This window comes from Yersinia alsatica (assembly GCF_025133195.1).
In the GTDB taxonomy this organism is placed as follows: domain Bacteria; phylum Pseudomonadota; class Gammaproteobacteria; order Enterobacterales; family Enterobacteriaceae; genus Yersinia; species Yersinia alsatica.
This window is the reverse complement of the sequence record NZ_CP104006.1, coordinates 3,170,950-3,401,635: the sequence shown is the minus strand read 5'-3', so window position 1 is coordinate 3,401,635 and position 230,686 is coordinate 3,170,950. Positions and strand designations below refer to the sequence as shown.

Genomic DNA, 230,686 nt, shown 5'->3' with positions numbered 1-230,686 from the left:
ATCTTCACCGGTACGAGGGAAAGAAACTGCCAGGAAATCGACACCAATTTTAGCGGCGGTAATAATGTCGGCTTTGTCTTTTTCCGTTAATGCTTCGGCTGACAGGCCACCGCCCAACTTATTAATGCCTTTATTATTGGAAAGAGGGCCACCTACAGTCACTTCGGTGAATACTTTCATACCCTGAACTTCAATAACCTTCAGTTGTACTCGACCATCATCCAGTAACAGGATATCACCGGGAACCACATCAGCAGGCAGGCCTTTATAATCGATACCAACTTTGTCTTTATCGCCTTCGCCTTTTGCCATATTGGCATCCAGCAAGAATTTATCGTGTACGTTAAGGAAAACTTTGCCTTCCTTAAAAGTAGATACCCGGATCTTCGGACCTTGCAAATCGCCAAGAATCGCAACATGGCGCCCCAATCTGGCGGCAATTTCACGGACTTTATTGGCCCGCAATTCATGATCTTCGGCGCTACCATGGGAAAAATTCAGGCGGACTACGTTAGCGCCCGCAGCAATAATCTTTTCCAGATTATTGTCGCGGTCAGTAGCCGGCCCCAGTGTAGTAACAATCTTGGTCCTTCTGAGCCGTCTGGACATCTCTTACTCCGTTGACTGATGAAGCATGGTGTTGTTAAAACAGCGGATAATGAATCCGATAGTAAAATGTAACTAAGCTACAAATTTTACAGCGACATGCTGATGAAAAAAACGTTTATCAAAGATGACATAATCAAAAGCACGGCATTATCAAATACATAGTGTCCTACATGTTATCCGCTTGCGGATGTAAAACGACTGATGCATGAATGCCTCCTCCCGGAGGACATCGGCACATCAATGACAACATTACAAAAGCGAGCTATTTACCACTTATTGGCTCAATAAATATTTGAGTCATCAAGAGCATTATTTTTCAATAATACGTCAATTTTTCGTCTCAGAAGATGCGCTAACACAAAACAAAGCGACTTCGGTCACTGATGTCATTTACTTTTTGATACAATTCATTCTCTCACATTATTCGCCACTATTAACCGGAGGTGAACCTTTATCAAAGCGAGATTCTTTCAAGGCGTCTTTGACTCGCTTCAGATTATCTCTAAATTTTGCCCCTCGGCGTAACGTAAAGCCGGTGGCTAACACATCAATTAATGTCAATTGGGCAATGCGCGACACCATGGGCATATAGACATCGGTATCTTCCGGCACATCCAACAGCAGCGGCAATGTTGCTTCGCTGGCCAGAGGAGTATCGCGTGAGGTAATCGCAATCACTGTGGCATCGTTTTCACGGGCTAAATGAGCCAGTTCTACCAGGCTTTTTGTTCGCCCCGTGTGAGATATCAATACCACGACATCGCCTTCACTGGAATTCATACAACTCATACGTTGCATAACGATGTCATCGAAATAAATAACTGGGATATTGAAGCGGAAGAATTTATTCATCGCGTCATGGGCTACGGCGGCAGACGCACCAAGGCCGAAGAACGAAATCTTCTTCGCTTGGGTCAATAAATCAACTGCTCGATTTATCGCGGCAATATCTAAATTATTCTTCACCATATCCAGACTAGCCATGGTCGATTCGAAAATTTTTCCAGTGTAAGCGGATACACTATCATCCTCTTCGACATTTCGATTCACATAAGGTGTGCCATTAGCCAGACTTTGTGCCAAATGAAGTTTAAAATCAGGAAAACCTTTGGTGTCTAATCGACGGCAAAAACGGTTTACCGTGGGCTCGCTGACGTTCGCCATTTTGGCGAGGGTGGCGATACTTGAGTGAATGGCAGTTTGTGGGGAGGCCAGGATCACCTCGGCGACTTTCCTTTCCGATTTGCTCAGGAGGTCCAGATTATTTTGGATATTTTCCAGCGTATTCATATAACGAGAGTCACCCATGGGTTTTACCGATTTCATTTAAAGGAGAAATCTATGCCGGTTTAATGAAAATATACTACGTGCTGGGACCCGTTGGCAGTGGCATCTGGTTGGAAGTCACACTTTTTCACCAGAATATGACCTGTGTCTAATTTTCATAATGGTAAATAGTTGTCAAAAACGTCATAAAATTACATTTTAAAGTTACGCGGCCTGATTTGACGCGGCCTGCGGTTCTATAGAGTGTTATTTAACCTTTTTTGGACCACTTTTATCTGGGTTTACTGGCTATAGTCAAAGAGAGTACATTAGTAATGTAAGAAAATTACAAATATCCTGCAACGAGGAGAATAACATGGCGGTAACTAATACAGCCCAGGCAGCCCAGGCGTGTGATCTGGTGATTTTCGGCGCTAAGGGAGACTTGGCTCGCCGTAAACTGTTGCCTTCCCTTTACCAATTAGAGAAAGCGGGTCACATCCACCCTGAAACTCGGATTATCGGCGTAGGCCGTGCCGACTGGGATAAAGACGCGTACACAGCCGTGGTAAAGGAAGCCCTCGATACCTTTATGAAAGAGAAGCTGGATGATGAATTGTGGCAAAAGCTCAGTTCTCGTCTCGACTTCTGTAATCTGGACGTAAACGACAGCAAACATTTTGCCAAGTTGGGCAAAATGCTGGATCAAAAAAATCGCACCACCATCAACTACTTCGCCATGCCACCTAATACCTTTGGTGCTATTTGCAAAGGATTGGGCGAAGCAGGGCTGAATAAAGAGCCTAGCCGGGTGGTGATGGAGAAACCGCTGGGGAAAGATTTGGCCTCTTCGCGGGTCATCAACGATCAAGTCGCGGAATATTTCAATGAGTGTCAGGTTTACCGTATCGACCACTACTTAGGTAAAGAGACGGTACTGAACCTGTTGGCATTACGTTTTGCTAACTCTCTGTTTGCCTCCAACTGGGATAATCGCACCATTGACCACGTGCAAATTACCGTGGCGGAAGAAGTGGGTATTGAAGGGCGTTGGGGCTATTTTGATCAGGCCGGCCAAATGCGCGACATGATCCAAAACCACTTGCTGCAAATCCTGACCATGATTGCGATGTCGCCACCAGCAGACTTGAGCACCGACCGTATCCGTGATGAGAAAGTGAAAGTGCTGCGCTCGCTGCGCCGTATCGATCACACCAATGTGCGTGAAACCACTGTGCGTGGTCAGTACACGGCTGGATTTGTTCAGGGCAATAAAGTCCCGGGCTATCTGGAAGAGGAAGGGGCGAATAAGAGCAGCAATACCGAAACCTTCGTTTCTATCCGGGTGGATATTGATGACTGGCGTTGGGCTGGGGTGCCGTTCTATTTAAGAACCGGTAAACGCCTGCCAAGCAAATGCTCTGAAGTGGTGGTGTACTTTAAAAATCCGGCGCTGAACCTGTTCCGTGAATCCTACCAGCAATTGCCACAAAACAAGCTGACCATTCGTCTGCAACCAGATGAAGGTATTGAAATTGAAGTGTTGAATAAAGTCCCAGGTCTGGAGCACAAGCACCGCCTACAAACGACCAAGCTTGACCTCAGTTTCTCTAAAACCTTTAACGAGCAGCATATTGCTGATGCCTACGAACGTCTGTTACTGGAGACCATGCGGGGTATTCAGGCACTGTTTGTGCGCCGTGATGAGGTTGAAGAAGCCTGGAAGTGGGTTGATTCCATTATGGAAGCATGGGCTGCTGATAATGAGGCACCAAAACCTTATCAATCAGGTACATGGGGGCCGGTAGCTTCTGTTGCCATGATCACCCGTGATGGCCGCTCATGGAATGAGTTCGAGTAACTTGTTCATCTGCGAAGATTAATTGTTGCACGCGCTGCCAGAGCAGGTTTTGGCGGCGCATCTCCGCCAAGGAGATCGGCGGGCAGCTAGAGGCAGGAAGCCGGTAAATAATAAAGAGCTGTTAGCAGGCTCGCATCATGATTCTTTATGGTTGGCGAAAAGCTGAGTATTCTGCCAGCCATATTTCAACTGACACCTTCGGGTGAGTACATGCCAATCGGCATAAGTGGAGATAACAACTGATGAAAAGCTGGAAAACGAGCGCAGAACAGGTTTTGACTGCAGGCCCAGTTGTCCCGGTGATTGTGATTAATAAGCTCGAGCAAGCGGTACCGCTGGCAAAAGCCTTAGTGGCTGGTGGTGTTCGGGTGCTGGAAGTGACGTTGCGCACCCCTTGTGCTGTTGAGGCTATCCGTGCCATTGCCAAAGAAGTCCCTGAAGCCATTATTGGCGCGGGTACCGTGCTTAATCCACAGCAGTTGGCTGAAGTTGTTGAGGCTGGCGCGCAATTCGCTATTAGCCCTGGGCTGACTGATGAACTGCTTAAAGCTGCGACAGCAGGCTCTATTCCATTGATCCCAGGGATCAGCACAGTTTCAGAACTGATGCTCGGCATGAGCTATGGCCTGCGTGAGTTTAAATTCTTCCCGGCGGAAGCTAACGGCGGCGTTAAAGCATTACAAGCGATTGGCGGCCCATTCTCACAAGTGCGCTTCTGCCCAACCGGGGGGATTACACCAAACAACTACCGCGATTATCTGGCGCTGAAGAGCGTATTGTGCATCGGCGGCTCATGGTTGGTTCCTGCTGACGCGCTGGAAAAAGGTGATTACGCTCGTATTACTGAATTAGCGAAACAAGCTGTGGCGGGCGCTACAGCATAAGCTACTCTAACTCCCTGAACTGATGGGAGAAGCGCGGATTATCGCCCAATATAAAACCTCTGCAATGCAGGGGTTTTGTTTTTTTGGATTTACTAACTTATTATTTTTTAATCTCTTTTTTTAAACAATTTATCAAATGGATGGTTTGATTTATAAAATTGACTGTGGTAAAAATACAGCAGTTAATTATTCCAATTTGATGAGGGTTTTAGGCGAATCACACTAGGTTTAGCAAACAAGTATGTGGCTAAAGCAGGTGTGGCTAAAAAAAAGAGATATATTATGATCAAAATTAATGGAATTACTTTCAAACACTCTACATGCCAACTCTTCCTGTCAGCCATTCTGGCCAGTGAGCATCACTGGTGCAGCGAGCTATAGCGTCTTTCTTCTTCCGCTTTAAACATACCGGTCATATTTCAAGCTGCATATGCGTTGGCTGCGTTCAATAATCCGAGTCACTTACTTATGTAAGTTCATCGGGATTATCTTCCCTGCCGCCTTGCTGCAACTCGAATTATTTAAGGTATAAAAGTTTATACGCCAAGTGAGTTTCTATTTCTTACGGTCTGCGCATGCCCTTCGTCTTTGACGTCACAGGGATGTTAGCTACGTTCACTCACCCGAATCACTTACCAGAGTAAGCTCATCGGGATAAGTTCGCTTGCTGCCGACCCGCACCGCCAAAGCCTGTGGGGATATATCAAGTGAATTGGAAACCGTAACAAATAGACCTTAGCGTGCGTTTATGGATGTTAGGAGAAGAATCATGATTTATTGGATATTTTTAGGTTTAGCGATTGTTGCTGAAATTATCGGCACTTTATCAATGAAATACGCGAGTGTCAGTGGTGAGATGACCGGGCACATTGTGATGTATTTTATGATTACCGGTTCTTACATTCTGCTGGCGCTGGCTGTTAAAAAAGTGGCTTTAGGTGTCGCGTATGCATTGTGGGAAGGGATCGGCATCCTGATTATTACGGTCTTCAGTGTGCTGTGGTTTGATGAAAGTTTATCTCCACTGAAAATCGCCGGTTTAGTTACCTTAGTCGGCGGCATTATGTTAGTGAAATCGGGGACCCGTAAGCCGAAGAAACCAGGCAGTGGCAAGATAAGTACCCAGTCAGGTGAGCATCATGCAACAGCTTGAGTTTTATCATATTGCTTTTCTGATATTGGCCGTCATTCTAGAAATTATTGCCAATATCTTGCTGAAGATGTCAGACGGTTTTCGCCGTGTATGGTTGGGTATCCTGTCGTTACTGTCAGTATTAGGAGCATTCAGCGCTTTGGCTCAGGCAGTTAAAGGCATCGAATTATCAGTGGCTTATGCGCTGTGGGGCGGGTTTGGTATCGCCGCGACTGTGGCCGCCGGTTGGATTTTATTCAACCAACGCCTGAATTACAAAGGCTGGATTGGCCTGATTTTACTACTGGCGGGGATGGTGATGATCAAACTGTCCTGATCCCCTGTAGCCCTTGGTGGCAACACCAGTGGCTGCGGATATAAACAGTATTCAGCACAGCAAACTAGGGTAGCCATTTGGCTACCCTTATCATTTTTGGGCCATAAATAACGTTCTTATAACTACAGCGCCGCAATGATTTTGATTTCAACTTTATAGTTTGGATTCATCAACTTGGCCTCGACAGTGCAGCGCACCGGGGCATTGCCATCGACAACCCAGGCATCCCAGGCGGCATTCATTGCAGCGAAATCTGCTTTATCGGCCAGAAATATGGTGGCATCCAAAATCCGGCTTTTATCAGAACCGAGCTGATGCAGCATGATATCAATTGCTGCCAGTGTATTCGCGGTCTGGGCCGTGGCGTCTGCATCCAGATTTTCCGGTACGCTGGTATAATAAATTGTGTTGTTGAATACCACTGCGTCGGACCAACGCTTCTCTGGATTAATTCGCTCAATACTCATTTTCACTCCCTTGTGTGAATGTCAATGTCAGTTTCGCCGCTAGAGTAACATAGCTTACGGCGAGAATGTGTGGTCGCGGGACGTGAGGCTTGGCATAATCAGCGCTGATTTCACTCGGAAGAGAAAGCGTGACAGACGATTTTGCAACAGACGGCGCATTAGCGCAGGCCATTACAGGTTTTAATCCCCGCGAATCCCAGCGCCAGATGGCTGCGGCAATCAGTGAGTCTATTGCTGCCAAACAGCAATTGGTGGTAGAGGCTGGCACCGGGACCGGTAAAACATTTGCTTATTTGGCACCCGCTTTACGGGCTGACTGCAAAGTAATTATCTCGACCGGCTCCAAGGCATTACAGGACCAGCTCTATTCCCGTGACCTGCCCACTGTTGCAACAGCCTTAAAATACAAAGGGAAGCTGGCCTTACTCAAGGGGCGCTCCAATTACCTTTGTCTGGAGCGGCTTGAACAGCAATCACTGGCGGGGGGCGAGTTGGCGAGTGAGACTCTGGTCGACTTGGTTCGCTTGCGCGGTTGGTCAGCTGAAACCGTTGATGGTGATATCAGCACCTGCGGTCAGGTGGCAGAGGATAGTTTTGTCTGGCCGTTGGTGACCAGCACCAATGATAACTGTCTGGGCAGTGATTGCCCGCTGTATAAAGATTGTTTTGTCGTAAAGGCGCGCCGCAAGGCAATGGATGCTGATGTGGTGGTGGTTAACCATCATCTGTTTTTGGCCGATATGGTGGTGAAAGAGAGCGGATTTGCTGAATTAATCCCCACTGCCGATGTGATGATTTTCGATGAAGCCCATCAGATCCCCGATATTGCCAGCCAATATTTTGGCCAGCAACTGACCAGCCGACAGCTGATGGATCTGGCGAAAGACATCATTATTGCTTATCGCACCGAAGTTCGTGATGCCGCACAGTTGCAAAAAAGTGCCGATCGGTTGACACAAAGTACCCAAGATTTTCGTTTAGTGCTTGGCGATCCTGGCTATCGCGGCAACTTACGCGATGTTATGGAGCAACCTGCCATCCAGCGGGCGCTGTTATTGCTCGATGATGCTCTGGAGCTTTGCTACGACGTGATGAAGCTGTCACTGGGGCGCTCGGCGATGCTTGATGCGGCTTTTGAGCGGGCGACGGTGTATCGTAACCGCCTCAAACGCTTAAAGGATGTCAACACCCCGGGTTACAGCTATTGGTATGAGTGTAATTCACGCCATTTTGTATTGGCACTCACGCCACTTTCGGTTTCTGACCGTTTTCGTGAATTAATTGAAGAAAAGCCGGGAACCTGGATCTTTACCTCCGCCACCTTATCAGTTAATGACCAACTGTCACATTTTACCTCGCGACTGGGGCTGACTCACGCCAAAACACTGCTGCTGCACAGCCCGTTTGACTACGCTAATCAGGCATTGTTGTGTGTGCCACGTAATCTACCCTCGGCAAATGAACCCGGCGCGGCGCGCAAATTAGCCGTGATGTTAAAACCACTGATTGATGCGAACCAAGGGCGCTGTTTTTTCCTCTGTACCTCGCACCAGATGATGCGCGGCTTGGCAGAAGAGTTTCGCGCCAGCATGACTTTGCCGGTCTTGGTTCAAGGGGAAACCAGCAAGGGGCAGTTGCTGTCACAGTTTGTGGCGGCGGGCAATGCGCTACTCGTGGCTACCAGCAGTTTCTGGGAAGGTGTCGATGTGCGCGGTGATGCACTCTCTTGCGTTATTATCGATAAACTGCCGTTCACCTCTCCAGACGATCCGTTACTGAAAGCGCGCATTGAAGATTGCCGTCTGCGCGGTGGTGATCCCTTTAACGATGTGCAATTACCTGATGCCGTCATTACCCTAAAACAAGGGGTGGGGCGTCTGATTCGTGATATTGACGATCGCGGGGTGCTGGTCATCTGCGATAACCGGCTAGTGATGCGCCCGTATGGCGCGATGTTCCTTAATAGCCTGCCGCCCGCACCACGTACCCGCGATCTGGCGAAAGCCATCGCTTTTCTCAAACAGCGCGATTGAGGGAAAAGCGAGGAGGGGTGTGCTATCATGCGCGCCCTGTGTTGAATTCATACTCTTTTCCTGCCGAGGTTGGCATGTCCACGCGAATTTTAGCGATCGATACCGCAACAGAAGCTTGTTCTGTCGCACTCTGGAATAACGGCGAAGTTCAGGCTTTATTTGAACTGTGCCCACGGGAACACACCCAACGAATCTTACCGATGGTGCAGCAAGTTTTGGCTGAGTCGGGCCTGACACTGCAACAACTCGATGCCCTGGCTTTTGGCCGCGGCCCGGGGAGCTTTACCGGTGTGCGCATTGGTATTGGTATTGGTCAGGGGCTGGCATTAGGCGCTGATTTGCCGATGATCGGTGTTTCTACCTTGCAAACCATGGCTCAGGGCGCATTTCGTCTGACCGGGGCATCTCGAGTATTGGCGGCAATTGATGCGCGGATGGGGGAGGTCTATTGGGGCGAGTTTGAGCGCGATGCGCAAGGGCAGTGGCTTGGCGAGGGCAGCGAGGCGGTAATGACTCCGGCGCAAGCATTGTTACAGGCCCAGTCACTGAGTGGCCATTGGGCTACAGTGGGTACTGGCTGGCAGACTTATCCCGATATGATTAACGGCAGCAATGTGGTGCTGGTTGACGGGCAAATTATCTTGCCGCACGCCGAAGATATGTTGCCATTGGCTTTATCGTCATGGGCTAGCGGGCAGATTGTCAGTGTTGAACATGCTGAGCCAGTCTATCTGCGTAATGAAGTGACGTGGAAAAAACTACCGGGCCGCTAGAACTTAGCAACTTGCTATCGTGATTAGAGTCTAAAATGTCAGGATAGCAAAGAAATAATAAGGAGTAGCAAACGATGACAATAACTCAATCTAGACAGAATAGAAGCCGTAAATGGATGTGTGGTTGGCTGGGGTTGGGCGCGCTACTGCTTTCCGGTTGTGTCACGGTGCCACCAGCGATTCAGGGGACTACAGCGACACCGCAGCAAAATCTTAATTTGGTCAGAACATCACCGCAGGTATTTGTCGGTCAGGAAGCGCGTTTTGGCGGCACAGTTATTAGTGTGACCAACGAACCGAGCCGCACTCGGCTAGAAATTGCCAGCGTGCCGTTGGATTCTGGTGCCAGACCTATTTTGGGTGAACCTTCGCAGGGGCGAGTGATTGCTTATGTGAATGGTTTCCTTGAGCCTGTCGATTTTCGTGGGCATCTTGTAACCGTCGTCGGCCCGATTACCGGTGTCGAGGCGGGTAAAATTGGCATGACACCGTACGATTTTGTGGTGGTTGATGCTACGGGTTACAAGCGTTGGCATCTGGCACAACAAGTGATGATGCCGCCAGCCATGGGGCCTTGGGGCTATCGCAACCCCGGAATGTGGGGGCCATGGGGCTGGTACGATACCGGACCGGCGCAAATTCAGACTATTGTGACTGAATAGCGCGACGAGTAACGGCTAGCAAGTTGTTGATTTATCTTGGCTAAGAACATAATAGAGCAGGGTGTCGAGTAATCGGCACCCTTTTTTATTGGTTTAAACCTTTCGCTGAAAAAGTCGTGATTTTTTTATCCTTTGTGGCATCAATCCCACCCACTACCAGCCCCCCAAAGACGTGAGAATTGGCTCTATCGGCAGTCAGTGCTTGGAGAAAAGTCCGGCGGCCTGTTACTCAATGCTTGCCAGAAAAGGTAAATCTTGTTTTTGGCCAAACTCAATACGATATAGGGTCATGGTATCTACTTGTTAACATTACGGTGACAGCTTAATCGCAATGAAGCCCTGTATAAGGCTCATTAGCTAAAGGGCAAAAGCTGCTGGTGCTATTCAACCAATTTATATCAATGATCACCAGATAATCATTCTCACCCAAGCTTTAGATTAAGAATGAGTCAAAACGATGTATAATCAATAGGTTATGGTTGCCATAAATATGAATTTATGTAACATATTGATTTTAATTGTATTAATGAGAGGGTGCTGGCTGCCTGGTTTTTTTGCTGGGATGCATGAAAAGAATTAGTGATGTACTTCTCAACTTCAAAATTGTTTAAAAGCAAACTGGTAAGCTGAGTTAAAATATTGTTAAAGTTCTGGTGTGAGTTTGAGTCTTACCCTGGCGATCAATAATAATTTCAGGAGTGCTACCTTGGAAAAAGTATGGCTAAAGCGTTATCCGGCAGATGTCCCCGCAGAGATTGACCCGGACCGCTATTCTTCTTTGGTGGAAATGTTTGAGAACGCGGCATTGCGTTATGCGGACCAACCTGCGTTCATCAATATGGGGGAGGTGATGACCTTCCGTAAGCTGGAAGAGCGTAGCCGTGCTTTTGCCGCCTATTTGCAACAAGGTCTAGGGCTACAAAAAGGCGACCGCGTTGCCTTGATGATGCCTAATCTGCTGCAATATCCTATCGCCTTGTTTGGTATTTTGCGCGCCGGTATGGTGGTGGTGAATGTTAACCCACTGTATACCCCGCGCGAGCTGGAGCATCAGTTGAATGATAGCGGCGCTGCCGCCATTGTTATTGTCTCCAACTTTGCTCACACACTGGAAAAAATCGTTTTCAAAACCCAGGTCAAGCACGTCATTTTGACGCGCATGGGGGATCAACTGTCGACGGCCAAAGGAACGCTGGTGAATTTTGTCGTGAAATACATCAAGCGACTGGTGCCGAAGTACTATTTGCCGGATGCCATTTCATTCCGCACCGCTCTGCAGAAAGGCCGTCGCATGCAATATGTGAAGCCGGATGTCATCAATACGGATATGGCATTCTTGCAGTATACCGGCGGAACGACCGGCGTGGCGAAAGGCGCGATGCTGACTCACCGCAATATGCAGTCGAATCTGGAGCAGGCGAAGGCGGCCTACGCGCCATTACTGCAACCGGGCCATGAATTGGTGGTAACGGCACTGCCGCTCTACCATATCTTTGCTTTGACCATGAACTGCTTACTGTTTATCGAGTTAGGCGGGCGCAGTTTATTAATCACCAACCCGCGTGATATTCCGGGTATGGTGAAAGAGCTTAGCCGCTATCCATTCACCGCCATGACCGGCGTGAATACATTATTTAATGCGCTGTTAAATAATGAAGAGTTTACCAAATTAGACTTTTCGACATTACGGCTTTCAGTGGGTGGCGGCATGCCAGTACAGAAGGCGGTGGCTGAAAAGTGGGAAAAACTGACCGGTAAACACTTATTAGAAGGCTACGGTTTAACGGAATGTTCGCCGCTGGTCACAGGTAACCCTTACGACTTGAAGCATTACAGTGGCAGCATTGGTTTGCCCGTCCCCTCTACGGATGTGCGGCTGGTTGATGATGAAGGTAACGATGTCACCGTGTTCGGTGAACCGGGCGAACTATGGGTGCGTGGCCCACAAGTTATGTTAGGCTATTGGCAGCGGCCCGATGCGACCGATGAAGTGTTAAAAGATGGGTGGCTGGCAACCGGCGATGTTGCGACCCTCGATGAACAAGGTTTCTTGCGAATTGTGGACCGTAAGAAAGATATGATTCTAGTTTCTGGTTTTAACGTCTACCCCAATGAGATTGAAGATGTGGTCGCGTTACACCCAAAAGTGCTGGAGTCGGCCGCTGTTGGGGTGCCTAATGAGGTCTCCGGCGAGACGGTAAAATTGTTTGTAGTGAAAAAAGATGCTTCATTGACGCCTGAAGAGCTGTTAACCCATTGCCGCCGCTACCTTACAGGGTATAAAGTACCGAAAATAGTAGAGTTTCGTGATGAATTGCCGAAATCTAATGTCGGTAAAATCTTACGAAGGGAACTGCGTGACGAACAGGTTAAGGCTAACGCTAGCGAGCAAAACGCAGCTTAGCGTAACGGAGTCACCCAATCATCATCAACAACGCCGGTCATCACCGGCGTTGTTGTGTTTGCCATAGACTATATCCAGTTGCACGATAACGGGTATAACGACCAAGAGAATGACGTTTTGAATTATCAGTTGATCACGACCGACAGTGCGTTGCAGCAGGTCTGCGAGCTCGCCCGAAAACATGCCCATGTCGCGCTGGATACAGAGTTTGTCAGAACGCGCACTTACTATCCGCAGTTGGGCCTGATTCAACTGTATGACGGTGAACAACTTTCACTGATCGACCCTTTACCTATTACTGAATGGCAACCTTTCCGCGAACTGCTGCAAGATTTGGATGTGGTGAAGTATCTGCATGCCGGTAGTGAAGATCTTGAAGTATTCCTCAATGCTTTTGGTCTGATGCCGACGCCGATGATTGATACTCAGGTATTGGCTGCATTCTCCGGGCGCTCGCTCTCTTGTGGCTTTGCCATGTTGGTGAATGAGTTCGAAGGTATTGAGTTAGATAAAAGCGAATCTCGCACGGATTGGATTGCCCGCCCACTGAGTGAAAAACAGTGTGATTATGCGGCTGCGGATGTGTTTTATCTGCTGCCTTTGGCCACCAAGCTGGTTGAAGCGACCGAGGCTGCCGGGCGTATGGATGCGGCTATTGATGAATGTCAGCTGCTGTGTCGACGCCGCAGTGAAACATTGGAACCGGAACTAGCATACCGCGAAATCACCAACGCCTGGCAGTTACGTGGTCACCAGTTGGCCTGTTTGCAAAAGCTGGCTGCATGGCGTTTGCGTCAAGCGCGTGAGCGTGACCTGGCGGTGAACTTCGTGGTGCGAGAAGAAAATCTGTGGCAAGTTGCCCGCTATCAGCCAACCTCACTGGGAGAGCTGGATTCTCTGGGGTTGAGTGGTCAGGAGATCCGTTATCATGGGCGCACGTTGCTGGCGCTGGTGGTCGAGGGCAATGCCGTCCCTGAAGACCAACTGCCACCACCGGTGATTAATTTGATTGATCAGCCCGGTTACAAGAAAGTCTTTAAAGATATTAAAGCGCTTATTCTCGCAGTCAGTGAACGTAGTGGACTCAGCAGTGAGCTATTGGCATCACGTCGTCAAATAAACCAATTACTCAGTTGGCACTGGAAACTGAAATCAACGGACACTCAACCAGAATTATTAAGTGGCTGGCGTGGGGATTTATTGTCTGTGGAATTAACCGAGATTTTACAACAGTATTAATCGATATTCAGAGGGGAGGAGACTTCGCTCTGAATGTTTCAGTTTAAATTTATAGCCCGTTGATGGACAATTGAAATAGGGGTTAAGAATTTTCTTGTTTTGCTGGCGATATATTTATAGAGAAGTTTGAGCTGGATATATATACAGTAAATAACAGAGAAATACCCCCTGTAAATAAATACAGGGGATAGTTATTGCGAAGAAATCATTTAGGCGTTTCTTCCGTTTCCGGTAATGTCACGTTAAGTTCAAGCACCGAAATATCATCCCCTTTCTGCTCAAATTGCACATGTAGCATTTCAGGGTCGATCTGAATATATTTACAAATAACCGCCAAAATATCGCGTTTCAAGTCAGGCAAATAATGGGGCTCACTGTCCCCACGACGACGCTCAGCGACGATAATTTGCAGCCGTTCCTTGGCTATATTGGCTGTCGGTTTTTTGCGGGACAGAAAAAAGTCTAACAAAGCCATGGTTTATCCCCCAAAAAGGCGTTTCAGGAAGCCCTTCTTCTCTTCTTCGATGAAGCGGAAGGGACGTTCTTCTCCTAGCAAACGGTCAACGGTATCGTCATAAGCTTTACCGGCATCTGACTCTTTGTCCAGAATCACAGGCTCGCCTTGGTTCGAGGCACGTAATACAGACTGATCTTCTGGAATAACGCCAACCAGTGGGATCCTCAGGATATCGAGGACATCTTCCATGCTAAGCATATCGCCGCGATTCACACGCCCTGGATTGTAGCGAGTCAACAGCAGATGTTCTTTAATTGGCTCCTGGCCATTTTCTGCACGACGTGATTTCGATGACAGAATCCCAAGGATACGGTCTGAGTCACGCACAGAAGAAACTTCAGGGTTGGTGGTGATGACCGCTTCGTCAGCAAAATACAGAGCCATCAAGGCGCCGCTTTCGATACCCGCTGGTGAGTCACACACAACAAACTCAAAATTCATGTCGCCAAGATCGTTTAAAATCTTTTCAACACCTTCTTTGGTCAGAGCATCTTTATCACGGGTTTGCGAAGCGGGCAGAATATATAGATTATCTGTGCGCTTATCTTTTATTAATGCCTGATTCAACGTGGCGTCACCTTGAATAACATTAACAAAATCGTAAACGACCCGGCGCTCACATCCCATAATCAAGTCTAGGTTCCGTAGCCCGATATCGAAATCGATAACGACGGTTTTTTTACCTTTTTGGGCCAAGCCGGTTGCGATAGCCGCGCTTGATGTGGTCTTGCCAACGCCCCCTTTACCCGATGTAACAACAATAATGCGTGCCATGAAATGGATTCCTTGTCAAAAGGGCTTAATTTAAAGGTTGTATAGTTAATGCGTTATCCAGCAGATGCAAACGCGCGGCTTGACCAAAATAGTCGCGCGGGATCTGATCACTCAACCAGTACTGCCCTGCGATAGAGACTAGTTCAGCACCCAGATGCGTGCAAAAAATCTGGCATTGAGCATCACCCGATGCACCTGCTAGCGCACGGCCTCGCATCATTCCATAGATATGAATATTGCCGTCGGCAATTAATTCAGCACCGGCACTGACACTGCTGATAACAATCAAATCGCAATTACGAGCATAAATCTGTTGGCCGGAACGGACAGGCGTGTTGATAATTCGTGTCTTGGTAGGAACGTTTTCTGGCGGGCTGACAACCGGCTCGGGTGCCATTTTCTGGCCTTTACCTTCGCTCAGTAACGGCAAGCCTGCACGCGCTATTGCACGTTTTTGACGTTCATCCTGACAACCACTGATGCCAACAATACGCAGACCTGCTGAAGTGACAGCCTGTTGGAGATCTTTCCAGTTAGCACCGTTAGGTAACGTTGCAACGTTAATCACAACAGGGGCGTTTTTCAGGAAAGCAGGTGCTTGATCTACCTTTTCCTGTAAAGCCTGACGAATTACCTCCGGTCGAGAATCATGTAAGTGAACGACCGATAGGGTAAAACTACTGCCTTTTAACTCAATTGGCGATTGTGACATCTATCCTGACTCAGTTTCAGCTGCGTTTAATCCCCGCAATATCATTCGGGGTACAATATTCTGATCTTACCAAACATGTTATAGGTAATATAAAAATAAATCTATCCGTATCAATATATTGAAATCTTAAGGCCACAATGACTCCAATCTGACAAGAAATTACAGCATAACTTCTGCTTATTCGCTAGCCCTGACCTGCCTATATTTGGCTATTATCACGACCATGATTAAGTTGAGTATTTTTTCAGCAGTTGGGTTGGTTTTATCTGGGGTTAGCACCGCCCATAAAAGTCGCTATTTTCTAACAAATGTGGTCATTTTTTTATCAGCTGAAGTTGTTTTTTATAAAATACAGTAAGCGCTGACCATTATTATCACTTTTAAGATGATGAAATAGGGCGGTTGAATGTCGTTATTATCGGCTTAGTGAAATACCTCACCATATTATTTCAGAAAAATCTCACGCAGTACTTTGTCAATTGGTGAAACAGACCGGCAAATGATAATTAATGATACGGCCCAGCCTCTCTTTTTGTGCTCGATATAAACTGCGCCAATGAGTACTATTTTTAGTTATTTAACATTGAGAATGATAATCATTTTGTGATAATTTGCGTTTTCTATCCCCTCTAATCGAAAGGAAATCAATGATGAAAAGGAATTTCATCCCACTATCATTTATCTGCATTACAGCTCTGTCTGCCCCGGTAACTGCATGGGCTGACTATAGTTATCATGCTGAAATTCCAAAAGATAGTAAGGTTTCGCCCGATTATCTGGAGAAACGTAAGGCTCTGGGTTCTGTCGCCCCGGATGCTAATTCATGGCAACGGCAACTTGATGAGGAAAAAGCGCGGATAGATGCTGAGTCTGCAAGGCGTGAAGCTGAAAAGCAGACTAAATGCCAGCAGCAGGAATATCTACAACGTCGACGTGCTGACAATGGTAAGTATCAATACTATAAGCCAGACCCCTGTGCTGGCAGTATAGGCATAGAAATTCCCGTCTATTGACAACTCGGGCCTGCAAGATGGCCTGACGTGTTATAATCTTAAGCTAACTATGCAGTTTTATTATTGAATTTATCAACCAGAGTCCAGAACATGCTTTGTGCTATCTATAGAAGTCCGAAACGGGATCAAACCTACCTATATATTGAAACGAAAGATGATTTTTCGAGAGTTCCCGCTGAGTTACTGGCCAGTTTTGGCAAACCGCAATTCGCGATGCTGCTTTCATTAAACGAGCGCAAAAGTCTGGCAACAGCTGATATCGAGAAAGTGAAAAGTGCACTTATCGAGCAGGGCTTTTATTTGCAAGTCCCGCCGCCACCGGAAAGTCTGTTGAAAATGCACTTGGGTGAAACCCACTGATTTTAAACGCCCGGCTTCCTCACTGGCTATTGCTTTACCAAGGAATGCGTCGATGAAATTATCCATGATTGCCGTCGCACTGGCGACGGTCATCTCGATGGGGTGTGCCAATAAGAATTCGGCGGCCCCCATGCAAACCCAGGCGGTTGCCCCCCAAGCTAAGGCAAAATCAGCTTCGACAAACAGCGCTAATACTGCAACGATGCTATCTCAGCAAGGGCGTGATCCGGCAGGATTTCCTGCTTATGTTGAGCAATTGAAAGCACAAGCCCGAGCCAATGGGATCAGTGAGGCGACGTTGAATGTCGCTTTCGCCAATATTCATTTTGTTGACCGAGTGATCCAAGCTGATCGTAATCAATTAGAGAAGAAAGTCACACTGGATGATTATCTGGCCAAGGTCTTGACGGCGAACAGAATCAAGCAGGGCAAGGAAAACTATCAGCGCTATAAGCCTAAGCTATCTCAAGTGACGGCCCGCTACGGTGTACCTGAACGCTACATTGTTGCGTTGTGGGGCATGGAGAGTAGTTTTGGCAAGATTCAGGGTAAGGAAGATGTGATTTCGGCTTTGTCGACATTAGCATTTGAAGGGCGGAGAGAAGCTTTCTTTACTCAAGAACTGATGGCAGCACTCCAGATTATCCAACAAGGCAAGGTTGAGGATCCGCAGTTAAAAGGGTCTTGGGCCGGAGCGATGGGGCAAAGCCAGTTTATGCCCAGTTCCTTCCTGACTTATGGTGCCGATGGTGATGGCGATGGAAAAATCGATATTTGGAATAATATTGATGATGTATTTGCTTCTACTGCTAACTATCTGTCTACTGAAGGTTGGAAACCCGGCATTGGTTGGGGACAGGAAGCGCAACTACCGGAAGGATTCAATGTCGCCTTGGCTGGTCTGAAAGATAATCAAGCTAAAACAGTGGCCCAATGGCAGCAGCTTGGTGTGACGCTGATCCCCGGAGGGAAGGTCGTTAACTCAGACTTACGGGCTTGGGTGATCATTCCCGATGATGTTCAAGGGCGAGCATTTCTGGTTTATGATAATTTTCGTACCCTTATGCACTGGAACCGCTCTTACTATTTCGCCATCAGCATTGGTATGATGGCTGAGAGCATTAGTCAATAATGTTTGTGGCTAATAATGTCTATGATTAATAATATCTATGGTTAAATAGTTGTTGTATACCACGGTCAAATCGCCGCGGTGTAGTGTCTATCAGGATGTGAATTCAGGAGAGGCAGTATGTACCAACATAGAGACTGGCAAGGGGCTTTGCTGGATTTTCCAGTAAGCAAAGTGGTTTGCGTCGGCAGCAACTATGCCGAGCATATTAAAGAAATGGGGAGTACAGCCTCAGCTGAACCGGTGCTGTTTATCAAACCTGAAACAGCATTATGCGATATTCGCCAGCCGGTCTCTATTCCGAAAGATTTCGGTGCTGTCCATCATGAAGTGGAATTGGCGGTATTGATTGGTACGCCATTGAAACAAGCCAGTGAAGATAGGGTGGCGCGTGCTATTGCCGGTTATGGTGTGGCATTGGATTTAACGCTACGGGAATTGCAGTCAGGATTGAAAAAAGCCGGGCAGCCGTGGGAAAAATCCAAGGCATTTGATGGTTCGTGCCCGATTTCCGGTTTTATCCCGGTGGCTGAGTTTGGCGATGCGCAAAATGTCGATTTATCCCTGACCATTAATGATGAAATCCGTCAGCAGGGTAATACTCGCGACATGATCACCCCGATAATCCCATTGATAAGTTACATCAGTCGCTTCTTTACCTTGCGCGCAGGCGATGTGGTACTGACAGGAACGCCGCAGGGTGTCGGGCCAATGAAGTCGGGCGATATGCTTAAAATTATGCTAAATGGTAAAACGTTGAACACCCGCATAATCTAAGAAAACTATGCCGCTTGCCCATTTTTGCGGGCGGCAAAACTTGCATCTGGTAGCCAAAACGTCTATAACGACCCGCTTATTTAGCTATATGCTTATTACTGCATGCTCATCAACCACCGCGGATACAAATATGTCACAACCTCCTTTTTGGCAACAAAAAACACTCGCTGAGATGTCAGATAGTGAATGGGAATCGCTGTGTGACGGATGCGGCCAATGCTGTTTGAATAAATTGATTGATGAGGACACTGATGAAATTTATTTCACCAATGTGGCCTGTGATCAGCTCAATATTAAAACCTGTCAGTGCCGTAACTATGAGCGTCGCTTTGAATTAGAAGAAGATTGCATAAAGTTAACGCGCGAAAATCTGGTCACTTTTGATTGGCTACCACCCACATGTGCTTATCGTTTAATTGGTGAAGGCCATGATTTACCAAGCTGGCATCCGCTATTAACTGGGTCAAAATCAGCTATGCATGGTGAGCGAATCTCAGTGCGCCATATTGCTGTTCGCGAGAGCGAAGTCATTGACTGGCAAGATCACATCCTGAATAAACCGCAGTGGGCTAGATAACTCTACCTATTAATAAGCCAGATTTGGCTGACATACGCCGTATCTAACAAAGAAACCTAAAATATGAAATATTCAACATTAGCCGCTATCATCATCGGCATCTCCACTACTTTAGGTAGTGTTTCACACCAGGTTCAGGCCGCTGGGGCTTCATTAATTAATCTTGATTGCGAATTGAAAGATGGCGCCAGCCTTACTGCGGTATTGGATGGCCCGAATCAACAATTGACCATAGATAACGCGGTGTTTCATTTTGTAAAAGTGAATCCAGAGGGGCAGGGAGAGTCGTTAATCTTCCAGAAGGCGAGTAGCCAAGAGCAAGTGATTGCCTCTCTTAATATCTCGGCATTGCCAATTCGTTTGGCGGTTGTCGATGGTGAACAAGCTAATCAATATATTTGCACCCATACCAAAGCTTAGCCTTTGATGATGGATTGAACTCAGGCTGCCTAATGGCGGCCTTTTTTGTGTGACTCGCAGCTATAATTAGCTCTACACGTAAGTGATGAGAAATAAAAAATCCAAAGAAGGTTTCAATGGAAGAAAATTTTCAATTTACCTTGATGAAATATTATAACACTGTATGATTATTGCTCTGGTGAAGTAAATGCATAGCAACATTTCGGCAATCACGCTCTTAGAGGGTGTAGAAAGATGCGTAACAGAGAAGCTTATTGGGTAGTTTTCCAGTGTGTTTCTCTGTTGTGCAATAGTCGTGCTTAGGCTGTGTAACGTCGGAGTGTACGATGAACGCTTACGCCATAACATGACGGCCGGGAAAGTACCGGCTCCCTTTTAAAAACCCTGGTTATTGCCAGGGTTTTTGCATATGGGCCTACCTAATCTGAGCGACAACCACTTTTATGTTAGTAAATCCGATTAAACCAATGGATGGATTAGTCCTGAGTCGACGCTGAAGTTACCCACGAAGTCGTAAAGTGAGTCCTCCACATGGAGAGTTAAATAGCTTGATTGATAACACCGCGATAATTTCTACTTCTGCAATCATTGAGAAGGGGGCGGTAATTGGGGCGAATGTACAGATTGGTCACTTTTGCTACATTGGTTCTCAAGTCACTATTGGTTCAGGCACCGTGCTTAAATCACACATTGTGATTAATGGTATTACTGAGATTGGATGTGACAATAATATTGGACAGTTTTCCTCTATTGGCGAGATTAATCAGGATCTTAAATATAATGGTGAGGCCACTCGGGTGGTCATCGGTAACCGCAATTTGATTCAACAAAATGTCACTATCCATCGCGGTACTTTGCAAGGTGGCAGCGTCACCTCGATTGGTGATGATAATAATCTGATGAGCCACGTTCACGTTGGTCATGACTGTATTGTCGGTAACCACTGTTTATTGGCGTCGAATGTGGGATTAGCCGGGCATGTTGAAGTGGGTGATTGCGCCACTATCGGTGCGGCAAGCGCAGTGCATCAATTTTGTGTGATTGGTACTTGTGCATTGGTTAATACTGGCTCCTGTGTGGTGCAGGATATTCCTCCGTATGTGATTGCTGAAGGTAACCGTGCAGTCCCTATTGGCGTGAAAGCCGATGGGTTAAATTGGGGGGATGGGCAAGCGGTTCAGAATGCTTATCAGCTTATTTATCATGCGGGTAAGTTGGTAGCAGATGTTAATGAAGAAATTGAGCTTCTGGCGAAAGAGTGGCAAATATTAATCCCCTATAAGCCTTTTTTCTCCCGCTCGGCACGCGGAATTATTCGTTAAATTAATCAGGCCAGCAGATTACCATTGTGATTTGATAATCTGATGTACCTATGCGGAATGTAGGTCACTACAGCGAGCAGAAAGGGTATATAAAAAAGGCGCCACACAAATGGGCGCCTTAAATAGATAAAGATATGTATGAAAACTATCGACCAAACAGATCGCGTCTTTTCGGCTTAACAAACTGACTCATCAGCACTAACAGCGATACCAACAGGTAAGCTGCAAAAATACCCACTAACCACTGTGGCATTTCCAGGCTTAAAAATTCCCATTGTTTTACCGCGCAATCACCACTGGCAACAAAAATAGCCGGGAACCACTTGTCCAATGGCAGCCAAGAAGGGAAGCTCACAAAGAAATCACAGGTGGTGAAAGGCGATGGATGCAGTTGCAGCATGGTGTGGGTCCACGCCAGCTGAATCCCTTTCCAGGCGCTATAAATCCAGATAAAAATAGCCAGATAGCGCAAGGGTGATTTAGGGGCAATAGCACCTAGCAATGCGGCACCAAGAATACCGAATAATGCGGCGCGTTCGTAAATACACATCACGCAAGGCTGCAGTAGCATCACGTGTTGAAAATAGAGCGCAACTAATTCTAATGCAAGTGCAGTCAGGGCCAGTAATAGCCAAGCACCGCGCCCTTTAGAGCAGCGGTTAAGGAATTGCAACATATCTTTATTTTCCATGCAGTAAGCAATTGTACCGGCAGTGTAAACCAATTCATCTTTGCTGCCAGCTACCCAAAGGTAAAATTAGGCAAAAATCAGTTATTTCTCGCGAATGACCGACTACCACGAGCATAAATTTTACTTTGGATAAGATATTGGTTTGTTTTGCCAGCCCATAATCCTTCTAAGTCTACCCCATAGTATTTGAAACTTATGTCTGTGGGTATAGCACCGTCCCTCGTGGCGAGGGAAAGTGTAGGGCTGGCAGAGACGATAATGCAAGCAATCAGTGTGTGATGCTAACCTCTGCGGCTATATGAGGCAAACTTATCCAGCCACTTTGCATCATCCATTCTGTCACCGGAACTAAGAGATATTCAACGCCCAGCAGACCCACAAGGGTCATCACAATGGTATAAGGCAGAGCCATATACACCATGCGACCATATGAGAGGCGAATCAATGGCGCGAGTGCCGAGGTCAGCAGGAATAAGAATGCCGCTTGACCATTCGGCGTGGCGACTGACGGCAGGTTAGTCCCGGTATTAATGGCAACTGCCAATAATTCAAATTGTTGCAGTGAAATGATGCCATGCTCAAATGCAGTGCGCGCTTCATTGATATACACCGTGCCAACAAAGACATTATCTGATACCGATGACAGCAAACCGTTAAACAGATAAAACAGTGATAGTTGGGCTGATGGCGAAGATTGCAGCACGAATTGAATAATAGGCGTGAATAAACTTTGCTCAATAATTACCGCGACCACAGCGAAAAATACCGTGAGCAGGGCAGTAAACGGTAATGCTTCCTGAAAAGCTTTACCCAGCGCATGTTCATTGGTGATGCCACATAGGGAGGTCGCGAGAATAATGACCGATAGCCCCACTAAGCCGACTTCAGCGAGATGTAAGGCTAGCGCCAACACCAACCACACACCAATCAGCGCCTGAACCAGAAGTTTCATTTTCTCCTGCTGGGTCCGCTTGGCGCTGGCTTGTTTGTCGTAATCAGTTAAAACCTGACGCACACGTTCAGGCAACTCCGCACCATATCCAAACAGTTTGAAGCGCTCAACCAACAGGCAAACCAATAACCCACAGCACAGCACTGGTAGCGTGACCGGCAACATGCGGATAAAGAAATCGCCAAAATGCCAGCCGGCACTTTTGGCAATAATCAGATTCTGCGGCTCTCCGACCATCGTCATCACGCCGCCCAATGCCGTACCCACACCGGCATGCATCATTAAGCTGCGCAGAAATGCCCGGAATTGCTCCAGTGTTTTGCGGTTATCTTGACTGTCTATCCAACTGTCATCATTAATGTCTTTATCCGAATGATTGGAGGCAACATGATGATAAATAGTATAAAAACCGACAGACACACTAATGACTACCGCAATAACGGTTAGGGCATCGAGAAAGGCGGAAAGAAAAGCAGAAGCCACACAGAAGGCTAATGAAAGAATGATTTTTGAGCGGATAGTGAGTAGCAGTTTGGTAAATACAAACAGTAACAACTGCTTCATAAAGTAGATGCCCGCCACCATGAAAACCAGTAGCAACAGGACTTCCAGATTATTAGCAATCTCTTCTGCAACCTGATGCGGGCTGGTCATACCGATAGCCACGGCTTGAATAGCGAGCAAACCACCGGGTTGCAATGGGTAGCATTTCAGTGCCATCGCCAGCGTAAAGATGAATTCTATCACCAGCATCCAACCCGCGAGGAATGGGTTGACGAAGAAGAACACCAACGGGTTAATGATGAGGAACCCTATGATTGCCAGTTTGTACCAATCTGGCGAGTTGCCAAGAAAATTCCTAAGTACCGCTTGTCTAATGGTCATATCCATTGTGGCTTATGGTCTCCTTAATAAATTTTTTATGATGCTATTGCTGCTCAAAGTTACATTTTACTTTAGGTTATTGCTCTAAAAGCAATATGTATAATCTGCTCATCATTCTATCTGCGCAATTTTTGCAACTTTATGACTGCTTTCACCATTTGTTCGGTTCCGATGCTATGTCAGAATAGAGTCGTCTGGTATGATGAGCGCACTAAATTGCTGATATATATCGCTACGGAACGTCAAAAAATATGGTTATAAAGGCGCAAAGTCCTGCCGGTTTCGCGGAAGAGTATATTATTGAAAGTATTTGGAATAATCGCTTCCCTCCAGGCACCATTTTGCCCGCGGAGCGTGAACTTTCAGAGCTTATTGGAGTTACCCGCACAACATTGCGCGAAGTGCTGCAACGGTTAGCCCGCGATGGCTGGCTCACTATTCAGCATGGTAAACCGACGAAAGTAAACAACTTTTGGGAGACGTCCGGTCTTAATATCTTGGAAACGCTGGCGCGGCTTGACCACGACAGTGTGCCACAATTGATAGACAACTTACTGGCTGTTCGAACCAATATCGCTACCATCTTTGTCCGAACGGCTATTCGCAACCATCCGGAAAAAGCTCAGGAAATTCTGGCACAAGCCCAGACGGTTGATGATAATTCAGAGGCCTTTACCGCACTGGATTACGGTATTTTCCGTGGTTTGGCGTTTGCTTCCGGTAATCCGATTTATGGCTTGATCCTCAATGGCTTGAAAGGGCTTTATACCCGGGTTGGGCGCTACTATTTCTCTAATCCTGAAGCACGTAAGCTGGCACTGGCGTTTTATAGCAAGCTGTCGACACTGTGTGATGAGAAAGGGCACGAGCAGGTAGTAGATTGCTTGCGGACCTACGGTAAAGAGAGCGGCGCTATCTGGCACAGTATGCAGGGCACCATGCCAAGTGATTTGGCTGAAGCTCGTCGCTAGGTAAAGGCGATAAAATAGCAAAGTAAAAGGGGCATTTGATGCCCCTTTTTGATGGATATTAGCGGCGACCTATCGTCCTAGAGTTTGCTCGCTCGGGGCGGGACACTGTCGAGCAATTCAATGCTGCCATCAGCATTCAACTGTTCCATATGAATATCAAACCCCCATAACCGATGAATATGTTTCATCACTTGCTGGCGGCTTTTATCCAGTGGTGCTCGGTCATGAGGGATATAGCGTAGCGTCAGAGAGCGGTCACCGCGCAAATCGACATTCCAGACCTGAATATTGGGCTCATGGTTGCTCAAATTATATTGAGCAGACAATTCATTACGGATGGCACGATAGCCTTCTTCATTATGAATAGCCGAAATTTCCAGATAGTTATTCTTATCATCATCCAGCACAGTAAAGAGGCGGAAATCACGCATCACTTTCGGTGATAAGAATTGGCTGATGAAGCTTTCATCCTTAAAGTCGCGCATGGCAAAATGCAGCGTATCCAGCCAATCTTTACCGGCAATATCAGGGAACCAGTAATAGTCCTCTTCAGTCGGGGACTGGCAGATGCGCTTGATATCCTGGAACATGGCAAACCCCAGAGCATAGGGGTTAATACCATTGTAATAAGGGCTGTTATAGGGCGGCTGATAGACAACATTGGTATGGCTGTGTAAGAACTCCATCATAAACCGGTCGGTGACTTGGCCTTCGTCATACAGATGATTCAAAATGGTGTAATGCCAGAAGGTGGCCCAGCCCTCATTCATCACTTGAGTCTGTTTCTGTGGATAAAAATACTGGCTGACTTTGCGCACGATACGCAGCACTTCCCGCTGCCATGACTCCAGCAGTGGGGCATTTTTCTCCATGAAATACAGCAGATTCTCTTGTGGCTCACTGGGATAGCGATGAGCTTGAGCTTGCACTTCTCCCCGATCTTTACGCGGTAAGGTTTTCCATAAAGAGTTGACCTGACTTTGCAGATACTCCTCACGGCTTTTCTGGCGGGCAGTTTCCTCAATCAAGGATATTTTTTGTGGGCGTTTATAGCGATCGACGCCATAGTTCATCAGCGCATGGCAAGAGTCGAGCAGCCGCTCAACTTCTTCCACTCCATAGCGCTCTTCACATTCACTAATATAATGGCGAGCAAACAGCAGATAATCCACGATGGAACTGGCATCCGTCCATGCTCGGAATAAATAGTTATTCTTAAAGAAGGAATTATGGCCATAGCAGGCGTGCGCCATGACTAAGGCTTGCATAGTGATGGTGTTTTCTTCCATTAAATAAGCAATACAAGGATTGGAGTTAATAACAATCTCGTAGGCCAGTCCTTGTTGACCGTGCTTATATTTCTGCTCGGTTTCGATAAATTTCTTACCGAAAGACCAATGGGTATAGTTGATTGGCATGCCAATACTTGAATAGGCATCCATCATTTGCTCTGAGGTGATCACCTCTATCTGATGGGGATAGGTATCAAGCCGGTAATGTTTTGCCACCCGGTCGATTTGATCCAGATAGACCTGCAGCAATTCAAATGTCCAGTCCGGGCCGTCAGTCAGGCGCTTATCTTGCGCGGTGTGTTTTGGTGTTGAAGTTGTCATTAGCGCATCCTCACGGTTTTATAACCCTGCAAAATACCGGTCACTTCAATAATCCTAGCTCAATATGAACAAACTGAGGCATGGCAAGACCTTATGTCAATATAGATTATTTTTTATCGCCCTAACGGATAATCTTAAATAGGTTTTTATTGGATTATTATTCTGTTTATTTAGTGGTTATGCAGAATATAAAACCAATAAAATCAACTTATGCAACATGCTAATTATTCATGCTGTTAATAGGGATAATCAGTTTAATTTTCAGTCTTTCTTTCGTTTAATTGGGCAAAAATAGCATCTTATCGCTATTTCTCTGGCGCTATTGAATTAAAAAGTCATTGCAGCGTAAATTAATTGTGAATGAAGTCACAGTCTATAATTAATATGTTGGATAGTTTTTTCTGCTGGGTTAATTTTCTGTCAACAGAATATTATGCTTTTGTGGTGATTTTGGAGTGAGGATGATATGCGCGTTGTCATTTTAGGAAGTGGTGTAGTGGGTGTCGCCAGTGCCTGGTACTTAGCCAAAGACGGCCATGATGTCACCGTAATTGACCGCCAGGAGGGGCCAGCGCAAGAGACCAGTGCCGCCAATGCGGGGCAGATCTCCCCGGGATATGCAGCCCCTTGGGCAGCCCCTGGTGTTCCCTTAAAAGCCATTAAATGGATGTTTCAACGCCATGCCCCGCTTGCGATTCACCTAGATGGCAGTGCATTTCAGTTGCGTTGGATGTGGCAGATGCTGAGAAACTGCGACACTTCCCACTATATGACCAACAAAAGCCGCATGGTACGGCTGGCAGAATACAGTCGCGATTGCTTAAAAGATCTGCGGGAAGATACCGGTATTCAATATGAGGGCCGTCAGGGGGGGACACTGCAACTGTTCCGCACTGAACAGCAATTTGATAATGCGGCCAAAGATATCGCCGTATTGGATGATGCGGGCGTGCCATATTCACTGCTCACTGCCGACCAACTGGCTACTGTCGAACCGGCATTAGCCAAAGTGGCACACAAACTCACCGGTGGTTTACGTCTCCCCAATGATGAAACCGGGGACTGTAAATTATTTACCGAGCGGCTGGCAAAAATGGCCGAACAGGCCGGGGTGAAATTCATCTTTAACCGCTCGGTGGATAAATTGCTGGTGGAGGGTGACCAAATCGCGGGTGTATTGTGCGGTGATGACATTATAAAAGCGGATGCTTATGTTGTTGCCTTTGGCGCATACTCAACCGCGCTGTTAGCTGGGTTAGTGTCGATTCCGGTTTATCCACTCAAAGGCTACTCGCTGACCATCCCTATCACCGACCCAGCATCAGCCCCATTTTCTACTGTGTTAGATGAAACCTACAAGATTGCTATTACACGCTTTGACGACCGGATTCGTGTGGGTGGCATGGCTGAAATCGTCGGCTTCAATACCCAATTGGCACAAGCACGACGTGAAACCTTGGAAATGGTGGTTACTGACTTGTACCCCCATGGGGGCAATATCGGCCAGGCCACATTCTGGACCGGCTTACGGCCAATGACGCCAGATGGCACGCCAATTGTCGGGCGAACCTCGCTTAAGAACCTCTATCTGAATACCGGGCACGGCACTTTGGGCTGGACGATGGCTTGTGGTTCGGGCCAGTTATTGGCTGATATTATATATGGCCGTCGACCCGCTATTTTAGCTGATGACCTTGCGGTATCACGTTATAGCGCGGGCTTTCGGCCACTGAATACTGCGCCATTACACGACATTCATCCTGTTCGCTAAAACGCTGATTATTCAGGCACAACACTATGGGCAAGCGGCAATAGGTTGTGCATGACTGACTACTGCTTTGGAAGGAATAAGCATGCCTCGCCCGATATCTGCCACGATTAATTTATCTGCACTGCGCCATAATTTGAGTATTGTTCGCCATCATGCCGGAGCGGCAAAAATATGGTCAGTGGTGAAAGCCAATGCCTATGGGCACGGTCTGGCACGTATTTGGCAAGGGTTGGCGGCAACGGATGGCTTTGCACTGCTGGATTTAAATGAAGCAATAATGTTACGTGAACAGGGCTGGCAGGGGCCGATTTTGCTGCTTGAGGGCTTCTTTCAACCGCAGGATTTAGTGCTACTGGACTATTACCGCCTCACGACAACAGTGCACAGTGACTGGCAGCTTGAGGCGATCAAAGCCGCGCGTTTGTCAGCTCCACTGAATATTTATTTAAAGCTGAATAGCGGGATGAATCGCTTAGGTTTTCCTGTTGGGCAGGCGGAGACTATTTGGCAATGGGCGAAAAGCCTGAGTAACGTGGGTGAGGTGACGCTAATGAGCCACTTTGCCAATGCGGATAATCACATCGGCGCGCAGACACAATTTTCGCTGATTCAGCAGGCTAGTGAACATATTCCGGCAGCGCGTTGCTTTGCCAATTCCGCGGCAATATTGCGTAATCCAGAGACGCACTATGACTGGGTCCGCCCCGGTATTATCCTCTACGGCGCGTCACCCAGTGGGGAGGTTGCCGATATCGCAGGGATTGGCCTGCAACCGGTGATGAGCCTGAACAGTGAAATTATTGCGGTTCAGTCATTATCAGCCGGCCACTCGGTGGGTTATGGCAGCCGCTACACCGCCAGTGCCGCGCAACGTATCGGCGTGGTGGCTTGTGGTTATGCCGATGGGTATCCGCGACTGGCACCCAGCGGAACGCCCATAAGGGTAGACGGCATCTTGACACAGACGGTCGGCTCAATTTCGATGGATATGCTGACGGTGGATTTAACCCCGTGCCCGCAAGCGCAAATAGGTAGTAAAGTTGAAGTCTGGGGTGAAAATCAGCCTATTGATGATGTGGCTAAAGCCGCCGGTACCGTAGGTTATGAGTTGATGTGTGCGCTGGCAAATCGAGTGCCTGTCACCTTACGTCCTTGACGTTGTCGCGCGGTCAGCGGTTTTTATTCACCCGAATCACTGAACTTCATAAGTGCATCGAGATGAGTTCGCTTGCTGTCCGGCGACAACGCCAAAGGTTGTAGCTAGCGTTAGTTTATTTTCTGCAATGTTCCACGCACATGTTTACTGGCGCGGCGCGCTAGCCCTGCCAGTATGCAACCGACCAGCATCACGATAGCCAGTGAGAGTTTTGGCTCAATGGGTAATGCCATGGCCAGTAAACCTAATCCGGCGCCCCCCGCCATTTGCACAAAACCCACTAAGGCTGAGGCAACGCCAGCTTCATTGGCGTAAGGCTCCAGTGCATAACTGGTTGCTGGCCCCATCATAAAGGCTAAACCGGCACAGGCGCTGGCGACCGGTAACATATACACCAGCCAGTGGTTCTGTGTGGCCGCCGAGAGTTGGGTCAGACCGAAGAGTAACCCCAGGCAACCTAGCGCCATCAATAAACTGCCGGTCATCAGACACGTCGGACGGCCCACTTTCTGGATAACCCGGCTGGCAAAAAAGCTGACGGCCATAATCCAAAAACCATTGGCACCAAATACCAGCGAGAATTGCAGTGGGCTGAGCCCTGCGCCAACCATCAACACGTTGGGAGCCAGAGAGACATAGGTCAATGCCATGCCCATTGCACCGGCGTTAACCAGTGAGAAAATCAGGAAGCGATCATCACGTAAAATGCGCAGATAGTTCTTTATCGGCAAACTTTTTACTGGTTGAGTATCCGCCGGACGAGTTTCGGGCAGGAAAACAATGATCAGAATTAATACTAACAAGCCGTAAAGCGCCAGGAACCAGAAGGGCGCGCGCCAGCCAAAGGCTTCGGCCAACAGGCCGCCTAACAGCGGGGCTAAGGCCGGAACAATATTTAATGTCCCATTGAGGAATCCAAAGGCGCGCGCGGCTTCATTGCCATTAAGACGATCACGCACACCACTGAAGGCCACCACCGCCGTGCAGCAAACCGCCACACCTTGTAGCAGGCGCGAGCCGACAAACATCATCGGGCTAACCGCCAGCGCGGCCATAGCGGCACCCAGCATATAAAGAATAATACCGATGATAGCGATGGGCTTGCGACCATATTTATCAACCAAGGGACCGGCAATGAGTTGACCCAGCCCCAGCACCAGAATAAACAGGGCAATGGTGGACTGGATCAGTGATTCACTACTGTTCAACCCTTTGGCGATGGCCGGAATCGTGGGTAGATAGAGGTCGATGCCCAATGGGCCGAGTAGAATTAGGCTTAATAATAGAAACAGAAATTTTTGCATGGCAACAAGACGACATCCAGATTACACAGGTGGCAAGGATAAATAATCTGCCGACTAATGAGAAGGTTGAGCACAGCCAAAACCAATGATAGTGACGGTGTCACTTATTAGTGTTTGGAATCGGCTAGTAGGGTACTACAACTCATCAGATATCTCTTGTTATTCACTTACTATTTCTTATTATTTATTAACAATCACTTATCATTCATTAACGGAGTGGTTTCTAATTAAGTGGTAAGGCGATGTTCTAGCCATTTCTCCAGTTTGATGGCCGGCAGGGCCTCAGAGAACAGGAACCCTTGACCAATCTGATAGCCTTGGCGGCTCAATAAAGTGCGCTGAGCTTCATTTTCTACCCCCTCAACAATGACTGAAAGTTGTAAGCTTTCGCCAATGCGTATCACCGCTTCGCTCAGAGTACGGCTAGTTTCATCATGCTCGAGGTCGTGGACAAAACTCTTATCCAGCTTGATCTCATCGAGATCCAGACGACGGAGATAGCTCAGGCTAGAGTAACCGGTGCCAAAATCATCCATTGATAATCTGACGCCCAGACGATGAATTTTTTCGATAGTGCTGAAAATCGCCTGGTTATTTTCAATCAGTATATCTTCAGTAATTTCTAACGTCAGATCCTGTGGCGGTAAATGATAATGCTGCAAAATATGCAAAATCATGTCTGGCAAACCGGGGTTGTGGAAGTTGGTCGGGGACAGATTCACCGATACTGAGGGGACATCAATCCCGCGTAAACGCCAGTCGGCCAACTGCTCGCAGGCGGTTTCAATAGCCCAAAGAGCCAGTTCGTTAATCAGGCCGCTCTCTTCGGCAATAGGAATAAAACGCTGTGGCGGGATATTTCCCAGTATGGGATGAACCCAGCGGCTCAGGGCTTCGACCCCATACAGATGCCCATCTTTCAGCATCACTTGCGGCTGATAAAATAACTCAAGAGAACCGATATGGAAGGCATGACGCAGGGCATCTTCCATATCCTGGCGTTGTTGATTGAGATTATTCATTTCCACACTGAAGAAATTGAAATGTCCGCGTCCCATGTTTTTGGCTTTATGCATCGCAATATCAGCATGGTTCATCAGCGTATCCATTTCCTCACCATTTTCTGGATATAAACTGATGCCAATACTGGCGGAAGGAATAATATTGACGTTGGCTATCATGCAGGGCTGAGATAGCAAACTGAGCATCTTCTCAACCTTCACGGTGGCTTGCTGCATGGTGCAGGGGGATAAAATAATAATAAATTCGTCGCCAGACAGGCGGCCAATAATGTCACTTTTGGGCAGCTCGTTGCGCAGCCGTTGGGCGATAGAAGCCAGAAGTTCATCGCCAGCCGCATGGCCAAGGGAGTCATTAACTTGCTTGAAGCGATCTAAGTTAATGACTAACACGGCCAGTGAGTGGCCAACTTCAGCGGCTAACGCAATGGTTTGTTTCGCGTAAATCAAAAACTGGCTGCGATTAGGTAAACCGGTCAGAGAATCATAAAACGCCAAATGTTGAATTTGTTTGCGTGATACTTCCCGCTCCATCGCTAGAGAACACAAGTTGGCAATTAACTTGACTAACTGGCGATGAAATTCGCTTGGGCCGCGCGCCTGCTTGTAATAGAAAGCAAAAGTCCCGAGGATTTCCCCTTGGCTGGACAGAATTGGCGTCGACCAGCATGCCAGTAAGCCATGAGGCAGAATTAAGTGGCGATAGTCCGCCCACAGTGGGTCAGTAGCAATATCTTGCACTTCGACAGATTCTTTACGAAAAGCGGCGGTGCCACAGGAGCCAGCGTATGGCCCGATGGGCACATTGGTGAGTGCGGCGGTATAACTCAGTGGCAAACTCGGCGCGGCGAGATGGCTCAGGTGCTCAGGCCCATTAGCCAGTAATATACTGGCAGTGACCTCTGGAGCAATGCGCTCGACTTCATGGCACAGCAAAGACATCACTTCTTCAAGCGGGTGTTCCTTAACCAGCGCCTCTAGCACCTTATATTGCAACACTTCATACATTTTGGTCAGCGTAATATCGGTTAATACCCCGATGCTATAACTCTGTTCACCCAGTTGATTAACTAGCGAGTTAATGACTGCGGAACACCAATGGGGTTGCCTATCTTTGCTGTAGAAAAGTTCTTTAGGCAGCAGTTGCTGACGTGCATCAGTGGATGAAGAATCTATCAATGCCAATTGTTCAGGATGGGCGCTTTGGAGCAAATCCACCATATTTTGCCCTAAGGCCTGCTCAGGGGTATAGCCAAATAACTTTGTGAACCCCTGATTGATATAAACGGCTTGTTGCCCATGCTCACTATTGGCCGCAATAAACATCGCACTGTCGCTGCGGTCGGTTAATTGAGTCAGCAGTTGTACCCACTCTTGGGTGGCTTTTTGCTGCTCAATTAAAAAAGTAATGTCTTTAGCAATTTTCACCATGCGGGTCAGTGAGCCATCGGGGGCGGGGACCGGTTGATAAATTGCGGCCAACCATACTGTAGAGCCATCTTTATGTAACCGCTCAAAAGTCCCTTCCAGCGATTCCCCGGCGTGCAAACGCCTTTTAAGTGTTTGATACTCTTCACTAGTGTTATAGCCTGGAGGGCAAAACATCAGGTGATGTTGACCAATGACTTCATCACGCTGATAACCAAAATAATCAAGATAGTTTTGGTTAACCGCGATAATACGGCTAGAGAGATCAAACTCAATAATGGCTAATGAGCGATCCAAGGCGCTTAATAACGCACTATTTTCGTCGTATTCAGACTGCGTGACATCTTGCGATGTGGCTGTGTTTTTGGGCTTCATGGTGAATTCCTATGCGAAAGAAGCGCTGGAAGTCATATTAGCTAAATCAAATTATGGTTATCTCCACTGAAATATCACTATTTATGAATAAATAAAATAGGATAAATGACAAATATTCAGGCGCGAATTAATAATAAGAATGTTAAATAAACACTGCCGTCTTATTTATCTCAGCATTATTTTTATATATCTCGTATATCAGTAAGTTTAGTTGATAACCGGAGAGGAAAAAGAGGAATTTATGGCGTGCATTACATAGCGAGTGGTCTGTTGCTAGCGGCGTGTTTTCTGAGAGCAAGACAAATGCCATTACCTGACAACATTGTTATCAGGTAATGGCGGGTAGATCAGTTGTTAGGGTTGGGCATCCATCGAACCAAAACGACCACTGTTAAAATCAGCAATAGCTTCAGCAATTTGCTCCTGCGTGTTCATCACAAATGGCCCATAACCAATAATAGGCTCATCAATAGGTTCGCCGCTAAGTAATAACAGCACGGCGTCATTATTGGCCTCGATAGTCACATGGCTGCCTGCAGAATCCAGCAAGACCATTTCTGCATCGCGGGCAATGGCATCGCCATTAACCTGCACCGTGCCCCGCAATACAATCAGTGCGGTGTTCCAACCGTCCGGCAGTAGGAACTCGGTGCTTTTACCCTGATTCAGCCGGATATCCCACACATTCAATGGTGAGAATGTATGGGCTGGGCCATTTTCCCCCGCATAGTCACCGGCGATCACCCGCAGGCTGCCGGCGTCTTCTGGCAATGCAACCTGAGGAATCATTTCACTGCGAATCGCTTGATAACCGGGCGCTGCCATTTTGTCTTTTGCGGGCAGATTGACCCACAATTGCACCATTTCAAAGGCCCCACCACGCTGTGCGAACGCATCTGAATGAAACTCTTCATGCAGTATACCGCCGCCTGCCGTCATCCATTGCACATCACCGGGGCCAATAACGCCACCTTTGCCGGTAGAGTCACGATGTTCAACTTCACCGTGGTAAACAATCGTGACGGTTTCAAAGCCACGATGTGGATGCTGCCCGACGCCACGGCGATGCTGGGTTGCGGTAAAATCCATCGGCCCGGCATAGTCCAGCAGCAAGAAAGGACTCAGTTGCTTGCCATGGCTCTGATATGAAAACAGTGAACGCACCGGGAAGCCATCACCCACCCAATGTTGGCGTGGGGCGCGATAAATACCCTGAACTTTTTTCATCACTTTCTCCTTACAACATCATTAATAAGGTATAGCAGCCCTGTTGCTTTATGCCTCTGGCCACACGTTGGAGAAAGTATATATTCGGGATAATCTAAGCAGTAGATAGCAAAACTGAGTATCAGTGTTCTATTATTAGAACAATAATCAGATTAGCGGCCAATAGTCGAGAGGCGGTTTATGCAGGATCTTAATGATCTCTATTATTATGCAGAGGTGGTGGAGCATGGCGGATTTAGTGCAGCAGCCAGAGTATTGGGCCTGCCAAAATCAAAGCTGAGCCGGCGGTTGGCCTTGCTAGAGGAGCGGTTGGGTGTCCGATTAATTCAGCGCTCAACTCGGCGCTTCGCCGTGACCGATGTTGGCCGCACCTATTACGAACACTGCAAAGCGATGTTGGAAGAGGCCAGAGCCGCGCAAGAATCCATTGATTTAACCCGGGCAGAACCCCGTGGTGTGGTGCGTATGACTTGCCCAGTGGCATTGTTACAGGCGACGGTGAGTACCATGCTGGCAGATTTTATGGCCACTTGCCCTTTGGTGACTCTTCATCTCGAATCAACTAACCGACAAGTGGACCCAGTAGCGGAAGCGATTGATATTGCTATTCGTGTTCGGCCACCACCATTGCAAGACAGTGATTTGGTCTTGAAGGTATTGGGTAATCGCTGTCAGTGTCTGGTTGCCAGCCCTGAATTACTCGTGCGTCAAGGGGAGGTCAGGGTACCGGCTGACTTGACGGGGTGGCCAAGCCTTGGGCTAGGGCAGCCGCAGCAAGATTTTATCTGGCACTTAGATGGGCCGCAGGGGGCACATGCTGCAATTTATCATCAGCCGCGATTGGTGACGGCAGACATGACGACATTGCGAAGTGCAGCACTCAGTGGTGTCGGAGCGGTACAACTCCCGGTGATGATGGTGACCGAACAATTGACGACAGGTGCGCTTATTCGCCTGCTACCTGATTGGTCCCTGCGCCATGAAATCATCCATGCGGTGTTCCCATCACGGCGAGGGTTACTCCCCTCAGTGCGCAGTGTGCTTGATTATCTGGAATTGCGTTTTAGCCAACTGGATGATCGATAAGACGGTATCAGCAGGTGCCCACTATTGTTGAGATGGCGAAGTTGTTGGGCGAACTAAGGTTGGATGCTCAAATGTTAGAATGTGTTCATCCAGCGTGACAGTAAAACCTGATTTTAGTTGGTCGTAGAGTAAATTGACCTTAGCGGCGTCACGTAGAGTGTAGCTGATCACCGTATGCTCGGTCATTTTTAGGCAGTCGTATTCTACCGTATAGATATCGCTATTGAAGGAAAACTCTGTTGTAGTTTTCTGGAGATTACAGGATTCATGACCTAATAATGAAATTACCATATTTGCCCAATTTGTCGTGGGGCCAGCAATGCTGATATGTACCGGTTCTTTATCCGCTGTTTGGGTCGTTCCATATAAAATTCCCCCCTGAGTATGCCAAACATTATATTCATAGGGGCTATACGCCGCCGGAGAGACAGGAATGAATGACAGAAATAGCGTCAGTAAAAGTAAGAGGCGCACAGTTTTCTCGGCAATTCATAAGAAATAAGAATGTTCTTATACTAGATGATTTACTGACTGGGATAAACCAATGATTTTAGGCGATCTTTTTAAATTGTTAAGTTGATGTGAACGTCACAAAGTATAAAAATAATTATATATATTAATAGTTTCCCTTCAGATAATTATTGATTTTTGCATTTATTCCGATACAGATGATATGTATTCTGATTTTAATTGGTTAATTATGCTGGCGGCAGTATACAAACTGATATTTACGCTATTAAATACCCAGCAACGTGGTGATTTATAAATACTGCTTATCATTTATGTTAATACTCATTCTCATTAATGCTGACTTTCATTAATGCTTGTGGCGATGGTGTGAATCCGGAAAATGCGGATGAGAGTGCTCTAGCGGCTGGTGTTGATGGCGGTGTTTGTGTGGCACACCCGCACTAATAGGGAAGTCATGTGAATGCTGGTGATGTTCATCATGCAGATGTTCGTGCTCATGTACCACATCATCATGGTGATGTGGGTGCTCATGTTGCTCAGTCAGATGCAACCAAATCCCTATTGCCATCAGCAGGCCAGCGACGATTAATGGCATTGTGACCGCATCACCCATTGCTACCGCCAATATCGCCCCTAAAAATGGCGCAATAGAGAAATAAGCGCCGGTACGCGCGGTGCCAAGATGACGTAAACCAATGACAAACAGCGCCAGACTGACGCCATAAGCAAAAAATCCGACCAGTAAAGCGCCGGCCAAATTTGTGAGTGGCGGTAAGGTGGCACCGAGAGCAAAAGCCAGACTGAGGTTGACGATACCGGCCACCAGGCCTTTAACTGATGCAATCCAGGTAGCGTCAGTCAGAGAGACTTTGCGGGTCAGATTGTTATCAATCCCCCAGGCGAAGCAGGCCCCGAGAATGGCTAACGTTGGCCATAAACCGGCAAAGCGTGCTTCTCCCGGCCAACTTAAAATCGCGGCACCGGCAACAATAACTATCATGCCCAAGGCAATGCGGCGGTCAAAGTTCTCTTTGAAAGCAAACCAGGCGAGCAGGGCAGTAAATACCCCCTCAGCATTGAGTAGCAGTGAAGCCCCTGAGGCGGGCATTCCGGTCAGACCGACCATTAATAATACCGGGGCAATAATCCCACCCGAGGTAATCGCGCCAATAAACCACAGGAGTTCATTGCGGGGCAGGCGGACAGCCGCTGGGCGAGTGATTAACCGATAGAGCGCCAGACCTGCGCCAGAACCTAGATAAAGCAAGCCCGCCAGTAGCCACGGGCTGACAGTATTGAGCAATTGTTTCGCCAACGGAGTACCGGCGCCAAACAGTATTGCGGCAGCTAATGCAGCTAACACGCCGGGTTGGCGTAATCCATCATGCCATTTCATTGCGTCACTCTGAGAATAACCAGGGAGTGGTCATTCTAACCCATGAACATGAAAAAGCCGGAAAGCTATTTCTGTAACAGAAAGAGTTAACCGGCTGGGTATTTATCGCCGAATTTAATTATCCACGGTTTGCCGATGGAACAGCTCACGGAATACCGGGTAAATATCTTCGGGTTCACGAATATGCTGCATGGCAAAGTTTTCATATTTTGCCTGCAAGTCTTCATATTCCCGCCATAACGTTTGATGAGCACGGCGCGTTATTTCGATATAGCTGTAGTAGCGCACTACGGGCAGAATCTTTTTCGCCAGTAATTCATGACACAGTGGCGAGTCGTCGGCCCAGTTATCACCATCAGAGGCTTGGGCAGCGTAGATATTCCACTGTGCCGGGTCATAGCGCTCCTGTACTACTTCATCCATCAATTTTAGGGCGCTTGAGACAATGGTACCGCCGGTTTCTTGCGAATAGAAAAACTCCTGTTCATCCACTTCTTTCGCTTGGGTATGGTGGCGGATATACACCACATCGACGTTTTTATAAGTGCGACTCAGGAAGAGATACAGCAGGATATAAAACCGTTTCGCCATATCTTTGGTCGCCTGATCCATTGAGCCGGACACATCCATCAGGCAGAACATTACCGCCTGACTGGACGGCTCAGGACGACGTTCATAATTTTTATAACGTAAATCGAAGGTATCAATAAAAGGTACCCGGGCGATTTTCTGTTTTAACTCGGCAATCGCTTTGCGGACACGCTCTTCTTCCAGCAATTGTGCGGGCTCCGAGTTTTCCAATACAGTGAGAGTCTCTTCCAACTCACGCAATTCGCGACGTTTACTGGCCGTCATCGCGGTGCGACGCGCCAGTGAGTTTTGCAGTGAACGCACCACGCTGATATTGGCTGGCACGCCATTGGAGGTATAACCCGCGCGATGAGTTTTAAACTCAGTCAGTTGTTTATATTGATTTTTTTTCAGATTCGGCAGCGCAAGATCTTCAAACAGTAAATCGAGATATTCGTCTTTGGAAATCTGAAAGACAAATTCATCCTCGCCTTCACCATCCTGACCGGCATTACCCTGACCACTACCACTACCACTACCGCTTCCGCCACCGCCCCCTTGAGGGCGCTCCACCCGGTCATTGGTCACAAAGTGATCATTACCGGGGTGTACACGATGACGTAATCCACCGCGCCCTTGATGGAACATCGGCTCATTTATATCGTCGATAGGTATAGAGACTGATTCGCCACTTTCAATATCAGTTACCGACCGTTTATTGATGGCATCGGAAATAGATTGTTTAATTTGCGACTTATAGCGGCGCAAAAAGCGCTGGCGATTGACCATGCTTTTATTTTTGCCGTTGAGTCGTCGGTCAATAAAGTAGCCCATAGCTCCCCCAGCCCCTGCATCTTTCACGTCGTTGCTGTGTTGGCCGCCTTCACTTACCCTAGTCACTTAGCGGACTAAGCTCCCAGGGCTTCGCTCAGTTGCCGCCTTGCTACAACGCGAAAGTTATTGGGGCGAGCCCCTGCATCTCTCACGTTGTTGCTGTGTTGGCCGCCTTTACTCACCCTCGTTACTTAGCGGACTACGCTCCCAGGGCTTCGCTCAGTTGTTGCCTTGCTACAACGCGAAAGTTATTGAGGTGAACCCCTGCATCTCTCACGTTGTTGCTGTGTTGGCTGCCTTATTCGCCCCGGGAACCTAGCGGACTACGCTCCCGGGGCTCATCAGGTTATGATGATTTTCTTACCCGCAGATACCATTCACACAGCAAACGAACTTGCTTGCGGGTATAACCTTTCTCCATCATTCGGTCGACAAAGTCATCATGTTTTTTCTGCTCATCCGTTGAGGTCTTGGCGTTAAAGGAGATTACCGGCAATAACTCTTCAGTGTTGGAGAACATTTTCTTCTCGATAACCGTGCGCAGCTTCTCATAACTGGTCCAGTTTGGATTACGGCCACTGTTATTCGCTCTGGCGCGCAACACAAAATTGACGATTTCATTACGGAAGTCTTTCGGGTTGCTGATACCCGCTGGTTTTTCAATTTTCTCCAGTTCAGCATTCAGTGATTCGCGGTCAAACAGTTGCCCGGTATCTGGGTCACGGTACTCTTGATCCTGAATCCAGAAATCGGCGTAGATAACATAGCGGTCGAAAATATTCTGACCATACTCAGAGTAAGACTCCAGATAGGCCGTCTGGATCTCTTTGCCGATAAACTCAGCATATTTCGGGATCAGATAGCCTTTAAGATGTTCGAGGTATTTTTCCGCAACATCTTGCTGGAATTGCTCACGTTCAATCTGCTGCTCCAATACATAGAACAGATGCACTGGGTTAGCGGCGACCTCAGCGTGGTCAAAGTTAAACACCCGCGACAGGATTTTAAAGGCAAAACGGGTAGAAAGGCCGTTCATCCCTTCATCAACCCCGGCATAGTCCCGATATTCCTGATAAGACTTGGCTTTCGGGTCAGTATCTTTCAGGCTTTCACCGTCATATACCCGCATTTTGGAGTAAATACTGGAGTTTTCCGGTTCTTTCATGCGCGAAAGAATCGAGAAGCGAGCCAGTGTTTCCAAGGTGCCCGGGGCGCAAGGTGCATGAGTCAACTCACTGTGATTCAACAACTTGTCGTAGATTTTTATCTCTTCCGATACCCGCAGGCAATAAGGCACTTTGACGATATACACACGGTCAAGGAATGCCTCATTATTCTTGTTATTGCGGAATGTGACCCATTCAGATTCGTTAGAGTGCGCGAGGATAATGCCGCTAAATGGCAGGGCAGATATCCCCTCAGTACCGTTATAGTTCCCTTCCTGTGTTGCCGTCAGCAGAGGGTGCAGCACCTTAATTGGCGCTTTGAACATCTCGACGAATTCCATTATCCCTTGGTTTGCCCGGCACAATGCCCCGGAATAACCATAGGCATCGGGATCGTTCTGGGCGTGATTCTCCAGTTTACGGATATCAACTTTACCGACCAGTGCTGAGATATCCTGGTTGTTTTCATCGCCTGGTTCAGTCTTCGCTATCGCTACTTGCTCAAGGATAGACGGCCAGACTTTAATGACCTTGAATTTGGTAATATCACCGCCAAATTCATGCAGGCGTTTAGCCGCCCACGGCGACATGATAGTGCCAAGATAACGGCTAGGAATATTGTATTCTTTGGCCAAAATCGCCGCATCTTCCTGCGGGTTGAATAAGCACAAAGGATGGTCATTGACTGGGCTGCGCTCGCCATTGGCACTGAGAATATAGATTGGCACGCGCTGCATCAGGGCTTTCAAACGTTCGGCCAGAGATGATTTACCCCCACCGACTGGACCCAATAAATACAGAATCTGTTTCTTCTCTTCCAGTCCTTGTGCCGCATGTTTGAGATAGGAAACGATCTGCTCTATGGCTTCTTCCATACCATAGAATTCTTCAAACGCAGGGTAACGGGCGATAACTCGGTTCGAGAACAGCCGAGACATGCGGGACTCAAGCGCGGTATCGACCATGACTGGTTCACCAATAGCCATCAGCAGACGCTCAGCCGCATTGGCATACGCACTGCGATCTTGCTGGCAGATAGTGAGGAACTCCTGCAGTGTGAACTCTTCGTCCTTGGCAGCTTCATAGCGCTGGCGATAGTGATCAAATATGTTCATAGCGATGCCCGTCCTGTTTGAATGGTTGGGAACATAAAATAATAGTAGCGCTTTATTGGGTTAAAATTTTGAAACTACTACCTTATTGTTATGGTCGCGTCTCCTCTAAAGGTCAAGTTCACCTTAATCACAGACTTGCCACTGCTAGTACAATAAATAACCACCATTTGGTAATTAAATCTATTTTTTATTTCATTCTCAGTGTTTTATATATGATCAATCAGGATTATCCATTTGAATATATTGTTATTTTATTGTAATCAAATCTACGTAAATTTTTAGGTTGTCAGTTTGTGGTTTATCGGCGATAAGTTGTACAGAAACTATTGATATCAGACTGGCATGTGTAAAGATTTCGCCACGGACAAGCAATTGATTTACACTACGTTAACTCATGATTTTGTTACCAATGGGATTTAATCCGTGAAAAAACATTACATAAAAACGAAGCAAGTAAAAACGCTGGCAGCATTGGCTGTTGCTACCGCTGTTTGTATGCCAACAGCGATGGCAGGAACTTGGTCTCTGGGGGCCTCCGCTTTAGTCAGTCCAGACCCTTACCGCGGTAAGAATGACCGTGTCTATCCTGTGCCTATCGTTTCTTATGAAAGTGATAATTTCTACTTCCGAACTTTGGCGGCCGGTTATTACCTGTGGAAAGATGATACTAATCGCTTGTCTATTGATGCTTACTATTTGCCGCTGCACTTTACGCCGGGCGACAGTGATGACCAGCAGATGAAGCAGTTGGATAAACGCCGCAGTACCATGATGGCAGGAATGTCATATTCTCATATTGAGGATTGGGGGACGTTGCGTGCCATGTTCTCTGGCGATGTGCTGGATAACAGCGGCGGCTTTATCGGCGATCTGGCCTATCTCTATCGCTTTAGTGTAGATAGCTGGACACTGACACCGGGTGTGGGTGTCAGCTGGAATAGTGATGATCAGAATGATTACTACTATGGTGTCAGCCGCAGTGAATCGGCGCGTAGTGGTTTAGCAGAATACAGCCCAAATGACAGTTGGGCACCGTATCTGGAGCTGTCGGTTAACTACAACATTAATCCAAACTGGAATGCTTTCTTTACCGGCCGTTATATTCGTTTGGCGAATGAAGTAAAAAACAGCCCAATGGTAGATGCATCTTACAGCGGCTTATTGTGGACCGGTGTGACTTATACTTTCCGCTAATTTAGCGCAGAGAAAATAGATACCATAAAAAATGGGGCATAAAGCCCCATTGTTGTATCTGACGCTTTATATCCCTATCAGGAATTTTTACGGCTACGGATGGTCATGGCCAGACGCGCAGGAGAGTCTGGTGTTGCGACCAACGGCTTATTCACGCGAGCAGTTTCCACGCAAACCATAGTTTTGTAGCCATCATTTGGCATATCAACCATGCTGCTTGATAGCTCAGCCCCTGGGTTCCAGGCAACAACATCACTTTGATGATGGTGATGTACTTCAATGGTGCGCTTCAGCGCGGCATCTTTGATCAGGCTATAAGCTTCTGGCTGTGTATAGATTCGGTCAGTTTGACCATTAAACACTAAGTCACCTTGTTGGGTGGCATCAGTAATTTTCAGCACTTTATCCAGGTATTTTTCACCCAGTCCACTGATTTTAATTTGGTTTATATCGCCAATCTGGAAGTAGGTATGTAAAGCTGCAACCGCTTCGTAATCACCGTGTGATTCTAATTCCATTTCACATTCATCACCCAGCTTGAAGCGGGCAATCAAAGTGAAGGCATGTGGCCAGAATTTACGTGATGCATCGCTGTCTTCCAGAGTGAAGGTCAGGATAACCCCATTTTCATTCTCATCGTGTGCGCTGAGAGTCCATGGCAGCAAACGAGCAAAGCCATGGGAAGGTTGTGCGGATGGACCAAACCAAGGCCAGCAGATAGGCACACCACCACGAATAGCGACGCCATCTTTAAAGGGAGTGTTATTGCTCAACCAGATGATCGGTTGTTCACCACTTGGCTGGAATGCCAGTAAATGGGCACCTTGCAGGCTCACTGCGGCGCGAACTTTCGGATGGGAAACAACCACGACTGGCAGTTCATCTAACTGGCGTTGGCTGATGTAAGGCGAAATTTGTTCAACAACAGGTAGGGTGAATACTTTCTCGTTCATTCGTTTGGCCTTATGAGAATAGGAGCTTGAGATCCATTGAACTTCAGATTTTCGATAATATCACAGCCGTCAGATCTTGCAGCAAACCTAGGGTAGAGTAGTAGTGAATCATTGATATTGCGCAACTTATTGTCGAAGCTTAATAAGCTGGCGCATTCATATCGCTGTTTTTAGACAATAAAAAAGCCACCCGAGGGTGGCTTTTGGCAGAAATCTACATCAATCCATTATTTGGAGATGTGAGAGATCAGATCCAGAACTTTGTTTGAGTAGCCAGTTTCGTTATCGTACCAAGAAACCAGTTTCACAAAGTTGTCATTCAGCGCGATACCTGCTTTAGCATCGAATACTGAAGTCAGTTTTTCGCCGTTGAAGTCGGTAGAAACAACGTCGTCTTCGGTGTAGCCCAGAACGCCTTTCAGCTCGCCTTCTGAAGCTGCTTTGATGGCAGCACAGATTTCTTTGTAAGAAGCAGGTTTTTCCAGACGTGCAGTCAGGTCAACAACAGAAACGTTAGGGGTAGGAACGCGGAACGCCATACCAGTCAGTTTGCCGTTCAGTTCTGGGATAACTTTACCAACTGCTTTAGCAGCACCGGTAGAAGAAGGGATGATGTTCTGGGATGCACCGCGGCCGCCGCGCCAGTCTTTGTGAGACGGGCCATCAACAGTTTTCTGAGTTGCGGTAGTTGCATGCACAGTGGTCATCAGCGCTTCAACGATACCGAACTTGTCGTTGATAACTTTAGCCAGTGGAGCCAAGCAGTTAGTGGTGCAAGAAGCGTTAGAAACGATTTCTTGGCCCGCATAAGACTTGTGGTTAACGCCCATAACGAACATAGGGGTGTCGTCTTTAGAAGGACCAGTCAGAACCACTTTCTTCGCGCCAGCAGCGATGTGCTTACGTGCAGTTTCGTCGGTCAGGAACAGGCCAGTTGCTTCAGCAACAACGTCAACGTTAACTTCGTTCCACTTCAGGTTAGCCGGATCTCTCTCTGCGGTAACACGGATGGTTTTACCGTTAACAACCAGATGGCCGTCTTTTACTTCTACTGTACCGTCGAAACGACCATGGGTAGAGTCGTATTTCAGCATGTACGCCATGTAGTCAGCGTCCAACAGGTCGTTGATTGCAACGATTTCGATGTCAGAACGTTCCTGAGCAGCACGGAAAACAATGCGACCGATACGGCCAAAACCGTTGATACCTACTTTGATAGTCATATATTCCACCAGCTATTTGTTAGTGAATAAAAGGTTGGTTGTAAAATTACAAAAACCTTACCGAGCGTCAAGCGGAATCGTGTCAATTATTGCTACAAATCAAACCAGGGGAGGTAGATCGAACATTAATCGCGCGTTTCCTGATACGATTAGCCTCATTTTTATATTGGGGCGAATTATTCAGTTTAAAGTGAGAATCAGTAATATTTGCGATTTTTATCACATTTATACTGTTGCCGCTTCGATGGCATACAGTTTAGGACAATTTTAACTGCTTTGTTGTTAATTTTTTGTTATTATTAGACGTTGTTTTCGTTGACTTTATTCCCTGCCAGAGAACCGCACAAATGGCTAAAGAACTGAACCCTACAGAAAATATTGAGAAACTGTCCGATATTCAGCGTCATGTCACCCAACAGCGGGGGACGGAAGCGCCGTTTAGCGGCAAATTACTGCATAACAAACGCGACGGTGTGTACCAATGCCTGTGCTGCCATCAGCCGCTTTTCGTCTCAGAATCCAAGTTTGATTCGGGCTGTGGTTGGCCGAGTTTCTATCAACCTCTTGATGCTAACTCAATTCGCTATATTGATGATTATTCTCATAATATGCATCGTGTCGAGATTCGCTGTGGCAATTGTGATGCCCATTTGGGACATGTATTTCCTGATGGCCCACAGCCAACCGGAGAGCGCTACTGCGTGAATTCGGCATCACTGAATTTTGTTGATGACCAAAATGGCGAACAGACCGCCGGGTAGTGCGGTCTGAGATCATTAGTTGACACAAGAAAAATCGATTCAGCTTGTTATTCATTTACCTGAGGATGCTCTGATGGAGCTTGAAGACCTGATTTCAGTGATGACGCCGGAAATCTATCAACGTTTGGTTCAAGCCGTTGAGTTAGGCAAATGGCCAGACGGCGTGGCACTCACGCCAGAGCAGAAAGAAAATAGCCTGCAAATGGTTATGCTATGGCAAGCACGCCATAACACTGATGCCCAACATATGAGCATTGGTACTGATGGCCAGATAGTGATGAAATCCAAGCAAGAGCTGAAGCAGCAATTCAGCCAACCGACCTTGGTGAAGCTGAAGCCGGAGTGAAAGACTCAACGGTGCTAATAATGGCTCCGTTGAGTATTAATCTCAATGAGCTGTTGTTCGCTTCAGTCAGCAAGAAAGTGCGCCAAGGTCTGTATGCTGGCCCCCGCATCGCGCATAGCATCAAAAGCCTGTTGGCTATCTTGTGGTTGCAGGTTTACCCCACGACAACCGTCACTGATGACGGTAGTTTGATAGCCCAGGGCTAATGCATCCAAAACGGTGTATTTCACGCAGTAATCAGTTGCCAGCCCCATAATAAACAAACTTTTGATTCCGTGCTGCTGCAACCAATCATCCAGTGGCGTTTTTGCCCGCCGGCCATTGTCGAAGAATGCACTGTAACTGTCGATATCCGGATCTTGGCCTTTACGGAAAATCGCGGTAATAGCCGTTTGGTTCAACAGGGGATGCAGCGCCGCGCCGGGTTTATCTTGCACACAATGTACTGGCCACCAGACTTGTGTTAATCCCTCTAACTCACCGACCGTCCCTGGCTCCGCATTGGAGTTAATAGCAAAACTCCGATGTTCGGCAGGGTGCCAATCCTGGCTAGCAATGACCGGTATATTTTGTGCCAGACAGGCATTCATAGCCTCATTCGCCACCGCAATCACCCGGTCACCTTCACCAACCGCCAAAGCACCACCCGGACAAAAGTCATTTTGCAAATCAATTAAAAGCAGTGCCGCGTTCATGAAAACTCCGCCAGATCAGTTAGTGTCAGTTAATTCACCGCGCAGGTTCTGTTGCATTAACCGGCGGATATCTTCAGGGGATAGAGATTGACTCAACAGATAATGCAGTTTTGTCAGGGCGGCTTCAACGGTCATATCAAAACCACTGATAACCCCCGCATGCGCCAGTGCATTACCGGTCGCATATCCTTCCATGTTCACTCTGCCAGAAATACATTGCGTCAGATTCACCACCACAATACCGCGCTCGCTGGCATTTTTTAACTCGTCTAATAACTCGGCTTTCTGTGGCGCATTCCCCACGCCATAAGATCGCAGAATAAGAGCTTTTACTGGCTGTAGGAGGAAATTACGCACTACCGCACCGGATATACCAGGATAAATAGTCACCACGCCAATGGGCTGCGGTGTGATGCTATGGACAATCAATGGGCCATTATTGATAGGTGACTCCACTGAGGCCATACGACGAATATGGATACCCGCTTCAAGCAACACCGAGAGATTGGGCGAAGCAAAAGCATCAAAACCATCGGCATGAGCTTTGGTGGTGCGATTGCCGCGGAACAGTTTGTTATTAAAGAACAAACTGACTTCATTGACGGGATGATTAGCCGCCAGATACAGGGCATTCAGCAAGTTGGTTTGCCCGTCAGATCGCAGCTCGGCCAGAGGGATTTGGGAACCCGTGACAATCACCGGTTTAGCTAAGTTTTCCAGCATGAAGGAGAGGGCCGACGCGGTAAATGCCATGGTGTCGGTGCCGTGCAAAATAACAAAACCGTCGTATAAATCGTAATTCTGCTGAATATCATTGGCGATATGCTGCCAATCCTCAGGTGTCATATCTGAGGAGTCAATTAATGGAGCATATTCATGGATAGTAAAATCAGGCATTTCGGGGCGATGAAACTCAGGCATCAGCGCCAGTTGGCGTTGCAGGTGGCCAGAAACCGGGATGTATCCGTGATCCGAGCGCTGCATACCAATAGTCCCGCCAGTATAGGCGACATAAATAGATTTCTTCTGCATGAGCAATATGCCTGAAAAGTCGAACTGAATAAGATGGGTGAATTATAGGGTGACTGGCGAGGAAAAAAAGCCCGGCAGGTGCCGGGCGGAGTATTTATCTACAATTTAATGCATTAACTAGCGCACATCACCACAAGTAAGACATAACGCATAGCGATTCTGCGGGTCATTGAGGGTATTGAGCAAACTAGGTTGATCTTTGACGGCCTGTGCCATGGCAGAGATTGGCGCAGGTAACCAGGCCTGAATTGCGGCAGGTAAAATCGCCTGTACTGACGCGCTCATTTGGCCAAAAATCAAATCGCTGAGGCTTGGTTCATCAACAAACCAATTCAGCTGCCAGGTTTTCAGTTTTGCCAGTTCAGCCACTTTCTTAACGGCATCATCGAAGTCACCGAGCTGGTCTACCAAACCATTATTTTTGGCATCCATACCAATCCACACGTGGCCTTGCGCAATTTGATCGACTTGCTCCGGTGTTTTGTGCCGTGAGGTGGCCACCAGATCGATAAAGGTCTTATAGCCGTTTTCGATATTGATTTGCATCATCTGGGAGAATTCAGGCGGCAAATCTTTGGTCATCGACACATTCGCCAGTGGCGAGGTAGCAACACCATCGGTATGAACCCCAATACTCTCCAGTGAGTTTTGGAATGTATTAATCACACCGAAGATACCAATTGAGCCGGTCAAGGTACTTGGGTTGGCGATAATATAGTTGGCTGGAGTCGAGATCCAGTAGCCACCCGAGGCCGCCATGCCACCCATTGACACTACCAATGGCTTATTGGCTGCGCGCAATGCCGCTAACTCAGAACGAATTAACTCAGAGGCACTGACACTGCCCCCTGGGCTGTTTACCCGCAGGATAACCGCTTTAATTTTCGGGTCTAACCGCGCTTGGCGAATTTGCGCCGCCAGTGCATCACCGCCGACATTTCCAGGCGTTTGTGGGCCATCCATGATCGCGCCGTTAGCAAAGAGCACCGCTATCTGTTCGCCCTGCTGCGGGGCTGGAGTTGGCTGGTAGTCATAAATACTGACGTAGTTGAAATCATTATTCTTTTTGTCCCAGCCAAAGGTTTTAACCAGCTCGGTTTCTACCTCTGGACGAGAAGCCAATTGATCGACCAGTTTGCTATTAAGAGCATATTGCGCAGGGGAGCCGTCAGCCGCTTGTAATCCACTGATAACTCCTGCCGCACCTGGGAACAATTGTTCTGGCGTTAACTGCCGATTAGCGGAAACCGCGGTCAAATAGTTTTGCCACAGTCCACCAATCCAACGGCTGTCAGCCTCACGCGCGGCGGGGGACATATCATCACGAATCATCGGCTCAACCGCAGACTTATAAGTGCCTACGCGGAAGATATTGGTGGTAACTTTGAGTTTTTCCAACAACGATTTGTAATACAGATTATTGCTGGCAAAACCATGCAGATCGACTGCACCTTGCGGTGACAGATAGATTTTGTTGGCAAAACTGGCTAGATAATATTGCGTTTGGTTATAACTGTCGCCAATAGCATAAATCGGCTTGCCGGTATCACGGAATTCCCGCAGGGCTTTACCGATATATTGTAGCGACGGCTGGTCAGTACCGGTAAAATCACTCAGTGATAATACCAAACCGGTAATATTATTATCGGTTTTCGCCAAACGAATAGTTTCTACAATATCAAACAGGGAGTTTTCCTGTAGGCGATTGCTGGATGCCCCTAATAACTCGCGCCCCAATTGGCGCAGCTTATTATTGACTGCGGGCTGGTCAACTACTACGCCACTTAAATTAACTAACAGTGCGCCCTTAACCGGTTCTGCCGGTTTACTTTGGAACTGAAGGTAAATACCAACGCCGACTAAAATCAGCAATATTAGAAAAAGATTAAGAATAAACTCTCTGGCAAAATTCAGCAGACGCCAGGTCCACTTGAAAAAGCCAGCAATAATTCGCCACAAGGTGCGCATGTTATCTCCAACAAAACCGGGCAAGTATCGTTATCCTAATGACCTGACGAACAAAAGTCAGCTTTAAATCACCGAAAAACCTAGCTAATAGGTCAACACTGGTAACAAAACGACAACTTATGCTACCGTGCTGAAAATGAAAATCGTTATCAGGAGAAAATGATGGATGCATTGGAATTATTACTCAATCGTCGTTCGGCGTCTCGCTTAACTACACCAGCCCCTGCGGGCGAGGCATTGGACAATATTATCCATGCGGGTATGCGTGCACCTGATCATGGCACATTACAGCCGTGGCGCTTTGTTTTAATTCAAAATGAGGGTTTGGAGCGCTTTAGCCAATTGCTACAAGATGCCGTTAAACACGATGGTTCGGATGCCGCAGTGTTGGAGAAAGCGACCAAAGCACCGTTCCGCGCCCCTCTGATTATTACCGTGATTGCTCATGTGACAGAAAATCCTAAAGTGCCGAATTGGGAACAGCTTGTCTCTGCCGGTTGTGCAGTACAAGCCATGCAAATGGCGGCCTTGGCACAAGGTTTTAATGGTATCTGGCGCACCGGTTCCTGGACTCAGCACCCGGTTGTACGCAAAGGTTTTGCTTGCCGCGAGCAAGATGAAATTGTCGGTTTCCTCTACCTTGGAACACCACAACTGAAATCAGCGACCAAAGTGACGCCACCGGATTACTCGACTTTTGTGCGTCATTTCTAAGGTTAATAAATTATTCTAGTACGCTATATCCCATAGATTTCAAGTTGCAGGACGATGGCAAGTTATTCGAGTGATTGAGTGCAGCCAACAAACCTGCAACTTGAAACCGGGTGGATATCAGCAATACGCTGCGTTTTAGCCCGCTTTGTGACCAACCTATCTGCCTGATAACTGCTATCTACTTACCAAGCCAAGCTATAGGCGCTACCATAGGCAACCTTGGATTCTTGCCTTATATGCATCATTCCTGACTAAATAGCTTACGTATTGATTGAATTGCTTATTATTGAACCTTCAGACGGGAGAGTGTTATGACATCGCCAGCGATACGTCTTACTCAATACAGCCACGGAGCGGGCTGCGGTTGCAAAATTTCGCCCAAAGTGTTGGATAAAATTTTGCATTCTGAGCAACAAAAATTCTTAGATCCCCGTCTGCTGGTGGGTAACGAAACCCGTGATGACGCCGCTGTTTATGATATTGGCAGCGGTGTCGGCATTATCAGTACTACCGACTTCTTCATGCCCATTGTTGATGATCCCTTTGATTTTGGCCGCATTGCTGCCACAAATGCGATTAGTGATATTTATGCCATGGGCGGTAAACCTATTATGGCGATTGCTATTCTGGGGTGGCCAATTGATAAGTTGGCGCCAGAAGTCGCTCAGCAAGTTATTGAAGGCGGGCGCTATGTGTGTCAGCAAGCCGGTATTTCGCTGGCCGGCGGGCACTCTATCGATGCGCCGGAACCGATTTTTGGTTTGGCGGTTACCGGCATCGTCAGCACTGAACAGGTGAAAAAGAACAGCGCGGCACAAGCCGGTTGCAAGTTGTTCCTGACCAAACCGCTGGGGATTGGTATTCTGACCACGGCAGAGAAGAAAAGTAAATTACGCCGGGAACATCAGGGTGTTGCTACCGAAACCATGTGCCAGTTGAATAAATCAGGGGCTGATTTTGCACATATTCCGGGTGTTACCGCCATGACAGATGTGACCGGGTTCGGCCTGTTGGGGCATTTAAGTGAAATTTGTCAGGGTTCAGGGGTGCAGGCGACACTGCATTTTTCGGCTATTCCACGTTTACCGGCTGTTGAAGAGTATATTGCAGCTGGCTGTGTACCGGGCGGCACCGGACGAAACTTTGATAGCTATGGTCATCTGATTGGCAAGATGTCTGAGCTACAGAAAAACCTACTCTGTGATCCGCAGACCTCTGGCGGTTTGCTGCTGGCGGTACTGCCAGAGGCTGAAGCGCAAGTCCAAGAAGTTGCTGCTCAACATGGGATGACGCTCAGTGCCATTGGCGAGCTAACTGCGCTAGATAATCGCCGGGCATTGATTGAGATAACCGAATGACCTTTTCTTTGATGCATTTATGCGGTGAATGATGCGACTTTTTATTGCCGAAAAACCCAGTTTGGCGCGGGCTATTGCCGATATTTTGCCGAAGCCGCATCGTCGGGGTGATGGATTCATTGCCTGTGGTAGTGATCAAATGGTGACCTGGTGTGTGGGCCACTTGCTGGAACAGGCTCAGCCCGATGCTTACGACAGCCGTTATGCGCGCTGGTCATTAGCGGATTTGCCGATTATTCCTGAAAAGTGGCGATTGCAGCCTCGGCCTTCTGTTAGTAAACAACTGAATGTTATCAAACAGTTGTTACAGCAAGCTGATGAAGTGGTGCATGCGGGTGACCCTGACCGTGAAGGGCAACTTCTGGTTGACGAGGTGCTGGACTACCTCGATTTAGCCGCAGAGAAACGGCAGAATGTACGTCGTTGTTTGATTAATGACTTAAACCCACAGGCGGTAGAGCGCGCAGTCGAGCGTTTGCGCTATAACCGTGAGTTTATCCCGCTTTGTGTTTCCGCCTTGGCAAGGGCCAGAGCGGATTGGCTCTATGGCATCAATATGACTCGGGCTTATACCATTCTTGGCCGCAATGCGGGCTATGACGGTGTTTTGTCTGTTGGGCGAGTGCAGACACCCGTTTTGGGGCTGGTGGTTCGTCGCGATGAAGAGATTGAAGATTTCGTCTCCAAAGATTTTTTTGAAGTTAAAGCCCATATTGTCACTCCGGCGGAAGAGCGTTTTATAGCACTCTGGCAGCCCAGTGATTCATGTGAGTCTTATCAGGATGAAGAAGGGCGCTTGTTGCATCGCCCGCTGGCCGAGCATGTGGTTAACCGTATCACCGGTCAGCCCGCCATTGTCACGTCCTATAATGATAAACGGGAATCAGAAATCGCCCCCTTGCCATTTTCTCTGTCGACATTGCAGATTGAAGCGGCAAAGCGATTTGGCTTAAGTGCCCAGCAAGTATTGGATATTTGCCAGCGTTTATATGAAACGCACAAATTGATTACGTATCCGCGTTCAGATTGCCGATATCTACCAGAGGAGCATTTTGCCGGGCGTCATTCCGTGCTCAATGCTATTAGTATCCACCAAGCCGACCTGTTGCCGCTTGAGGTGATGGACAGCGACCGGCGTAACCGTTGTTGGGATGACAAAAAAGTGGATGCGCACCATGCCATCATCCCTACCGCACGAGCCAGTAAGGTGAATCTAACCACGGATGAGGGCAAGGTTTATCGATTAGTGGCGCAACAATATCTGATGCAGTTCTGCCCTGATGCCCAGTTTCGTAAATGTGTCATTGAATTGGATATCGCCGGCGGAAAGTTTATTGCTAAAGCCCGTTTTCTGGCCGAAGCCGGTTGGCGGACTTTGCTGGGCAGTAAAGAGCGTGATGAAGAAAACGAAGGCGCGCCGTTGCCGGTGGTGGAAAAAGGGGCCGAATTATTGTGTGAACGGGGTGAAGTCGTTGAGCGCCAAACTCAACCACCACGGCCATTCACGGATGCCAGTTTATTATCTGCCATGACGGGGATCGCGCGCTTTGTGCAAGATAAAGAGCTGAAGAAAGTTTTACGCGCCACTGATGGGCTGGGTACCGAGGCAACGCGCGCAGGTATTATTGAGTTGCTGTTTAAAAGGACTTTTTTGTTTAAAAAAGGTCGTTATATTCATGCCAGCCCAGCGGGAAGAGCACTGATTCATGCATTACCTGATATCGCGGCGCGACCCGATATGACGGCGCACTGGGAATCGACACTGACCCAAATTAGCGAAAAAAATTGTCGCTATCAGGATTTTATGCAGCCGCTGGTGGCGACTTTGCAGGATCTTATTAGTCAGGCAAAACAGAATCGTTCACCTCAGGTTTTCCGCGGGTTGCCAGCAGCCCCCTCTGGTGCGACAAAGAAGCGCAAGAAAACACCGTCTAAAGCCAAGGAGAATAAGTCATGAGAACACGGGTACTGTTGGGAGTGATTGGTTTTGCCACGCTAATTTCCGGTGCGGCTATGGCGAACCGAAATAATGTCGATGTTGTCGTCCCTTTGCCACCAGAGGTATGGAATAATGCGGCAAACCGCAATTCTAACAATAATCCGTGCACACGTTGTTGTGTTTATCAAAATCAGAACTACTCGGAAGGGGCTGTACTGCGGGTCGAGGGGGAAGTTCTGCAATGTGTGCGTGATTCCAGTGTCATAGGGACTAATCCACTGATCTGGAAAAGATTAACCAAATAGTGATTTAGCGCTTTTGGGCAATAAAAGCATCGAGCAGTGGAATATCGGCGGGTGCCAGAGGGTAGTTGTAAGCATCCTCTGGTGCTAACCAAATCAGTGCTGAGTGGCAATGCAGAACCGGCTCACCACTAAAACTTTCTATATGCCAGGCATGTAGCCGGATAGTATGTTTTGGTGAATCCCATTGATTGGTCGCAATATATTCTGCAATTGTTGCCTTAATATTCAACTCTTCGGCTAGTTCACGTATCAAAGCCTGTGGTTGAGTTTCACCGGTTTCAACTTTCCCGCCCGGGAACTCCCATAATCCAGCCTGATCGCGGTGTGAGTCTCGCTGCGCCAATAAAATTTTGCCATTTTGTTCAATAATTGCCGCGACGACATCAATCATTTCTATTTACCCAATAACAGTGGTTACTATATTCCATTGAAAAATCGCCCTATATTTAAATAGAGCCAATATATCCAGAATTATGGGAACTGCGCCGCTCAAAATAAGTGGTTTGGCTGTTCCCATAATGATTAGAGTGAGAGCATAAAAATCAGAGCGCGAACTCAGACCATACCGGCGCGTGATCTGACGGTTTTTCCATCCCACGGATTTCATAGTCGATGCCAGTGGCAATACAACGCGCAGCCAATGGCTGACTTGCCAGCAATAAATCTATGCGCAGGCCTCTATTTTCATCAAAACCGCGTGAGCGGTAATCAAACCACGAAAACTGATCGTTACAATCAGGATTGGCTGCACGGAAAGTGTCAACCAGACCCCAACTTTGCAAACGATCCAGCCACGCACGTTCTTCCGGCAGGAATGAACACTTGCCAGTACGCAACCAACGCTTGCGGCTATCTTCACCTATCCCAATATCCAGATCCGTTGGGCTGATATTTAAATCCCCCATAATCAGAACCTGAGAATCAGCAGAAAGTTGTTGTTCCAGATACTGCTGTAAGTCAGCATAAAAACGCTCTTTAGCCGGGAATTTTGTTGGGTGGTCGCGACTCTCTCCTTGTGGGAAATAGCCATTAATAACAGTTAAAGTCCCTTGTGGCGTTGCGATATCAGCCATGATAATACGGCGCTGGGCATCTTCTTCATCAGTTGGAAAACCGCGACGAACAGCTAACGGCTCTTGCTTGGTTAGCAGTGCTACACCGTAATGACCTTTTTGCCCATGATAAAAGACGTGATAACCATGCTGACTGACCTCCTCAAGCGGGAACATATCATCATGCACTTTCGTTTCCTGAAGTCCGATAACATCAGGCTGATGTTGTTCAATGATGGCCGCCAGTTGATGAGGTCGAGCACGTAGGCCATTGATATTAAAAGAGACAAACTTCATGGTCAGCACCGTTTTATTCGCTAGAAATGAATTGGAATATTAGCAGATGCACAATAAAAATGTAATGCACCAGAAGAGAATAAATAATAAGAAATTATAAAAAATAGACAACAAAAAATAATTTACGAGCAAGATGGGAAAGTTATTCAAAATAACCATATTAATACTCTTGTGGAAAATATGAAATTTAATTCATATCATTCATGATTAATTAAATCAATGTTATATATTCCTTTGTTATTATGACGAGGGTTTGGTTGTCTATTTTTGCACCTGTAATTTTCATGATTTCCACAGTCATAATTAAGTTGTTTTTTATCGTAAGTCAGAGTGCCATAACAAATATCTATTAATCTATTTTTATTCTCTTGCCACAAGTTGCCTCAGTCGATGTTTTATATGTTGAAGTGGGGTATTTATTTCCCCTCATAAATACAAGTTATATTTTCTGACTTAATTCTTGATTGAGTTAATTGATTTTGTAACAGGGTAAATAAAAAATAGTCATTTAAAATCATGGATCTACATAGTAATTTCTGTTAGAAATATTTGTAGTGATAAGGCGGTAATACACAAGGTCTCCAAAACTTTGATTGCACAAAATGCAACTTCACGTCGCTAGTTTCTACGCGATAATAATTTTTTATAATTTATCTCTCAATTATTCCAAATCCAACCGGTGTGTTTTACATTATATATAAATAATATCTAAAGTTAGAATTATATATGTGGGCATGCTTGTCGTTTTTTCTGATCAATTTCACGCAAAGCAAAGGATTGGTGAATTATGTTTCTATCTCGTAAGTTGGAAGCCTTTATGGCTGTAGTTGAAAATGGCTCGCTAAGTAAAGCTGCAAGAGTGATGAACAGGACTACGCCCCCAGTGGCCAAGTCTATAAAGGACTTTGAGAGCATAATAGGGAAAAAGTTATTTAAACGAGAGAAGTTTGGTATGAGTTTAACACGAGATGGTGAGGTGCTTTATAATGATCTAAAAGATTTATATCAGCAGGAAAAAGAAATAACTAAAAAACATCTGACAGGGCATGTTTCCAATGTCATCAATATTTATTACGACTGGGGGAAAAGTGAAAAGCTAACGAAGCTATATAAAGTCGCTGAAAAGAATAACATCCAGGCTAATATAATAAAGTTTTATTATGAAAACATTGATGAGATTGGAGACTATGATGGTAATTCACTTGTTTTATCATCTGAAAAAATAACCAGTGAGAGATTTTCACTGTTGAATGAAATCCCAGATAGTGGTTTTGGTATTTATGGAAGAAAGGATATTATTAATGAAAGCCAAGATGTTATCAATATTCTTCATAACAATATCTGGTTATGTAATCCAACATTATATAGAAGCAAATTTGTTAAATACTTAGAAGAATTCGTTAAAAAACAACACAGTAAAGTGAGTATTAGACAAGTGGATAACTTGGCGTGCTGCTTGGATTTCATCTACTCTGGGCGCTATATTTGCATCACAGATTCTATTATGGATAATTTCAATGGTGACTCCCAATTGGATTTTATTAATCTAGCGAATTTTCAAGATGAGAATAAATTGTATTTTTATAAATCAAGATCACACTCGAGTGTCTTAAATGGACTTATTGACTACGTTTGTACCTTGACATAAGAACTGTAGATTTATTAATTGACTGTTAGCCTATATTAGTCACTATTATTTCCTTCCCTGAACTAATTTATTATTTTGCCACAATTTATTGTGGGAATGGGTGCATCATAATGTAATAGTGATGGGGAAGGATTATTCGTCACTTTGTTCCTCACTCTGCGGGCCGCCGCTTTGCGTCGTTGTCTCGCTTCGCTCGGCGCGAACCTTGTCGAAGATTCTTACCTTCCCCAGATAGATGTTATTTTTTGATTGAATTATTTTTGGGAAATTCGAGGGTATGTCTAGAGATGGTGGTGGGGGAAGGATTATTCGTCACTTTGTTCCTCACCCTGCGGGCCGCCGCTTTGCGTCGTTGTCTCGCTTCGCTCGGCGCGAACCTTGTCGAAGGTTCTTACCTTCCCCTGATAGATGTTATTTTTTGATTGAATTATTTTTTGGGAAATTCGAGGGTATGTCTAGAGATGGTGGTGGGGGAAGGATTATTCGTCACTTTGTTCCTCACCCTGCGGGCCGCCGCTTTGCGTCGTTGTCTCGCTTCGCTCGGCGCGAATCTTGTCGAAGATTCTTACCTTCCCCAGATAGGTGCTATTTTTTGATTGAATTATTTTTTGGGAAGTTCGAGGGTATGACTAGAGATGGTGGTGGGGGAAGGATTCGAACCTTCGAAGTCGATGACGGCAGATTTACAGTCTGCTCCCTTTGGCCGCTCGGGAACCCCACCACTGAATTCGTGGTTTTTAATACTAAAATACTTGGCCGTACATACTCAATGCAGAGGCTTTACTTTCTTCCCTTGATTCCTACCTAGATTCTTTATTTCGAATCACTGATAGCGCAAGATTAGAAATGGTGGTGGGGGAAGGATTCGAACCTTCGAAGTCGATGACGGCAGATTTACAGTCTGCTCCCTTTGGCCGCTCGGGAACCCCACCACTGGCCTAACTGCTTAACAACACTGTCTTGGTAAGCGGGGCGCATCATATCAAATGAAGCGCCGCTGTAAAGACTTGAAATGAAAAAAATAATTCGTTCGATGCTTTTTTGTCCGCGAAGATGCTTATATGGGCAAAAAATATCGATTTATTGTGCGGTTACAGAATGACGGTACGATTACCGTAAACAAAAACACGCTGCGCTAAAACACGATATAGAGCACGGCTCAGAACATTTTTCTCTACATCACGACCTGCTCGCATCATATCTTCTGCGGTATAAGAGTGATCTACATGAATCACATCCTGCATAATGATTGGCCCTTCATCCAGGCTATCATTGACATAATGAGCTGTGGCCCCAATGATTTTCACACCACGTTCATAAGCCTGATGATAAGGGCGCGCCCCAATAAATGCTGGCAAGAATGAGTGATGAATATTAATAATCTGATATGGGAAACGCTGAACAAAGGCGGGTGTTAGGACCCGCATATATTTTGCCAACACCACATAGTCTGGTTGGTATTGCTCAATTTGTTCAATCAACAGTTGATCATGTTGGTCGCGAGTCAGACCTTCATGACTAATTAGATGGAAGGGGATATCAAAGCGCTCAACCAAATTCTGTAGTGCATCGTGATTACCAATGACGGCGGCAATTTCAACATCCAAGCCACCGTAAACACTTTTCATTAATAAGTCGCCGAGACAATGCGCTTCTTTGGTCACCATAATAACAATGCGACGACGCCCTGCGGTATGCAATTCTCGGTTGGTCCCTTCTGGTAATGCATCATCCAGATCTGCCAATAAGGTCGTATCGTTAAAAATACCTTCAAGTTCTGTGCGCATGAAAAAGCGACCGGTCAGATGGTCTACAAATTCATTATTTTGCACAATATTCAGTTGGTGCTTGTAACAGATATTAGTGATTTTTGCGATTAGGCCTTTGGCATCAGGGCAAATAGTGCGTAACACTTTCTTTTGTACATTCTGGTGTGGCATAAGGTGGTAAATCCTGTCTTAACATGACTTGATGTTATGTAAATGTCTGATGTTGCAGTCAGTAATAGAACGATTTTACTGTTAATGCCCGCAGCATTTCTTATATTTTTTCCCCGAACCACAAGGACATGTATCATTTCTACCCACGGATGGCCGGATTCCGTCAATATAGTACCAGTGTTCATTTATGCGAAGGAAGCGCGAACGTTCATGCATTGTGCTCATCTGCTGACTATTTTCATCAGTAAAACGAGCAATGAACTCAACAAAGGCTTCATTATCGTGAGTACCTGCATTTTCAGCAATGACGGTTAACCCGTGCCAAGCTGTATTGGAAAAACTTTGAATTATTCCATCACGCCATTCTTGGGCATTACACTCGGGGTGCCAGGTTTTAATCAGATAATCCGCATTCTTTTTTACATAGGCGCTATAGCGTGAGCGCATCAAAATTGCCGGTTTAGCCGCAATTTTCGCCCCCAGAATATAGGGTTCACAGCACTTCTGATATTCAAGTGGGCTGCCGCATGGACATTGTTCTGGCAAAATCTCTCCGAAATAATCAATTTGCCCTGATATCTGGCGTGAAGGTTAGCAACAGACCAAGGCAGGAAAATAGCGTCTTGGTAAATACAGACGCCATCTTACCTAATCACGCCTTGAGGTTCAAAGTTGATAATCTCGCAAGAAAGGTAAGTTGGTAGAAAGATTTGTGATGTACCTCACAAAAAAACTTGACCGGCGTTTCATTCCGGCGTAACTTAGCAACTGTGATGTGTGTCACATAAAAATAAAGATATTTACAGGAGCAACCCATGAAACTGATCAATAAAGTTATCGCAATGTTCGAAAAAATGAGTGTCTCATTCGGCACCATCAACGGCTAATTATTTCATTATTAGCCAGAAAATTTTCATAATATTCTGATCTAAATTAGTTTACAGGTAATGGCGCTGCATCCATAGCAAGCAGGCCAAAAAGCGAAAGCAGAATATGCAATGACCTGTTTACCCGATTTGTTATTATTAAAAGATATTTAATCTTTTGATTTTACTTAATCCAGAATGTTTGCTCTAAATAGCCGCCAATAGGGTGGCTATTTTGCATTTAATCTGTTGCTGAAAAATAAAACTCAAATGATAGATGTTTGTAAATTAAGTAATTTGACAATTTAGCTGCTTATCTATTATGTCTCTCTTCATTAGCTCATCGACAGCTAGCTAATGACTTCATCATATATATACTCAATGGATCATATTGATAATGTCCAAATTGAGATATCAATTCAAAACCTAATCGCTGATAGAGCTTTACTGCTTCAGGTTGGTAAATGCCTGTTTCAAGATAAATATTACTTAATTTCAATGAAATAGCTTTCTCTAGTATGGCAGTCATCAGTAATGATGCGATCCCATGCCCACGGTAATCTGGATTGACAAAGACCCGTTTAATTTCAGGGTAGGGTGTTTCGGGCAACGTAAGGATTGCACACCCGACAATAGTGTCCTCTAGTTTTGCGATATAAGCGAAGGTCGTTACCAGAGCCAGACTTTCAATAGATTCGGCATGATTGCTTTCAACCGGGTAGAGTGCCTCTTGGTACGCATCTAATTGAGTAATCAATGCAATAAGTTCAGGAATAAACAGATCGGTTTGGCATATTTCAATGTTCATAGTATATCCTTCGCGCTCCAAGCTATATCTTAGTCAATAAATGTAAAATATTTGTATCAAATTACCAGAAAGATAAATATTCACTATAGTCATATAAGTGTTCTAGTTAAGTAAATTGGGAAATATACATTTTTCTCCGGAGTATCAGGTTGTTGGCTTCCGCTAATTGGCGTACCGACCAGTTAGGTGGGCTATGCGATTTTTATTTGATTTATTCTGGTTATAAGAAAGTGCCAAACCAGTTGAAAATGGATGAAATACAATGAGACAGATCAAGGTTGGATTGGCACTGGGAGCAGGGGCTGCTAAAGGATGGGCCCATATTGGCGTCATTAATGCTCTGAATGAAATGGGTGTAAAAATTGATGTGGTAGCGGGTTGTTCAGTTGGTTCTCTGGTCGGTGCAGCTTATGCCAGTGATCATTTGGATGTAATGGAGCACTGGGTTCGTTCATTTAAGTACTGGGATGTTATTCGGATGATGGACTTTTCCTGGCGTCGCGGCGGATTACTGCGTGGGGAACGGGTCTTCAATGCGGTCAACAGAATAATAGAAGTGCAGGATATTGCGGAATGTAGACTGCCTTTCGGATCCGTGGTGACCAATTTAACCACGGGTCGTGAGTTATGGCTAACGGAAGGGGATATTAAGCAGGCGATTAGAGCTTCGTGCAGCATGCCAGGGTTACTTTCGCCTGTTTGGTTTGGTGGGTATTGGCTTGTTGATGGCGCAGTTGTTAATCCGGTTCCGGTCTCTTTGGCCAGAGCCATGGGGGCAGATATCGTCATTGCCGTTGATTTGCAACATGATGCCCATTTGATCCAGCAAGATATGTTTTCCTCACAAACGCCAACTGAAGGCAAACCCGTGAATATATCGGACAGTTGGCATAAGCGTTTGACGGCGCGGATAACGAATATGTCAGCTAGCCCGGCTAAGAGTATTCCCAGTGCGATGGAGATAATGTCTACCTCTATACAAGTGCTGGAGAACCGTTTGAAACGTAACCGGATGGCTGGTGATCCTCCTGATGTGCTGATTCAACCTTATTGCCCACAGATATCCACACTGGATTTTCACCGTGCGGATGAAGCCATTGCTGCGGGGCAATTAGCCACGGAGAAGAATGCTGAGAAATTGTGCCACCTGGTAAGGCAAAAATAGGCCTCGGTATGTATTTGAAAACAGAGCATGACAATTTCTGACAAGCACAATCTATCATTTTGAGCCACTATTACCATTAAGGTTAGTAAGAGAAGCAGGGCATGGAAAAACCACTAGCAGGTAAACATATTTTAGTCATCGAGGATGAAACGGTTTTTCGCTCAGTAATTGCGGGATTCTTAGGGTCACTTGGTGCGACGGTCCACCAGGCTGGAAATGGGCTGGAAGCATTAGAGCAGCTAAAAATCCAGACTCCCGAGCTTATCTTGTGCGATCTGGCTATGCCGAAGATGGGCGGGATCGAATTCGTTGAGCGCTTACTCATTCAAGGTGTGAAAATCCCTGTTTTGGTTATTTCGGCGACAGATAAAATGACGGATATCGCTAAAGTCTTGCGTCTGGGGGTTAAGGACGTGCTGCTGAAGCCGATTGTTGATTTAAACCGTTTGCGTGAGGCCGTGTTGGCTTGCCTGTATCCAGCCCTGTTCACCTCTCATGCCATCGAAGAAACCGAGTTAATACAGGATTGGGATGCACTGCGTAAGAATCCTTATGATGCCGCCCAGTTACTTAAACAACTGCAACCTCCGGCTCAACAAATTATTGCTCGCTGTCGCATCAATTACCGACAATTAACCATGGTTGAGAAACCAGGATTGGTCCTTGATATTGCCGCATTGTCAGATAAGGATTTGGCTTTTTACTGTCTGGACGTAACACGGGCTGGGGATAATGGCGTGTTAGCTGCTTTGCTACTGCGCGTATTATTTAACGGGATTTTACAAGAGCATCTGTCACAGCAGCAACATCGTTTGCCGCAGATGTCATCCCTGCTCGAACAACTCAATCAGCTATTAAGACGTACTCATCTTGATGGGCAATTTCCTTTGTTGGTAGGTTATTATCATGTGGAGTATCAGAATTTAATCTTGGTCTCTGCGGGCTTACATGCAAACGTCAACGCAGGCAAAAATCAAATTCAACTCAGTAATGGTGTGCCCTTGGGGACACTAAAAACAACCCACTTAAATCAAATTAGTCAGCGCTGTGAGGCATGGCAGTGTCAAGTATGGGGCGGTGGGAGCCGCTTACGTTTGATGCTTTCCGCTGATGAGTCGCTCTGATCACTAATATGTCCCTCCTTTTATTTGCCTTACACCCACCTCAACATAAATATTTCTATAACGAATCTGTGAAATAACGCTAATTTGTTTCAATCAGTGTGTATCACCAAGATGTGAAAAATATCGATTGATATACTTTCCGCCTTACTTATCTCTGCAAAATTTATGCTAGCTTTATTATTCGCTAGCAATAAGGTGGTGTCGCTTCAGGCTAAATTAAGGTTAGTTCCTGATAATGGCTAACAGTACACCCCTTATCGGATTTCTACTCGAGGATTGATTGGATGAAAGTTACGGTTTTTGGTATTGGTTATGTAGGATTGGTTCAGGCAGCGGTACTGGCCGAGGTTGGCCATGATGTACTTTGCATTGATGTTGATGCAAATAAAGTTGCTGACCTACAAAAAGGCCGTATCGCTATTTTTGAGCCCGGACTAGCACCACTGGTAAAAGAAAACTATGAAGAGGGCCGGCTGCGGTTTTCTACGGATGCAGAAGCAGGTGTGGCACACGCGACCATTCAGTTTATTGCTGTTGGTACGCCGCCTGATGAAGATGGTGCCGCTGATTTGAAATATGTCCTTGAGGTTGCCAGTACTATTGCAAAATATATGGATGCACCTAAAGTCATTATTGATAAATCTACTGTGCCAGTAGGGACTGCGGATAAAGTGCAACAAAGGATAAAAACTATCCTGCAGCAACGTGGGCAGGAAATAGCATTCAACGTAGTTTCAAACCCAGAATTTCTAAAAGAAGGGGCGGCCGTAGCGGATTGCAAGCGCCCTGAGCGAATCGTCATCGGTATTGATACTAATGATAATGGCGTTATTGATTTAATTAGCGAGCTATATGAGCCCTTTAATCGAAATCATGACCGCATGTTAATTATGGATATTCGCAGTGCCGAACTGACGAAATATGCAGCAAATGGCATGCTTGCCACCAAAATCAGCTTTATGAATGAGATCGCTAATATAGCGGAACGGCTTGGTGCAGATATCGAGAAAGTACGGCAGGGCATTGGTTCTGATTCCCGTATCGGCTACCACTTTATTTATTCTGGTTGCGGCTATGGCGGTTCCTGTTTCCCTAAAGATATTCAGGCGCTAATTCGTACAGCGGAAAGTTGTGGCTATCAACCTCAATTGTTACAGGCAGTCGAGCAAATCAATAACGAGCAAAAGTATAAATTGTTCGAATTTATTCAACATCACTTTTCTTCACAACTTGCAGGGAAAACATTGGCTCTTTGGGGATTAGCATTTAAACCCAATACAGATGATATGCGAGAAGCGCCAAGCCGAGTTTTAATGGAGGCGTTGTGGAAAGCAGGGGTTACTATTCAAGCTTATGACCCAGAGGCAATGGATGAAGCTCAGCGAATTTATGGTGCCAGGGATGACTTAAGATTAATGGGCACCAAAGAGTCTGCATTACAAGGCGCTGACGCATTGGTTATTTGTACAGAATGGCAGAATTTCAGAGCACCTGATTTTGATATGATCAAAGCTCGGCTAACGCAACCGGTTATTTTCGATGGACGTAATCTGTACGATCCGGAGCGCCTAAATAGCAGAGGATTCACTTATTACGGGATTGGCCGTGGTTCTTCGATTAATCGTGCGTAATAAGTGATAAAGATGAATTTATGTGTTGGGTACAAAAATAAAATTAGTGTTGTTTTGTATCCAACACCATCACAGTAGGATTCTGTAACTGAAGTTTATTGCAAAATTTCACTTATATCACAAAACGATGGTGTCGCTCGGGCACCACAGTTATATCGATTATTATGTTGTTATAAATTAGCAGAGTATTCTTATCGATTTACAAGCACAGTGGTTGCAGAAGGTTATTTATTGAAAGTGATATGTTTAGGTTGACTGTTGCTTACCGATTGTCTGTTAGTGATTGAGCGGAGTTATTCATCAAGTGGTGGCACAAATACTAACTATGAAAGGTTACCAAGAGATAAACAAAAAAATACCCCCCATATAATAGGAGGGTATTTTCATCATAATAGTCAATTATCTATTACGATTACAGTAGGAAATCATCCAGTGATTTACCTTGTTCTTCAATGGCTTTCTTAATCACAGCTGGAGTACGGCCTTGGCCTGTCCAGGTTTTCACATCGCCATTTTCGTCTGTGTACTGATATTTAGCAGGGCGCGCAGCACGTTTTGATTTACCAGTAGCAGCTTTAGCAGCAGCCATAGTATTCAACAGTTCATTTGGATCAATACCGTCTGCAATAAGCATTTCGCGGTACTGTTGTAATTTACGTGTGCGTTCTTCAATTTCTGCTTGTGCTTGGGAGTCTTCTTCGCGGCGTTCGTTAACGACCACTTCGAGTTTCTCAAGCATTTCTTCTAATGTCTCAAGAGTGCATTCACGAGCTTGTGCACGCAGAGTACGGATGTTGTTAAGAATCTTTAACGCTTCGCTCATTGTCCTGGTCTCAAATTATAATTGGTGGGGGGGCGTCTGGATAATAATAGAGTGCTATTTTAATTTCTGCAATAGCCAATTTGATTGGTATACTCGAATTTACGTATTTTATTAGCGAAAACTTGCTGCTTGCTACTAATAAACGATGGGCACTTGTTATTATCTGAGCTCTTTTTAACACGAAAGTTCATTTTGCTCCCTAATGATCCTACTCGCGAACATGATTTTCCCACTAAGTTATAAGTTTGCTTTATATCAATAAAGCAAAAATAGGTTACTTGTCAGGTTGGGATGCGCAATAACTGATCACATGAGCGTGACGTGATATTGATATAGTGGCAACGAAATATTGAGTAAGAAAAAAGCATGCGACATAGGATTTGTCAGATTATGACAATATTTGTTATCACTATTTTACGAATTAATCATGTGAACACATTACTCGTATGATTAATGAACCAATCGTGCGGCGTTCATATCGAACACAATTGCTTTCTGCTCTCTCGGGTCTGGTTAATGTTCAAGCAGAATACTTATCCTGCATCAATATTGTGAAATAGGTCATGTAATGTACCTAATAATAGCGAGGTACTTGACATAAAAAAACGAACAATTTCATTAGCTATATCATTACTTAATATAGAAAACAGTAATATAGAGAAAATTGCCTGCTGCCCGTAAAGCCTGAGTTTATGATAAACTGTGGACACGTTGTCACTATGACCATCTATTATATCATTGGAGTCACGGGCCCATGGCTCAACTTTATTTTTATTACTCAGCTATGAATGCAGGAAAGTCTACCGCGCTGTTGCAGTCGTCTTATAACTACCAAGAGCGTGGCATGCGTACTTTGGTATTTACTGCCGAGATTGATAATCGCTTTGGGGTGGGGACCGTCAGCTCGCGTATTGGGCTATCTTCGCAGGCTCTGTTGTACAATAGTGAAACAGAATTATTATCTATTATCAGTGCTGAGCATCAGGATAAACCGGTACATTGTATTCTGCTCGATGAATGCCAATTCTTGACCAAAGAACAAGTTCAGGAATTGTGCCAGGTGGTCGATGAATTGCATATTCCTGTTCTGTGCTACGGCTTGCGTACAGATTTCCTCGGTGAGTTATTCCCTGGCAGTAAATATCTGTTGTCGTGGGCTGATAAGTTGGTAGAGCTAAAAACGATTTGTCATTGTGGGCGTAAGGCGAATATGGTACTGCGGTTGGATGAGCAGGGCCGAGCGATGCACGATGGCGAACAAGTGGTGATCGGGGGGAATGAAAGTTACGTCTCCGTTTGTCGCCGCCATTACAAAGAAGCCATTAAAGCGGCCAGCCTTCAATAGCATTCTTAAGCCCAATGTCTCAACCTGCATACCTCACGAGCTTTATCATTGCAGCCGTGGGGTAGTTAGCCTCTTGTTGTATTAACGCCATATAGCTTTATTCATCGCGCCTGAGTGCCATGTAAGCCTCTCTTTGCCTACTTTTCTTTTTCAGTATTAACACACATAGACTGTCGAGCATTTTTATCCATCATCCCAAAGCCGATTATTTTGAGATTAGCTTATTTTGTAAGCGAGTCACTTGCGGTTTTGTAACATGCGGCGCTATTGGCGGCGCGTGGTGAGCTTATTTAATATAAAGAGTACAACGGCAAGGGGCGACTAGATAGCTGTTCTGGAGGCGTTTCAGGCGGGAATTGCCGTGATGTGTGATTTCTGACGGTTAGATAAAAAGAAACCCCCGAATAGCAGTTGCTGCTCGGGGGTTATATCTTCTATTGCTTGCCTCAATTAAACATGAGGTTTACACATTAAGATTGATATTACTTCTTGGCTTTCTTTTCAGCTTTCGGTGCTGGAGTTGCTACTGCGGCAACTTCTTCACGGTCAAGCTCTTCGCTGAATTCACGGCCGTAGTAAGTATCCATCAGAATCTGTTTCAGCTCAGAGATCAGTGGGTAACGTGGGTTAGCACCGGTACACTGGTCATCAAATGCATCTTCAGACAGTTTGTCTACTTTAGCCAAGAAATCAGCTTCCTGAACGCCAGCTTCACGGATTGAAGCAGGAATACCCAGTTCCGCTTTGATTTCATCTAACCAAGCCAGCAGTTTCTGGATTTTCTGTGCTGTACGGTCGCCCGGTGCACTCAGACCCAGATGGTCTGCAATTTCAGCATAACGACGACGCGCTTGTGGGCGGTCATACTGGCTGAAAGCAGTCTGCTTAGTTGGGTTGTCATTCGCGTTATAGCGGATAACGTTAGAAATCAACATGGCGTTTGCCAAGCCGTGTGGAATGTGGAACTCAGAACCCAGTTTATGGGCCATTGAGTGACAGACACCCAAGAAGGCGTTAGCAAAAGCAATACCAGCGATGGTCGCGGCGTTGTGAACACGTTCACGTGCAACCGGGTTCTTAGCACCTTCGTGGTAGCTTGCTGGTAAGAATTCTTTCAGCAATTTCAGTGCTTGCAGCGCCTGGCCATCAGAATATTCATTTGCCAATACAGAAACGTAAGCTTCCATAGCATGGGTTACTGCGTCCAAACCACCGAAGGCACACAGAGACTTAGGCATATTCATAACCAGGTTGGCATCAACGATTGCCATATCTGGAGTCAATGCATAGTCAGCCAATGGATATTTTTGGCCTGTTGCATCGTCAGTAACTACCGCGAATGGTGTGACTTCTGAACCGGTACCTGATGTGGTTGTTACGGCGATCATTTTCGCTTTCACGCCCATTTTCGGGAACTTGTAAATACGTTTACGGATATCCATAAAGCGCAATGCCAGTTCTTCGAAGTGAGTTTCAGGATGTTCGTACATTACCCACATGATTTTTGCAGCATCCATCGGTGAACCACCACCCAGCGCGATAATCACGTCTGGTTTGAAGGAGTTCATCTGCTCTGCACCTTTACGCACGATGCTCAGGGTAGGATCAGCTTCTACTTCGAAGAAGACTTCAGTTTCGATACCGTGAGATTTCAGTACGCTAGTGATTTGATCTGCATAGCCGTTGTTGAACAGGTAGCGGTCAGTCACGATGAAGGCACGTTTTGCACCGTCAGTTGCCACTTCTTCCAATGCGATAGGCAGAGAGCCGCGGCGGAAGTAAATAGATTTCGGGAGTTTATGCCACAACATGTTTTCTGCTCGCTTAGCCACAGTTTTCTTGTTGATCAAGTGTTTCGGACCGACGTTTTCAGAGATGGAGTTACCACCCCAAGAACCGCAACCCAGCGTCAGTGAAGGCGCTACTTTGAAGTTATACAGGTCACCGATACCACCATGAGAGGCAGGAGTGTTGATCAGAATTCGGGCGGTTTTCATTTTATCGCCGAAATACTTAACGCGTGCAGGCTGGTTATCTTGGTCTGTATACAGGCAAGATGTATGGCCGATACCGCCCATTTCCACCAGTTTTTCTGCTTTTGCAACAGCGTCTTCGAAGTTCTTCGCACGATACATTGCCAAAGTAGGTGACAGTTTTTCGTGAGCGAATGGCTCAGATTCATCAACAACTTTAACTTCACCGATAAGAATTTTGGTATTAGATGGAACTTTGATGCCGGCCATTTCAGCAATTTTAGTTGCTGGCTGACCAACGATAGCGGCGTTCAGACCACCATTTTTCAGGATAATGTCTTGAACAGCTTTCAGTTCTTTACCTTGTAACAGGTAGCCACCATGGGAAGAGAAACGCTCGCGAACTGCATCGTACACAGAGTCCACAACAATGATGGACTGCTCTGACGCACAAATCACACCGTTATCAAAGGTTTTAGACATCAAGATAGAAGCTACAACACGTTTGATATCAGCAGTATCGTCAACAACAACAGGAGTGTTACCAGCACCAACACCGATAGCAGGTTTACCAGAGCTGTAAGCCGCTTTAACCATGCCTGGGCCACCGGTTGCCAGGATCAGGTTAATGTCTGGGTGGTGCATCAGTTGATTAGATAACTCAACTGTTGGCGCATCAATCCAACCGATAATATCTGCTGGCGCACCTGCTGCAATCGCGGCTTGAAGCACGATATCTGCGGCTTTATTGGTTGCGTCTTTAGCACGTGGGTGTGGAGAGAATACGATACCGTTACGGGTTTTCAGGCTAATTAACGCCTTGAAGATAGCGGTAGAGGTTGGGTTAGTTGTTGGTACAATACCGCAGATTAAACCGATAGGTTCAGCGATAGTGATGGTACCAAAGGTTTTGTCTTCTTCCAGAATGCCACAAGTCTTTTCATCTTTGTATGCATTGTAGATGTATTCAGAAGCAAAGTGGTTCTTGATCACTTTGTCTTCCACAATACCCATACCTGATTCTTCTACCGCCAATTTGGCTAGAGGAATACGGGCATCTGCTGCAGCCAGAGCTGCGGCACGGAAGATTTTATCAACCTGCTCTTGAGTGAAGTTGGCATACTCGCGCTGGGCTTTCTTGACGCGTGCTACTAGCTCGTTAAGTTCAGCGACATTCGTTACAGCCATAATGCTCTCCTGATAATGTTAAACTCTTTTAGTAAATGAGCTGTTGAAGCAACTAGTATAGACAGGCTCTAGCATGCTGTACTGTCAATTAGAGATAGTTTTTGTATCTTACTTTCTCATTTTCACCGCTGATTTACTGAAAGAGCTTTTTGGTGCACTAGGAATAAAGTGGGGCAAAAAAGACTATTTTCAACCTTTATACTCTATTTCTTTACTACGTGTTCTTCACCAGTGCTCAGAGCTTAACTATTCCTAGGTATGTTTTTCGTGATTTAAATCACAAAATCGTCAAGCTGACACCATTCAGCAATTATTTGTTGAGAGTAATTATCACTAACATAAATAAAGTGATAGTTCATGACGTTAAACTACCACTAACACTACAGAATATTAACAATAATCATCATTTTAAGTGGAGAGAATAAACACAGCATAAATGCTGGTTTATTCCGTGGATTCCTGTAACTAATTCCATTACATTAGCGCGCACATCAATAGGGTGATGCCCTAAGGGTGATTTTTGGTGAAAAGCACTGTGGTGGAATATTTGAATAATGCGGAATAGTTTCTGCGTGCTGGCAACATGGTTGGTGCCGCAAATTTTCCGGATTCTGGCCATAAAGTGTGTTGTCTGGGGCATTAGTTATAATGACCTGTTATCTGTGATGTATTTATTGGCAATTTCGCGGAGTGATGTGTGAGTCAATCACTGTTGGACCTTTCAGGTTACATCAAGTTTTTTGTTGGCTTATTTGCGCTGGTAAACCCGGTCGGCATATTGCCGGTCTTTATCAGTATGACCAGCTATCAGGCGGCGGCAGGGCGGGATAAAACCAATCTGACAGCCAACCTGTCGGTGGCAATTATTTTGTGGATCTCTCTGTTCCTCGGAGATGCCATCCTAAAAATATTCGGTATTTCTATTGATTCATTCCGTATTGCGGGTGGGATCCTGGTGGTCAGCATCGCGATGTCGATGATCAGTGGCAAACTCGGTGAAGACAAACAGAACAAACAAGAAAAAACAGAAACGGCGGTACGAGAAAGTATCGGGGTGGTGCCTCTGGCATTGCCATTAATGGCCGGGCCGGGTGCAATCAGTTCAACCATTGTTTGGAGCTCTCGCTACCACAGTTGGCAGAATCTGTTGGGATTAACTGTCGCTATTGCCCTGTTTGCGTTCTGTTGTTGGCTATTATTCCGTGCTGCGCCGCTATTAGTTCGATTGTTAGGGCAGACCGGTATTAACGTCATAACGCGTATTATGGGGTTACTGCTGATGGCATTGGGTATCGAATTTATTGTGACAGGCATCAAGGCTATTTTCCCCGGTTTACTCTAATCCGCTGTAATGTCATTCACTATTCATCGCCATAGAAGGGCCACCCGCTTATTATCGGTGGCCTTTTTTGTGTGATGAAGATGAAATTCAAATCTTTCAGCCTTAATTTGGTGCAAATAATGCATGAATTTTAATCTGTTGCACTTAAATGTTGCAATAATAGTTCTTCTGCACAAAAAATTTAGCTTAAGGCTTATTTTTTCATCTTTAATAAATGGCTTACCTACCATCTGTTTAAATTAAATACACCCTTTGTTGTTAAAATGCTCACATCATTCTGTGGGGCTTGTGCTGAATTTATCTAGATGTTATTAGTGATTACACCCCAATGAATAGGGGTTTATTCTGGTAACGATAGCAATGTTAACTTAATGTTTCTTTTGGCTGTTTTGCAACATAATTATTGCTGTGAAATTAAATTTAGTAACTATTTTACTGTTTTTAATCAGTAGGTTACTTGGGTTGCTGCTGGCTAATACAGATAGTCACTATCGTTAGTGACTCATTGAAAAAGAGAATTGCTTAACATTTCTGTAAAAATTATTGGCGTCAGATTTCGGGTTCTGTTAGTTTCCGAACAACTCTCCGTTGGGAGATTTCTTGTTTTTTTTAGAAAATATCACGGGCAATTTTTATTTTGGAATAGTTATTGCTAGTCGTTGTGGGCAGCAGATTGACGCAAACCTAGAGAAAAACATCATAAATCTCGTAAATGGGCGGTTAGAAATGCAAATAAAGTTTAAGCAGCGACCACTGGCAATAATTAGCACTATTCTGGGTTTATCATTTTCCTCTGTAGCAATGGCAGCAACTGTTCCTAATGGTGTGGTATTAGCGATAGATCAGAGTATTACCATCAATAATGGTTCCGAGGTCGCCTCTTTGGACCCGCATAAGGTCGAAGGAAATCCCGAAACTAATATAATTCTAAATCTATTAGAAGGATTGGTGAGTAATGATGCCAATGGGCATGTTATTCCAGCGGTGGCAACTCACTGGGATAATGACGGCTATAAAATCTGGACTTTCCATCTGCGGGATGATGCCGTTTGGAGTGATGGTACGCCAGTCACTGCGCAGGATTTTGTTTATAGTTGGCAACGTTTGGCTAATCCTAAAATAGGTTCACCCTACGCCAGCTATTTGCAGTATGCCCAAATTGAAAATGTTGATGAAGTCTTGAAAGGGACTAAAACGCCGGATGAATTAGGTGTAAAAGCGCTCGATAATAAAACCTTGCAAGTCACGTTGACTGAACCCGTCCCTTATTTTATCAGTATGCTGTCACACACCTCGATGAAACCAGTTAGGCGCGATATTGTTGAGAAATATGGTGATAAATGGACTCTTCCACAGAATTTTGTGGGGAATGGTGCTTACCGGCTGAAAGATTGGGTAGTCAACGAGCGCATTGTGCTTGAACGTAACCCGACTTATTGGAATAACAAAGAAACGGTTATTAATAAGGCTACTTTCTTACCGATAACCTCGGAAGTCAGTGACATTAACCGTTATCGCAGTGGTGAAATTGATATTACCAATAGCGCAATCCCGCCCAATTTATTTGCCAAGATGAAAAAAGACCTGCCATCGCAGGTTCACGTCAGCCCATACCTTTGCACCTTCTATTACGAAATTAATAATAAGAAAGCGCCATTTACTGATGTAAGGGTAAGAACAGCAATCAAATTAACCTTGGACCGCGACATCATCGCGACCAAAATTATGGGGCAAGGGCAGATCCCCGCTTATGGTTTTACCCCAACATTTACTGACGGCGGTAATTTTGCGCGACCAGAGTGGGCCAGTTGGTCTCAGGAACAACGCAATGCTGAGGCGAAGAAACTGCTTGCTGAAGCGGGCTATAATGCCGAAAACCCATTGAAGTTTAATTTGCTCTACAACACCTCAGATCAAAATAAACAACAGGCAATTGCCGCCGCATCTATGTGGCAAAAAAATCTGGGTGCAACGGTAACGTTGCAAAACCAAGAGTGGAAAACATCATTAGAAAGCCGCCATCAGGGCCAATTTGATGTCGCCAGAGCAACCTGGTGCGGTGATTATAATGAGCCGACCGCCTTCCTTAATATGTTGTTGTCAGATAGCAGCAATAATACATTCTTCTACAAGAACCCTGAGTTTGATGCGCTGTTAGCCAAAACGTTGGCGGCTCCCGATGCTAAAGCACGCACTGCTTTGTATCAGCAAGCGGAAAATTTATTGGATAAAGACTCGGCTATGGTGCCGGTCTATTATCGCGTCAGTGTCCGGCTTATTCGACCGACAGTCGGTGGGTTTACCGGTAAAGACCCACAAGATTTGGTGGATTTGAAAAATCTGTATATTCGTAAGTTGTAGTTATTAGCCATGTAGTTATTAACCATGTAGTTATTAGTCATATTGGCTGTAGCAAGAAACCGTGCCACAAAGTGTTTAGAAAAGACAGAGTAATAGGGATGTATAACACAGTACGAATTTTCGTCTGGTGCTAATACATAGGGTGTTTATATCGTCGGATTCGTTCCCCGAGCGATGTAATTTAAAAATACCTTTTAAAGGTGAAGCTTGCCCAGTCACTGGGTGATGCAATAATAAAAACTGGAGTGGATATAAGCATGACCAACATCACAAAGAAAAGTCTCCTGGCTGCGGGTATTGTGGCTGCCTTGGGTATGATGGCTGTGGGAAATACGTTTGCGGCTAATGTGCCGGCAGGCGTGCAACTGGCAGAGAAACAAGTGTTAGTCCGCAATAATGGTTCCGAGCCTCAGTCGCTGGACCCACATAAAATTGAAGGTGTGCCAGAATCAAATATCTCGCGTGACCTGTTAGAAGGATTAGTTATTAACGATCCTAACGGCAAAATCCTGCCGGGTGTTGCAGAAAGCTGGGATAATAAGGACTTTAAAGTTTGGACTTTCCATCTTCGTAAAGATGCTAAATGGTCAAATGGTGACCCTGTAACGGCACAGGATTTTGTTTATAGTTGGCAGCGTTTGGCCGATCCTAAAACAGTCTCTCCTTATGCCAGCTATGTGCAATATGCGCATATTGCCAATATCGACGATATTATCACCGGCAAAAAAGCACCTGACACTTTGGGTGTGAAGGCGTTGGATGACCATACTCTGGAAGTTACGCTGACTGAACCTGTACCTTATTTGGATAAGCTGTTAGCTCACCCATCTATGTCTCCGGTTAATAAAACTGTGATTGAGAAGTTTGGTGAGAAGTGGACTCAGCCACAAAACTTTGTCGGTAATGGTGCCTATAAGTTGAAAGACTGGACCGTTAACGAACGTATTGTATTAGAGCGTAGCCCGACTTATTGGGATAACGCCAAAACTGTGATTAATCAGGTAACTTACCTGCCAATCTCTTCTGAAGTGACTGACGTTAACCGCTATCGCAGCGGCGAAATCGACATGACGTATAACAACATGCCGATTGAATTGTTCCAGAAGCTGAAAAAAGAGATCCCACAAGAAGTTCATGTTGACCCGTATCTGTGTACTTACTACTACGAAATCAACAACCAGAAAGCACCATTCACCGATGCTCGAGTGCGTGAAGCGCTGAAGCTGGGTATGGATCGCGACATCATTGTGAACAAAGTGAAAAACCAAGGTGATTTACCGGCCTATGGTTTCACCCCGCCGTACACCAGTGGTGCTGAGTTGACGCCACCAGAATGGTTTAGCTGGACACAAGAAAAACGTAATGAAGTGGCTAAGAAACTGCTGGCAGAAGCGGGCTATACCCAAGATAAGCCTCTGACATTCAACCTGTTATACAACACATCCGATTTGCATAAGAAACTGGCTATTGCTGCCGCATCTATCTGGAAGAAAAACCTGGGTGTTGACGTTAAGCTGGAAAACCAAGAGTGGAAAACCTTCTTGGATACCCGCCATCAAGGGACTTTCGATGTAGCGCGCGCTGGCTGGTGTGCTGACTATAACGAACCATCCTCATTCTTGAACATGATGCTATCTGACAGTAGTAATAATACCGTGCATTATAAGAGCCCGGCGTTTGATAAGCTGATGTCCGATACCCTAAAAGTGAAATCAGAGAAAGAGCGCGCTGGTTTATACCAACAAGCTGAAGTGTTGCTGGATAAAGATTCTGCGATTGTACCGTTGTTCTATTACGTGAATGCCCGTTTAGTGAAACCTTATGTCGGTGGTTACACCGGTAAAGATCCACTGGATAATATGCACGTTAAAGATCTTTATATTATCAAGCACTAGTTTAGTAAGGGCAGCCACTCAATCTGTGTGCTGCCCTTATTGCTTTGAAATATAAAGTCGCAGTAAGAGGCTAAAGGTACAGGCAATGTTAAAATTTATTCTACGCCGCTGTCTGGAAGCAATTCCGACACTTTTTATTTTGATAACCATTTCATTCTTTATGATGCGTCTCGCCCCGGGCAGCCCATTTACCGGCGAACGTAATCTTCCCCCTGAAGTTATGGCGAATATTGAGGCGAAATATCACCTCAATGACCCCGTTTATAAACAGTATTTCAATTACTTGGGGCAATTGGCCCAAGGTGATCTTGGGCCTTCGTTTAAATATAAAGATTACACCGTAAATGAGCTGGTTTCGGCATCGTTTCCGGTTTCAGCCAAACTCGGATTCGCTGCATTTTTACTGGCTGTGGTTCTAGGGGTTAGTGCCGGTGTTATTGCCGCACTTAACCAAAATACCAAATGGGATTACACGGTAATGGGGTTTGCCATGACCGGGGTGGTTATTCCCAGTTTCGTGGTCGCACCTTTATTGGTGCTGGTGTTCGCCATTATATTAAAGTGGCTGCCCGGTGGGGGTTGGAATGGCGGGGCACCGAAGTTTATTATTTTGCCGATGGTGGCGCTGTCACTGGCTTATATTGCCAGTATCGCGCGTATTACTCGCGGTTCAATGATTGAAGTTCTCCACTCCAATTTCATCCGCACTGCGCGGGCCAAAGGCTTGCCATTGCGAACGATTGTTTTACGTCATGCTTTGAAACCTGCATTACTCCCGGTGCTGTCCTATATGGGACCGGCATTTGTCGGGATTATCACCGGTTCAATGGTTATTGAGACTATCTTTGGTCTACCGGGTATTGGTCAGTTGTTCGTCAACGGAGCGTTAAACCGCGATTACTCTTTGGTCTTGAGTTTGACCATTCTAGTGGGCGCGTTAACCATTTTATTCAATGCGATTGTTGACGTGCTCTATGCTGTCATTGATCCAAAAATCCGTTACTAGCACTGGAGCACGCCAATTATGTTGAGCAAGAAAAATAGCGAAGCTCTGGAAGTTTTCAGTGAAAAACTGGAAGTTGAAGGGCGCAGCCTCTGGCAGGATGCCCGCCGCCGTTTTATTCATAACCGTGCGGCGATCACCAGTTTGGTGATCCTGATGTTAATTACCTTATTTGTTATTCTGGCCCCAATGTTAGCGCAGTTTTCTTATGCGGATACTGATTGGGGCATGATGTCAGCCGCACCTGATATGGAGTCTGGCCACTATTTTGGTACTGATTCATCGGGCCGTGACCTGTTGGTTCGTGTCGCCATTGGTGGGCGGATATCATTAATGGTGGGTGTTGCTGCCGCGCTGGTTGCTGTGGTTGTCGGCACACTGTATGGATCTTTATCGGGCTATCTTGGTGGGAAAGTCGACTCACTGATGATGCGCCTGCTGGAAATTCTTAACTCATTTCCTTTCATGTTCTTCGTTATCCTGTTGGTGACCTTCTTTGGTCAGAATATCCTGTTGATATTTGTCGCCATTGGCATGGTTTCCTGGCTGGATATGGCGCGTATTGTGCGCGGGCAAACGTTAAGTCTGAAGCGCAAAGAATTCATTGAGGCTGCAGTGGTGGGCGGTGTTTCCACGCGCAACATTGTTTTGCGCCATATCGTCCCGAACGTATTAGGTGTGGTTGTGGTATACGCTTCTTTGCTGGTTCCGAGCATGATTCTGTTTGAATCCTTCCTGAGCTTTCTGGGTTTAGGGACCCAAGAGCCGCTGAGCAGTTGGGGCGCATTACTGAGTGATGGTGCCAACTCAATGGAGGTTTCTCCGTGGCTATTGATGTTCCCTGCCGGTTTCCTGGTCGTGACTTTGTTCTGTTTTAACTTTATCGGCGATGGCTTGCGTGATGCCCTCGACCCGAAAGATCGCTGAGGAGTAGCACCATGACGACGATAGATAATCAGTCTACTGTTCAGCAATCTAATTTGTTTGAGCACAATGTACTGTTGGATGTAAAGGATTTGACCGTCACCTTCGGTACGCCGGATGGTGATGTTACCGCAGTTAACGCGCTTAATTTTGATCTGCGCGCCGGTGAAACTTTGGGTATTGTGGGTGAGTCAGGCTCCGGTAAATCGCAAACGGCGTTTGCTTTAATGGGGTTGCTGGCCAGTAATGGTCGGATCGGCGGCTCGGCGAAGTTTAATGGCCGTGAAATTCTGAATCTGCCAGAAAAGCAACTGAACCGTTTACGGGCCGAAGAGATCTCGATGATTTTCCAAGACCCAATGACCTCTTTGAATCCTTATATGCGCGTGGGCGAGCAGCTCATGGAAGTGCTGCAACTGCATAAAAAGATGAGTAAGAGTGAAGCCTTTGAAGAGTCAATCCGCATGCTTGATGCGGTGAAAATGCCGGAAGCTCGTAAACGCATGCGCATGTATCCCCATGAATTTTCAGGTGGTATGCGCCAGCGCGTGATGATTGCCATGGCATTGCTGTGCCGGCCTAAGCTCTTAATTGCTGATGAGCCGACAACAGCACTGGATGTAACCGTTCAAGCTCAAATCATGACTCTGCTGAATGAACTGAAAAATGAGTTTAATACCGCCATTATCATGATCACCCATGACTTGGGGGTGGTTGCCGGTATTTGTAATAAAGTTCTGGTGATGTATGCAGGCCGAACAATGGAGTATGGTCAGGCGCGTGATGTTTTTTATCACCCAAGTCATCCTTATTCTATTGGTCTACTGAATGCAGTTCCCCGTCTTGATGCTGAAGGCGACTCTCTCATGACTATTCCGGGTAATCCGCCCAATTTACTGCGCTTGCCGAAAGGCTGTCCGTTCCAGCCTCGTTGCCAATATGCAATGGACCGCTGTTCAACGGCTCCGGCATTAGAGCACTTTGGTGATGGCCGTTTACGTGCCTGCTATAAGCCAGTAGGGGAATTGGTATGAATGCCATGACAGAAAAAAAAGTGTTGTTGGAAGTGGCTGATCTGAAAGTCCATTTTGATATTCAAGACGGTAAACAGTGGTTTTGGCAGCCGAGTAAAACACTCAAAGCCGTCGATGGTGTCACTCTGCGTCTGTATGAGGGCGAGACTTTAGGGGTGGTGGGTGAATCTGGTTGTGGCAAATCAACTTTTGCCCGCGCCATTATTGGCTTAGTGAAAGCGACCGGCGGCACGGTGGCGTGGTTAGGTAAAGATCTACTGAATATGAGTGATGCCGAATGGCGTGAGACTCGCAGTGATATTCAGATGATATTCCAAGACCCCTTGGCGTCATTAAATCCGCGAATGACTATTGGTGAAATCATTGCCGAGCCACTGCGGACGTATCATCCCAAAATGCCGCGCCAGGAAATCAAAGACAAAGTTAAAGCCATGATGCTGAAAGTGGGCTTGCTGCCGAACTTAATCAACCGCTATCCCCATGAATTTTCAGGAGGGCAGTGCCAGCGAATTGGTATTGCACGCGCGTTGATTCTGGAACCGAAACTGGTGATTTGTGATGAACCGGTGTCGGCGCTGGATGTGTCAATTCAAGCTCAAGTTGTGAACTTATTACAGCAACTACAGCGTGAGATGGGGTTGTCTCTGATCTTTATTGCGCACGATTTGGCGGTGGTAAAGCATATTTCTGACCGGGTGTTGGTGATGTATTTGGGCCATGCAGTGGAATTGGGTACCTATGATGAGGTTTATCATAATCCGCAGCACCCTTATACCAAGGCACTGATGTCGGCAGTACCTATCCCCGATCCTGACAAAGAAAGGGCGAAAGTTATTCAACTGTTGGAGGGGGAGTTACCGTCGCCGATAAACCCACCTTCTGGCTGTGTGTTTCGTACTCGCTGCCCGATAGCGGGGCCAGAGTGCGCCAAGACACGGCCATTATTAGAAGGAAGTTTCCGCCACGCGGTCTCTTGCCTGAAAGTTGACCCTTTGTGATGACTGCAATCAGACATTGATCGGCCCATAAAAAAATCCCCGCCAAATAAATAAGCGGGGATTTTTCTATCAGTATTTATGGACCTATCAGTATTTATGGACCTATCAGTATTTATGGTTCTATCAGTATTTATGGATAAGTGTTTACGGATAACTACAGCCCAGAAACACTGATGGTCAGGGTTACAAGGCAGTTACCTATTACTCTTTCCACAGAATGTGGCAAAGTTTATGGTCTTTTTCACGGCACAGAAGAACACGGGCAAATACATCGTTTATCTCTTCACCGTCATTGTCAGCAAGGCCAATAACCACCTCGGCGAAAAAGTCCGGATTTAAATCAAAATCGACATGGTCTTGCCAGTCTTCAGCGGGATCAAACAACTCAGCACCGCCACGCTCTTCAAACTGAAGGTTAAACAATAAAATATCTGCTGGATCGAGGTTATCACCCGCCAGTTCCAGAAAAATATCGTAAGCCTGTTCCAGTGTTTCATCTTCAGTCAGGCGATTATTAAGGTCCATAGTGCTTGGCTCTGGTGCATTCTGATCCATTTGCAGATTCCCATTTATCATTTGCAGATTGCGCTCATTAAAACATTCTCTATGTCACTTTTACAATTATTATGCTGCTGAAAGCTAATAACTCGGAGAATCTACAATTGGATGACAGTTAGCTTTCCATTTATTACAAGAATGGGCTGAAAAAGTAGAATAGTCTTTCAGTGACCCGGTGCCAGAGAGGGCGCTTATTCCAAAGTTCGACATCTAATAACACCGAACGCGCAATATAGTCATCTTGCACCTGCGCCAAATCTGCACCAAAACCATCATCATCAATCACCAGCGTGATTTCAAAATTCAGCCATAAGCTGCGCATATCCAGATTGACGGTGCCCACCAGACTTAGCTGCCCATCAACCAGCACACTCTTGCTGTGCAACAGACCCCCTTCAAACTGGTAAATCTTAACGCCAGCGTCAAGCAATTCGGAGAAGAAGCCACGGCTAGCCCAGCGGACCATCATCGAGTCATTATCTTTCGGTACAATGATGCTGACATCAACACCGCGCTGCGCTGCGGTACAAATGGCATGCAGCAAATCGTCGCTCGGGACTAAATAGGGGGTGGTCATGACCAACTGTTTACGGGCGGCATACACGGCGGTTAATAATGCCTGATGAATCATTTCCTCAGGGAAACCCGGGCCGGAAGCAATAACCTGAATGGTATGGCCGCTCTCTTCTTCGAACGGCATGATATGAGTATCTGGCGGCGGTGGCAGAATGCGTTTGCCGGTTTCAATCTCCCAGTCACAGGCATATACGATACCTAAAGTGGTCGCCACCGGGCCTTCCATACGCGCCATCATATCAATCCATTGACCCACACCCGCATCTTGTTTGAAGAAGCGTGGATCTACCATATTCATACTGCCGGTGTAGGCCACATAGTTATCAATCAAGATCACTTTGCGGTGCTGGCGCAAATCCATGCGGCGAAAGAATACCCGGAAGACATTGACTTTAAGCGCCTCGACCACTTCGATACCGGCATTGCGCATCATGGAAGGGTATGGGGTTCGGAAGAATTGCTGACTCCCGGCGGAATCGAGCATCAACCGGCAATGAACACCGCGTCGTGCTGCGGCCATCAGTGATTCAGCCACTTGATCAACCAGGCCGCCTGGTTGCCAGATATAAAACACCATTTCTATATTATGGCGCGCCAGTTCGATATCACGCACTAGCGCTTTAAGTGTGTCATCGGTAGTGGTTAATAATTGTAATTGATTACCTTTAACGCCACTGATGCCTTGGCGGCGTTCGCATAATTGAAACAGCGGGGTCGCCACCTCACTATTTGAGCTGGCAAATATGTGCTGGCAGTCTTTCAGTTCACTCAGCCAGCGCGCAGTGGAAGGCCACATGGCTTTTGCCCGCTCAGCGCGCCGCTTACCTAGATGAAGCTCACCAAATGAGAGGTAAGCAATAATCCCCACCAAAGGCAGAATATAAATAACAAGCAGCCATGCCATGGCCGAAGGAACGGCTCTGCGTTTCATTAGAATACGCAATGTTACCCCGGCAATAAGCAACCAATAGCCAAAAACTGAGAGCCAACTGATTACGGTATAAAATGTTGTCATAAGGGCAGAAATCCTGTTCACAAACGGTCACTAAAGAGTGTACGCACAGTATGGTAAAGGCGAAACCTTTAATCGGATATATTACTGGATAAAATCTTTTAGGCTAAAGGACTTGCAAGACTAAATATAGCAGACGTTTGCTAATATTCCGGTTCGAACGTGGCGAGTTTTAGGACCAAACATGCGTTTTTGCCATGCTGTGACTTGGATCAAGAGATGAAAGGTCTATAATGAGCCGGTTCTCAGCTTTGGAAGAATGGTTTCATGAGACGGAGTAAGAATGAGGTCGGCCGTTGGCGTATGCTGCGGCAAAATCAGCGCCGTAAAAATCGCTGGCTTGAAGGTCAATCGCGGCGTTATCGCCATATCTATTGTGTGCGGCAGCTTCATGAACATCAGCATCGTAGGTCGCTATTGTTCACCGTGGCTTATGAATGGTGATTCACTGTAGTCGATAATAAAAACAGCCTCTTTATGAGGTTGTTTTTGTTTTTGCCATACTGAGTTGCTGCGGGTTATTAAATTTCCGCTCTACAAACCCTCGAGCTATACAGCGGCTAGTGGTGATGTTGCTGGTGACGATTTTAACATTTCGTGGTTAATCTGAAATTGCCTAATGATATTTTCCTCTTTAAATTACGCTTTTTTTCGCATAAAAATCAGCCCTATCCTAAATTAACAAAATGCGACAATTCTGATGTTATTATTAATAATAAACAGTGCAAAATAGTGGTTTATCAGTTTATTTCACATCAGAATGACATCGCGCTACCCTATATATTCGGCCGCTTCGTTCTAATCGTTCAGTTTCAGGGGTGTTACTGTTGGGTTGTTCGAGGCGGCCAATCTCCTGTTAAATAAATGAATATGAAATAGTAAACTTGATAATCATCGTGATTAACTAATACTTTCTTATCTATCAATGAGTTGTTATCTGGCGTATTCTCTTTGGTCAATTCTTGTTATCGTTTTTAGTGATCAATAATAAAAAATTGATCAATTTTACCAATTGATCAATACTGCTGTTCTCATCAAATAAAAGGATTTTTACCGTGGATAGCAGGCTAAACATTGCAGTCGATTGCACTTTTATCTGTGAGCCGGTTTACAAACGTAATGGTAAATTATTTGCAGTAGAGTTATTGAGTCGGTTCACGACGAGCTCTTTTAAATCGCCTATTTATACCGAACGTTTCTTGCATCAACTTAATGCGCAGATGAAAGCAACCTTGTTGTATGACCAATTATCTGCAGTAAAAAAACAGCAAAAATGGTTTATTGAACATCAAATAATACTCTCAATAAATATAGATTTTGATATGACGCAAGCGGTGCTTTGTGACGAGAGTGTCATCGCATTATTGAGCTCAATGCCCTTTATCCGGCTGGAGATAATGGAGAGCTTTCCCAATCTCAGTGAAGGGGCGAGGAATACACCATTAAGTAAGCTGGCTAAACGATATTGCTTGTGGTTGGATGACTTTGGCAGTGGCAATGCTCACATCGCGGCAGCGGCGAGTGACTTCTTCGAATGTGTAAAAATTGACAAGCATTTTTACTGGCAATGGGCTGGGAGTGTCACCTTTGACAATCTGGTGATACGTCTACGTGACCATTGTCAGAATGTTGTTGTTGAAGGGGTCGAAACTCATCAGCAGTTTAATCAGCTTGCCAATATGGGCGTTGATGCCATGCAAGGTTACTTATTTAGCTCGGTGGTATTGGATGAACTCAATCATCTTCCATTGCGCTATGAGTATGCCAATATCAGATAGATTTACTGCGATATTAGCCCAGCATTAATCACCGTCAAATGACGGTCCTCTGCGAGAGAAAAGCCAAATTATATCGACAGGACATCAACTTAGCAGGCTTTTGCTGTGAGTATCACAGTTATATGTTGCCGTTCAGTGGATGATATAATCCCTATTACAGCAAAGGCTATCGTTCATGTCTCAATATAAACTGGCTAAAACAGTATTCTTCGAGGATTTAAAAACCAGTACCGCACTGTATAAATATGAGATTTATTGTGAAGAGTCTGAGCTGATATACCACGCTGCTATTTATTCTGAACAAGTGATTGCTGCCGGGAAACATACTTATCCTGTATGGGTAAGAAAAGACCATATGATATTAAAATCACCTGCACACATGCTGGATAAAGCGGTGGAAGCTTGCGAAGATCATTGGTTGAAACACTACAAAGTGTAGTGGGGCGCAGAGAAGTCAATCAAATACGCCTGAGGCCAGGCGTATTGTGTGGATTAATGGTATTTATCAATTCAATTAATCAAATAATTCTGATAGAAAACTTTTCTTCTTGTAATGCTTAGGTTTTGCGTATCCGTGGTTATCACGGTCATGATGACGTTCACGGTCTCTAGGTTCAGAATAAGAGGCAGTTGCAGGCTCACTTTCTACTGATTTTTCAATGATTTTATCAAGCTCTCCGCGATCCAGCCAGACCCCACGGCAATTTGGGCAGTAATCAATCTCAATACTTTTACGTTCAGACATTACCAATTGGGTATCTTTGCATACTGGACACTGCATAGTTTTCATCTCCGCGTTTAACAAAATAGCTCAATATCTCAAGAGAGAAATCGATAACCCATTAGACAATGATTCACGGTAATTATAAGTAAAGATACTTAAATAGATGTAATTGCGCGGAGCGAGGGGGGGGGAGATTGAAAGACGATAAGCAGTTTTCCTGTAGGGCTGCCACGATGCTAGCGCGGCGGCCCGCTAAGCATGCTGTCAGAATACCCGCTTATAAGGTTTGACGATAACCGACTGGTACACGCCAGCGGCCACATAAGGGTCTTGTTCGGCCCAAGCTTCAGCCTCTTGTTGTGAGGCGAATTCAGCAATCACCGTTGAACCGCTGAACCCGGCAGTACCCGGGTCGGCACTGTCAATGGCGGGGTTTGGGCCCGCGGTCAGTAAGCGCCCTTGGTCCTGCAATGCTTGTAAGCGAGCCAGATGCGCAGGGCGCACGGATAGACGCTTTTCAAGTGAGTCAGGGATATCGGTAGCAAAGATTACATAAAGCATGTTTCACCTTTAAAATCATTATCATGATATTGGCTCGGTATTCCATAACAGCACGTTCCATTGCTAAATTCAATCATGGGTGTAAAGGGGAAAATCGCGGAATACACTGGTAATTGATAATGAAATAAAATGATAACTAACCGTAAATAGAAAGTGTCATTCCGTTGATATTGCCGCTTAAAACATCATTTAAGGCCTATTGATGAGATAGTTTGCAGATGCTTATTGAATATGATTGCTATTTGCATTTAAACTTAGCTGCATCAGAGGACAGTGAATTATTATGCAGCTAAATAAATTTTTTCTGGGTCGACGCCTTACATGGCCAATCGCACTTTCAGTAGGGCTACATGGCAGCGTAGTTGCGGCATTGCTATACGTTTCAGTAGAGCAAATGCGAGAACAGCCGGAAATCGAGGACGCGCCGCTTGCTGTCACTATGGTCAATATTGCCACCTTTGCCGCCCCACAACCTGCGGCGGCGGAACCACAGGCAGAGCCCGAGCCTGAACCAGTTGAAGAGGCACCACCAGAGCCTGAGGTGTTGCCAGAGCCGGTGCCCGTTGCAATACCTGAACCGGTGAAACCTAAGCCAAAACCTAAACCGGTGAAAAAAGAAGTGAAAAAGCCGGAAGTGAAGAAGCCCGATGTTAAGAAAACAGTGGCGCCACCGGATGATAAACCCTTTAAATCTGATGAGCCTGCGCTGGTTGCTAACAATGCGCCGGTAAAATCGGCACCTAAGGCATCAGTGCCGGGGGCATCAACATCAGCAGGGCCAAAAGCACTGAGTAAGGCGAAACCGACTTATCCCGCCCGAGCCTTGGCCTTGGGGGTTGAAGGGCAGGTTAAAGTGCAATACGACATCGATGAAAATGGCCGTGTGACAAATGTACGTATCTTGGAAGCGACTCCGCGCAATACCTTTGAACGTGAGGTGAAGCAGGTTATGCGTAAGTGGCGGTTTGAAGCAGTTGCCGCTAAAGATTATGTTACGACCATCGTGTTCAAGATTGGTGGCAACATGGAGATGAACTAAAGCATTAAGGCTCTGGTTCAAAACATGATTTAATCAGCACAATAGAAAAGGGTCGCTTTAATGCGACCCTTTTTGCATCGGTAGAACCCGGTTAGCGACTATTGCGTCGCACCGACCTCAAAATTACCGCGGCCATCTGGTAAGGCACGGGCTTTACCGGCATCATCCACAGCGACATAGGTGAAGACCGCTTCAGTCGCGCGATAGCGCTGACCGATAGGCTCGGAAGAGACTTTTTTCACCCAGACTTCGATATTGATAGTAATAGAGCTGCGGCCAGTCTTGATACAGCGGGCATAGCAGCATACGACATCACCCACCGCTACGGGCTTGAGGAATGTCATCCCGTCAACACGTACCGTGACAACACGCCCCTGCGCTATCTCTTTTGCTTGAATAGCACCGCCGATATCCATTTGCGACATCAACCAGCCGCCAAATATATCCCCATTGGCATTAGTGTCAGCGGGCATTGCAAGGGTACGGAGTACCAATTCACCGTTAGGTAATGATTGCTCACCGCGAGGTGATAATTGTTCCTGAGTCATCTCTGCCTACTAAAAATCTGCTCACCTGGAATAGCCCACTGGAAGGTCAGTGGGCAGCAAATACTTCATTTATTAGCGGGGTAATCGTTAAAGTTACGACTTTTTCTGTTCTTCTGGCATGTGTCGGTAAATATAAACCCCACTGATTAGGGTGAATACCAACGTTAGTGCGGTTAAGCCAAAGACTTTAAAATTCACCCAGATATCTTGCGGTAACCAGAATGCGACATAGATGTTCAGCAGGCCGCAGGCCAGGAAGAAGATGGCCCAAGACATATTCAGCGTTGACCACACTGCATCAGGTAATGTCAGTTCTTTGCCCAGCATTCGCTGAATCAATGGTTTTTTCATAAACCACTGGCTGATTAACAGCGCAGCAGCGAACAGCACATACAGCACCGTTACTTTCCACTTAATGAATAAGTCACTGTGGAATGCCAGTGTTAGGGTACCGAATACCAGCACCATAATGGCGGTAACCAATGTCATTTTTTCTACTTTGCGATATTTGACCCAAGTAAAGGCCAATGCCAGCAATGTCGCGACAATCAACGCCCCTGAGGCGACAAAAATGTCATACATCTTGTAGAAAACGAAAAATACGACCAATGGGAGAAAATCTAAAAGTTGCTTCATGAATCAATCCATCATTTGTACACCGCCCGACTATACCGGATTCAGTGCGGTGAGGGTACCAGCGGTAAAACACTATTATCCTTAATTATCTGCCGGAATGCGCGCTCTGCCAGTGGAATTTGCAGAAACTTACGATAAACAAGTAACAGATTTTGTCTGTATATTGCCAGTCATGCGTTAACCCAGCATGATACGTAGTGAATATTGGGTTAAAGCTTGTGGAGTAACTATGCAGAGAAAATCACTCCGGTATTGGATGCCGGGTTTGACCCAATTAATGGCTTATGAACGCGACTGGTTCAAGCCAGATGTCAGAGCGGGCTTATCCGTCGCCGCTGTGGCATTACCCATTGCCATCGCTTATGCCGAATTGACCGGTGTCAGTGCCGCAGTGGGGTTGTATTCGTGTATTTTGCCGATGATTGCATATGCATTTTTTGGCTCATCGCGACAATTGATTGTTGGGCCTGATGCCGCCACTTGTGCGGTGATCGCCGCGGTAGTAGCACCGCTGGCTGCCGGTAATAGTGAAGTGCACTGGCAACTCACGATCATGATGACATTGATGATGGGGACATGGTGCTTGGTGGCCAGCCGTTTCAAACTGGGCGCATTGGCGGATTTATTATCGCGGCCAATACTGACCGGGTTGCTTAATGGGGTTGCCATTACCATCATCGTTGACCAACTCGGTAAGGTTTTTGGCTTTATGACCCGCCCACCGCAGCTGATTGAGCGGGTGTTGGCGCTGCCACATAATTTGATGAATACCCATTTGCCAACCGTGGCCATCTCGCTACTGACGCTGGTGGTACTGTATGGCGTTAAGTGGTTAAGGCCCAACTGGCCTGCGCCGCTGTTGGCGATTGTCATTGCTACCTTTGTTTCGTGGGCCGCCAATATGCAGCAATTTGGTGTCTCTATCGTCGGCGGATTTGAAGGTGGTCTGCCTATGGTGCATTGGCCTGATTTCCAACCGGGCCTGCTGCGTGACATGGTTATCCCCGCGCTCAACTTGGCTGTAGTGAGTTTTGTTAGCATGATGCTGACGGCGCGTAGTTTTGCCGCCAAGAATGGTTATGAGGTTGATGCCGATGTCGAACTGCGCGCATTGGGTATCACCAATATCGTCTCGGCCTTGTCTCAAGGGTTTGCTATCAGCGGGGCCAGTACTCGCACCGCAGTGAATGATGCCAATAATGGTAAGAGCCAGTTGGTTTCTATTATTGCAGCATTGGTTATTGCGATGGTGCTGCTGTTTCTAACGCGTCCACTGCAATTTATTCCTATCGCGGCATTGGGCGTGGTGCTGATTTATGCCGCTTGGTCATTGCTGGGGTTCAGGAGCCTATGGCAGTTACGTAAACGCAACACTCAAGCTTTCTATCTGGCGCTTTTTACCTTTATCAGCGTGGTGTTAGTCGGGGTGATTAGCGGCATTGGCTTAGCCGTGTTACTCGGGTTATTACAATTCCTGCGTACCGTATTCCGCCCGACTGAGCAGTTATTGGGGGTTAACGCGGACGGCATGATCCATTCAATGCGTAGCGGTAATGGTATTAAGCCGGTATCCGGTGTCATGATGTATCGCTTTAATTCGCCATTGACCTATTTCAATGTGGCCTATTTCAAGCGGCGAATTTTGAATCTGGTTGATAGCACGCCGCATCCGGCGAATTGGGTCGTTATCGATGCTGTTGCCAGCTTTACCTATGCTGATATCAGTGTGCTGGCCGCCATTGACGAACTTAAACGTGATTTGAAACAGCGCAATATTAAGCTGATATTAGCCGGACGACGGACTGAGTTGACGCGCTGGTTCCGAATTAATCGGCTAAAAAGCCATGATGAAGATTTGATTTTAGTTCCCGATCTGTATCTGGCCCTTAAGCTGATTCAAAGTAAACAGCGAGTGGCCGAAAAGCAAGAACCAGAGAAACAAGAGTCAGTAGAGGGTGGCGAGCCTGAAGTTAACTGATGGGCATTCGTTATCATCGAACGTCAATAGAAAAGGTTTAAAACTAGAAAAGGGCCGTAATGGCCCTTTTTATGGTTCTATCTGAGCCGATATTTAGGCGCTAGCATCGGTTGGACGCAGCAACATATATAAGCGGAACAGGTAAACCAGCAATAATGCAGAAACCAGATTACTCAGCGCACTTAAAATGACACTGGCAATAGGTGCTGGTAATACGGTCAAGTGATTGACCAGATACAGCAACACTAATTTAGCCGCTATCCACAACATCATGGCAGGGATAATTAACCGCACATTGGCAAAGGCCAGTTTAGAACTCGCCTTTATGGCGGCAAAAACGCCTATTTTTTCAGTGGTCACAATAACTGGCGACAATGACAGCGCCACTGCAATGGCGATACCGGGCACGATGAAGAGCATTAATCCTAACTGGATTAGCAACGTGCCAATAAACATCAGTAACAGCAAGCGAGGCAAAATAGGCACAGAAATACCAATGGCCTGCAATGCGCTAACACGACGCCCCATTGATACCATCGACATCAGCGTTAGCATCCCACCGACTAATAGCACATTGCCCACTAATGCGGAAAAGGTTGCTGCGGCAGAGACTTTGAGCAGCACTATTTGTTGCTCAGGCGTCAGTTGCGCCACCATATCCCGAATGCTGATATTCCCTGATGACGCAAAATCACTTTCTGAGGCACTCAAAATACTCAGTTGTTCTGTACCAGGGATAAATGCCTGATTCAGCATGACGGTAATGAACGCAGTCAGCAAAGCCAGTAACAGGATGGCCGGCAACTGATTACGTAAAAAGTTAAAACTGTCACGGTATAAAGTGTTAGCCGTGATAGGCATGAAAGCTCCTTGGGATCGAAAAAATAGCGCTTAGCCAATGATTATACCTTGTTATGGGGCGCTATGGGATCCCGTGATAGGCCAATGACCGATTTCTTCTAATCTAATTATCTGGATGTTATCAATAGGTAACGGTGGCAAACCATAGTGGGCGCGGGCGCGATCACAATGTGGATTGCGCACGCCTGTTTCACCTGAACGTTCAAATTCATGGCAAGGAGGCGGTCGATCACCATAGATTGAGCAGGAAACAGACTGACCGACCTCTCCTTGCAGGGCGGCACAGCGGGGGGATTTGCTGTTGGTGCCAGACATGCAACTGATAAAGGGAGTGACTTGCTCAGTCATGGCATTAGGAACGGTGCCGCCACCTTCTTGGGCCTCAGCCCAATAGAATGACACCCGAAAATAGGCACAGCAGGCACCACAGTTCACACAGGGATTAATTTCAGCGCTCATCTTTAATCTACTGCTCCTTACAAAGTAAACAGCCAACCGATCACGATTTCACACATACGACATCCAAGCATAGCAGCATGACCACTGTTCTCTTTTTCATCAATGCGTATTAATACGATTTAATGTGAAGTGCCCATTTATGATCCAGATCAATTTCAATGTTATTAAGGAATTAAATAACCTTACTTAATTTAGGATTTATTCAATTTGTTACGAAAGGTGTGATCTCTATTGGATCATGAATACTCATTTGTAGGTATATTCTGTTCGCGAATATACCTACAAATGGAATGGATAATGAAAAAAGTCACTTTGGCATTGTTAGCCGTAGCAACTCTGGCATCGACTGCGGTAAGCGCACATCAAGCAGGCGATTATATTTTCCGGGCAGGGACGGCGACTGTCAGACCAAATGCCGGGTCTGATGATGTTCTAGGTTATGGTTCCTTCAAGGCAGATAACAATACTCAGTTGGGCCTGACCTTCAGCTATCTCATTACTGATAATATCGGGGTAGAATTGCTGGCGGCTACGCCGTTCCGCCACAAAATTGGCCTTGGGCCGACCGGGGATATTGCCGAAGTTAAGCAATTGCCACCGACCCTAATGGCGCAATATTATTTCCGTGATAAACAAGACAAACTGCGTCCGTATCTGGGGATCGGTCTGAACTACACCACGTTCTTTGATGAGAAGTTCAATAACACCGGCAGTTCCGCCGGTTTGACGGACTTAAATGTTAAAGATTCATGGGGTGTAGCAGGGCAAGCCGGCCTGGATTATATGGTCAGCGAGAACTGGATGCTGAATATGTCTGTCTGGTGGATGAACATCGAAACTGACGTCAAATTCAAAGCGGGTGGTGAAGAGCAGAGTATTCATACTCGTCTTGATCCGTGGGTGTTTATGTTTGGCGCGGGTTATCGTTTCTAACTTGCCCGTCGTTCTTACCGCTACAGGGGTGTTAGCTGCGTTCACTTACCCGAATCACTTACTTGAGTAAGCTCATCGGGATGCGCTCACTGGCTGCCTACCTGTAACGGCAATAACTTAGGGCAAGCCCGTCGTGCTTGATATTACAGGGGGATTAGCTGCGCTCACTGGCTGCCTACCTGTAACAGTAATAACTTTGGGTAAGCCTGTCGTGCTGGGTATGGCAGGATGGGGTCACAAAGGAGGCGCAGCAATGCGCCTCCGACCGTTAAATTATCTGATAAGCATTTGATCACTAACAGACTTCACCCCTGGTACTGTGCGGGTGATCTGCACTGCGCGGTTGGCATCCTGACGTGAGCTAACAAAACCACTCAACTGAACCCGCCCTTTGAAAGTCTCAACACTGATTTCAGTCGATTTTAGATTCTTCTCACCCAGCAGCGCTGACTTCACTTTAGTGGTGACGACGGTGTCATCCAGATAACCCCCCGTTCCTTCCGACTTTGCGGTGGGTGCACAGGCTGAAACAGCCATCGCCATGATTACTGCAATGCATAAAGCTGAAAAGGTCTTGAAAATCTTCATAAATGACTCTCCATGTTTATTGATGACATAGGGCATGTATTACGCAGTAATTAGTATTGGTTATGAATGAATTTTATTCAAATAAACGGCAGATAAGTGGCGTGGAACAGCTTGAAAAGAAGAGAATATAGCGCCCGAAAGGGTAAACCCTCAGGCGCTGGGTAACACTAGAGACGAGTGGCGGCTTTCATTTCCGTCACGAAACGGGATAACTGAGCCAACATCTCGGCCGGTTGCGAGAGATTATGTTCAATGATTTTTACAATCGCGGAGCCAGAAATTGCTCCGGCGGCACCCGCCGCTAAACTGGCTTTTACCTGCTCAGGTTCGGAAATACCGAAACCTTGCAGTGCCGGAGCTGCATGGTACTCACGCAGTTTATCAATCAAGTGGTTTAACGGCAGATGACCATGATTTTCTGCACCGGTTACACCCGCGCGCGAAAGCAAGTAAGTATAGCCACGGCCATGAGAAGCGATCTCGCGTAATAAATCATCATCCGCATTGGGTGGACAAATGAAGATTGGCGCAATGCCATAACGGGATGCCGCCGCACGGAAAGGGGCTGATTCTTCAAATGGCACGTCAGCAATAAGAACCGAGTCAACACCCACCTCGGCACAGCGCTGATAGAAAGTATCAATGCCGTTGTGGAATACCAAATTTGCATACATCAGCAGCCCAATAGGGATGGTTGGGTGCTTTTTGCGGATCTCGGCCAGCATCTCAAAGCAGATACCCGGCGTCACGCCTGCAGCAAAAGCCCGCAATGCCGCGTTTTGAATGGTTGGGCCATCCGCCAGTGGATCAGAGAAGGGAATACCCAACTCCAAAGCATCTGCACCTGCGGCAATTAAGGTATCAATAATATCTAATGATATTGCCGGTGATGGGTCGCCTAATTGCACGAAAGGAACAAAAGCACCTTCATTTTTGGCGGCCAACTGTTTGAAAAGCTGCTGATAACGCTCCATTAAATTTCTCCCCGTGCTTTCAGGATATCGTGGACGGTGAAAATATCTTTATCACCACGCCCGGACAGATTAACCACCAGAAGCTGTTCTTTTTCTGGCGATGCTTTAATCATTTTCAGGGCATGTGCCAAGGCATGGGAAGACTCCAATGCCGGGATAATCCCTTCTTTACATGACAATGCTTTAAATGCTTCTAAAGCTTCATCATCAGTGACCGAAACATAATCGGCGCGGCCAATGCTGTTCAAGTAAGCATGCTGTGGCCCAACAGACGGGAAGTCTAGCCCAGCAGAAATTGAGTAAGACTCTTCAATCTGGCCATCACTGGTTTGCATCATCGGTGATTTCATACCGAAGTAGATACCCACTTTACCGTGTTTAAGTGGAGCACCATGCTGGCCGGTTTCGATACCCAGCCCGGCGGGTTCTACCCCAATTAAGCCAACACCTTCTTCATCGATAAAATCAGCAAACATACCAATTGCGTTTGAGCCACCGCCGACACATGCCAATACCGCATCCGGTAAACGGCCTTCTCTGGCTAATATTTGCGCTTTGGTCTCTTCACCGATCATCCGCTGGAATTCGCGCACAATGGTTGGATAAGGATGCGGGCCAGCGGCGGTTCCCAGCATATAGTGTGCGGTTTCGTAGCTGCCAGACCAGTCACGCAGCGCCTCATTACAAGCATCTTTTAAGGTTGATGAGCCACTGTGTACCGGGATAACCTCTGCGCCCATCAGCCGCATACGGAACACGTTCGGTGATTGACGTTCAATATCTTTCGCGCCCATATAAATGCGGCATTTCAAACCCAGTAGGGCGCAAGCTAATGCTGATGCCACGCCATGCTGGCCGGCACCGGTTTCTGCAATGATTTCAGTCTTACCCATGCGTTTGGCTAATAAAGCCTGGCCCAACACTTGGTTGGTCTTATGCGCGCCGCCGTGCAGCAGATCTTCGCGCTTGAGATATAACTTGGTTTTGGTCCCGGCGGTCAGATTCTGACACAGAGTTAGGGCTGTCGGACGCCCGGCATAGTTCTTGAGCAAATCCTGAAATGCCGCCTGAAACTCAGGGTCCAGTTGCGCACTGACGAAAGCCTCTTCCAGTTGCTTCAATGCTGGCATCAGAATCTGGGGCACATACATGCCGCCGAACTCGCCAAAATAAGGATTCAATGTGGTCATTTTTCTGTCCTTTATATGCCCGTCATCTTTCAAACTGCAGGTGCGTTGGCGGCATTCACTAACCCGAATCACTGACTTTTGTAAGCTCATCGGGATTATCTTGCTTGCCGCCTTCCTGCATCTTGAAATCTATTGGGTAGAGGGTTAACTCAAATGTGTTTAGAAATCAGTAAGCGCGCAATGTCTGGAATACGGCGGCGATCAATTGTGGGTCTTTGATGCCGGGGGCGCTTTCTACTGCGGAATTGATATCCAGACTGGCAGCACCCAGTTGAGCCGCTGCGTCACAATTCTCAGCCCCCAATCCGCCTGCCAATAGGACGTTATCCAACGAGTGACCGGCTAATAGTGCCCAGTTAAAGTGCTGGCCGGTACCGCCGTTGCCATTATCCAATACATAACGTTCGACATGCTGTAAATTGCGCGCGGGTAAGGTGTCACCGACACTCAATGCCTTCCAAATTTGGCAGTTGGTGGGCAAAACGTCACGCAACTGATTGATATAATTCTGGTCTTCATGCCCGTGTAATTGCACGGCAGCCAGAGATAAGCGCTCGGCAGTTTGTTGGACGGTATTGATTTCAGCATCACGGAACACGCCGACGTATTTCAGCGGCGCACCACTGATCACCGTGCGAGCTTGTGCAATGTCCACATGACGTGGTGAGCTACTGACAAAAATTAACCCGCCATATACTGCACCGGCATGATAGGCAGCAACGGCATCTTGGGCGCGGGTCAGTCCGCAGACTTTATTCTCACCCAGCAAGACCCGGCGCACGGCAGCATTAAGGTCTGTCTCAGACATTAGCGCACTGCCAATCAGGAAACCGTTGGCAACATGGCTCAGTTCGCGCACCTGGCGGTAATAATTAATCCCCGACTCGCTGATAACAGTGACGCCGGCAGGCAGACGAGGTGCCAGCTCACGGGTACGATTAAGGTCGATCGACAAGTCGCGTAAATCACGGTTATTAATGCCCACGGCTTTAGCGCCCAGTGTAATGGCACGATCCAATTCTTCGGCATTGCTGGCTTCGGTCAATACTCCCATATTCAGGCTATGCGCGACAGCAGCCAGCTGGCGGTAGGTATCATCGTCCAGCACTGACAACATCAGCAAAATAGCATCAGCCTGGTAAAAACGAGCCAGCTGAATCTGGTAAGCATCGATAATAAAGTCTTTGCACAATACCGGTTGAGTCACCACCGCGCTGACTTGCGGTAAGAAATCAAAGCTGCCTTGGAAGTATTTTTCGTCAGTTAATACCGAGATAGCGGAGGCGTAGTTTTTATATACAGCGGCAATTTCTGCCGGATTAAAATTGTCACGAATGACCCCCTTGGATGGGGACGCCTTTTTGCATTCCAGAATAAAAACGGTTTTATCGCCTTGCAGCGCTTGATAAAAGTTGCGCTGGCTGTGAGTGATATCGTGTTGAAAGCTGGCCAGAGGCTGTTGCAATTTCCGCGCGGCAACCCAGATTTCCTTATCGCGCACTATTTTGTGAAGTACGGTTTCCTGCATGATTTATCCTCTTGCTGCCAGAGCGGTCACTCGTGAGAAAGCTTGACCGCTGTGAATCATTTCCAATGCTTGTTGTGCGTTATGACGCAGGTTTTCTTGACCGTGCAACTTCAGTAATAACGCGACGTTAGCCGCGACGGCTGCGGCATGCGCTGCTTCACCCTTACCTTGTAACAACCTTGCTAAAATGTCACGGTTTTCTTCAGGTGCGCCACCTTGCAACGAACCCAGTGGATAGTGGTTTAAACCAAAATCTTCTGGCGATAATTCATAGCTTTCGATGCTGCCGTTATTCAGTTCTGCAACCTGCGTTGGTGCATGAATAGCCACTTCATCCATTCCGCCGCCATGCACGACGGCTGCGCGCTGATAACCCAGCACTTTCAGTGTTTGTGCAATGGGCAACACCAATTCTGGGCTGTAAACACCGATTAATGCCAGTGGTGGGCGGGCAGGGTTAATCAGTGGCCCCAGTACATTAAACAAGGTACGGGTTTTCAACTGTTGGCGCACTGGCATGGCATGGCGAAAACCTGTGTGATACTGCGGCGCAAACAGGAAGCAAACACCTAACTCATCTAATGCCAGCCGTGATTGCTCAGCCGGCATATCCAGACGAATACCAAAGGCGGCCAGCAGGTCTGATGAACCAGAGCGGCTGGAGACACTGCGGTTACCGTGTTTGGCGACTTTCACGCCACAACTGGCAGCAACAAAGGCGCTGGCAGTGGAAATATTAATGCTGTTTGTGCCGTCACCACCGGTACCGACGATATCCGCGAACAAGTAGTCAGGGCGCGGGAAGTGTTGTGCATCGGCCAACAAAGCCTGAGCAGCACCGGCAATCTCGGCCGGGGTTTCACCACGCACTTTCATGCTGATTAATGCTGCGGCCAGTTGGCTGGCTTCCAGTTCGCCACGCACGATAGCCGCAAACAGCATCTGGCTTTCCTGCTGGGTCATAACCTCGGCCTGAAACAGTTTTTCTAATAACTGCTCTTTGGTTAATGACAGGTCTTTGGCCAGCAGCATGTCTTTAGAGGGTAAATTTTGCATTTTATGTTCCTTATTTACGCTAACGCCCAGGCCAATGTCTGCTCAAGCAAACGGGCACCTTGGGTGGTTAAAATCGATTCCGGGTGGAATTGGTAGCCACAAACCCGATGCGCATCATGACGAACCGCCATGACCATCTCGCCAAAACGGGCGTTAACGGTTAATTCTGTTGGGATATTGCTGCCGACTAATGAGTGGTAGCGGGCAACCGGCAATGGATTTGGCATACCGGCAAACATCCCTTGTCCATCATGTTCAATGGCTGAAGCCTTGCCATGCAATATTTCACCTGCTTGACCTACGTGGCCGCCATAAGCTTCAACAATGGCCTGATGACCCAGGCAAATACCAATAATCGGTAGTTGGCCGCGTAAGCGTTGCAGTAATTCAGGCATACAGCCTGCTTGTGCCGGAGTGCCGGGGCCAGGGGACAACATCAACACCGGTTGTTCGAGTTGTTGCAGGCACTCAATAATGGTCTCGGCAGCAATGTGGTTACGATAAATCACCACGCGATGGCCACTGGAACGCAGTTGATCCACCAGGTTATAAGTAAAGGAATCGATATTATCGAGTAGCAAGATATCAGCCATTAGAACAGCTCCCTGGCATGGTGTGCGGTGGCAATCGCCCGTAGAACAGCACGTGCTTTATTGCGGGTTTCATCAGCTTCCGCTTGTGGAATGGAGTCGAGTACAACACCGGCACCGGCTTGTACGGTAGCGATACCGTCTTCGACATAAGCCGAGCGGATAACAATGCAGGTATCCAGGTCACCATGGGCAGTAAAATAGCCGACGGCACCACCGTAACTGCCACGTCGCGCACCTTCGCTGCCAGCAATCAATTGCATGGCCCGAACTTTTGGCGCGCCGCTCAATGTCCCCATATTCATGCAGGCTTGGTAAGCATGTAGCACGTCCAAGTCTTGGCGCAGCGTTCCCACTACGCGAGAAACCAGATGCATAACAAAAGAGTAGCGATCAACTTTAGTGAGGTCGGCGACATAACGGCTACCGGGCTCACAAATGCGCGCCAGATCGTTACGGGCTAAATCCACCAGCATCAAGTGCTCAGCAAGCTCTTTATGGTCAGTACGCATTTCCAGCTCAATACGACTGTCTAAATCGCGGTCCAACTCGCCATTGGCACGGCGGCCACGTGGGCGAGTACCGGCAATGGGGTAAATCTCAATTTGGCGGTTAGTGGCATCGTATTTCAGTGCGCTTTCAGGTGATGCACCAAACAGCGCGAATTCGTTATCCTGCATAAAGAACATATAAGGGCTGGGATTATGGTCTTTCAGGGTTTGGTAAGCCGCTAGTGGGGATGGGCAAGCTAGAGAGAAGCGGCGTGACGGTACCACCTGGAAAATTTCACCCTCACGAATGGCGTGTTGCAACTGACTGACTACCGCGCCATACTCTGCATCTGATTGGTTACACTGTAACGTCATCTCGGGTACTGCTTTGGCAGGAATCGGCTGTGGTGCTTGCTGTAACTGATGACTAATTTGCTCTAAACGGTTACTCAGACGCAGATGCTCGGCGAGATCTGGGGTGAACAGACTGGCTTGTAATCGAGTGGTGCGATTTTGATGATCCAACACTAACAAGGTTTCGGCTAGATAGAAGCAGAAATCCGGGCAACGGTTTTCATGGCGCAGTGGCGGTAAGTTTTCAAAACCGGCGACTAAATCGTAGGCAAACAGGCCGCCCAGGAACATGGCTTCGCGCTCGGCGACTGGGGAATCAACCAGTTTTAATAGCAGGCGCAGAGCATCAAAAACCGACAACGCCTGTAGGCGAGAGTCTTCATCTTGTACCGCAGTAATGACCGGGAAAGTGAGTTCACGACCATTAGGGCGCACTTGAATATCAACTTCAGCCGGTAACGCACTGTCTAACAAGGCTAATAAAGACGCGCCATTGCGAGTGAGCGCTTCAATGGTTACTTTCTGTCCCAATGCGGTGATCCGCAGTGCGCTATCGATAATGAGCAGACTTTTCAGGTTCTGTTTGCTGGTCACCTCTGCTGATTCCAGCAGTAAAGTGGCAGGGCGCGCGCCGCAAAGTTGATGAAACAGTGCAGTTGGGTCATCGCGGTAACACGCCGTGGCGGTGAGTAGCTGTAAAGTGGGGCGCGAAGTTTGCATCATTATTTGTTGATCCTGAAAAAGTAATTACGCCGAAATCTGTCCATAAAAAAGCCCGCTATTAGCGGGCTGAAGCAATCTGCACTGTCTGATGACTGATATGCGTGATTACATCGCCCGAGTGAGGGAGATGTGCCACCAACGCAGTAAGGAGATCAGGGTAGTTTTCATTTCAGTCATTGCTCTCTAGGATTGCTTTCATTTTATCCCCTTGGCTCTTGAAGCCGCTGGGGCGTTAGCTGCGTTCACTCATTACTGATGTAAGCTCATCGGGATGATGCCTACCTGCAACTCCAATATCTTTGGGGAACACAGTTATGCGACTCACTGTTCCGATCACCATTTTGGTACCTCGTGAACTTGTGTACTAGTTAACTGGTTCGCGAGATGAATGTCAAGCTCTTGAATGATTGTTTTTTTAATGAACTTGGTGTGGCTGGCGAGTACGGACCTCAATTAAGGTGCGTAAAAAGCTTATTAACGAGTATCATACTCAACCACGTTTTTTCTGGATTTTTGTTTTGGTTAATAAGACCGTTTTGATAAATAAACCCGTTTTGTCTGATAACGCCATCTTGCCTGGCTCGGCTGATTTACCTGATACAGCAGCCGGCTCAACGGCATTTACACTCTATGATTTGCATAGCCATACCACGGCATCGGACGGCTGCTTGACACCTGCGGCGCTAGTGATAAGGGCGGCGCAAATGCGGGTGGGCGTTTTGGCCATTACCGATCACGATACGACGGCGGGATTAGCAGAAGCGGCAGCCACTATTGCACAACAGCAACTGGCATTACGGCTTATCCCCGGCGTTGAAATTTCTACTTTATGGGAAAATCATGAAATCCATATCGTGGGACTCGGTATTGATATCCACCATGACAGTATTTGTACACTGCTGAGTGAACAATCCAACCATCGCTATGTGCGTGCGCAAGAGATCAGCGCTCGTCTGGCAAAAGCACGTATTCCTAATGCCTGGGAAGGGGCTAATCGGTTGGCGAGTGGCGGACAGGTGACCCGTGGGCATTTTGCCCGCTATTTGGTGGAGCTTGGGCTAGCCAGTAATGTCGGGCAGGTTTTTAAAAAATATTTAGCCAAAGGCAAGACCGGTTATGTTCCCGCGCAATGGTGTACAATAGAACAAGCTATTGATGCAATTAAGCAATCTGGTGGGCAAGCGGTGCTGGCGCATCCCGGCCGCTATGATTTAACCGCCAAATGGCTGAAACGGTTATTGGCACATTTTGCCGAGTTTGGCGGAGATGCCATGGAAGTCGCTCAATGCCAGCAAGCTCCGCATGAGCGAGCACAACTTGCCCAATATGCACGCGACTATAATTTACTTGCATCCCAGGGGTCTGATTTCCATCAACCTTGTTCCTGGATTGAGCTAGGCCGCAAATTGTGGCTACCTGCTGGGGTGGAGCCGGTATGGCGTGATTGGCCTATAGAGCCAGCCAACTCGAATGTTGAATGATGAGGTAGAGTCATGAGTCAATTTTTTTATATTCACCCGGAAAATCCGCAACCAAGATTAATCAACCAGAGTGTTGATTTTTTGCGCAAAGGTGGGGTGATTGTTTATCCGACAGATTCCGGTTATGCCCTTGGCTGCCGCTTAGAAGACAAATCGGCAATGGAGCGTATCTGTCGTATTCGCCAGTTGGATGGTAATCATAATTTCACGTTGATGTGCCGTGATTTGTCAGAGTTATCTACCTATGCCTATGTGGATAACACGGCCTTTCGCTTGATCAAAAATAATACCCCCGGCAATTACACCTTTATCTTAAAAGCGACCAAAGAAGTACCTCGGCGTTTGATGAATGACAAACGTAAGACTATTGGTTTGCGTGTGCCGTCTAATCCTATCGCGCTGGCGCTGCTGGATGTATTGGGTGAGCCATTAATGTCGACCACGTTGATGCTACCGGGTAATGATTTTGCAGAATCTGATCCTGAAGAGATCAAAGAACACTTGGGCAAACAAGTGGATTTAATCATCCACGGCGGCTCATTGGGCCAACAGCCGACTACTGTTATTGATTTGACGGATTCTTCACCTGAAGTTATCCGTGAAGGAGCGGGGGACGTCACGCCATTCCGCTAGGTTTGTTTTAGATATTCGCCGTTATTGGATACAGCCTATGTTGGATACGGTATCAATTCCTTTGTGAAATGCCCGTATCCAACCCGTTCACCAACCTCCCTCCCAGACCCAATCAAATTGCCGCTATCATGGCGCTATTCTCGCAGAGCATAGGGTTAATATAGCCAATTCCACCGCCAATTAATGACGCGCTATTACAGTAAGTTATTCTGCATAAATATATCATTCATCTGCTTATCTATTTTTCAGTATTCTTGGTATCATTCCTAGAGTAATCACTCGTTATTTCTGATGTTTAAGTGTATTTTTGTGGGCGCTAAACTAAATTCTCAACAATAATTAACTTGTTATTTATTTACCTATTTAATACTTTTTATGCACCAATATTTTTAAGACACATCCAATGAGAATTTAATTGTAAATATACCTTATTTGATATCATTTTAATTTGACGATCTTTTATTCTAGAGTTTAAACCCTAAAATAGAATAATGTTCTATAGGTGGTTGTTTTATGCTTGCTTTTAGTGTTATATGTCGCATTTATAAGAATTGCGATCATAAAATACAATAAATCCTTTTTTTGTGTATAATCGTGTGGTTTTAATTAAGGATTATCACAGAGTTCAAATCTGTGATGTTAAATAAAATATTCTTCATCAATAAATACTTACTGATTTTTTATTGGGTATGTTTTTGATTTTTGATAAATACCTATAACTAGTTAGTAAAACAGATGGCTTATTGGAAGTGTCTTATATATGAATGATATATTCATTCAAGATAATTCTTATGTTTTTTTGTTTTTAACTTATTGATATATATGAGCAATAAATTGTATCTGTATGATTTGTGGGATTATTCCTACGTATGTAGTCCTTGGCTCCTATATATCTATGTGATCTTGTGCGTTTATAATTTTCATTAATGATGCAATATCAGAGTTAAGCTATTCACCAGTGGACGCTTGTCAGGTTAATTACTTTCTATTCAAGTAAGGATATTGCTCGTTAATTATAATCCATATATAGAGATAACGTTGAGAGTCTTATGAATCGAGTATTTAAAGTCATTTGGAATAGTGCATTAGGTCGCTACGATGTTGCATCAGAGTTTTCTAAATCAAGCAAAAAAGCCAAATCATGTTGTTCAGGAACTGTCGCAACCACACTAAGTTTAACGGCACCTTCTTGTTTAAATCAGATGGCTATAACCTTAATGTTGGCCTTCGGAGCTAGCTCTGCTTTTGCCGCCGATATTACTGTTCCGGTATTTACCCCTGAAGTTGATTTTGAACAATCATTCACTGGCACAGGTAATACTTTATCGGGGAGCTTTAGTAACATTGCCCGAGGCGATGCCGGTTTTAAAAACAGTAAGCTAGGGGATATTCCCCCGGGGAATTTCCTGTATGGTGCTGAGAATCTGATCAGTAAAAATATTTTCAATTTAGGCGATATGGTGACTGAAACTTTCCTTGATCCGAAAGGAACCGGCGCATTAATTACTATTAATGTGTATAGCAGCACGGCGATGTCAATTAAACCATTGGCCGATTTTTCGGTGCCGGTTTCTTATGCGGTGGGTGAGAATGGTCAGTATGTGAACCGTAACTTATTTCATGTACAAGATAGCAGTGACCTGACAGTGAATGTGGGTAGCACCGCGGCGGGCTGGGTTAATGAGAGTACTAACTACTTTAGCGCTATTCTTAAAGGCGGTTTGAAAAGTCAACCGGAGGCAACAACCTCTTCAGGATTCTATGTTGACTCGACGACATCTGCTCAGAATACAGTTTTAAATTATGACGCTAAAACAGTCGTCAATCTGGGAAATAACAGTAATAACATTCGTGATAGCAGCACTTCAGTGGCCAATGCGGTCCTTGATGACTTTACCGGCACTTTCACCAGCCCTTATTTAGGTGCGCAGAATGTTCAAAATTTTGCTGATTTCCAAAATTACAATAATGCTTTGATTGCAGGTATTAAGAGTGGCGCGATTGTCTTAGACAGCAAAGGCTATCAGGCCGAACTGGCGCGTGCCTATTTTACCGGTACCGGCACTTCACCGAAAGTCACCCCTATTTATCTTGATATGGGTATTGATGCTAACGACGCCGTCAATCACATCGTTGATTCTAGTCGTGTTGCCTTTATTCATGGTGATGGTCAGCATGCCGTTGTGAATATTGGTACTGATGCCAATATTCAGGCTTTTAACACTGATATTTCAGTAGTGCGGCTCAATGATGGCGCGACTTTGAATAACGCGGGGACATTAGGTTCAGCCGCAGGCACTGTTCGTGGCACCAATATTATTTTCGCCACTGACAGTACAGTTATTAATGAAGCTACTGGGGTTCTGGATGCAGGGACTAACCCTGAGATGCTGGATTTCAAACCCGTACCGAGTGCCACATTGCCACTGGATGTCGCCAGTGGCAGTCATACTGCAATTTTGGCGAATGGGGCCTCTTCAGTCACTAACAATGGCGTCATAAACACGGCTTCTCGTGGCACCAGTGTTTATACCCGCGCAGCTATCATTGACGGTACCTCAACCTTCGTCAATAACGGCGCAATTAACATTGCTTCAACGGTCGATAAAGCACCTCCAGCAGGGTATCTGAACGAAGGGGTGAGTGTTCAGAAAGGCTCTACTTTCGAAAACAATGGCACCGTCTATGTGGGCCGCGAAGCTCAACGCTCGTTAGCGGACGTGGTTACCGACTTAGCAATAAAAACAGAGTCTTATGCGGTTAAATTAGTTCAAGATACCGTTAATCTGAGCAATATCGCCACTTTCATCAATAATGTGGGCGGTAAAATTGTCATTGGTAGCAAAACTGAAAACTCCACTGCAATTATTGCGCAAGGTGCCCGGACCGCTGTTAGTCAAAATGGCACTATTGAGCTCAATGGTGCAGGTGCAACGCCTGGGCAAAACGCGGCACAGAATATCGGTATTTCTTCGAGCTTGAACGCCACTAATGTTGTCAATAATGGCGATATTATTATCAATGGTATCAATACCGTTGGCATGAAAGTGCTGACAAACAGCGCCGCGACGAATGCGGGTAACATTTATGTCAATAAAGGACTTGATGCTGCCACCAATCTGGCCAACTACGGTATCCAGGCTGTTGGTGCGGGTGCTGTCGCTAATCTTTCCGGTCAGGTGAACCTTACGGGCGACGGCGCTATTGGCGTGGTGGCTGAAGATCAAGGCACTATCAATGTGACCGGCAATGGTCAGGTTGAGTTTGTTTCAGGTAAGAACCAAGTGGGGTACCTGATTTATGGTGCGGGGGCGAGTGTTAATAACACGGCAGTTGGTGCTGAAACAGTGTCAACCGAAGGCTCCACATTGTATCGCGTCGATAAAGGTGCCAGCTTTGTGGGAACGACTGCCTCGACTATGAATGCAATCGGCCAGAATTCATCATTGATTCAGGTCACCGGGGTGGGGAGTAACTTTAGTTCTGGTGCGCTAGATATGGTGCTCTCGGGTGAAGGTGCCACCGGGGTGAAAGTTGAAGGTGGGGCGAGTGGTACGATTACCGCCGATGCCAGCCTCACTCTCAGTGGCGATGGTGCTACCGCCGGTATCGTTGATGGCAATTATTACGGCTTGGATGGGATAGCGACCGGCGCTACCGGCAAGTCTGTTTTAACCAGCTCTGCAGTATTAACCACTGGCAACACCGCCTCCGGCGCCTATGGCTATATCGCTCGTAATGGTGGTGAGTTAATCCACAAAGGTACCATTGACTTTACTCAGCCTGACAGCACAGGTGTGCTGGTGGATGGCGGGATCCTGACAAACCAAAATTTGATCTCAGTGAATGGCACCGCGGTGAATATTCAGGGTGCTAATTCGACAGTCAATAACTCGGGTACCGTCAATGCGACTGATGGCACCGCCGCTTTCTTATTGGGGGCGGGCGCTAGCTTGACCTTGTCGGGTAATGGTGAAACCAAAGCCGGTGGCACGGCCCATGGTGTGCTGTTGGATACCGGTGCCACAGCACTGACTGTCGATGGTGCCACCATCACCATGACGGCCGGTGGTTCCGGTAATGCTATTGAGAACAAAGCCGAAATTTCAGGTATTCAGTTAAAAGACACCACGTTGACCGTGGGCAATGGCGCGGGTATTCGTACCGGTGCTTCAATGGCGGCCACTAACTCGGGCACCATCAATGTGAACGGCAGTGGTACCGGTATTTTGTTTGCCAATACCGGCGATACCATTACCGACAACACATTGGATATGTCCGACTCGGCTGACTTGGTGATTAACGTCAATTCCGCTGCGGGCAAAGGGATCGTCACTAACTCCAGTCAGAATCTGAAAACCGGTGCCAGTGTTAATGTCAATGATGCCGCAGGCGGTGCCGCTCTGATTGTGCAAGGCACCACCAGTGAGGTCGAGCAGTCCGGTAACTTGATATCACAGTCACTAACTAACCCAGTGGTGGATATCAACAACGGTTATGTCACCAGTTTCGTTAACAGTGGCGCGATCCATGCCAACAGTGCGGCACAGCAGGCAGTGGTGACCAATACCGGGAACGGTGTGGCCTTCACTAACCAGGCGGGCGGCAGCATTATTGGCCAGGTCAATTTATTGACTGGAAACAACACTGTCACCTTGATGCAAGGCAGTAAAGGGACTGATTTCACCACCGGCAGCGGTGATGACGAATTTATTCTGAAAGATCTGACACTGACTGATACTGGCGTGTTCAGTTCGCTGAATGGTGGCACAGGTAGCGACACCCTGACCTTTGACAACTCGGTGTATGCCCTGAGTGATGCCGATGCTATCCAGAATATGGATTACATCGACCTGATTAATAACTCCACACTAACACTGGATAATGTGCTGTTGGCGCTGGGCAATGCGCAGGATGACAATGCGAATACCGGTTTTAATCTGGGCGACGGCAGCCTGTTGCAGGTTAATAATCTGAATTCAGTGGACTTTAATAGCAAGTTGAATGGCCTAGGTACGGTCAGTGTTGATACCGCCGGTAATGCATTTAACTTTACCGCCAATGCAGCACAGAATGCCTTTAACGGCGTGTTGGCGCTGGGCAATGCTACTTTTGATCTGGCGGCGCAGAATACCACGGCGCTGGTCAATGCCACCTTGAAACTGGGTGCTGATAGCATCGCCACGGTCGCTGATGGGGTCCAGACGATTGGTGGGCTAATCTTTGACGGCGGTACCGCGAAATTTAACACCGGCACACCGGGTGAAACGGTAGCGAAAAGCACCATTCATACCACCAACGAGATGAACCTGCTGGGTAACGGTACGGTCGAGGTGAATATTGAGAGTGTCGATAACAGCCCGACGCCGGTCAATCCTGTCCTGCCTATTATGGAGCAGGATGATGCCAACACCCTGTTGCAACTGGCCGTCAGTGATGTGACGGTACAGGGCAATGGCGGTAATCTGGTGCTGCAAGACCAGTATGGCAATGTCATTACTGACGCCACCACGGCAGATATTGCCCAAAATGGCACCACGGTCGCCAAAGGAACTTACGATTATCGCCTGACCAGCGGTGTGAGTAACGATGGTTTGTATGTCGGTTACGGCCTGACGCAAGTTGAGTTGCTGGGTAGCGGTGCTGATGCATTGTCACTGTATGCCACCAATAAAACCGGCTCGGCGGCAGACTTGAGTGCCAAAATCACCGGCATCGGTGATCTGGCCATTGATACTGGCGCTGGCAATACCGTGACACTGTCTAATCTGGACAACGACTACACCGGCGCTACTGAGGTTCGCAGTGGAACCTTGCAGATGCTGAATGACAATGTGCTGGGGAATACGTCTCTGTTATCTCTGGCAGCCGATACTGTTTTTGATATGAACGGTCATAGCCAGACGGTGGGTGAATTGAACGGTACTGCCGGCTCATCATTGAACGTCAATGGTGGCAGTCTGACGCTGAGTCAGGGCGGTATTTCTGACGGTGAACTCACCGGTAACGGCGCGTTGACGATTACCGCCGATGTGCTGACGGTGAATGGTGCTAACACTGGCCTGAGCGCGGTGACCACTATTGCCAATGGCGCACAAGCGTTATTGAACAATGCCGCTGGTCTGGGGAATGGCGACATTATCAATGCCGGTCTATTAACATTGACCGGTGCGGCAGGTCAGTTGGTTAATGCGATTAGCGATACCGGAAGTGTGGTATTGCAAGATAGCAGCGATATTACTGCCAGTGGTGATAACAGCCGGTTCAGCGGCCTGTTTGATATCAATAATGCCAGCCAGTTAACCGTATCTCAGGCCGAGAATCTGGGCACGGCGTCCGTGACCAATAATGGTTCGCTGGTATTGAACTCAGATGCTAATTGGACATTGGCAAATAGCGTTACTGGCAGCGGCAGTCTGACTAAGAATGGTACTGGCACGGTATCGTTAACACCGTCTGCGGCCTATACCGGTCAAACTGACATTAACGCGGGCGGCCTGATCTTGGGCAGCAGTGTAGATCCAATGACACTGGCTAGCCAGCAAGTGAATATTGCCAACGGTGCCTTTATGGGCGGTTTTGGTGGTGTGGCGGGGGCGATTGATAACCAGGGCGTATTGTTTGTCGGCAACCCAACAGCGCCGGTGACGTCAATATTGAGCCGTCTGGCACCTGCCAGCAACGTATTTACGGTGGGGACGGATTTAACCAACAGCGGTACGGTGTTTATCGGTAACAAAACCAGTGACGGCACGGGTACCACCGGCAATCAATTAGTAGTGAATGGCAACTATATTGGTAACAACGGGTTACTGCATTTCAACACTGCACTGGGTGATGACAACTCTGCCACGGACAGCATGATAGTCAACGGCAACACCAGCGGAACCACCAATGTAAGTGTGGACAACGCCGGTGGTCTGGGGGCTAAAACGCTGAATGGTATTGAACTGATTCAGGTCAACGGCCAGTCAGACGGTGATTTCAAAAGTGGCCGTATTGTGGCGGGTGCGTATGACTATTCTCTGGTACGTGGTGTAGGGCAGAATGCGACTAACTGGTACCTGACCAGCTTGAGTAATTTGCCGGTTGACCCAGAAAAACCGGTAGATCCAGAGAGCCCGGTTAACCCAGGTGAAGAAACCAAACGTCCTGAAGCTGGCAGTTATACTGCTAACCTGGCTGCAGCGAACAATATGTTTGTGACTCGTTTGCACGATCGCTTAGGGGAAACTCAATATATCGACGCCCTGACTGGCGAGCAGAAAGTGACCAGTATGTGGCTGAGAAATGAAGGCGGCCATAACCGTTCACGGGATAGCAGCGGCCAGCTGAAAACCCAAAGCAACCGATATGTGATGCAGCTGGGTGGCGATATCGCACAGTGGAGTAACAATGATCTCGACCGGTTACATTTAGGTGTCATGGCGGGTTACGGTAACAGCAAAAGCAACACTCGCTCGAAATCCGGTTACCAGTCTGATGGCTCCGTTGATGGTTACACTGCCGGTGTGTATAGCACCTGGTACGCCAACAACGAAGATAAGTCCGGCTTATATGTGGACGGTTGGGCACAATACAGCTGGTTTAACAATACCGTGCAGGGCGAAGGTTTAACCTCTGAAGAGTACAAGTCAAAAGGGATCACCGCCTCGGTTGAAAGCGGCTACACCTTTAAGATTGGTGAAAACAAATCTAAGAATGAAACCTACTTTATCCAGCCGAAAGCGCAAATAACCTGGATGGGAGTGAAGGCTGACGAGCACCGTGAGGCCAATGGTACTCAGGTGAGTGGTCAGGGCGACGGCAATATCCAGACGCGTCTGGGGGTTCGTTCTTATATGAAAGGCCACCACGAAAGTGATAATGGTAAGGATCGCGAGTTCCAGCCGTTTGTGGAAGCCAATTGGATCCACAATACCAAAGACTTCGGTACCAATATGAACTCGGTTGATGTGAAGCAGGCCGGTGCGAAGAATATTGGTGAGTTGAAACTGGGTGTTGAAGGGCAATTGAACAAGCAACTCAATGTCTGGGGCAATGTCGGCCAGCAATTGGGTGATAAAGGCTATAGCGATACCGCGGTCATGTTAGGGGTTAAATACAACTTCTAATCGTCATCAGGCTTCATAAATAACGGTGCTTCGGCACCGTTATTTATGTGCCGCCAATGTAATGAAATTCCATTCTGAATAAACCAATATTGGAAATAAGGAATAACACAACGTCATGAGAGTCATTGTGATGAGTCATTGTGGCTTAACAAGGCTGTCCTTAGAAATAATAACTAAGGGAATACGCGATATTCTGGATAAACAGCAGGATATTCATGTTGAGCTACATTCCACCATTGACAGTAATTATATATATAACCCATCAAATTCACGAGATGTTGTTATTCTTGATAATACATCTTCAATCCAGTTATTAAATGCGATTGAACAGATCAGAACACTTAACCCGTTGGCTTTTATTATGGCTATTTGTAGTAAACCAGAGAGTTCCGGGGACTTTATTTGCTTGTCAGGGGCATGTGATGGGGTGGTATGTAAAACAGCCTCCATAGATAAGATAGAAACCATGATAATTAGGTTATTATCTTCACGAATCCTCCCTAAGAAATTTGACAGAATAACATTTTCAATAAAAATAAAGTCACAATTAACTCAAAGAGAGAATGAAATTCTTGAATATATATTATTAGATTTAAGTAATAGTTATATAGCAAGTGAGCTTGATATGAAAAATAAGACAGTGAGTGCACATAGACGTAATGTATATAATAAGCTAGGCGTCAAAGAAATTAACGGGATACTTAAGGTATTACTGATGCCCCAATGATTGGTAAGCTTTTTTTATGAAAAATGGATATTTCTATTCTCAATTTTGCTTTTGAATAACCAAGATAATTCTTAATCTTTTAAATCCACAAGATATATTAAACAATCCCCTCCTGGATATATATTGTTATTAATTTGCTGACGGAATGTTTTATTTCTTACAGCGAGTAATAATTGACATTTCATTTTTATGCACTGTGTCAACAATTTTGATTAATTTTATGTTTTTTTTGCCTTAAATTTAATTGGGTTGATCAACTGTTTTGTATAAATAATTTGAAATATAAAACTATCAATCATATAAAATACGATCTTTACATCCATTTCAAGATTATCAATCAGAATATTAAACTGGACTAATGAGATAAGATAGCGTTTAGATCTAACTTAAGGTCATTTGACAGCACAAAAGATCGCGATGTAGAGTGTCCCTGCTACATCTGTTGGATTGCATTCTATTGAACAAATGCGACTGATATCACTACACAGATATTTGGTGGAAATGATATTGGTACCAGGGTCGGCATATCCAATGGAAGGTTGAGTACTTATAAAGGATTAATGAGGGTATTTTATGAAAGCAGTGGCGATAGTGATTTTGATGGCAAGTGCAGTATTGGGAGGGTGCAGCACGCAAGCAAAGGTTGACTCCGAGAAGCAGACCGCAGCCATTATTAAGAAGAGTACCAACGATCAGTGCGTCAATAATTTCTCCATGGTCAAAAAACTGAATACCAATGAGTTTGGGGTATTTAGAGGGCAGTTTGACCAAATCAATGATATGTACGCATTCTTGGAACAGAATAGAAATATCTTGGATAATGATCCTAAGCAGCTCATTTCTCTGGAACTGGATTCAAAACTTAAAATGGTGTGTGCCAGAGTTAGAAATACTGCGTTCAACGAAGTACAAAACAAAGTGAATTATCTTTCACGGATCTAGCCTTTTATTCAATAAGACACAGTGACATTTGCTATATGCAGTAATTATAACAATCCGTGTGTTTATGTTTTGCATTTTATATGATTATCATTCTCATCTTCTGGTTGGGATAGATATTGTATTTTATGACAATGAAATATTTCTAATATAGCCATTAGGATTAGAGCAGTTTAGTTCGCTAAATTGCTCATTTCTTTTCGTAATCCACATTATTGCAAAATCAATAAAATTGAGTTTATTGGGTGAGACACAGAATAACATCATTAATATTAATCAATGATGATTATATCTATGTCTGTCAATAATAAAACGGCTTGTATCTATGCGGTAACGGATATCGCCATTCAAAATCGGAACTTTGAATTCACTATGAACGGTTTCCATTCAAATAAATCACTTATGCGAGTAGTTGCAATTAATACCTTATTAATGCAACTACTGCTGCCCATAACTATAGCTTTCACACCGCTAATATCGCTATCTGCACGTGCAGATGAATTAGACGAGATAATGGCGAAGATGCGGTCCTCCGAAATACTGGTTGAGCCCATGGCGGTGGCACCTAACACTTATTCTGAACAGCCCAATAATCATCTTGAAAAACCCGCTGTTCCTTACCAATATCAACCAGCGAATCCTTTCATAGGGAATGAAGCTCCATCTAATGTGCCGCAGGGCAGTACGTTACCTAATTTAGGCTCCGAAGATTTATCGCAAGCCGAGAGCACGAGCGCGAATAAATTTAATCTTACCGAAGATAACGTTGCCAGCACCGCCACCCAATTCTGGGGCGTGATGGGCAGCGAGAATTCAGGGCGAGCGGCAGAAAGTGCGGTGAGAGGCGTATCCTCTGGCTTGGCGGCGCAAGCGGCCTCTGATTGGCTCAGTCAATTTGGTCATGCCAGAGTGCAACTTAATTCCTCCGGCACTGGCAATGCAGATATTTTACTGCCGCTGGTTGAATCACAAGACAACCTGTTATTTGGTCAATTAGGTGTGCGTTACGATGGCTACCGGACGACAAATAATGCTGGCATCGGGGTTCGTCAATTTACCGAAAACTGGATGTTGGGCGTCAACAGCTTTTATGACTATGACCTGACGGGCAAAAATAGCCGGGTAGGGGTCGGAGCTGAAGCCTGGACTGATAATCTTAAGTTCTCCGCCAATGGCTATTTTCGTTTAACTGACTGGCACCAATCGGTGCTGTCTAATATGGAAGATTATAACGAGCGCCCGGCAAATGGCTTTGATGTCAGGGCTGCGGCCTATCTGCCTGCTTATCCCCAACTGGGCGGCTCATTAATGTATGAGAAATACTTCGGCAAAGGTGTCGCGCTCAATAGCGGCAGCACTAGCCCGGATGATTTAGGCGACTCACCATCAGCCGTGACCTTGGGTGTAAATTACACGCCAATCCCGCTAGTTACCGTCGATGTTGCTCATAAGAAAGGCCAAAACACCTCAAATGAACTGCAGGTTGGTTTGAACTTTAATTACCGCTTCGGTGTGCCTTGGATTGATCAAATCAATAAAGACACAGTTGCTTTGATGCGTAGCCTTGCGGGCAGCCGTTATGATTTGGTTGATCGTAATTACAACATCGTCATGCAGTATGAAAAGCAGAACCTGATCAATTTAACGCTGCCGGAAACGATTTCAGCCCATGCGCTGGAAAATGTCACCTTAACCGGGAGCGTGGCCTCTAAATATGGTGCCGCTCGGGTTGAATGGAGTGCTCCGATATTGATTACTACCGGTGGCGCCTTGACGCCACTGGCGATGGAATCCGCTTCAATCACACTCCCAGCCTACCAACACCTGCAAAATATCAATAGTTATCAAGTCAGTGCTGTTGCCTACGACATTCGTGGCAATAAATCTAACACGGCAACCACTCAAATTATTGTGCAGGAATCACCACATCAGATTGCACTTAATGTCGTGGGTTCAAGCACCTCCGCCACGGCGGATGGCAGCGCATTAGTCACTTATCGGGCCTCTGTGGTTGATACTGCTAATGGGGCAAATACGCCAATGGCTGGGATGAATATTGCCTTTAATGCCACCATTGGTGACGTTGTCACGCCATCAGCTGTAACAGATAACATGGGGCGGGCAACTGTTTCGGTTAAAAGTACCCTGGCAGGCGCTGGGCAGGTCCATGCCGTATTAGATAATGGCAACAGAGCGCAAGCCGCAGTGATGTTTATGGCGGATGAAAGCACGGCAACTATTCTTGGCGAAAATCTCACGGTGCTAAGCAACAATGCGCTGGCAAATGGTCTTGCCACTGACAGTGTTCAGGCCAGAGTAACCGATGCTAATGGTAACCCTGTTCCTAACCAACTGGTCAGTTTCGTTGCGGATAACGGCGCCACACTCTCATTATCCAGCGGCATTACCGACACCAACGGGGCGATCATTGTCACGGCGGTTAACACCGTGACGGGCGTAACCAACATCACGGCTACGTTAAATAGTTCGAGCCAAAGTGTTGCGGTTAACTTTATCCCAGACAGTGGTACGGCGACCATTGTTGACGGAGCACTTAGCGTGCTTACCGATAACGCACTCGCGAATGGCAGTGTCAGTAATCGAGTGAAAGTGGTGGTGACCGATGCCAGTGGCAACCCGATTCCTAATCTTGCCGTTAGCTTTGTGGCGAGCAATGGGGCCCATATTGCCGCTAATGGGACGACCGGGGCTGATGGTTCTATCACGCAATCGCTGACCAATACGACCGCAGGTGTGACGCGAGTCACTGCTTCGGTTAATGGCGTTAGCCGGGCGGTAGATGTCACCTTTATCCCCGATAGCGGGACAGCCACCATCGTCAACGGCGCACTGACCATCACCATAGATAATGCGCTGGCAAATGGTATCGCCAGCAACGAAGTGAAGGCGATAGTCACCGATGCCACCGGCAACCTCATACCTAATCAGGTTGTGACATTCCTGGCAGATAACGGTGCGGCGATGGCTGGCAGTGGTACCACAGGGCCGGATGGCTCAGTGACTCTGCCGCTAACAAACACCACAGCAGGTGTGGTGCATGTCACCGCCACGGTGAATGGTCACAGCCAAAGTGTGAACGTGAATTTTGTTCCAGATAGCGGCACGGCAACCATTGTGAGTGGTGCATTCACTATTGTAACTGATGGTGCGCTGGCTAATGGTGTGGCGACCAACTCGGTAAAAGCGGTGGTGACCGATGCCAGTGGCAACCCGATCCCTAATCTTGCCGTCAGTTTTGTGGCGAGCAATGGGGCTAATATTGCCACCAGTGGCACGACGGGAACTGATGGTTCAGTGACTCTGCCACTGACCAGCACCACTGCCGGGGTCAGCCACGTTACTGCCACCGTCAATGGCAATAGCCAAAGTGTGGATGTGAACTTTATTCCTAATAGCGGCACGGCAACGATTGTCAGTGGGGCATTGAGTATTGAAGTTGATGGCGCACTGGCAAATGGTATCGCCACTAATCGCGTGAAAGCGATCGTGACCGATGCCGAAGGGAACTTGGTGCCGAATCTGCTAGTGAATTTCAGTGCAGATAACAGTGGGGTGATCGCGGCTAGTGGCACTACCGGTGCCGATGGCTCGGTTACCTTAACTTTAACCAACATCAAATCCGGTGTAACTAAGGTGACCGCCAGCGTCAATGGCAATAGCCAAAGTGTCGATGTGAACTTTATTCCTAACAGTGGTACAGCGACCATTGTCAGTGGTGCATTGAGTATCGAAACCAATGGCGCATTGGCTAACGGTGTGGCGACCAACTCGGTGAAAGCAATAGTGACCGATGCCGAAGGCAACTTGATACCCAATCTGTTAGTGAATTTTGTCGCTGATAATAGTGGCGTGATCGCAGCCAGCGGCACTACCGGTACCGATGGCTCGGTTACCTTAACCTTAACCAACATCAAATCCGGTGTGACTAAGGTGACCGCCAGCGTCAGTGGCAATAGTCAAAGTGTGGATGTGACCTTTATTCCTAACAGCGGCACGGCGACCATTGTCAGTGGGGCACTGAGTATCGAGACCGATGGCGCACTGGCTAACGGTGTGGCGACCAACTCGGTGAAAGCGATCGTGACCGATGCTGAAGGGAACCGGATACCGAATCTGTTAGTGAATTTCAGTGCAGATAATAGTGGCGTGATCGCCGCCAGCGGCACTACCGGTGCCGATGGTTCGGTTACCTTAACCTTAACCAACATCAAATCGGGTGTAACTAAGGTGACCGCCAGCATCAATGGCAATAGCCAAAGTGTCGATGTGAACTTTATTCCTAATAGCGGCACGGCAACGATTGTCAGTGGGGCACTGAGTATCGAGACCGATGGCGCATTGGCGAACGGTGTGGCGACTAACTCGGTGAAAGCAATAGTGACCGATGCTGAAGGGAACCTAATACCCAATCTGCTGGTGAATTTCAGTGCTGATAACAGTGGAGTGATCTCGGCCAGTGGCACCACCGGCGCAGATGGTTCGGTTACCTTAACCTTAACCAACACCAAATCCGGTGTGACTAAGGTGACCGCCAGCGTCAATGGCAATAGCCAAAGTGTCGATGTGAACTTTATTCCTAACAGCGGCACGGCGACCATTGTCAGTGGGGCACTGAGTATCGAGACCAATGGCGCATTAGCTAACGGTGTGGCGACCAACTCGGTGAAAGCAATAGTGACCGATGCCGAAGGCAACCTGATACTCAATCAGCTAGTGAATTTTGTCGCTGATAATAGTGGCGTGATCGCGGCCAGCGGCACTACCGGTGCCGATGGCTCGGTTACCTTAACTTTAACCAACACCAAATCCGGTGTAACTAAGGTGACGGCCAGCGTCAATGGCAATAGCCAAAGTGTGGATGTGAGCTTTATTCCTAACAGCGGCACGGCGACCATTGTCAGTGGCGCACTGAGTATCGAGACCGATGGCGCGCTAGCAAATGGTATCGCCACTAATCGCGTGAAAGCGATCGTGACCGATGCCGAAGGGAACCGAATATCGAATATGTTAGTGAATTTCAGTGCCGATAACAGTGGCGTGATCGCCGCCAGCGGCACCACCGGCGCAGATGGCTCGGTTACCTTAACCTTGACCAACACTAAGTCGGGTGTGACTAAGGTGACCGCCAGCGTCAATGGTAGCAGTCAAAGTGTGGATGTGAACTTTATTCCTAACAGCGGCACGGCGACCATTGTCAGTGGGGCACTGAGTATTGAAGTGGATGGTGCACTGGCTAACGGTGTGGCGACCAACTCAGTGAAAGCGATAGTGACCGATGCTGAAGGGAACTTGATACCGAATCTGCTGGTGAATTTCAGTGCAGATAACAGTGGCGTGATCGCGGCCAGCGGCACTACCGGTGCCGATGGTTCGGTTACCTTAACCTTGACCAACACTAAGTCGGGTGTGACTAAGGTGACGGCCAGCGTCAATGGCAATAGCCAAAGTGTCGATGTGAACTTTATTCCTAACAGCGGCACGGCGACTATTGTCAGTGGGGCACTGAGTATTGAAGTGGATGGTGCACTGGCTAACGGTGTGGCGACCAACTCAGTGAAAGCGATAGTGACCGATGCTGAAGGGAACTTGATACCGAATCTGCTGGTGAATTTCAGTGCAGATAACAGTGGCGTGATCGCCGCCAGCGGCACTACCGGTGCCGATGGTTCGGTTACCTTAACCTTGACCAACACTAAGTCGGGTGTGACTAAGGTGACCGCCAGCGTCAATGGCAATAGCCAGACGGTAGATACCACCTTTATTCCTGATGCCAGCACCGCCAGTGTCAGTCTGGCAGCGGTAATCGGTAATATGCCAGCAGATGGTACTGCACTGAATAGTGTCAAAGCCAAAGTTATCGATGCATTTGGTAATGCAGTGGCGAATCAATTGGTTAGCTTCAATGCGACTAACAGCGCAACGATGGCTGCCAATGGAACAACAGATAGTAATGGTGAAGTTATTATGACGGTCGTTAGTGCCAACCCAGGGGACAGCACCGTGACGGCAACCATCAATGGCACCACTGATACAGATATTCTGACGTTTATTCCGGTGCCATTCAGTGTGAAATTCGTTTTAACAATGTAAGGCGATAGTGAAATAAATGGCCGTATAGAGGGTATATCAATAGCGTTAATATCCTCTATACGCCGCTTAATAGTTAAAAAGACGGCGATATTCTTTGCCAGAACTTATGCCGACTTTGTCATTACCTTATTTTGGATATTTACTATGAAATTATTTAATCTATTAGCATTCACATTAGCCTTTTCTGTATTACCCAATGTGGCACTAGGTCATTATCAAGTTGAAAATCCGCGCACCAGCTTAAGTGAGCTCACTTTTGACTTAAAGCATTATTATTTATCTGGTCACGAAACTCATCCTAATACTTGCAAAATGAAAGCAGGGACAGGAACTCAATCGTTACAATCTTGCAAATTGGTCTATGTATTTAATTTAGTCACAGGAAGTACCCTAATACAACGAGGTGAGGTTGACCTTCGGGGCGATGGTAGTTATGACCTTGAATTGTCGAATGCAGCTACTCACTATGATTCACTTAGAGTTGCGGAGGCCCATGGTGTTGTTCTCAATCAACATGTATCAATCCCATATGCCGAAATTTCCAAGTTAGTTGGCAGTAATGGGCAGTTTATTGTTATAACCTCTTCAGAGGGGTATTCATGTATTAATGGTGCCAATTGTACATTGGCTAGCGGGGGGACCGGTTATACAACCAATACCATTAACTTGAGTCAACAAAATCTTGATGTTGCTTGTGAGGCCAGTGCATCCGGGCCTCTTAGTCTTGAGAATACTTTGAGTGGCGATCATCTCTATTTATATAACAGCAGCGCATCACGATTGTCGCAAAATATTGGTGCGATAAGCTTATCGGTTAATTGTGTTAACTGGTTATCAACGGCAAAAACTAAAACGCTGAACTTTTCTATTACGCCTAATACAACAATAGCAAGCGGCGGCAATACTCAAGTGACTTGCGGTGCCTACCGTGATGCAAATGCGGGGACTGCCGCTGGATATTCATTCTCGCGCCCAATCAGTGTCGCAGGATTTGACGGTATTTCCGAACAGTATGATACCGACAATATTTATTATGGGCTTTATGTCACATCACCATCGACATCAGCCGAAACATCTCTTGACTTAAACTGCGCACTTTCGGGGCAATATACCCTTAATTAAGCCAATATATTATCTGGCGATTTTATTATTAATGATAATTTCGCCTAAATATTCATAACTTCACGAGGAAGTTACTATGAATAAATCCATTTCAGCTCTAATTATTGATCAGCATCCTTTAATAAGACATGTGGTGAGGGGGCTTATAGAATGCAAAGGAGGGAGAGTTTATGAGACAGGCGAAGAGTTAGAATCGCTTAAGATGGCCAGCATTTATAAACCGAGCATCATTGTTATAGATTTTGTCGGATATAAAAATATTCAACTTAATCTGATTCAAAAGTTGATGCTGATGTCACCTGAGTCAAGGGTGCTTATTTACACCTCTTTAACCTCAATGTATTACCTAAAAAAGTGTCTTGGGATCGGGGTTAGTGGATACGTATATAAAAAGGATGATGTTATTAATCTTGATGGTGCAATTGATGCCGTTATATCGGGATATTGCTGCTTCCCGCAGCTAGATATGTCAGTAACCGCATGACCGTCCTAAAGGTTTTCCTACAAGATTAATGGCGATATGGTTATAACCCTATGAATAAATTGACATCATATTCACTTTATCTCTTCTGGTTTATCTGGCTGTTCTGTCTTTTCAGTCTGGTTATTGTTGAAACATTTCCAGACTTTATGAACTACATACACTCAATTTATCTCGGTGCCATTGTCTCTGAAGAGACGTATGACTCGTTAATTTCGCTCTCATTATGGTTATCACTTATCTCCGCGATGGTTGCCATGTTTTTTATAAATGTATTTTTAAAAAAATTAAGAAGATTTAGATAAATAAAATTTAACCTAAGTGTCTAAAAGGAAATAAGCGCTATGGAAGAGAAGCTTGCAATCATTCAACACCCTTGTTTTTATACTCGTTTCACTCTGGAACGTATTTTAAAAAAACTATTAATGAGTGAATCAGTCAAGATAGCCGCCAGTATCAGCTCCCTGACTGATTGTTATGATAATTTGGTCAAGTTTCCGGCAGTACATTTGGCTATTCTAAATCTACGCGGTGAGGATTATACCTCTGGCGATAGTCTTAGTCTGGTGGTTGATTGGTTGCGTATACATCGCCCAAACTGTCGCGTCATTGTCATTGCCGATGAATTTTGTGTCTATCTGCTAAAACAATATTTCTATGGGGTGGAGCAGGTCTACGCCGTCATTGCCCAAAATGCGCCTCTGAGCCAATTTGTTGCTCAATTAAACCGGGTATTTTCAAACCCGCCAGCACTCAGTAAAAAACGCCCCTGTATATTATCGAAGCGAGAAAGAACCGTTTTGGCCCTGTTACTGCAAGGCAAATCGAACAATGATATTGCCAGTCACTTGGCGCTAAGCAACAAAACCGTTAGCTATCACAAACGCAGTGCGTTGGGGAAATTAGGCATCAACACATTACAACCGATGCTGATGAATGCAGGGATTGTTTCACAACTATTGAATGACATTAGCCCGGAGCCACAATATGCGACGGCCTAAACGGTGGTTGCCTATACCGTAATAGATTGATTACCCAAAGTTCTTTCCTCTAATCAAGACTGTGTTGAATATATCAGATTTATACATGATTAACTGAAGATACATTTCACAGCAACTGGAAGTTGAAATTAATTCGATATGTCAGCAACCCGCAATTACCAGAGATATTTCACCAAAAAAATCGCCGAATTTCTCCACGAAACAACTCCGCTGATGCGAAGTAGTCGTTATTTCTTACCGCCTCGTTCATCACCTTCCAGAATCGCTATACCGGGAATTGCTTGAGCTAACGCATGTGCAGCGATGTGAGAGGATGGCGGGAATAATCCCGCCACCTACTTGATACGCCTTAACAGGCCACTGCGTTAATTACCACTCAACGCGAAAACCTGCGTTGACTTGCCAGTTGGTATCAAAATTTCCGCCTGCTGATTTTTCCAGATCAACATACAGTCGCGAATTGTTGTTCTGCGTCAGCTGGATATTAGCACCGATACCGTAGTTGACCCAAGTATCGTCACCACCTTCGCTGACTGTCAGCGTTGCATCTTTACCACGCACTGAAATATCGCGATCGCCGGCAAATTCATGGAGCAAATCCACTTTCAGATAAATATCGCTATTGGGCTGTTCATCAAAACGATGCCCCATTCTGAACCCTGCGCGGCCAATGACGCTGTCGATATTTTTCTGGTCAACCTTTAAACCACTACTGGTCGTATATTTTGCATCATCAAGATAGGTGTAAATAAGCTGAGCTTGAGGCTCAATAAACGACGTTTTTGCAATGGTAAACTCGCGGCCATATTCGACGCTGGCACTGATAGACCAGGTGCTGGAATCACCTGTTCCGCCATAGCCATAGACATTACGATAATCAAAGTCACTGTCGTGATGGCTATATTTTAAAACCAGATCAACATAGTCTTGTTTCTCTGGTCGGCTCCATGCAGTATACAGTGAACCACCGAAGCTTTTATTATCACCTGAGCCGTAGTCAAAATCGGCTTTACCTTTCATATAATGTGCAGCAATACCGCGGGTGAAGATGGAGTTTTCATCCTCCTCTTTATTATCGTAACCAAGCTGCCAGAAGTTATATTGATTTTTAAAGTAACTTCCATTTCGGCTTTCTATTTCACCGCCTTTATAGCGGAGCCACAGCCCATTCTCCTGTTGGTTATTGCGTAGTTCACCCAGGCGTTTATTCAAATTATCAATTTCAAGACGCGCGGTAGCGGCAGTATAGTTTATGCTGGCGTTCGCAATTGCGGTATTACTTCCCGCACTGGCTTTCGTGGAAATGCCTGTAATATACCAGTTCGTGCCGTATTGACTATCCGGGTCGCCTTCCCGGATATCTGAACGAAGCAGCGGTTTATAGTCGTAAACGTACTCATTGGTGATATCGATTTTATCGTAAGCAACGAAGTTAACATTGTTTGCCGCATCAGCGACCCAAATATCTTCTTTAAGATCTGCCAGCTTATCAACATTTAATGCTTCAATGGCGTGAGTTCCCCCCGTACTGCTATTAACAACTGCGATAAAATCGCTGCCATTACGGCGCTGTCCGTCAGTTTTGCTGGTATTGACATCCATCAGGAAAATACCATCATTGCCACGCAAATCATGGATCTTGACGGTTTCGTTAATACTTTGATTGGTATGCAAATTATAGCCATGCAGGTTCACAGTACCGCCATTTTTTAGCGTAATAGCACTGATCTCGGCGTCTTTTCCATCCGGGATCCAGTGTGCACCATTCATGAATACAGCATTTAGATCTCCGGTCCATTTCCCAGAAGTAGGGTCACGATAATTGACTTCATGACCATGCCAGTAGGAGTTAGTACCATTGAGGACAACGTTAATTTGGCTGGTGTTGTCGTACAATTTGTCACCAAAATCGATATTCCCCAGAATATTTACTTGGTGATTACCTGTCTGGTTAATATTAACACTACCGCCTCGTTTCGCACTGATTGCATCGCTTTTTGAAGAGCCTTCAGGATAGCCGCTATTGTTATCCATACGTTCCTGAAAATTACTGGCATAAGTATTAATATAAACTTTTCCGCCGTTTACCGTTATAGAAGTATCCTTTCCATTTGCATAAATACCATTATTGGCTAATGTTGCCTTTTCCCCGCTTTCTGTATGATCAACACTGGAACGAATATAAAGATCGCCGTTTATAGCTATATTAGCCCCGAGATCAGCAAAGAGTGCTGTATTGTTATGATTGTACTTAGATTTAACCGTAAACTCGTTCTCAAGTTTGAAATTATCAACGGTGACCTTCGTGTCTGCACCAGTTGCGGCTAAACCAAAAAAAGCCAAACCACTCTGGTGATTTTGTTCTGTCTCTCCTTTAATCGAGACGGCATAATCACCAATATTATAATTCCCGCCGATTTCTCTATCCCTAAGGTCACCAATATACACTTCAAGGCCATTATTTTCGCCAGTAGCGGGGTTATTAACAGTAACGTTAATATTATAATCTTTACTGTCCTGAATAGTATCTTTGATAACTATACCATGCTGATTTTCTACCTTATTTTTAAAGGAAAGGTCGTAGTCTTTCGCTACAGCCTGACCAGCGAGCAAAAGTTGGCCTACCGTGCAAGATAATGCTAACGGCACTATATAGTTAATATTTATCTTACGTTGACTCACGTTTACAACTCCTCGAGACATTATAAAATTGACAAAACGTCAGAAAAATAAAAGCAGAATGGAATCATCATAAATTAATGACCATCATCCTTAATGGCGATTAATTATTTTATAATAATTGCAGAGTCGTCAATCTTTTTAATTCTTACATACAAAACTTTACATAATTTGTTTTTTCTTTAAATAAAGACTTTATTCATTAAGCTCATCCGAAAGTAAAATACTCAATGATAAATAGTAAAGGAGGTGATTATTCTGGAATGTCTTATTATCAACTAAAAATAAACCATTTTTTTAAAGATAAACTATTATGTTTATAATTAATTTACATTAATTACCTAAAGGCAGCTAAAATATAAAAGTAGCCAAACTAATCTTGCGTTTTTGATATAGACGGTGTTCGTAAAGTTATTGGAGTAGCTGTTCATCATGTAGGTTTTGATGCAAAAGGTAGCTTTCAATTTTCCATATTCAAACCGTTATAATAATGTCACCGGAACCTGAATGTTCTGGTCAATCAAATCACACCTTCCCTGGTATTACCTTTAATGCTCAAATTTCCCCAGAAGCCCATAAAAAATGAGAGGATGACAAAAATTATTCCTCCCACGAAGTACCCGTTGTGGCGGTAAAAATTCAAAACTCGTCTTTTCATACAGGGAGAACTCTAAGTGTTGGGCCATCGATGATTAAGTACTAAGCTTCATTGCCGCTTCTGCCATGACTTCCCGTAGGGGAAGTCATTACGCCACCTCAGGTCTATCGCTGTTTCAGCGAGCAGGTTGTACCTACCCGCAATGGAACAGCCATCAATATGGAACCCCATTGTTGTGAACGAAAATCCATTTACCATCTGCAACAATGGCTTTCAAATCATCGTCTGGATAGTTGACTTCGGTTTCTGAAGTCCTGTCGCCAACCTCAAGGTAAACAACATCTTCTGCTGACTCATTTATCAGGCAGTGACCATTGCCGTTGCCAGCCTTGAAACCTGCGCACATTCCTGGAGCGAGTTTTGTAAAACCTTCATCAGTATGCAAAGTAGGATTTCCATGCAGGATATATATGAACTCATCTTGTTTTGTGTGGGCGTGCCGCAGTGCTGATGTTGCACCTGGGCTTAGACGGGTGTAGTTGACGCCAAAATTTGTGAGGCCAAATAAATCACTAAGGGGATGCTTCTCTTTGCCGGACACTCTGGACGCAAAGGGTTCTGGATAGCTCGAAGGTTTGGAGCTAATAGGTGTTGTTGATGCAACCAGGGCAACGGGATTAATAGTTTCAGGCATGGACGCGTTCCTTAACGTATGAAATTAAAGGTAATTAAATTGGCATTGATTACACTCATATTTCCTGTTATTTGCCAGTAACTTCAACATAAAAGCTCAGTATCAATTTGATTGTAGACCAGTAAAAATAGTAACGAGTCACCAATAATCGACTGGCTGAAAATATCCGAGGACAATAAAACATATTGCTTTACGTCACGCTGAAACGGGCTAGAAGAAGCACAAAGAATTCACAGCGATCTTCCGTTCTCAAATGCGCCTTGGTTACTAATGCTGAGTAATTCATTGCTATTGGGTTATCTAACATTGGAAAGCCTGAAATTAATATAAAAAAATCCATTGCGCTCTGTGGTAAACTTAGGCCTGTTGTTCACCAATTTGGTGTCCATATTGTGTGCCTTAATGTTGTAACTCATTGAGATCTAATGAAACATTAAGCTAACGTATTGATTCTATAGTTAAAACTGACGCCTGTGAAGGCGACATTAGAGGTTGCTCAATGAGCGAGAAGTCAGAAGACCAAAAATTACCAAACTCAAAGCCACAAAGCCCTAAACCACAGGGCGATAAAGTTGTGGGTGAAAAATTACAGAAAATCTTGGCACGAGCCGGTCATGGTTCTCGTCGAGAAATCGAAACAATCATTCAGCAGGGCCGCGTCAGCGTTGATGGTAAAATATCAAAGTTGGGTGATCGTGTTGAAGTCACTCAGGCCACTAAAATTCGCCTGGATGGCCATCTTCTTTCTATTAAAGAGTCTGAAGAAGCCGTCTGCCGAGTTCTGGCGTATTACAAGCCAGAAGGTGAACTTTGTACTCGCAATGATCCTGAAGGCCGCCCAACGGTGTTTGATCGTCTGCCAAAGCTGCGTGGTTCGCGCTGGGTAGCGGTAGGCCGTTTGGATGTGAATACCTCCGGCTTATTGCTGTTCACCACTGACGGTGAGCTGGCCAACCGCCTGATGCATCCAAGTCGTGAAGTTGAGCGCGAATATGCGGTGCGGGTATTTGGTCAAATTGATGATGAAAAAATCAAGCAACTGAGCCGTGGTGTACAATTGGAAGATGGTCCTGCGGCATTCCGCACCATTAAATTCCAAGGTGGCGAAGGGATTAACCAGTGGTATAACGTCACTCTGACCGAAGGGCGCAATCGTGAAGTTCGCCGCTTATGGGAAGCTGTCGGCGTGCAGGTTAGCCGCCTGATTCGTGTTCGTTATGGTGATATCAATCTGCCAAAAGGTCTACCACGTGGTGGCTGGACTGAATTAGATCTGAGCGCGACTAACTATCTGCGCGAACTGGTTGAACTGGATTCTGAAACTGTCAGCAAGCTGCCGGTAGAAAAAGACAGACGCCGGGTGAAAGCGAATCAGATCCGTCGTGCAGTTAAACGCCATACTGAAGTCGCTGGCCGTCAGGTTGCTGGCCGTCAAGGTTCAGCACGCAAAGGCTCCACTCGTCAAAATGCGGGTAATGCAGCTCCAGCAGCAACGGCTGGGCGTCGCGGGTCGAACAAGCGCGGGTAATCGCCAAAATGGGAAGAAATAACTTTCTTCCCATTCGTTATTTCTAATATCACTCAATTTCCTGCCTTTCCTCTATTTCACTTTTCTCCCTAAAGTATAAAAAACTGACACTGATTGTTTCGAATATATAAACTACCTATCAGGAAAGGTTTGACAGCATAAACATTAGGTCAACCATCACCGGATAGCTCTGGTCTTATGCTATTTCAAATGGCTACAGTGCTCTTGGGGAATATATAAATACCCCATCAGATTTAAACTCTAAGGAGCATTACCATGAAAAAATCTCTGTTAATGACCAGCACAGCAATCTTATTTGTTGTCGGTACCGGATTTTCCTCAATGACTTATGCTTGCAGTGGCCCGCACTCCCACTACGGTGATATTTGTGAAAAAACTTGTAGCCCTCTTTCACAGCCTTGGAAAACACTTTGCTATTTTGGTAGCACCCAGCAAAAGACACCACCGACAGGCCAGGCTACCTCCGCGATGGGAACTTTAACGCCAGCTATGGGAATATTAACACCCGCAAATATGCCGGTACTTTTCTCAGGAGAGGAACAGTAGGGAATATCGGTTAGCGATATTAGGATGTTCTTTAAAGATAAATGCCGCAGGCTTTTCCCCGCGGCATCTTTTTGTTATTGAAGCGGGGCGGTAATCACCAATCAATACCTTGCTGAGCTTTAATTCCAGCATCAAAGGCATGTTTGACCGGACGCAATTCACTGACTGTATCTGCCATTTCCAACAAGTCTCGATGGCAACCACGACCGGTAATGATGACAGTTTGATGGGCAGGGCGCTGTTTTAGTGCATTCACAACTTCATCCAGTGGTAGATAGTCATAAGCCACCATATAAGTCAGCTCATCCAGTACCACTAAGTCCAGCGATGGGTCAGCTAACATACGCAGCGCGTGTTGCCAAACCCCCTGACAGGCGGCGGTATCCGTTTCTCTATTCTGTGTATTCCAGGTAAACCCGGTTGCCATCACCTGAAACTCAACCCCATGTTGTTGCAGTAGATTTTTCTCACCGTTTGGCCACTCGCCTTTTATAAACTGTATGACTCCAGCTTTTAAACCATGACCAACCGCCCGCGTTACCGTACCAAATGCGGCAGTTGTTTTGCCTTTACCATTGCCGGTAAAAACAATCAAAATACCGCGAATTTCCTGCGCGGCGGCAACCCGAGATTCAACTTTTTCTTTTATTTTCTGTTGGCGCTGTTGGTGACGTTCTTCAGACATAAAACCTTCCTTTATTCTGCGGGGCCGGCTTTACGGCCTGGTTGTGCGTCGAAGCTAATGCCGGTCTTTCTGCGGCTATCGTCGCCCATTAAGTAGAGATACAGCGGCATAATATCTGCGGGTGTTTTTAACTTGTCAGCGTTCTCGTCAGGGAAAGCGCTTGCACGCATCTGAGTACGGGTTCCACCGGGATTAATGCAATTAACGCGCAGATTACTGTGTTTATATTCCTCCGCTAGCACTTGCATCATGCCTTCAGTGGCGAATTTTGATACGGCGTAAGCTCCCCATTCAGCGCGCCCTTGGCGGCCGACACTGGAACTGGTAAACACCAGAGAGGCGCTGGGAGATTTAAGCAGTAAGGGTAATAGTGCTTGAGTGAGCATAAAAGTTGCATTGACATTCACTTGCATGACGTCTTGCCAGACCGCAATATTTTGATCGATCATTGGGGCAACGTCACCTAATAAGCCGGCATTGTGCAGAACGCCGTCTAAATGCGATATTTGACTGCCGAGAGTCTGAGCCAATTGCTGGCAATCTTGCTGTGTTGCGTGCAAGAGATCTAATACCAAAACCAAGGCTGGATGGCCTCCTGCTGCGGCAATCTGCTGTTGCACGGCAACTAATTTGCTTTCTGTTCTGCCCACCAGAATCAAATGGGCGCCAAAGCGTGCGTAAGTCAGCGCCGCTTCGCGACCAATGCCGTCGCCTGCTCCCGTGATGAGAATAGTACGATTATCGAGCAGATCATCTTTAGGTTGGTAATGCATAATTATTCCTCTTCCTGGCGGCGGGTCTTTGACTTTCGTGTGCCGCGATATCTCTTACATTCTTATATTTAAGCGAAACCAATGCAATTTTTCATTTGCGCAAGACGGCGGCCGATGGGTTCGCTAGAATGCAGGTATCTCTTTAATAGCAGATGAATAAAGGCGGTATTTGTGGAGTTATTTTCGCTGTACGGACTGTTTCTCGCTAAGGTGGTGACCATTGTGGTCGCGATTGGTGCGGTAGTATTACTGATTGTCAGCCAGGGAATGAGAAAACAAGGGCAACGGGGAGAGCTTAATCTGGTTGACCTGGGTGAGCAATATAAGGAAATGCAGCGTGAAATGCGGCTGGCGCGCATGAGTCATGCTGAACAAAAAGCCTGGAGCAAAGAATTTAAAAAGCAGCAAAAATCCGATCAAAAACTGAAGAAACAGCGTGCTAAAGCAGGCGCGGTGGCGACAGGAAAGCCCTGCTTATATGTCATTGATTTCAAAGGCAGCATTGATGCACATGAAGTGACATCATTGCGCGAAGAAATTTCGGCGGTACTCGCGGTTGCCACAGCACAAGATGAAGTGTTACTTCGGCTCGAAAGCCCGGGGGGCGTGGTTCATGGCTATGGTCTGGCCGCTTCCCAGTTAGAGCGTTTGCGCCACAAAGGCATCCGTCTGACGGTGGCGGTAGATAAAGTGGCTGCCAGCGGGGGTTATATGATGGCCTGCGTAGCTGACCGCATTATTAGCGCGCCTTTTGCTATTATCGGCTCTATCGGTGTGGTTGCACAGATACCTAACTTCCATCGTTTGCTGAAAAAGAATGATATTGATGTAGAGCTGCATACCGCAGGAGAGTTTAAGCGAACTCTCACGTTGTTTGGTGAAAATACTGAACAAGGTCGTGAGAAATTCCGCGAAGATCTGAATGAAACACATCTGTTATTCAAGCAGTTCGTTCAGCAGCAGCGCCCCTCTTTAGACATTGATGCTGTGGCGACCGGTGAACATTGGTTTGGGACACAAGCCAAAGAGAAAGGCTTGGTTGATGCCATTGGTACCAGTGATGATTTACTGATTGCTGAAATGGATAACCACGAAGTCATTGGTGTTCGTTATTCTCGTCGTAAACGTCTAATGGATCGTTTTACCGGTAGCGCCGCAGAAAGTGTGGATCGCTTATTATTACGCTGGTGGCAGCGTGGTGAAAAACCACTGCTATAACCTGATGTGATATGAATGTTGTAGGATAAAAGCAGGGGGCTTAGCCCCCTGTTATTTTTTGCTCAATAGCTAAAACAAGAAGCAATAAATAGAAGAGTAATCTGCCATTAATCGATTAAATGATATTTAGCAGACAAAACGTGCGCCAGATGTTTGAACATATTAAATACCGCGGTGGTTTTTGGCGTTGGTAAACCATCTGGGTCGAGGAAGTATTCGCCGCGAAATACTAATACTGAGCCTTTTTGCTCAACGTCAGTGGCCTGCATACCCTGCAGATAATCTTCATGCTGGCGAATAATCTCATTAGCCTCTGCCAACAATTTATTACGCTCAATAGGTGCGGTGTTTACAAACATTATATTTCCTCACAACAATTATATTTCCTCAGAACAAGGTAATTTCTTTCACTATTCTACTGCGGGTTAGCATTTGTTCGCAAACCGACTAAGGTTTATTCGAGTCATTGATGGTTTTGTCAGCACAATTGGATAAATTCAGATTCCGAGCTAATTAGGTTGCGTGGCGCTTTTTATCAGGTACAGTGTGGGATTTTATACTATTAGGTGGAAGGTTTTGTTGACGCCATAGGGCAAAATTTACGACTGTTGCTCTGGGCACAGGCAAAGATTTTGCGGGATAGCCTGGTCTGTTTCGGATGACTCTTTTATGGCTCCGATCAAAAAAACAGGTTGATCTCCTGAAAAAGTACCGCAATATAAAAAAGAGATTCAGAATGCCGCGGTACGGCAAGATAAAAACCTTCTTTTAGAAGAAATAATTTAGGTAAAGGTAATTATGGGTAAAGCTCTCGTAATAGTTGAGTCCCCGGCAAAAGCCAAAACTATTAATAAATATTTAGGGAATGACTACGTGGTTAAGTCCAGTGTCGGTCACATTCGTGATTTGCCGACCAGTGGCTCAGCCAGTAAGAAGAGCGCTAACTCAACTGAAGATAAAGCCAAGAAAGCTGACAAGCCCAAAACTAAAGTAAAGAAAGACGAAAAGGTTGCCTTAGTTAACCGTATGGGCGTCGATCCTTATCATGGCTGGAAAGCGCAGTATGAAATTTTGCCCGGCAAAGAGAAAGTGGTTGCCGAGCTGAAAGCATTAGCTGAAAACGCTGACCACATCTATCTCGCAACCGACCTTGACCGCGAAGGAGAGGCTATTGCCTGGCATTTGCGGGAAGTGATTGGTGGTGACGATAAGCGTTTCAGCCGTGTGGTATTTAACGAAATCACTAAGAACGCCATCCAACAGGCGTTTAATCAACCTGGTGAATTAAATATCAACCGGGTTAATGCCCAACAAGCCCGTCGCTTTATGGACCGGGTAGTGGGTTATATGGTTTCGCCACTGCTGTGGAAAAAGATTGCCCGTGGCCTGTCAGCAGGGCGCGTACAGTCGGTTGCGGTGCGTCTGGTGGTGGAACGCGAACGTGACATCAAAGCATTCGTTCCTGAAGAGTATTGGGAACTGCATGCCGACTTGCTGGCAAAAGGTGAAGTTCCGATTCAAATGGAAGTCACTCATGCGCATGACAAGCCATTTAAACCGGTAAATCGCGAGCAAACTCACGCCGCGCTTAAACTGCTGGAAAATGCCCGCTATAAAGTGCTGGATCGCGAAGATAAACCGACCAGTAGCAAGCCGGGTGCACCATTTATTACTTCCACCTTGCAACAGGCTGCCAGTACCCGCCTGAGTTTTGGTGTGAAGAAAACTATGATGATGGCGCAGCGCTTGTATGAAGCGGGTCATATCACCTATATGCGTACTGACTCCACCAATTTAAGTCAAGATGCACTGACTATGGTGCGCGGTTATATTGGCGATAATTTTGGTGATAAATATCTGCCATCGGCGCCAAATCAGTACAGCAGCAAAGAAAACTCACAAGAAGCGCATGAAGCTATTCGTCCTTCTGATGTGAATGTGCTGGCTGAACAGTTAAAAGATATGGAAGCCGACGCTCAGAAGCTGTATCAGCTGATTTGGCGTCAGTTTGTAGCCTGCCAGATGACACCGGCCAAGTATGATTCTACGACACTGACTGTGCAGGCGGGCGATTTCCAACTGCGTGCTAAAGGCCGTACCTTACGGTTTGATGGTTGGACCAAGGTGATGCCGGCACTGCGTAAAGGTGATGAAGACCGCACCTTGCCAGTGATTGAAGTGGGTAGTGAGTTGGATTTACAAAAACTGATTCCAAGCCAGCACTTCACCAAGCCACCGGCACGATACAGTGAAGCATCACTGGTAAAAGAGCTGGAAAAACGCGGTATTGGCCGCCCATCCACTTATGCGTCGATTATTTCGACCATTCAGGATCGTGGCTATGTGCGGGTAGAAAACCGCCGTTTCTATGCAGAGAAAATGGGTGAAATCGTCACTGACCGTCTGGAAGAAAACTTCCGCGAGTTGATGAATTACGACTTCACCGCGCGCATGGAAAGTGGTTTGGACCAAGTCGCCAATGATCAGGCTGAGTGGAAAGCGGTGCTGGATGGTTTCTTCGCCGAATTCAGTGAGCAGCTTGAAAAAGCCGAAAAAGATCCTGAAGAGGGCGGTATGCGCCCAAATCAGATGGTGATGACCAGCATTGACTGCCCAACCTGTGGCCGTCCTATGGGGATTCGTACCGCTAGCACGGGCGTGTTCTTAGGATGCTCGGGTTATGCATTGCCGCCTAAAGAACGTTGCAAGACCACCATTAATCTGGTGCCAGAAGCTGAAATTCTGAATATCCTGGAAGGTGATGATGCGGAAACTAACGCATTACGCGCCCGCCGCCGCTGCCAGAAATGTGGCACAGCCATGGATAGTTATCTAATCGATAACCAACGTAAATTACATGTTTGCGGTAATAACCCGGCATGTGATGGTTATGAGATAGAAGAAGGCGAGTTCCGTATCAAAGGGTATGAAGGCCCAATTGTTGAGTGCGAGAAATGTGGTTCTGAAATGCACCTGAAAATGGGGCGTTTTGGTAAGTACATGGGCTGTACCAATGATGAGTGCAAAAACACCCGTAAAATCTTGCGCAGTGGTGAAGTTGCGCCACCGAAAGAAGATCCGGTCCCGTTACCAGAATTGCCATGTGAAAAGTCTGATGCCTATTTTGTATTGCGAGATGGTGCAGCAGGCGTATTCCTGGCGGCCAATACCTTCCCTAAATCGCGCGAAACCCGTGCGCCATTGGTAGAAGAGTTGGTGCGTTTCAAGGACCGTTTACCTGAAAAATTACGTTACCTGGCTGATGCGCCAGTGACGGATAAAGAGGGTAATAAAACCATGGTGCGCTTTAGCCGTAAAACCAAACAACAGTATGTTTCGTCAGAGAAAGATGGCAAAGCTACCGGTTGGTCTGCTTTCTACATCGACGGCAAATGGGTTGAAGCTAAAAAATAAGTGCTTTACTGAGCATGTGGCAGCATCTAACTTGATTGGCTGCCACTAAGCGGCAAAGTGCAGCACCGAGTTGCGCAACTGAAACCAGCCTTAATGGCTGGTTTTTTTATTGGGCTAATCTATCCAAGTGCTTTATAGTCTTGGTTAATCCGTTGATGCTATCAATCTTTAGCGGCTGTCTGCATTTATCAAAAACACAATTATTTTTAGGCTAATACTCGAAAGCTAAGGTGGTTAATAGCCCAAGTATACATAGGGACGCGAGTCAGTGATTTAGGCGAAAAAAGCCGCTAATATCGCTGAAATGTAACCTGAGAGGGTGTATACAGTTTCTGATGAAATGATATAGTGGTTATATAAAATATTTTTTTATCACCGAATGTTATTATAAGGTCAATACTGACCACTTTGGCATCATGCAGTTATGGGTTTCAGTTAATAACTTCTCGGCATACCGGGTGATACCGATATACCAAACTGTGGGTTTCCCCGCAGTGTTTAACCTAGGATGGTATAGATATGAAATTGCAGCAGCTCCGCTATATTGTTGAGGTGGTTAACCATAACCTTAACGTATCATCTACCGCTGAAGGCCTCTACACCTCGCAACCCGGGATCAGTAAACAGGTGCGAATGCTGGAAGATGAGCTGGGTATCCAGATTTTTGCCCGTAGTGGTAAACATCTTACACAGGTAACCCCCGCAGGGCTGGAAATCATCCGTATCGCCCGTGAAGTTTTATCCAAAGTTGATGCCATCAAAGCGGTCGCCGGTGAGCACACTTATCCTGATAAAGGCTCTTTGTATGTGGCGACAACCCACACTCAAGCACGTTACGCGCTGCCTAATGTGATTAAAGGCTTTATTGAACGCTACCCGCGTGTTTCCTTGCATATGCATCAAGGGTCACCAACACAAATTGCTGAAGCAGTTTCCAAGGGGAGTGCTGATTTCGCCATTGCGACAGAAGCGCTTCATCTGTACGACGACCTGATTATGCTGCCGTGCTATCACTGGAATCGTGCGGTGGTTGTGAAACCCGATCATCCTTTAGCGGGCAAAGCGCATGTCAGTATTGAAGAGCTGGCCGCCTATCCTATTGTGACCTATACCTTTGGTTTTACCGGGCGCTCTGAGCTGGATATGGCGTTTAATCGCGCCGGTCTGACACCGCGAATTGTTTTTACCGCCACTGACGCCGATGTGATTAAAACCTACGTGAGATTAGGGTTGGGGGTGGGGGTTATCGCCAGCATGGCGGTTGACCCGATTCAAGATCCTGATTTAGTGACCGTTGACGCACGAGATATCTTTACTTATAGCACCACCAAAATTGGTTTCCGTCGCAGTACCTTCCTGCGCAGTTATATGTATGATTTTATTCTGCGCTTTGCACCGCATTTAACGCGTGATGTAGTGGATAAAGCAGTGGCTCTGCGTTCGAATGATGATATTGAGGCAATGTTCAAAGACATAAAATTGCCTACGAAGTGACATAACTAATTAATGTTTTCATTCATGCTTAAACCACCTTAATTTGGGTGGTTTTCTGTTTTAATTGGTGAAAACTGAAAGATAAACCCTATTAATTTATCTATGATTTAACACGTTCTCATATAGGGAGAATTAAGTTAGACCGGTAGAAATTACGACAACAACCAATAGGGAATAGCCATAAAAATGATAATAACAGGAATTTCACCTACATATATTCAATATCCTTGTAACCAACCAAACGAATTAGATCGAGGGGAGAAAAAAGATTCATTAATTCAGTTCGATAAAGAAGATGTAAAGAATGTATCAACTGTAATCGATAAGTTCACATCAGAAAATCGTGAGCATATACAAGAAAAGTATAATTCAAGATTTCATTGGATAAATGATGGTATTGTTTTTCAGAAGCCTATAAGTAATAATTTCGGCGGAGCAGAGTATGATACGTTAGGTAAGATAATTACTCAATGTAGCGAAAACCCCGTAGTTGATAGGGTTGTTAACCAAAAAATAAAAGAGTTAAACAAACTTAATAAGTTACAATTTTACCCGCTGAATCCAAGTGCGAGTGCAATAAATTTTGCTATTGATTCTAAAAACAATTTAGTTATGCATCATACTGTTGATTATAATAGATATAATGAATGCCATCCGGATGGAACTATAAAAAATGAGTATATAGCTCATGAAGATGACAAGCCTTTTGTCAGAGTGGACTTCATTATCAAATTCACTCCGGATGGTGCAGTATTAACAAAAAATCATGATAACATTTTGCGAGTGACATTTAATGATTGTGGCCATGATTTGAATCAAATTTTTGATATGCGAAGTTTGTGGGATAAAATTTGTGAGTATCTTACAAAGTTATTTCCCTCATTCTCTCATGATCATGATATAGACAGTACAGCCCCTGAGCTAAAAAAAGACGCTGCAGCCACTGCAGAGTTATCGAGAACAAATGTAAATAAACTCGCTCACCTAACCGATAATACTCGATATCAAACATTACTCAAGGATATACATACGCGTAACAGGGATGCTATTAAAGAAGATGTGAGTTGTTTGGACAAATATCCTAAGCATATAACTGAGCCTCAGGAGCAAAAAAGTGTAGTGCAAAAAACTCTTTATTGGTTGCAATGCCTCTTCTTGGGTAAGGTTGCAGATGGCATCCCTATCTCTGGTGAAAATAAATAGGTTATTTTAGCGGGCAATAATGATTTTTATATTATTTTTTAAGCCTGGTAGAAAAATACATCGACTCTGTCTTTTAGCGGCTTTAATGATTGGAGTGAGAATAACCTCGGTAATTAAATAAGTAATGAATAGAAATATTATTAAGCATGAAATAGCTTAAATGGAGATAAGAGAAAATATGCTAGAGGCCTGCTCGTGGCTATGAGTATTAGCAAACCCAAATTGGATTAGCACCATTGTTGCCAAAATGTTAATGTTTCTTTGTGTTATATTTAATCTAGACCTCATAATTTCAAGGGAATAGCCTTGTTGAGATGAATGTTGTTTAGAGCACTTATAAGAAACAATGGAGGCGCTATGTCGTTGGATCTGCGAAAAACGAGTATGGCTAAGTTGGTCGCCCTTAACCATGAATATCACTACTACAGCTTGCCGCAATTGGCGGCAGTGCTGGGGGATATCGACCGACTACCGAAATCACTGAAAGTGTTGTTGGAAAACTTACTGCGCCATCTGGATGGTGAGCAAGTTCAGGAAGAAGACCTTAAAGCCATCGTCGACTGGCAACAAACCGGTCATGCCGATAAAGAGATTGCCTACCGTCCCGCTCGGGTATTAATGCAGGATTTTACCGGAGTACCGGCAGTCGTGGATTTGGCGGCAATGCGCGAGGCGGTTAAACGCCTGGGGGGCGACGTTGCACAGGTTAACCCATTGTCCCCAGTAGATTTGGTTATCGACCACTCCGTAACAGTTGACGAGTTTGGCGATAAAGCGGCATTTGGTGAAAACGTCCGCTTAGAAATGGAGCGCAACCACGAGCGCTATATTTTCCTGCGCTGGGGGCAAAAAGCCTTTAGCCGTTTTCGCGTCGTCCCACCGGGTACCGGGATTTGCCATCAGGTTAACCTGGAGTATCTGGGGCAAACCGTGTGGCATGAGCAGCAGGGCGGCAAGCAGGTCGCTTATCCGGATACCTTAGTGGGTACCGATTCCCACACCACTATGATTAATGGCTTGGGGATTCTGGGCTGGGGTGTCGGTGGGATTGAAGCTGAGGCGGCGATGTTGGGCCAGCCGGTCTCCATGCTTATCCCTGATGTGGTCGGTTTCAAAATGACGGGCAAAATGCGCGAAGGGATCACCGCCACTGATTTGGTGTTGACGGTCACGCAGATGCTGAGAAAGCACGGCGTAGTCGGTAAATTTGTTGAGTTTTATGGTGATGGATTGGCGGATTTGCCGCTGGCGGATCGTGCCACTATCGCCAATATGTCACCGGAGTACGGCGCAACGTGCGGCTTCTTCCCGGTGGATGATGTCACTCTGGGCTATATGCGCTTAAGTGGCCGCAGTGATGAGCAAATAGCCTTGGTTGAGGCCTACAGTAAAGCGCAAGGACTATGGCGTCATGCGGGGGATGAGCCGGTGTTTACCAGCCAGCTATCGCTGGACTTGAGCACGGTAGAGGCCAGTCTGGCTGGGCCGAAACGCCCACAAGACCGGGTCGCATTAGCTAAAGTTCCCCTCGCATTTAATGCTTTTGAACAGTTGGAAGTTAACAGTAAAAAAGACAAAGTCAGCCACGTCGCCTTCACTCTTGACGGCGAAACCCACGAGCTACAGCATGGTGCGGTCGTCATCGCCGCCATTACCTCATGTACCAATACATCGAACCCTAGCGTGTTGATGGCTGCGGGGCTGTTAGCGAAAAAAGCCTCAGAAAAAGGCCTGAAAACCAAACCTTGGGTGAAAACTTCGCTGGCTCCCGGCTCTAAAGTGGTCACTGAATATCTCAATTCGGCGGGCTTAACCCCCTATCTTGACCGTTTAGGCTTCAATCTGGTGGGGTACGGCTGTACGACCTGTATAGGTAACTCTGGCCCATTACCGGACTCAATAGAAAAAGCCATCAAAGAAGGGGACTTAACGGTGGGAGCGGTGCTCTCCGGTAACCGCAACTTTGAAGGGCGCATCCATCCATTAGTCAAAACTAACTGGTTGGCATCACCGCCGCTGGTGGTGGCTTATGCCCTGGCTGGGAATATGAATGTCAATCTGGCCCAAGACCCGCTGGGTAATGACCCTGATGGCCATCCTGTTTATCTAAAAGATATCTGGCCAACCGGGCTCGAGATTGCCAAAGCGGTTGAAGAAGTTAAAACCGATATGTTCCGCAAGGAATATGCCGCAGTGTTTGATGGTGATGAAGATTGGCAAGCCATTCAGGTGGAGAGCACACCGACCTATGACTGGCAGAGCGATTCTACTTATATCCGTTTGCCACCTTTCTTTAGTGATATGAAAGCCTTACCTGAGCCAGTTCAGGATATTCACCATGCCCGTATTCTGGCAATTTTGGCCGACTCAGTGACCACCGACCATATTTCACCCGCCGGTAATATCAAACTGGACAGCCCGGCTGGCCGCTATTTGCGCGATCGCGGGGTAGAAATTAAGGAGTTCAACTCTTACGGTTCCCGCCGTGGTAACCATGAAGTTATGATGCGCGGCACTTTTGCTAATATTCGCATTCGTAACGAAATGGTGCCCGGAGTTGAAGGGGGCATCACTCGACATATTCCATCGCAAAATGAAATGCCTATTTATGATGCGGCGATGCGTTATCAGCAGGAAAATGTGCCATTGGCGGTGATTGCCGGTAAAGAGTATGGTTCCGGTTCCAGCCGCGACTGGGCCGCAAAAGGGCCACGATTATTAGGGGTAAGAGTGGTGATTGCTGAATCATTCGAACGTATTCATCGCTCAAATTTAATCGGCATGGGGATTCTGCCTCTGGAGTTTCCAGCGGGCGTAGACCGCAAAACGTTAGGTTTGACCGGCGATGAAGCGATAAGCGTCAGTGGCTTACAGCGTTTGGCCCCGGGGCAGACTGTGGCAGTGATAATAACCTATGCTGACGGACGCCAACAAACGGTCAATACTCGCTGCCGTATAGATACAGGTAATGAATTGGTTTACTTCGAAAACGGCGGCATTTTGCATTATGTGATCCGCAAAATGTTGTAATAGCCACAGTGATGAGTGACAGTGTCACTTTTTAACGAATAGATATGTAGTAAATAAAAAGGGTGGCGATAAAGCCACCCTAATACTGTCTGGAAATTGTCTTTCCTAAACCCCGAGAGTAGTGGGCTACTTAGTCAATAAATGACCCATTTTAGCGGCTTTGGTCGCCATATAATGCTCATTCTTCGGGTTCTGGCCAACAATCAGCGGAACACGTTCGACGATGTTGATCCCGGCCTGTGACAGGATCTCAACCTTTTTCGGGTTGTTGGTCAGCAAGCGCACGGCTTTGACACCGAGTAATTTGTACATATCAGAACACAGGGTAAAATCGCGCTCATCAGCAGCAAAACCGAGTTGGTGATTGGCTTCAACGGTATCGGCCCCAAGATCCTGCAAAGCATAGGCTCGAATCTTATTCAGCAAACCAATATTACGGCCTTCCTGACGATGGTATATCAGCACACCACGGCCTTCTTCAGCAATGTGTGCCAGCGCGGCTTCTAACTGAAAACCGCAATCACAACGCAGACTAAATAAAGCGTCACCCGTCAGGCACTCGGAATGAACGCGGGATAGCACTGGCTCTTCTCCGCTGATATCACCAAATATTAAGGCCAGATGGTCATGACCTGTGGCCAGTTCTTCAAAACCGACCATCAGAAAATCACCCCAAGGAGTAGGTAATTTGGCTTCTGCTACACGTTTTAGCTGCATCTTGCTGTTCATATTATAACTTCAGACCCTTAGGAAGGTTGTTGCACATCCTACCGTGAATGCCCGTTATACCCTCTATATTGGGGTATAAGGTTAAATAAAAAGTTTCTCTGCGATCATTATTAGCTATATTGCCATAACTTTTGACTCACTGCTGTTCAACAAAGCAGCAAGAAGGTAAGAGTGAATGTCTGGCTGGGATTTATTTCGGCAATGACAAAAATTTATTTATGTTATCAATGGATAGCGTAATTGATGTGTAATGGCTATAACTGCAATTAGTGTAATCACCATGGATAATCTGTTGTGGATATCGCCAGAAAGAAAGGACCTCAGATGTGGAATATAGCAAAACGAATCACTGTGGGAGCACTTATTTTGCTGCTGCCAACCTTTGCTATCTGGCTTTCCGGCTGGCAGTGGCAACCCGGTAACAATGTTGGCTGGCTAAAAGGCCTTTTTTGGCTGACCGAAACAGTCACCGCCCCTTGGGGGATCATTACCAGCGTATTGCTAAGCGGCTGGTTCTTATGGTGTCTGCGCTTTCGAATCAAACCTGCGGTGGGGTTGTTGGTGATTCTGAGTATGGCGATTGTGCTGGGGCAAGGCCTCAAATCGTTGATCAAAGAACATGTGCAGGAGCCACGGCCATTCGTGGTGTGGCTTGAAGCTGAGCATCATATTGATAATCGGTTTTTCTATTCGTTACCGCGCGCTGAGCGTAGCGAGTTAGTGAAGCAGCAACTACAAAACCAATCTATTATTCCGCCGTGGTTGAGTAACCATTGGCAATTTGAAACCGGTTTTGCCTTTCCGTCCGGACACACGGTTTTTGCTGCCAGCTGGGCATTATTGGCGGTGGGATTATTATGGCCACGGCGGCACTATAAAACGGTAATTTTGCTGATGTTATGGGCGCAAGGTGTCATGATGAGCCGCCTGGTGTTAGGAATGCATTGGCCGCGGGATCTGATGGCAGCAACCCTTATTAGTGCTTTATTAGTCGCGATTGTATGCAGTTTGGTACAGCGTTGGTTTGGCCCATTAACCATTGTGCCGCAAGAACAGCAGGAAATCGAAAACCGTGAGCATGGGGAAAATTAAGCGATTAGTTATTATTCTCAGTTAAGTTGCTTAAAATAATGCCTATTGAGCACCGCTTCGGCGCTTTATCTTGGTGCAGGGTTTCTTTGCTGGGTGAGGAAGTGCTAATTTAATAAGTAAGGACGCCACATTTTTGGCATAATTCATCAGGTTGATTCGGCCTTTAGGAAAAAACGTGAAATATTTGCTGATTTTTTTGTTAGTGCTGGTGATTTTCGTGATTTCAGTCACGCTAGGGGCAAATAACGATCAGGTCGTTACCTTTAATTATCTATTGGCTCAGGGCGAATATCGGGTATCGACGTTATTGGCAACGCTTTTTGCGGCAGGCTTGGTGCTGGGATGGGTTATTTGCGGGCTTTTTTATCTGCGGGTTCGAATTTTATTGGGTCGCGCAGAGCGGAAAATTAAACGTCTTGAAGCACAGCTTGCACCGTCAACTGAACCCAGTGTTACTGCATCCGCACCTGCTGTCAGCAAGGAATAATTTTCTATGTTAGAAATGCTGTTTCTGCTGTTACCGGTCGCTGCCGCCTATGGTTGGTATATGGGGCGTAGAAGTGCTCAGCAGGATAAGCAGCAGGATGCTAACCGCCTGTCTCGTGAATATGTGGCCGGGGTTAACTTCCTTCTCTCCAATCAGCAGGACAAAGCGGTTGATCTGTTTCTTGAAATGCTAAAAGAAGACAGTTCAGCCGTTGAAGCACATCTGACGTTAGGCAATTTGTTCCGCTCCCGTGGTGAAGTTGACCGCGCTATCCGCATCCATCAGGCCTTGATGGAAAGCGCTTCATTGACATTTGAACAGCGGTTACTGGCGATTCAGCAACTGGGCCGTGATTATATGGCGGCGGGTTTATATGATCGTGCAGAAGATATGTTCAACCAATTGGTTGAGGAACAAGATTTCCGACTGGGTGCATTGCAGCAATTATTAATCATTTATCAGGCCACCAGTGACTGGAACAATGCCATCGAAGTGGCTGAAAAACTGGTCAAAATGGGTAAAGATAACCAGCGATTGGAAATTGCCCATTTTTATTGCGAACTCGCGCTGCAAGCTATGGGGAGTGATGATCTGGATAAGGCCATGGGGTTGCTGAAAAAAGCCGCCTCTGCTGATAAACAGTGCGCCAGAGTTTCTATCATGCAAGGCCGGTTATATCTCGCCAAAGGTGAATATGCTAAGGGCGTTGAAGCTCTGGAGCGGGTGCTGGAGCAAGATAAAGAAATTGTAAGTGAAGCATTACCCATGCTGAGTGAGTGTTATCAGCATCTACAACAACCCGAGGCTTGGGCTAATTTCCTGAAGCGCTGTGTTGAAGATAATACCGGTGCTACGGCCGAGTTGATGCTGGCGGAAATTCTTGAGCAGCATGAAGGCCGTGATGTGGCGCAAACCTATATTAACCGCCAGTTGCAACGTCATCCAACTATGCGTGTTTTCTATCGTTTGATGGATTATCACTTGGCTGATGCAGAGGAAGGGCGCGCGAAAGAGAGCTTGCTGTTGCTACGTGACATGGTTGGGGAGCAAATCCGCACCAAACCGCGTTACCGCTGCCACAAGTGTGGTTTTACCGCACATTCCCTCTACTGGCATTGCCCATCTTGCCGGGCCTGGGCGTCGGTTAAACCGATCAGAGGATTGGATGGGCAGTAATGGCTGCTGGGAGCAAAGCGTCATCGGGTGAAGTGAATCACCCGATTGGAGTAGATAAGGAAATTAGGCGCTATTTTTTCTTCTGCGGCGCTTTCAATAATTGCCGCAGTTTCTTCAATTCTTTCTGGCTTAACGGCTGTTCTGAAATCTCTTCGACACCTTGGTTATCAATCTCACTGTGATGTAATTTGGCATCTTTACGGCCGCCCTTACTATTTTTAACATCAACTTCAAAGCTTTTTTCTAATCTTTCGCAGACTTCGGTACTGAGAGAAAACTGTTTTTCTAAGGCGGCTGCTTTGATTTTCTCTTTTAATTCCAGAGGGATTTTAATGGTTAAGGTAGATATTTCGCTCATCATATAACCTTCAACTTAGGGGAAAATACCAAGCTAAGCGAGGGAAGGTGAACTGTCTAGGGGATAACACAACTGTCACAAAAAATTCACATTAGAATGTGCAAAAAGAGCGCCAAAGCGCTCTTTTATGCTGCGACACAGACTTAACCTGAGGGGAAACCGACTTAGCGATAAATAACCGCGGTGCCGTGTAGCTTGTTATTCCCCCCAGCAGAAGTAATAAGGAAAGATTTAGCCCCCGCCGCTGCAGCTTTCTCTGCCAGTATATTTTCCAAATCAGTCAGAGTGCTGGCATTACTGGCAGTAATAACGCCAATTTCATTCAGTCCAGTTGATGGAGTATGCTGGATTTGTGTTGCAGCAACACTGGCAAATGAGGCTAAAGAGAGCACTAATGCCGGGGCGATGTATTTGATGCTTTTCATGTGAAACTCCAATTTTTTGTTTATTATTTGATTAAATAAAGTTTATTTAAATCATTAGTAGACAGTCAATGTCTTGCGATGGAGTGAATGATATAGCATTGCTGTTGAATGAAAATCACAAACAGTTGACTGTTTTAATCAAATATTTTGATTGATAATTTACGCTTCTTGAAACTATTTTACTTAATGGTGGGTATGGAGGCGGCGTATTATTGACGCAAACTGACTCTCACCATCAATTCATGTTGAACAAAGGGTAAACACCGCGCGGGCTGATAGCTGTAATTTCAGTGAGGTACCCTGTAGAATGTCAGCGTTATCATGACTAACTGACTGAAAAAGGCTTAAAAATGACGTCTGCAACTAACACTAATAACAGTGGCTCAATATCTTCTCCGATCGTTGTTGCTCTGGATTATGCCAATAAAGACGCGGCGTTAGCCTTTGCGGATCGTGTTAATCCGCAAGATTGCCGGTTAAAAGTGGGCAAAGAGATGTTTACCTTATATGGCCCACAGTTTGTCCGTGACTTGCAACAGCGCGGCTTTGAAATCTTCCTCGACCTGAAATTTCACGATATTCCTAATACCACGGCCCATGCTGTTGCCGCCGCCGCCGATCTCGGCGTATGGATGGTGAATGTTCATGCCAGTGGCGGTGCCCGGATGATGACCGCGGCAAAAGAGGCTTTATTGCCTTTTGGACCACAAGCACCATTACTGATTGCTGTGACGGTATTAACCAGTATGGACAGTGAAGATTTACGTGATATCGGCATTACTATCAGCCCTGCGGAACATGCGGAGCGGCTGGCGAAATTGACCTGGGATTGCGGCTTGGATGGTGTGGTGTGTTCTGCCCATGAAGCGGTGCGTTTGAAACAAGTCTGTGGTACCGATTTTAAATTGGTGACGCCGGGTATTCGCCCACAGGGCAGTGATGCCGGTGATCAGCGCCGGATTATGACGCCAGAGCAGGCCGTCGCGGTTGGTGTCGATTATATGGTAATAGGGCGTCCGATCACCTTATCACCAGATCCGGAGAAAACACTGAGTGAAATTCTGGCATCACTGAGTAAGGTCGCATAATGAGCAATGATAATAGCCGCCTGGTTTATTCAACAGACACTGGTCGTATCAATGAACCAGAGGTAAAACCTGAACGTCCTAAAGGTGATGGAATTGTTCGCATCCAGCGCCAAACCAGTGGCCGTAAAGGAAAGGGCGTGAGTCTGATTACCGGTATTGATGGCAGTGATGAAATGCTGGAGAAGCTCGGTGCAGAGCTGAAGAAGAAATGCGGTTGCGGCGGATCAGTAAAAGACGGCGTTATCGAAATTCAGGGCGATAAACGCGATCTGTTGAAGCAACTTTTGGAAGCCAAAGGGATGAAAGTTAAATTAGCGGGGGGTTGATATAACACGCTAATTTGTTGCTCAGAAGCGGGTGGGGTTAGGGTACCGATGGTCGTTGGCACATTTCCCACCCTTGAGCTTTGCTAGCATATTATCCACAGTCATCAGCGCCATGCATAGACCGAGTAAATGAGTGCGGCCAACAAAACACAGCGTCAAGAACGAAATATATTAGCCAAAGTTATTGGTGTTGTAGCAAGGCGGCAAACGAATGACAAATGGGTTGTAAACCGATTTGAACAACGCTTGCGTTGGCCCGAAGGGTGAGCCTTATTAGGGGCTCATAATCCGATGAGCTGACTTGTGTCAGTGATTCGGGTAAATGAGTGCGGCCAACAAAGCACAGCGTCAAGAACGAAATATATTATCCAAAGTTATTGGTGCTGTAGCAAGGCGGCAAACGAATGAATCCCGATGAGCTGACTTGTGTCAGTGATTCGGGTAAATGAGTGCGGCCAACAAAGCTACAGCGTCAAGTACGAAAGATACTATCCAAAGTTATTGGTGCTGTAGCAAGGCGGCAAACGAATGACAAATGGGTTGTAAACCGATTTGAACAACGCTTGCGTTGGCCCGAAGGGTGAGCCTTATTAAGGGCTCATAATCCGATGAGCTGACTTGTGTCAGTGATTCGGGTAAATAAGTGCGGCCAACAAAGCTACAGCGCCAAGAACGAAGGATAAACGTTATTTGCCGACCTGATGACCAATAACCCCACCAATCGCCGCCCCACCTAATGTCCCCAGCGTACTCCCTGTCAGCACGGCACCACCTACGGCACCGGCACCGGCACCAATGGCAGTATTACGGTCGCGTTTGGACATGTTAGAACATGCGGATAACGATAAGGCCAGGGTGAGGGCCAATGCAGCAGTGGCAAATCGTTTAGTGATCATCATAATAATTCTCCTGACGTTGGCTTAATACGGATAGAGCAGGAAACATTCATTCAGTCTATATATCCTAATCCATACGTATCACATTGAACTTACCTTACTAAGTATAGGCATTGAATCAATTTTAGCCGAGGTCTTCTTGTGTTAGTGTTTGGAATAAAAAACGTCTTTTTGATTTAAATTCGGGATTAATGCTAAAAACTCGTTTTGTCGCCGATATAAACCAGTATAAATGCCCGTGAATCATTTAATAGGTAAATAGTCTTAATTTGGCTGAGCCAGGGCGAAATTAAGGATTATCTGACCCTTTAACCTGTTGTCCGCACTAAACAAAGTTCCTCAGCTTGATCTGTCTATCTCTCAGACTGCATTTTCCAGCCGATCTACACGCAGTTTATAGCTATTTCCCCCATACCGGTTCTGACCCGTGGCGCTGAAAATGAGACAAATTCCGTTATTCAGGATACGACGATGCTCAACGAACTGAAGCAGCAGGTGCTAGCCGCTAATCTGGCGCTGCCGCGCCATAATCTGGTCACCTTCACTTGGGGGAATGTCAGTGCCGTCGACCGGCAAACAGGTCTGTTGGTGATTAAACCGTCGGGTGTGGAATATGACGTGATGACGATCGATGACATGGTGGTGGTCGAGTTGGAGAGCGGCAAAGTGGTGGAGGGCAGCAAGAAGCCTTCGTCTGATACTGATACCCATCGGGTGCTTTACCTTAATTTCCCTCAGATTGGCGGCATTGTGCATACCCATTCGCGCCATGCCACCATCTGGGCACAAGCTGGTTTGGATTTGCCCGCTTGGGGAACCACTCATGCGGATTATTTCTACGGCACCATTCCCTGTACCCGCCTGATGTCCGCAGAAGAGATTGCTGGCCGTTATGAATGGGAAACGGGCAATGTGATTGTCGAAACCTTCCAAGAGCGCGGGATTAAGCCGGAAGATGTGCCCGCGGTGTTAGTCAACTCACACGGGCCATTTGCTTGGGGAAGCAGTGCTGATAATGCGGTACATAACGCCGTGGTATTAGAGGAACTGGCCTATATGGGGATTTTCTCACGCCAGTTGAACCCACAATTAGCGGATATGCAGCCGCAGCTATTGGATAAGCACTATCTGCGTAAACACGGGAAAAATGCCTATTACGGGCAATAGTCTGGCTATTCTGGCGAACCCGGGCTTAGTCTTGCACGGGTTTTTCCAGCCATAGTATCGAGTCCGTGATATCCAGCATTTTGGCCTCAACCTGTGCAATCGCATCATTGACGCCTTGATTGTAATAATGAGCACCTAACTCACGGCTGATAAATTGCAATAAAAACTCCGCATCAAAATCTTCCAATTCAAAGTTATGTTCTTGTTCCATATAGCGTTGGATCTTATGCGCCATGCGCTGAGTCTGCTCGCGAGTGAAAGTAATATCTGCCATTGCTGTGACTCCGAAAATTGTTGTTTTGCTTTGCTGCCTGTTTTAGCCACGGAGGCTTATTCGCTGAGGATATCGACTTGAATTCCTTGGGCAATGAGCTGTTGCTGATAAACTGTCGGCAGGCGGTTATCCGTGATGACCCGACTAATGGACGACAGCGGAGCCAATGAGTTTTGATGTACCTGACCAAATTTTGATGCATCAGCCAGAATGATATTTTCGGCACCTTTAGCCAACACGCTGTTAATAACCTCGGCTCGCAGCATGTCACGTCCGGTAAATCCGGCATTGGGCTGGTAACCATCGATGCCGATAAACGCTTTACTAAAATGCACATGACGCAGACAGAGTTGCGTCAATGGGCCGACCATACTGTCACTTTTCTTCTGATAAATCCCGCCAAGCAAAATGACCTCGCAGGCGGAGTCTTTTAGCTGTCGGGCAATATAGCCACTCACCGTCACCAGTGTAATGCCGGGGCGCTGTGCCAGCTTATGGGCCAGCAGGGCGTTGCTACTGCCACTTTCAATAAAAATAGTTTCGCCGTCATTAACCAGCGAGGCGGCATGATTGGCCAGTTTCTGCTTGGTAGCGAAATGGCTCATCATGCGGACATCGACATCATCACTTTGCAGGGCGACAGCCGACCCATGCACGCGCTTGAGCAAGCCGCGCTTCTCTAACAGATTGAGATCCTGACGGATGGTCACTTCAGAAACCTGATTTGCCTGAGCCAATTCACTGACGCTAATGCGTTGTCGATCATTTACTAACTGTATAATTGATTGCTGTCTTAAGTTCATTGCATTCCCGCCGAGTAAATAAACTTTCGTTTGAAGTGTAATTTACTTTCGAATGAAAGATGTTTGATAAGGATCACATTATTGATTGATGGCTGGTCTATGATTGCGGCTAATGATTCTTGGTTAATCTATCCGTTTTAAATAATCCCGGAGGTTTTTATGGAGCTTTATCTCGACACAGCAGATGTGGCCGCAGTAAAACGCCTGGCGCGTGTATTGCCATTGCAGGGCGTCACCACCAATCCAAGTATTTTGGCAAAAGCGGGCAAACCTATCTGGGAAGTGTTACCTGCGCTGCGTGATGCACTGGGTGGCACCGGTAAACTTTTTGCTCAGGTGTTGGCCAGCGACAGTGAGCTGATGGTCTCTGAGGCGGTGTTGTTGTCGCAGCGAGTCCCCGGTTTAGTGATCAAAGTTCCGGCAACTGCTGAAGGTTTAGCCGCAATCAAGAAATTGAAAGCTATGTCGATTCCGACATTAGGTACCGCGGTATATGGTGCCGGGCAAGGCTTGCTATCCGCATTAGCGGGCGCTGAATATGTCGCGCCATACGTTAATCGGCTGGATGCTCAGGGCGGGGATGGCATTGCGATGGTGCGCGAGCTACAACAGCTGCTGACCTTACATGCGCCGGGCGCGAAAGTGCTGGCTGCCAGTTTCCGCACCCCACGGCAGGTGCTTGATTGCCTGCTGGCCGGTTGCCAGTCGGTGACTATCCCGGTTGATGTTGCCGAGCAGTTTATCAGCACACCGGCAGTAAAAGCGGCAGTGGAGCAGTTTGAGCATGATTGGCAGGGAGCCTTTGGTAGCGCCATTTTGAGCTAGTTTTATTGGCTATCATCACGGACTGCTATTAAGAAAACGCCCTGTTAACGATCAACAGGGCGTTACGATGTCACTTATTTAATACTTTATGCTAGCAAGGGCACTTACCGAGTTTACCGGCCTTGCTGGGGAAGCGCGCATCGAGACAATAACGGTGGAAATCCCGTTCGCTCATTGGCGGTGTTTCTGGATGATGGCGGCGCATATGATTAACATAGTTGCCATAATCCTGAACTCCCACCATTAAACGGAAGCTTTGCGCCACGCGATGTGCAATCAACCGTGCCCAAGCCCGCAGCGTGGTGGGGTGAGTGACCCGCGGAATCAGAGGGATGCAGCGCGTAATCTGCCGCGGCCCAGTAAGCAATTGCTTGTTGTGTAAAAGGTTGGTTTGCCGCGTACGCAGCGGTATACCTGCATTAGCCACGAGCCGTCTCCTCACGCCAAACAACTTCAGTCTCATGGGTGGTTGGCTTGCTGGATTTCAGCGCACGACGCACCACAAAGAAAGATGAAATCAGCATAGTCACCGCCACCAACATGAAGAAAGCACATAAAGCGGCGTTGATCTGGTTGTTAAACACAATGGTTTCCATGTCCTTAATGCTCTTGGCTGGCGCAATTAACACCCCTTGCTCGACACCCGCAGAGAATTTCTTCGCTTGAGCCAAGAAGCCAATACTCGGTTTTTCATGGAATATCTTCTGCCAGCCCGCCGTCATTGAGGTAATAAACAGCCAGATGGTCGGCAGGATGGTTACCCAAGCATAGCGCTGCTTCTTCATTTTAAACAGGACCACAGTACCTAAAATCAGCGCCATTGAGGCCAGCATCTGGTTACCGATACCGAATAGCGGCCACAAGGTATTGATCCCGCCCAGTGGATCGACCACGCCTTGGTAAACAAAGAAGCCCCAGCAAGCAACTGCTACGGTGGTGCCGGACAAGTTACCAAACCATGAACGGTTATTCGCCAAACTCGGCACTACCACGCCCACCAAATCCTGCACCATAAAGCGGCAAGCACGGGTACCGGCATCCACTGCGGTCAGAATAAACATGGCTTCGAATAGGATGGCAAAGTGATACCAGAAGGCCATCATGTTACGGCTATTAAAGACTTCACTGATGATGTGTGCCATTCCCACGGCGAAGGTTGGCGCACCGCCAGCACGAGATAGAATAGAGTTTTCGCCCACATCTTTGGCAATCATGGTCAAGATTTCAGGCGTGACCACAAATCCCCAGCTGTTGATGGCCAGCGAGGCACTCTCTACCGTAGTACCAATTAAGGCGGCGGGTGAGTTCATGGCAAAGTAAACACCCGGATCAATCACCGAGGCACAGATTAACGCCATGATGGCCACGAAGGATTCCATCAACATTGCGCCATAACCGATAAAGCGCGTATGACTTTCGCGCTCAATCAGTTTCGGTGTGGTGCCACTGGCCACTAACGCATGGAAGCCCGAAATCGCGCCACAGGCGATGGTGATAAACAGGAACGGGAATAAGCTGCCGGAGAATACTGGGCCGCTACCATCAATAAAGCGCGAAACCGCTGGCATTTTCATCTCTGGCATGGCGAATACAATGCCCACCGCCAGGCCAATAATGACGCCAATCTTTAGGAAGGTTGACAGGTAATCGCGCGGCGCCAGCAATAACCACACGGGTAATACTGAAGCAATAAAGCCATAGATAACCAATACCCAAGTCAATGTGGTGCCATGCAAGGTGAAGAATGGCCCCCAATATGGATGGGCGGCAATATTCCCGCCGTAAATAATTGCAGCCATCATTAACACAAAACCAATTAATGACACTTCAGCAATTTTACCCGGGCGCAGAAAACGCATATATACGCCCATAAACAGGGCGATGGGGATGGTAGCGGCAATGGTAAACAGACCCCAAGGGCTATCGGCCAGTGCTTTAACCACCACTAATGCCAGTGCGGACAGGATGATAATCATCACCCCCAAGGCCCCCAGCATGGTGATAACGCCCGCAAAAGCCCCCAATTCTTGTTTCGCCATCTCCCCCAAAGAGCGGCCATCACGACGGGTAGAGATAAACAGGATCAGGAAGTCCTGTACCGCACCGGCCATCATCACCCCAACCAGAATCCAGATAGTGCCGGGCAAGAAGCCCATTTGTGCCGCCAAAATGGGCCCAACTAATGGCCCGGCGCCAGCAATAGCCGCAAAGTGGTGACCAAAGAGCACCCATTTGTTGGTCGGGACATAGTCCAGACCGTCATTGCGCCGCTCCGCTGGCGTAAGCCGCCGATCATCTAACTCAAACACATTCTTGGCAATAAAGAGGCTGTAAAAGCGGTAAGCGATGCTGTAACAAGCTACTGAGGCAATCACTAGCCAGATGGCATTGACATGCTCACCCCGGCTCAGGGCTAGCATGGCAAAGGCAAATGCGCCAATTAACGCCACGGTCAGCCATATGACGACAGTCTTGACGTTCTTCATGGGTAACGACTCCTTCGTTATGTTGGGGGATTTCACGGTTATCGATGCCTGTAGAATTAAGTAGGCTGTAACGGTTATTTAACATAGGAGCTTTAATGTGAAAGAAAAGTAGCGGAAGTGAGAAATGTGATGGGCTATTTGTTTTTAACTCATGCTTAGTATCATTTACTTACATATTGTGACATGTGACCGGCATCTTGCAGTCTATTGGCGATGGAAAAAGGCAATAAAAAAGCCGTGGGATGTTAACCACGGCTTATCAGTTTGCTGCCAATTAGCTATCAAACGACAGGGCGGGCCACCACATTACGGGTTTCCATGCGCACTTCGGCAATTCGCACTTCAATCTTGTCACTCTGGCTATAAACCGTTTCACCTTTGATTTGCACCGTGCCGGTTTCTTGGCTACACACCATCTCATCACGCACTGCATGAATAAAGGGAGCAGGAATAAAGGCCACCGCGCCGTTATCCAGCAAGCGAACCCGCAGGCCGCCACGAGTTACGTCAATAATCTCTGCTGGGAAGCGCGTATCAGTCCCAGCTTGCGGCTGGAGATAACGGGCATACAACCAGTCACCGACATCGCGTTCAGCCATACGATTCAACCGGCGGCGCTCGGCCAATTGCACCGTAATTTCATCCTGCGGTTTCTCTGCTTGCTGACCAGTAATAATCGCTTTCAGCAGACGATGATTAACCATATCGCCGTATTTACGAATTGGCGATGTCCAGGTGGCATAAGCCTCAAGCCCCAAACCGAAATGAGGGCCAGGAACGGTGCTGATTTCAGCGAAAGTCTGGAAACGACGAATGCGGCTGTCGAGGAATTGAGTCGGTAAGGCATCGAGATGGCGACGCAACTCGCAGAAGCCCGGTAATGTCAGCAGGGCTTGTGGGTCCGCTTCCACCCCATTGGCTTGCAGTACATTGGCCGCTTGCTCAACTAGCGCCGGATCAAAACCGGTATGCACGTTGTAAATGCCAAAACCGAGATTATCCCGCAGAGCTATGGCTGCGCAGACGTTAGCGGCAATCATGCACTCTTCAACAATTCGGTTGGCGATGCGGCGATGCTCAACAATAATATCCAGCACTTCGCCTTTTTCACCCAACAGGAAGCGGTAGTCAGGGCGGTCTTTAAACACCAATGCATGCTGTTGACGCCAGTTACTGCGGGCTTCACACACGCGTTTCAGCAGGGTGATTTGCTCGGCGATAGCGGCATTTTGTGGTTGCCAGTCACCTTGGCCCTCTAACCAGTCTGAAACCTCGTCATAAACCAGTTTGGCTTTGGACTCGACCCACGCGGCAGAGAAGTGAATATCATTACCCAGCGCGCCATCGGCAGCAATGGTCACACGGCACACCAATACCGGGCGGCGTTCATTAGGGCGCAATGAGCAGAGATTGTCAGATAAATCCCGCGGCAGCATCGGGATATTAAAGCCCGGCAGATAGTTGGTAAAAGCACGTTTGCGGGCAATTAAATCCAACTCACTGTTTTCATCGACATAAGCCGTCGGGTCGGCGATAGCAATGGTCAACAGCAGGGAACCGTCGCCTTTGTCTGCCACATGCAACGCATCATCCATGTCTTCGGTACTGGCGCTGTCGATAGTGACAAAATTAAGTGCGGTTAAATCTTCACGTTGAAGATCAGTATCATGCAGGGATGACTCAACCATCACTGGTGCTTCGCGTTCCAGATTATGGCGCGCCAAGGTGACCCACCAAGGGACGAAATGATCTTCACCATTGGTGATAAAGGCCGTCAAATCAGCATTAAAGGCGCGATCACCTTTTAATGGATGGCGACGCATTTCAGCCACCGCCCAATCGCCATTCTGGAAGTCGTGGGTTAATTCACGCACCGGACGGCATTGGATGGCATCACGCAACAGAGGATGGTCAGGCACAATAGATAGGCGATCGTCTTTTCTCTGCACTCGGCCAACAAAGCGCGATAAAAATGGCTCAACCAGTGTTTCCGGCTCAGCAATCTCACGATCTTTATCGGTATGCAGGGTGGCAATAATCCGATCGCCGTGCATGACTTTCTTCATCTGTGGTGGCGGAATAAAGTAACTTTTCTGCCCATCTACCTCAAGAAAGCCAAAGCCTTTCTCAGTCCCTTTTACGACGCCTTCGACGCGTGGAGTCTGAGTGTGAAGTTGCTGTTTTAGCTGCGCCAGCAGCGGGTTATCTTGAAACATATCGTCCAGTGAATGGTGTAGTGAGTGGGATTAATCCGGCTGACAGTTTTACGCGAATCAGCCCCATCGGGCAAGCGGCATATCACCTTAGAGAGCAATTCCCTGATAAAGATTAGGGCATGTCCATTGCCCCAGTTCTATTCTATTCAGGCAAAATACGTAACGTCAGGCAATACGTAACGATGGGGGCTGTTGCCAGCGCCGTACCGTCACCGGGACTGATTTTGATGTGGGTGTATGGGTTTCATCGCCAAAACTGGACAGCGGCACCAGAGGATTGGTTTCGGGGTAATAGGCAGCCAGATTGCCACGAGGAATATCATAGCTGACTAACTTGAACCCGCTAACCTTACGAGTGATACCGTCGTGCCACAGGGTTTCAATTTCAACCAATTCACCTTCTTCCAGTGATAATTCGGCTAAATCTTGTGGATTAATAAATAGCACTTCTCGTTGCCCATAAACCCCACGATAGCGGTCATCAAGGCCATAAATAGTCGTATTGTACTGATCATGGGAGCGCAGGGTTTGCAACACAAACGGGACGGGCTCCCCAGCCATCTGTGGGAATAGACTCTCCGGCAGTGCTGAGGCACAAAACTCGGCTTTACCGTTTGGGGTAGCAAAACGCATTTCAGCGGCCGCATTTCCCAGATAGAAACCGCCGGGTTGCTCGCAACGCGCATTGAAATCATCAAAACCGGGAATGGTTGCGGCAATATGGTCACGGATAAGGTTGTAATCATCAGCCAATGCTAACCAATTCAGCGCATTCCCTTGAGCCGGTCGCTGGGCGAAAACCGCATTGGCAATACCACAGACAATGGCGGTTTCTGAATGCTGAGTATCTGCCAAGGGTTTCCCCACACCTTCCGAGGCATGCACCATACTGAAAGAGTCTTCCACGGTAATAAATTGTGAACCCGTGGCTTGCATATCGCGCTCGGTGCGCCCGAGGGTTGGTAAAATCAGGGCTTCAGTACCGGTAATCAGGTGGCTACGGTTGAGCTTGGTACTGATGTGCACGGTCAGGTCGCAACTGCGTAGGGCTTGTGCGGTGCGTTCGGTATCCGGCGCGGCAGCAGCCAGATTGCCCCCCAGCGCTATCAGTACTTTGACTTCACCGCGCAGCATCGCTTCCAGTGCTTCTACCGTGTTGTGGCCCGCCGCTTGCGGTGCCGTGAAGCCAAAGTGACGGCCTAACCGCTCCAGCATGGCGGCAGAGGGTTTTTCATCAATCCCCATGGTGCGGTTGCCTTGCACGTTACTGTGACCACGAACCGGGCACAAACCCGCGCCTGGCTTACCAAGCTGGCCGAACAAGAGCTGAAGATTGGCCAGTTCACGCACGGTTATCACCGAGTGTTTATGCTGTGTCACGCCCATCGCCCAAGTCACGATGACACGTTCCGCATGCTGATAAATATCAGCCGCATGGCGTATTTGTTCCTCACTCAGACCGGATTGTTGCGCTATTTGCGCCCATGAGGTGTTATCGACCGTCGCCAGATAGGCGTCAATCCCTTGAGTCTGCTCGGCAATAAATGCCTGGTCGAATAGGCCAGCATCCCCTTGCGCCAGTTGCTCACGATGGGTTTGCAGCAGGGCTTTCACCATCCCGCGGACCGCCGCCATGTCGCCGCCCAGATTAGGTTGGAAATAGGCGGAGCTAATCGGTGAGGATTTTGGCGTCAACATTTCAAGCGGATTTTGTGGATCGGCAAAACGTTCTAATCCGCGTTCACGTAAGGTATTAAAGCTCACAATCCGCGCGCCGCGATCTTTGGCATGGCGCAAGCTGTGCAGCATTCGTGGGTGGTTGGTGCCCGGATTCTGCCCGAAAACAAAAATGGCATCAGCCAGTTCAAAATCCTGCATGCGAATGGTGCCTTTACCGATCCCAATACTCTGTTTTAGCCCGGTACCGCTGGCTTCATGGCACATATTTGAGCAGTCAGGGAAGTTATTGGTCCCTAACATGCGGCCAAATAATTGATAAAGGTAGGAGGCTTCATTGCTGGCACGGCCCGAGGTATACAGCTCCAATTGATTGGGGTTGTCCAGACTATTAATATGTTTGGCAATCAACTCAAGGGCGGCTTGCCAACTGATAGGCTGGTAACGGTCAGTTTGCCGGTTATAGCGCATCGGATGAGTGATTCGTCCTTGATACTCAAGGAAATAGTCACTTTGCTGGCGCAGAGTGGTCAGGCTATGTTCGGCAAAGAATTGCGGTTCAACTGCTTTGCGTGTGGCTTCCCAACTGACGGCCTTGGCACCATTTTCACAAAAACTGAAAGTGCTGTGGTTATCATCGCCCCAGGCACAGCCCGGGCAATCAAAACCTTTAACCTGATTGACGCGTAGCAAGTTACGAATATTTTTCAGGGCTTGTTTGCTGTCCAATACAAAGCGGGTGGTGGCTTCAAGAGATCCCCAACCACCGGCCGCGCCGGTATAGGGTTTTATTGCTGGTTTAAATTTCATTATGGATACGCCGCAGGTGTTATTTTTGTTTCAAACAGGTAACGAAATAATTAACTGTTTGAATCTATTTTGTCACAAGTCTAGTGGGGCGGGGCTGAGGCGTCTAATCGAATAGCGCAATCGCGGCATAGAGCGGGTTTATCGCGAGCCCGCCCGGCTTAGGTTACCGGGCGGGATAATCAATGTTCGGGGTAAACCTTTTCTTTGAACTCGCACAAATCTTCAATAATGCATGAGCCACAGCGCGGTTTGCGGGCAATACAGGTGTAGCGGCCATGCAGAATCAACCAGTGGTGGCAATCAAGCTTGAATTCTGCCGGTACCACTTTGAGCAGTTTGGCTTCAACCTGATCAACATTACTGCCGGGGGCAAAACCGGTGCGATTACAGACCCGAAATATATGGGTATCAACCGCGATGGTCGGCCAGCCAAAGGCGGTGTTCAAAACCACATTGGCGGTCTTGCGGCCAACTCCGGGCAATGCCTCTAGCGCGGCGCGATCTTCCGGGACTTCACCATGATGTTTTTCCAGCAAAATACGGCATGTTTTAATGACGTTTTCGGCTTTGGTATTAAACAGACCAATGGTTTTGATGTATGGCTTCAAACCCTCAACCCCCAAGTCCAGTATAGCCTGAGGCGTGTTAGCCACCGGATAGAGCTTGGCGGTGGCTTTATTGACGCTGACGTCGGTGGCTTGCGCTGACAGCAACACGGAAATCAGCAACTCAAAAGGGGTGTGGTAGACCAACTCGGTGGTTGGATGCGGGTTGTTATCCCGCAAGCGGGTCAAAATAGCGACACGTTTTTCTTTATTCATTAGGCTTTCCCGGCCGCGATATCCTGAGTTTGTGGTGCAGTGGCCAATGCTCTGGCTTTGCGCGCTTTCATTTTCTCGTCAATAACATACTTACCGGCTAGCAATAAACCCAGGCCAATAAAAGCACCGGGCGGCAGCATCGCCAACAAGAAGGGGCTATCCAGATGCAAGACGTCAATACGCAGCACTTTTGCCCAACTGCCCAGCAGCATATCGGCACCATCAAACAGAGTACCGTTGCCCAGAATCTCACGCAGTGAGCCCAGCACAAACAGTGCGCCAGTGGCCCCCAGCCCCATTGCCAGACCATCCAGCGCCGATAAACCCACCGGATTTTTTGCGGCATAGGCTTCCGCTCGACCAATCACAATGCAGTTGGTCACAATCAATGGAATGAATATCCCTAATGATTGGTATAAGCCAAAGGCATAGGCGTTAATCAGCATTTGCACGGTACTGACCACCGATGCAATGATCATCACATAAATTGGGATGCGGATTTCATTCGGTACCCAGCGGCGCAGCGCAGAGACCGCGGTATTGGTGCAGACCAACACCAGTGTGGTGGCTAAACCTAGACCTAAGGCATTGGTGGCGGTAGATGAAACGGCCAACAATGGGCATAGGCCCAGCAGTTGTACCAATGCCGAGTTATTTTTCCATAGCCCTTGGGCTAAGAGATCTTTTGCTTCACTCATTGACTCTCTCCACAGACCGGCAAGCTATCGAGTTTTGCCGGTAGGGTTTCCAAATACAGCGCGGTATTTTTCACCGCCCGCACCACCGCCCGAGGGGTGATGGTCGCACCGGTAAATTGATCAAAAGTTCCACCGTCTTTTTTCACAGCCCAGCGCTTATCTTGTGCATTTTCAACCTGCTGACCACTGAAATGGGTTATCCAATCAGAGATCCGGATATCAATTTTATCGCCAAGCCCGGGGGTTTCGTGATGCTCAACCACTCGGCTGCCCAGTACGTTACCGTGAAAATCGGCCCCAACCAACAGTTGGATAGCACCGGAATAGCCATCTGGCGCCGTGGTTTCAATGGCGGCAGCGACCGGCTGGCCCTCTTTACGTGCCAAATAGAGGCGGTGCGGTGCGTTGTTGTCGAGGGCTGAATCAGTGACAACGTAACATTCTGCTTGCATGTCGTTGTCATAATTTTCAGCTGGAACAACCTGATCGAGCAAGGCTTTTTGTTGCAAAGCAGCCTGATGGGCGATGGTGGTCTCGGTCAATGCGTTAACCACGGCAGTTAAGCCGGTGGCACCGGCGGCAAACAGTGCCAGAGTGATGCCGTGACGCTTCATAGTGTTTAGCATAACGGCTCCTTATTTGTGCCCGCGATTATGACCATAGACCCGTGGTTGGGTATAGTGATCAATTAGCGGAACAGTAATGTTAGCCAGCAAGACGGCAAAAGCAACGCCGTCGGGATAGCCGCCATAAACGCGAATTAACCACACTAAAATCCCAATCAACGCACCGAAAATCAGGCGACCACGCGGTGTGGTAGAGGCGCTGACCGGGTCGGTGGCAATGAAAAACGCCCCTAACATTGTTGCACCAGAAAACAGATGTAGCAGCGGCGGAGCAAAGCTTTGTGGCGCAATCATCCAACTGATCGCGGCGCAACCGGCCAAAGCCAACAGAAAACTGACCGGAATATGCCAGTGAATGGCTTTACGCCACAGCAGCACTAAACCGCCAGCCAGGAAGCCGATGTTAACCCACTGCCAACCGATGCCCGCCAGAACCCCACTAAACAGCGGCTGGTGGAGGATTTTCTCGGCAGGTTGTGAGCGCAGTGCCGTTTTAAAGTGGTCGAGCGGAGTGGCCTGACTGACGCCATCGACCCCTATTTGCAGTTGATGGATATCTGCGCCACTGTGGGTAAAACCAGTGAAAATGGTTAACAGGCTGTCATAAAATCCGACCGGAGTGCCTTGTAATGGCAGTGGCGGCAACCAACTGGTCATTTGTACCGGGAATGAAATCAGCAGCACGACATAGCCGACCATGGCAGGATTAAAGGGATTTTGCCCCAAGCCGCCATAGAGTTGTTTGGCAATGATAATGGCAAATAAGGTACCCAAGACAATCATCCACCAGGGAGCCAGTGGTGGCAGGCTTACCCCTAACAGTAAGCCGGTGAGCAGGGCGGAATTATCTTTCAGCCGTATGAGTACCGGCTGTTTACGTAATTGCAACACCGCGCCTTCAGCCAGCAAGGCGGTCACCATGGCCAGTGCGACCTGAATCAGGCTGCCATAACCAAAGAAATAAGTCTGGGCAATAATGCCGGGAATACAGGCCAAAATCACCAATAGCATGATGCTGCGGGTGCTACGTTGATTGTGGGTAAAAGGGGAGCTGGCTATCTGCAACCCTTTGCTCTGGGTCGGTGTTACAGGCCTGAATTTCATGAAATTGCAACCATATGTCGAATACTTAACAGGGTTCTCAAACGCAGGCGTCGCGCGGGCAAGTCAGTGCTTGCGGGCGTCAATACACTCAGCCGTCAGGGGGAATAATATTGGTGTCGCATTCTACCCTATTCAGACAAAGTGTAATACGCCTTAATTATAGGGTTATTGCCCATCATATCTGATGATATTCAGGAAATAGTGGGGTTTAATAAGTACAGCCAATCAAAGAATTAACTTGCAATTCATATAAGAATAGTTACAAGCAAATAGTCGGTAGCGCTGTTTTATCAAAAAATGTTATTAGACTTAAGTAGTAGAAAGAGAGCGATAATTCACTGTTTTAATAGCGTTTATCATCTCATCTTAATTTGTCAACCATTTGTAAATTAACGACTTATTAACGTTATTAATTAGAGTTAAGAAAAGCGTTGGCATAATGATAGATTAATGTAGTATGCAAGGTAATTATATATTTAAAGAACAGTAAAATGATTAATGAAGACATATTATTTATAGAAGAATTAATTGAATGGATTGAAATCAATTTAGAAAAGAGACCCACATTGGATGATGTGGCGAAGATTTCAGGATATTCAAAATGGCACCTACAACGTAAGTTTAAAAGTATTGTTGGGTTACAATTAGCCTCCTATATCCGTGGGCGCGTGCTGACTCGAGCCGCAGTTGCATTGCGTATTTCACGGCGACCAATCATTGAAATTTCTGATGAGTTAGGCTTTGATTCGCAACAGACCTTCACCCGTACCTTTAAAAAGCGTTTTGGTGTGACACCTAATAGTTTCCGCCAGATGGAGCAGTGGGATGTGCAGGGCATGATCCCGCGCTTTGGGTTCTATGAGCATTATACGCCAGAAATCAAGCGCATAGTCTTGCCTGAGCGCGAGTTGGTGGGCTTTACCCGGCGGTTGGATTTTGATGAGCACAATCATTGTAGCGGTCAGCACTCATCATTTATGGCAATGAAAGATGAAATTTTGCTCGATTTCTTTAAGGAAGTTAACTTCTCATGCCAGCGAATTTATTCGCTGTTCTCAGCTAAAGATTGTCAGCAAGGGCAGAACAGTGTGTATTATTCGACCGCGATTGATAAAGAGAAAAGGCACGAAATTCAGGGCCATCGTGAGATAGACCATATCTCAATACCGGCGGGTGAATTTTTGTCGATAACTCATCAGGGTAGCGCTAAAGAGTGCGTGAAATTCTCTATCTATCTGTATAACGAAGTATTACCTAAGCTGCGTGATGAATTCGGTGGCGGCTTAGAAATGGAAGTTATCGAGGTTGATAGCAGCTGCCATGCTGAATCTAAAATGCGTGATATTTCATCTGTCTATCACTACCTGATGGCGGTAAATTGAAAACTTAATCTGGATTAGCGGCCTGCGCCGCTTTCTTGGCCTTCACTCTGGCAATGGCGGCAGCGACTGCGGCTTTGCGCGGATCAACTTCCGGCACATCACTATCACTTTTCGCCACTTCGGGCTCAGACAGAGCCTGTGCCGCTTTCTTGGCTTTCACTCTGGCAATGGCCGCAGCAACTGCGGCTTTGCGCGGATCGACTTCCGGCACATCACTGTCACTTTGCACCACTTCGGGCTCAGACAGAGCCTGCGCCGTTTTCTTGGCTTTCACTCTGGCAATGGCGGCGGCGACTGCGGCCTGGCGCGAATCGACTTCCGGCACATCACGGTCACTTTTCGCCGCTTCGGGCTCAGACAGAGCCTGCGCCGCTTTCTTGGCCTTCACTCTGGCAATGGCGGCAGCGACTGCGGCTTTGCGCGGATCGACTTCCGGCGCCTCATTGTCACTTTTCGCCACTTCTGGCTCAGACAGAGCCTGCGCCGCTTTCTTGGCTTTCACTCTGGCAATAGCGGCAGCAACGGCGGCCTGGCGCGGATCAATCTCCTCGGTGGCGGCAATTACTTGCTTTTCTGCCTGACGTGCTCTGGCCTGTGCTTTCCGCGCTTCTCGGGCGGCAATAACCGCGCTGTTGTCTGGGGCTTTCCCGGCAATCACAGTGATAGCGGAATCCGTGCTCTCTGGCTCTCTGGCCAAACGACTGACCGCCGCTTCAACGGTCTGTTGATCCGCCTCGGTCAGTTTGACGGCAGCTTGTTTATGACGCAATTCACGCGCCAGTTTCTCGCGCTGGAGCCGAGCTTGCTTAGCTTCAAAGCGTGCTTTGGCTTCTGCAGCTCGGGCGCTCTCTTCATCAAGGGCACGGATTTCTGCTTTTTCCTGACGGTAGTACTGCACCAAAGGAATATTACTCGGGCAAACATAGGCGCAAGCACCACATTCAATACAATCAAATAAGTTATGATTGCGGGCCTTCTCATGCTCTTCGCCCCGGCTAAACCAATAGAGTTGCTGAGGTAATAAACCAGCCGGGCAGGCATCAACACATAAGCCACAGCGAATACAAGCTTGCTCTGGCTCGGATAACCCCATTTCAGCCTCGGTTGGGGCCAAAATGCAGTTACTGATTTTAACAATGGGCACATCCAGACTTGGCAGAGTAAAGCCCATCAGTGGGCCACCCATAATCACCATGGGCTGGCTTTGTGGCTGAAAACCGGCCAGTTTTAACAAGTGGATGACGGGGGTGCCGATTCTGGCCCAGAAGTTACCTGGCTTTGATAATGCCTCGCCGGTTAACGTCACCACTCGCTCGATTAATGGCTGATCGTCGATCACTGCCCGCTTGATAGCTACCACTGTCCCGACGTTTTGCATCAACACCCCAATGGAGGACGAGTGCTTGCCGAAAGGCACTTCTTTACCGGTCAGAATTTTGGTCAACTGTTTGGCACCACCGGAGGGATACTTGGTGGGAACCACGCGCAACTGTATGTCATCATGACCGCGTAGCGCCTGTTTCAGGGCCGCGATAGCGTCAGGTTTATTATCTTCAATGCCAATTAATACCTGCTGAGGTTGCAGCAGATACATTAAAATATGAATCCCGGTAACCAGCTCTTCCGCATGGTCTTGCATCAACCGATCATCGGCAGTGATATAAGGTTCGCACTCCGCCGCGTTGATAATCAGAGTGGTCACGCCGCTCAAGCCGCCTTGCAGCTTGCTGGCGGTGGGGAAGCCCGCACCACCTAAGCCGGCAATCCCCGCCTGATGAATTCGGTCCAGCAGGGCGAGCTTATCCTGTTGCCGATAATCAGCCCAAGGCTGCTGTTCACGCCAGCGGTCTTCACCATCCGGGGTAATATGCACGCACAGCTCTGCCAGACCTGAGGGGTGAGCAGTGGTGTGGGGGGCAATGGCGGTGATGATACCAGAGGTCGGTGCATGCACCGGAACGGTACGCCCACGACCAATAGTCAGTGGTTGGCCCTTTAACACGGGGTCGCCAGCTTTGACACAGAGTTCACCTTCTGGCCCAAGATGCTGCTGCAACGGGATAATCATCTGTGCGGGCAGGGGCGCGATACGCATTGGTACCCGGCTTGATTGCAGCTTCATTTCCGGCGGATGAATCCCACCGTTGAAATCCCAAATGGTGTCGTGCTGACGGGCAGTAAACAGCTTAAACATGTTGCTCCACATCTATCATTTTCACCGGAATCATCTGCGAGGCAGTTAATTGTGTGGGAAGGTTTTTGACTGGGATCGTGCTCAAATCCCACTTCCAATTAGCGGTGGTGGTAGCAACCGGGATCATTTCAATACAGTCGGTCGGGCAGGGAGAGACACAAAGGTCACAGCCAGTACAGAGATCGGGCAGCACGGTATGCATCGCGCGGGTCGCCCCAACGATAGCATCGACCGGGCAGGCCTGAATGCACTTAGTACAACCGATACAGTTTGCTTCATCAATAAAGGCGACTTTGCGCTGAGGGTGAGCGGCAGCTTCATCGCCATCTAATGGCTGTGGTTCAACAGCCAGCAGCTCGGCCAGCTTGAGCATCACTTGCTCGCCACCGGGGGCGCATTTATTTATTTTCTCACCACCACCTGAGACCGCTTCAGCATAGGGGCGACAGCCGGGGTAGCCACACTGGCCGCACTGGCTTTGTGGCAAGATGGCGTCAACTTGCTCAACGATGGGGTCTTGTTCAACCTGAAAACGACGGGCAGCAAAACCCAGCACTGCACCTGAAATCAGCGCTAAGGTACTGAGTGCGCCTATGGCAATCCATAACGACATCATTAGAACTTCACCAACCCGGTAAAGCCCATAAAGGCCAATGACATCAGCCCTGCAGTTATCAGGGCAATGGATGAGCCGCGGAACGGGGCCGGAACGTCAGCAACAGCAAGGCGTTCGCGGATCGCGGCAAATAACACCATGACCAAAGAGAAACCGGCGGCGGCACTGAAGCCATAGACTGCCGATTGCATAAAATTGTGAGATTGATTGACATTAAGCAAGGCCACACCTAACACCGCACAGTTGGTGGTGATCAACGGCAAAAATATCCCCAGCAGGCGATAAAGTGCCGGGCTGGTTTTGCGGACCACCAATTCAGTAAATTGCACCACTACCGCGATAACTAAAATAAATGCCAACGTCCGTAAATAGACCAAGCCGAGAGGCAGCAAAATAAAGCTGTTGACCATCCAGGCACACACCGAGGCCAGTGTCAGTACAAAAGTGGTTGCCAGCCCCATACCAATGGCGGTCTCCAATTTTTTGGAGACACCCATGAAGGGGCACAGGCCAAGAAATTTGACCAGGACGAAGTTGTTTACCAAAACAGTACCGACAAACAGGAGCAGGTATTCAGTCATTGCGGAGCCTAAAAAAATAAAAGCCGCCTATTATCCAAAATTGGCGGCCTGACGACAACAGATGAAGTGCAAGGTTATTACGATTTATCTCTATCCTATTTCAAAATACCGGACTGTCAGCGGCCATCATTCACCCAAGTCATTGAGTTATCTCAACTCCTTGGGCTTATTCAATGGCGACCTAACGGCAACTCAAAATCCTTTGAGGATAGTAAAAAGTGGTCTAACTCCCTTAAATACGCTTATTTTTCGGTAAATGTGGCTTTCACCCGCTGAGAACGTTTGATATAGGGAACAAAAACAGCCGCCGCCAGCAGAGGCCAACCTAAGGTGCGCAAGGCGATATCATCGCTGATAGGGGAAAACGCGAATGCTTTTAATGCCAATAATACGGTTAACAATAACCATAAAATAAACCATTGGGGGAAACGTTGTGAGCGGCTACACAATAGCCAGATAACCCATATTGTATAAATCCACATTAAAATAGTGGTTACAACCGAGAAATACCACTGCAGCGTAAATGCCTGCGAATTGGTGACCAAATACTCTCTGGATTCCGGTGTAAAAATAGCCATGGCATACAACGCCAGCATTAAGCTGGCACTGAGTAATGTCACAATCAAATAGGCCAGTGGGGCCAATAACCAGCCACCAATACGTTGATATTCCTGCTGTTGAGACATAATAAACCTTATTACCTTTTACCTGAGGTTGCATGAGGCTAGCTTAACCCGCAAATGTGCCCTTCGTCATCTATATCAATATGATAATACGCCGGCTGGGTGCCAAGGCCGGGCATGGTCATAATATCCCCAGCATAAATGCGGACAAAACCGGCTCCGGCTGACACCGCGCAGGCGGTGATAGGCAAGACAAAATCTTGTGGGACATTCTTCAAGCGAGGGTCGGCGCTGATAGACAGGGGAGTTTTGGCCATACACAGCGGCAAATGAGCAAAACCTGCCGCTGTTATCGCCGCAAGTTGCTGGCGTGCCTGGGGTGTATAGGTGATGTCGCGAGCACCATAATTTTGAGCCAGAGCGGCAATTTTTTGCTCCAGTGAGGCCTGGTCAGGGTAAGGCAAGGTGGGTTCTTGAGCTTCGGCACAAGCATTGATAACTTGCTGCGCCAGCGCTGTGGTCCCGGCACCGCCTTTGGCAAATGCTTCACTGATTTCGCAGGCTACAGCCCCGGCCGATAGTGCATAATCGCTAACAAAAGCCAGTTCCTCTGCGCTGTCGTCGGGGAAGCAATTGACCGCGACCACCACCGGCAGACCATAGCTTTTAGCATGATTAATATGCCATTTCAGATTGGCGCAACCTTGACTGAGTAACGGAATATTGGTGCTGAGAATTTCAGCGGGCAGTGGCTGGCCCGGTTTAATGTCAAAAGCGCCACTATTGGCTTTCAGGCTCCGGATTGTGGCAACCAGTACCACACAAGAGGGGGCAATACCGGATTGGCGATATTTGATATTAAAGAACTTTTCCATTCCCATATCGGAGCCGAAACCGGCCTCGGTGACCACGTAATCCGCTAACTGTAGCCCTAAACGGTCGGCCAGCACTGAAGAGTTTCCGTGCGCGATGTTGGCAAATGGCCCGGCATGGATTAATACCGGAGTATGTTCGCTGGTCTGCATTAATGTCGGATGAATGGTCTCTTTCATTAATGCGGTCATGGCCCCAGCAACCCCCAGATCATCCGCCGTAATGGGCTCACCGCCGGTGGTTTTTGCCAAAATGATCCGGCCAATACGTTGCCGCATATCTTGCAAGCTTTCCGATAACGCCAGAATAGCCATCAACTCTGATGCTGCGGTTATCTCGACGTGATCGTGGCGTTCAACACCATGAGTTCCGCCGCCCACTCCCACTTTAATGTGGCGCAATGCGCGATCATTATGATCAACTACACGTGGCCACAGAATCTGCTGAGCATCAATATTCAGCAGTGGCATACCGGTTTGTTGACTAAAGGCTGGCCCCAGCCGCTGTTCATGATACAGACGGGCATCCAGTGCGGCCGCGGCCAGATTATGTGCGGCGCTGATGGCATGAATATCCCCCGTAAGATGCAGGTTTAATTTCTCCATCGGTAACACTTGTGCGGCACCACCGCCTGCGGCTCCCCCTTTCACACCAAAGACCGGGCCAAGACTAGGCTGGCGGATGCATGCCACGCCGCGGTGGCCTAACTGGTTGATTCCCTGACTTAATCCAATGGTGGTGACCGTTTTGCCTTCTCCCATTGGCGTGGGCGTAATGCTGGAAACCAGAATCAGTTTACCGCGCACTTTACCGGGGCGTAAGGCACTGATATCGACTTTCGCCATATGATGCCCATAGGGAATTAAATCCTCGGCAGTGAGACCTAATTGCTGCGCAATATGCTGGATAGGTTGCAAGTTTGCGTCATGACTCGCATAGGGTATTAGGGAGAGATCATCGGCAGTAGACGGTAGAGTGGGTGTCATGCTGGGGAAATTCCTGTTATCAGTGACAAAACGGCGGTAGCCAATCATGGGGGCTATAAATCACCGCGAAATTATCACACAAAGTGATGAGGATTTGGCGATACAAATCAATAAATGTGAAGTCATCAGTGGTTGATAATGTTGTGTTTTCCACCCTCAAAAATTAATGCAAGAGCGCTGATTTATATCTTTGGTGTCTTATTCTTGTTCGTTTTTTATATCAGTTTTATTTTTTCAAATGGCATTAAAGAACTTTTGAGATATTGGATATTAAAACTTCTTACTTTATGAGATTGGTTTATAAAAGAAGCTATACAATTCCATAGTTATATTTTTAGCACATCGAAACTTATCTGTTCCTTACGATGAAATAATGGACAATGTAATTTATGGAAAACCACGTTCACTCCTCTTTGGTATGTGCGGCGAGATTACTCAGCTTAGCGGGATTTAGCGCGGAGCCTGTGAAGATATTTAGACAAAATGCTAATATTGAAATTTCAGCAATGGCAACGCTCAGCTTATTGCAGCAATATCTCTCAACATTATCACGAACCACCCCAACACGTCTTAAAGTCAAAAAACAGTCACTAAATAGAGTCAAGCCAGAACAGTTACCACTCGCATTTCGCGATACACAGGGCCGGTTTATTTTATTGGCTCGGCTGAGTGACAATCAGGCATTGCTGCAATATGCCGACAGCCAACAACCCAAAATCATTAATCATCAAGATCTTAGTGCCTTGTGGGGTGGCGTTGTTCTCTATTGCAGTCACTCACGCTTTGATATTCGCTGGTTTATTCCTGCTTTACTCCATCACCGAAAATCACTGACTCAGGTCTTGGTGTTGTCTCTATTATTACAGTTTCTGGCACTCATATCGCCACTTTTCTTTCAAGTTATTATGGATAAAGTCTTAGTTCATAATGCGCTGACAACCCTTGATGTATTAATTATTGTATTATTAGTAACAGGTATATATGAAGTGGTGCTGAAATTCCTGCGTGAATATATTTTCACTCATACTACGACGCGGGTGGATATTTTATTGGGTGGAAAGTTATTTAATCACTTAATAAAACTACCTCTAAGTTATTTTAAGCAACGTCATGTGGGTAATATTGTTGCCCGAGTGCGTGAACTCGATAATATTCGCGAATTCATCACCGGTTCTGCACTGACATTATGTGTTGATGTTGTTTTTACCCTGGTGCTGTTTATTGTCATGTGGTGTATCTCTCCGCTGCTGACACTCATTGTTCTCGCCACACTGCCTTTTTATCTGTTATTAGCCGCACTTAGCACGCGCCCGCTGCAAAAGAAAGTCAGCGTATTGTGCACCTGCGCCGCACAAAATGGCGCATTTTTAACTGAAACCCTGTCTGGGGTTGAAACGGTAAAAAGTCTGGCATTAGAACCGCAAATGCAACAACGCTGGGAAATACAAACGCGTGATTATGCCCAAGCGAATTTTAAGGTGCAGAATCTGCAAAACTTCAGTAGCCAGAGTGCCCAGTTGTTGCAAAAGCTGGCTGGGGCGCTAGTTATTGTGGTTGGAGCCTATCAAGTGATGTCGGTGCAGCTCAGTATCGGGCAGTTGATTGCCTTTAACATGTTGGCGGTTCAGGCATTAATGCCAATGAGTAAGCTGGTTGATTTATGGCAACAGAGCATTCGGGCCCAAGTCGGGCTGACTCTTATCGCTGATATTTTGAGTTTACCGGTGGAGCAAGCCACAGGGACCGTACCTTCTGATAGCCAGATCCGCGGCCATATTTCACTGGAGAATGTCACTTTCCGCTATCGCCCTGATCTTGATCCAGTGCTGCGCCATTTTTCACTGTCACTACAAGCCGGGGAGCATATCGGGTTAGTCGGGCCATCCGGTTCGGGGAAAAGTACCGTCGCCCGGTTATTGCAGCGCCTGTATATCGCTGAACAGGGGGAGATAAGTATAGATGGTCACCCAATAAACCGTTTCTCTCCTGAATATTTGCGGCGGCAAGTCGGGGTGGTGATGCAGGAAAACTACCTGTTTAACAGGACGGTGCGTGAAAACATTGCCTATTCTCGGCCCACTGCACCCCTTAGTGAGGTGGTTGAGGCGGCTTCGTTGGCGGGCGCTCATACCTTCATTCTTGCTCTGCCGCTTGGCTATGACACGCTACTGTCAGAGGGCGGGGCATCGCTGTCTGGCGGGCAACGTCAACGGATTGCAATTGCTCGAACCCTGCTGGCCAATCCCCGGGTATTGATTTTTGATGAAGCGACCAGTGCGCTGGACGATGAATCCCAAGCTGAAGTACAGAAAAATATGTCGCGTATTATCGCCAATCGCACCGTGATTACCATCGCTCACCGTCTTTCAACCGTACGACATTGCCACCGTATTGCCGTTATTACTCAGGGCCAAGTGACCGAACTTGCCAGTCACGATGCGCTATTGGCGCTCGATGGCACCTATGCCCAACTCTGGCGGCAACAAGCTGACTTTAGCCATGAGGAATCAAAATGAAGTTGATGCAATATCTGGCTAAATTGTCCTGGGTGAATGCCTTGAAACAGCGCTGGCAGCGCCACTTCGCCCAAGGAAAAACCCGCGATGAATATGATTTTCTTCCCGCTTATCTGGATATCGTTGAGCGTCCGGTGTCGCCATTGGCGCGGCGTACTGCATGGTTTCTGGCGCTGACATTACTGCTGGTATTGGCTTGGTCAATAGTTGGCAAGTTAGATATCCACGCCTCAGCCAATGGCAAGGTGATTGTCTCCGAACACTCCAAAGTCATCCAACCCTTTGAACCCGGAGTGGTAGCGGCCATTCATGTTGGTGATGGTGACCATGTCAGCGCCGGTCAGGTGCTAATTGAGCTAAATCCAATTGGCATTGATGCTGAGGTCGGCAATATCAATCAACAATTAATACATCGTTTGCTTGAGGCTGCTCAAGTCACGGCATTACTGACCGATGATCCGCTGGCGAATTTTGTCTCCCCTGATGGCAGCGCTGAGGAACTGGTCATGACGGCGAAGTCACTTTTGATAAAAAAGCATGATGAGGATAATGCCGAACTGGCGCGCCAAGAGAGTGAACTGGCCGTTAATCAGGCACATATGCAGTCAGCCGCTGCCAGCATTGCCAACCAAAAAACCTTGATGAAAAACATTTATCAGCGGTTACAAGCATTGCAGACACTCGCCAAATCTAAAGCTATTGCTGAAGTTGAGTTATTAATCCAAGAGCGGGAGTGGCTAAATGCCAAAGCGGAAGCCAGCCGTATGCAAAATGAACTCGCTATCTTACAAGCGAAAGAGCGCAATCTCAGCCAAACACGATTGCATTATATGGCTGAAAAGAAACGAAGTTATCAGGAGCAATTAAACAAAACCCACGAAGTTATCAATCAATTGCAGCAAGAGCTGATTAAGTCGGTAGAAAGGCAACGGCAGCAAACTTTGCGTGCGCCAGTGAGTGGTGTTATCCAGCAATTGGCGGTACATACCCTTGGCGGGGTGGTCACCACCGCTCAACCGCTGATGGTGCTGGTACCAGAAAATTACCCACTGGAACTGGATGTGATGATCCTGAATAAAGATGTCGGTTTTGTTCTGCCGGGGCAGGCGGTAGAAGTCAAAGTAGACAGTTTCCCCTATACCCGATTCGGCACTCTTTCAGGTGAAGTCAAACATATCTCGCGTGATGCGATGGAAGATCAACAGCAAGGTTTGGTGTTCCCCGCACGGGTTCGGCTCGATAGCGATACGCTGAGCGTCGAGGGGCGTCCGGTGCGTCTCTCTGCGGGCATGGCGGTCAGTGTGGAAATTAAAACCGGCCGTCGCCGGGTGATTGATTACTTGCTGAGCCCATTGCAGCAGTATCAATCAGAAGCCATGAGGGAGCGGTGAGATGATGCATTCAACGTCAACTCCGGTTATTCAACCATTGGAGGCACTGGTACGCGCCGCGGCCTGTTTTGATCTTGCCGTCGAAGTCCCGGTGTTAGCGCACAAACTTGGATTAGCTCCCCAGCAAATAGATAACATTGCCCTGTGCCGCAGTGCAAATTGGATTGGTTTGCGTGCCAGAGTTGTTAGCCAATCATTTGAGCGTTTACGCCATCTGACGCTGCCTATTTTGTTCCGTAATGGCACTGAGTGGTATGTACTACTGGCGCTCAATGAACAAGGGGCGCTCATTTATTTCTCAGCCACTGGGCAACAGCAACAGATAAGCCAGCAGGAACTCGCCGGTTTGTGGTGTGGCGAGGCTATCTTATTAGCGAAAGCGGAACCCTCAGCACGAAAGAAAACCGCTTTTGGTTTTAGCTGGTTTATTCCGGTAATCACTAAGTATCGCCATCAGTTACGTAACATTATTTTGGTTTCACTGCTGTTGCAGGGCATCTTGTTAGTGACGCCGATGCTATTTGAAACGGTGATCGACAAAGTGCTGGTGAGCCGTGGGGTAGGCAGTTTAATGGTGCTGGGTACCGCCATGATTGCATTGGCGATTGCCGAGCCTTGCTATACCTTTTTGCGCGGCTGGCTGTTTTCACATTTATCCAGCCGGGTAGGCGCAGAACTCAATACCGGCCTGTATCGTCATTTATTAGGGTTGCCACTGGGCTATTTCGCGGCACAGCAAACCGGGAAAACCATCGCTAAAGTCCGGGAAATGGAGCAAATCCGCAGTTTCTTAACCGGTTCAGCCCTGACCATGTTGCTGGATTTAGTCTTCGTCAGTACCTTTATTGCGGTGATGTTTTGCTACAGCCAGCAACTGACCTGGATAGTTATCTTCTCGCTCGTGTGTTATTTGCTGTTTTGGTGGGCAGTGAGCGGCGTGTTGCGCCGGCGGGTGGAACGTGAATATGAAGCCAGTGCCCATAATACCGCTTTTCTAACCGAAGCGATCAGCGGTTTGGAAACCATCAAAACCTCGGCTACCGAGGGTTTGTTTAACCGCAGTTGGCGCAATTCATTGGCGGCTTATGTGCGCGCCTCTTTTGCCTCTTCTTGGGCGGCAAATGTTGCTGAACAAGGCATCATGCTGATCAATAAAGTGACTTCGGCGATTTTGCTGTGGAGTGGCGTGATGTTGGTACTGGCCGGGGAGCTTAGCCCGGGGCAATTTATCGCTTTCACCCTGTTTTCAGGCTATGTCACGCAACCTATCTTACGTCTGGCCCAGATATGGCAAGATTTCCAGCATACCCAAGTCTCTTTGCAGCGCATTGGCAGCATTCTGGATTATCCGACGGAACCGGGCAGTGTCGGGCTGGTGTCAAACCATGCTATGGCGGGGAGTTTGGCCTTCAAGCAGGTGCGTTTTCGCTATCGGCCTGATACGGCCGAGGTTATCCAAAATCTTAATTTAGAGGTTGCCGGGGGCGAATTTATTGGTATTACCGGGCCATCCGGTTGCGGCAAGTCAACCTTGACCAAGTTACTCCAGCGGCTATACACCCCGCAGCACGGGCAGATTCTGGTCGATGGGCAGGATTTAGCCATTACCGATGCCACCAGTTTGCGCTGCCAAATGAGTGTGGTATTGCAGGAAAGTGTGCTGTTTTCGGGCACCATCAGGGACAATATATGCCAGTGTCGACCTGATGCGGATGATGCGCAAGTTGAACACATTGCGCGGCTGGCGGGCGCTCATGACTTTATTATGTCATTGCAGCAGGGCTATCAAACACCCGTGGGTGAGCGGGGTGGCATGTTATCCGGCGGGCAGCGCCAGCGGGTGGCGTTGGCAAGGGCATTAATGGCAGATCCCAAAATATTAATTCTTGATGAAGCCACCAGCGCACTGGATTATGAATCGGAGGCGGCTATCATGCGCCAGTTGCCAGAGATTATCCGCAACCGCACTGTCATTTGCATCGCACATCGCTTGAATACATTGCGCTTGTGTCATCGCATTTTGGTATTAAAAGAGGGGCAAGTTTTAGAGCAAGGGAGTCATCAAGCGTTATTGGCGCAGTCCGGGGTTTACGCGCATTTGTGGCGATTACAGACCGAGTAGCATTAATCGCGGCTAAGCTTCCTCTCCATTTATCGCCATAAAGCTGGGTGTGAATTTACACCCAGCCATTTTAATTTATTAATATTTATCAGCTAATTATAGCTTTTCTCCATTGGATTTAATCACTTCCTGATACCAGAAAAAGCTTTTTTTACGTTGGCGTGCCAACTGCTTTTGGTGGTCGACATAAACAAAGCCATATTGCTTCTGGAACCCATTCAACCAACTCAGCAAGTCAATAAATGACCATGGATAGTAGCCACGGACATCAGCACCTTGCTTGATGGCGTCTTCGATAGCGATAATATGTTGGCGCAGATAATCAATCCGATCATCATCAACCACTTCACCCTCAATAATGGCATCTTTGGCGCCCAGACCATTCTCGGTGATATAGATGGGAATATCGCCATAACGGGCTTTGATATTCATGATGCCTTCAGTTAGGCCTTGAGGATAAATCTCCCAGTCCCAGTCGGTATAAACCCCGTTAGGATTACGCACAAACTTAAACAATCCCTTAAAACCAAACTCATTGCCTTGCTGGTGGCCTGAGCCTTTCTGGCCCGAGGTGTTGAGCGTGAAATGGGTTTCCTGCTGATTAGCCGCAACAGTCTCGCGCTTATAATAATTCAGCCCAATGAAGTCGCAGATATTATCACGCAGTAATGCGTCATCACCTGGCGCAAATTGAGGCACGCCCCAGATGGCTTGTGTTTGTGCCAATAATTCAGCCGGATACTCGCCTTTCAACACAGGGTCATACAGCCAGTGGGTAAAGATCCCTTCGGCTAAATGGAAGGCCGCCATATCTTCAGGTGAATCACTAAATGGGGTATGGGTTTGCAAAACATTCACAAAACCTATTTTCCCATCAATACCGCTGGCGCGGAATGCCGCAACCGCTTTGGCATGCGCGACAAATACGTGGTGGCAAGCTTGAATGGCACGGCCTGTATCCTGAACACCCGGTGGGTGAGCGCCGACAATATAGCCAAAACCAATAAAACAGACGGTTTCATTAAACGTAGACCAAAGTTTGACCCGGTCACCATAGTGCTGATAGCACAAACGGGCATATTCTTCGAAAGCATCGGCAGTGCTGCGTGCTTCCCAACCGCCTTCATCCTGCAAAGCTTGCGGTAAATCCCAGTGATAAAGGGTGATCATCGGCTCGATATGGTGTTCCAGCAGGGCATCAATCAGTTCACTGTAGAATTTGACCCCAGCGGCGTTGACCTCGCCACGTCCAGTGGGTAGCAATCGGGGCCATGAAATAGAAAAACGATAGCTTTTCATGCCCATTTCCGCCATTAGCGCCACATCTTCACGAAAACGATGATAGTGATCGACGGCGACATCACCATTGGTGCCCTGATAAGTAGTTCCTGGCAGATGAGAAAAGGTATCCCAGATAGACGGGCCTTTACCATCAGCGTCATAGGCACCTTCAACTTGATAAGCGGCGCTGGCAGCACCCCATAAGAAATCCTTCGGGAAAGCAGACATAAAATCTCTCTTATGTAATGAATGAAAAGGAGGTTGTTAGAGCATCTGCCACCAGTGTATTCGTGAACCCATTATTTATGCAACCGGTTTCTGTAACCGGTTTCTGTTTGAGGGTGAATCTGAAGTATCGGCGCTGAGGGCCGGTTATCAGGGAATATCCGTGTCTGTTGCCGAGAGTGGCGGCGCGGAGATGATCCTATTTGCGACAATTATTTTTTTGTGATCCACAGTCGATATTGAACAAGCAGATAAAGCTTGACTATTTACACCTGAGAAATTCGGGCGCAATATCATAGTGTGCATTATAAAACCAAGTTCTATAATGTAGAACAAAACAATAAGGATGTCTCAATCTGTTGGGAAATTGATACACAGACTGTCGTCATCATCATTTCGAACAATAAGGCTTTAGAATGAATAAAACCAAGCAGTTCTCAGGGATAATTCCACCGGTATCCACCCTGTTTACCGATGATGGCATATTGGACAAAGTGAGAATGGGGGGGGTAATTGACTTCCTAATCCGCTCAGGGGTTGATGGGTTATTTTTTCTCGGCACTGGGGGCGAATTTTCACAAATGTCCACTGAAGAGAGAAAGCAAGTTGCTGAGTTTTCGGTTAATTATGTAGACAAACGTGTCCCGACATTAATTGGTACCGGAAGTACCAATACCCGAGAAGCCATTGAGCTAAGTACTCACGCTCAATCAATTGGCGCGAGTGGGATTGTTGTTATCAATCCCTATTATTGGCAATTGACTGAAGATAATTTATTTAACTATTTTAGTGAGGTTTCCTCATCCGTTGATTTACCTGTCATTTTATATAACTTCCCCAATTTAACTGGACAGGATCTTTCTCCAGCGTTTGTTAAATCACTCGTTGATAAGAATATTAATATTGTTGGTATCAAGGAAACGATTGACTCCATCGCTCATCTTCGTGAAATGATTTTTTCTCTTAAAGACGAGCATCCGAATTTCTCAGTATTCTGTGGTTTTGATGACCATCTATTAAATACCCTGTTGCTCGGGGGCGACGGCGCCATTTCCGCCAGTGCTAATTTTGTACCGGAATTGTCGATTGATATTTTCCAGGCATTTTCTTCTGGGGATTTGGGCCAAGCCGCAGAGTTACATAAAACACTGTTACAGTTGCCATTGATTTATAAGATTGATTCACCTTTTGTCAATGTTGTTAAAGAAGCAATGAAATTATGTGGACAGGACATTTCCACTTATTCATTACCGCCAACCCGATCCCTGAGTGAGGAAAAAAGAGAACAAGTTAAGCGTATTTTACAAAATGCCAATATTGTCAGATAGTGATATTAAACCTCAATATCTAGTCTGATATGTCATCACCAGACGACTTTAACGAAGTCGATACAGTGCGGTTTAAATGAGTGGTGTTGCTTATGTCTATAAAATATATTTTCAATAATGAAAACAGCAAAATATACGATATTGAAACCCATGCCGAAGGTCCTAAGGGAGAACTTCCTTTAACACCAGAAATGTTGATTGACTCCCCGAGCGGGAACATTTTTGCTTTGACGCTAAATACCGGGATGGGATGGGACCCTAATAAATTATTAGGCACAGAAGTCTTGATATTAGGCACTCAAGGCGGGATTCGTGCTCACGATGGTTCACCAATAGCCTTAGGTTACCATACCGGGCATTGGGAAATTGGTTTGCAAATGACGGCCGCCGCAGAAGAAATAACCAAAGCCAAAGGTATTCCTTATGCAGCTTATATCAGTGACCCTTGCGATGGACGTTCGCAAGGCACCATAGGCATGTTTGATTCTTTACCTTATCGGAATGATGCCGCTATTGTTTTTCGCCGGTTGATTCGTTCATTACCTACGCGTAAAGCAGTTATTGGCGTAGCGACTTGCGATAAAGGTTTACCCGCGATGATGATTGCCCTCGCTGCCATGCATGATTTACCGACAATCATTGTTCCTGGCGGGGCGACATTACCGCCGACCAACGGTGAGGATGCCGGTAAAGTTCAGACTATTGGCGCGCGGTTTGCTAATGGCGAACTTACCTTGCAAGAGGCCGCAGAATTAGGTTGCAGAGCTTGCGCTTCGCCGGGAGGAGGATGTCAATTTTTAGGCACGGCGGGTACCTCGCAAGTTGTGGCTGAAGGGCTGGGGCTCGCTTTACCTCATTCGGCATTAGCTCCTTCAGGTCAACCAATTTGGCTCGAGGTTGCTAAACAATCTGCGCGTGCAGTATTAGTCCTTAAACAGAAAGGCATAACCACCAAAGACATTATCACCGATAAAGCTATTGAAAATGCGATGACAATCCATGCGGCGTTTGGCGGTTCAACCAATTTACTCTTACATATACCCGCGATTGCACATGCCGCAAAATGTAAAATTCCGACAGTTGAAGATTGGACTGCAATTAATAAGCGGGTGCCGCGCTTAGTGAGTGTTTTACCCAATGGTCCAGTTTATCATCCAACAGTCCGCGCTTTCCTTGCCGGTGGTGTGCCGGAAGTCATGCTGCATTTACGTAAACTGGGCCTGTTGCATGAAGATGTTATGACAGTCACCGGTGAAACATTGGGCAAAAATCTTGACTGGTGGGAGGCTTCTGAACGGCGTGAACGATTGAAACAGCGATTGCTGGAGCTTGATGGCGTCAATCCCGACGAGGTTATTATGAGCCCCGAGCAAGCTAAAAGTAGGGGACTCACATCAACAATCACTTTCCCAACCGGAAATATTGCTCCCGAGGGTGCAGTGATCAAATCCACGGCAATTGATGCTGCTGTCGTTGGTGAAGATGGTATTTACAGTCATACCGGCAAAGCTAAGGTTTTCACCTCCGAAAAAGCCGCCATAGCGGCGATCAAACATGGCGAGATCCACTCTGGCGATATTATGGTTGTTATCGGTGGTGGCCCGTCAGGTACGGGAATGGAAGAAACTTATCAATTAACTTCATCCCTTAAGCATTTATCTTACGGTAAATATGTTTCCTTACTGACTGATGCGCGTTTTTCTGGAGTTTCAACCGGAGCTTGTGTTGGTCATATAGGGCCAGAAGCTTTAGTCGGCGGGCCTATTGGTAAATTAAGAGATGGCGACATAATTGAAATGATCATTGATCGTAATAATTTAGTCGGCTCAATTAACTTTATCGGTACCGAAGATAATCCACTCTCTTTCACTGATGCAGCCGCAGTTCTGGAAAAAAGATCGCTACATCCTGATCTGAAACCTCATGCTGATTTACCTGACGATACGCGTTTATGGGCAGCGCTTCAATCTGTGAGCGGCGGTACATGGACTGGGAGTATTTATGACGTAGACAAAATTATCGAAGTTATATCCGTAGGACAACAAACATTGGCCGATAAAGCCAAAAAGGAAATAAATTAAAATTTAAAGCCAACACCAGGGCATGTTATGCAATAAAGAATTCATATATGGCGATGAGATTATTATAAGTGAATAATCTATAGCTAGTGTTATTCCTTACTTATAATTAAGAAAAGTAAGAACTGAATTATTTACTGCATCCATTATTATAATAGGACGCTCTATAAGTTTAATTATAGGGCTTCCCTTGATATATAAGAAAAAATTTAATTTTTAATACTTTCTAATCCGAGGGTTTATTATGCCATTACTAATAGTAGTGATGGGGATCATTGCTTTACTCATCCTCATTATGCGATTTAAGTTAAATACTTTCGTCTCCCTTATTATTGTTTCATTCGGTGTAGCATTAGCTTTAGGGATACCACTCAATAAAATTGTTAAATCAATCGAAGGAGGGCTAGGGGGAACTCTTGGCCACATTGCTTTAATCTTTGGTATTGGGGCAATGTTAGGGCGATTAATTGCAGATGCAGGCGGTGCTCAACGTATTGCAATAACCCTGATTAACAAATTCGGCGAGAAAAACATTCAATGGGCGGTTGTGGTTGCCTCATTTATTGTTGGTATTGCACTGTTCTTCGAGGTCGGCTTAGTATTATTGATTCCGATTGTGTTCACTATTGCCAAGCAGCTGAAAGTTTCAATACTGCATCTTGGCATACCAATGGCCTCAGCATTACTGGTTACTCATGGTTTCCTACCGCCGCACCCAGGACCCACCATGATTGCCGCCGAGTATGGTGCTGATATTGGCTCCGTCCTGCTTTATGGCATTATTGTCGGGATCCCCACCGTTATTCTTGCCGGTCCGGTATTTAACAAGCTGGCTAAAAAAATCGTTCCTGATGGATTCAAAAGGGTGGGCAATATTGCCTCTTTGGGTGAGCAAAAGACATTTAACCTGGATGACACACCAGGGTTTAAGATCAGTGTCTTTACTGCCATGCTTCCGGTTATTCTAATGTCGGTAGCAACCATTATTACAATGATTCAGCAAGAAATTAAGTTACCGGATAATGCATTTATCACGACCATTCAGTTAATTGGTAATGCCTCGGTTGCCATGTTGCTCTCCTTGCTGTTTGCCATTTATAGCATGGGATTGTCTCGTAAAATCTCAATCACAAATCTGATGGGGTCTTGTTCTTCCGCTGTTGCCAGTATCGGTATGATGCTGCTAATCATTGGTGGCGGTGGGGCTTTCAAGCAGGTACTGATTGATGGCGGTGTCGGGCAGTATGTCGCTGATTTATTTGCTGGTAGTTCGGCGTCACCTATTATTCTCGCCTGGGGCGTTGCCGCAATTTTACGGATTTCGCTTGGTTCTGCGACGGTAGCGGCTATCTCTACTGCCGGGCTCGTTCTACCAACACTCGGGCAGCACGATGCTAATCTGGCTTTGGTAACACTGGCGACAGGTGCAGGAAGTGCGATTGCTTCTCATGTTAATGATGCTGGTTTTTGGATGATTAAAGAATATTTTGGCTTAACCATGAAAGAAACATTTGGTACTTGGACAATTCTTTCAACCATTGTCTCGGTATCTGGGTTATGTTTCATCTTGTTACTCAATTCTTTTATATAAAACTATCGTCTGATAGATAAGCTCTAAAATAAACCGGTTGAATAAACCAGTAATATCCCTATGCGCTATTACTGGTTTATTATTATTTTCTAACATTGATAGGTGATATTTGTGTTCGGTTTTTTTTAATTTAACCACTTTCAAAACTTAATTATTTTTAAAGCTTAACTATTTTTAAAACCTAATTGTTGCGATAATTCATGTCCGGCAGTTTTTAATAATTCTATATATTCCTGTAGTTCTTGATCATTGACACGTGCAATCAAGGTAGAAATACTTATTGCCGCGATAACCCGCTTCTCGTGATTCCAAATAGGCACGGAAGCACATTTTACACCTTGTTCATTCTCTTGATTATCGACGGCGTAACCCAAAACTCTGACCTGTTCAAGTTCTGCAAGAAATTGCTTACTATCGGTAATCGACTGTTCTGTCTGCTTGGTGTAGACATAATCTTTTAGCAGCGCGTCAATTTCATTTTGATTTTTGAAAGCTATCAGCGCCTTACCAATCGCCGTGGAGTGGATAGGGAGCCGACGACCTATTCTGGAATAAGTAATAATGGCTTTTTTACCCTCGACCTTGTCGATATAAACACCTTCTTTACCATCAAGGATACCTAAATGCGTGGTTTGACCTGTTTTTACTGATAAATCAACCAGATAATTATTCGCTTTTTGCCTGATGTCGATCGAATGAACAACAAAATCCCCACGCTCTACCAGCTTCATACCCAAACGATACTTTCCGTTGTCGGGGTTTTGGCTGATATAACCTTGGGCTTGAAGTGTTTTTAGTAAAGAATGAAGTGTACTTTTATGCAGCCCCATCAGGGTACTGATCTCGGTAATCTTTAATTCGGTAGAGTGTTCATCGAAAAGATCCAGAATGCGTAAAGCACGCTCAACAGATTGAATGATTGGCATAACAAACCGTCTGATTTTTATGTAATTATACGTAGTTCAACACTACTACTTCCAAAATTAAAAATCAATTTAACCTAAAGTTTTGCCTATATTCTGCCGCTTTACACTGAAGTAACATGAACCGGGTGGATTGCTATAATCAATGGCTTGGTTAGTGCGGGACAGGTTATTTCAAAAGAGAGGATTATGATTACTCGGCTTGCTATCTCTGGTTATCGCTCTTTACGCGATGTGGTGCTTGAATTAGGTCAATTGAATGTGATTACCGGGGCGAATGGCAGCGGAAAATCCAGCCTCTATCGGGCGCTAAGATTGCTGTCCGATATTGGTCAGGGGCGGATTATTCAATCACTGGCCACCGAGGGAGGATTGCAATCCACACTCTGGGCCGGGCCTGAGTCATTCTCCAAAGCAGTGAAACGAGGGGAGCAACCTATTCAGGGTGTGGTGCGTCATCATCCGGTCGGCTTGAAACTGGGGTTTTCTGGTGAAGACTACGGTTATGCCATCGATTTAGGATTAGCGCCACCGACAGAATCCTATTTTGCCAAAGATCCCGAAATCAAGATTGAAAGCTTGTGGTGCGGCGACACACTGCACCACAGCAATGTTTTTGCTGAACGCCGTGGCCCGAGTATTCGTATTCGTGATGAGCGTGGTATTTGGCAGGAGGCACATCACGGACTGGCTCCCTACGACAGCATGATGACGCACGGTACTGATCCGCGTGATGCCCCGGAGATTCTGGTGATGCGCGAACGCATGCGGGCATGGCGTTTTTATGACAATTTACGCACCGATCGCTATGCACCGGCGCGCCAACCGCAGGTCGGGACTTATACACCGGTACTCGCCAGTGATGGCGCAGATCTGGCTGCTGCACTGCAAACCATCATCGAAATAGGCGATTCCGCCGCGCTGAACTATACCATTGCCGATGCTTTCCCCGGCACCACTCTGGAAATCCTACCCAATTTTGAGATTCTGCTGTCGCAACAGGGTTTGCTAAGGCCGCTTAAAGTGGCGGAGTTGTCGGATGGCACTTTGCGTTATTTGTTGCTGGTGGCTGCATTACTTTCGCCACGTCCTCCCGAGATGATGATCCTTAACGAACCGGAAATCAGTCTGCATGCTGATTTGCTGCAACCCTTAGCCCGGTTGATTGCTCAGGCGGCGCAGCGCACTCAAGTGATTGTGGTTTCTCATGCCGCCGGGTTGGTGGCGGCATTGCAGCAGGAAGAGAATTGCCGTCATTTTTTGCTGGCTAAGCAACTCAGTGAAACGACCATACAGCAAGACGCTACGCCTGAGTGGTGCTGGCCAAAGCGTTAGCGCCATCGAGTTGGAAACAGCAGATGATAAGGGGGCGGTTAAGCCCCCAAAATTTACGGCGTTGTTTACGGCGTTGATAATCAAAAAGCTAAGTGGTTATTGCACTTAACTCAATGATTCAGATGATAATAGACTTCATTCCAGCGGATTTCATTTTTAAACGCCGGCAAGGTGGTGTCATTATCAATCAGCAGGAATTCAATCCCGTGCATCTCGGCATACAGGCGCAGCTCATCGACACCGATAGCTTGAGAGAACACGGTATGGTGCGCGCCACCGGCAATAATCCAGGCTTCGGCGGCAGTTGCCAGTGACGGCTGGGCTTGCCAGATAGCGCGAGCGACCGGTAGTTTTGGCAGCGGGTGCGGCTGTTCAACGGTATCAACCACATTGACCAGTAAGCGGAAGCGGTTACCCATATCAATCAGGCTAGCATTCAATGCCGGGCCCGCGGGGGTCGAGAAGATCAAACGCGCCGGGTCTGCTTTGCCGCCAATACCCAAATGTTGTACATCCAACAGCGGTTTCTCTTCTTTGGCGATCGATGGGCACACTTCCAGCATATGAGAGCCAACCACCAAGTCATTATCCGGCTGGAAGTTATAGGTGTAATCCTCCATAAAGGACGTCCCGCCTTTCAGGCCGGTTCCCATCACTTTCAGAATGCGCAACAGCGCCGCAGTTTTCCAGTCGCCTTCGCCACCAAAACCATAGCCTTGTTGCATGAGACGTTGAACCGCTAACCCCGGTAACTGTTTCAGGCCATACAAGTTTTCAAAGTTGGTGGTAAAGGCTTTAAAGCCGCCTTGCTCAAGGAAGCGCTTCATACCCAGCTCAATGCGTGCCGCATCCAGCAGGTTTTCACGTTTATTGCCGTGCAATTTCACCGCATCAGTCAAGCGATAGGTTGCTTCATACTCTTCAACCAGAGCATCAATATCGCCTTGACTGACCGCGTCCACCACGCTGACTAAATCACCGATGCCGTAGGCATTTACCGAGTAGCCGAACTGGATTTGCGCCGCAACTTTATCACCTTCGGTAACGGCCACTTCACGCATATTGTCGCCAAAACGCGCCACTTTGAGCTGTTGGCTTTCCTGCTTCGCGGCAGCGACACGCATCCACTGACCAATGCGCTGGTGGGCCGCTTTATCCTGCCAATGGCCGGTGATAACACTATGTTGCTGGCGCATACGAGCGCCGATAAAACCAAACTCACGGCCACCGTGGGCTGTTTGGTTCAAGTTCATAAAGTCCATATCCATGGTTTCCCACGGGATCTGGGCATTAAACTGGGTATGGAATTGCAGTAACGGTTTATGCAGAATACTCAACCCACCAATCCACATTTTGGCAGGTGAGAAGGTATGCAGCCAGGTCATGATGCCGATACAGGCGGTGTCGTAATTTGCTTCACGGCACAGGGCGGTGATTTCATCCGGTGTGGTGACCAAAGGTTTCAGCACCAATTTGACCGGTAAACCCGCCTCACTGTTCAGGCTATTGACGACATGATGGGCATTATCCATAACTTGTTGCAGGGTTTTAGGGCCATACAGGTTCTGACTGCCGATCACAAACCACACTTCTGATTGCTTGAATACGTCCATCTGGCACTCCAATTTCTTTGGGGAAAAATAGGTTTTGTTATCAATCAGTGCTTAGCGTCGGTGACCGGCGCGTAGTGTGGCTCTGCCGATATGCACCACTGTTGATAGCGTTGATAAAGCTGTTGATAGCGTGCGACTTGTGCCGCATTCGGCGTCAGGGTGCGTTCAATCTTACACGCCATCTGGCGCTGTGCCGCTGGGACATCAGCAAAGACCCCCGCAGCCACTGCCGCAAAAATGGCGGCCCCCAGAGCACAACATTGATCTGAAGCGACTATCTGTAATGGTCGATTCATCACATCAGCACAAACCTGCATGATAACCGGTGATTTTCGCGCAATACCGCCTAATGCCAGCACGTTCTCCACCGGAATATCCTGCTGTTCAAAGCATTCCATAATGGCGCGCGCCCCAAAGGCAGTGGCCGCAATAAATCCACCAAATAATGTCGGGGCGTCAGTTCCCAGATTGAGGTCGGTAATCACGCCTTTTAGCCGCTGATTGGCATTCGGGGTGCGGCGGCCATTGAACCAATCCAAGACTACCGGCAGGTGATCAAGGGAGGGGTTTTTAGCCCACGCAGTGGTTAGCGCGGCGAGCAGGGTGGATTCAATCTGTTTGAGCTGGGGCTGCAATTCAGGTTGTGCCAGTGCGGCCTGCTGCAATGGCCAGCTTAATAATCGGCTAAACCAGGCATACATATCACCAAATGCCGATTGACCCGCTTCCATGCCAATCCAGCCAGGAACCACGCTGCCCTCAACCTGCCCACAGATCCCAGCAATGGCCCGATCACCCACCAATTTCTCATCTGCAATCAAAATATCACAAGTAGACGTGCCGATAACTTTGACCAAGGTATAAGGCTGGGCACCTGCACCAACCGCACCCATATGGCAGTCGAATGCACCGCCAGAAATAACCACCGTGGCTGGTAATCCCAAACGCTCGGCCCACTCAGCTGTAATTATCCCCACCGGACGTTCGGCGGTATAGGTATCAGTAAACATCGGGTAATCAAGCTTGTTAACCAGACTGCTATCCAGAGCCGCCAAGAATTCCCGTGGTGGTAAGCCGCCCCAAGAGGGATGCCACAAACTTTTATGCCCGGCGCTGCAACGGCCACGTTGAATATCTTGTGGGGCAGTGGTGCCTGAGAGTAGCGCCGGAACCCAGTCACACAGTTCAATCCATGACACCGCAGCATCACGCACTGCTTTATCCGCGCGGGTCACATGCAGAATTTTGGCCCAGAACCATTCGGAAGAGTAAACACCGCCGATGTAGCGCGAATAGTCAGCAAATTCACCACTACGACATAAGCGGTTGATTTCTTCAGCTTCTTCAATGGCGGTGTGGTCTTTCCATAACACGAACATGGCATTGGGGTTGTCGGCAAAATCTGGACGCAGCGCCAATACCTGACCTTGATCATCAATCGGGGCCGGCGTCGAGCCGGTGGTATCAACACCAATACCGACAATCTGCTGGCGCTGTTGGGGCGACAGGCGATTAACCACCTGCCGGATCGCCTGTTCCATGGCTTCTATATAGTCGAGGGGATGATGGCGAAACTGATTTTGTGCCGCCTGACTGTAGAGACCCTGCTGCCAGCGAGGGTAGTAGACCACTTCGGTATCGATCTCGGTGCCATGTTGGCAATCCACCGCCAATACCCGGACGGAATCGCTGCCAAAATCCAACCCAAGTGCGATAGCGCTATGGGGGGATAAAAGGCGGTTTTCCGATAAAGGACCGCCTGCCGATATAACGTCGCCTGCCATGGGGGGCTCCTAACGATTGCAGAAAACAAGAGTTCATTGGCAATAACCATAGGAGTGAGTGGCCGCAAGATGTGAGGAGCCAATAGCTGGAAGTATGTACTTTCCTGCTTCCTACAGCGTTTTTGTGATGTCAGTCAAAAGTTAGAGCGAGGTTAAATTTGCTGAATATATGGATAAATAAACTGTAATCCCTGGATGTGATAGCGCTCTACATTCTGAAGGGTAATTAACGCTAAAACTATCACCGTCTTACCGGGTGTGGTGAGGTTAAGTGGCTTTTAATAAAGCATACAGCCGCACTGAAGCTGAAAAATACTATTGATAACGTTTCCACAAAAAATCGGTTGATTGGTGTGGTTGACGATTTAATAAACAAAAAACATCTCTTCCTACAAAAACAGTCCGGAGAACACTATGCATAAATTAACTAAGGCGCTGGCAGTGGTTGGGTTAGCGGCAGTTATGTCACATTCAGCTATAGCAGAAAGCATGAAACTCGGCTTTCTGGTCAAACAGCCTGAAGAGCCCTGGTTCCAGACCGAATGGAAGTTTGCCGATAAAGCTGGCAAAGATTTAGGTTTCGAAGTGATAAAAATTGCTGTGCCCGATGGTGAAAAAACACTAAATGCCATTGATAGTCTGGCGGCCAGTGGCGCGAAAGGTTTTGTTATTTGTACCCCTGATCCGAAACTGGGGCCGGCCATCGAGGCGAAGGCGCGCAGTTATAACCTGAAAGTGATTGCCGTTGACGACCAATTCGTCAATGCCAAAGGCAAACCGATGGACAGCGTGCCATTGGTAATGATGGCGGCGACCAAAATTGGTGAGCGCCAAGGGCAGGAACTGTGGAAAGAGATGAATAAACGCGGCTGGCAGCCAGCAGAAACCGCGGTTATGGCGATCACTTCTGATGAGCTGGATACCGCCCGTCGTCGTACCAGTGGCTCAATGGACGCGCTGAAAGCGGCGGGCTTCCCAGAGAAACAAATCTATAAAGTGCCGACCAAATCCAATGATATTCCGGGGGCTTTTGATGCCGCCAACTCCATGCTGGTACAGCACCCTGAAGTGAAAAACTGGCTGATTGTTGGGATGAACGACAACACCGTCTTGGGCGGCGTGCGGGCCACTGAAGGCCAAGGCTTCAAAGCACCGAATGTGATTGGGATTGGCATTAATGGCGTGGATGCGGTCAGCGAGCTGTCGAAAGGCCAGGCTACCGGCTTCTATGGTTCTCTGTTACCAAGCCCGGATATTCACGGCTACAAAAGTATTCAGATGCTGCATGACTGGGTCACCAAAGATGTTGAACCGGCCAAATTTACTGAAGTCACGGATGTGGTGCTGATCACGCGGGATAACTTCAAAGTCGAATTAGAGAAAAAAGGCTTGATGTAATCCTGCCATATCTTATGGAGATACAGGCTCTGATGCACTGGGGGCAGGCTACGGCTTGCCCACCTCAGCATACAGTTTTTTATCATCGCGTTACGTGGTGCAGTGCAACCCAAACTTTATAAGGAAGCCATCATGTCAGCACTCCATTCTGCGTTACAAGCCGAGCTGGAAGCCGAGCAGTCACCTTATCTGGCTTTTTGTGGCATCGGCAAAAGTTTCCCCGGTGTTCAAGCGCTGGATGATATCAGTTTTACCTGTCAGGCCGGTCAAATCCATGCCCTGATGGGGGAGAATGGTGCAGGAAAATCCACTCTGCTGAAGATTCTCAGTGGTAATTATCAGCCGACGCAGGGCGAAATCCACATTAAAGGCCAAGTGGTTAATTTTACCAATACCACCGAGGCGCTCGACGCCGGGGTAGCGATCATTTATCAGGAGCTACATTTGGTTCCAGAAATGACCGTGGCAGAAAATATCTATTTAGGCCAATTGCCTACCAAGATGGGCATGGTTGACCGCAAATTACTGCGCTATGAGTCTAGTTTGCAGCTCGCACATTTAGGGCTGGATATTGATCCCGACACGCCACTGAAATACCTCTCCATCGGCCAATGGCAGATGGTGGAAATTGCCAAAGCGTTGGCCCGCAATGCCAAAATCATTGCCTTTGATGAGCCCACCAGCTCGCTCTCCGCCAGAGAAATCGAACAACTGTTCCGGGTCATCCGCGAACTGCGCGCCGAAGGGCGGGTTATTTTGTATGTCTCCCACCGTATGGAAGAAATTTTTGCACTGAGTGATGCCATTACCGTGTTTAAAGATGGTCGCTATGTGCGCACCTTTGCTGATATGGAGCAGGTCAATAATGACTCGCTGGTGCAAGCCATGGTGGGGCGCAATCTGGGGGATATTTATGGCTATCAGCCACGGGAGATCGGCCCTGAACGTCTCACGCTGCAAGAGGTGAAAGCCATTGGTGTGAAATCACCGATCAGTCTGACGGTGCATCAAGGCGAGATTGTCGGCTTGTTTGGTTTGGTCGGCGCTGGGCGCAGTGAATTACTGAAAGGGCTATTTGGCGGCACCAAACTGACCAGTGGGCAGGTCTTGCTGGATGGAAAAACACTGGCTATTCGCTCACCCATTGATGCTATCACCGCCGGGATCATGCTGTGTCCTGAGGATCGCAAGGCGGACGGCATCATTCCGGTGCATTCGGTGCAAGACAACATCAATATCAGCGCCCGGCGCAAGACACTGACGGCGGGCTGCCTGATTAATAATCGCTGGGAGCAGGAAAATGCAGCATTACGCATTCAGTCATTGAATATCAAAACGCCTGGCCCCCAGCAGTTGATTATGAATTTATCTGGCGGTAATCAGCAGAAAGCCATTTTAGGCCGCTGGTTATCCGAGGATATGAAAGTGATCCTGCTGGATGAGCCGACGCGCGGTATTGACGTCGGCGCTAAGCATGAAATCTATAACGTGATTTATGCCTTGGCGAAACAGGGCATTGCCGTGCTGTTCGCCTCCAGCGATTTGCCCGAAGTTCTTGGGCTGGCGGATAGGATTGTGGTGATGCGTGAAGGGGCTATTTCCGGTGAATTAGATCACGGTCATGCCACTGAAGAGCAGGCGCTAAGTCTGGCGATGCTGCGTGCCCCGAATATTGCTACTAATGCCGCGCCTGCGGTTGCCTGATTGTGAAGGAGTTAACTATGTCCAGCGTTACTTTGAATTCAGATAAGAAGACCCCGACCTCACCTCAGTCGCCGCCACCGCAAGAGGCTCCCGCTAAAGGGGGGCTAGGGTTATCCCGCATTTGGGACAGCTACGGCATGCTGGTGGTGTTTGCGGTGGTCTTTATTGGCTGTGTCATTTTTGTGCCGAACTTTGGCTCATTTATCAATATGAAAGGGCTGGGGCTGGCCATTTCGATGTCGGGCATGGTGGCGTGCGGCATGCTGTTTTGTCTGGCATCCGGTGATTTTGACTTATCGGTAGCCTCGGTTATTGCATGCGCGGGTGTCACCACGGCGGTGGTGATTAATATGACTGAAAGCCTGTGGATTGGGGTTGGCGCGGGTTTGCTATTGGGGGCGTTGTGCGGCTTAATTAATGGCTTCGTCATTGCCCGGTTGAAAATTAACGCCCTGATTACCACCTTGGCAACCATGCAGATTGTCCGTGGTCTGGCGTATATCATTTCTGATGGTAAAGCGGTGGGTATCGAAGATGAACGCTTCTTTGCCCTCGGTTATACCAACTGGTTCGGCTTACCGGCACCGATCTGGATAACCATTGCTTGTCTGGCCTTGTTCGGCTTCTTATTGAATAAAACTACTTTTGGTCGCAATACACTGGCTATCGGTGGGAATGAAGATGCCGCCCGCCTGGCTGGGGTGCCGGTGGTGCGCACCAAAATTATCATCTTCGTATTATCTGGCCTGGTTTCTGCCGCCGCGGGGATTATTCTGGCTTCGCGCATGACCAGTGGTCAGCCCATGACCTCCATTGGTTACGAGCTGATTGTTATCTCTGCTTGTGTGTTGGGTGGCGTTTCACTCAAAGGCGGGATTGGCAAAATTTCCTATGTTATTGCCGGGATCTTGATTCTGGGGACAGTTGAAAATGCCATGAACCTGCTGAATATTTCGCCATTCTCTCAATACGTGGTACGTGGCTTGATCCTACTGGCAGCGGTTATCTTCGACCGCTACAAACAGCTGGCTAAACGGACGGTATAAACACGCAAGTGACAGAAAAGTCCATAAAAAGCCTATCTGGCTCACAATTCTGTCATCACTATCGGGCAGCGCGAAATCTGCCCGATAAACTGAAATAAGCATGCGAATTTGAATACATAACAGACAAAGACTCCAGGGAGGCTAAATGTATCATCGAATGGTTCAGGAACCGCAACCCAATCCCTTACTGCCAGGCTACACCTTTAACGCCTATCTGGTCGCGGGATTAACCCCGATTCTGGCAGATGGACCACTCGATTTCTTTATCGACCGGCCGGGTGGCATGAAGGGCTATATTCTAAATCTGACGATTAAAGGTCAGGGTAAGATTTTTGACGGTGAAAATACGTTTTACAGTAATCCCGGTGACTTGCTGTTATTCCCGCCGAAAGCATCGCACTACTATGGCCGCTCACCGAACAGTGACTGCTGGTATCATCGTTGGGTCTATTTCCGACCACGGGCCTACTGGGCCGACTGGTTAGAGTGGCACAGCAAAACCCACGAGGTTGGGCGTTTGTCTTTACCTAATAATAACTTGCTGCTGGAGTTTGACCGCCTGTTCGCCAATATTGAGCAGACACAAAAGTCGGGCCGCCGTTTTGGTGAAGAGTTGGGGATGAACTTACTGGAGCGGCTGCTGCTGCGTGCCATGGAAGAAGATCCTCTTAGCCCGCAACGTATTATGGATCCGCGAGTTATCGAAGCCTGCCAGTTTATTACCGGCAATCTGGCCGGTGAACTGCGCATTGATGAGGTTGCCCGCCATGTATGCCTGTCGCCATCACGGTTAGCACACCTATTTCGCGAGCAAGTGGGAATCAATATCCTGCGCTGGCGCGAAGACCAACGTGTTATTCGGGCTAAATTATTGCTGCAAACCACCCAAGAGCCGATAGCCACTATTGGCCGGGTGGTGGGCTATGATGACCAGCTCTATTTCTCGCGTGTTTTCCGCAAGCGTGTTGGGGTCAGTCCCAGTGATTTCAGGCGGCGCAGTATTGAAACCAACTACCCGCAGCGCAGTTTGCGCCAGCCAGAATGGCGCGATAATTCGGAGGCGATGGTGCGGATTTGATCCCGCCAGAAATGTTAAGTCTAAAATTACCTCTTGTCGCGGGATTCATCATGGTGTCAAATCGATCCACTTGAAGTGTAAAGATGACGAATATTCCGGGCAAGGGGAAACAAAATGGCCGACAAGATAAAAGTAGGTTTACTGGGCTATGGCTACGCCAGTAAAACGTTCCATGTACCGCTGATTATGGGGACGCCGGGACTGGAACTGGCAGGTGTTTCCAGCAGTGATGCCAGTAAAGTTCATGCCGACTGGCCATCAATGACTGTCGTTGCTGACCCGCAAGCGCTATTTGATGATCCTTCCATCGACCTCATCGTTATTCCAACCCCCAATGATACTCATTTCCCGCTGGCGCAAAGAGCACTAGAAGCGGGTAAAAATGTGGTGGTCGATAAGCCGTTTACCGTGACACTGTCACAAGCTAATGAGCTGAAAAAACAAGCAGATGACGCCGGTTTATTGCTATCGGTGTTCCACAACCGTCGTTGGGATAGCGATTTTCTCACCCTCAAAACTTTGCTGGCAGAAGGTGCGCTGGGGAAAGTGGTCTATTTTGAGTCTCATTTTGACCGCTATCGCCCGGAGATCCGCCAGCGTTGGCGTGAACAAGCCGGTGCTGGCAGTGGCATTTGGTACGATTTGGGGCCGCATCTGCTGGATCAGGCGCTGCAACTGTTTGGCTTACCTGAAACCTTGAATGTGGATCTGGGGATGTTGCGCCCAGGTGCGCAGTCGGTTGATTATTTCCATGCCATTCTTAGCTATCCGGGGCAGCGCGTGGTGCTGCACGGCACGGTATTGGCAGCGGCAGAAACTGCGCGCTATATCGTCCATGGTATGCAAGGCAGCTATATTAAATTTGGCTTGGACCCTCAGGAAGATAGGCTGAAGGCGGGTGAGCGTCTACCTCAGGCTGACTGGGGCTATGATATGCGCGATGGCATAGTGACACTGTCACATGATGGTGTTCTGGCAGAGCAACCGTTACTGACATTACCGGGTAATTATCCTGCTTATTACGCAGGTATTCGCGATGCTATTTTAGGTATTGCCGCCAATCCGGTGCCAGCATCTGAAGCGATTAAAGTGATGGAATTGATTGAGCTGGGTATCGCCTCTGATCAACAGAAAAAAGCGCTGCCGGTTTCATCTGCAAACTGAGTTGCCACACTGAACTGAGTGTTATCAGACACTCAGTTTTTTATTTAAAAGATATCCTAAAGAACTTGATGTCGCAGCGAGGCCGCTAATCACTTTGTGGCGTCAAGTTCACTGGGGAGAAGGATTACAGTGGCATGTCTTGGTTACAGCGTTTAAAAATAGATAAGTTTTTATTAGTCCTAATTTTGGTGGTCATCATTGCCTCGATTTTCCCTTGTGAAGGGGAAGTTAAAGTGTGGTTTGAACACCTGACGACGGCGGCCATCGCCTTATTATTCTTTATGCATGGAGCCAAACTTTCGCGTGCGGCGATAGTCTCCGGTATGGGGCACTGGAAGCTGCATCTGGTGGTGTTCCTCAGTACCTTTGCTTTATTCCCGCTGCTGGGTTTGGGCATGAATGTGCTGGTGCCCGGCGTTTTAACTCCTACGTTATATCTGGGTTTTCTCTATTTGTGTGCGCTGCCCGCGACAGTCCAATCCGCCATTGCCTATACCTCGGTGGCGGGCGGCAATGTGGCGGCGGCAATATGTAGCGCCTCGGCCTCCAGTATTCTTGGGGTCTTCTTGTCACCGATTCTGGTGGGCATGTTAATGCAAACCCAGGGCGGCGATACTGATACCTTGCATGCTATTGGTTCTATCGTCATGCAATTGATGGCGCCATTTATTGTGGGCCATTTATCACGACCACTGATTGCCAAGTGGGTCGAGCGCCATAAAAAGTTAGTCAATATCACTGACCGGTCATCAATTCTGTTGGTGGTGTATGTGGCCTTCAGCGAGGCGGTGGTGCAGGGAATTTGGCATCAAATCGACGGCTGGTCACTGTTAGCTATATTGGTGTGTTCAATGGTGTTGCTGACCATAGTGTTGGTCGTCAATACCTACGCGGCGCGCTGGCTCGGTTTCAACACTGCCGATGAGATTACCATCGTGTTCTGTGGCTCGAAGAAAAGTCTGGCGAATGGTATTCCAATGGCTAACGTGCTATTTCCGGCCGCCGTGGTGGGGGTTATGGTCTTACCGCTGATGATATTCCATCAAGTTCAATTGATGGTCTGTGCAGTATTGGCGCAGCGTTATGCTAAAAGGATCGCTAAAGAAAAGGCGGATAAAGAGTCAGTGGCTATCGCGTCGGTTTCTGCTGATGGCGTAGAAACCAAGTAATTTATCAGCACAGTTAATATCAAAATAAAACGCCCGTACTTCAATGAAATACGGGCGTTTTTTATGTCATTATCTCGGCGGCAGAGCCACGAACTGCTTTAAGCGCGAATTTTGTCACGCAGCGCCTGTTTTTCTTGCTCGCTGATAAAGGCCATGGCCAGACCATTTTCTTGTGCCTGGCGAATTTCTTGCGCTGTCAGGCCCGCGGCAGGTGCGGCAACATGATACTCATGGGCAATTTCAATCCCCTGAACCGCAGGGTCATCAGTATTAATGGAGGCCATCACGCCATGACGCAGGAAGGTGGCTAAAGGGTGGGTTGCCAAAGAGGCGACCGTGCTGGTTTGGATATTGGAGGTTAGACAGGATTCAATCCCAATCTTATGCTCAGCCAAATAATCCATCAGCTTAATATCTTCTACCGCTTTAACACCGTGACCAATACGTTCAGCCCCTAACTCACGGATAGCCTGCCAAATGCTCTCTGGGCCAGCCGCTTCGCCGGCATGGACGGTGATATGCAAGCCCGCATCACGCGCGCGATTGAAGTGGCTGCGGAACAGGCCGCCGGGGAAACCCAGCTCGTCACCGGCCAGATCCAGTGCCGTGATGCTATCGCGATGGGCCAGTAAGCCATCCAGTTCCTGCAAGCAGGCCTGCTCACCAAAGGTGCGGCTGAGAATGCCGATAAGGCGAATATCAATAGCAAAATCACGGCAGCCGGACTTGATACCGTCAATCACCGCCTCAACAACCCCGGCCACCGGTAACTGGTGTTTCATGGCCATGTAGAAAGGAGAAAAGCGCAACTCGGCATAATGCAAACCCGCGTTTGCCGCATCTTCGACGTTTTCGTAAGCCACGCGACGACAAGCATCCAGTGAGCCTAATACCGCCACGCCCCAATCCAGTTTTTGCAGGAAACTGACTAAATCAGGTTCAGTTTTAGTGATTTGTACATGCGGACGCAGGGCATCTAACTCATTAGCCGGTAATGATAAATTGAACTGGCGACCCAGGTCCAAAATAGTTTGCGCACGGATATTGCCATCAAGGTGGCGATGAATGTCGGTCAGAGGAAGGCGGGCGTCGATCATATTGTGCACTCACTTAGATTTTGCTGTTAGTAGGTAAAGTGCAGAACATTATAAAAACAAATCGATGAAAATATCCATCCTGTTGCATAGAAAAGTGATTAGTATCACAAATGAATGATGGGTGAACGACACCGTCCACCCATCATCTCACTCAATTTTTAATTACCGACTAAGACTCTACCGCGACGAGTTTCTTTTCCGATCGCACCACCAGCAGATAAGTGAGGGTGAAGGACAGCCCAAGCGCCAGAGTGACCCCCAGCAAAATATAGATAAAGTAAGGGCCAATATAGGCGGGCAGGCTAAATATGCTCGACAGAATATAGCCATAAAGTCGGACACCGAAGAAGGCGATAAATGCAGAGGCGATGGAGCTACTGATGGTGGTGGCAATAAAAGCTTTCTTGTATTTGGTTAATACCCCAAACAGGGCCGGCTCGGTTATTCCCAGTAAGCCAGAAACCGCCGCTGACAATACCACGGTTCTCTCTTCTCGTGTTTTAACATGGAAATAGATAGCAAAGGTGGAACCGGCAATAGCCATATTGGCCATAAACATCATCGGCATCAACATATCAAAACCTTTGTCAGTAAAGTTTTGCAATGCAATCGGCGTCATGGCGTGATGCATACCGGTCAGAATGGCGACCGGGCGAATGGCCCCGACAATAAAGCCAGCAAATACTGACGAAATATCAAATAATCCCTGAATACAAAATGCCAACAGTTTGCCTAAATAAATCCCCGCAGGGCCAATCAGTGTTAATGAAACCAGGGCGGTGATAAACAGGGTTAGGGTCGGGGTAAAGACGGTTTTCAGCACATCGGGCATAATTTTATCGACCCAGCGATGAATGTAACTCAGTGCCAGAATCGAGAAAATAACCGGTATTACGCTAGCGGAATAGTTAAATACCGACACCGGAACAATGTCCATAAAATAGATGACGTTAACGGCGCCCGGAGTATGTGCCGCCAGTGCTTTGGCGGCATCAATCAGTGTGGGGTACATCAGACAAGCTGCAACTGCGGCAGCCAGATATTCGTTAGTTTTAAATATTTTGGCCGCAGAGACGGCAAGGAAGAAGGGCAGAAAATAGAATACGCCACTGGCAATTAAGTCAATAATCATGACGGTATCGCTTTTGGCCGAGATGATTTTCAGCGCGATCAATCCTGCCAATAAGCCTTTAATCATCCCCGCACCGGCAATTGCTGGCACGATAGGGCCGAATACGCCAGAAACGGTATCCATAAACAGCGAGATCAGGCTTTTGCGCGCCTTAGGGGCGGTTGAAGGTTTATTTTCTTCAGGTTCCAGGTTATCAACAATATCCTGATACCAGGCATTAACCTTGGGCCCGATAATAATTTGCACCTGGTCGCTCTGGTTTTGCGCCCCTAATACGCCGGGTAATGCTTTGATTTTTTCCCAGTCAACTTGACTATCATCAATTAAATCAAAACGCAGGCGCGTCATGCAGTGCCAGACTTTATTTATATTCTTCTGTCCACCAACCAGTTTGATTATTAATTGACATGCCTCAGTCCTGCCCATAAAGCCCTCGCACCTGAATAATTATTTTTATTAACTGTGAAAGATAATAGATTTACTAAATATTAAAAACAAACCAATAAATCATGCTCTGTATCACACTATTCGGTGTGTTGAGCTTATCTGAGGGTGTTTTCAGTAAATTGGTATGGTTTTTTATGATAAATAGCGTGAATTACAGACCAAAAAAAACATTTAAATTTAAGGTTTACAACGCCCGGCGAAATAAGGTGAAATCAGCAAATACTTCATACAAATTTATTTATTTTCGCATAGCTTGTAACCCGTCGAAAGAGTGGTTACTTGAGTGCTGTCAAGGAGCGTTGCATGCAACCCACATTAATCACTGGCATTGAATGTCAAATAACTCGACCTGATCGCCATAATTTGGTGGTGGTTAAAATTGAAACCGATAAAGGGGTGGTTGGCTTGGGTTGTGCCACATTTCAGCAGCGTCCTTTGGCGGTTAAAGTGATGGTGGATGAATATCTGCGGCCATTATTACTGGGACGTGATGCCAATAATATTGAAGATTTATGGCAGATGATGATGGTCAATGCTTATTGGCGCAACGGCCCGGTGATTAACAATGCTATCGCAGGCATTGATATGGCGCTGTGGGATATTAAAGGTAAGTTAGCTGATATGCCGCTGTATCAGCTGTTTGGTGGTAAATCGAAAGATGCTATTGCGGTATATAGCCATGCCGCCAGCGATACTCTCGAAGGGCTCTACCTTGAGGTGGATAAACTTCTGGCGCAAGGGTATCGGCATATTCGCTGTCAGTTGGGTTTCTATGGCGGCAATGCTGAAAATTTACATGTCACTCGTGAGCCAACGGAAGGGGCCTATTATGACCAAGACCAATATATGGATAACACGCTGGCAATGTTCAAGGCGCTGCGCGAAAAATATGGCAATCAATTCCATATATTACATGATGTCCATGAGCGTCTGTTCCCACAGCAAGCCGTGCAATTCGCCAAGCAGTTAGAAGCTTTCCGGCCTTACTATATTGAAGATATTTTGCCGCCCAATCAGAATGAATGGTTGGAGCAGATTCGTCATCAGACTGCGGTTCCTCTTGCCACCGGTGAGCTATTTAATAACCCCGCAGAATGGAAAGATCTGATTATTCATCGCCGCATCGATTTCCTGCGCTGCCATGTTTCGCAGATTGGCGGGATTACGCCGGCATTAAAATTGGGCAGTTTCTGCCAAAGTTTTGGCGTGCGGCTCGCCTGGCATTGTCCGCCGGATATGACCCCCATTGGTGCGGCAGTTAATACACATCTAAATATTTACCTGCACAATGCGGCAATTCAGGAATTTGTGGCCTATCCGACCAACACCACCCATGTTTTCCCCGGAGCTGTGGTCCCGGAGTCAGGCTATTTCTATCCGATTGAGCAAGCCGGAATTGGCGTTGATTTTGATGGCAAATTAGCGAATGAATTCCCAGTAGTTTATCGGCCTCATGAATGGACGCAAAGCCGCCTGCCAAATGGCACCATTCATACGCCTTAGAGGGCGGTGGCATAAGGCATTGACGGGTATCCAGCTCAGCTTTGGCGAAATTTCAGGTTGTCCTGATTGAACGGAATGATATAGGTACAGGAATAGTCGATATCGACGATATCACTGAAAGTATAGACACTGCCGTCCTGCAAAATTCCTCGGTTCAGGATATGCATGGCGGCAATGCCTTTCTTGCATCCGAGTAATTCAGCCTGCTCTTTATTGATATTAATTGCCTGATAGTGGGTTAATGAGTGAGACAGGCGATAACCTTTGCTGAGGATATATTGCTGGATCGAACTTTCGATGACTTTGGGTGTTAAATCAGGGAAGGCCGATACCGGCATGCGGGAGTTTTCAATTTGAACTTTGCGGTTATCAATGTAACGCAAACGCGAAAATGCCCAGATAAAATCATCTGCAGTGAGATTAAATATTTGTTGCTCTTCATTATCAGGGCGGCGCTTATGCAGATTAATCAGACGGAAGCTAATCTGGTTGAATTTCTTCTCAGTGATTGAGTTATACACGAGCGGATTATTACCAACACCGGGGTTGATGAAGATCCCCGCGCCTTGCACCATATGCACTGCACCAATGGCTGCCAGTTTTTCCAACGCTTTACGAATGGTAAAACGCGACACGCCGTACTCCTCGGCCAACTGGCGTTCTGGCGGTAACTTTTCAGGTAAGTTTTCACCATATTGGTACATTTTGCTCAGTAAATCCTGCGCAATAAATTCTTTCTTTTTCATTGACTGGCCCGGCGCATATAAATTGACCTCGTCCCATTAGGTAGCTCAATAGTATATCTTTTATTTGATTATCAGTAGGGATGATGCCGGGGGAAGGGATAAAACGCCACTCTGGGATAGAGTGGCGCACAAGAATCAAGTTTCTGGTTAAGAGTGGCTATTTTCCTTGCAAAAATTGGATGCCAGCAATCAACTTATCCATACCGGCTACCACTTTACTGCGCGAGCAGCCGACATTGAGGCGCAGGAAACCGCGCCCCTCTTCACCATAGGTAAAGCCGGGCATAATGGCGACTTTCTGTTGCTCGATCAGCACATTCTGTAATTGGTGATCATCAAGATTCAGTGGACGCAAATCTATCCATGCCAAATAGGTTGCCTGTGGCGGCTGCCAGTCCAATGTCGGGAAGGCTTCATTCAACCGCTGGGCAACATAAGCCAGATTAGCTTGCAGATAGTGGCGCAATTCATCCAACCAAGGCTCTGCCTGCCGATACGCGGCAATATGCGCGACGATTGCCAGCACCGCCGGGGAAGAGAGGCCATCTCGGCCCTTTAACATCTGGGTATAGATATCGCGGGTTTCAGTGTCGCTGATAAAACCGTAAGCGCCGGTTAACGCGGGAATATTAAACGTCTTGGAGCCAGAGGTCAGTAACGCCCAAGGTGTTTGACCAACCTCACTCCACGGCGTATGAACCTGATCACCCCAGGTCATGTCCATGTGGATCTCATCACTGATAACTTTGACCTGATGACGTTCACATAACTCGGCCATCTGCGCCAGCTCTTGCGGTGTCCAGACTTTACCTGTTGGGTTATGTGGGCTGCACAGTAGCAAAATTTTAGTCTGAGGGCGCGCCAGCAAAGCCTCCAGATGGGCCATGTCACATTGCCACTGGTTATCGACTTTATGCAGCGGGCAACTCAGTAATTGACGCTGATTGCCCAGGATCACTTTGTAAAAAGCATCATAAGCTGGGGTATGGGTGACGATGAAATCGCCGGGGGCTGACCAGCAGCGAATCAACTGGGCCACCATATAAATCACCGATGGGCCATAAACCGCCATTGAGGTATCAATATGGCAATGAAAACGTTGCTGATACCAATGACGAACTGCGCCCAGAAAATCTTCATGCTGCCAGCGACTGTAGCCCAACACCCCATGCTCAATGCGCTGATTTAGCGCCTGTAAAATAACCGGTGCGGTGGGGAAGTCCATATCCGAGATAGTAAAGGGCAGCAAGTCTGCGGCGCCAAAACGGTCAGCAATGTAGTCCCATTGGGTACACCAAGTGCCGTGGCGATCGACAGGGGTGGAGAAATCAAACATTTGCATCTCGCTTATCAAAGAGACCCGCGGTATTTGACGCCGCTGGCGGGTTAGCCGCCAGGTCAAATACGTTGGGTCTTGATGGGCAAATAATCGGTCTTTAGTAATAGCTTAACGGATTATCGAGTTAGGACGTGGCAAATTGTTCATTGCCTATCAGTGAGTCTAATTCATCTTTCACTGATTGCACTTGCGGGCCAATAACCACTTGAAGGTTGTGATCGTTGAGTTGAATAACCCCGATGGCTCGGTTGGCTTTCAGAGCTTCTTTGTCTACCAGACTCATATCTTTCACTGACATACGTAAGCGAGTAATACAGTTATCTAATGAGACAATATTATCTGCACCACCCAACGCGGTGAGGATAGCCGGAGAGTTATAGCCGGATTTGCCGGTAACTGCGCTACTGGCGGCTTTTTCAGCATTGCTACTGGCGGTGGTTTCACTCTCACGTCCCGGTGTTTTGATATTGAAGTGCTGAATAGCAAAACGGAAGATCATGTAGTAAGCCACAAACCAGATCCCCGCCACTACCGGCACCCAGTACCATTTGGTGGCGGTGCCATGCAGAATGCCGAACACCACGAAATCAATGATATTGCCGTCAGTATTGCCGATGGTGACACCCAGTAAGGCCATGACGGTAAAGCCCAGACCGGTCAGGATGGCATGGATAAGATAGAGGAATGGCGCAACAAACAGGAACAGGAATTCAATCGGTTCGGTAGTGCCGCCGACCACACAGGCCACGACACCAGAAATCAGCAATCCTTTAATTTTATGACGGTTTTCAGGTTTGGCGCAGTGATACATGGCCAGTGCCGCACCCGGCAAACCACCAAGGAAGGCTGGCATTTTGCCCTGAGACAAGAAGCGCGTTGCGCTTTCAGAGAAGCCGGTGGTGGTCGGGCAGGATAATTGCGCCTGGAAGATGGTTAATGCACCACTAACACTATGACCGCAAACATCCATAGTACCGCCTGCTTCAGTGAAGCGAATCAGCGCTACCAATATATGGTGTAAACCAAAGGGCAGTAATAAGCGCTCGCCACTACCGAAAATCATTGGGCCAAACATCCCGGCACCATTGATCAAGCGGCCTAATCCATTAATACCGGCAGCAAACCAAGGCCAGATCAGCGGGATCAATAAACCAACCAGCCCGAGCACCACGGTTGTGACAATCGGGACAAAGCGGGTGCCGCCGAAGAAAGCTAATGCATCAGGCAGGCGAATGGTGTTGAAGCGCTCATGGAGCAGGTAAACAATAACCCCGACAATGACTGCACCCAAAATACCGGTATCGATAGACTGAATACCCAAAATATTCTGAATGTTATGGGTTTTCAGTACCAATGGATCGGTCGTCGGCAACACACCGCTGGTGGTGAGGTAAAAGTTGGTGGCCAGATTCAGTACCGCAAAGCCGACAAAACCGGAGAACGCCGCCACACCTTTGTTTTCGCGCGCCATACCCAGAGGGATGGCGATGGCGAACATCACTGGTAAGAAGCTAAAGGCAAATGAGCCAACTTTACTCATCCAGGTAAATAATAGCTGGAAGGCCGGATGACCAATGAATGGCAAGAGAGTGATGACATCCTTGCTGCTGAGTGAACTGCCGATACCCAGCATGATCCCACAGAAGGAGAGCAGGGCGACGGGTAGCATGAAGGTTTTCCCTAAACTTTGGAAAAACTCCCACAGCGTAATTTTTTGTTTTTTTACCGCTGACATAGTGACTCCTGTGCTTAACACACCTGATGTTAAAAATGCTGATATTAAAAACGCCACCCGCTGATATTGATTGAGGTGCCATAGCGGGTCTATCGTCTCCCTGTCTGGAGGTAAAACAAGATAAAACGTTTAACCCAGATAATATGAGCGACAAGTCACAATTACGGATCCTATTTTTGTATTAGAGTAAATCATCAGATTAAACGTTTAACTTGGCGTGTTTTGTAGGATGAATTAGATGCTGTGGGTGTAACATTTATCCGGATGTATTGGGCTTCGTGCTGAAGTACGAAGATTGACCAGACTAAGTTAACAATGCTTATCAGCGGTTATGACAATTAAAAAAACGACAATTACCGATGTGGCCAAATTTGCGGGCGTCTCAGTCGCGACGGTTTCACTCGCTATTAGTGGCAAAGGGCGTATTTCTCCGGCTACTTCCGACCGGGTTAATCAGGCAATAGAACAATTAGGTTATGTGCGTAACCGTCAGGCGGCCCAATTACGCGGCGGGGAGTCTGGCGTGATTGGCTTGATCGTGCGCGATATCGGCGATCCCTTTTATGCCGAGATGACCGCGGGATTAAGTCAGGCCATTGAAGCCGAGGGCAAGCTGTTGTTTTTGACCCAAAGTGGCCGCGAAGGGAAAGGGCTATTGCGTTGTTTTGATACGCTGATTGACCAAGGGGTTGATGGTTTGGTGCTGGGGGGCGGTGCCAAACGGGAAATGGGATTGCAAGAAAAAGCCGCCGAGCATGATATCCCGCTGATTTGTGCAGCGCGATCGAATGTGTTGGATGGCGTGGACGTGGTGCGGCCAGACAATATGCAAGCGGCTAAAATGGCCACGGAGTTTCTTATTGAGCGCGGTCATCGGCAAATAGCTTATCTGGGCGGGCATTCGCACTCATTGACGCGTGCTGAGCGGCTAGGGGGCTTTTGTGCCACCTTGGTACAATATGGGCTGCCGTTTCGCTCAGAGTGGGTGGTGGAGTGTGATAGCCACCAACAAGCAGCCGCCGATGCAGCCGAAGAGTTATTGCGCCATCACCCCAATGTCAGCGCCATCGTGTGCCATCAGGCGTCAGTTGCCTTGGGGGCTTATTTTGGTATTTTACGTACCGGCAGGACCATTGGCAGTGCCGGGGTGGATACTTATCTCGATCAGCAAGTGGCATTGATTGGTTTTGGTGATGTACCGGAAGCCGAACTCACCGAGCCGCCGTTAACCTTTATCACCAGTTCTGCCAGAGAGATTGGCTACAGCGCTGGCCAGCGGCTGCTACAACGGATCGCCGGGGTCGATTTGCAACTACAAAGTGTCATATTACCGCCGGTGCTGATCCGCCGTGGTTCGGCCTGATCGCAACGATCACCTTGTTGGTCACTACAGGCAGAAACAAGCGCGGCCGAACTCTCTTGGCCGCGTCTTTGTCTCTGTTGTTCAGGCTAACGCGTCAACTGGATACGGTAAATCCTATTGCTGCCCCAAGCGCCTGCCAGTAGTTCGTTGCTATTGCCCCAACCCAGTGCGACCGCGCTACCGCCAGTCATTTCAGGGCCGATGGTCTGTGTCTGCCCTGAGAATGAAACCCGCCGTACCACGTTAGCCCCATTATCAATGACAAAAACGGCATCATCGCCATCAGCCAGAATACCTACACCCGGTCGGGTAAAGTCTTTCCCCAGCTCCTGTGTGGTTCCATCGGGTTTAATCCGGGTCACTCGCCCGCCGTACTGCGACGAAACCAGACTGCCGTCTTTCATTTCCACAACGCCTACTGGCAGGGATAGTGAGCGGGCAACAACACGCTGTTGGCCGTTTGATTTATTGATCGACAAAATCTGACCGGCTGCTCTATTGGCCACGAGCAGTTGACCATTAGCCGCAAGGGCCAGTCCAGTTGGAGTGGCAAGTCCCTCAACCAGTCGTTTTCTGGCCCCGTCGGGCGCTATGGCCTCGATATAGTCACCGGAATAGGATGCCACGAAAAGGGTGCCATCGTTATCAATGACAATACCTGCTGGCGAGGATATTCCAGTCAGAAAAACGGTACGGGAGCCATCAGGTGCGATTCTGTCGACGGTATTGCCGCCCCAGTTAGTCACATAGACCGTTCCATCTTTTGCGGTGGCGATGCCGGTTGGGGCATTAAATCCTTGCCATTGGCTAATATTTTCAGCCGCTATTGACTGCGCTAGGCTGATTGACGGGAAGGCGAGAGGAAGCAAAAGGGTATTGCATCCTAATATCAGGGAATACAGGCCAGTTTTCATCGGTCGCAACCTTATCTTTAGAGTGGATTTTCAACAAACTCATCTTTTACTGAGCGTTACTCTAGGCTACGAAGAAGCATTGTATCCAATACCCTTTAGGTGATACTTTTTAGGTATGAATACAGCGATTGATTTACGACAATTCCGCTACTTTGTGGCGGTCAGCGAAGAACTCAGCTTCAGGCGGGCGGCTGAGCGGTTGCATATCTCTCAGCCACCACTGAGTCGGCAAATTCAGCAGTTGGAAGAGTTGCTAGGAGTGCAGTTATTTCTCAGGAGTAAATCCGGTGTCACATTGACCGGGGCAGGAGCCGCATTCTTGCCTGAAGCTAAGTTGGCACTGTTGCAGGCCGAGAAAGCCATTACTGTGGCGCGGTCCGCTCAGGACCCTGAATACCGAAAATTTGTTATTGGCTATACCACGGTATTTGATCGCAGTGTTATTCCCGATATGCAGCAACAACTTAGTCAGCTATTTCCCAACTGGCAGATTGTGACCAAGGGTAAGACGTCACTCTATCTGCTGCGCGATATCAAGAATGGTGTGATGGATGTTGCTTTTATCGGATTGAATACCAGCATCGCCGGGGCGGGTTTAGCCATCGAGTCGATTTATCAGGAGCCTTTTATTGCGGCTTTGCCCGCACATCACCGGTTAGCCAGTAAACGAAAATTGAGTTTAAATGACCTCAGAGATGAGCCCATTTTTTGGTTCAAACGGCGCTTGAATCCAGGTTTCTATGACTATTGTCAGGCGTTTTTTGATCGGGTTGGTTTTACTTTTCCGGTAATTCCCGAACCGGTGGATCACCATATCTTGCTGGGCCTGATTGCTGAAGAGCAAGGCATTGGGCTGATCCCCTCATCACTGAAGAAGGTAAAACGAGAGGGTGTTGTTTTCCGGGCACTTAACCATGAGTTTGCTGCTTTATCCATGGGGATTGGCATTGCCTATTTATCGGATAATCAGTCACCGGTACTGCGTTCATTTTTGGAACAGGTACGACGAATCAAAACCTTGCCACCATAAAAAACGGAGCCCGCAGGCTCCGCTTGATATTCCGCCGATAAAAGACTTATTTTGCTGGAGCATCTGGTACTGGAGTGGCGGGGACTGTTTCAAGCTCATTACTGTCATCTTCTGCATCTGGTCCACCGAACATACCAAACAGCCCGACGAATTCTTGCAGTGACATTTTCTGACCATTCAAATCGACTTGGTTATCAGCATATTGGAAGCTGCTGCTGATAACATCATCTTTGGTGGTGGTCAGTTTAAACATCTGGCCCATAGCCGCCATACCCTGAACCTGCTGCTGCGCCGATTTCTGGGTTTCTTCCTGGCTGTAGTGACCTTGCAGACGGGCAACCTGGGATATCAACTCGACGGCCATTGGCATCGGGATAATCAGCGCCGCATCTACTTTTTTCACTGACTGTGCTAACAGTGGCTGATTAGTGGCTTTGGCCTGTGCTGGATCAGCCAGTGCGACATTCAGGGTAAAGGTACTTTCCCCTTTGGCATTTTTCCAGCTTAGTGGTGCAATGCTCACTGTCGGGTTACCTTTCAGCAAGCCCGGAAGATTGGCCAGCAATATCTCAGTCATTTGTTGCTGATAAGCTTCAGGATCGAGATTTTCACCCGCTTGCACGGCTTTCATCACTTGCTGATTATAAGCACTGGCGAATTGCTTCAGGCTTTGACCATCGAGGTTAGCGAAAGTAAAGGCCAGTTTGCCAGAGCCAAAGTCATTACCTTGAACTTTCAACGCATCTAGCGTGTAGGTCAGCTTACCGTTCAGGTCTTTATCGGTTTCACCTAACTGGGTATTCAGGTTAAAACCAACCAAGGTGGCAATATCTTTGCCTTCGAGACTGAAACCGATCTGTTTGATGCCAAGTTGCTGCTCACCAATGCTCAGATCAAACTTGCCGGTTTTGCTGTCACTTTTCACTGACAGACCTTGCAGCGTGAATTGCTCCACTTGATCCCACTGGTTTTTGCTGGCGACTACCAGACTATCGCTAGAACCGCTCATTTTCACATCACGCATATCGCGCGAAACATCAGCATCAATTTTGGCACCAGAGAATTTCACGCTGGTGGCATTTTGCTGATAATCAATAGGAATGAAGGTAATGGCAGAAGAGGTATCACCGCCGTATGAAATGCGGGAGTCGGCAGTAAATGGTGATTGCCCCTTAGTCACTTCAAACAGCTTTTTCAATGCTGGCGTGTTGGCAAGCTCGGTATGTACCGAAGCCATACTGGGGATCAGATTGAATTTTTTTAACTGGGCTAACGGGAACGGGCCATGATCGATAGTTTCGATGAAGACCACTTCGTCACCATCTTTTAGGGCTTTTTCACCGGCAACGCTGCTATCTGCTTGTAACACATAGCGAACCTGGCTACGGAACAGGCCGCGCTGGTAGTCAGTATAGGCAAATTTCACCCCGGCTTTTGGTAGCAAGGTTCTGATCTGACCGTTTGCATTGTTAACCAATTCACCCATACGTTGTTCAATCAGTTTGCCGGTATACCACGAGGCTCCAGTCCATGCTGCGCCAAGTACCACAATGACGCTGACAGCCACTAACGATTTTTTCATTGTTCTGTTCATCCTTTTTTAATACACCAAATTCACTACGTTGAACGCGGTAATGAGTCACTAGTTAAATATACCCAGCATCTTGCAACTACTGGGTATGACACTAAGGGAGTGCTAGAAATAGCACCCCCCAAAATAATATAGGCCTTGATTAAACTTACACAAATATTATTGCGGCGAATAATCATTTATAACCTATAACAGAAACGATCCTGAGCCTAAAAACCCATTTAGCGGTGCAAATGTTAATTGCGACCCCGAAATCTATCTATTCAGGCAGTAAAAGGCCAGCAATAGACAACAAAATGAGGTACTTCGTTCACCCTGCGTTGTAGACACGGGCAATTGAGCCAACACCTTGCACGCTAACCGGGGATTCATTGGCCGGAATAAAACAAGATTCGCCCGGTTGCAGGGTAATTTCTTGCTGCTGTTTTTTCAGTACCGCCTGACCGGTAACACAAAACACGATAGCGGCGCTATTTTGCGCTAATAGTTGCGGATCGGCAGTTAATGTATGCAGCGAAAAAGCGAAGTCTTCAACCGGGATAGGGAAGACCAACTCGTTGCCCTGTTGCTGCGGCTGGGTAAGCAGAGTATCGGCTGGTTTAGGGATAAATTGCAGATTCGCCATTAACTCTGGAATATCGATAAACTTAGGGGTTAGCCCGGCGCGTAACACATTATCTGAGTTAGCCATCACTTCTAGCGCCACACCATCCAGATAGGCATGAGGAGTCTCGGCATATAAAAACATCGCTTCGCCCGGTTGCAGCGTCACCACATTCAGCAGTAATGGTGAGAACAGGCCACTGTCTTCAGGGTAGAAACGCGAAATGCTGCGGATAGTATCCCAAGGCTCGCCCAACTGGTTATTCAATGCTGCTTTCAATATGCCCAGTGCGCGCGTTTTGGGTTCACCCTCCATACTCAGCAAACTGGCAAATAGTGTGGCTAAATGTTCAGTGTCCGGTTCGCGCAGGAATGCGGCGATATCGGGATGCGCTGCCGCCAAGGGGTGTAGCAATGCTGCAATATCATCAAGGGTGCGGAAACCGTTCATGGCCTGGAAAGGTGTCAGGGCATAAACCAGCTCAGGCTTATGGTTGGCATCTTTATAATTTCTTTCGGCGGCATCGAGTGGAATACCGGCCTGATTCTCTTTAGCAAAGCCAATTTCGGCGGCGCGCTTGCTGGGATGTACTTGAATCGACAGCGGCTGAGCAGCACACAGCACTTTGAACAGGAAAGGTAACTCACCAAAACGTTGGAAAACGTCGTGGCCTAAATTGGCATCGGGATCTTGTTCAATCACATCGCGCAGTGAGTGCCATTGGCCGTTGGCATCTGCCACTTCAGAGCTGCTTTTGGGATGCGCGCCCATCCACAGTTCGGCCATAGGTTTAGCTTGTGGATTGGCAATACCATACAGCTCAGTGAGTGCATTGGTACTGCCCCAAGCATAGTTTTGTACCGCGTTTTTCATTTTTTGCATGGTTACTTTCTGCCATTTGTTGCGGGCTATAATGAGCTTTATGCCGAGGTCAGCTGAAAACTCATTGCCTTAAAAAGGCCAGCGCCCTAATAAAAATAGTCTCTTAGTAAACAATGGGGCCAGAGGGGTTGCAAGTGGTAATGCTACTCGCCCGACTAACGGGTATTACTAATTGATAGAAATGCGAATCAATCGCATAAAGATGGCGCTAAATATGCCATTATTACTGTTGTCGTGTAACCAATAAGAGTGGCATGACTTACCTCAACCTACTGTTTTAAGTGCTAAGGAGACCGTGATGGCGACCACCCGCAGTGAAAAAGACTCTATGGGGCCAATCGATGTACCGGCCAGTCAATTATGGGGCGCACAAACCCAGCGTTCACTGGAGCATTTTCGTATTTCACAAGAGAAAATGCCGACCGCGCTGATTCATGCTCTGGCGCTGACTAAGCGGGCCGCGGCACAGGTGAATATGGACCTTGGCTTGCTACCTGCTGAGCGCGCAAAGGCCATTATGCGGGCCGCCGATGAAGTGTTGGATGATTGCCATCCCGGTGAATTTCCGCTGTCTATTTGGCAAACCGGGTCTGGTACTCAGACCAATATGAATATGAATGAGGTATTGGCAAACCGCGCCAGCGAGCTGTTAGGGGGAGAGCGGGGTAATAATCGTCTGGTTCACCCTAATGATGATGTCAATAAAAGCCAAAGTTCAAATGATGTATTCCCGACGGCAATGCACGTTGCCGCAGTTATTGGGCTACGTGAACATTTGCTGCCAGAACTGAAGATATTGCAGCAGACACTCGCGGACAAAGCCGAAGCCTATCGCGATATTGTGAAGATTGGTCGCACACATCTGCAAGACGCCACACCATTGACGCTGGGGCAGGAGATTTCGGGCTGGGTGGCGATGTTATCCCACAGTGTGAAGCATATAGAGGCAACCATTCCTCATTTATGTGAGCTAGCGCTGGGGGGGACTGCAGTAGGCACGGGCCTGAATACCCATCCTGAGTATGCGGTGCGCGTCGCAAATGAGATTGCCGCCTTAACTCATCAACCATTTATCACTGCGCCAAATAAATTTGAGTCATTAGCCACGTGCGATGCATTAGTTCATAGCCACGGAGCCTTAAAAGGTTTGGCGGCTTCGCTGATGAAGATTGCTAATGATGTGCGTTGGCTCTCGTCCGGCCCAAGGTGTGGGATTGGCGAGATTTCGATTCCAGAGAATGAACCAGGCAGTTCTATCATGCCGGGTAAAGTTAACCCGACACAATGTGAAGCGATGACCATGCTATGCGCGCAGGTTATGGGTAACGATGTGGCGGTTAATATTGGTGGGGCATCCGGTAATTTTGAATTGAATGTGTTCCGCCCACTGGTGATACATAACTTCCTGCAATCCATCCGTTTGCTCGCTGATGGTATGCGCGGTTTTAATGAGCATTGTACCATGGGTATTGAACCCAATCGCGACCGTATAACACAGTTGCTGAATGAGTCACTGATGTTGGTTACTGCGCTGAATACTCATATTGGCTACGATAAAGCGGCGGAGATTGCTAAAAAGGCGCACAAAGAGGGGCTAACACTGAAAGCGGCGGCCCTGAAGTTAGGCTATCTGACCAGCGAACAGTTTGATGAATGGGTTAAGCCGGAAGATATGGTCGGAAGTATGAAGTAATGCCCATTTGAGTCTCTCCTACCATGTCGGGATCTTTTTTCGGTGTGGTTAGGGGGGAATCTAACTGCGCTATATTAGCAGAATGTAATAAGCGTAAAAATTAAAAGAGTGTCTGGTCACCGGGTAAAAAAGGAAAAATAATTTTATTTAGGTGGTGTTTTTTTTCGCTTCTAGCTTAGAATAATTTTTGCTTATCTTTGTATGATATATTTCAATAATGTATTTCAAAGCGAGCTGTTATTTACTTTCGTGAATGATTTTATTTATTAGTATTTCTACGTTAGCCGTTAGGTAGCTATAATTAAGATGGTTTGTATTTATCAAAGTATTATTTTTACTCGGCAGGAGTTTATTTTATGGAAGATAAAAAAGCCAAAATAGTCAGTTCAAATCGTCAATCCGATGAATCTAGCTTAACCCTTGATTCACTTAGTGAAATACCGCTCATTGCTATAATGGAGAAGGCCAGCATTCCTTGGGCGATAAAAGATAATAAATCCCAATTCGTTTATTTAAATGAATCTTGTCTAGATTTGTTTGATATTCAACCCGGTTTTGATTTTGAAGGGCGTTTAGATGAGGAAATGCCATGCTCGTGGTCTGAGTATAGTGACGATTTCAAGGCCCACGACAGAAAGGCTGAGCAAAGCAGAGAGGGGGCGGAGATCATTGTCACTTCGTCTTTTGGCCGTGAAAAAGTTCTTTCACCGTGGTACTTCCCTAAATTTCCTATTTATAACCCTAATGGGGATGTGTTAGGGACTGTTTTTTTTGGCAAAAAATTTAACTTTATTTCTGTCTGTGATTTTTTTAAAAATTTAAAACCCGCGGTTGTTACACTGACCCCACCAGTAGATGACTTTTCAGAAAAAGAGCTTGATATCATATTTTATGCCATTCAAAAGATGACAGCCAAAGAGATAGCAAAGAAATTATTCCTATCAAACAGAACCATTGAAAATAGGCTTAGATTTATTTATGAAAAAGTGGGCTGTCACTCCTTGAACGATTTGATTGAATATTGCCATGCATCAGGGTTGAATCAATATATCCCTAAGAAAGTTCTACGTGAAGGGGTTAATTTCTTCTGGTGATTGAGCTGCAATAATAACCCAGAGAGAAGCATAACTTTTAGGTTTTTGGGAAATATAATAATTATATTATATTTTTCCCCTCTATTTCGACATGTAAATACAGCCTTGGCACCAACAAACGCAAAGGTTTAGCGTCGGGTTTATATTTGTGTTTAATATGGTTGGCATCATAGTCAGTTAACTCACCTAACTTCGGTAATTCCAGTTCCGACTCAACCTGACAGAATGCTATCAATGGCATAGGGCAGGGGTGTTGCACTTGCTTCTGCTGCTCTTGATACCAGACTCGTGCAATGGGTTGTACTTTTACCGGCCGCTTGATCTTCAGGCGCGTATTTTCGGGCAGGCGCTGCACATCATTAATTTCCAGACTGATTAATTCCATCCATTGTTCGCGACTGAAAGGGGGAACTGCACGTCCAGCATTCAGACTTTTATTTAGCTGCGCCAGTACTTCTTCGCGAGTGACATTCTTAATAATATGTTTATTGGCCCAACCAAAGCGCACCGAACTGGGGTTAATGAGCGGAGTAATAGTGCGATAGGTATTTAATGTTATCAACCCATGTAAATGGGTATGCACAAACTCGAAACGTTGTTCACTTGGCAAGCCAGACTCGACGGTAATGAGGTGCTCTAGTTCGGTTTTTAATTGATTAATTTGATAGATAGTCTTTTGACATGCGTTTAATTGGTTATCTGTGACGGAGAAACAGAGTACCCCGGGGAGACGGACCGCGGCTTTACTACTGATATTCTGCCCTTGGTGATGAATAAACAGACGCTGATAATGCTGCAAAGCCAGGTCTCTGGCTTCATTTCCTATCGTAGTGCTGACCGAAATCTGCTCAATAGGCTGATGCTCAGTGCCTTTTTCTATTTCAGGCAGAGAAAAAACGCGCGCTGCGAGCAAGGGCAACTCTGTAAGCTGCTGGTGGAGGTGCTGTAATTCGATCTCCAGAGAAGAGAATCGGTTATTTAGCCGGTCTATCAAATCATATTTATTCATCGTCTTTTCTTATAATAGTTTTTTTTAGTTACAACATACATTACTTATATCACTAAAAAGCAACATCTGAAAGCCCGGCGTTGCAATTTAAAGGCGCTAATTAGGAGGGATAGCAAAGTTGTTTTTGAAGCGTAGGGCGGTTACATAAGATAATACCCCGTCCTTGGGGTACTAATCGCATAATAGGCCGCATTTTGGCTGATAAGCAAAAATGGTCGCAGTCAGCCTTGTTCGGCCGATAACTCCATGAATGTTACCAATGCAGCGCAATGATATTCTGGCTTGATAAATTAGCCGCTGCACGCCTGCCTACAATCATCATGACTTTGCGGGGGATAACGACGACAGCACTATTTTAGTCGCCGCCGCCAATACATCGCGCCGCGGTTTGGCGTCTTTCTCTCGCTGCGTAAAGTAAACCACCATAACTATCGGTGCTCCCTGAGTTGGCCAGAGCACGGCAATATCATTGGTCGTACCATAATCGCCACTGCCGGTTTTATCACCCACAATCCAGTCCGCCGGAGCACCCGCCTGAATAGTTTCTGCGCCCGTGGTATTTCCTTTAAGCCATAGGGTGAGCTGCTCTCGCTGCGTGGCGGGGAGCGCATCACCCAACACCAATTTGTTCATACTGGCAGCCATGGCTGCAGGGGTGGTGGTATCACGCGGGTCATTTGGCAGGGCGGTATTTAAATCCGGCTCCAGGCGGTCTAATCTAAATGCCTGGTCGCCAATACTGCGGGCAAACGCATTAACTGACTCTACACCACCTAACTCTTTGATTAACAAGTTTGCCGCGGTGTTATCACTGTACTGCATGGTGGCCGCACATAATTGCGAGACAGTCATACCATGAGCCAGATTTTTGCGCGTAATCGGCGCATAGGACAATAAGTCACTCTCACGATATTTTATGTGTTTATTGAGCAAATCCGGCTGGGTTTGGCTTTTGCCCAATACTGCGGCGGCCAACATAAATTTAAATGTGCTACAGAAAGGAAAGCGCTGAGTTCCGCGATATTGAATTTTCCTGCCATTAGCGGTGTTAATCATGGTGACCCCTAGACGACCATTTGATTTCCGCTCCAGTTCAGCCAATTGATTGCCTAATAAGTCGGATGGGGCCGCAGCCCAGGCTGGCAGGCTAAAATTGACTAAGGGGAGGGTAATTCCCGCTAATAATAGCGAACGCCGCAACGGTGAATGTTTCATTCCTGAATCTCGCAATTAAATAGACGAATAGTGAAAGGGCATTATAGGGGGAATGGTGGTAAAGCTGAAATGTGCTTTTGCTTTTTATTTAGGGAGTGAAATAACAATAAAGGCTAAATGGCAGGGATACTGACATTTAGCCTTTTCTATCCGTTAAATATGCTGGATAACGTTATAAATCAAGCCAGAGCTTTGGCTTTCAACTGCTGGTACTCGCTTTCAGTGATGGTGCCTTCATCCAATAATTTCTTAGCATCAGCAATCTGCTCAGCGGGTGATTTGCCGGCGACATGACGGATATAGTCATTAGTATCAGCAACAGACTTCTGTACTGATGCGCGGTAGCGCTGCGCCATGCCTTTGCCTCGAGTAATGAGGTACACCAAAGAGGTGAGTAATGGAATAAAGAGTAAAAACAGAATCCATATCGCTTTATAAACACCGCCTAATTCATGGTCTCTGAAAAGGTCAGAAATTACCTGAAACAGGATCAGCAAGTACGCTATAAAGAAGAAAATTGAAAATGTGGTTGCCAGAATATCCCAAAGCGTCAAAAAGTGAGCTGTCATACGTTCTCCTAACATCAAATAAATTAAAGAAACATTTATCGTAAAAAATCCCTAAATACTTTACGTAGTCACTCGTGGTATTAAGTTTCACTTTAATAATAAGTACATAAATGAGAGGACGTCAAATTGTAGTTTGACGTCAGATAGCGGATTAAGGATTAAATTCTTGCCGCTTCGGGAAGTTGACGTAACCGTTGCCCGACATACAAGGCTAGCAACAGTAGGATGGCGATAAATACCACCACCCCAGTCCAGCCAAAATTAAGCCAGAAAATACCGCCTAATGTTCCCGCTACACTCGAACCGGCATAATAACAAAATAAATACAGCGACGAGGCTTGGGCTTTTGCGCGGCGGGCGCGGCGGCCAATCCAGCTACTGGCAACTGAGTGTGCGGCGAAAAAACCAGCGGTAAATACCATCATGCCAATAAAAATCGTAATTATCGGTGAAAAGCCAGTAATTATAACACCCACCAACATCATGCCTATTGATGCCATTAATACTGGCCCTCGGCCATAACGGCTGGTCAAAGAGCCTGCTTTGGGTGAGCTATAAGATCCGGTTAAATAAACAATCGATAATAATCCCACCACGGCTTGGCTGAGATAATAAGGTTGTGTCAGTAAACGATAACCGATGTAATTAAATAAGGTCACGAAGCTCCCCATAATCAAGAAACCTTCGGCAAACAACAGTGGCAAACCTGAATCGCGCCAATGCAGTTTAAAATTAATGGCAAGTGTCCGAGGCCGCAGTGAAGTAGGGCGGAAGTGTTTCGACGCCGGAAGAATACGCCAGAACATGCAAGCAGCCGCTAAAGCAAATAAACCAATTACCGCCAGTGCAATTCGCCATGAAAAGAAATCACTCAGCACCCCAGTGACCAAACGACCACTCATGCCGCCAATGGAATTACCGCTAATATATAGCCCCATGGATAGCGCAACAAAGCTCGGGTGAATCTCTTCACTGAGGTAGGTCATCGCCACGGCGGCTACCCCACTAAGGGACAAACCAATCAGCGCCCGCATCAGTAAAATCCCATGCCAACTGGTCATAAATGAGCAAATTAGTGTACAGATTGCTGCCAGCATCAGTGCGACGACCATCACTGACTTGCGTCCAACGGCGTCGGAAAGTGGGCCGGTAAACATTAGGCCAAAAGCTAACATCCCGGTTGCTGTCGAAAGTGACAAACTGCTTTCCGCCGGCGAAATATTAAAATCCTGCGACAGCAGCGGCAGAATGGGTTGGACACAATAAAGTAGGGCAAAGGTAGCAAGCCCGGCCGAAAAGAAGGCCAGTGTGACGCGGATAAATTCTGGCGTACCGCGTTGAATATAGGGGCGTTTAGCTAAACGAGTCACTTTCGATTCTGCCACTAACACGCTGGCATCATCATTTGCTGCGGGAGTCGGCGCTACAGTATCTGTAGGGCGCAAAGAGCTGGTCACGGTATTTCCTTCAATCAAAAAAATCAAAACAATCTGCTGCAATAGCAAGATCATAGAAATAGTAGAGTTTTTTGTCTAATATATTAATTATTCAGAATAAGACGTTTAAAGTCTCAATGAGGTTGAATGAGTATAGAACTCAGGCACTTGCGTTATTTTATCGCCGTGGCGGAAGAGTTGCATTTCGGGCGGGCAGCTGAGCGCTTGCGGATTTCTCAACCGCCATTGAGCCAGCAGATTCAAATCCTGGAAGAGCAAATCGGTGCCCGGCTATTGGCTCGTAATAATCGGAATGTCAGTCTGACCCAAGCGGGCACTCTGTTTTTAAAAGAGTCTTACCAAATTTTGGCGCAGGTAAACTCAGCATCTGAGAAGGCGGCCCGCCTGCATCGTGGAGAATCTGGCGAACTCACCATTGGTTTCACCTCATCCGCTCCTTTTATTAGTGCGGTGTCGAAGAATTTACGGGCGTTCCGTCAACTGCATCCGCAAGTGCATATTAAAATGCAGGAGGTCAATACCAAGCAGCAAATCGAACCGCTATTGGATGGGCGGCTTGATCTTGGGGTGATGCGCAATACCCGCTTGCCGGATGCATTACAATATCGTCTATTGCTACGTGAGCCATTGGTGGCCGTCGTTCACGAAGAGCATCCATTAGCGGCGTTACCGAGCATTCAATACAGTTCACTGGCCGAGCAACCCTTTGTCTTTTTTGCGCGAGAGGTGGGCACGGCCTTATATGATGAAATTCTCACGCTGCTCGCCCGGGCCGGTATCACACCCTATATTACGCAAGAAGTTGGCGAGGCGATGACGATTGTCGGCTTGGTCTCTTCCGGATTAGGGGTCTCTATTTTGCCGGCGTCGTTTACGCGGGTAAAAGTGGATGGGGTGAAATATTTACCCTTAGCTGAGGTCAGTGCCACCACCGAGGTCTGGTTGGTCAATCATAAGCATCGGCCCGTGACGGCTCCTGCTGAAGCATTGATTCGCCTGATGGTCGCGGATCTCCCTGGGCTTAGTTCGTATAAATAACCAGCACAGTGTGCAAGAAAATCAGTGATTATGTGCAGTAAATCACATAACTAATCAAATAGTTGACGCCATATGCTAAAAGCCCCAACATAGCCGATAATCTTTATTTAGAAGCGCGAAAAATACTCGGTGGCAGAGAAGGAGCCGGTTTAGTGATAACGGATGGACAGCCTGGGCATATTGATCAAATCAAGCAGACCAATGCAGGGGCCGTTTATCGGCTGATTGATTTGTTCGGCCCGATATCCCGCATTGAACTGTCTAAGAGGGCGCAGCTGGCCCCCGCCAGCATCACCAAAATTGTGCGTGAATTGGTAGAAGCTCATCTGGTAAAAGAGACCGAATATCAAGATGTTGGTAGTCGTGGGCGGCCTGCCATTGGCTTGGTACTCGACACCGAAGCCTGGCATTATGTTTCTGGACGTATCAGCCGAGGTTCTATCACGCTCGCACTGCGCGACCTCAGCAGTAAACTGGTGGTCGAAGATCAAATTCCATTACCGGACAGCCACCCAGAGCCACTTCTTAATCGTATTCTCAGCGAAGTTGATCAATTCTTTATCCGCCATCAGGAAAAGCTTGAAAGGCTGACAGCCATTGCGATTACCATGCCCGGCATTATTGATGCCCCGGCAGGTATTGTGCATAAAATGCCGTTTTATGATGTGGATGAAATGCTGCTAGGGCCCGCATTGGAGCAGCGAACCGGATTACCTGTCTATCTGCAACACGATATTTGCGCCTGGACCATGGCTGAAGCACTGTATGGTGCCTCCCGTGGTTGTCAAAATGTTATTCAGGTGGTGATTGATCATAATGTGGGGGCGGGGGTCATTACCGCCGGTCGGGTATTGCATGCGGGTAGCCGCAGTGTGATAGAAATTGGTCATACTCAAGTCGATCCTTATGGTAAACGCTGTTACTGCGGTAATCATGGCTGCCTTGAGACAGTGGCCAGTATTGAAAGCATGTTGGAGCTTGCTCAGCAGCGCTTAAATGGTTCGATGAGCTCGTTATTACATGGTACGCCATTAAGTGTTGAGTCTCTTTGTGATGCCGCCTTGGCAGGTGACCAATTAGCTAAAGATATTATCTTGGGTGTTGGCCACAGTGTGGGGCGAATTATTGCCATCATGGTTAATTTATTTAATCCGGAAAAAATTCTGGTTGGCTCGCCACTAAATAAAGCGGCGGCTATTCTACATCCGGCAATAGCATCCTGTATTCGGCAACAAGCGCTGCCCGCTTACAGCGAGAATATTTTAGTTGAACCCACCGCATTTTTTAATCAGGGAACAATGCCAGGTGCGGCATTAGTAAAAGAAGCGTTATATAACGGCTCGTTACTGGTTAAATTACTGCAAGGATAAAGTATTCACTAATAATTAAGAGTTAATTATTAGTGGGTATGCTCAACGTTATTTGGCGCTATCTGTTAAAAACCTCTCCCAGTTCGGCAAAACATTGCGCTAACGCAAGCTGTCCATCTCTGGCATCGCCTAGACTTTTAACCATGTTGCCAATTTCGCTAATGTTATGCGGAAAAACGTGAGTCGAAGTGGCCAGATTGCGGAGTATTGTTATGTTAACGCGGATATTTGTGACGGGAACCGACACTGCTGTTGGTAAAACCGTAGTGTCACGGGCCTTACTTCAGGCCTTAAGCCAAAATGGCAGAACAGCGGTGGGTTATAAACCCGTGGCGATCGAGAGCAAAGAAACTCCCGATGGATTTCGTAATCAGGATGCACTGATTTTACAAGCTTCATCATCAATTGAAGTTGATTATCAGGAAGTTAACCCCTATCCGTTAGTCGGCGATGTAATCCATGCCTGCTCGGATACCCTGATAAACTACAACAAGATGACCGAAGGGTTGCAGCAATTATCGGCTAAAGCAGATACGGTGGTGGTCGAGGGCTGTGGCGGTTGGAAAGTCATGATGAATGACCAACGCTTTTATTCTGACTGGGTTGTACAAGAACAATTGCCAGTTATTTTAGTGGTCGGGATTAAATTAGGCTGTATTAACCATGCCTTATTAACGGCACAAGCCATTATCAATGATGGATTACCTTTATTGGGCTGGGTCGCGAATAGAATTAACCCTGGGCTGGCACATTATGCTGAAACCATCGCAATGTTACGCGACCGTTTACCAGCTCCGCAGTTAGGACAATTACCTTATCTGCCTCATCCAGAACAAAAGCCGCTGGCAAAATATTTAGATTTGACGGCTATGAGTCGATAATATAAATATTGCAGGCGATGATTCTTAGCTAAATAAATAATTTCTGTCGTTTTAATATTGTCAGCCTATTTTAACGTGAATGATATACTGAATTAGGGCGTAACCAGCGAGCTATTGTTGTGGCAATAACACAGGATAGTAGCAGCCCGGGGAGTAAGGTATATTCCCCCGTCATTTCGCAGACCATTAGCGCGGCCATAATTGGCGCGTGAGTGGTGGCTGCCAGTAATGTGGCCATACCGGTCAATGCCATGAGTACTGCAATGTTGTCTCCGAGTATTGGCCACCAGGCAAACATCTGCCCGCATAACATGCCCAATGCTGCCCCGACAAACAGTGTCGGGGTAAATACCCCGCCGGGCGCGCCTGAACCGCTGCTCGCCAATACCGCCATTAACTTGCATATCAGTATGCCGCCAATTAATAACACCCCGGGTGGCGTGGTCAAAAATGACTGTACCACACTGTAGCCATTCCCCCAGACCTCAGGGAAAATCAACGATAATAGCCCAACGATAATACCACCAAGTGCAAGTTGCAGTGGGGGCGATAGATTCAACGAGCGGAATGCATGTCCACTGGCGGTCATACCCCGCAGGAACAGTGGCCCACAAAAACCGGCGAGTAATCCCAATAATGCCATCAACAGATACTGTATCGGCCAGGGTGAAGGTAGCGCCTGTACCTGATAAAGAGTCTCCTGACCGCCGTGTAACAGATTGGTGGTCAGCAATGCACTGACTGCGGCGATCACCACCGGCCCGAGAGAGGCTAACATTAAGGTGCCAAACAGAATCTCGGCAATAAACAGACTACCCGCCAGAGGCGCATGATAAGCACTGGCCATACCGGCCGCCGCACCACAAGCCACCCAAAGTTTCCACTCTTTAGGTTTGGCATAACGCTGAGCAAAAACGGAAGCAAATAAAGCGGCCAACAGAACCATGGCGCCTTCACGACCAATGGCACTGCCGCTGGAAACCACCAGTAAAGAGGCCAACGACTTTACCAGACTGGCGGAAACATCTAGCCGACCATCACCAATTTCAATGGCTTCCATATAATCAGTTGGCGCACTGGGTTGACGATGTTGGTAGCGCTGATAGGCCCACAGTAGTGAACCGGCCGCCAAGCCCCCGAGTGCTGGGGTTAGTGCCCGCCGCCAGCCGGTAATAGAAGAGGCCGCCGCAACCAGACTGCCATCCGTGCGGGCGAATAATAGCCACTCCAACCCTAACATAGCCTGATGGAACAACCACACAATCAATGCCGACATCATGCCGAGCATAATAGCGATCAGTAGCCGGCGCAGCATCGCGCGGTAATAATAAAGGTGGGCAGGTCGTTTCATATAAAGCAACTGGCTGGCATGTGAGTAAGCTCGAAGATGACTTATAAAACAAAAGGGCGCACCTAAGGGTACGCCCTGCTAGAAAATTGAGAAATTACTCGCCGTTAGTGATGCGGGTATAAACAATTTTCTGGGTATCATTTTCACAATGGCCAACAACCTGTCCACCGGCTTGCTGAACCTGATCATTAGGGACGATCTCCAGTTTAAAACCGGATTCCGGGACACCATTATTGATGATCTTTTGTGTGATATCTGCTTTGACAGTTTCGCAAGATGCCAAAGCAGCCAATGGCGCCAGAGAAAGTAGCAATGTGCTGATAATAAGCGTTTTTTTCATCATAAAATCCTTATGTGGATGAATAGCTTGCCTAACGTATTGATTCTTAAATGGTACCTAAAGGATAGCCCAGACTCACATAACCTCAAGTAAATCTGACACATCGCGGCCCATTACGGATTAATCTGGCGACCAGACAGACGATCCAGGCAGCGCTGAGTGTTAGGTTCCCAATAAGCGTTCAGATTATCGCTACGATCGCAGTTATCTTTAGCATCTTCAGCACGATCATATTTATCAAAATTCTTTTCTACCCGGCTATTCACTTTATTGCGCAGACGATGGGTGTCATCCCACTGCTGCTGGCTTTGCCGGGCCTGCTCTTTGGACATTGGGTCGTTGTTCCCACCGACAGAAACACAGGTGCTGCCCTGAGTGCAGGTTGCCGATTGCGCTAACGCCGGGGTTTGCCAGGTCAGTGGCAAGGCAAGCACAGCGACCGGCAGAAATGCGCGGATCAGGCGTGGCAAGCTATTTATCTTCATCGTCTTAAGTCCTTTATCAGTCGGTGATGTTAAATCATCATGTAATTAATGGCACGCTATCAGCGGATGCAAAAATTATATCATTGCTCGTAGCCGATACACTAGCTAGCGACAGTCTTGTTTAGACTATGTAGAGTAACCTGATGTTAATTATCACTGCTGGTTGGGTGTTATTTATGCCAGCAAAACCAAGGGATCTGCATGTGTTAAAGACATCGTTACTTTTTTTTGTTACCGCATTAGCTGAGATAATCGGCTGTTTCTTACCTTATTTATGGCTACGTAAAGGCGCAACAATCTGGTTATTGCTACCGGCGGCTGCGAGTTTGGCTCTATTTGTGTGGTTACTGACACTGCATCCTGCTGCCAGTGGGCGCGTCTATGCTGCCTATGGTGGGGTATATGTGGCAACAGCATTAATTTGGCTACGCGTGGTCGATGGTATCAAACTTTCGGTATTTGATTGGGTCGGTGCGGGAGTCGCTTTGGCGGGTATGCTCATTATTGTCGCCGGTTGGCGGGTAAATTAAGGGGCGGGGATATCGATGCATGAAAATGTCCCACTGGCACCTAAGTAAATTATGACATAGCCCATGAAGATAAATGAGCTATGCCCCAGTGACTTTATGCGTTGGACTAACCTTCGCGGTGAATACTTAATCCCGCAAAGGATTGGCTGACTGGCATCATTTCCAGTGAGTTAATATTAACGCGAGCAGGTAGAGTGGCCACCCAATACACGGCTTCGGCGACATCTTCTGGTGTCAACGGGTTTGCACCATCATAAGTTTTATTCACGCGCTCGCCATCACCTTTAAAACGGACGGCGGAGAATTCAGTACCACCAACCATCCCCGGTTCAATGTCAGTCACACGAATATGTGTGCCATGCAAATCAGCGCGCAGACCTAAGCTGAATTGCTTAACAAAGGCTTTGGTAGCACCGTACACATTACCACCGGCGTAAGGCCAGTTAGCCGCGGTAGAACCAATATTGATAATATGACCCACATTACGCGCCACCATTTCCGGCAATAACGCGCGCGTCATATTCACCAAACCTTTGGTATTGGTGTCAATCATGGTATCCCAGTCTTCAACATTGGCCCGGTGAGCTGGTTCCAACCCCAATGCCAAACCGGCGTTATTCACCAGCACGTCGATATTTTTCAGCTCGGCGGGGAGTTCGTCGATAACTTGCTGAATAGCCGCACGATTTCGTACATCTAGCCGCACGATATGCAGCTTTGCGCCCAGTTCTGTTTTTAGCTCTTCCAGCCGCTCCTGACGACGGCCTGTCGCGATAACCTGATGACCGTGGCTGATAAATTTGCGGGCGATAGCCTCACCAAAACCTGAGGTTGCGCCAGTGACGAAAACGATCATATGCATTCCTTATTTTTCGTTGCCAATATTATAATTGATATGATTAACATACCCTTGAGTCTGCAAGGAAGCCATTGCGACATCACTATTTTACATTTCCGCATCTGACTGGCTTCTTACACACTTCATCGCCCGCATCCCGCTAAGCGTCAATGTGTCTACTAGCGATAGTAATGCGACCGCACCAATAACCACAAATGCTATCTGGAAATTTTCCAGTGGGATCATTGCCGCGCGATAGGGATGAACCACTCGGCAATGCGCAGCGCCAATTCTAATAAGATAATAATCTACATTTGAGACTCTAATTTCAGATCTAAAATGAGGTTTGAAAATTTGAATTAGATGTTTCGTCTGTGACCACTGACCGTTATCCCCATAAACAGGGTAATCACCCAGTCTGCTGCATTTAAACGGCCATATATTACCCTGATTGTGCGTAAATTCATTTACGACTGTAGGATATATCCAATGTAGATAAGGATTTTACTTATTTTTTGTATTTCAATTAAAAATATAATTAACCAGATTGAATCATAGAGTTGATATATAAATTCACTTTTTTTAGCGAATGCGATCGAAAAATCTGCGCAATAGGTAACCAATAGTCTATATGACTTGTTAAGCTCGATGTTATAGGGAAATGATCTATATTATTGGTTTTAAACAGATTAATAGATCGAGTATAGTGATATCCATAGTCATTAAATGGGATTGTAATGGTTTGAATTTCCTTTATTCAGTTATACGTCAATGAGAGTGTTAAATCACTGTATGAATATTTATCATTCCTGCCGTGAAATAATTAACCTGGCTAATTGACACTTATTTCTAATGTATTCTCTCTCGGCGATAAGATTGTATCTGCTGGGGCAGGGGATTTAAAAAATATCGTTTTAATATGCCATTAACAGACAGTATCTCTAAATTTTTCTGTTAACACTTATCAGTGTGAAACACCCAAAGCACAAAAATATTTAACGATTGCTTTCTTTTCAATTACTCATTATGGAGTCGAGAAATTTTCATGTAGCTATTAATCAGCGGCAGCCTGTGGCTAAAACAATTTGATAACAAAAACTTCGCTTAATTGTATGTATTCCATTTAGCGAGTCACATAAACATATCACTACAAGGAATGTTAATTATAATGAAATATATTAATAAATCTGCATTACTTATCGTATTTTTAAGCATGGTATTCTCTGGCTATGCTGCCGCTAGCGGGCCTGAAGACTACTGTGATGACAGCGGATGTAATCTGGAAGATGGGCACCCCGATAATACGCTTGATTTTGGTGGCGGGAGCATTAATTTGGGTGATCACTTCGATATAGTAAATTATTCAGAAAATGCTTTTTTTATTAAAAATCTGAATATTAATGATGATAATATTGAATTTGATAGATACGACTGGGACTATTATTATGAAAATACTATCATTCACCTTATGGGGGAACCGGGTAGCTTTAGTTTTGATCAATGGAATATTGATACAACAGAAAGAATTACCTCTCTCTTTTATATAGATAAATATTACATGGGCGATGAGATTAATAAAAATATTTTATCACTAAATAATTCTTTCATTCGCGCCAATGCTGATACTATCTTTAATACTAGCATTTATTTTCCTGATTTATTAGATGCAGGCACCATTAATGCTATATCGATTAATGACTCCACAATTATTAATGATAAGAAACATATCTCAAATGATGACGAAGATATCGAACGCGACATTTTAGATACCCGCTTAGGCACTATATTGAATATTTATCCGGTTTCCGATTGGGCTGATGAGGAACAACGGGATTTAACTGTGGCGTATAATTTTAATCACAGCTTAATACGTGCGCAAGCGCTGGCTGGTATCAGTAAAGAGGGATGTTGCAGCTACAGCGAGTGGGAAGATAGAGGTAATACTATCGCGATTAATCTGACGGACAGTCAGGGGCAGTTTAACAACTTGTTGATTAATGGCCGACAATCGATATATGACACCACATCTGTCAAAGATGCGGTTCAGGTCAATCTGGATAACTCCACAGTTTCCTCTGGCATCTACAGCGAATTCTACGGTAGCTTTCGCTTAACTAATACTGCACTGAATCTGAGTAATAATTCAGTATTTAATTATCTGGGGAATTGTACTGATTCAGATAATTGTAATAGTTTCCTTATCGACGACGGTTGTTATTCATGTGGTAGTCACCTAAATGCAACCTATGAGAACCCACATTATTATGATTCGTATATTCATGAGATCAACATCAACGGCGGTTCCAACTTTGTGTTTTCGCCGCTAGGGGAATTTAAGCTGTTATATGTTGATCGGATGACTTCCGATGGCAGTGGCATTATTACAATGAATACTGATGTATCGACACTAACGGGCGACATGTTGGACATTAAACAGGCGAGCGGGAAGTTCAACGTAATGATTCAGGACAGCGGCAGAGAACCAACCAGCAAAGAAGGCCTTTCTCTGATTTATGTGGGCAAAGGCGAGAGTGGCCAGTTCCAGTTGAACGACAATAAATGTGTGGATATTGGTGCCTATACTTACTCTCTGGCTTCTGTCCGCAATGGCGAACGCTATACCTGGTTCCTGACGCCGTCGGATTTATCAACGCTGACAGAAGAAGAAGTTGTCGATTCCCGACTGATTCCAGATCGTCCTCAGACCAGCCCATCTACTGATGGTGTCATCAGTATGGCTTCCGCCAGTCAGTTTATTCTAAATGATGAGCTGGAAAACTTGCGTATGCGTCGTGGTGATATGACGAGAAACACCAGCGAGAATTCTAACGTTTGGGGACGGCTTTTAACCCGTACTTTACGAATTAATGGACCTGAAAATTCTGCCTATAAGCTGGAACGCAGCGGCATGGAGTTGGGTGGCGATCAAATCTTTGATATCGGCAACGATAAACTGATGGTGGGGATTAGCACATCTGTGTCAGACAATAAAGTGAAGCATAACCGTGGTGGCACCAGCAATATCGATACCTATACCAGCGGTATTTATGCAACGTATGTGGCAGAAAATAATGTCTACATTGATGCTGTAGTAAAGTATGCTCATTTTGATAATGACCTGAACGTAAGAACAACTAACGGTAGTTTGGCACAGGCTAAATATAAGCAAAATGGTATCGGTACATCCTTGGAACTGGGATATAAACACCAGTTTGAGAACAATAGTTTTGGTCTATTTGTTGAACCCTATGGACGTATGAGCTATTCAACGGTTAAGGGCAAAGATTTCCAGCTTAGTAACGGTATGCAAGCAAAAATCGACCATCAAGAATCGTTACTGGGGGAGGTCGGTTTCTCACTCGGTGCTGAGTTTATTGTGGCAGAAACAGCGATTTTGAGCCCGTATATCAAGATTGCAGCGGAACACGAGCTGATATCGGATAACCCTGTCTATATTAATGATACGACAAAGTTCACCAATGATTTTTCTGGTACTGCCGGTAAATATGGTGTTGGTCTGAATCTATCGGTGAATAAGCATACTTCTATGTTTGCGGAAATAGACTATGTTAACGGCCGTAATATTGAAGTGCCGATCAAAGCCAATATTGGTTTCAGAATTAACTTTTAGCCGTTAGCTTAATATTGTGAAAATCCGCCTTTGTCGAAAGCGGTATTAAATAGAGCGGGGCGCACTAAGTTAGAGCCTTAGGGCCCCGTTTTATACATATCAAGATGGCTGAAGTGAATTGATTTTAATAGAGATAAATAGGGCAGACTGAACACTGAAATCACGTTTCAAATCCATGTGGTCCTATAACATATTTTGAGCATACCGGATTCAGAAGAGGCTTATTGAGTGACAGTGTCACAAGTAATCAGAAAAATCATGAAATTATTTCAGACCCCCGTTGAGGATGCAACGGGGATCTGTAGCAAGGTAATTCAATAAAATCCACCGAATATAGTGGCTACTTTTTCTTATACACATCAGCGGTAGCATGAATCTTATTATCAGTATTTGCTGATGTAACTACATAATAATCGCCACCCAGTTCATCTGCTTTTTTTGACAACTCTTCTCGAGCATCCATCGGTGCCATTTCATTGGATGTAACAATATTCCCGATTTTCTCATACTGACCAGGATTTTTGTTGAGATCTTCTTTAGTCAACAGCTCAGCGGATATTACACCGGAAGAGAATGCGGCGAGAACAGCTAACATTGCCATTTTTTTCAATAAATTCATAATATTCCTCTCATAAAGATAGCTAAAAACCATATGGAACCGTATTAAGTATTGTTCCTATAGTCAATTTTATCCAGTCGGCTAAGTTACGCGCTTGCGGATGACCATCTTTGGCCGGATTGAGCTAGAGTCAGCAAGGAATTTTTATGGTTAGTCAGGTAGCAGAACTCAATCAATCAGCATCAATGCAAAGCTCAAAACCCCAGATCCTGCCCATCTTTATCTTGGTGCGTATAATGTATATTATGTTAAATTGAATATTATAATAACGATCTGCAACTGCCATCAGAGTCTGCCAACCATAATCATGGCCTCCCCCATTTTTCCCGCTGTTTTCAAATTGCCAATTGCCAATGGAGTATCAAAAGACTGACCTCAGTGCTCAATTTCAACCTGCGGCTTCAACCCGTGAAGTTAAATTGGGTCACTCGTTTTTCTTAGCTGTCCAATCTGACTGTGTCCGCCGACACTTTTGAATTTAAACATCAACCACTCATCGTATCTTCGGGATGCATTTCTCTTCGCTACGCAACAAGCCGGCTATCTTAGCAATGTGTTTATTCTGTTGTCACCAATCCTGGTATTCCTACACTGCGTTTTGTCATACAGACAGAGCCAGAATTGTCTATAAAGCCAATCTTGAATAAAATCGCTTGTTTATTGCCCTATTCTGAATGATTTTCTATACATAACCTATTGAATACAAAATGAAAATATAGATTTCGCATACGCTACGTGAATTCTGTCTTTTTGGCAGTATCTTAGTACACCAGAATTCACGTAGAGGCATCTAAAAGTGGCGCTTTTTTCGGCAACAGAAAACGCTAAATTTGAGTGCCGCACTCCGTATTCATACCTAATATTGTTTATAGAGAAAAGGTGTTTTTTCCTGATAGAAAAACTATTCCAGTCGGGATAAAAATATGACCTGGGCAGCTATGCTGTCTACTAGCGCCCAAAATACCAGAAAATTAAAGCATAAAATGGCTCCTATCCTTGAAGGAACTGGATAAATCCGCACTGGTACTCGCGAGTTGGCGACTCTGAAATGTACAAAACCATATTAGGTATCAACATGAAAATTCCCTCTCTCCAGCCCAGCTTCAACTTTTCCGCCCAGGCAGGATACTCTGCTGCTGCTGTCCCTAATCATTCGGACAATGCCTATGCGGATTACGTGTTGGATATAGGCCAGCGAATACCACTTTCCGCCGCCGATTTAGGCAATCTATACCAAAATGTCATTCATGCCGTCCATGACAGCTGTAGCAGACTCATCGATCAGCATACAGTCGATATGATCGGTAACACTGTACTTGATGCTTTGAGCCGGTCACAGACCTTTCGTGACGCCGTAAGCTATGGCATTCATAATAAGGAAGTGCACCTTGGTTACATTAAATACAGAAACGAATACGAGATCAACGGAGAATCCCCCGTCGAAGTTGATGATATTCAATCGCTGACGTGTGCCGAATTATATGAATACGATGTCGGGCAAGAGCCAATTTTTCCCATTTGTGAGGCGGGAGAAAACGATCACGAGAAACCTTATGTCAGTTTTGGTGTGGCACCGGATGCTGACTCGTACGAGATGCCATCATGGCAGGAAGGGCTGATTCACGAGATTATTCATCATGTTACTGGAGCTAGCGATCCATCCAGAGATAGCAATATAGAGCTAGGACCGACTGAGATTCTCGCGCGTCGTGTGGCTCAAGAGCTGGGATGGCCAATTCCCGACTTCATAGGATACACAGCGCCGGACCGTGAAGCTCATCTTAGGTCACGCAACCTGAATGCCCTTCGCCAGGCGGCAACGCGGCATGAAGATCATGAGGAGGCTTTCTTCGAAAGGCTAGATATGATCAGCGATAAATATGAGGCAAGTCCTGATTTCACAGAGTATCCGGTTGTGTCTGACATAATGGACAATCTGATCCAGCCACACGATTTCCCCGGGTTGACTATCGATGATAATTCACCGGATATAAATCAGATCCAACTGTATCATGGTGCACCTTATATCTTCACGTTCGCCGACAGACACAATCAGCGCTGACGCATCTTTTTTTATACTTAACAACTGCCGCCATGATTCAACCGGCAGTTGTTTTTATCTGGGTAGCTGCCATTAACGATAGACTCGAATACCGCCATCAACACCTTTAGGGCTGAACAATACCTGCCAAAGCTGGATATTTCTGGCACGAAAAGCGCCGGCACAGGCATTAAGATAATAAGTAAACATACGATAAAAGCGCTCGTCGTAATTATCTTTAATCTGCGGCCAACTTTGCTGGAAAGCATCGAACCAGGCCATTAGTGTGCGGTCATAGTCGGAGCCAAAATTATGCCAATCTTCCAGTACAAACAGATCTTCACTGGTGGAGGCAATATGTGTCACCGACGGTAGGCAGCCATTAGGGAAAATGTATTTATTAATCCACGGGTCGACGTTAAGGTCGGTTTGATTAGAGCCAATAGTATGTAACAGGAATAAACCGTCAGGTTTAAGACTGCGAGAGACCACCTCAAAATAAGTGCGATAATTCTTTGGGCCGACATGCTCGAACATACCAACCGAAACAATACGATCAAATCGCTCATTGAGATCACGGTAATCTTGCAACTGAATTTGTACGTCTAAACCTTTACAGCGCTCCTGTGCCATGACTTGTTGTTCAACTGAAATCGTGACGCCCTTTACCGACACACCATACTCTTTAGCCGCAAATGCGGATAACCCGCCCCAACCACAGCCAATATCCAGCAACGTCATACCGGGTTTTAGCTGTAATTTTTCGCAGATCATCCGCAATTTGGCCTGCTGCGCCTGTTCTAATGTTTCGGCCTCTTTCCAATATGCGCAGGAATATTGCATATAAGAATCGAGCATACGGCTAAATAAGTCATTGCCTAAATCGTAGTGCTCTTTACCTACGATCCAGGCGCGTTTACGTGTTTGATAATTAAAGATACGAGCAGAGGCGATGCGGGCAACATCACTAAGACGTTTAGGAAGTTGATTATCAAGTTCAGAGGCTAAAATGCACTGGAAAAAAATATCTAGACGGTCACACTCCCACCAACCATCCATATAACTTTCACCTAACCCCAGAGAGCCCTCTTGAAGAACGCGCTGAAAAAACTTCGGGTTCTTAACTCTAATATCCTGTGGTTTAGTTCCGTTTATTGCAATCCTGGCCTGGCCCAGCATTTCTGCTGCAATTCGATACCAATGATCTTGTTTTAATTCTGAATCAACGCAAATTGAGCTCATTGTTTATTCTCTCCTTAACTATTAATTCAATAATCCATAAGTGCATTGATAAGTACATATTTTGATGGTGAGACGCCAAAGTAAGATTTGAATGCTCTTGAAAATGAGCTTTGGCTTGGGAAACCCAACGTCATACTAATTTCTTTTAATGTTGTATTGCTGTTTTTTAATTCTAATACTTTATTAAGTGCATGATATAGTCGCTCGCGCTTAATGTATTTTGAGACCGATATTTGGTGGTGATAATCAAACTCTCTCAGGAAATAAGAACGTGAATAACCAGAAATAGAGACCACGTCTGATGTCGCCACCCTATTCCCATTTTCTATCTTCTTTGATATCCAATCCCTTATTTCAGGGAAAGCCGATAGCACCGTTTTTTCTTTAAATTGTCTTTTCATTTTATTAACCGGATTCCAAGGCATAAGAATAATATTCAGATATATTCTGTGGTCCCAACCCTCTGCTTGTTACTTTTATAGAAGTTTTGAGTTATAACGATATTCACTTGGGGATATATTGAAGTATGTTTTAAATGTCTGACAAAATGTGCTTTGACTCGGGAATCCCATTTCTTCGCTAATCTCTCGAACTTTTAAATTAGTCCATGTTAGCTTACTTGCTGAAATTCTTAATCTTTGCTCTCGAATGTATTGAGAGAGGCTCACACCGATGGCAAGTTGAAATTCGCGTAAAAAATACGATCGCGAGTATCCAGTAATGGCGACCACATCCGTGGATTTTATTCCACGGTGAATATTGTTTTCAATCCAACATAGGACATCTGGAAAGCTGTGAGTAATAAATTTATCTTTAGCCACAATATCACCTCAATAATAGCCATTAATAGTTGGATACAGAAAAATGTCATGGTTTATTTCTGTTTCAAATATCAGTGCTTCATTTGGACATGCAAATTGAAAGTGTGCATCAAGAATGTATTTATTATCACTCTCTTGTATTTTATAAGATATTTTGCAGCGATGCATTTCAGTCGTTACTTTTCTTGTTTTCTGATCTAGCTCACCCAGGAAATTAAACAGTGTTTCTTTATTAGTAAATACCTCACAAACAGAAACCGTTTGTTTCTGATGGTCAATGGTATAGCTAATATCGACGATAAGTCCTCTCTTGGCGCATTTTTCTATAACATTATTCATATTAAAGCCCTATGTTATTAGGTTCAATAAATTACGGATGTGTTAAGAAAGCAGATAAAACTATAAAAATAGTGCTATGACGAAACAACTTAGAAAAAAAACTATCGCGATTGCGGGAATTATTGAAGCCTGATTAGAATTCTCCATTATATCCTTCCTTAATGTAAATCCATTTATTTAGTCGTTTGGTGATAACTCGTTAACCGACGAGGAGTTAAATAGTTATGGATAAACCTTACAGCGACATAACTAATTACTAATGTTGCAACAACCGCTTCTAATGTCGCAATCATATGTAGCTGCTGGGCATACTCAATGGCTTGCGGATATTGCCCGACAAGATTCGCCATTTTATATAGCGCGGTAGCACCTATCGCCATGGGGAAAGTAAATGCGGCGTAACCTGGGCTGAAAGGCAGTCTCATTAAGCGGAAGAAAGCACAATAAATAACGATCGTCATTAACAACGCGATACCCAGCAGCACCGCACAAATCAACAGAGAAGGCTCTTTAACTACAGTGAGATACCCGGCTAATGACAGACTGGCAGGCGCGGCCATAATGGCAATGGTCGGTTTTGCTGCATCAGGGACTTCGTTGCGAAACATGAAACGGTAAATCATCATAGGTAGCATTAGCAGGTAACTGATCATGCCTATGGCTAATAACACTAATGCCAAAGTATGAAATGCATCACTTGGACACATCACGTCGGCCACAATAATCCCCACGGGAGGGATAAACCAGCTCGGCACCATGTGATGCAAATTAGGCTCTTTTGCACGGTAATAAATAAAAAAAGCTAGGGCGGTTAAATGTACAAAGACAGCTGCTAGCCAAAGTATTTCACCCGCTGTTGGTAGGAAATTGCCGAGTGCTTTAGAGACAACCATTGCTGCCATCGCAAATGTCGGAACAATACTGCCTACAACAGGGTGCTTAATATCTTGAGTCAGAGTATCGGGATGAAGAATAAAACGGATAATCATCACACTGAGCAGAGTTGCGGCTATTAGAGCGCCAATGTTCTGCCCTATTCCCTTCAGGGGTAATGCATTCTCTAAACATAAGCCTAAGCTCGCGATGCCTAAGGCCAACCCTGCAACCGGTGTTGGCAATCCCCGGACTTTATGATGTAAATATCTCAACATGCTATCACCTCGATTTTTCTTATCTCTATCTACGGCAAAAATTATAGCGATAAGGTATCATTTAAAAAATCGAGTTATTTATTACTGCAGGTTTAGAAAAACTAAACGATGAACATTACCTTTAAACAGCTATCCGTTTTTGTTTCTATTGTGCGCTACGGCAGTATGACATTAGCCGCAGACTCAATATTTATGACCAAAGGTGCGGTATCTCAGACCTTAGCTGAATTGGAAAGTCAGCTCGGGGTGCGGCTGTTTGATAGGCAGCATGCTCGATTAATTATTAATCATGAAGGAAAAAAGCTGTTACCGGTGGCAGATGAACTGTTAGCGAGGATGCAAGGTGTTGAACAGTTATTTGATGAGAAGTCTCACGACACTCAACTTAATTTAGGATGCACTAAGACCATCGGTAGCTATGTACTCCCTAATATGTTGACTGCCTTTGAGAAGAGTTATGGCTGGTTACCGCGATCAATCATCGCGAATACCCAAGATATTAGCAGCATGCTGAATAGCTTCGAAATTGACGTGGCTTTATTAGAGGGGCCGACGACTGAGCAAAATTTAATCTGTGAACCTTGGATGGAAGATGAAATGGTGATTGTCGTGGGTAAGACTCACCCACTGGCGAAGAAAAAACAGGTTTCTTATGAAGCACTCAAGCAAGAAAAGTGGATTCTACGTGAACGCGGTTCCAGTAGCCGTGCCTTTTTCGACAATCAACTGGCGCTGCATCTGAATAACCCACCGGTAACGCTTTCACTCAACGCATTTGATGCAATACTCGCTTGTGTGCGGAACAATTTGGGCATTACATTTATTTCCAGCAGAATGTTTGCTCAACCCTTCTATAAAGGGCATTTTGTCCAGCTTGAAACTGAGCACCGATTTCTGCGCAAATTCACGCTCTGCTACCATAAAAGCAAGTTTATCTCCCCAACCTTACATTCTTGGAATGCATTCAGCCAATTGTGGGCCCGCCAATTAACCTTCTCAGTCTGATATTTCTCCTCTTTCCTTGGGCCGAGTGTGATTTATCGCTCATGCCCAGATAACTATCTTGTTATCCAGATGAAATCAGCCCTCATTCATCTGGAACAATGGGAAGCCGTTGTTTAGTATGTAGGTATTCTGCCTACGTCATTAGCAAATCCGATATTTATGAAAAAACTCATTAAACGGCTAGAGATCATCAAAAGCGCGATTGAGCTTGAAGATGACGAAATGATCCGCCATCAACTTCCTTACCTTAAAAGTGAATCTCAGGATGCCGTACTGACATTTATTGCCGTGGCGATTGAACAAGGGAAATTCACCGCAGCACTGGACGCTATTTCTGCATGGCTGATCACTAAACAGTCGGTAACCCAGTGGCAGGATCTTGAGTTGGCCGCCTGTAAACTTGAGTTGAAAGCGCTGGAGGAACAGTTACGCGAGCTCATCGATAAGCGGAATGAACGTATTCAGTTACTGGATGATTTCAACGATCTCTATCTGGTGCGTCTTGGCCCTTTAACCAAGCAAATACTCCATCTGCGCAAACAGTTGGCAGAAAGCACCTTGCGTAAAGCCGAAGCGGAAGCCCGCCGTCGAGAGCGCGATTATCGCAATTGTCAGCAGTATATTTCTCAAGCCATTGATGAGCTGACTGTGCTAAAACAGCGCTGGCTGGGGCTCTCTTCCCTTTCCCATGAAACCGTTGCAATACGTCAACAAATTCAGCAACAAACTGAGTTGGTCACGGCATTACTGGCGGAGATCCAAGAACTGGAAAAGGGGTTTAACACCCGTAATACCGAATCAACCCGTCAAGCCCGTGAAGAAGCCAAAGAGAAGTACGAGAGTTATCAGGAACAGCAAAATGATGCTGAACAGCGGCACGACAATGAGCGCAAGCTCTCCGCTGACCAACGGCAAGAATTAAAACGCCTATGGCGGCAAGCCAGCCGGCTGTGTCATCCCGATTTAGTCGCGGATGAATTTAAAGAAAAAGCCCATCAGCTTATGGTGCAGCTTAACCAAGCTCGCCAACGAGGTGATTTTTCTGCCATTCATACTCTGCTGGAGAGCTTAAAACAAGGGCTTGAGCCGCTAATGGCGAGTGACCTTATTGATGATCTTGAGCGATTACGTCGAAAAATTAGCGAAGTCAGAAGTCAAATTGAGGCAATGCTGCACGAGTTGGATGCGCTGGAGAAAGAAGAATCCTGGCGGCTGGCAACTTCATTGCCAGATAAAGATGGTTGGTTCAAAGAACAAGAAAACCTGTTATCTAAGACCCTTAACCTCCTCAAGCGCCAAGTCGCAGAAGCATCAAAAGTGTTGTATGAAGCATCATAATGCCAGGTTAGTGGACATCATGATGCTCCCCTAACCCGGCGAAAATTATCTTGTGGGCGGTTACTGACTCAATAACTGTTTTACGTCCAACAGAATGAATTCGTTATCATCGGCTTCATTGGGTTGGCGACTGGAGGAAAATGGGAAGTTATTATCATTGCCAACAATGATATGGCTGCCATCCACCACATCAACGTTTTCAATGGTAAAGAAGGGGAATGTCAGTACGCCATTATTGAGCGGCTTACGCGCCAGATGCTGCGGATCCTGAATGTTCATTAAATCAATGTAGGCCAGTTTATCCACCGG

The 230,686-nt window shown here is 46.8% G+C and carries 188 protein-coding genes, 2 tRNA genes, 3 other RNA genes, 1 pseudogene and 1 other annotated feature (2 of these 195 running past the window's edge); of the genes and pseudogenes, 95 read left to right on the top strand and 99 right to left on the bottom strand.

The genetic code is table 11. The annotated features are described in order from the left end of the window. Positions 1-609, bottom strand: partial view of a pyruvate kinase gene (gene pyk / locus N0H69_RS15135; RefSeq protein ID WP_050107246.1) — the beginning only. 834 nt of this gene lie to the left of the window's left edge; only the first 609 of its 1,443 coding nucleotides appear in the window; it begins with the start codon at positions 607-609; its stop codon lies off the left edge, out of view. Between the two features lie 420 nt (positions 610-1,029). After that, positions 1,030-1,899, bottom strand: a complete 870-nt coding sequence (locus tag N0H69_RS15130) for a MurR/RpiR family transcriptional regulator (protein WP_050107502.1) — start codon at positions 1,897-1,899, stop codon at positions 1,030-1,032. A 352-nt stretch (positions 1,900-2,251) separates the two neighbouring features. Between N0H69_RS15130 and zwf the strand changes: the two genes are divergently transcribed. The 4 genes from zwf (at position 2,252) to mdtI (ending at position 6,089) form a co-directional block, all read left to right on the top strand. Continuing rightward, entirely contained in the window at positions 2,252-3,736 is a 1,485-nt protein-coding gene (gene zwf, locus N0H69_RS15125; RefSeq protein WP_050107245.1) for a glucose-6-phosphate dehydrogenase, read from the top strand. Positions 3,737-3,978: 242 nt separating this feature from the next. Then, positions 3,979-4,620: a bifunctional 4-hydroxy-2-oxoglutarate aldolase/2-dehydro-3-deoxy-phosphogluconate aldolase gene (locus N0H69_RS15120; protein WP_004708500.1), complete on the top strand. Its 642-nt coding sequence runs from the start codon at positions 3,979-3,981 to the stop codon at positions 4,618-4,620. Positions 4,621-5,389: 769 nt separating this feature from the next. Beyond that, complete coding sequence (mdtJ, locus tag N0H69_RS15115; protein ID WP_050107244.1) at positions 5,390-5,773, top strand: multidrug/spermidine efflux SMR transporter subunit MdtJ; 384 nt, start codon at positions 5,390-5,392, stop codon at positions 5,771-5,773. After that, the gene (mdtI, locus tag N0H69_RS15110; protein ID WP_005163022.1) at positions 5,760-6,089 is read left to right on the top strand and encodes a multidrug/spermidine efflux SMR transporter subunit MdtI; all 330 of its coding nucleotides are present in this window, start codon (positions 5,760-5,762) and stop codon (positions 6,087-6,089) included. The genes mdtJ and mdtI overlap by 14 nt, the downstream gene beginning before the upstream one ends. A 122-nt stretch (positions 6,090-6,211) precedes the next feature. Here mdtI and N0H69_RS15105 read toward each other — a convergent pair whose 3' ends face one another. Continuing rightward, positions 6,212-6,556, bottom strand: coding sequence for a RidA family protein (locus N0H69_RS15105; protein ID WP_050107243.1), 345 nt, complete (start codon positions 6,554-6,556; stop codon positions 6,212-6,214). 128 nt (positions 6,557-6,684) lie between these two features. On the opposite strand from N0H69_RS15105, the gene yoaA reads away from it, so the two are divergent. The 5 genes from yoaA to rnd all read left to right on the top strand — a co-directional run bounded on the left by yoaA (position 6,685) and on the right by rnd (position 13,667). Further along, positions 6,685-8,589 carry a DNA repair helicase YoaA gene (gene yoaA / locus N0H69_RS15100; RefSeq protein WP_050133987.1) on the top strand — a complete coding sequence of 635 codons (1,905 nt, stop codon included), beginning with the start codon at positions 6,685-6,687 and terminating at the stop codon, positions 8,587-8,589. 74 nt (positions 8,590-8,663) lie between these two features. Further along, positions 8,664-9,362: a tRNA (adenosine(37)-N6)-threonylcarbamoyltransferase complex dimerization subunit type 1 TsaB gene (gene tsaB / locus N0H69_RS15095; protein WP_050122222.1), complete on the top strand. Its 699-nt coding sequence runs from the start codon at positions 8,664-8,666 to the stop codon at positions 9,360-9,362. 74 nt (positions 9,363-9,436) lie between these two features. Next, on the top strand, positions 9,437-10,024 hold the full coding sequence (locus N0H69_RS15090; RefSeq protein ID WP_050151732.1) for a Slp family lipoprotein: 588 nt from the start codon (positions 9,437-9,439) through the stop codon (positions 10,022-10,024). Between the two features lie 706 nt (positions 10,025-10,730). Continuing rightward, positions 10,731-12,428, top strand: coding sequence for a long-chain-fatty-acid--CoA ligase FadD (fadD, locus tag N0H69_RS15085; protein ID WP_050107240.1), 1,698 nt, complete (start codon positions 10,731-10,733; stop codon positions 12,426-12,428). A gap of 117 nt (positions 12,429-12,545) precedes the next feature. After that, a complete protein-coding gene (gene rnd, locus N0H69_RS15080) occupies positions 12,546-13,667 on the top strand; it encodes a ribonuclease D (RefSeq protein ID WP_050107498.1) in 1,122 nt (373 codons plus the stop codon). 205 nt (positions 13,668-13,872) lie between these two features. Here rnd and minE read toward each other — a convergent pair whose 3' ends face one another. From minE to minC, 3 genes are read right to left on the bottom strand one after another with little or no spacing between them, the layout of a single operon-like run. Then, complete coding sequence (gene minE, locus N0H69_RS15075) at positions 13,873-14,142, bottom strand: cell division topological specificity factor MinE (RefSeq protein WP_002211180.1); 270 nt, start codon at positions 14,140-14,142, stop codon at positions 13,873-13,875. Between the two features lie 3 nt (positions 14,143-14,145). Then, entirely contained in the window at positions 14,146-14,958 is an 813-nt protein-coding gene (gene minD / locus N0H69_RS15070) for a septum site-determining protein MinD (RefSeq protein WP_050101166.1), read from the bottom strand. A 25-nt stretch (positions 14,959-14,983) separates the two neighbouring features. Continuing rightward, entirely contained in the window at positions 14,984-15,670 is a 687-nt protein-coding gene (gene minC / locus N0H69_RS15065; RefSeq protein ID WP_050107239.1) for a septum site-determining protein MinC, read from the bottom strand. Between the two features lie 650 nt (positions 15,671-16,320). Here minC and N0H69_RS15060 point away from each other — a divergent pair. The 7 genes from N0H69_RS15060 to lpxA all read left to right on the top strand — a co-directional run bounded on the left by N0H69_RS15060 (position 16,321) and on the right by lpxA (position 21,268). After that, on the top strand, positions 16,321-16,683 hold the full coding sequence (locus N0H69_RS15060; protein WP_050151733.1) for a hypothetical protein: 363 nt from the start codon (positions 16,321-16,323) through the stop codon (positions 16,681-16,683). A gap of 90 nt (positions 16,684-16,773) precedes the next feature. Continuing rightward, entirely contained in the window at positions 16,774-17,043 is a 270-nt protein-coding gene (locus tag N0H69_RS15055) for a YcgL domain-containing protein (protein WP_050107237.1), read from the top strand. Between the two features lie 52 nt (positions 17,044-17,095). After that, a complete protein-coding gene (locus N0H69_RS15050; RefSeq protein ID WP_050151734.1) occupies positions 17,096-18,175 on the top strand; it encodes a lytic murein transglycosylase in 1,080 nt (359 codons plus the stop codon). Between the two features lie 117 nt (positions 18,176-18,292). Then, positions 18,293-18,949, top strand: coding sequence for a fumarylacetoacetate hydrolase family protein (locus N0H69_RS15045; RefSeq protein WP_050107235.1), 657 nt, complete (start codon positions 18,293-18,295; stop codon positions 18,947-18,949). A gap of 130 nt (positions 18,950-19,079) precedes the next feature. Continuing rightward, complete coding sequence (ycgN, locus tag N0H69_RS15040; RefSeq protein WP_050122223.1) at positions 19,080-19,526, top strand: cysteine cluster protein YcgN; 447 nt, start codon at positions 19,080-19,082, stop codon at positions 19,524-19,526. Positions 19,527-19,589: 63 nt separating this feature from the next. Continuing rightward, positions 19,590-19,946 (top strand): hypothetical protein, encoded by a 357-nt coding sequence (locus N0H69_RS15035; protein ID WP_050107234.1) that lies wholly within the window; start codon positions 19,590-19,592, stop codon positions 19,944-19,946. Between the two features lie 548 nt (positions 19,947-20,494). After that, positions 20,495-21,268: an acyl-ACP--UDP-N-acetylglucosamine O-acyltransferase gene (gene lpxA / locus N0H69_RS15030; protein WP_050107233.1), complete on the top strand. Its 774-nt coding sequence runs from the start codon at positions 20,495-20,497 to the stop codon at positions 21,266-21,268. A gap of 145 nt (positions 21,269-21,413) precedes the next feature. Here lpxA and dsbB read toward each other — a convergent pair whose 3' ends face one another. Both dsbB and nhaB read right to left on the bottom strand, forming a co-directional pair. After that, entirely contained in the window at positions 21,414-21,944 is a 531-nt protein-coding gene (dsbB, locus tag N0H69_RS15025) for a disulfide bond formation protein DsbB (protein ID WP_050107232.1), read from the bottom strand. A 283-nt stretch (positions 21,945-22,227) separates the two neighbouring features. Further along, positions 22,228-23,802 carry a sodium/proton antiporter NhaB gene (gene nhaB, locus N0H69_RS15020; protein WP_050134098.1) on the bottom strand — a complete coding sequence of 525 codons (1,575 nt, stop codon included), beginning with the start codon at positions 23,800-23,802 and terminating at the stop codon, positions 22,228-22,230. A 245-nt stretch (positions 23,803-24,047) separates the two neighbouring features. Between nhaB and fadR the strand changes: the two genes are divergently transcribed. Beyond that, on the top strand, positions 24,048-24,767 hold the full coding sequence (gene fadR / locus N0H69_RS15015; RefSeq protein ID WP_050107230.1) for a fatty acid metabolism transcriptional regulator FadR: 720 nt from the start codon (positions 24,048-24,050) through the stop codon (positions 24,765-24,767). Positions 24,768-24,844: 77 nt separating this feature from the next. Here fadR and N0H69_RS15010 read toward each other — a convergent pair whose 3' ends face one another. Continuing rightward, complete coding sequence (locus tag N0H69_RS15010) at positions 24,845-26,380, bottom strand: SpoVR family protein (protein WP_050107229.1); 1,536 nt, start codon at positions 26,378-26,380, stop codon at positions 24,845-24,847. Positions 26,381-26,846: 466 nt separating this feature from the next. Here N0H69_RS15010 and N0H69_RS15005 point away from each other — a divergent pair, with 466 nt between their 5' ends. Next, entirely contained in the window at positions 26,847-28,151 is a 1,305-nt protein-coding gene (locus N0H69_RS15005; RefSeq protein ID WP_050107228.1) for a D-amino acid dehydrogenase, read from the top strand. A gap of 82 nt (positions 28,152-28,233) precedes the next feature. Next, positions 28,234-29,307 (top strand): catabolic alanine racemase DadX, encoded by a 1,074-nt coding sequence (gene dadX, locus N0H69_RS15000; protein ID WP_050122159.1) that lies wholly within the window; start codon positions 28,234-28,236, stop codon positions 29,305-29,307. A 110-nt stretch (positions 29,308-29,417) separates the two neighbouring features. Here dadX and N0H69_RS14995 read toward each other — a convergent pair whose 3' ends face one another. The 3 genes from N0H69_RS14995 to N0H69_RS14985 form a co-directional block, all read right to left on the bottom strand. Further along, on the bottom strand, positions 29,418-30,611 hold the full coding sequence (locus N0H69_RS14995; RefSeq protein ID WP_050151735.1) for a multidrug effflux MFS transporter: 1,194 nt from the start codon (positions 30,609-30,611) through the stop codon (positions 29,418-29,420). Between the two features lie 227 nt (positions 30,612-30,838). Beyond that, positions 30,839-33,433, bottom strand: a complete 2,595-nt coding sequence (locus N0H69_RS14990) for a bifunctional diguanylate cyclase/phosphodiesterase (protein WP_050151736.1) — start codon at positions 33,431-33,433, stop codon at positions 30,839-30,841. Positions 33,434-33,787: 354 nt separating this feature from the next. Further along, complete coding sequence (locus N0H69_RS14985; RefSeq protein WP_050122163.1) at positions 33,788-34,660, bottom strand: pirin family protein; 873 nt, start codon at positions 34,658-34,660, stop codon at positions 33,788-33,790. Positions 34,661-34,840: 180 nt separating this feature from the next. Here N0H69_RS14985 and N0H69_RS14980 point away from each other — a divergent pair, with 180 nt between their 5' ends. After that, positions 34,841-35,746, top strand: a complete 906-nt coding sequence (locus N0H69_RS14980; protein WP_050146470.1) for a LysR family transcriptional regulator — start codon at positions 34,841-34,843, stop codon at positions 35,744-35,746. 21 nt (positions 35,747-35,767) lie between these two features. Here N0H69_RS14980 and N0H69_RS14975 read toward each other — a convergent pair whose 3' ends face one another. The 4 genes from N0H69_RS14975 to yeaG all read right to left on the bottom strand — a co-directional run bounded on the left by N0H69_RS14975 (position 35,768) and on the right by yeaG (position 41,298). After that, entirely contained in the window at positions 35,768-36,220 is a 453-nt protein-coding gene (locus tag N0H69_RS14975; protein WP_235895196.1) for a hypothetical protein, read from the bottom strand. Between the two features lie 343 nt (positions 36,221-36,563). Further along, positions 36,564-37,613 (bottom strand): DMT family transporter, encoded by a 1,050-nt coding sequence (locus N0H69_RS14970; RefSeq protein ID WP_050122168.1) that lies wholly within the window; start codon positions 37,611-37,613, stop codon positions 36,564-36,566. A 114-nt stretch (positions 37,614-37,727) separates the two neighbouring features. Further along, positions 37,728-39,017, bottom strand: coding sequence for a YeaH/YhbH family protein (locus N0H69_RS14965; protein WP_259705584.1), 1,290 nt, complete (start codon positions 39,015-39,017; stop codon positions 37,728-37,730). Between the two features lie 346 nt (positions 39,018-39,363). Beyond that, positions 39,364-41,298 carry a protein kinase YeaG gene (gene yeaG / locus N0H69_RS14960; protein ID WP_050107219.1) on the bottom strand — a complete coding sequence of 645 codons (1,935 nt, stop codon included), beginning with the start codon at positions 41,296-41,298 and terminating at the stop codon, positions 39,364-39,366. A gap of 423 nt (positions 41,299-41,721) precedes the next feature. On the opposite strand from yeaG, the gene N0H69_RS14955 reads away from it, so the two are divergent. Beyond that, positions 41,722-42,492: a MipA/OmpV family protein gene (locus tag N0H69_RS14955; RefSeq protein WP_050107218.1), complete on the top strand. Its 771-nt coding sequence runs from the start codon at positions 41,722-41,724 to the stop codon at positions 42,490-42,492. A gap of 77 nt (positions 42,493-42,569) precedes the next feature. On the opposite strand, the gene N0H69_RS14950 is transcribed toward N0H69_RS14955, so the two are convergent. Both N0H69_RS14950 and gapA read right to left on the bottom strand, forming a co-directional pair. Next, positions 42,570-43,445: a D-hexose-6-phosphate mutarotase gene (locus tag N0H69_RS14950; protein WP_050107217.1), complete on the bottom strand. Its 876-nt coding sequence runs from the start codon at positions 43,443-43,445 to the stop codon at positions 42,570-42,572. Between the two features lie 227 nt (positions 43,446-43,672). Beyond that, positions 43,673-44,668: a glyceraldehyde-3-phosphate dehydrogenase gene (gene gapA, locus N0H69_RS14945; RefSeq protein ID WP_004875218.1), complete on the bottom strand. Its 996-nt coding sequence runs from the start codon at positions 44,666-44,668 to the stop codon at positions 43,673-43,675. Between the two features lie 347 nt (positions 44,669-45,015). Here gapA and msrB point away from each other — a divergent pair, with 347 nt between their 5' ends. Next, a complete protein-coding gene (gene msrB, locus N0H69_RS14940) occupies positions 45,016-45,429 on the top strand; it encodes a peptide-methionine (R)-S-oxide reductase MsrB (RefSeq protein ID WP_050107216.1) in 414 nt (137 codons plus the stop codon). A gap of 73 nt (positions 45,430-45,502) precedes the next feature. Then, on the top strand, positions 45,503-45,775 hold the full coding sequence (locus N0H69_RS14935; protein WP_050107215.1) for a YeaC family protein: 273 nt from the start codon (positions 45,503-45,505) through the stop codon (positions 45,773-45,775). Between the two features lie 62 nt (positions 45,776-45,837). Here the strand turns inward: N0H69_RS14935 and pncA are convergent, their stop codons facing one another. From pncA to sppA, 3 genes are all read right to left on the bottom strand, one after another. Continuing rightward, a complete protein-coding gene (pncA, locus tag N0H69_RS14930) occupies positions 45,838-46,470 on the bottom strand; it encodes a bifunctional nicotinamidase/pyrazinamidase (RefSeq protein WP_050151738.1) in 633 nt (210 codons plus the stop codon). Between the two features lie 15 nt (positions 46,471-46,485). After that, complete coding sequence (gene ansA, locus N0H69_RS14925; protein WP_050122171.1) at positions 46,486-47,502, bottom strand: asparaginase; 1,017 nt, start codon at positions 47,500-47,502, stop codon at positions 46,486-46,488. A gap of 117 nt (positions 47,503-47,619) precedes the next feature. Next, positions 47,620-49,470, bottom strand: coding sequence for a signal peptide peptidase SppA (gene sppA, locus N0H69_RS14920; protein ID WP_050107212.1), 1,851 nt, complete (start codon positions 49,468-49,470; stop codon positions 47,620-47,622). Positions 49,471-49,632: 162 nt separating this feature from the next. On the opposite strand from sppA, the gene N0H69_RS14915 reads away from it, so the two are divergent. The 4 genes from N0H69_RS14915 (at position 49,633) to N0H69_RS14900 (ending at position 53,786) form a co-directional block, all read left to right on the top strand. Next, on the top strand, positions 49,633-50,184 hold the full coding sequence (locus tag N0H69_RS14915; protein ID WP_050122174.1) for an NAD(P)H nitroreductase: 552 nt from the start codon (positions 49,633-49,635) through the stop codon (positions 50,182-50,184). A gap of 311 nt (positions 50,185-50,495) precedes the next feature. Next, on the top strand, positions 50,496-51,542 hold the full coding sequence (gene selD, locus N0H69_RS14910; RefSeq protein ID WP_050151739.1) for a selenide, water dikinase SelD: 1,047 nt from the start codon (positions 50,496-50,498) through the stop codon (positions 51,540-51,542). Positions 51,543-51,573: 31 nt separating this feature from the next. Continuing rightward, a complete protein-coding gene (locus tag N0H69_RS14905) occupies positions 51,574-53,499 on the top strand; it encodes a DNA topoisomerase III (RefSeq protein ID WP_050107209.1) in 1,926 nt (641 codons plus the stop codon). Further along, a complete protein-coding gene (locus N0H69_RS14900) occupies positions 53,496-53,786 on the top strand; it encodes a DUF1496 domain-containing protein (RefSeq protein ID WP_050122177.1) in 291 nt (96 codons plus the stop codon). The genes N0H69_RS14905 and N0H69_RS14900 overlap by 4 nt, the downstream gene beginning before the upstream one ends. Positions 53,787-53,790: 4 nt before the next feature. Here the strand turns inward: N0H69_RS14900 and N0H69_RS14895 are convergent, their stop codons facing one another. Together N0H69_RS14895 and xthA are read right to left on the bottom strand one after the other, a co-directional pair. Then, positions 53,791-54,177 (bottom strand): pyrimidine (deoxy)nucleoside triphosphate diphosphatase, encoded by a 387-nt coding sequence (locus tag N0H69_RS14895; RefSeq protein ID WP_050122179.1) that lies wholly within the window; start codon positions 54,175-54,177, stop codon positions 53,791-53,793. 151 nt (positions 54,178-54,328) lie between these two features. Next, entirely contained in the window at positions 54,329-55,135 is an 807-nt protein-coding gene (gene xthA, locus N0H69_RS14890; protein ID WP_050107206.1) for an exodeoxyribonuclease III, read from the bottom strand. A gap of 787 nt (positions 55,136-55,922) precedes the next feature. On the opposite strand from xthA, the gene N0H69_RS14885 reads away from it, so the two are divergent. Continuing rightward, entirely contained in the window at positions 55,923-56,783 is an 861-nt protein-coding gene (locus N0H69_RS14885) for a LysR family transcriptional regulator (protein WP_050151740.1), read from the top strand. 116 nt (positions 56,784-56,899) lie between these two features. Here the strand turns inward: N0H69_RS14885 and N0H69_RS14880 are convergent. The 8 genes from N0H69_RS14880 to N0H69_RS14845 all read right to left on the bottom strand — a co-directional run bounded on the left by N0H69_RS14880 (position 56,900) and on the right by N0H69_RS14845 (position 60,397). Continuing rightward, positions 56,900-57,025, bottom strand: a non-coding RNA gene (locus N0H69_RS14880) — RtT sRNA. Positions 57,026-57,071: 46 nt separating this feature from the next. Beyond that, a non-coding RNA gene (locus tag N0H69_RS14875) (RtT sRNA) lies at positions 57,072-57,198 on the bottom strand. 47 nt (positions 57,199-57,245) lie between these two features. Beyond that, positions 57,246-57,372: non-coding RNA, RtT sRNA (locus N0H69_RS14870), on the bottom strand. 47 nt (positions 57,373-57,419) lie between these two features. Further along, a tRNA-Tyr gene (locus N0H69_RS14865) sits at positions 57,420-57,504 on the bottom strand. A gap of 126 nt (positions 57,505-57,630) precedes the next feature. Beyond that, a tRNA-Tyr gene (locus N0H69_RS14860) sits at positions 57,631-57,715 on the bottom strand. Positions 57,716-57,874: 159 nt separating this feature from the next. Next, positions 57,875-58,723, bottom strand: a complete 849-nt coding sequence (gene purU, locus N0H69_RS14855; protein ID WP_050110495.1) for a formyltetrahydrofolate deformylase — start codon at positions 58,721-58,723, stop codon at positions 57,875-57,877. Between the two features lie 81 nt (positions 58,724-58,804). After that, a complete protein-coding gene (locus tag N0H69_RS14850; RefSeq protein WP_050152456.1) occupies positions 58,805-59,269 on the bottom strand; it encodes a YchJ family protein in 465 nt (154 codons plus the stop codon). Between the two features lie 660 nt (positions 59,270-59,929). Continuing rightward, positions 59,930-60,397: a GNAT family N-acetyltransferase gene (locus tag N0H69_RS14845; protein WP_080990570.1), complete on the bottom strand. Its 468-nt coding sequence runs from the start codon at positions 60,395-60,397 to the stop codon at positions 59,930-59,932. Between the two features lie 262 nt (positions 60,398-60,659). Here N0H69_RS14845 and rssA point away from each other — a divergent pair, with 262 nt between their 5' ends. The 3 genes from rssA (at position 60,660) to N0H69_RS14830 (ending at position 64,317) form a co-directional block, all read left to right on the top strand. Then, positions 60,660-61,562, top strand: a complete 903-nt coding sequence (rssA, locus tag N0H69_RS14840) for a patatin-like phospholipase RssA (RefSeq protein WP_050122181.1) — start codon at positions 60,660-60,662, stop codon at positions 61,560-61,562. Positions 61,563-61,663: 101 nt separating this feature from the next. Continuing rightward, positions 61,664-62,686: a two-component system response regulator RssB gene (rssB, locus tag N0H69_RS14835; protein WP_050122183.1), complete on the top strand. Its 1,023-nt coding sequence runs from the start codon at positions 61,664-61,666 to the stop codon at positions 62,684-62,686. A 284-nt stretch (positions 62,687-62,970) separates the two neighbouring features. Continuing rightward, positions 62,971-64,317 (top strand): UDP-glucose dehydrogenase family protein, encoded by a 1,347-nt coding sequence (locus N0H69_RS14830; protein ID WP_050110488.1) that lies wholly within the window; start codon positions 62,971-62,973, stop codon positions 64,315-64,317. 412 nt (positions 64,318-64,729) lie between these two features. Here the strand turns inward: N0H69_RS14830 and hns are convergent, their stop codons facing one another. Then, on the bottom strand, positions 64,730-65,140 hold the full coding sequence (gene hns / locus N0H69_RS14825) for a histone-like nucleoid-structuring protein H-NS (protein ID WP_004708400.1): 411 nt from the start codon (positions 65,138-65,140) through the stop codon (positions 64,730-64,732). 754 nt (positions 65,141-65,894) lie between these two features. Between hns and N0H69_RS14820 the strand changes: the two genes are divergently transcribed. Further along, positions 65,895-66,485, top strand: coding sequence for a thymidine kinase (locus tag N0H69_RS14820; protein ID WP_050152458.1), 591 nt, complete (start codon positions 65,895-65,897; stop codon positions 66,483-66,485). Between the two features lie 482 nt (positions 66,486-66,967). Here N0H69_RS14820 and adhE read toward each other — a convergent pair whose 3' ends face one another. Further along, entirely contained in the window at positions 66,968-69,646 is a 2,679-nt protein-coding gene (gene adhE / locus N0H69_RS14815; RefSeq protein WP_050110485.1) for a bifunctional acetaldehyde-CoA/alcohol dehydrogenase, read from the bottom strand. A 697-nt stretch (positions 69,647-70,343) separates the two neighbouring features. Here adhE and N0H69_RS14810 point away from each other — a divergent pair. From N0H69_RS14810 to oppF, 7 genes are all read left to right on the top strand, one after another. Further along, positions 70,344-70,988 carry a YchE family NAAT transporter gene (locus tag N0H69_RS14810; RefSeq protein WP_004708395.1) on the top strand — a complete coding sequence of 215 codons (645 nt, stop codon included), beginning with the start codon at positions 70,344-70,346 and terminating at the stop codon, positions 70,986-70,988. A 726-nt stretch (positions 70,989-71,714) separates the two neighbouring features. After that, positions 71,715-73,349: an ABC transporter substrate-binding protein gene (locus tag N0H69_RS14805; RefSeq protein ID WP_050136465.1), complete on the top strand. Its 1,635-nt coding sequence runs from the start codon at positions 71,715-71,717 to the stop codon at positions 73,347-73,349. A gap of 257 nt (positions 73,350-73,606) precedes the next feature. Further along, positions 73,607-75,244: an oligopeptide ABC transporter substrate-binding protein OppA gene (oppA, locus tag N0H69_RS14800; RefSeq protein WP_050146487.1), complete on the top strand. Its 1,638-nt coding sequence runs from the start codon at positions 73,607-73,609 to the stop codon at positions 75,242-75,244. 85 nt (positions 75,245-75,329) lie between these two features. Then, complete coding sequence (gene oppB / locus N0H69_RS14795) at positions 75,330-76,250, top strand: oligopeptide ABC transporter permease OppB (protein ID WP_004875191.1); 921 nt, start codon at positions 75,330-75,332, stop codon at positions 76,248-76,250. 15 nt (positions 76,251-76,265) lie between these two features. Next, complete coding sequence (oppC, locus tag N0H69_RS14790; protein ID WP_050110481.1) at positions 76,266-77,174, top strand: oligopeptide ABC transporter permease OppC; 909 nt, start codon at positions 76,266-76,268, stop codon at positions 77,172-77,174. A gap of 11 nt (positions 77,175-77,185) precedes the next feature. Continuing rightward, a complete protein-coding gene (locus N0H69_RS14785) occupies positions 77,186-78,205 on the top strand; it encodes an ABC transporter ATP-binding protein (protein WP_050110480.1) in 1,020 nt (339 codons plus the stop codon). After that, entirely contained in the window at positions 78,202-79,203 is a 1,002-nt protein-coding gene (oppF, locus tag N0H69_RS14780; protein ID WP_050110479.1) for a murein tripeptide/oligopeptide ABC transporter ATP binding protein OppF, read from the top strand. The genes N0H69_RS14785 and oppF overlap by 4 nt, the downstream gene beginning before the upstream one ends. Positions 79,204-79,404: 201 nt before the next feature. Here oppF and N0H69_RS14775 read toward each other — a convergent pair whose 3' ends face one another. Together N0H69_RS14775 and cls are read right to left on the bottom strand one after the other, a co-directional pair. After that, on the bottom strand, positions 79,405-79,728 hold the full coding sequence (locus tag N0H69_RS14775) for an HI1450 family dsDNA-mimic protein (RefSeq protein WP_032910897.1): 324 nt from the start codon (positions 79,726-79,728) through the stop codon (positions 79,405-79,407). Positions 79,729-79,891: 163 nt separating this feature from the next. Beyond that, positions 79,892-81,352 carry a cardiolipin synthase gene (gene cls, locus N0H69_RS14770; protein ID WP_050110478.1) on the bottom strand — a complete coding sequence of 487 codons (1,461 nt, stop codon included), beginning with the start codon at positions 81,350-81,352 and terminating at the stop codon, positions 79,892-79,894. Positions 81,353-81,616: 264 nt separating this feature from the next. On the opposite strand from cls, the gene N0H69_RS14765 reads away from it, so the two are divergent. From N0H69_RS14765 to N0H69_RS14755, 3 genes are all read left to right on the top strand, one after another. After that, positions 81,617-81,793 (top strand): YciY family protein, encoded by a 177-nt coding sequence (locus N0H69_RS14765; protein WP_050110477.1) that lies wholly within the window; start codon positions 81,617-81,619, stop codon positions 81,791-81,793. A gap of 611 nt (positions 81,794-82,404) precedes the next feature. Next, complete coding sequence (locus tag N0H69_RS14760) at positions 82,405-83,127, top strand: EAL domain-containing protein (RefSeq protein WP_050122187.1); 723 nt, start codon at positions 82,405-82,407, stop codon at positions 83,125-83,127. A 175-nt stretch (positions 83,128-83,302) separates the two neighbouring features. Next, positions 83,303-83,566 (top strand): hypothetical protein, encoded by a 264-nt coding sequence (locus N0H69_RS14755; protein ID WP_050152460.1) that lies wholly within the window; start codon positions 83,303-83,305, stop codon positions 83,564-83,566. Positions 83,567-83,641: 75 nt separating this feature from the next. Here the strand turns inward: N0H69_RS14755 and N0H69_RS14750 are convergent, their stop codons facing one another. Further along, the gene (locus N0H69_RS14750) at positions 83,642-83,908 is read right to left on the bottom strand and encodes a TFIIB-type zinc ribbon-containing protein (protein WP_050110475.1); all 267 of its coding nucleotides are present in this window, start codon (positions 83,906-83,908) and stop codon (positions 83,642-83,644) included. A 207-nt stretch (positions 83,909-84,115) separates the two neighbouring features. After that, the gene (locus tag N0H69_RS14745; protein WP_050296647.1) at positions 84,116-84,412 is read right to left on the bottom strand and encodes a YciI family protein; all 297 of its coding nucleotides are present in this window, start codon (positions 84,410-84,412) and stop codon (positions 84,116-84,118) included. A gap of 283 nt (positions 84,413-84,695) precedes the next feature. Between N0H69_RS14745 and tonB the strand changes: the two genes are divergently transcribed. Next, a complete protein-coding gene (gene tonB, locus N0H69_RS14740; RefSeq protein WP_050110473.1) occupies positions 84,696-85,451 on the top strand; it encodes a TonB system transport protein TonB in 756 nt (251 codons plus the stop codon). A 98-nt stretch (positions 85,452-85,549) separates the two neighbouring features. Here the strand turns inward: tonB and yciA are convergent, their stop codons facing one another. Continuing rightward, positions 85,550-85,999 carry an acyl-CoA thioester hydrolase YciA gene (yciA, locus tag N0H69_RS14735; protein WP_050152462.1) on the bottom strand — a complete coding sequence of 150 codons (450 nt, stop codon included), beginning with the start codon at positions 85,997-85,999 and terminating at the stop codon, positions 85,550-85,552. A gap of 93 nt (positions 86,000-86,092) precedes the next feature. Further along, positions 86,093-86,635 carry a septation protein A gene (locus tag N0H69_RS14730; protein WP_050110471.1) on the bottom strand — a complete coding sequence of 181 codons (543 nt, stop codon included), beginning with the start codon at positions 86,633-86,635 and terminating at the stop codon, positions 86,093-86,095. A gap of 229 nt (positions 86,636-86,864) precedes the next feature. On the opposite strand from N0H69_RS14730, the gene N0H69_RS14725 reads away from it, so the two are divergent. After that, on the top strand, positions 86,865-88,613 hold the full coding sequence (locus tag N0H69_RS14725) for a SulP family inorganic anion transporter (protein ID WP_050152463.1): 1,749 nt from the start codon (positions 86,865-86,867) through the stop codon (positions 88,611-88,613). 93 nt (positions 88,614-88,706) lie between these two features. Here the strand turns inward: N0H69_RS14725 and N0H69_RS14720 are convergent, their stop codons facing one another. Together N0H69_RS14720 and N0H69_RS14715 are read right to left on the bottom strand one after the other, a co-directional pair. Next, entirely contained in the window at positions 88,707-89,474 is a 768-nt protein-coding gene (locus tag N0H69_RS14720) for a YciC family protein (protein WP_050152464.1), read from the bottom strand. Between the two features lie 51 nt (positions 89,475-89,525). Next, positions 89,526-89,933 carry a YkgJ family cysteine cluster protein gene (locus N0H69_RS14715; protein WP_050110468.1) on the bottom strand — a complete coding sequence of 136 codons (408 nt, stop codon included), beginning with the start codon at positions 89,931-89,933 and terminating at the stop codon, positions 89,526-89,528. A gap of 297 nt (positions 89,934-90,230) precedes the next feature. Between N0H69_RS14715 and ompW the strand changes: the two genes are divergently transcribed. Beyond that, on the top strand, positions 90,231-90,866 hold the full coding sequence (gene ompW, locus N0H69_RS14710; RefSeq protein ID WP_072077755.1) for an outer membrane protein OmpW: 636 nt from the start codon (positions 90,231-90,233) through the stop codon (positions 90,864-90,866). A gap of 273 nt (positions 90,867-91,139) precedes the next feature. On the opposite strand, the gene N0H69_RS14705 is transcribed toward ompW, so the two are convergent. The 7 genes and pseudogenes from N0H69_RS14705 to trpL all read right to left on the bottom strand — a co-directional run bounded on the left by N0H69_RS14705 (position 91,140) and on the right by trpL (position 98,528). Then, entirely contained in the window at positions 91,140-91,454 is a 315-nt protein-coding gene (locus tag N0H69_RS14705) for a BON domain-containing protein (protein ID WP_050110466.1), read from the bottom strand. Between the two features lie 167 nt (positions 91,455-91,621). Next, positions 91,622-92,428 (bottom strand): tryptophan synthase subunit alpha, encoded by an 807-nt coding sequence (gene trpA / locus N0H69_RS14700; protein WP_050122192.1) that lies wholly within the window; start codon positions 92,426-92,428, stop codon positions 91,622-91,624. After that, positions 92,428-93,618 (bottom strand): tryptophan synthase subunit beta, encoded by a 1,191-nt coding sequence (gene trpB / locus N0H69_RS14695; RefSeq protein WP_050110464.1) that lies wholly within the window; start codon positions 93,616-93,618, stop codon positions 92,428-92,430. Before trpB ends, trpA begins: the two co-directional genes overlap by 1 nt. Positions 93,619-93,784: 166 nt before the next feature. Then, entirely contained in the window at positions 93,785-95,146 is a 1,362-nt protein-coding gene (trpCF, locus tag N0H69_RS14690; protein ID WP_151420041.1) for a bifunctional indole-3-glycerol-phosphate synthase TrpC/phosphoribosylanthranilate isomerase TrpF, read from the bottom strand. Positions 95,147-95,149: 3 nt separating this feature from the next. Beyond that, a pseudogene (trpD, locus tag N0H69_RS14685) lies at positions 95,150-96,795 on the bottom strand (bifunctional anthranilate synthase glutamate amidotransferase component TrpG/anthranilate phosphoribosyltransferase TrpD). Then, positions 96,795-98,357, bottom strand: coding sequence for an anthranilate synthase component 1 (locus tag N0H69_RS14680; protein ID WP_050146514.1), 1,563 nt, complete (start codon positions 98,355-98,357; stop codon positions 96,795-96,797). Before N0H69_RS14680 ends, trpD begins: the two are co-directional and overlap by 1 nt. 45 nt (positions 98,358-98,402) lie before the next feature. After that, positions 98,403-98,504 (bottom strand) — a sequence feature (Trp leader region). Next, positions 98,466-98,528 carry a trp operon leader peptide gene (trpL, locus tag N0H69_RS14675; protein ID WP_134957788.1) on the bottom strand — a complete coding sequence of 21 codons (63 nt, stop codon included), beginning with the start codon at positions 98,526-98,528 and terminating at the stop codon, positions 98,466-98,468. Its footprint overlaps the feature before it by 39 nt. A gap of 350 nt (positions 98,529-98,878) precedes the next feature. Here trpL and rnm point away from each other — a divergent pair, with 350 nt between their 5' ends. The 9 genes from rnm (at position 98,879) to N0H69_RS14630 (ending at position 118,969) form a co-directional block, all read left to right on the top strand. Then, on the top strand, positions 98,879-99,841 hold the full coding sequence (rnm, locus tag N0H69_RS14670; RefSeq protein WP_050152469.1) for an RNase RNM: 963 nt from the start codon (positions 98,879-98,881) through the stop codon (positions 99,839-99,841). 12 nt (positions 99,842-99,853) lie between these two features. After that, positions 99,854-100,474: an L-threonylcarbamoyladenylate synthase gene (locus tag N0H69_RS14665; protein ID WP_050110461.1), complete on the top strand. Its 621-nt coding sequence runs from the start codon at positions 99,854-99,856 to the stop codon at positions 100,472-100,474. A 1,049-nt stretch (positions 100,475-101,523) separates the two neighbouring features. Continuing rightward, positions 101,524-108,588: an autotransporter outer membrane beta-barrel domain-containing protein gene (locus tag N0H69_RS14660; RefSeq protein WP_050152466.1), complete on the top strand. Its 7,065-nt coding sequence runs from the start codon at positions 101,524-101,526 to the stop codon at positions 108,586-108,588. Between the two features lie 115 nt (positions 108,589-108,703). Continuing rightward, positions 108,704-109,315: a LuxR C-terminal-related transcriptional regulator gene (locus N0H69_RS14655; RefSeq protein ID WP_050152467.1), complete on the top strand. Its 612-nt coding sequence runs from the start codon at positions 108,704-108,706 to the stop codon at positions 109,313-109,315. A 573-nt stretch (positions 109,316-109,888) separates the two neighbouring features. Then, positions 109,889-110,257: a YuaE family lipoprotein gene (locus N0H69_RS14650; RefSeq protein ID WP_050110458.1), complete on the top strand. Its 369-nt coding sequence runs from the start codon at positions 109,889-109,891 to the stop codon at positions 110,255-110,257. 510 nt (positions 110,258-110,767) lie between these two features. Further along, the gene (locus N0H69_RS14645; RefSeq protein ID WP_259705557.1) at positions 110,768-116,365 is read left to right on the top strand and encodes an Ig-like domain-containing protein; all 5,598 of its coding nucleotides are present in this window, start codon (positions 110,768-110,770) and stop codon (positions 116,363-116,365) included. Between the two features lie 144 nt (positions 116,366-116,509). After that, a complete protein-coding gene (locus N0H69_RS14640; RefSeq protein WP_253272096.1) occupies positions 116,510-117,487 on the top strand; it encodes a heme utilization protein in 978 nt (325 codons plus the stop codon). A gap of 76 nt (positions 117,488-117,563) precedes the next feature. Continuing rightward, positions 117,564-117,971, top strand: a complete 408-nt coding sequence (locus tag N0H69_RS14635; protein ID WP_072077508.1) for a response regulator — start codon at positions 117,564-117,566, stop codon at positions 117,969-117,971. A gap of 341 nt (positions 117,972-118,312) precedes the next feature. After that, on the top strand, positions 118,313-118,969 hold the full coding sequence (locus N0H69_RS14630) for a helix-turn-helix transcriptional regulator (protein ID WP_050134397.1): 657 nt from the start codon (positions 118,313-118,315) through the stop codon (positions 118,967-118,969). Between the two features lie 369 nt (positions 118,970-119,338). Here N0H69_RS14630 and N0H69_RS14625 read toward each other — a convergent pair whose 3' ends face one another. Both N0H69_RS14625 and N0H69_RS14620 read right to left on the bottom strand, forming a co-directional pair. Beyond that, complete coding sequence (locus N0H69_RS14625; protein ID WP_375541919.1) at positions 119,339-121,651, bottom strand: autotransporter family protein; 2,313 nt, start codon at positions 121,649-121,651, stop codon at positions 119,339-119,341. Between the two features lie 809 nt (positions 121,652-122,460). Then, a complete protein-coding gene (locus tag N0H69_RS14620; protein ID WP_050151248.1) occupies positions 122,461-122,940 on the bottom strand; it encodes a cupin domain-containing protein in 480 nt (159 codons plus the stop codon). A 499-nt stretch (positions 122,941-123,439) separates the two neighbouring features. Between N0H69_RS14620 and rluB the strand changes: the two genes are divergently transcribed. Next, entirely contained in the window at positions 123,440-124,468 is a 1,029-nt protein-coding gene (gene rluB, locus N0H69_RS14615) for a 23S rRNA pseudouridine(2605) synthase RluB (protein ID WP_050151246.1), read from the top strand. Positions 124,469-124,744: 276 nt separating this feature from the next. Beyond that, positions 124,745-125,035 carry a hypothetical protein gene (locus N0H69_RS14610; protein ID WP_050121380.1) on the top strand — a complete coding sequence of 97 codons (291 nt, stop codon included), beginning with the start codon at positions 124,745-124,747 and terminating at the stop codon, positions 125,033-125,035. 94 nt (positions 125,036-125,129) lie between these two features. Here the strand turns inward: N0H69_RS14610 and cobO are convergent, their stop codons facing one another. Both cobO and N0H69_RS14600 read right to left on the bottom strand, forming a co-directional pair. Beyond that, positions 125,130-125,720 (bottom strand): cob(I)yrinic acid a,c-diamide adenosyltransferase, encoded by a 591-nt coding sequence (gene cobO, locus N0H69_RS14605; RefSeq protein WP_050106897.1) that lies wholly within the window; start codon positions 125,718-125,720, stop codon positions 125,130-125,132. Between the two features lie 11 nt (positions 125,721-125,731). Then, positions 125,732-126,493, bottom strand: a complete 762-nt coding sequence (locus N0H69_RS14600) for a YciK family oxidoreductase (protein ID WP_050151244.1) — start codon at positions 126,491-126,493, stop codon at positions 125,732-125,734. A 171-nt stretch (positions 126,494-126,664) separates the two neighbouring features. Here N0H69_RS14600 and sohB point away from each other — a divergent pair, with 171 nt between their 5' ends. Beyond that, complete coding sequence (sohB, locus tag N0H69_RS14595; RefSeq protein WP_050121379.1) at positions 126,665-127,711, top strand: protease SohB; 1,047 nt, start codon at positions 126,665-126,667, stop codon at positions 127,709-127,711. A 107-nt stretch (positions 127,712-127,818) separates the two neighbouring features. On the opposite strand, the gene N0H69_RS14590 is transcribed toward sohB, so the two are convergent. Continuing rightward, the gene (locus tag N0H69_RS14590) at positions 127,819-128,070 is read right to left on the bottom strand and encodes a YciN family protein (protein ID WP_050106900.1); all 252 of its coding nucleotides are present in this window, start codon (positions 128,068-128,070) and stop codon (positions 127,819-127,821) included. A 439-nt stretch (positions 128,071-128,509) separates the two neighbouring features. On the opposite strand from N0H69_RS14590, the gene topA reads away from it, so the two are divergent. The 4 genes from topA (at position 128,510) to acnA (ending at position 136,852) form a co-directional block, all read left to right on the top strand. Then, positions 128,510-131,125: a type I DNA topoisomerase gene (gene topA, locus N0H69_RS14585; RefSeq protein ID WP_050134403.1), complete on the top strand. Its 2,616-nt coding sequence runs from the start codon at positions 128,510-128,512 to the stop codon at positions 131,123-131,125. A 519-nt stretch (positions 131,126-131,644) separates the two neighbouring features. After that, the gene (cysB, locus tag N0H69_RS14580) at positions 131,645-132,619 is read left to right on the top strand and encodes an HTH-type transcriptional regulator CysB (RefSeq protein WP_050106902.1); all 975 of its coding nucleotides are present in this window, start codon (positions 131,645-131,647) and stop codon (positions 132,617-132,619) included. Between the two features lie 186 nt (positions 132,620-132,805). Then, a complete protein-coding gene (locus N0H69_RS14575; protein WP_050145838.1) occupies positions 132,806-133,822 on the top strand; it encodes a hypothetical protein in 1,017 nt (338 codons plus the stop codon). 357 nt (positions 133,823-134,179) lie between these two features. After that, positions 134,180-136,852, top strand: coding sequence for an aconitate hydratase AcnA (acnA, locus tag N0H69_RS14570; protein WP_050134406.1), 2,673 nt, complete (start codon positions 134,180-134,182; stop codon positions 136,850-136,852). Between the two features lie 126 nt (positions 136,853-136,978). On the opposite strand, the gene ribA is transcribed toward acnA, so the two are convergent. Beyond that, positions 136,979-137,569: a GTP cyclohydrolase II gene (gene ribA / locus N0H69_RS14565; RefSeq protein ID WP_050107188.1), complete on the bottom strand. Its 591-nt coding sequence runs from the start codon at positions 137,567-137,569 to the stop codon at positions 136,979-136,981. Between the two features lie 336 nt (positions 137,570-137,905). Between ribA and pgpB the strand changes: the two genes are divergently transcribed. The 3 genes from pgpB (at position 137,906) to lapB (ending at position 140,336) form a co-directional block, all read left to right on the top strand. Continuing rightward, on the top strand, positions 137,906-138,673 hold the full coding sequence (pgpB, locus tag N0H69_RS14560) for a phosphatidylglycerophosphatase B (protein WP_050121375.1): 768 nt from the start codon (positions 137,906-137,908) through the stop codon (positions 138,671-138,673). 175 nt (positions 138,674-138,848) lie between these two features. Continuing rightward, entirely contained in the window at positions 138,849-139,160 is a 312-nt protein-coding gene (locus tag N0H69_RS14555; RefSeq protein ID WP_050106906.1) for a LapA family protein, read from the top strand. 6 nt (positions 139,161-139,166) lie between these two features. Continuing rightward, positions 139,167-140,336: a lipopolysaccharide assembly protein LapB gene (lapB, locus tag N0H69_RS14550; protein ID WP_050121374.1), complete on the top strand. Its 1,170-nt coding sequence runs from the start codon at positions 139,167-139,169 to the stop codon at positions 140,334-140,336. 70 nt (positions 140,337-140,406) lie between these two features. Here the strand turns inward: lapB and N0H69_RS14545 are convergent, their stop codons facing one another. Together N0H69_RS14545 and bhsA are read right to left on the bottom strand one after the other, a co-directional pair. Continuing rightward, on the bottom strand, positions 140,407-140,694 hold the full coding sequence (locus N0H69_RS14545; RefSeq protein ID WP_050134408.1) for a hypothetical protein: 288 nt from the start codon (positions 140,692-140,694) through the stop codon (positions 140,407-140,409). Positions 140,695-140,858: 164 nt separating this feature from the next. After that, complete coding sequence (gene bhsA / locus N0H69_RS14540) at positions 140,859-141,119, bottom strand: multiple stress resistance protein BhsA (RefSeq protein ID WP_050106909.1); 261 nt, start codon at positions 141,117-141,119, stop codon at positions 140,859-140,861. A 350-nt stretch (positions 141,120-141,469) separates the two neighbouring features. On the opposite strand from bhsA, the gene pyrF reads away from it, so the two are divergent. Continuing rightward, positions 141,470-142,207, top strand: a complete 738-nt coding sequence (gene pyrF / locus N0H69_RS14535; RefSeq protein ID WP_050151243.1) for an orotidine-5'-phosphate decarboxylase — start codon at positions 141,470-141,472, stop codon at positions 142,205-142,207. After that, on the top strand, positions 142,207-142,533 hold the full coding sequence (gene yciH / locus N0H69_RS14530) for a stress response translation initiation inhibitor YciH (RefSeq protein ID WP_050151242.1): 327 nt from the start codon (positions 142,207-142,209) through the stop codon (positions 142,531-142,533). Before pyrF ends, yciH begins: the two co-directional genes overlap by 1 nt. 686 nt (positions 142,534-143,219) lie before the next feature. On the opposite strand, the gene osmB is transcribed toward yciH, so the two are convergent. Next, the gene (gene osmB / locus N0H69_RS14525; protein WP_049648519.1) at positions 143,220-143,432 is read right to left on the bottom strand and encodes an osmotically-inducible lipoprotein OsmB; all 213 of its coding nucleotides are present in this window, start codon (positions 143,430-143,432) and stop codon (positions 143,220-143,222) included. 468 nt (positions 143,433-143,900) lie between these two features. On the opposite strand from osmB, the gene araD reads away from it, so the two are divergent. After that, a complete protein-coding gene (gene araD, locus N0H69_RS14520; protein WP_050151241.1) occupies positions 143,901-144,596 on the top strand; it encodes an L-ribulose-5-phosphate 4-epimerase in 696 nt (231 codons plus the stop codon). 25 nt (positions 144,597-144,621) lie between these two features. Here the strand turns inward: araD and N0H69_RS14515 are convergent, their stop codons facing one another. Both N0H69_RS14515 and N0H69_RS14510 read right to left on the bottom strand, forming a co-directional pair. Further along, the gene (locus tag N0H69_RS14515) at positions 144,622-144,870 is read right to left on the bottom strand and encodes a DUF2164 domain-containing protein (RefSeq protein ID WP_050106913.1); all 249 of its coding nucleotides are present in this window, start codon (positions 144,868-144,870) and stop codon (positions 144,622-144,624) included. Between the two features lie 56 nt (positions 144,871-144,926). After that, complete coding sequence (locus N0H69_RS14510; RefSeq protein ID WP_050134410.1) at positions 144,927-145,673, bottom strand: DeoR/GlpR family DNA-binding transcription regulator; 747 nt, start codon at positions 145,671-145,673, stop codon at positions 144,927-144,929. Positions 145,674-145,832: 159 nt separating this feature from the next. On the opposite strand from N0H69_RS14510, the gene fsa reads away from it, so the two are divergent. After that, positions 145,833-146,498, top strand: a complete 666-nt coding sequence (fsa, locus tag N0H69_RS14505; RefSeq protein WP_050101284.1) for a fructose-6-phosphate aldolase — start codon at positions 145,833-145,835, stop codon at positions 146,496-146,498. A gap of 91 nt (positions 146,499-146,589) precedes the next feature. Here the strand turns inward: fsa and N0H69_RS14500 are convergent, their stop codons facing one another. The 8 genes from N0H69_RS14500 to rsxD form a co-directional block, all read right to left on the bottom strand. Then, positions 146,590-146,925, bottom strand: coding sequence for a YbdD/YjiX family protein (locus tag N0H69_RS14500; RefSeq protein WP_050106915.1), 336 nt, complete (start codon positions 146,923-146,925; stop codon positions 146,590-146,592). Next, positions 146,918-148,984, bottom strand: coding sequence for a carbon starvation CstA family protein (locus N0H69_RS14495; RefSeq protein WP_050106916.1), 2,067 nt, complete (start codon positions 148,982-148,984; stop codon positions 146,918-146,920). The genes N0H69_RS14500 and N0H69_RS14495 overlap by 8 nt, the downstream gene beginning before the upstream one ends. Positions 148,985-149,265: 281 nt before the next feature. Then, the gene (locus N0H69_RS14490) at positions 149,266-151,200 is read right to left on the bottom strand and encodes an exoribonuclease II (RefSeq protein ID WP_050106917.1); all 1,935 of its coding nucleotides are present in this window, start codon (positions 151,198-151,200) and stop codon (positions 149,266-149,268) included. A gap of 165 nt (positions 151,201-151,365) precedes the next feature. Then, complete coding sequence (locus N0H69_RS14485; protein WP_050151240.1) at positions 151,366-153,687, bottom strand: FdhF/YdeP family oxidoreductase; 2,322 nt, start codon at positions 153,685-153,687, stop codon at positions 151,366-151,368. Positions 153,688-153,866: 179 nt separating this feature from the next. Further along, complete coding sequence (gene nth, locus N0H69_RS14480; RefSeq protein ID WP_050121367.1) at positions 153,867-154,508, bottom strand: endonuclease III; 642 nt, start codon at positions 154,506-154,508, stop codon at positions 153,867-153,869. Beyond that, positions 154,508-155,206, bottom strand: a complete 699-nt coding sequence (locus N0H69_RS14475; protein ID WP_050106920.1) for an electron transport complex subunit E — start codon at positions 155,204-155,206, stop codon at positions 154,508-154,510. The genes nth and N0H69_RS14475 overlap by 1 nt, the downstream gene beginning before the upstream one ends. Further along, on the bottom strand, positions 155,203-155,832 hold the full coding sequence (rsxG, locus tag N0H69_RS14470; RefSeq protein ID WP_151419876.1) for an electron transport complex subunit RsxG: 630 nt from the start codon (positions 155,830-155,832) through the stop codon (positions 155,203-155,205). The genes N0H69_RS14475 and rsxG overlap by 4 nt, the downstream gene beginning before the upstream one ends. Before the next feature lie 9 nt (positions 155,833-155,841). Further along, on the bottom strand, positions 155,842-156,936 hold the full coding sequence (rsxD, locus tag N0H69_RS14465) for an electron transport complex subunit RsxD (RefSeq protein WP_050106922.1): 1,095 nt from the start codon (positions 156,934-156,936) through the stop codon (positions 155,842-155,844). Positions 156,937-157,427: 491 nt separating this feature from the next. Here rsxD and N0H69_RS14460 point away from each other — a divergent pair, with 491 nt between their 5' ends. Next, positions 157,428-158,318, top strand: coding sequence for a helix-turn-helix domain-containing protein (locus N0H69_RS14460; protein WP_050106923.1), 891 nt, complete (start codon positions 157,428-157,430; stop codon positions 158,316-158,318). Positions 158,319-158,322: 4 nt separating this feature from the next. On the opposite strand, the gene rsxC is transcribed toward N0H69_RS14460, so the two are convergent. The 5 genes from rsxC to N0H69_RS14435 all read right to left on the bottom strand — a co-directional run bounded on the left by rsxC (position 158,323) and on the right by N0H69_RS14435 (position 164,191). After that, positions 158,323-160,512: an electron transport complex subunit RsxC gene (rsxC, locus tag N0H69_RS14455; RefSeq protein WP_050151239.1), complete on the bottom strand. Its 2,190-nt coding sequence runs from the start codon at positions 160,510-160,512 to the stop codon at positions 158,323-158,325. Then, positions 160,505-161,128, bottom strand: coding sequence for an electron transport complex subunit RsxB (gene rsxB / locus N0H69_RS14450; RefSeq protein WP_050106925.1), 624 nt, complete (start codon positions 161,126-161,128; stop codon positions 160,505-160,507). Before rsxB ends, rsxC begins: the two co-directional genes overlap by 8 nt. Next, entirely contained in the window at positions 161,128-161,709 is a 582-nt protein-coding gene (rsxA, locus tag N0H69_RS14445; protein WP_013649928.1) for an electron transport complex subunit RsxA, read from the bottom strand. Before rsxA ends, rsxB begins: the two co-directional genes overlap by 1 nt. Positions 161,710-161,951: 242 nt before the next feature. Further along, on the bottom strand, positions 161,952-162,395 hold the full coding sequence (locus tag N0H69_RS14440; RefSeq protein ID WP_050106926.1) for a DUF2569 domain-containing protein: 444 nt from the start codon (positions 162,393-162,395) through the stop codon (positions 161,952-161,954). Positions 162,396-162,433: 38 nt separating this feature from the next. After that, entirely contained in the window at positions 162,434-164,191 is a 1,758-nt protein-coding gene (locus N0H69_RS14435) for a formate--tetrahydrofolate ligase (protein ID WP_050151238.1), read from the bottom strand. 389 nt (positions 164,192-164,580) lie between these two features. On the opposite strand from N0H69_RS14435, the gene N0H69_RS14430 reads away from it, so the two are divergent. From N0H69_RS14430 to N0H69_RS14420, 3 genes are read left to right on the top strand one after another with little or no spacing between them, the layout of a single operon-like run. Next, positions 164,581-166,707 (top strand): peptidase domain-containing ABC transporter, encoded by a 2,127-nt coding sequence (locus N0H69_RS14430; RefSeq protein ID WP_050151237.1) that lies wholly within the window; start codon positions 164,581-164,583, stop codon positions 166,705-166,707. Continuing rightward, positions 166,704-168,098 (top strand): HlyD family type I secretion periplasmic adaptor subunit, encoded by a 1,395-nt coding sequence (locus N0H69_RS14425; RefSeq protein ID WP_050151236.1) that lies wholly within the window; start codon positions 166,704-166,706, stop codon positions 168,096-168,098. The genes N0H69_RS14430 and N0H69_RS14425 overlap by 4 nt, the downstream gene beginning before the upstream one ends. Position 168,099: 1 nt before the next feature. After that, entirely contained in the window at positions 168,100-170,220 is a 2,121-nt protein-coding gene (locus N0H69_RS14420; RefSeq protein ID WP_050134425.1) for a type I secretion system permease/ATPase, read from the top strand. Between the two features lie 96 nt (positions 170,221-170,316). On the opposite strand, the gene N0H69_RS14415 is transcribed toward N0H69_RS14420, so the two are convergent. Next, positions 170,317-171,729, bottom strand: a complete 1,413-nt coding sequence (locus tag N0H69_RS14415; RefSeq protein WP_050151235.1) for a glycoside hydrolase family 1 protein — start codon at positions 171,727-171,729, stop codon at positions 170,317-170,319. Positions 171,730-172,142: 413 nt separating this feature from the next. On the opposite strand from N0H69_RS14415, the gene N0H69_RS14410 reads away from it, so the two are divergent. From N0H69_RS14410 to N0H69_RS14400, 3 genes are all read left to right on the top strand, one after another. Continuing rightward, positions 172,143-173,054 carry a dihydrodipicolinate synthase family protein gene (locus N0H69_RS14410; protein ID WP_050151234.1) on the top strand — a complete coding sequence of 304 codons (912 nt, stop codon included), beginning with the start codon at positions 172,143-172,145 and terminating at the stop codon, positions 173,052-173,054. Between the two features lie 92 nt (positions 173,055-173,146). Continuing rightward, positions 173,147-175,135, top strand: coding sequence for a YjhG/YagF family D-xylonate dehydratase (locus N0H69_RS14405; protein ID WP_050151233.1), 1,989 nt, complete (start codon positions 173,147-173,149; stop codon positions 175,133-175,135). Positions 175,136-175,376: 241 nt separating this feature from the next. Then, positions 175,377-176,723, top strand: coding sequence for a GntP family permease (locus tag N0H69_RS14400; protein WP_050106940.1), 1,347 nt, complete (start codon positions 175,377-175,379; stop codon positions 176,721-176,723). Positions 176,724-176,887: 164 nt separating this feature from the next. On the opposite strand, the gene N0H69_RS14395 is transcribed toward N0H69_RS14400, so the two are convergent. Continuing rightward, a complete protein-coding gene (locus tag N0H69_RS14395; RefSeq protein WP_050145856.1) occupies positions 176,888-177,649 on the bottom strand; it encodes an IclR family transcriptional regulator in 762 nt (253 codons plus the stop codon). A 186-nt stretch (positions 177,650-177,835) separates the two neighbouring features. On the opposite strand from N0H69_RS14395, the gene N0H69_RS14390 reads away from it, so the two are divergent. Further along, the gene (locus tag N0H69_RS14390) at positions 177,836-178,981 is read left to right on the top strand and encodes an AAA family ATPase (protein WP_050151232.1); all 1,146 of its coding nucleotides are present in this window, start codon (positions 177,836-177,838) and stop codon (positions 178,979-178,981) included. A gap of 110 nt (positions 178,982-179,091) precedes the next feature. Here the strand turns inward: N0H69_RS14390 and araA are convergent, their stop codons facing one another. Next, positions 179,092-180,594 carry an L-arabinose isomerase gene (araA, locus tag N0H69_RS14385; protein ID WP_050121358.1) on the bottom strand — a complete coding sequence of 501 codons (1,503 nt, stop codon included), beginning with the start codon at positions 180,592-180,594 and terminating at the stop codon, positions 179,092-179,094. A 44-nt stretch (positions 180,595-180,638) separates the two neighbouring features. Next, on the bottom strand, positions 180,639-182,378 hold the full coding sequence (locus N0H69_RS14380) for a ribulokinase (protein WP_050151231.1): 1,740 nt from the start codon (positions 182,376-182,378) through the stop codon (positions 180,639-180,641). 414 nt (positions 182,379-182,792) lie between these two features. Between N0H69_RS14380 and N0H69_RS14375 the strand changes: the two genes are divergently transcribed. The 6 genes from N0H69_RS14375 (at position 182,793) to N0H69_RS14350 (ending at position 189,937) form a co-directional block, all read left to right on the top strand. Next, positions 182,793-183,776: an arabinose ABC transporter substrate-binding protein gene (locus N0H69_RS14375; RefSeq protein ID WP_050106949.1), complete on the top strand. Its 984-nt coding sequence runs from the start codon at positions 182,793-182,795 to the stop codon at positions 183,774-183,776. Positions 183,777-183,908: 132 nt separating this feature from the next. Continuing rightward, positions 183,909-185,480 (top strand): L-arabinose ABC transporter ATP-binding protein AraG, encoded by a 1,572-nt coding sequence (araG, locus tag N0H69_RS14370; RefSeq protein ID WP_050106951.1) that lies wholly within the window; start codon positions 183,909-183,911, stop codon positions 185,478-185,480. Positions 185,481-185,497: 17 nt separating this feature from the next. Beyond that, positions 185,498-186,526, top strand: coding sequence for an L-arabinose ABC transporter permease AraH (gene araH / locus N0H69_RS14365; RefSeq protein WP_050106952.1), 1,029 nt, complete (start codon positions 185,498-185,500; stop codon positions 186,524-186,526). A gap of 145 nt (positions 186,527-186,671) precedes the next feature. Next, positions 186,672-187,604 carry an arabinose operon transcriptional regulator AraC gene (gene araC / locus N0H69_RS14360; protein WP_050106955.1) on the top strand — a complete coding sequence of 311 codons (933 nt, stop codon included), beginning with the start codon at positions 186,672-186,674 and terminating at the stop codon, positions 187,602-187,604. Positions 187,605-187,718: 114 nt separating this feature from the next. Continuing rightward, complete coding sequence (locus N0H69_RS14355) at positions 187,719-188,768, top strand: oxidoreductase (protein WP_050151230.1); 1,050 nt, start codon at positions 187,719-187,721, stop codon at positions 188,766-188,768. Between the two features lie 134 nt (positions 188,769-188,902). Continuing rightward, the gene (locus N0H69_RS14350; protein ID WP_050151229.1) at positions 188,903-189,937 is read left to right on the top strand and encodes a bile acid:sodium symporter family protein; all 1,035 of its coding nucleotides are present in this window, start codon (positions 188,903-188,905) and stop codon (positions 189,935-189,937) included. Between the two features lie 98 nt (positions 189,938-190,035). Here the strand turns inward: N0H69_RS14350 and add are convergent, their stop codons facing one another. Next, positions 190,036-191,034 carry an adenosine deaminase gene (add, locus tag N0H69_RS14345; protein ID WP_050151228.1) on the bottom strand — a complete coding sequence of 333 codons (999 nt, stop codon included), beginning with the start codon at positions 191,032-191,034 and terminating at the stop codon, positions 190,036-190,038. A gap of 169 nt (positions 191,035-191,203) precedes the next feature. After that, on the bottom strand, positions 191,204-192,592 hold the full coding sequence (locus tag N0H69_RS14340; RefSeq protein WP_050106963.1) for a PTS transporter subunit EIIC: 1,389 nt from the start codon (positions 192,590-192,592) through the stop codon (positions 191,204-191,206). A 324-nt stretch (positions 192,593-192,916) separates the two neighbouring features. On the opposite strand from N0H69_RS14340, the gene N0H69_RS14335 reads away from it, so the two are divergent. Continuing rightward, positions 192,917-194,116, top strand: coding sequence for an enolase C-terminal domain-like protein (locus N0H69_RS14335; protein WP_050151227.1), 1,200 nt, complete (start codon positions 192,917-192,919; stop codon positions 194,114-194,116). Positions 194,117-194,151: 35 nt separating this feature from the next. Here N0H69_RS14335 and N0H69_RS14330 read toward each other — a convergent pair whose 3' ends face one another. The 3 genes from N0H69_RS14330 to malX form a co-directional block, all read right to left on the bottom strand. After that, complete coding sequence (locus tag N0H69_RS14330; protein WP_050106966.1) at positions 194,152-194,862, bottom strand: GntR family transcriptional regulator; 711 nt, start codon at positions 194,860-194,862, stop codon at positions 194,152-194,154. Between the two features lie 157 nt (positions 194,863-195,019). Further along, positions 195,020-196,198 carry a MalY/PatB family protein gene (locus tag N0H69_RS14325; protein ID WP_050145952.1) on the bottom strand — a complete coding sequence of 393 codons (1,179 nt, stop codon included), beginning with the start codon at positions 196,196-196,198 and terminating at the stop codon, positions 195,020-195,022. Between the two features lie 127 nt (positions 196,199-196,325). After that, entirely contained in the window at positions 196,326-197,936 is a 1,611-nt protein-coding gene (gene malX, locus N0H69_RS14320) for a maltose/glucose-specific PTS transporter subunit IIBC (RefSeq protein WP_050106967.1), read from the bottom strand. Positions 197,937-198,267: 331 nt separating this feature from the next. Between malX and N0H69_RS14315 the strand changes: the two genes are divergently transcribed. After that, entirely contained in the window at positions 198,268-199,299 is a 1,032-nt protein-coding gene (locus N0H69_RS14315) for a Mal regulon transcriptional regulator MalI (RefSeq protein WP_050106969.1), read from the top strand. An 86-nt stretch (positions 199,300-199,385) separates the two neighbouring features. Here N0H69_RS14315 and N0H69_RS14310 read toward each other — a convergent pair whose 3' ends face one another. Beyond that, a complete protein-coding gene (locus tag N0H69_RS14310) occupies positions 199,386-200,213 on the bottom strand; it encodes a Vgb family protein (protein WP_253272095.1) in 828 nt (275 codons plus the stop codon). Positions 200,214-200,328: 115 nt separating this feature from the next. Between N0H69_RS14310 and N0H69_RS14305 the strand changes: the two genes are divergently transcribed. After that, the gene (locus N0H69_RS14305) at positions 200,329-201,243 is read left to right on the top strand and encodes a LysR family transcriptional regulator (protein ID WP_050106971.1); all 915 of its coding nucleotides are present in this window, start codon (positions 200,329-200,331) and stop codon (positions 201,241-201,243) included. A 46-nt stretch (positions 201,244-201,289) separates the two neighbouring features. Here the strand turns inward: N0H69_RS14305 and N0H69_RS14300 are convergent, their stop codons facing one another. Together N0H69_RS14300 and manA are read right to left on the bottom strand one after the other, a co-directional pair. Continuing rightward, a complete protein-coding gene (locus N0H69_RS14300; protein WP_050151226.1) occupies positions 201,290-202,825 on the bottom strand; it encodes a YdgA family protein in 1,536 nt (511 codons plus the stop codon). Positions 202,826-203,144: 319 nt separating this feature from the next. After that, positions 203,145-204,320: a mannose-6-phosphate isomerase gene (manA, locus tag N0H69_RS14295; RefSeq protein ID WP_050151225.1), complete on the bottom strand. Its 1,176-nt coding sequence runs from the start codon at positions 204,318-204,320 to the stop codon at positions 203,145-203,147. A gap of 298 nt (positions 204,321-204,618) precedes the next feature. On the opposite strand from manA, the gene fumC reads away from it, so the two are divergent. Both fumC and N0H69_RS14285 read left to right on the top strand, forming a co-directional pair. Beyond that, complete coding sequence (gene fumC, locus N0H69_RS14290) at positions 204,619-206,013, top strand: class II fumarate hydratase (protein WP_050151224.1); 1,395 nt, start codon at positions 204,619-204,621, stop codon at positions 206,011-206,013. A gap of 356 nt (positions 206,014-206,369) precedes the next feature. Next, positions 206,370-207,107: a helix-turn-helix transcriptional regulator gene (locus N0H69_RS14285; protein WP_050151223.1), complete on the top strand. Its 738-nt coding sequence runs from the start codon at positions 206,370-206,372 to the stop codon at positions 207,105-207,107. A 61-nt stretch (positions 207,108-207,168) separates the two neighbouring features. Here N0H69_RS14285 and tus read toward each other — a convergent pair whose 3' ends face one another. From tus to N0H69_RS14265, 4 genes are all read right to left on the bottom strand, one after another. Continuing rightward, positions 207,169-208,116: a DNA replication terminus site-binding protein gene (tus, locus tag N0H69_RS14280; protein WP_050151222.1), complete on the bottom strand. Its 948-nt coding sequence runs from the start codon at positions 208,114-208,116 to the stop codon at positions 207,169-207,171. 318 nt (positions 208,117-208,434) lie between these two features. Then, positions 208,435-209,331 carry a class A beta-lactamase gene (gene bla, locus N0H69_RS14275; RefSeq protein WP_050106980.1) on the bottom strand — a complete coding sequence of 299 codons (897 nt, stop codon included), beginning with the start codon at positions 209,329-209,331 and terminating at the stop codon, positions 208,435-208,437. 179 nt (positions 209,332-209,510) lie between these two features. Next, positions 209,511-209,900 carry an SHOCT domain-containing protein gene (locus N0H69_RS14270; RefSeq protein WP_050106982.1) on the bottom strand — a complete coding sequence of 130 codons (390 nt, stop codon included), beginning with the start codon at positions 209,898-209,900 and terminating at the stop codon, positions 209,511-209,513. Positions 209,901-210,058: 158 nt separating this feature from the next. Beyond that, positions 210,059-211,357, bottom strand: coding sequence for an MFS transporter (locus N0H69_RS14265; RefSeq protein ID WP_050151266.1), 1,299 nt, complete (start codon positions 211,355-211,357; stop codon positions 210,059-210,061). 126 nt (positions 211,358-211,483) lie between these two features. Between N0H69_RS14265 and N0H69_RS14260 the strand changes: the two genes are divergently transcribed. The 3 genes from N0H69_RS14260 (at position 211,484) to bioD (ending at position 214,646) form a co-directional block, all read left to right on the top strand. Next, positions 211,484-212,395, top strand: coding sequence for a LysR family transcriptional regulator (locus tag N0H69_RS14260; protein WP_050106984.1), 912 nt, complete (start codon positions 211,484-211,486; stop codon positions 212,393-212,395). Between the two features lie 152 nt (positions 212,396-212,547). Beyond that, entirely contained in the window at positions 212,548-213,765 is a 1,218-nt protein-coding gene (gene mlc, locus N0H69_RS14255; protein ID WP_050106985.1) for a sugar metabolism global transcriptional regulator Mlc, read from the top strand. A 212-nt stretch (positions 213,766-213,977) separates the two neighbouring features. Then, positions 213,978-214,646, top strand: a complete 669-nt coding sequence (bioD, locus tag N0H69_RS14250) for a dethiobiotin synthase (protein ID WP_050106987.1) — start codon at positions 213,978-213,980, stop codon at positions 214,644-214,646. Between the two features lie 70 nt (positions 214,647-214,716). On the opposite strand, the gene clcB is transcribed toward bioD, so the two are convergent. The 3 genes from clcB to N0H69_RS14235 all read right to left on the bottom strand — a co-directional run bounded on the left by clcB (position 214,717) and on the right by N0H69_RS14235 (position 216,822). Then, positions 214,717-215,997 (bottom strand): voltage-gated ClC-type chloride channel ClcB, encoded by a 1,281-nt coding sequence (clcB, locus tag N0H69_RS14245; RefSeq protein WP_050134451.1) that lies wholly within the window; start codon positions 215,995-215,997, stop codon positions 214,717-214,719. 94 nt (positions 215,998-216,091) lie between these two features. Further along, positions 216,092-216,337, bottom strand: coding sequence for a DUF1161 domain-containing protein (locus tag N0H69_RS14240; RefSeq protein ID WP_050106990.1), 246 nt, complete (start codon positions 216,335-216,337; stop codon positions 216,092-216,094). Positions 216,338-216,450: 113 nt separating this feature from the next. Next, complete coding sequence (locus tag N0H69_RS14235) at positions 216,451-216,822, bottom strand: DUF1283 family protein (protein ID WP_050106992.1); 372 nt, start codon at positions 216,820-216,822, stop codon at positions 216,451-216,453. 203 nt (positions 216,823-217,025) lie between these two features. Here N0H69_RS14235 and N0H69_RS14230 point away from each other — a divergent pair, with 203 nt between their 5' ends. Continuing rightward, the gene (locus tag N0H69_RS14230) at positions 217,026-217,352 is read left to right on the top strand and encodes a YnfA family protein (protein WP_050151264.1); all 327 of its coding nucleotides are present in this window, start codon (positions 217,026-217,028) and stop codon (positions 217,350-217,352) included. A gap of 106 nt (positions 217,353-217,458) precedes the next feature. On the opposite strand, the gene ydfG is transcribed toward N0H69_RS14230, so the two are convergent. Next, a complete protein-coding gene (ydfG, locus tag N0H69_RS14225; protein ID WP_050121342.1) occupies positions 217,459-218,208 on the bottom strand; it encodes a bifunctional NADP-dependent 3-hydroxy acid dehydrogenase/3-hydroxypropionate dehydrogenase YdfG in 750 nt (249 codons plus the stop codon). 1,150 nt (positions 218,209-219,358) lie between these two features. Here ydfG and N0H69_RS14220 point away from each other — a divergent pair. Then, a complete protein-coding gene (locus N0H69_RS14220) occupies positions 219,359-221,821 on the top strand; it encodes an autotransporter outer membrane beta-barrel domain-containing protein (RefSeq protein WP_050151221.1) in 2,463 nt (820 codons plus the stop codon). 340 nt (positions 221,822-222,161) lie between these two features. Here the strand turns inward: N0H69_RS14220 and yahO are convergent, their stop codons facing one another. Then, the gene (gene yahO / locus N0H69_RS14215) at positions 222,162-222,440 is read right to left on the bottom strand and encodes a DUF1471 family periplasmic protein YahO (protein WP_050106997.1); all 279 of its coding nucleotides are present in this window, start codon (positions 222,438-222,440) and stop codon (positions 222,162-222,164) included. 1,048 nt (positions 222,441-223,488) lie between these two features. Here yahO and N0H69_RS14210 point away from each other — a divergent pair. Further along, positions 223,489-224,502 carry a M85 family metallopeptidase gene (locus tag N0H69_RS14210; RefSeq protein WP_151419871.1) on the top strand — a complete coding sequence of 338 codons (1,014 nt, stop codon included), beginning with the start codon at positions 223,489-223,491 and terminating at the stop codon, positions 224,500-224,502. A gap of 72 nt (positions 224,503-224,574) precedes the next feature. On the opposite strand, the gene cfa is transcribed toward N0H69_RS14210, so the two are convergent. From cfa to N0H69_RS14185, 5 genes are all read right to left on the bottom strand, one after another. After that, the gene (gene cfa / locus N0H69_RS14205; RefSeq protein WP_050151220.1) at positions 224,575-225,723 is read right to left on the bottom strand and encodes a cyclopropane fatty acyl phospholipid synthase; all 1,149 of its coding nucleotides are present in this window, start codon (positions 225,721-225,723) and stop codon (positions 224,575-224,577) included. 26 nt (positions 225,724-225,749) lie between these two features. After that, complete coding sequence (locus N0H69_RS14200; RefSeq protein WP_072077518.1) at positions 225,750-226,124, bottom strand: helix-turn-helix transcriptional regulator; 375 nt, start codon at positions 226,122-226,124, stop codon at positions 225,750-225,752. A gap of 75 nt (positions 226,125-226,199) precedes the next feature. Continuing rightward, a complete protein-coding gene (locus N0H69_RS14195; RefSeq protein ID WP_072077504.1) occupies positions 226,200-226,544 on the bottom strand; it encodes a helix-turn-helix transcriptional regulator in 345 nt (114 codons plus the stop codon). A 9-nt stretch (positions 226,545-226,553) separates the two neighbouring features. Then, positions 226,554-226,883, bottom strand: a complete 330-nt coding sequence (locus tag N0H69_RS14190) for a DUF406 family protein (RefSeq protein WP_050107004.1) — start codon at positions 226,881-226,883, stop codon at positions 226,554-226,556. Positions 226,884-227,056: 173 nt separating this feature from the next. Further along, complete coding sequence (locus tag N0H69_RS14185; protein WP_151419870.1) at positions 227,057-228,034, bottom strand: TDT family transporter; 978 nt, start codon at positions 228,032-228,034, stop codon at positions 227,057-227,059. A 108-nt stretch (positions 228,035-228,142) separates the two neighbouring features. Between N0H69_RS14185 and N0H69_RS14180 the strand changes: the two genes are divergently transcribed. Then, a complete protein-coding gene (locus N0H69_RS14180; RefSeq protein WP_050151219.1) occupies positions 228,143-229,039 on the top strand; it encodes a LysR substrate-binding domain-containing protein in 897 nt (298 codons plus the stop codon). A gap of 159 nt (positions 229,040-229,198) precedes the next feature. Next, a complete protein-coding gene (locus N0H69_RS14175) occupies positions 229,199-230,377 on the top strand; it encodes a coiled-coil domain-containing protein (protein WP_050151218.1) in 1,179 nt (392 codons plus the stop codon). A gap of 60 nt (positions 230,378-230,437) precedes the next feature. Here the strand turns inward: N0H69_RS14175 and N0H69_RS14170 are convergent, their stop codons facing one another. Further along, positions 230,438-230,686, bottom strand: partial view of an esterase-like activity of phytase family protein gene (locus N0H69_RS14170; RefSeq protein WP_050151217.1) — the 3' portion only. 1,098 nt of this gene lie beyond the right edge of the window; 249 of the gene's 1,347 nt are visible here — the last part of the coding sequence; the start codon falls outside the window, past its right edge — the gene reads right to left on this strand; the stop codon is at positions 230,438-230,440.

What these genes read in the sequence shown, in the direction of transcription:
- N0H69_RS15130 (WP_050107502.1), bottom strand. Translation starts at nt 1,899, where the DNA reads ATGAATACGCTGGAAAATATCCAAAATAATCTGGACCTCCTGAGCAAA.
- zwf (WP_050107245.1), top strand. Translation starts at nt 2,252, where the DNA reads ATGGCGGTAACTAATACAGCCCAGGCAGCCCAGGCGTGTGATCTGGTG.
- N0H69_RS15120 (WP_004708500.1), top strand. Translation starts at nt 3,979, where the DNA reads ATGAAAAGCTGGAAAACGAGCGCAGAACAGGTTTTGACTGCAGGCCCA.
- mdtJ (WP_050107244.1), top strand. Translation starts at nt 5,390, where the DNA reads ATGATTTATTGGATATTTTTAGGTTTAGCGATTGTTGCTGAAATTATC.
- mdtI (WP_005163022.1), top strand. Translation starts at nt 5,760, where the DNA reads ATGCAACAGCTTGAGTTTTATCATATTGCTTTTCTGATATTGGCCGTC.
- N0H69_RS15105 (WP_050107243.1), bottom strand. Translation starts at nt 6,556, where the DNA reads ATGAGTATTGAGCGAATTAATCCAGAGAAGCGTTGGTCCGACGCAGTG.
- tsaB (WP_050122222.1), top strand. Translation starts at nt 8,664, where the DNA reads ATGTCCACGCGAATTTTAGCGATCGATACCGCAACAGAAGCTTGTTCT.
- N0H69_RS15090 (WP_050151732.1), top strand. Translation starts at nt 9,437, where the DNA reads ATGACAATAACTCAATCTAGACAGAATAGAAGCCGTAAATGGATGTGT.
- minE (WP_002211180.1), bottom strand. Translation starts at nt 14,142, where the DNA reads ATGGCTTTGTTAGACTTTTTTCTGTCCCGCAAAAAACCGACAGCCAAT.
- minD (WP_050101166.1), bottom strand. Translation starts at nt 14,958, where the DNA reads ATGGCACGCATTATTGTTGTTACATCGGGTAAAGGGGGCGTTGGCAAG.
- minC (WP_050107239.1), bottom strand. Translation starts at nt 15,670, where the DNA reads ATGTCACAATCGCCAATTGAGTTAAAAGGCAGTAGTTTTACCCTATCG.
- N0H69_RS15060 (WP_050151733.1), top strand. Translation starts at nt 16,321, where the DNA reads ATGAAAAGGAATTTCATCCCACTATCATTTATCTGCATTACAGCTCTG.
- N0H69_RS15055 (WP_050107237.1), top strand. Translation starts at nt 16,774, where the DNA reads ATGCTTTGTGCTATCTATAGAAGTCCGAAACGGGATCAAACCTACCTA.
- N0H69_RS15050 (WP_050151734.1), top strand. Translation starts at nt 17,096, where the DNA reads ATGAAATTATCCATGATTGCCGTCGCACTGGCGACGGTCATCTCGATG.
- N0H69_RS15045 (WP_050107235.1), top strand. Translation starts at nt 18,293, where the DNA reads ATGTACCAACATAGAGACTGGCAAGGGGCTTTGCTGGATTTTCCAGTA.
- ycgN (WP_050122223.1), top strand. Translation starts at nt 19,080, where the DNA reads ATGTCACAACCTCCTTTTTGGCAACAAAAAACACTCGCTGAGATGTCA.
- N0H69_RS15035 (WP_050107234.1), top strand. Translation starts at nt 19,590, where the DNA reads ATGAAATATTCAACATTAGCCGCTATCATCATCGGCATCTCCACTACT.
- dsbB (WP_050107232.1), bottom strand. Translation starts at nt 21,944, where the DNA reads ATGTTGCAATTCCTTAACCGCTGCTCTAAAGGGCGCGGTGCTTGGCTA.
- nhaB (WP_050134098.1), bottom strand. Translation starts at nt 23,802, where the DNA reads ATGGATATGACCATTAGACAAGCGGTACTTAGGAATTTTCTTGGCAAC.
- fadR (WP_050107230.1), top strand. Translation starts at nt 24,048, where the DNA reads ATGGTTATAAAGGCGCAAAGTCCTGCCGGTTTCGCGGAAGAGTATATT.
- N0H69_RS15010 (WP_050107229.1), bottom strand. Translation starts at nt 26,380, where the DNA reads ATGACAACTTCAACACCAAAACACACCGCGCAAGATAAGCGCCTGACT.
- N0H69_RS15005 (WP_050107228.1), top strand. Translation starts at nt 26,847, where the DNA reads ATGCGCGTTGTCATTTTAGGAAGTGGTGTAGTGGGTGTCGCCAGTGCC.
- dadX (WP_050122159.1), top strand. Translation starts at nt 28,234, where the DNA reads ATGCCTCGCCCGATATCTGCCACGATTAATTTATCTGCACTGCGCCAT.
- N0H69_RS14995 (WP_050151735.1), bottom strand. Translation starts at nt 30,611, where the DNA reads ATGCAAAAATTTCTGTTTCTATTATTAAGCCTAATTCTACTCGGCCCA.
- N0H69_RS14990 (WP_050151736.1), bottom strand. Translation starts at nt 33,433, where the DNA reads ATGAAGCCCAAAAACACAGCCACATCGCAAGATGTCACGCAGTCTGAA.
- N0H69_RS14985 (WP_050122163.1), bottom strand. Translation starts at nt 34,660, where the DNA reads ATGAAAAAAGTTCAGGGTATTTATCGCGCCCCACGCCAACATTGGGTG.
- N0H69_RS14980 (WP_050146470.1), top strand. Translation starts at nt 34,841, where the DNA reads ATGCAGGATCTTAATGATCTCTATTATTATGCAGAGGTGGTGGAGCAT.
- N0H69_RS14970 (WP_050122168.1), bottom strand. Translation starts at nt 37,613, where the DNA reads ATGAAATGGCATGATGGATTACGCCAACCCGGCGTGTTAGCTGCATTA.
- N0H69_RS14965 (WP_259705584.1), bottom strand. Translation starts at nt 39,017, where the DNA reads ATGGGCTACTTTATTGACCGACGACTCAACGGCAAAAATAAAAGCATG.
- yeaG (WP_050107219.1), bottom strand. Translation starts at nt 41,298, where the DNA reads ATGAACATATTTGATCACTATCGCCAGCGCTATGAAGCTGCCAAGGAC.
- N0H69_RS14950 (WP_050107217.1), bottom strand. Translation starts at nt 43,445, where the DNA reads ATGAACGAGAAAGTATTCACCCTACCTGTTGTTGAACAAATTTCGCCT.
- gapA (WP_004875218.1), bottom strand. Translation starts at nt 44,668, where the DNA reads ATGACTATCAAAGTAGGTATCAACGGTTTTGGCCGTATCGGTCGCATT.
- msrB (WP_050107216.1), top strand. Translation starts at nt 45,016, where the DNA reads ATGGCTAAAGAACTGAACCCTACAGAAAATATTGAGAAACTGTCCGAT.
- N0H69_RS14935 (WP_050107215.1), top strand. Translation starts at nt 45,503, where the DNA reads ATGGAGCTTGAAGACCTGATTTCAGTGATGACGCCGGAAATCTATCAA.
- pncA (WP_050151738.1), bottom strand. Translation starts at nt 46,470, where the DNA reads ATGAACGCGGCACTGCTTTTAATTGATTTGCAAAATGACTTTTGTCCG.
- ansA (WP_050122171.1), bottom strand. Translation starts at nt 47,502, where the DNA reads ATGCAGAAGAAATCTATTTATGTCGCCTATACTGGCGGGACTATTGGT.
- sppA (WP_050107212.1), bottom strand. Translation starts at nt 49,470, where the DNA reads ATGCGCACCTTGTGGCGAATTATTGCTGGCTTTTTCAAGTGGACCTGG.
- N0H69_RS14915 (WP_050122174.1), top strand. Translation starts at nt 49,633, where the DNA reads ATGGATGCATTGGAATTATTACTCAATCGTCGTTCGGCGTCTCGCTTA.
- selD (WP_050151739.1), top strand. Translation starts at nt 50,496, where the DNA reads ATGACATCGCCAGCGATACGTCTTACTCAATACAGCCACGGAGCGGGC.
- N0H69_RS14905 (WP_050107209.1), top strand. Translation starts at nt 51,574, where the DNA reads ATGCGACTTTTTATTGCCGAAAAACCCAGTTTGGCGCGGGCTATTGCC.
- N0H69_RS14900 (WP_050122177.1), top strand. Translation starts at nt 53,496, where the DNA reads ATGAGAACACGGGTACTGTTGGGAGTGATTGGTTTTGCCACGCTAATT.
- N0H69_RS14895 (WP_050122179.1), bottom strand. Translation starts at nt 54,177, where the DNA reads ATGATTGATGTCGTCGCGGCAATTATTGAACAAAATGGCAAAATTTTA.
- xthA (WP_050107206.1), bottom strand. Translation starts at nt 55,135, where the DNA reads ATGAAGTTTGTCTCTTTTAATATCAATGGCCTACGTGCTCGACCTCAT.
- N0H69_RS14885 (WP_050151740.1), top strand. Translation starts at nt 55,923, where the DNA reads ATGTTTCTATCTCGTAAGTTGGAAGCCTTTATGGCTGTAGTTGAAAAT.
- purU (WP_050110495.1), bottom strand. Translation starts at nt 58,723, where the DNA reads ATGCCACACCAGAATGTACAAAAGAAAGTGTTACGCACTATTTGCCCT.
- N0H69_RS14845 (WP_080990570.1), bottom strand. Translation starts at nt 60,397, where the DNA reads ATGAACATTGAAATATGCCAAACCGATCTGTTTATTCCTGAACTTATT.
- rssA (WP_050122181.1), top strand. Translation starts at nt 60,660, where the DNA reads ATGAGACAGATCAAGGTTGGATTGGCACTGGGAGCAGGGGCTGCTAAA.
- rssB (WP_050122183.1), top strand. Translation starts at nt 61,664, where the DNA reads ATGGAAAAACCACTAGCAGGTAAACATATTTTAGTCATCGAGGATGAA.
- N0H69_RS14830 (WP_050110488.1), top strand. Translation starts at nt 62,971, where the DNA reads ATGAAAGTTACGGTTTTTGGTATTGGTTATGTAGGATTGGTTCAGGCA.
- hns (WP_004708400.1), bottom strand. Translation starts at nt 65,140, where the DNA reads ATGAGCGAAGCGTTAAAGATTCTTAACAACATCCGTACTCTGCGTGCA.
- N0H69_RS14820 (WP_050152458.1), top strand. Translation starts at nt 65,895, where the DNA reads ATGGCTCAACTTTATTTTTATTACTCAGCTATGAATGCAGGAAAGTCT.
- adhE (WP_050110485.1), bottom strand. Translation starts at nt 69,646, where the DNA reads ATGGCTGTAACGAATGTCGCTGAACTTAACGAGCTAGTAGCACGCGTC.
- N0H69_RS14805 (WP_050136465.1), top strand. Translation starts at nt 71,715, where the DNA reads ATGCAAATAAAGTTTAAGCAGCGACCACTGGCAATAATTAGCACTATT.
- oppA (WP_050146487.1), top strand. Translation starts at nt 73,607, where the DNA reads ATGACCAACATCACAAAGAAAAGTCTCCTGGCTGCGGGTATTGTGGCT.
- oppB (WP_004875191.1), top strand. Translation starts at nt 75,330, where the DNA reads ATGTTAAAATTTATTCTACGCCGCTGTCTGGAAGCAATTCCGACACTT.
- N0H69_RS14785 (WP_050110480.1), top strand. Translation starts at nt 77,186, where the DNA reads ATGACGACGATAGATAATCAGTCTACTGTTCAGCAATCTAATTTGTTT.
- oppF (WP_050110479.1), top strand. Translation starts at nt 78,202, where the DNA reads ATGAATGCCATGACAGAAAAAAAAGTGTTGTTGGAAGTGGCTGATCTG.
- N0H69_RS14775 (WP_032910897.1), bottom strand. Translation starts at nt 79,728, where the DNA reads ATGGACCTTAATAATCGCCTGACTGAAGATGAAACACTGGAACAGGCT.
- cls (WP_050110478.1), bottom strand. Translation starts at nt 81,352, where the DNA reads ATGACAACATTTTATACCGTAATCAGTTGGCTCTCAGTTTTTGGCTAT.
- N0H69_RS14765 (WP_050110477.1), top strand. Translation starts at nt 81,617, where the DNA reads ATGAGACGGAGTAAGAATGAGGTCGGCCGTTGGCGTATGCTGCGGCAA.
- N0H69_RS14755 (WP_050152460.1), top strand. Translation starts at nt 83,303, where the DNA reads ATGTCTCAATATAAACTGGCTAAAACAGTATTCTTCGAGGATTTAAAA.
- N0H69_RS14750 (WP_050110475.1), bottom strand. Translation starts at nt 83,908, where the DNA reads ATGCAGTGTCCAGTATGCAAAGATACCCAATTGGTAATGTCTGAACGT.
- N0H69_RS14745 (WP_050296647.1), bottom strand. Translation starts at nt 84,412, where the DNA reads ATGCTTTATGTAATCTTTGCTACCGATATCCCTGACTCACTTGAAAAG.
- tonB (WP_050110473.1), top strand. Translation starts at nt 84,696, where the DNA reads ATGCAGCTAAATAAATTTTTTCTGGGTCGACGCCTTACATGGCCAATC.
- yciA (WP_050152462.1), bottom strand. Translation starts at nt 85,999, where the DNA reads ATGACTCAGGAACAATTATCACCTCGCGGTGAGCAATCATTACCTAAC.
- N0H69_RS14730 (WP_050110471.1), bottom strand. Translation starts at nt 86,635, where the DNA reads ATGAAGCAACTTTTAGATTTTCTCCCATTGGTCGTATTTTTCGTTTTC.
- N0H69_RS14725 (WP_050152463.1), top strand. Translation starts at nt 86,865, where the DNA reads ATGCAGAGAAAATCACTCCGGTATTGGATGCCGGGTTTGACCCAATTA.
- N0H69_RS14720 (WP_050152464.1), bottom strand. Translation starts at nt 89,474, where the DNA reads ATGCCTATCACGGCTAACACTTTATACCGTGACAGTTTTAACTTTTTA.
- N0H69_RS14715 (WP_050110468.1), bottom strand. Translation starts at nt 89,933, where the DNA reads ATGAGCGCTGAAATTAATCCCTGTGTGAACTGTGGTGCCTGCTGTGCC.
- ompW (WP_072077755.1), top strand. Translation starts at nt 90,231, where the DNA reads ATGAAAAAAGTCACTTTGGCATTGTTAGCCGTAGCAACTCTGGCATCG.
- N0H69_RS14705 (WP_050110466.1), bottom strand. Translation starts at nt 91,454, where the DNA reads ATGAAGATTTTCAAGACCTTTTCAGCTTTATGCATTGCAGTAATCATG.
- trpA (WP_050122192.1), bottom strand. Translation starts at nt 92,428, where the DNA reads ATGGAGCGTTATCAGCAGCTTTTCAAACAGTTGGCCGCCAAAAATGAA.
- trpB (WP_050110464.1), bottom strand. Translation starts at nt 93,618, where the DNA reads ATGACCACATTGAATCCTTATTTTGGCGAGTTCGGCGGCATGTATGTG.
- trpCF (WP_151420041.1), bottom strand. Translation starts at nt 95,146, where the DNA reads ATGCAGGAAACCGTACTTCACAAAATAGTGCGCGATAAGGAAATCTGG.
- N0H69_RS14680 (WP_050146514.1), bottom strand. Translation starts at nt 98,357, where the DNA reads ATGCAAACTTCGCGCCCCACTTTACAGCTACTCACCGCCACGGCGTGT.
- N0H69_RS14665 (WP_050110461.1), top strand. Translation starts at nt 99,854, where the DNA reads ATGAGTCAATTTTTTTATATTCACCCGGAAAATCCGCAACCAAGATTA.
- N0H69_RS14660 (WP_050152466.1), top strand. Translation starts at nt 101,524, where the DNA reads ATGAATCGAGTATTTAAAGTCATTTGGAATAGTGCATTAGGTCGCTAC.
- N0H69_RS14655 (WP_050152467.1), top strand. Translation starts at nt 108,704, where the DNA reads ATGAGAGTCATTGTGATGAGTCATTGTGGCTTAACAAGGCTGTCCTTA.
- N0H69_RS14650 (WP_050110458.1), top strand. Translation starts at nt 109,889, where the DNA reads ATGAAAGCAGTGGCGATAGTGATTTTGATGGCAAGTGCAGTATTGGGA.
- N0H69_RS14645 (WP_259705557.1), top strand. Translation starts at nt 110,768, where the DNA reads ATGGCGAAGATGCGGTCCTCCGAAATACTGGTTGAGCCCATGGCGGTG.
- N0H69_RS14640 (WP_253272096.1), top strand. Translation starts at nt 116,510, where the DNA reads ATGAAATTATTTAATCTATTAGCATTCACATTAGCCTTTTCTGTATTA.
- N0H69_RS14635 (WP_072077508.1), top strand. Translation starts at nt 117,564, where the DNA reads ATGAATAAATCCATTTCAGCTCTAATTATTGATCAGCATCCTTTAATA.
- N0H69_RS14630 (WP_050134397.1), top strand. Translation starts at nt 118,313, where the DNA reads ATGGAAGAGAAGCTTGCAATCATTCAACACCCTTGTTTTTATACTCGT.
- N0H69_RS14620 (WP_050151248.1), bottom strand. Translation starts at nt 122,940, where the DNA reads ATGCCTGAAACTATTAATCCCGTTGCCCTGGTTGCATCAACAACACCT.
- rluB (WP_050151246.1), top strand. Translation starts at nt 123,440, where the DNA reads ATGAGCGAGAAGTCAGAAGACCAAAAATTACCAAACTCAAAGCCACAA.
- N0H69_RS14610 (WP_050121380.1), top strand. Translation starts at nt 124,745, where the DNA reads ATGAAAAAATCTCTGTTAATGACCAGCACAGCAATCTTATTTGTTGTC.
- cobO (WP_050106897.1), bottom strand. Translation starts at nt 125,720, where the DNA reads ATGTCTGAAGAACGTCACCAACAGCGCCAACAGAAAATAAAAGAAAAA.
- N0H69_RS14600 (WP_050151244.1), bottom strand. Translation starts at nt 126,493, where the DNA reads ATGCATTACCAACCTAAAGATGATCTGCTCGATAATCGTACTATTCTC.
- N0H69_RS14590 (WP_050106900.1), bottom strand. Translation starts at nt 128,070, where the DNA reads ATGTTTGTAAACACCGCACCTATTGAGCGTAATAAATTGTTGGCAGAG.
- topA (WP_050134403.1), top strand. Translation starts at nt 128,510, where the DNA reads ATGGGTAAAGCTCTCGTAATAGTTGAGTCCCCGGCAAAAGCCAAAACT.
- cysB (WP_050106902.1), top strand. Translation starts at nt 131,645, where the DNA reads ATGAAATTGCAGCAGCTCCGCTATATTGTTGAGGTGGTTAACCATAAC.
- N0H69_RS14575 (WP_050145838.1), top strand. Translation starts at nt 132,806, where the DNA reads ATGATAATAACAGGAATTTCACCTACATATATTCAATATCCTTGTAAC.
- acnA (WP_050134406.1), top strand. Translation starts at nt 134,180, where the DNA reads ATGTCGTTGGATCTGCGAAAAACGAGTATGGCTAAGTTGGTCGCCCTT.
- ribA (WP_050107188.1), bottom strand. Translation starts at nt 137,569, where the DNA reads ATGCAGCTAAAACGTGTAGCAGAAGCCAAATTACCTACTCCTTGGGGT.
- pgpB (WP_050121375.1), top strand. Translation starts at nt 137,906, where the DNA reads ATGTGGAATATAGCAAAACGAATCACTGTGGGAGCACTTATTTTGCTG.
- lapB (WP_050121374.1), top strand. Translation starts at nt 139,167, where the DNA reads ATGTTAGAAATGCTGTTTCTGCTGTTACCGGTCGCTGCCGCCTATGGT.
- N0H69_RS14545 (WP_050134408.1), bottom strand. Translation starts at nt 140,694, where the DNA reads ATGAGCGAAATATCTACCTTAACCATTAAAATCCCTCTGGAATTAAAA.
- bhsA (WP_050106909.1), bottom strand. Translation starts at nt 141,119, where the DNA reads ATGAAAAGCATCAAATACATCGCCCCGGCATTAGTGCTCTCTTTAGCC.
- pyrF (WP_050151243.1), top strand. Translation starts at nt 141,470, where the DNA reads ATGACGTCTGCAACTAACACTAATAACAGTGGCTCAATATCTTCTCCG.
- yciH (WP_050151242.1), top strand. Translation starts at nt 142,207, where the DNA reads ATGAGCAATGATAATAGCCGCCTGGTTTATTCAACAGACACTGGTCGT.
- osmB (WP_049648519.1), bottom strand. Translation starts at nt 143,432, where the DNA reads ATGATGATCACTAAACGATTTGCCACTGCTGCATTGGCCCTCACCCTG.
- araD (WP_050151241.1), top strand. Translation starts at nt 143,901, where the DNA reads ATGCTCAACGAACTGAAGCAGCAGGTGCTAGCCGCTAATCTGGCGCTG.
- N0H69_RS14515 (WP_050106913.1), bottom strand. Translation starts at nt 144,870, where the DNA reads ATGGCAGATATTACTTTCACTCGCGAGCAGACTCAGCGCATGGCGCAT.
- N0H69_RS14510 (WP_050134410.1), bottom strand. Translation starts at nt 145,673, where the DNA reads ATGAACTTAAGACAGCAATCAATTATACAGTTAGTAAATGATCGACAA.
- fsa (WP_050101284.1), top strand. Translation starts at nt 145,833, where the DNA reads ATGGAGCTTTATCTCGACACAGCAGATGTGGCCGCAGTAAAACGCCTG.
- N0H69_RS14495 (WP_050106916.1), bottom strand. Translation starts at nt 148,984, where the DNA reads ATGAAGAACGTCAAGACTGTCGTCATATGGCTGACCGTGGCGTTAATT.
- N0H69_RS14490 (WP_050106917.1), bottom strand. Translation starts at nt 151,200, where the DNA reads ATGTTTCAAGATAACCCGCTGCTGGCGCAGCTAAAACAGCAACTTCAC.
- N0H69_RS14485 (WP_050151240.1), bottom strand. Translation starts at nt 153,687, where the DNA reads ATGAAATTTAAACCAGCAATAAAACCCTATACCGGCGCGGCCGGTGGT.
- nth (WP_050121367.1), bottom strand. Translation starts at nt 154,508, where the DNA reads ATGAATAAAGAAAAACGTGTCGCTATTTTGACCCGCTTGCGGGATAAC.
- N0H69_RS14475 (WP_050106920.1), bottom strand. Translation starts at nt 155,206, where the DNA reads ATGAGTGAAGCAAAAGATCTCTTAGCCCAAGGGCTATGGAAAAATAAC.
- rsxG (WP_151419876.1), bottom strand. Translation starts at nt 155,832, where the DNA reads ATGCTAAACACTATGAAGCGTCACGGCATCACTCTGGCACTGTTTGCC.
- rsxD (WP_050106922.1), bottom strand. Translation starts at nt 156,936, where the DNA reads ATGAAATTCAGGCCTGTAACACCGACCCAGAGCAAAGGGTTGCAGATA.
- N0H69_RS14460 (WP_050106923.1), top strand. Translation starts at nt 157,428, where the DNA reads ATGATTAATGAAGACATATTATTTATAGAAGAATTAATTGAATGGATT.
- rsxC (WP_050151239.1), bottom strand. Translation starts at nt 160,512, where the DNA reads ATGTTTAAGCTGTTTACTGCCCGTCAGCACGACACCATTTGGGATTTC.
- rsxB (WP_050106925.1), bottom strand. Translation starts at nt 161,128, where the DNA reads ATGATGTCGTTATGGATTGCCATAGGCGCACTCAGTACCTTAGCGCTG.
- rsxA (WP_013649928.1), bottom strand. Translation starts at nt 161,709, where the DNA reads ATGACTGAATACCTGCTCCTGTTTGTCGGTACTGTTTTGGTAAACAAC.
- N0H69_RS14440 (WP_050106926.1), bottom strand. Translation starts at nt 162,395, where the DNA reads ATGTCTCAACAGCAGGAATATCAACGTATTGGTGGCTGGTTATTGGCC.
- N0H69_RS14435 (WP_050151238.1), bottom strand. Translation starts at nt 164,191, where the DNA reads ATGACACCCACTCTACCGTCTACTGCCGATGATCTCTCCCTAATACCC.
- N0H69_RS14430 (WP_050151237.1), top strand. Translation starts at nt 164,581, where the DNA reads ATGGAAAACCACGTTCACTCCTCTTTGGTATGTGCGGCGAGATTACTC.
- N0H69_RS14425 (WP_050151236.1), top strand. Translation starts at nt 166,704, where the DNA reads ATGAAGTTGATGCAATATCTGGCTAAATTGTCCTGGGTGAATGCCTTG.
- N0H69_RS14420 (WP_050134425.1), top strand. Translation starts at nt 168,100, where the DNA reads ATGATGCATTCAACGTCAACTCCGGTTATTCAACCATTGGAGGCACTG.
- N0H69_RS14415 (WP_050151235.1), bottom strand. Translation starts at nt 171,729, where the DNA reads ATGTCTGCTTTCCCGAAGGATTTCTTATGGGGTGCTGCCAGCGCCGCT.
- N0H69_RS14410 (WP_050151234.1), top strand. Translation starts at nt 172,143, where the DNA reads ATGAATAAAACCAAGCAGTTCTCAGGGATAATTCCACCGGTATCCACC.
- N0H69_RS14405 (WP_050151233.1), top strand. Translation starts at nt 173,147, where the DNA reads ATGTCTATAAAATATATTTTCAATAATGAAAACAGCAAAATATACGAT.
- N0H69_RS14400 (WP_050106940.1), top strand. Translation starts at nt 175,377, where the DNA reads ATGCCATTACTAATAGTAGTGATGGGGATCATTGCTTTACTCATCCTC.
- N0H69_RS14395 (WP_050145856.1), bottom strand. Translation starts at nt 177,649, where the DNA reads ATGCCAATCATTCAATCTGTTGAGCGTGCTTTACGCATTCTGGATCTT.
- N0H69_RS14390 (WP_050151232.1), top strand. Translation starts at nt 177,836, where the DNA reads ATGATTACTCGGCTTGCTATCTCTGGTTATCGCTCTTTACGCGATGTG.
- araA (WP_050121358.1), bottom strand. Translation starts at nt 180,594, where the DNA reads ATGGACGTATTCAAGCAATCAGAAGTGTGGTTTGTGATCGGCAGTCAG.
- N0H69_RS14380 (WP_050151231.1), bottom strand. Translation starts at nt 182,378, where the DNA reads ATGGCAGGCGACGTTATATCGGCAGGCGGTCCTTTATCGGAAAACCGC.
- N0H69_RS14375 (WP_050106949.1), top strand. Translation starts at nt 182,793, where the DNA reads ATGCATAAATTAACTAAGGCGCTGGCAGTGGTTGGGTTAGCGGCAGTT.
- araG (WP_050106951.1), top strand. Translation starts at nt 183,909, where the DNA reads ATGTCAGCACTCCATTCTGCGTTACAAGCCGAGCTGGAAGCCGAGCAG.
- araH (WP_050106952.1), top strand. Translation starts at nt 185,498, where the DNA reads ATGTCCAGCGTTACTTTGAATTCAGATAAGAAGACCCCGACCTCACCT.
- araC (WP_050106955.1), top strand. Translation starts at nt 186,672, where the DNA reads ATGTATCATCGAATGGTTCAGGAACCGCAACCCAATCCCTTACTGCCA.
- N0H69_RS14355 (WP_050151230.1), top strand. Translation starts at nt 187,719, where the DNA reads ATGGCCGACAAGATAAAAGTAGGTTTACTGGGCTATGGCTACGCCAGT.
- N0H69_RS14350 (WP_050151229.1), top strand. Translation starts at nt 188,903, where the DNA reads ATGTCTTGGTTACAGCGTTTAAAAATAGATAAGTTTTTATTAGTCCTA.
- add (WP_050151228.1), bottom strand. Translation starts at nt 191,034, where the DNA reads ATGATCGACGCCCGCCTTCCTCTGACCGACATTCATCGCCACCTTGAT.
- N0H69_RS14340 (WP_050106963.1), bottom strand. Translation starts at nt 192,592, where the DNA reads ATGGGCAGGACTGAGGCATGTCAATTAATAATCAAACTGGTTGGTGGA.
- N0H69_RS14335 (WP_050151227.1), top strand. Translation starts at nt 192,917, where the DNA reads ATGCAACCCACATTAATCACTGGCATTGAATGTCAAATAACTCGACCT.
- N0H69_RS14330 (WP_050106966.1), bottom strand. Translation starts at nt 194,862, where the DNA reads ATGAAAAAGAAAGAATTTATTGCGCAGGATTTACTGAGCAAAATGTAC.
- N0H69_RS14325 (WP_050145952.1), bottom strand. Translation starts at nt 196,198, where the DNA reads ATGTTTGATTTCTCCACCCCTGTCGATCGCCACGGCACTTGGTGTACC.
- malX (WP_050106967.1), bottom strand. Translation starts at nt 197,936, where the DNA reads ATGTCAGCGGTAAAAAAACAAAAAATTACGCTGTGGGAGTTTTTCCAA.
- N0H69_RS14315 (WP_050106969.1), top strand. Translation starts at nt 198,268, where the DNA reads ATGACAATTAAAAAAACGACAATTACCGATGTGGCCAAATTTGCGGGC.
- N0H69_RS14310 (WP_253272095.1), bottom strand. Translation starts at nt 200,213, where the DNA reads ATGAAAACTGGCCTGTATTCCCTGATATTAGGATGCAATACCCTTTTG.
- N0H69_RS14305 (WP_050106971.1), top strand. Translation starts at nt 200,329, where the DNA reads ATGAATACAGCGATTGATTTACGACAATTCCGCTACTTTGTGGCGGTC.
- N0H69_RS14300 (WP_050151226.1), bottom strand. Translation starts at nt 202,825, where the DNA reads ATGAAAAAATCGTTAGTGGCTGTCAGCGTCATTGTGGTACTTGGCGCA.
- manA (WP_050151225.1), bottom strand. Translation starts at nt 204,320, where the DNA reads ATGCAAAAAATGAAAAACGCGGTACAAAACTATGCTTGGGGCAGTACC.
- fumC (WP_050151224.1), top strand. Translation starts at nt 204,619, where the DNA reads ATGGCGACCACCCGCAGTGAAAAAGACTCTATGGGGCCAATCGATGTA.
- N0H69_RS14285 (WP_050151223.1), top strand. Translation starts at nt 206,370, where the DNA reads ATGGAAGATAAAAAAGCCAAAATAGTCAGTTCAAATCGTCAATCCGAT.
- tus (WP_050151222.1), bottom strand. Translation starts at nt 208,116, where the DNA reads ATGAATAAATATGATTTGATAGACCGGCTAAATAACCGATTCTCTTCT.
- bla (WP_050106980.1), bottom strand. Translation starts at nt 209,331, where the DNA reads ATGAAACATTCACCGTTGCGGCGTTCGCTATTATTAGCGGGAATTACC.
- N0H69_RS14270 (WP_050106982.1), bottom strand. Translation starts at nt 209,900, where the DNA reads ATGACAGCTCACTTTTTGACGCTTTGGGATATTCTGGCAACCACATTT.
- N0H69_RS14260 (WP_050106984.1), top strand. Translation starts at nt 211,484, where the DNA reads ATGAGTATAGAACTCAGGCACTTGCGTTATTTTATCGCCGTGGCGGAA.
- bioD (WP_050106987.1), top strand. Translation starts at nt 213,978, where the DNA reads ATGTTAACGCGGATATTTGTGACGGGAACCGACACTGCTGTTGGTAAA.
- clcB (WP_050134451.1), bottom strand. Translation starts at nt 215,997, where the DNA reads ATGAAACGACCTGCCCACCTTTATTATTACCGCGCGATGCTGCGCCGG.
- N0H69_RS14240 (WP_050106990.1), bottom strand. Translation starts at nt 216,337, where the DNA reads ATGAAAAAAACGCTTATTATCAGCACATTGCTACTTTCTCTGGCGCCA.
- N0H69_RS14235 (WP_050106992.1), bottom strand. Translation starts at nt 216,822, where the DNA reads ATGAAGATAAATAGCTTGCCACGCCTGATCCGCGCATTTCTGCCGGTC.
- ydfG (WP_050121342.1), bottom strand. Translation starts at nt 218,208, where the DNA reads ATGATCGTTTTCGTCACTGGCGCAACCTCAGGTTTTGGTGAGGCTATC.
- N0H69_RS14220 (WP_050151221.1), top strand. Translation starts at nt 219,359, where the DNA reads ATGAAATATATTAATAAATCTGCATTACTTATCGTATTTTTAAGCATG.
- yahO (WP_050106997.1), bottom strand. Translation starts at nt 222,440, where the DNA reads ATGAATTTATTGAAAAAAATGGCAATGTTAGCTGTTCTCGCCGCATTC.
- N0H69_RS14210 (WP_151419871.1), top strand. Translation starts at nt 223,489, where the DNA reads ATGTACAAAACCATATTAGGTATCAACATGAAAATTCCCTCTCTCCAG.
- cfa (WP_050151220.1), bottom strand. Translation starts at nt 225,723, where the DNA reads ATGAGCTCAATTTGCGTTGATTCAGAATTAAAACAAGATCATTGGTAT.
- N0H69_RS14200 (WP_072077518.1), bottom strand. Translation starts at nt 226,124, where the DNA reads ATGAAAAGACAATTTAAAGAAAAAACGGTGCTATCGGCTTTCCCTGAA.
- N0H69_RS14190 (WP_050107004.1), bottom strand. Translation starts at nt 226,883, where the DNA reads ATGAATAATGTTATAGAAAAATGCGCCAAGAGAGGACTTATCGTCGAT.
- N0H69_RS14185 (WP_151419870.1), bottom strand. Translation starts at nt 228,034, where the DNA reads ATGTTGAGATATTTACATCATAAAGTCCGGGGATTGCCAACACCGGTT.
- N0H69_RS14180 (WP_050151219.1), top strand. Translation starts at nt 228,143, where the DNA reads ATGAACATTACCTTTAAACAGCTATCCGTTTTTGTTTCTATTGTGCGC.
- N0H69_RS14175 (WP_050151218.1), top strand. Translation starts at nt 229,199, where the DNA reads ATGAAAAAACTCATTAAACGGCTAGAGATCATCAAAAGCGCGATTGAG.